Origin of the sequence: Flavobacterium frigoris PS1 (assembly GCF_000252125.1) — a bacterium.
GTDB lineage: Bacteria > Bacteroidota > Bacteroidia > Flavobacteriales > Flavobacteriaceae > Flavobacterium > Flavobacterium frigoris_A.
Genome location: NZ_AHKF01000018.1, coordinates 461,372 through 692,057, shown reverse-complemented (window position 1 = coordinate 692,057; position 230,686 = coordinate 461,372). Strand labels below are relative to the sequence as shown.

Below are 230,686 nucleotides of genomic sequence, written 5' to 3'. Positions count from 1 at the left end.
CGGCAAACGTCTCCGCATCTGGAATGGGAGCCATTACACCTACTTTATTGCAATTGTGCGGGGCAGGTGATCATATTGTCTCTAGTAGAACTATATACGGTGGGACTTATGCGTTCTTAAAAAATTTCACTCCACGATTTGGCATAAAAACCGCGTTTGTAGATATCACTAAGTTGGAAGTTGTTGAAGCAGCTATTACGCCAGAAACTAAAGTTCTCTATTGTGAAACGGTGAGTAACCCTTTACTAGAAGTAGCTGATATTGCTGGTTTGTCAAAAATTGCAAAAAAACACAATTTGACTTTGGTAGTTGACAATACCTTTTCTCCATTATCTGTTTCTCCTGTAAAATTTGGCGCTGATATTGTGATTCATTCTTTAACCAAATATATTAACGGAAGCAGCGATACAGTTGGTGGAGTTACTTGCGCTTCACAAGAGTTCATCAATCAACTGAAAGACGTTAACAGTGGCGCTAGTATGTTGCTAGGACCTACAATGGATAGTATGCGTTCAGCCAGTGTGATGAAAAACCTTCGTACACTACATCTTAGAATAAAACAACACAGCCTTAATGCAGCTTACCTTGCAGAACGTTTTGAGAAAGATGGTCTAAAGACTGTTTATCCAGGATTAGCAAGTCACCCAAGTCACAAATTATACGCTTCGATGATTAATCCAGAGTATGGTTTTGGCGGAATGATGACAGTTGATGTGGGTTCTTTGGCGAAAGCCAATGAATTGATGGAACTAATGCAGTCTCGTAATTTAGGATACTTAGCAGTAAGTCTAGGGTTTTTTAAAACATTGTTTAGCGCTCCGGGGTCTTCAACCTCAAGTGAAATTCCACTGGAGGAACAAGTAGAAATGGGCTTGACAGACGGTTTAATTCGTTTCTCGATAGGACTAGACAATGACATAAAGAGAACGTATGAAATGATGAAAGCCTGCATGCAAGAGCTTTCTATTCTATAATTTTTTTTTAGTTTTTAATGTGGTTAAAATCCGTTTGAGAGTAATCTTGAACGGATTTTTAATTTTGCTAACTACTACTATTGCCTATTTTTTAATTTCTTTTTTTCAACGTAAAAAGATTTAACGGCAACATATATTGTTTTCCTAACTTCGCAATAAATCACGGTACGGTCTTCATTTGTGAGTGTGGTAATTTTAGTGATTTCAATTTCGTTTTCAGTTTCCACTCTGCTTTTGATTTCCTCTACCTCTATAGCTGTGTAATTGAATTCAGCATACAAATTTTCTTTAGCAGGTTTCTTAAAATAGATTTCTGCTGATTTGTCCCAAACCACAAAGTCATCGCCTAAAAGATTCATTAATTGAACCATCGGTATAGGATCAACCGCTGAAAACATACTACCTCCAAAAATTGAATTTACATAATTCTTGTTTTTATAACTGATAGGAAGTTTAACTGTTACATTTAATAAATCCTCTGATATATCGATTATCTTGGCTGTGCTCCTTCGATACATGGGAGAATAGTTAAAACCATGTTTAAAGAGTTTGCTTTTCCCAACAAACTTAGATCCTATATCTGCAATTTTTTTATATACTGACATTGATTATTTCTTTTTTGTAAATCATTATTAATTCTGATGAGCCCACCCTTGGATAGTATTAATTAGTCCTGTTCTAAAAATGACAACTTAGACTATCGCCCTATTTTTTTTTTTAAATAGATAAAAAACAAAAAACACCTTGTAATCAACAAGGCGTTTTTATAATTTGGATAAAGCCTATTGTTTAGACTTGTGCCATATTCAACTTACTGTTTTTACGGCTGAAGCCAAAGTAAATTACTAAACCTATAAGTAACCAGGCCGTAAAATAAATCCAGTTCCATACACTGAGTTCCGCCATCATATACAAACAGCTCACTAATCCTAATAATGGAATTAAAGATAAATTTTCTTTGAAAGACCAAATAGTCAAAGCAATCAATGAGATTAGAAAGATCCACATCGGTATTTTGTGTTTGAACAAACTAAAACCGCTTTCGTATTTCAACTCATTACTTATTGGTAAACCGGCCACAACTTGCGAATATTTAGCATCATCCTTTTGGTATTGGCTCAATAAATTCTCCAAATCCGGAGTCTCTTTAGTATTTTTTTCCACATCGATACTTACTAAATAATCAAAAACTTTCTTTGAATCTTCTTTATTTAACGAGGTAATAATATCGGTCCCATTATTTATCTGAGTGGCATTAGTGATAAATTCCATTGATGCTTTATTGTTATAGTTATAAGCATAAAACAAACCTGCTGCCAACATAAACGGAACAACATATTTTGAGTTTACATAAGGGGTTTTGAATTTACCTCTTGGAATATCTTTCTTGTTTTGTAATACCAATACTCCGGCGCAAACCAACACAAAGGCAAATAAAGTACCTATACTACACAAATCAGTCACCATGGTTAGGTTTAAAAACAATGCAGGAATAGCTACCACAAAACCGGTAACTACAGTTGCATAGGATGGTGTTTTGTATTTTGGATGTACTCTAGAGAATTTCTTAGGTAACAAACCGTCACGACTCATACTCATCCAAATGCGTGGCTGTCCCATTTGGAAAACTAACAATACACTTGCCATAGCTATCACGGCACTTACTCCAATAATAGCTGACATAATTTTCAAATCTAATTTTTCAAATACATAAAGTAATGGATCACCAACATTCAAATCTGAATAATTAACCATTCCGGTAAGAACCAACGCTATTATGATGTACAAAACGGTACAAATAATAATGGCCCACATCATACCCCTTGGCAAATCCCTTTGCGGGTTTTCGCATTCTTCTGCTGTCGTAGAAATGGCATCAAAACCAATATAAGCAAAGAACACTGCAGAGACTCCTTTTAATACTCCGCTTACTCCGTTAGGTGCGAAAGGTGTCCAATTATCAATATCTATATAGAAAACACCTACTGCGATAACTAAAAGAATAATACATAGTTTCACTAATACCATTATATTACTAGCATTACGGGATTCTTTCATACCACGATATACCAAGGCGGTAATCAAAACAATGATAAACAAAGCCGGTAAATCAGCAACAAAATGAAACGAACCAATTGTAGGGGCGGTTGTCCAAGCAGTATACGCTGACTGTAAACCGACATTTAAATTCTCAAAGGACTTTCCTCCCTGCATCAATGCTGTGGCATCTTTAAAGCCGTTTGAAGCAGTTAAATAATCCATTTGAACCCAATCAGCCAATACTTCCAAATGCCAATGATAGGTATGATTTAGACTAACAATGATATTATCCATCAGACTAGTAAAGTAATCGCTCCAGGATATGGCAACCGTAATATTCCCTATGGCATATTCCATTATCAATGCCCAACCAATAATCCAAGCTATCAATTCCCCGAACGCGACATAAGAATAAGTATATGCACTCCCAGATACGGGAACCATAGATGCAAATTCAGCATAAGCAAAAGCGGCAAAACTACAGGCAATGGCAGTAAACAAGAAAAGGAATATTACTGCCGGACCGCCGTCAAAACTGGCTTTTCCAATGGTACTAAAAATACCAGCACCAATTATGGCGGCAATACCAAAAGCAGCCAAATCTCTTGCTTTAAGATGTTTTCCTAATGAGTTGTGCCCGTCGGCATTATTCTTTTCAACCTGTGCTAGGATATCTTGCACCGTTTTTTTTCTAAATAAACTTGAAAATGCCATACTTTATAATTTCGTATTAAAAATTAATATACTGTAAATAATATGCCATTATCTTAGAAATAACGCAAGCTTTATTTAAAAACCAAATGTATAAAACAATTTCAATTTTTAGATATTCGGTACTAAATTTTTATTATTTTATAAATAAAAGTCAAATTAGCATTTTTAAGTCTTTTAAAAAGTAAATATTGAAATTTAAAAAGGCATGCAAAACTAATAAATCACAATTAAAGCGAGGACGTCAAAATACCTCCTAATTAATTCTCTATTTACAGTTACAAACAGCCCTCAAAATCCTCTTATTTCAGACAATTTCTCAAAATAGTTACCGGATGTTGTGCTTTTCTATTGGTGCCGTCAAAAATTTGGTGGCGACAACTAGTTCCTGCAGCAGCAATGGAGACATTAGGCTCAGTAGCTCTAATTTTGGGGAATAAAGTATCCTCCCCCATTTGCATGCTGATATCATAATGTTCCGCTTCATAACCAAAAGAACCCGCCATTCCGCAACAACCTGAATTATAAATAGTCACTTTATTGTTTTTTGGAAGATTGAGCATTGCAAAAGTCGCTTGGATAGTGCTCAATGATTTTTGATGGCAATGACCATGAATTTTTATTTGTTTTCCTTCATTCGAAAACTGATCTGAATTTATTTTTAAGCTTTCAATTTCTCTTTTAAAAAATTCTTCAATCGTCATACAGTTTTTAGATAATTTTTCCGCTGCTGTCTTATCATCTGCTAATCGTAGGTATTCATCTCTAAAAGTAAGTATGGCCGATGGTTCGATTCCGATTAATGGAATATCAGTAGATACGATTGATGCAAAAATAGAAACGTTTTTATTAGCGATTACTTTAGCTTCCTCTAGAAAACCTTTAGAAATATAAGCTCTACCACTTTCTTCGTGATCAACTACTAAAACTTCGTAACCCAATTTTGTCAATAAATCAAAAGCATCAATTCCTACCTGAACATCATAATAATCAGTAAATTCATCACAAAACAAATAAAGCTTTCCGTTAGGAAATAAAGCAGTTGATTTTTTTGAATTAGTGTTTTCTAACCATTTTCTAAAAGATTTCGGAGCCAGTAAAGGCACTTCTCTTTTAGGTGCTACGCCCATTCCTTTTTTGACCAAAGGCTGATTGACTATAAAATTAGTCAAGGACGGAAAAATACTCCCTAGCTTATTCAGTTTGGCATTATTGGCAAAAATCTTATTTCGAATCGAGTACCCGTTTGTTTTTTGGTATTGGTACAAAAACTCTGCTTTTAGGGCTGCTACATCCACATTGCTGGGGCATTCACTAGCACAAGCTTTACAGCTCACACAAAGTTCAAATACTTCGTATAATTCTTTATGATTGAATTTATTGTCTTTTTCAGAATTCGTTAAATATTCTCGTAATGCGTTAGCACGAGCACGAGTAGTATCTTTTTCGTTTTTCGTCGCACGATAACTCGGACATAAAGTACCTCCTGCCGATGCTGGTTTTCTACAATCACCAGAGCCATTGCATTTTTCAGCCAGCCTCAATATTCCCATACTATCAGAGAAATCCTGAATCGTTTGAATCTCTGGTTCTTCTCTTCCTGGTTCAAAACGTAAATTTTCATCCATTTTTAAGGCATTGACAATTTTTCCTATATTCAAAACTGAATACGGATCGAAAGCCAATTTAATACGTTTTAGCAATTCATAATTTTTATCTCCAATCATAAATGGAAGAAACTCTCCTCGCACTATTCCGTCACCATGTTCCCCGCTTAACGAACCTCTATATTTTTTTACTAAAACAGCCACCTCGGTAGCAATATTTCTAAATTGATAAACACCTTCCTTCGTTTTTAAATTCAGCACTGGGCGCAAATGAATTTCACCAGCACCAGCATGAGCATAATAAATTGCTTCTTGCCCATGACGTTTCATCATTGCTGAAAAGTCGGCAATATAATTAGGTAAATCGCTCAGTTCAACCGCTGTATCCTCAATAGAATCCGCTGCTTTGTCATCGCCTACGATACTTCCTAAAAGCCCCAAACCTGCTTTACGCAGTTCATTTATTTTATCGATATCCGTACCATAAATTTTAGGCAATGCATATCCAAAATTATGCAACTCCAAATCAGCTATCAAAGCACTGGCCTGCTCTTCAGCATCTTCCATACTCAGGTAAGACCCCACTTCCATCATGATCACTGCTTTGGGATCACCTTCAATAAAAAATCGGTTTTTAGCTTGTTCTCTATTGGTTTTCGTACAATTCAAAATGGTATCATCCATCATTTCGCAGGTGTACAAATGATGTTTCATTGCGGTAACTACCGCTTCTAAACTTTCTTGAATAGTATGAAAATGAGCTACAACCATCACATTATTTGTTGGAGGCAAAACATCTACCTTCAAAGTAACTTCAGTGGTAAAAGCTAAAGTACCTTCACTTCCACAAAGTAATTTCCCTACGTTGATTGTGGGTTCATTTCCTGAGAACAAATCTGATTTCAATAAAATATCTACAGCATAACCTGTGTTTCGACGATGTATTTCAGGTTTTGGAAATTCGTTTTTAATTTCATCTTGTGTTGCAACCACAGATAACTCTTCGTATAGTTTTCTATAAATAGCACTTTCTAAAGAATCTCCTTTTGTCTTCTCCATAAATTCAGCAGAAGTCAATTCGCCAAAAACCACTTGCGAACCATCACTTAAAATAGCCTTTATCTCTATAATTTTATCTCTGGTAACCCCGTATCGGATGGAGGTCGTTCCAGATGAATTATTTCCTACCATCCCTCCTATCATGCAACGACTCGAAGTAGAAGTATTCGGGCCAAAAAATAATCCGTAGGGTTTCAAATACAAATTCAGCTCATCGCGGATTACTCCAGGCTGTACTGTTATTGTTTTCTTCTCCTTATCAAAAGAGACAATCTTAGTAAAGTATTTAGAAACATCAACGATAATTCCGCTACCCACAGTTTGCCCTGCTAAGGAAGTACCCGCCGTTCTGGGCGTTAACGAAATACCATTGGCTTTGGCAAAATGAATTAACTTAACAATGTCTTTTTCAGTTTTGGGTAATGCAGCTGCTACAGGTCTTAATTTATAGGCCGAAGCATCTGTAGAATATAAAATTTTATGCAGTTCATCATATAAGAGTGTTCCTTCTAATGATGTAGCTAATTGCTTTAGTTGAAGTGAAGTTGGCATTGAATAAAGTGTATTGCTTTTGTTTTCACAAATATAAAAGATAGTGCCTTATAAATAATGGAACGTACTCACTAAAATGCAATTAAAAAGAGGCTTTTGCATTTTAGTGATTTCATTCCTATCTTTAATTAGTTTTTAATAATCAAAACGTTTGAAAGCTTCAATTGCTTCGTATTCTGCAAGTCCTAAATCGTCGTAGATTTTAGCTGTATTCTTATTTCGGTCTTCGGCTCTAACCCAAAACTCTCGAGAATCACTTCCTTGAAACATTACCCTATCTTTTTGAGATTGGTGGTACAAAATAGCATTTCTTTTTAGTAGTACTTCATCAGGACTTAAGGGAACTGCCATATCAATTTCGTCAATATCCCATTCATGCCAAGCTCCTCTATATAACCATAACCAGCAATCAGCTAAAAACAGCTTTGTTTTCAAAACTGCCATAGCCGCAAAAACAGCATTCAAACAAACCTCATGCGTTCCATGAGGATCAGCTAAATCTCCGGCAGCAAATACTTGGTGTGGTTTTATTTTTTCGATAATATCCATTACAATAGTTATATCTTCAGGCCCTAATGGGTTTTTCTTAATTTGCCCCGTTTCATAAAAAGGAAGATCTAAAAAATGAATATTCTCATCTTTTAACCCAATGTATCGTGTTGCTCCATACGATTCTCGTCTTCTTATCAATCCTTTCAATTTCCGAACTTCGACAGAGTCTATTTGGTTTTCTTTTTTATTATTTAAAAAATGGATTATCTCTTTAAAATCTATTTTAGATGTGTCTTCGCCAATAAAGTCATTACAAACCTCAGCAAACTTTAAAGCCTCATCATCAGTAACAGCTATATTTCCCGAAGTTTGATATACCACATGAACATTATGTCCTTGTTTAATCAATTTAGAAAATGTTCCTCCCATTGAAATTACATCATCATCAGGGTGCGGACTAAATAGAATCACATTCTTTTTTGCAGGCTCAGCTCTCTCCGGTCTGTTACTATCATCTGTATTTGGTTTTCCACCGGGCCATCCTGTAATGGTATGTTGTAACTTATTGAACATATTAATATTCATGTCATAGGCAGAACCTTCCTGAGCTAACAAATCTGACATTCCATTATTGTTATAATCTCTATCAGTAAGTTTTAATATAGACTGCTTTGTTTTTTTACAGAGCCATACGATTGCTTTACTTTTTAATTCTTCTGTCCATACGCATTCCTCAACTAGCCAAGGAGTCTTAAGTCGGGTTAACTCAGAAGCAGCTGATTGATCTAAAACAAAGGTGGTGTTGTCGTGATTTTGCAAAAAAGTAGCTGGGATTTCGGCACTGATATCACCTTGGATTGTTCTTTTGATAATATCCGCTTTGTTTTGGCCCCAAGCCAATAAAACAATTCGCTTGGATCTCAAAATAGTAGAAACTCCCATTGTGATAGCTCTTTTAGGAACATTGCTAATTCCGTTAAAGTCAGATGACGCATCTACTTTTGTAATATGGTCTAATGTGATTAAACGAGTTCCTGAATTAACGTGAGAACCTGGTTCATTAAAACCAACATGTCCTGTGCGCCCAATCCCTAATAACTGAAAATCTAGACCGCCAGCATTTTTTATTTTCAATTCATAATCAACACAATATTGATTTAAGTCTTCAATTGCTACGGTGCCATCAGGAATATTAATGTTTTCTGGTTTTATATCAATATGATTAAAGAGATGCTGATGCATGAAGTAATGATAGCTCTGATTATTTTCTTTAGTCATTGGATAGTATTCATCCAAATTAAAAGTAACCACATTGTTAAAACTTAACCCTTCATCTTTATGCAAACGGACCAATTCATCGTACACTCTAATAGGCGACGAACCCGTCGCCAAACCTAAAATACATTTTTTGTTTTCGGCTTGTTTAGATTGTATGAGCGTTTTTATTTCCTGAGCAACTATTTTTGAAGCTTCTATTGAATTCTTAAAAATTTCGCTGTGAATTTTTTCAAATCGTGTTGTTTCGTACTTTCCGGGTGCTACGTAGTTTAAGTTGCGAGTTGCAGTCATATTTATTGCGTATTTTAAGATAGTTAATATAACAAATGTAAAAAATTACAAAACAAAATCGCAGTTAAATGCGTTATTTAACATAAATATAATAAGATAATGCAACATAATGCAATTATAGTACAATAACTCCAGCCGAGTGATACTCTTTTAAAAGCTCATCATCTGGATTTAAATCAGTTATGATAGTATTTAAACGATCAATACCGCAAACTACATGAGGTGTTTTACTATTTAATTTATCAGCAGTAAACATAGAAACCACCTTATCAGATGCTTCTAACATTGCTTTTTTAACGATAGAAACTTCATAACCCACTTCTGTTAAACCTTGCTTAATATTAATACTACTAGCACCCATAAAACAGATATCAGCCTTAATTTTTGATAAGACCTGCAATACATCCATTCCAATAGTAACCATAGCATTCTTCTGCATTTTACCTCCAATAAATATCAAATCAATATTTTGATATTGAGATAATTGCATTGCAATGGGCAAACTATAAGTATATATTGTTGCTTTTAATAAAGGTGGAATAAGCTTAGAGAAAACCAAATTTGTCGTTCCTCCACTCATAATAATCACTTGACCATCATGGAGCAACGAAAGAGCTTTAAGACCAATTTCTCTTTTCTTTTTTTCATTCGAAATAACGATATCAAAAACGTTTTCTTCCTTATTACTAACTGGTATCGCGCCTCCATATACTTTCTCCAGAAGTCCTTTTACATGTAACTTATTCAAATCTCTGCGTATAGTATCTTCGGAAAGACCTAAAACCTCAGCTAATTCAATAGTGTTAACACGTTGTTCTTTAACCAGCTTGGTCATTATAAAATTGCGCCTTTCTGCTTTTAACATATTGAATAAATAAATTGATAGGTTACAAATGTATTAAAATTAATGATTCAAAAAGAAGCAATATAGTCAATACTACATTCCAACTCAGTATCAAAAATTGCGTTATGTTGCGTTTTTTAACAAAAAATGAAAAATAATTCGTAAAACATTGCAATTATTTGCAGTAAATAAATATATTTGTGTACTAACCTTAAAATAAACCAAATAATTATGAAAAAATTATTCCTGATTTCATTATTGTTTTTGTTGGTCCAAAGTGCTTTTGCACAAACAAAAACAATTACTGGAACTGTAAAAAACAAAGCGGATGGCATTCCTATTCCCGGAGTTACAGTTCTTATTAAAGGAACTACAAAAAGTAGTATTACGGATTTTGATGGTAAATACTCCATCGGTGCAGAACCAACAGATCTACTTGTTTTTAGTTACATTGGTTTTGAAACCAAAGAAATTAAAGCAACTTCGCCTTCTATCAATCTTACTTTAAGTGAAGGCGCAGAGAGTTTAAAAGAAGTTACTGTTACAGGAGCTTTTGGTATTAACCGCCCAAAAGCATCATTGGGTTACGCTACACAAGGTGTAAAAGGAACAGATATAGCAGATACACAAAGAGAAAACTTTGTTAATGCTTTACAAGGTAGGATTGCTGGTTTAACAGTGACAAGTACGTCAGGTTCCCCCGGAGCTTCAGCAGCTATTCAACTTAGAGGGGTAAACTCAATGAGTGGGAATAATTCCCCATTATTTATTGTAGATGGTTTGCCAATTAGTAACTCCACTTTAGACCAAGGGTTATTAATTTCAAACGGACCAAATAGAGATACGGATTACACTAACCGTGGTGCTGATATAAATCCAGATGACATTGAATCAGTTACTGTTTTAAAAGGGCCTGAAGCAGCTGCATTGTATGGGATTGAAGCTGGAAATGGAGCTATAGTAATTACAACTAAAAAAGGAAAAAACGGTAAAGGAACACTTACCTACTCAACAGATATTCGTTTAGATAATGTGTATCGCTTCCCTGAAACGCAACAAGTATATCAAAGAGGTTATAATGGGATAAGCGATGCTAATTACCGCAGACACTTTGGTGAAAAATATGCAGCAGACGCCGTATTATATGATAACATCAATAACTTTTTTGAAACTGGTGTAAAAAAGACTAATTCCCTAACATTTGATGCTGGTAATGATTTAATGACATACCGTTTATCCATGTCTAATATTGATCAAACAGGAGTTGTACCTAATTCAGCTTATAATAGACTAAACCTTTCCTTAAGCGGAACTGCAAAATTATCAAGTAAATTAAAATCAGAAGCCTCATTCTCTTACATCAAGTCAGAGACAGATAAAACATCTAAAGGTTCTGGTGGATTTTTATTAAACCTCTTAAGCTTCCCTGCTAATGAAGATGTAACTAATTATTTAAATCCAGATGGAACCCGTCGTAAAATAACGGATGGAACTAATGATACTGAAGTAGACAATCCTTTATTTGAAGTAAACAAAAACAAAGGAAATGACAAAAATAATCGTATTTTAACTAACGTTTCTTTGACTTACGATCCGTTATCATGGTTGAGTTTTACTGGCCGTTTTGGTATTGATGCGAATGCAACACAAGGATTCAAATCAGTTCATCCTGAGTCTTCCAGAAGCGCAATAGGAATTGGTAGTGGTACTGGAATTTCTACTGGTGGTTATTTTGAACAGTACACTGACCAATCAAATAATTACAACTATTTGGCTTTTGGAACTGCCAAAAGATCTATTGGAAAATTTAATGGATTGCTTCGTATTGGAGTTGCGCGATTAGAAAATAATTATAAAATATTATCTACTAAAGGAGAGAAATTTTACGAAACTGATGTAATGACAATTAATAACACTGATCCCGTTACACAAAGGTCACAAGAAAGAATTATTAAAAGACGTGTAGATGGTATTTTTGGCGAATTCACTTTAGATTATGACAAAACTCTATTTTTAACATTAACAGGAAGAAATGACGTTTCTTCAACTTTACCTAGAGCTAACAACTCTTTCTTTTATCCTTCTTCTTCATTAAGTTTTGTCTTTACTGAGTTAGATGGACTAAACAATGGAGATGTTATTTCATATGGAAAATTAAGAGCTTCTTATGCAAGAGTAGCAAATGATGCTAGACCTTACTCTATATCACCAACTTATGAAACTAAATCTACAACAGGTGGTGGTTTTGGATATTCAGTAACGGGAGCAAATCCAAATCTTCAGGCTGAAATGAATACCTCTACTGAGCTAGGAACTGAAATGCGTTTCTTCAAAGATAGAATTGGTTTAGACGTAGCAGTATATCAAAGAAAAACTGATAATTCAATCATCAATAACATGCGATTGAGTTATGGTACTGGATTTGTATTAACTGCATATAATTTTGGTTCTTTAAAGAACAGAGGACTGGAAATTACTTTGACGGCTACACCTGTAATAGCAAATAACTTCACCTGGGATGTATTAGCGAATTTTACAAAAACAGATAGTGAATTACTTAGTTTACCTCCTACTTTAACGGAGTATTATACCTCAGACACTTGGTTATTTGGTAATGTAAGGGGTGGAACAAAAGTGGGTTCACCATTAACAACATTTACAGGATATACTAATGTACGAAATGACAACGGAGATATCTTAATTAACCCTTCAAACGGTCAAGCTGTGAGAGACCAAACTTTCCCTATAGTTGGAGATAGAAATCCTGACTTCGTAATTGGACTTCAAAATAGCTTTGCTTATAAGAATTTTAAACTTTCCTTTTTATTAGATATACGTAAAGGTGGTGATATCTATAATGGTACTGCTGCTTATCTATACACCCAAGGATTGAGTACAAAAACCTTAGATCGTGAGCAGCCATTAGTACTTAATGGTGTTTTACAAGATGGTTTAGAAAACACAGCCAATCCTACCAAAAATAACATTCAAGTATCTCCTTATTATCAAAACGAATTTTACAATCTTAATTACGTTGATTCAGATTTCATTGAAAAAGATATTAATTGGCTAAGAATGCGTGATATTACTTTAAGTTACAGAATGCCAGCAGAAATTTTAAAAAGAACTAAAGTTTTCAGTAGTATATCTATGTATCTTACCGTAACCGATGCCTTTATGATTACAAATTATACAGGTGCTGACCCTGCAGTAAATGGTTTGAATGCCAGCTCCGGAGGTGCAGGAGGAACAGGATTTGATTATGGAGTACTTTCTACTCCAAGAGGTTTTAATCTAGGATTTAAATTTGGACTTTAATAAATTATAAAATGAAAAACATAACAAAATATATAGCTGTATCAGTAGCAACCCTATTACTTGCAGCTTGTAATCGTGATGAAATAGCAGATGTAAATATTAATCCAAGCTTCCCTACTATCACAGAGCCTATTTATCTGTTACCTAACATACAGGCTTCTATGGCTTTGGGAGTTCAATATGATGCTCGATACATAGGGAAATATATCCAAAACTTCTCTCATAGTACGGCAAATTATATTTGGGATCAATACGGCTACAGCGCTAATAGTGATGCTGGTGGAGAAATATGGAAAATGGCTTATTACTCGATTGGTTTAAACCTTACACAGGCAATCGATGTTGCACAAAAAAACGAGCGTTACGATATCGTAGGATTATCAAAAGCAATTAGAGCTTGGACTTGGCAGGTGTCTACTGATTATCACTCTGATCTTATCAAGTTTGATCAGGTATTTACTTCTAGATTAACATTTGATTATGGTACACAAGAAGATGCCTATAAAGAAGTAGCTCGATTGGCTAAAGAAGGAATTGTTGATTTAGAGCGTACTGATGGGAAATCACAACCTAGCTATACCGCTAAAGGAGATTTAATCTACAATGGTGATAAATCAAAATGGATAAAATTTGCATACGGGATATTGGCTAGAAACGCTAATAACTTAAGTAATAAAGCGAGTTATAACCCTGACCTAGTAATAGAATATGTAAATAAATCATTAGCTAGTATTAATGACGATTGCTATGTAAAGTTTTCAGGTATTGCCAATTCTGATACTAACTTTTTTGGACCAAGTCGCAACAACTTATCCAGTTTTCGTCAAACAGACTTTATAGTTCGCGCAATGGATGGTACTGTTTTTACTGGAGCAGTTGATCCACGTATGGCTAATGTACTTTCACCTTCTGCAGACGGTATTTTCAGAGGAAACCCTTTAAGTACATCTGCTGGAACAGTTGCTGCTACTCGTATTCCTAATTTATGGGGAACTATTGTATCAGGTAATTCTACTACTCCTGGAAGATATTTGTTTAGAAACACAGCCGATTTTCCTATCATGACTTATGCTGAATTACAATTTATCAAAGCTGAGGCCGCTTTTATAAAGGGTGATAAAGCGACAGCATTAGATGCTTACAAAAAAGGAATTGCTGGAAGCATAGATATGGTAAATAGAAATACAGTAGTGTCTACAACTGCTGCCTTAATAACAGCTGCCCAAAAAACTGCATTCTTAGGCAATCCAAATGTTGTACCTACAGCAGCTAGCCTTACTTTGAAACATATTATGATGCAAAAATATGTTGCTCTTTTTGGACACGCATATGTTGAAACATGGACAGATATGAGAAAATACCATTATGACCCTTTGGTTTATGAGACTCTTGCAATTCCTGCACTATCAACTGATAATAATGGAAAACTAGCTTATAGAGTACGTCCTAGGTATAACTCTGAGTACGTTTGGAACTTTGCTGCACTAGAAGCTATTGGAGCTGATAAAGCCGATTATCACACTCAAGAAATGTGGTTTTCTAAACCGTAATTATTTTAATTTTAAATAAATTTCAAATGAAAAATATAAAAATAACAATTACTAAATACGTAGGTATTGCTATACTTTCAATTGGCTTACTTTCTTCTTGCGGTGATGAAACTAATTTTTCACCTTATAATGAAAGTGTTTCTGAAACTGCTGCTTTAGTAAAATTTCAACACACTGCTGTAGGCCCTAATGGAACTAACTTTAGTGTTAACTGGTATCTAGATGATGTGAAAACGACTGGCGTAACTGTTTCATCAGGCTTGCCATTAGGAACTAGTTACGGAAATAGCTATCCGGCAGCTATAAATTATTCGCTTGTACCTTCTGGTACTAAAAACCTAAAGGTCGAAATTCCTGCAACACAAACTGCTGCTGCAGCAACCTTATTTAATGCCCCAATAGCAGTTGAAGCTAAAAAGAACTATACCACTTTTATTGTTGGTATAGCTCCTAATTATTCTGCTTATACAGTAAGTGATGATCTTTCAGTTGTTAATCAGGATGCCACTAAAGCGTACATTCGTTTTATCAACGTGATTCCAAATTCACCGGCAGTTGGATATGATTTGTCTATTAAGGAACTGAATTCTAATGCTGTTATTTACTCAGGTGTGAAATATTTGCAAGGAAACGAAGTATTCATTCCTATTACTCCTATTATTGACTCTGAATCTGCGACTTATGAAGTGCAGTTAAGAACTATAGGGACAACAACTGTAGTTGCTAAATCAACTATTACTCCAAGAAAAGGCAGAATCTACACCTATTTTAGTAGAGGATATGTAGGAGGATTATCAAACGGTTTGCCTAGTGCGACCGCTAATATTCCTGTATTAACATATTATACTAACAAATAATTCAAATTAAATTTAAGTAGGATTAAACCACTCTAGTTATGCTAGAGCGGTTTACTCTACCTTAATTTCAAGTTCTAATTGTCTCTAATTACTTCAACCTAAACTTTAATCGCCATGGATGTATTTTTAAGAAAAGTTGTTTTTATTCTGTTTTTTATTGCTCCCATAGCCTTAGTTGCGGTGCCTTTGAAAAACAAAATAGATTCCAAATGGATCAATCCAAATAATTCGATTAAAACAGGAGCTGACAATTATGAGAAATACCTTCCGATACTTAAAAACAAAAAGACAGCTATTGTTACAAACCAAACTGGAATTTTAAGTAATAAGATTCATTTAGTGGATTTTTTATTGGAGAAAAATGTAACAATACAAACCATATTTGCACCAGAACATGGCTTTAGAGGCACTGCCGATGCAGGAGAACATGTTGTAGACTCCAAAGACAAGAAAACAGGACTTCCTATTGTCTCGCTTTATGGCGACAATAAAAAACCAAACGCAGAACAGTTAAAGGGAATTGAAATAATGATTTTTGATCTACAAGATGTAGGAGTTCGTTTTTACACTTACATTTCTACTTTGCACTATGTTATGGAAGCTTGCGCTGAGAATAACATTCAGCTACTCATATTAGACCGACCAAATCCTAACGGAAATATCGTCGATGGCCCGCTACTCGAAACTGAATTTTCAAGCTTTGTTGGAATGCATCCAATTCCTATGTTACATGGTATGACTATAGGCGAATATGCCCAAATGATAAATGGACAAAAATGGTTAAAGAATAAAACACAATGCAAACTAACTGTAATTCCATGCAGCAATTATAATAGAAATATGGCATATAGTTTACTCGTTAAACCATCTCCAAATTTACCAAACGATCAGTCGATAAACTTATATGCCAGTTTATGTTTATTTGAAGGTACTAATGTGAGTGTGGGACGTGGAACTGAGAAACAATTTCAAATATATGGCTCTCCATATATGCAAAAAGGAAAATTTAGCTTTATCCCAAAACCGAATTTTGGTGCTAAGAATCCTTTACACAATGGCAAGACCTGCTATGGAAAAGATCTATCCCAAATAAAAAAAATAAAACAACTAGAAATCAAATGGTTGCTTAACGCTTATCAAGAAACAACAGATAAAACAACTTTTTTTAATGCCTTTTTTACAAAACTTGCAGGCACCAAAAAACTCCAACAACAAATTGAAAATGGAGTTTCAGAAAATAATATCAGAAAAACCTGGGCAAATGATTTGACTGAATTTAGAGAAATGAGAAAACAATACCTACTCTATCGTTAAATACCATTAATGCCAACTTATAATATATTCCCTTTTTAAATCCTGACCCCCTATTTTAATACAATATAACAAAAATGAAAAAAAATAATCTCGACACAGAACAAGAATCACTATATGCGAACTTAGATCAGATGAGTACTCAAGAATTACTCATTAACATCAATGCCGAAGATAAAAAAGTAGCCCAGCTCGTAGAGCAACAGATTCCTAATATTGAAAAATTAGTTGATGCTATTGTAACTAAGATGAAACTAGGAGGTCGTTTATTTTACATCGGAGCAGGAACTTCTGGACGAATAGGTGTTCTAGATGCTTCTGAATGCCCTCCTACCTTTGGAGTACCACATGATTGGATCATTGGTATTATTGCTGGTGGCGATACCGCTATTCGAAAAGCAGTAGAGAATGCAGAGGATGATATTGATCAGGCATGGAAGGATTTATCAGAATTTTCAATTTCTGATTTAGATGTGGTAATTGGTATTGCTGCTTCTGGAAACACACCTTATGTTATAGGAGGACTACAAAAAGCGAAGGAACACAAAATTATTACCGGAAGTATTTCTTGTAACAGTCAGAGTAAAATATCTAAAATTGCTGATTTCCCAATTGAATTAATTATGGGACCAGAATTCCTAACAGGAAGTACTAGAATGAAAGCAGGTACCTCTCAAAAACTAGCCTTGAATATGATTTCTACTTCGGTGATGATTAAGTTGGGGCGAATTCGCGGGAACAAAATGATTGATATGCAATTATCTAATAAAAAACTCGTAAAAAGAGGAATTAAGATGATTGTAGAAGAGTTAAACATAAGTACAGAAAAAGCAGCAGAACTACTCGAAGTACATAAAAGTGTTCGAGCAGTACTCATGGCTATAAAAACAGAATAAGAAACTAGTGTAATTCAAAATAGTTTCAAAAAGCACTAAGTTGGTTTGGTTTGGTCATGTTAAACACTGTCTACAAAATTATAATAAAGCTAATTCCTTTTTATAATCTGACAGTGTTTGATTTGACTTTTAATTCCTGAACCTCAAATAAAGTAACCTCGTTTCAAAAAGACTTTCCTGATGACCCCAAGTGCAATCCTAATTCTTATTATTATCTATTTTGGTGTTCTGTTTTTTATCTCACATTATGTCAGTAGAAATGACAGCGGTAATGAAGCCTTTTTCAAAGCCAATAAAAATTCAAAGTGGTATTTAGTTGCTTTTGGAATGATTGGTACCGCGCTGTCAGGCGTAACTTTCATCTCTGTCCCCGGAGAAGTAGGCGCCCCGAGCGGTGAACAATTTAAATACTTTCAATTTGTCCTAGGAAACGCAATAGGTTTTATTATTATCACCAAATTGCTATTGCCTCTATATTACCGAATGAATTTGACCTCCATTTACAGTTATATAGAAAAAAGAATGGGGAACTTTAGCTATAAAACTGCCGCAAGTATTTTTTTAATAAGTAGGACCGTTAGTTCTGCCTTTAGACTATACTTAGTTGTTATCGTTTTACAGCGTTTTGTATTTGATTTTTATAAAATCCCATTTGCAGCAACAGTATTAATTTCGCTACTATTAATTTATTCTTATACCTATAGAGGCGGACTCAAAACAATTATAATAACAGATACACTCCAAACCTTCTTTCTTGTTACTTCCGTTTTTCTAACTATTTATTTTATATGTGATAGTCTTAATTTAAGTGCCAGTGAAGCTTTCACAGCAGTGAAGGACAGTTCCTATTCAAAAGTGTTTTTCTTCGATGATTTTATGACAAGCAAATATCACTTTGCAAAGCAAATATTAGGTGGAATGTTTGTAACGATTGCTATGGTAGGATTAGATCAAGATTTAATGCAAAAAAATCTGAGTTGCAAAAACATCAAAGAGGCACAGAAAAACATGTTGAGTTTTACCGCTATTTTTGTGATCATAAATATCTTTTTCCTAAGTGTAGGTGCGTTGTTATATATTTATGCAAACAAAAACGGTATTGCAATTCCTATTGATGCTGTAACTAACAAACCAAGAACTGATTTATTATTTCCGGAAATTGCTTTAAATCATTTGTCCATTGTCCCATCAATAGTATTTTTATTAGGTCTAATCGCTGCCACTTTTGCAACTACGGATTCTGCTTTGACTGCTTTAACAACCTCTTTTTGTGTAGATTTTTTAGGAATGGATAAAGAAGAGAATATGGCGAATAAAAACAATATCCGTAACAGGCATATAGTGCACCTCGCTTTTTCAGCGATTCTCTTTATTGTCATTCTAGTATTTAACAGCATCAATGATAGCTCCGTAGTAGGTATGATCTTTAAAGTAGCCAGTTATACTTATGGTCCATTATTGGGTTTATATGCTTTTGGACTCTTTCAAAAATCTAAAATCGTAAAGGATAAATTAGTCCCAATAATCTGTTTATTGGCGCCATTCTTCACCTATTTAATCAACGAAAATTCAAAAGTCATATTCAACGGTTATGTTTTTGACAACGAATTAATTATAATAAACGGGATGCTAACCTACATTGGATTGTATCTAACAAGTTCTAAAGCAACTCAAAAACAATATTATTAAGGCAACTTCTCCTAAGTAGCAAGAACAAGTGAAAATTAAATTAAGATGAAAAATCAGTTATTAAAAATTGGAAGCACTATTGTAGTATTATTTATAATGATCAATTGTGCCAATTATAAAAAAACAAATATTTCAGAAAAAGTAGGGATTGCTGAAAACAATAAAAAGTACATTCGCAAGAATAAAAACATACAAAAGCCATTTTTGACTGATTCTGAAACAGAAAAAGAATGGGTTGATCGTTTATATCGTTCTATGACTATTGACGAAAAAATAGGCCAATTATTCATGATTGCTGCTTATTCTAACAAGGATGAAGCACATCAAAAAGCCACAGAAAAATTAGTAACCGATTATAAAGTAGGAGGAATAATTTTCTTTCAAGGAGGTCCTGTTCGTCAGGCTGTTTTAACTAATCGCTATCAGGCGAGCTCTAAAACCCCTTTATTCATAGCTATTGATGGCGAATGGGGATTAAGTATGCGTATTGACTCTACCTATCGGTATCCTTGGAATATGACCTTAGGAGCAATCCAAGACGTAGATTTAATTGAAAAAGTAGGTCAAAATATGGGGGAAGAAAATAAACGAATGGGAATACACTTTAATTTTGCTCCAGTAATTGATATCAATACCAACCCAAATAACCCAATTATCGGAAATAGATCCTTTGGCGAAAGCAAAATAAATGTTGCTAACAAAGCTTCGGCATTAATGAAAGGACAGCAAAGTCAAGGAATATTTAGTACCGGAAAACACTTCCCAGGACATGGCGATACTTCAACGGACTCGCATAAAACCTTACCTACCGTTAATTTTTCTAAAAAAAGGATTAATCTAGTTGAATTGTATCCCTACAAACAACTCTTTGACGAAGGCCTTGCCTCTGTGATGGTTGGTCATCTTAATATTCCTAGTTTAGAGCCAACAGAAAACCATCCAACCTCCCTGTCTTATAAGGTAGTAACAAAACTCCTTCAACGAAAACTAGGCTTTAAAGGGTTGATTTTCACTGATGCACTAGGAATGAAGGGAGCAAGTAATTTTAAAGGGCCAGGCGAAGTTGATTTAGCTGCTTTTTTAGCTGGAAATGACATCTTACTTTGTCCTGAAAATGTGCCTTTAGCCATTGAAAAAATAAAAAATGCATACAACGAAAATACTATAACAGAAAAGCGACTTGCTCGTTCTGTAAAAAAAATACTACATTATAAATTTAAAGCAGGTTTAAACAAGTATTCGCCAATAGATACTAAAAATCTATATTCGGATTTGAATGCTTCTAAAAAAGATGCGCTTCAATATAGACTGTATGAAAACGCAGTGACAGTACTGCAAAACAAACAGGACCTCCTTCCCATTAAAAACCTGAATCAAAAAATAGCATATGTAAAATTAGGTGATTCAGATAACAGTTCGTTTTTGACAACTTTAAAAAAATACACTGATGTAACAGAAGTCGCCGATGCTAATATCGAGCAACTAAATATCAAACTAAAAGAGTTCAACACTGTTATTATTGGCTTTCATAAAAAAGACAAAGCATGGGAAAACCATGAATTTTCTCCAACAGAATTAACATGGTTACAAGAAATTGCAAAGCACAATAACGTAATCTTAGACCTATTTACAAAGCCATACTCCCTATTATCAATCCCTACATTTGAAAATATCGAAAGTGTAATTGTTTCTTATCAAAACTCAGATATTGCACAAATCGTTTCTGCTGAATTAATTTTTGGAGCCATTGAAGCCAGAGGAAAATTGCCCGTATCAATCCATTCTATTTTTCCTGCCAATACGGGAATCACAACTGCCAAATTAGATCGCCTAGGATTCACTGCTCCAGAAAACCAAGATATGGACCCAACAGTTTTATCCAAAATTGACGCGATTGCCCAAAAAGCAATTGATGGAAAAATGACTCCTGGCATGCAAGTTCTTGTAGCAAGAAAAGGACAAGTTGTTTTTCAAAAATCATATGGACATCATACTTATGACAATGCGATTAAAGTATCCAATAGCGATTTATATGACGTTGCCTCAATATCAAAAATGATATCCACTTTACCAAACGTAATGCAATTGTATGATCAAAAGAAAGTTGACTTGGACACTCGCTTAGAAACCATGCTACCCTATTTTAGTAACACCAATAAAAAGGACATCATTTTTAAGGATTTATTATCCCATTATGCTGGACTTAAAGCGTGGATTCCGTTTTATAAAGCAACATTAGACAGTAATAATAAGCCTTTAGAAAAGTACTATCGAAAAAATGCTAGTTCTGAATTTTCCCTAAAAGTAGCTGACAATTTATTTTTGAGAACGGATTATCAAGATACTATTATGAAGATCATTGCAGATACTCCTTTGGCAGCAAAAAAAGAATACCGATACAGTGATTTTACATTCATTATCTTAAAGGAATACCTAGAACAAGTAACGAACAAGAAATTAGAGGTTCTAAGTCAGGAAAATTTCTTCAACTCCCTTGGAATGAATAATACGTTATATAACCCTTTACAGAAATTTGATATAACCGTTATCGCGCCTTCAGAAGTTGATAATTATTTTAGACATCAAGTTGTGCAAGGCTATGTTCATGATATGGCGGCAGCCATGCAAGGCGGTGTCGCAGGTCATGCCGGAATTTTTTCTAATGCAATGGATGTGGCTAAAATGATGCAATTGTATTTGCAAAAAGGATCTTATGGTAACCAACGCTATTTTTCTGCGGCGACCTTTGACACTTTTAACACTTGCCATTTTTGTTCCGAAGGCGTTGAAAGAGGTTTAGGTTTTGATAAAAGACTTGGTCCTGACGGTTCTACATGTCAATGCACTTCTCCTTCGAGTTTTGGTCATACTGGATTTACAGGAGATATGGCTTGGGCTGATCCTGAAAATGGACTTGTTTATATCTTTTTATCGAATAGAACCTATCCTGAGGTTAGCGAATTAGGGAACACACTAGCCAAAGAAAAGATCAGAGAAGACATTCAAAAAATAATTCAGCAATCAATTATAAAGTAAAGTTCTTGTTTAAATTAAAAAAAACTATTCGATGATTCCTTAGGTTTAGATGGACAAAATTTCATTTCCTAATTAAAAATGATAATCCAATAAAAAATCAATTCTCCTTTTTAACAAAATTAAAACAATGACAAAGCAACGTATAATTTCACTGGATGTATTGCGAGGAATTACCATTATGATGATGGTTTTGGTCAATAACCCAGGTAGTTGGGATAATGTTTTTGCTCCTCTTGAACACGCCAACTGGAATGGTTGTACTCCAACTGATTTAGTATTCCCTTTTTTTATTTTCGTTTTAGGCGCAGCAATCCCACTTGCTATTCTTACTAAAGAGTTGAATCAACAAAGCTTTTTAAAAATACTAACACGATCCTTGCGAATTATTTCTCTTGGACTGTTTTTAGGATTTTATGGAAAAATAGAAATATTTAATTTAGTGGGCTATCCCCTACTCATCTCAAAACTGATTATTACGGGAATTGTAGCCTATATATTGCTTGGGAATTTCAAACAAAAAATAAAATTCTCCTTAGTTTTGACCTTATTTTTTGTTTTTGTTTTTCTTGCTTTTAGTGGTATAACTGCATACAACGAAGTCCGTTTGCCTGGGGTTTTACAACGAATTGGTATTGTCTATTTTTTCACTTCATTAGTTTATTTAAAAACGGAAATTAAAGGTCAAATAATTATTATTGGACTATTATTAGTTGGGTATTGGGCCACCATGACATTAATCCCAGTACCCGATTTCGGTCCTGCAAATTTAAACAAAGGCACAAATTTAGCTGGTTGGATAGACAATTTATTATTAAAAAATCATCTGTGGTCGTTTTCCAAAACCTGGGACCCAGAAGGTATTCTTAGCACAATTCCTGCCATTGCAAGCGGCATTATAGGCTTGTTAGTCGGTCAATTATTAAATAGTAGTTTGGCTAAAAAGGAAAAAGGTTTAAAAATGTTTGGTGCCGGCCTAGCTTTGGTTATTTCAGGTTTAATTTGGAATGAATTTTTTCCGTTAAATAAATCATTGTGGACAAGTTCCTTTGTGCTTTACACCGCTGGTTTTGCCACATTGTTTTTAGCTGCTTTTTATTATGCGATAGATATCAAAGGCTACAAAAACTGGACAAAACCTATATTAGTTTGGGGGGTAAACCCAATGATTGTTTTCTTTCTTTCGGGAATATTGCCGCGGGTCTTATCATCTATTAAAATCACTAATCCAGTGTATACTACTGGGAATCTTAACGAAATTCCAGAACAAATAGGTCTACAGGAGTATTTAAATAGATTTTGGATTCTGCCTTATTTTGATGAGCCAAAACTTGCCTCTCTAATATGGGCTTTGCTTAATATCCTTTTTTGGTCTGGTGTTTTATGGTATTTTTATAAAAAAAATCTTTTTTTTAAAGTTTGAATTAAAATAATCAAAACTACTTATCTCCAATCTATTGCTTTTTCACAATTTTGAAAAGAAATTACATTTAAAAATATAGTTGAATTTTATACCACATTTATAGAATAAATTTCACTAAAAAAACTACTTTTGATTTACCCTAAAATTAGATTTATAATGAATAAATTCAAGCACTTATTAGTAGTCCTTCCTCTTTTTTTACTTTACTTTTCGAACGGGAATGCCCAAGAAAGCGTTACACATCCCAAAAGTGAATTCAGAGCGGTGTGGATTGCCACTGTTGTAAATATTGACTGGCCAAAAGCAGGTACTGACCCTATTGAAAAGCAAAAAGCAGACTTCATTGAAATTTTAGATACTTACAAAAAACTAAATTATAATGCCGTGATTGTTCAAATCAGAAGTGTGGGTGATGCTTTTTACCCCTCTAAATTGGCTCCATGGTCTAAATATTTAACAGGAAAAGAAGGAAAAGCACCAGCTGATAATTTTGATCCCCTAGAATGGATGATAACTGAAACTCACAATAGAGGTTTTGAATTTCATGCCTGGCTAAACCCTTATCGTGCTACTATGGATCTAAATACTTCAGTTTTAAGTCCAACGCACGATTTCTTCAAACATCCCGAATGGATGATTAAATATGGTGGAAAATATTACTATAATCCTGCTTTGCCTGATGTTCAAACTCATTTGATTGCAGTTGTTGACGAGGTAGTAAAAAACTATGATATTGATGCCATCCATTTTGATGATTATTTCTATCCATACAAAATACAGGGACAAGAATTTGATGATTCTGCATCCTTTAAGAAATACGGAGCTGGAATGAGCCTCCCTGATTGGCGACGTTACAATGTCAATAATTTCGTAAAATATTGCTCCTACTCAATAAAAACGATCAAGCCATGGGTACAATTTGGTATTAGTCCGTTTGGAGTTTGGCGAAACAAATCAGTGGATCCTAAAGGTTCCGACACACAGTCTGGCCAAACGAACTACGATGATTTATTTGCTGATCCAATGGCGTGGATGGAACACAGCTGGGTCGATTATATTCTGCCACAATTATATTGGAGCATGGATCACCGTACGGCTTCTTATACAAAACTTTTAAAATGGTGGGCTGAAAACTCAAAAAATACCGCAGTTTACATTGGAAATGGGAGTTACAAGATCAACACTGATTCAGACAAAAGATGGAATGTTCCTTCTGAAATACCAAATCAGATTGATGTAACCAGATCTTATAAAAACATTAATGGAAACGCTTTCTTTAGTGCCAAATCATTTGTCAACAGAAACAAAGCTGTTACCGAATTACTAATCAACAACCAATACAAATATCCTGCACTTCCTTATGTGGTTCCTAATTCGAGGAAAACGGTTGTGGACGTCCCAACAGTTTGTAATGCAACCAAAGACAATGATTTTTACACTTACACCATCAACTATCCAGCAAAAAGTAAAGTGCGCTACGTTTTGGTTTATGCCGCTAAGAACTTGGAAAAAATTGACGTGACCGATCCGAGTCAAATTATTGACAAAATTGCCATAAAGGAAAAAAAGGACAGCATTTCTATCGTTATTAAAAAAAATAAATTCGAAAAAAACAATAGCTACGCCCTTTCATTTATCGATTTCTATGGTAATGAAAGCGCAGCAACTTTACTGAAAAATACAGCAGAAACCAAAACACTCCAAAGTCCCTTAAATAATGAAAATAGACAATAGACCTTGGTACTGGATACCTATTTTAAACTTTGCCTCGGGCCTGCCTTATGCTATTATTATTTCGGTTTCGGTAATCATGTATAAAAATCTGGGAATCAGCAATGAAGATATCGGTATTTACACCAGTCTTTTATATCTTCCTTGGGTAATAAAACCATTATGGAGCCCTTTTATTGATTTATACTCCACTAAAAGAAAGTGGTTTTTAAGCATGCAATTACTTATCTCGATTGCCTTTTTAATTGTGGGTTTTTCTATTCCCATGAATCATTTCTTTGTAATCAGTTTAGCCGTTTTCTGGGTTGCTGCTTTTGCCTCGGCTTCTAATGATGTGGCCAGTGATGGTTTTTACATGTTGGCTTTAGAAAAGGATCAACAATCCTTTTTTCTTGGAATCCGAAGTACTTTTTACAGACTTTCCATGCTTACCGGAAATGGTTTGATTGTAATTATTGGAGGTTATTTAGAACAAGAATATGGTGACAAACAAAAAGCTTGGTCTTACACCATGATTATCGTTGGCCTATTGATGACTTTAATTACTATCTATAATTATTTTGCTACGCCAAAAACAGAAAAAGCAATCGTTAAAAACTCGATAGAAGCTGAAAAATCAAGTTTTGCAACAGTATTTTCGAGCTTTTTTCAAAAGAAACAAATTGCAATCGTTCTTGCTTTTATTTTGTTGTTTCGATTAGGCGAATCGCAATTATTAAAAATGTTAACTCCCTTTCTAATAGATGATATTGCTGTTGGAGGAATGGGTTTAACTACGCAAGACGTCGGGATTATTTACGGTACATTTGGCGTTATTTCACTAACCATTGGAGGAATCATAGGGGGAATTGTTATCTCTAGAGATGGTCTTGGTAAATGGATGTTACCAATGATATTAGCGATGCATTTACCTATTATTGGTTTTGTACTTCTCGCACATTTTCACCCTTCCTCCGTTTATTATATTTATGCTACAGTTATAGCGGAACAATTTGGCTACGGTTTTGGTTTCGCAGCATTTATGATGTACTTGATATATGTTGCTGATGGCGAATCAAAAACCTCCCACTACTCTATTGCGACTGGATTTATGGCACTAGGAATGATGTTGCCCGGAATGCTTAGCGGATTTATTCAAGAATATTTAGGCTACGGAAACTTCTTTATCTGGGTTTTCCTCGCTACAGTCCCTGGATTAATTCTGTCAAGGTTTTTAATTTACCCGAAAGAATTTGGAAAAAAGGTAGGTCAAGAAAAGTCATAAACATAAAAGTCATTTAAGCTAATGAAGATAGAATAAAAAATGAGCAAAGAAGTAAAAAACAATCCTTGCTAACTTAGTGCATTCTTTGTGTACTTTGTGGTTAAATAAACAGATATGACATTAGAACAAAAAGTAGGACAATTCTTTTTCCCAGCCGTTTTTATAAACGATTCTGAAGAAAATATTCAGGCAACTGAACAATTAATCAGAGAACATAATATAGGTGGATTAACTTTTTTTCATAGTAGAGCCAGTGCAGCTACGAATTATGAAACCAAGAAAAAAATAGTCTTTAATGATGATAGTTACAAGCGTTTACAAGATCTTATTTTACGTTATCAAAAATGCGCTTCTATTCCCCTTTTAATGAGTATTGATGCCGAATGGGGTTTAGCCATGCGTGTCGAAAAAACACCTCAATACCCGTATGCCATTACACTAGGTGCTTTGCCTGACAGTGAATCTCATTTAGTTTACGAATTGGGAAAGCAAATTGGCTTGGACTTAAAATCTGCAGGGATTCATTACAATTTAGCTCCATTGGCTGACATTAATAACAACCCCAATAATCCCGTAATTGGATACCGTTCTTTTGGTGAAAACAAGGAAAAAGTAGCCACTTTTGCATTAGAATATTTAAGAGGAATGAGTGATGTAGGGGTTTTAGGATGCCTAAAACATTTCCCTGGTCACGGAAACACTAATGTAGATTCGCATTTAGGTTTGCCTATTTTAGAAGAAAATCTGGAACAATTATTAGAAAATGAATTGTATCCATTCATCAAAGGAATTGAAAATGATGTCGACTCCATCATGATTGGCCACCTTGCAGTTCCTGCTTTAAATGAAGGAAAAGACACTTCGGCCACTTTATCAAAACCCGTAATTGAAGATCTTTTGCGAAAGCAATTGGAATATGATGGATTAGTAATTTCGGACGCATTGAATATGCATAGCGTTTCTAAACTGTACGACAAAAAAGGCCAATTAGAATGGGAAGCTTTCCATGCTGGAAATGATGTATTGTGTTTTGCCGAAAATGTCTCTGAAGGCATTCAGGAGATCCTTAAAAATGCAACAACAGAACGCATTGATGAAAGCTATGTCCGTTTGATGAAATGCAAACAGAAAGCAGGACTTTTAGATAATATTCAGACTATTGCTGCAAAATTAGATTTTGAAACAACATCTCTATTGAACCGTAAAATAGCGCAAAACAGCATTACTAAAATTAAAGACAATAACAACACTGCAATGGTATTGGAGACATCCAAAAAAGGAACATTAGCCTTACTAAGTCTTCATAAAGAAATTGACAATGCCTTTTTTAATGCCCTGAATCCAACTCTGAAAGCACCATTATTCTCAGCTAACGAAAAAGAGGGACAAACCGTTACGTCTTTGGACAAAGACCTTAGTCTTTTTGATACTGTTGTTATTGCCTTATATGTTCCGAAAGCAAAACCAATGAATAATTTCGATATAGCACCTGAAGTTTTATCAATATTAGAGCAGCTACTACACTCAAAAAACTGCGTGCTGTATGTATTTGGCAACCCTTATGCGTTACAAGTTATTCCTAATTTACAATCCGCTACTGGAATTGTACAGGTTTATCAAGATTTTATAGAGTTTCAAGAGAATGCCGCTCTGCAATTACTAAATGACACCTGCTGTAAAGGAATTTTACCCGTTTATATTAATGGGATATAGAAGAATTTAAAAAAAATATTTTCAACAATCCCCGTAATTCAATTGTTTTATCAGAGTGTATACAAATATAACCCAAATCACATCTGACTAAAAGTCAATACCTAAGCTTAAAAATGGGTGTTAAATAAAGTAGTACTCTTTTTAAAACCGCTATTTTAAATCAAGTTGTTTATTAAATATCAGTTTAGGCTTTTACATAGTTTTTTATCTATATTGCAATCTCAAACGTAATAGTATGGATACCAAAATTAACAGAAACAAAGAATTATCGATAACCGAAGCCTTAATTCCAGTAGTGGCACTTATAGCAATGTTAGGCTATAATGTTGCAGTTTACGGAGATGATGCTTTGAGTGGAAGTAATCAATTTGTTCTATTATTAGGCGCTGCTGTTGCCGCCATTGTCGGATTTTTCAATAAAGTCACTTTCGAGAAAATGATGGAGGAGGTTGCTGAAAATATTAAATCAACCGTGGGTGCTATTCTTATATTACTTATGGTTGGTGCGCTGGCCGGAACTTGGCTAATTAGTGGGATAATCCCATCAATGATTTATTACGGATTACAAATTTTAAGTCCTGCTATATTTTTACCTGCCACTTTGATTATCTGTTCGATAATTTCTATAGCCACAGGGAGTTCCTGGACAACAAGTGCCACCGTTGGTATTGCGTTGATAGGCGTGGGTGGCGCATTGGGTTTCGATTTAGGAATGGTCGCTGGAGCAGTAATTTCTGGAGCCTATTTTGGAGATAAATTATCTCCAATGTCAGATACTACTAACCTTGCTCCTGCTATGGCTGGTACTGATTTGTTTACACATATCAGATATATGACCTTAACCACGATACCAACCTATGCAATCACCCTTATACTATTCATTATTTTGGGCTTATCTGTTGAGATCAAAGGGAATGTCGATATCGCAAGCCTTTTAGCTGATATTGAAACTTCCTTTACAATTTCGCCATGGCTATTCCTAGTACCTTTAATAGTAATAGGCTTAATTATTAAAAAAACGGAACCATTAGTTGCGCTTTTAGTGGGAACTCTATTGGCGGCTGTTTTTGCGATTATCTTTCAACCGCATATCGTCAACCAAATTGCAGGTGTTGATCATATGACTTTCAAATCTGGATACAAGGGAGTAATGGATGCCATTACTGGTAAAATAGTAATACCAACCGACAACAAAACCCTTGCCGATCTATTCACATCTGGAGGGATGCAAAAAATGCTGGGTACTATTTGGCTAATTCTTTGCGCGATGGTCTTTGGTGGTATTATGGATGCCATTGGCGCTTTATCAAGAATAAGTCAAACCCTTCTAAAAATGGCGCACACTACTTTTGGATTGTTTGCTTCAACCGTAGGAAGTTGTTTGGCTTTAAACATAACTGCTTCTGATCAATATTTAGCTATTGTCGTTCCTGGAAAAATGTTTGCTAAAGCCTACAAAGAGAAAGGCCTGGCTCCTGAAAATTTAAGTAGAACATTAGAAGATTCTGGAACAGTAACCTCTGTATTGATTCCATGGAATACCTGTGGTGCCTATCAGTCCGGAACATTGGGAGTGTCAACCCTGGATTACCTACCCTATGCCTTTTTTAATATCTTGAGCCCGTTTATGACATTAATTTTTGCAGCATTTAATATTAAAATTAGACAATTGGCTTATAAAAAATAACAAAAAAAGCCACTTTCTATTCAGTTTAAAAGATAAAGCCATGACTTAATGTAAGTTATGGCTTTATCTTTTAAACCGATAAGCAAAAACTATAATTCGATAAAAATATATAATTGAAATCGATAATGAACAGCGTTTCTTAATGCCTACTTTTGCACAATATTAAACAAACACTAAACAATATAATTATGTCATTAGTAGGAAAAAAATTCCCAAGTATTGCAGTTGATGCTATCTCAGAAATGGGAGACAACATGAAAATAAACATTTTTGAAGAAGCTACAAATAACAACAAAAAAGTACTTTTGTTTTGGTACCCGAAAGATTTTACTTTTGTTTGCCCAACAGAACTACATGCTTTTCAAGCGGCATTACCTGAATTTGAAAAAAGAAATACAATCGTAATTGGTGCTTCTTGCGATACTAACGAAGTACACTTTGCTTGGTTAAACACTCCAAAAAATAATGGTGGAATCGAAGGTGTTACTTACCCAATCCTTGCTGACACTAACAGAAACTTATCTAACATTTTAGGGATTCTAGATATTGATTCTACTGAATATAGCGAAGAAACAGACTCAGTTATAATCGAAGGATCTAATGTAACTTTTAGAGCTACTTATTTAATTGATGAAACAGGAAAAATCTTCCACGAAAGTGTTAACGATATGCCATTAGGTCGTAACGTAAATGAATACTTACGCATGGTTGATGCTTATACTCATATCCAAGAAAAAGGAGAAGTTTGTCCTGCAAACTGGGAAGCTGGTAAAGAAGCAATGAGTGCTGACAGAAAAAGTACTGCTGAATACTTAAGCTTAAACTAATAAAAGCAACTGAGGTTCAGAGGAATCAAGCGGCAAAGTTTTTTTGCTGTGGCGATTTTCAAAGTTTCAACAAACTTTGTGCCTCTGAACCTTTGCTACTTTCTGCTTTAAAAATAAACCTGCGCAACTTAGTTCCTTTGAACCTTTGCAACTAAAAAAAACAACTATGTTAATCGATTTAAACGAAGATACTTTAGCTGATTTGGTCAACCAAAACAATAAAGTTGTAGTACAATTTTCTGCTTCATGGTGCGGTAATTGCCGAATCATGAAACCTAAATTCAAAAAGTTAGCCACAGAAAATGAATCAATCACTTTTGTACTTGTAGATGCTGAAAATTCTCCAGAATCAAGGAAACTCGCTAATGTAAGTAACCTTCCTACTTTTGCCACTTTCGTGAATGGTAAACTGGTAAACGAAACGCAAACAAATAAACAAGAAGTGCTAATTGAATTAGTGAACGAAATTGTTTAATGATTTATTGGTTTAAAGTTTAATGTTACCTGACTTTATAACTAATTTTAAACTTTTGGAGTAAATTAATAGTAGCTCAAAACCTTAAACTTTAAACTAAAAAAAACATGAAATTACCTGTAATAAAGCATCTAACACAATTTATAGAAGATAACGATCAAGATTATATTATAGAAACTATTGAAGTTCTAGAAGCAATGACTGAAATTCCTTCATTGAAAGACGAAGAACTTGATGTTATAGGAGAACTAATTTCTAATATGTATGGCGCCATTGAGGTACATAAAATGGTGAAAAACGGAACCGATAAAAAAGAAGCTCTCAATACTTTTATGAAAAGAGTTTTAGGTTCTATTGATAAATAAAATCAATTCTTTAGAAAAACAGTATAAAAACGCACTTAGAAATGAGTACGTTTTTTTCATTTAAAACAGATTCGTAAAAAAACGAATTGGTTTACAATAGTTTGACGATACTTCTAAAATGGCCAACTTTATCCCGAAGTTTCAGGACTAATTCTTAAATAATTTTCATACTTTTGAACCTTAACAAAAAACACAAAAAATGGCTTCAATAACATTAGGAGGAAATCCGATACACACATCAGGTGAATTACCAAAAGTAGGTTCACAACTAGCTGATTTTAAAATGATACAAAATGACCTTTCAGTTGCTTCGTTAAGTAATTTTTCAGGTAAAAAATTGATTCTAAATATATTTCCAAGTGTTGACACAGGAACTTGTGCTGCATCTGTTAGAAAATTTAACGAAACTGCTGGGAATTTAGAAAACACCACCGTATTATGTATTTCTAGAGATTTACCTTTTGCACAAAAACGTTTTTGTGGTGCTGAAGGGCTAGAAAACGTGATCAACTTATCTGATTTTCAAGAAGGAAGCTTCGGTAAAACAAATGGTTTAGAAATCCTTGACGGGCCGCTTGCTAGTTTGCATTCAAGAGTAATTATTGTAACTGATGCTAACGGAACTATCATCCATACTGAACAAGTATCAGAAATTGCAGACGAACCTAATTACGAAGCTGCTCTAGCAGTACTATAATTAGGGATCAATGGAATTTCAAAAAGACAACACTTTCATTACAGGAAGGTTAAAAAGTGTTTCCTACGCTTTTAAAGGTGCGGCGAAGTTAATCACTACGGAACACAGTATAATGGTACAATTTTCAATTGGAATTTTGTTGACCGTTGCTGGATTCTATTTTGGTATTACTCCTACAGAGTGGCTTTTTCAAACCATGGCCATAGGCTTAGTGATGAGCATTGAAGGTCTTAATACTGCTGTCGAAAAAGTAGCCGATTTTATCCACCCCAACTATCATGAAAGAATTGGTTTTATAAAAGACATTGCGGCTGGAGCTGTTTTTTTTGCAGCTATAACTGCAATAATTATCGGTTTCATTATTTATATTCCAAGAATTACATAGGCATTAAGCACCAATAAGAATGACAAAAACAACAAAAAGAGAACCTTTAGACAAGAAAACAAATTCTAAAACTAAAGCAGATAAACCATGGGAATTAACAAAACAGCACAAAATCGTTTTGGGAAGTCTTCTTATATTGTTTTCTGTCGCTTTATTGGTTGCCTTTACATCCTTTTACATCCACGGACAAGAAGACCAAAGTGCTGTTTCTGAATTGACAGATAGAACCGAAACCGTTCAGAACTGGTTAGGTAAATTTGGAGCCTTTCTGGCTGACATTATTGTTTACAAAGGTTTTGGACTTGCTTCTTTCTTATTTGTAAGATTGTTTTTCCTGACAGGACTCTTCATGATTCTTGGTATGCCAACAAAAAAGCTAAAAGGGATCTGGTTTTGGGATTTATTTGCCTTAATTATCATATCCGTTTTATTAGGTTTTTTCGCAACCTCATTACCTGAATTAGGCGGTACGGTAGGTTATGAATTAAATTTATTTCTGCAGGATTATATTGGAAAAACCGGAACTCTACTGATTCTAATTTTTGGACTTATCATTTATGTGATATTTAAAATAAAACTATCTCCGGAAAAGATTCAGTCCTTTTTCGAAAACACTAAAAAAGAAATCAAATCAGATTTAGGGACAGCAGCTGCTCCAAAAGGTGACGGCGCTTACAATTTGGAAGAATTTGCGGTAACTGAAGAAAAAGAACGGGAAGACATTGTTATAAAACCAAAACCTTCCCAGTTTGAAGTGGATAAAGAAGCATTGAAACCCACAATTTCAAATTCCTCAGAAATCAAACTCACTCCTAGTCCTAAACCAACAGCCGCCGAAGTTGCCGCAGCGGATAACAGCTCGACTCTTGATGATACTTTCGTTGTTGAAACTGCTCCGGAAGAAGAAATTATTGAGGAGAATCTGGCATCTAGACTCGTTTCTGATTTTGGTCTATTCGATCCAACTTTGGATTTATCCAATTACAAATACCCAACAATTGATCTACTAAAAGAATATTCTACTGGAGGTATTACGATTAACCAAGAAGAATTAGAAGAAAATAAAAATAGGATTGTTGATACCCTTCGTAACTATAAAATTGAAATTGCTCAAATTAAAGCGACTGTTGGTCCATCAGTAACCTTATATGAAATTGTTCCTGAAGCGGGAATCCGTATATCAAAAATCAAGAATCTTGAGGATGATATCGCACTATCGCTTTCAGCATTAGGGATTCGTATCATTGCCCCTATTCCTGGGAAAGGAACTATTGGAATCGAGGTTCCAAACAAGAATCCTACCATGGTTTCGATGAAGAGCGTAATAGGCTCAGCGAAGTTTCAGGAAGCTGAAATGGAATTACCAATTGCCCTTGGCAAAACAATTTCAAATGAAACTTTTGTTGTCGATTTAGCAAAAATGCCCCATTTATTGATGGCTGGAGCTACTGGACAAGGAAAATCTGTTGGTTTAAATGCCGTTTTAACTTCTTTATTATACAAGAAACACCCTGCTGAAGTGAAGTTTGTTTTGGTTGACCCAAAAAAGGTTGAATTAACGCTTTTTAACAAAATTGAAAGACATTATTTAGCTAAACTTCCCGATTCAGAAGATGCAATTCTTACTGATAATGCTAAAGTGGTTAATACTTTAAACTCCTTATGCGTAGAAATGGACAATCGTTACTCGCTGTTGAAAGACGCGATGGTACGAAATATTAAAGAATACAATGAAAAATTTAAAGCACGAAAATTAAATCCAGACAATGGACACCGATTTTTACCTTATATAATATTAGTAGTTGATGAGTTTGCCGATTTGATAATGACTGCCGGTAAGGAGGTTGAAGTTCCCATTGCCCGTTTGGCCCAATTAGCCCGTGCCATAGGAATCCATTTAATTATTGCAACCCAAAGACCTTCGGTAAACGTGATAACTGGTTTGATAAAAGCGAATTTCCCAGCGCGAATAGCATTTAGAGTGACTTCAAAAATTGATTCCCGAACTATATTAGACACCGCAGGAGCTGACCAATTAATAGGACGTGGAGATATGCTTTACACTAATGGAAATGATATAGTACGTGTACAGTGTGCCTTTATAGACACTCCAGAGGTAGAAAAAATCACTGATTTCATTGGCTCACAGAAAGCATATGCTACCGCTTATTTGCTTCCTGAATTTGTAGGAGAAGATAGTGGCATTAATCTTGATGTGGATATATCCGAAAGAGATACTTTGTTTAGAGAAGCCGCCGAGATTATTGTGAATGCACAACAAGGTTCGGCATCATTGTTGCAAAGAAAACTAAAATTGGGCTACAATAGAGCCGGTCGATTAATAGACCAACTTGAAGCAGCCGGAATTGTAGGACCGTTTGAAGGAAGTAAAGCACGTGGTGTAAATATCCTGGACATGAGTTCTCTTGACCAATTTTTTAACAATGAACAAAATAATTAATACTATGAAAAAATTTATTCTAATTACCTTTATTCTTCTTTTTAGCTTTTCGACACAAGCCCAAGACAAAAAGGCAAAAGCCCTTTTAGATCAGGTAACCTCAAAAGTAAGAAGTTATAATAATATCGTAATTGATTTTAAATACTCTTTAAATAACGCTAAGGAAAATATTAATCAAGACAGTAAAGGAAACGTTACCATGAAAAACGACCAATATGTTTTGAATTTTATGGGGATCACAAAAATCTTTGACGGAAAGAAAACATACACTATTGTGCCAGAAGATGAAGAAATCACAATATCAAATCTAAACGAAAAAGACGACAGTGCTATTACGCCATCAAAAATGTTGACTTTTTTCAATAGTGGTTACCGATATTCAATGGATATCCTACAAGATGTAAGAGGTAGAAAGATACAATACATCAAGTTAGTTCCCACAAATGCCAAAGATCAAAGAAAAGAAATCCTTTTGGGTATTGATGTGCAAACAAAACACATCTATAATTTAATTGAAGTGGGGAAAAAAGGAACAAAAACAACTTTAACCGTTAATTCTTTTAAAACCAATCAACCTTTGTCAAAAAATCAATTTACCTTTGCCGAAAGTAAATATCCAAATTACTACATCAATAAATTAGATTAAATTATTAGGTGAAAATTCTCGACAAATACTTATTAAAAACATTCCTGATTACATTTACTACGGTATTTGTAATCTTGTTTTTTATATTCATACTTCAAACGGTTTGGCTATTTATAGCCGAGTTAGCCGGTAAAGATTTGGATATATCTTTAATTATTAAGTTTCTACTTTTTTCGATGCCTCGAATAATTCCCTTGGTATTACCTCTGTCCATTTTATTGGCTTCCATAATGACTTTTGGTAACCTGGCTGAAAATTATGAATTTGCGGCGATGAAATCTTCTGGTATCTCTTTACAAAGAGCTATGAGAAGCTTAACCGTATTCATACTACTACTAAGTGTTGTGGCATTCTTTTTTGCCAATAATGTCATCCCCTTTGCCGAATATAAGTTTATCAATTTCAGGAAAAACATTGCGCAAGTAAAACCCGCAATGGCTATAACGGAAGGCCAGTTTAGTGATGTGGGCTTATACAACATCAAAGTCAACAAAAAATCAGGAGAAAACGGTAATGTATTGACCGGTATCACTATTCATAAAAAATCGAACATTGGTGATGGAAGCAAAACCGTAATAAAAGCCAAAGACGGAATATTGATTAGTAGCGAAGAATCAAGCATACTGCAGTTAGTCTTGAATGATGGTAATTACTACGAAGACCTTGTTCCTAAAAAATATGAAGACCGCAGTAAATTACCTTTTGCTAAAAGTTCTTTCAAGAAATACACCATTAATATCGATTTATCCCAACTAAACCAAGTAGATGTTGACGACGAGAACATTGCCAACACTAATACCATGTTAACGGTAAATGAATTGCGATACACCCTCGATTCATTGGATAAAAACTTCAAAACAGATATCATTTCCTTTTCGGAAAATATTAATTTGAGAACCGGAATACCACAAAATAGCGCTAGTACAATTATTCTTGAAAAGACTGGTATGAAAGTAAATAAAAAGCTTCCTGACAACATTTTGTCATTATACACTAATGAGCAAAAATCAGAAATCTTAAAAATGGCTAGCAGCAATGTAACTAGCACGGGCTATTCTATCGATGCGACTCAAGTCAACTTAGCCAACAAACAGAAAAACATCAACAATCATTTACTAGCATTCTACGATAAATTCGTGATCGCATTTGCTTGTGTTATGATGTTTTTTATCGGTGCTCCGCTGGGTGCCATCATCAGGAAAGGTGGACTAGGGCTACCCATCATTTTTGCAGTTCTTATATTCATCTCATTTCATTTTATAAACACTTTTGGAAAAAGAATAGCACAAGAAAACGGCATGTCTCCTTTTATGGGTGCTTGGATGTCCTCTTTTATTTTGACGCCACTGGCCATACTGCTGACCTACAGAGCAACAAATGACATTGGCTTAATAAATATGGACGTTATTTTAGCTCCGCTCCAAAAATTATTTCAAAAATTATTTCCATCCAAAAAAAAATAAATCCTTATCATGGTTACAAGTAAAATAAAACTTAACACAATTGAAGAAGCAATAGAAGACATTCGACAAGGAAAAATCATTATTGTCGTTGATGATGAGGGGCGTGAAAACGAAGGTGACTTCTTGGCGGCAGCCGAAATGGTCACTCCAGAAATGATTAACTTCATGGCTACACACGGCCGCGGATTAATCTGCGCACCATTAACTGAAAGCCGTTGTAAAGAATTGGGCCTGCATGTAATGGTTACTAACAATACTGATCCAATGGAGACAGCCTTTACGGTTTCTGTTGATTTAAGAGGAAACGGAGTAACTACAGGAATATCTGCTGGTGATAGAGCTAAAACTGTATTAGCCTTGGCATCTGGAGATACTAAGCCGCATGATTTAGCCAGACCTGGACATATATTTCCATTGATTGCAAAACAAGGTGGTGTTCTTAGAAGAACTGGGCATACGGAAGCAGCAATTGATTTTGCAAGACTTGCCGGATTTAAATCGGCCGGGGTTATTGTAGAAGTCATGAATGACGACGGTACCATGGCTCGTTTACCACAATTAGTAAAAGTGGCCAAAAAATTTGATTTGAAATTGGTTTCTATCGAAGACCTTGTAGCATACAGAATGCAACACGACAGCCTAATCATAAAAAAAGAAGATTTTGATATCCAAACCCGTTTTGGAGCGTTCCGTCTAAGAGCATACGAACAAACAACTAATAAACAAATTCATATTGCTTTAACAAAAGGCACTTGGAATTTAGGCGATGCCGTTTTAACACGAATCCACTCTTCACAAGTAAATAATGACTTGTTAGGAACCCTGACTAATAATGAAGACCAACAATTAGACGACATGTTTAAGGTGATTAATGAGCAAGGAAAGGGAGCTGTGATTTTTATAAACCAAGACATGCAATCGGTAAATTTATTGAACCGCTTATCTGAGCTAAAAGTAATACAAGCAGCTGGAGAAATCAAAGCGCCAAAAATCAAAATTGACAGCAAAGATTTTGGTATTGGAGCACAAATTTTGCACGATATAGACATTTCAAAAATTCGATTGGTATCTAATACTCAACAAGAAAAACGTGTTGGAATGATAGGTTACGGCCTTGAAATAACGGAATACGTAAACTATTAGAACTATTCTTAATTGTTTTTAATTTTATTTCAATCGCTAATAGAAAGAGAATGAAACAATTAAAAAGTAAATTTAAAAATAGTCCGTTTTTTTACCCAAATAGGCTGTGAAAACCAAAAAAGCACCTTATATTTGCACTCGCAATCAGCAAATGATTGTCGCTCACTGGAGAAATGGCAGAGCGGTCGAATGCGGCAGTCTTGAAAACTGTTGACTGTTACAGGTCCGGGGGTTCGAATCCCTCTTTCTCCGCGAGAGAATTCTCAAAATGAACTAAAACCCTTTAAACATCACTGTTTAAGGGGTTTTTTCTTTTCACCGAATAACCAAATTATTCATTATTTCTCGAAAAATCGGTGCACAATCGGTGCACTTGGGATATAGAGGAAAAAAAGTGCACCGAATTTTGGCTCAACCCTAGTAAAACAAGCCGTTCACAGAATGAACATCTTGACTTTTATTGACATTTAAACTAATTTAATTATCAATTTAAAGGTTGCCACTATGAAAACAAAAATCACAGTACTTTATTATTTAAGAAAATCTAAAGTCAACGCACAGGCACAAATGCCAATTTACCAACGTATCACTATCAATGGCCAACGCTTTGACGTGAGCACTGGATTGTTTGTCGAAGAACAAAAATGGTCCTCTGAAGCATCTAAAATGAAAGGTAACACCGAAGAAGCTCGTATGTTTAATGGTCGGCTTGACATGATGAGAGCCATCGTTTACGAAACGGAGAAAAAACTTTTCATGAACCAGATCGAAATTACCTTTGAGAGTTTCAAAAATGAGTTTCAGGGCAAAAAAGAACGGGCGCGAATGTTAATCCCGATCTTCCAAGAACACAACCGCAAGATCAAGGAATTAGTGGGTCAAGAATATGCTCCTGGAACATTGGAACGCTATGAAACTTCGTTAAAGCACACCAAAAATTTTCTCTTCTGGAAATACAATCTGACGGACATCAATATCGAAAAAATTGATCATGCATTTATCATGGAATATGAATTCTACCTGCGCAGCGAGAGAAAATGTGCCAATAACACCGCCGTTAAATACATCAAGAACTTCCACAAGATAATTAACCAATGTTTGTCCAACGGATGGCTAAACAAGGATCCTTTCTCCAATTACAAAGCGAAAGTCAAAGAAGTCGTTCGCGATTTCCTTTCTGAAGCCGAAATAGAGCAAATGATCAACAAAAAATTTGTTTCTGAGCGATTGGAACTCGTTCGCGACATATTCGTTTTTAGCTGCTTTACGGGCTTGGCTTACATTGACGTAAAACAATTAACGCTAGACAATATTGCCTTGGGTATAGATGGCGATAAGTGGATATTCAAGAACCGACAAAAAACAGATACCGCTTCCAAAATTCCATTATTACCAATGGCGCAAGAAATTATCGACAAATATGCGGAGCATCCGGTTTGCCAAAATGAGAATCGCCTCCTCCCTATTTTGACCAACCAAAAAATGAATGCTTATCTTAAGGAAATCGCAGATGTTTGCGAAATCAAAAAAGAATTGACCTTCCATATTGCCCGACATACCTTTGCAACAACTGTGACACTTTCTAACGGTGTTCCACTGGAAACGGTCAGCAAAATGTTGGGGCATACCAGCCTAAAAACCACCCAACATTATGCTAAAATTTTGGACAAGAAAATTAGCGAGGATATGATGATTTTAAAAACCAAATTCGCTTCGAAACCACTTAAAGAGAAAAAGTTAAGTAATCTCTAGGCTGAGGTGCTGTTCATAACTTTTTAGCAAAAAACTGACAAATTATCAATACAAAATGGTTTATTTTGATATTCTCAATTTAAACCATTTTGTATTTTATGGAGGTCAATTATATCAGCTATTTTAACGAATTTGAAAGAGAATATGAAGTAATAAAAAATGCTTCGGATGATGTTTTGACCATTTATTTAGATATTTTACACTTCATTGAAAAGAAATTAAAAGAGATATACAAATGGCTAAAAAAATATGTGTTTCTATCGATCCAGGAAGAAATATATTTTTTCAAAGAGTTGAAACCAAGAATGGTTTCAAAACTCCTCTTTTATAAAGAGCTTTTAAAATTAGAAGCTTCTTTACCACCAAGCAAAAAGAATAAAAAAAAGCATTACGAACAGCTGCTAACTACAATTCATCAATATGTTAAAGCCAATAGAGAGTTTTATGAATACTATCGTTCGAGGACATCTTTCAGGGATGAAGACCTTTTTGTACGTCGTTGCTACAAAGACATAATTAAATACGATTGTTGTCTTATTAATTTTGACTCGAAACTAAGTACTTCACACGATTTTAACGTGGCTACAATTATTGCAAACGATATGTTGACAAATCATCTAGAAAACAAATTAGATGAACTCAATGGCAAGAGTAAATCTAATAGTACACAGATAGATCACAAATTCAATTGGACCGGTACAAAAGTAGATATGACAGAACTCGTATATGCATTTCAAGCTACTGGTTGTATCAATAATGGGAATTTTGATTTAAAAGAATTGGCCATTTTTTTAGGCACAATGTTAAATGTAGAAATTGATTCCAATCTATACGGAAACTACTCGGATATAAAATCTAGAAAAGTTTCAAAAACAAGATTCATAAACACGATGTCAGATAAACTCATTGAGAAAATGGACAACGAGGATTCAAAAAAGAAGAATCAATAAAACACCCCATTGGGTTCAACTTGGGTTCCAGCTGGCAAGCCTCTGTTTTACGTTGGATAACCCCAAAATCCAAATGGGAAAAATCAGCGCTCAAATGTTAAAATTTAAAAACAGAATCCAACAATCATAAGGGTTCTGTTTTTTTTTGATGAATAATTACACCCTACTTGGGTTGCCCTTGGGAAGTAAAAACAACCAAATGAAAGTAATTTGTCTCATAACAAATCAAACACTTTCATTATGAACTTACATCCAAAAAAACTCTTCCCGGAAATCGACAACTATGAGTTGTTAAATCACCAAATGGTAACCAAAAGAGATCTCCTCAACTTTGGCAACGCGCTACTCCACGAAATCCAATGTGGCAAACCAACGGTGGAACAACCTGCCCAATGGCTCAAATCTTCCGAAGTTCGCAAACTCCTCAAAATTTCTCCAGGCACTTTACAAAATCTTCGCATCAAAGGAACCATAAACTACAACCGAATCGGCGGCACCATTTACTATAAATACGACGACATCTTAAAAATGCTCAACAAATAACAGCTCGCTCTTAACTTTTTTTCACTTCTCACTTCTCACTATTCACTAATTATGAACTACATCAAACACCTCACCGGCTTTTTCGAAAAAGTATCAACCGACTTCGATCTCAACCCAACACACATCAGCCTCTATATGGCCATATTCCAATTATGGAACCTGAACCGTTTCCAAAATCCGATTGGCATTTCCAGAGACGAATTAATGCGTATCAGCAAAATCGCTTCCTATGCAACCTATCACAAGTGTATCCGGGAATTGGATGAAAGAAATTTTGTAAAATACAAGCCGTCGTACAATCCGTTCAAAGGATCCACGCTCGAAGTAATCAACTTGGATTTCTACACCAAACCAATTCAGAAAAAGGAAATAAAAAAACTCAAAACCCAGCAAAAAAACAAACAAGTCAATGAACAAGCTATTGCACAAGTTGATGAACAGGATATTGAACAAGTGCTAAACAAGCACTGTACAAGCACTGAACTTCTACCTTATATAAACAATACAAACAGTTTAAACATGGTAAACGGGCAAGCACAAAAAAATAAAGAGAATAAAGCCGATTTTTTATTAGAGAATGAACAAAACATCCAAAAAAAGTTGCGCGAAAAAAAAGGCATAGAACCTAGCGAAAAAATCCCTCCCGTTTGGGAAGAGGTACTCCCCTTTTTTAAGGAGAAAAACAATTCCGAAATCGAAGCTCAAAAATTTTACAACCATTTCCAAAGCAATGGCTGGCTCGTGGGCGGAAAATCAAAAATGAAAGACTGGAAAGCAGCTGCTAGGAACTGGATGCTGAATGCCAATAAATTCCAGCCAAAATCAAACCTGCCCCAGCCCAACCATTTACAAATCTCAAATAATAAAAATTATGCCGAACCATTGTAAATTAATTACTGACACTTTCGAAATTCAAAACGGCCAAAAAATCTATGATTTCAACAAATGTCTATCCTTTATTGAATCCCAGGGAAAAGAACATTACGGTCAATCCTTTAAAATAAACATCCTCGATATCCCGACCATTTACAAATTGGTCATCTATATGATCAAAGATCAAAACACGGCCTTAAAATTGCAAATTGACCTCTCCAAAGGCATTTTATTGTCGGGTCCAATTGGATGCGGAAAAACCTCAATAATGCACCTCATAAGGCCATTTGCAAATCCTTTGTCCGATTATAAAATCAAAACCTGCCGTGAAATATCTTTCGAATTCGCCAAAAAAGGTTTTGATGCCATCAACAAATACACCCTAAAACAAAATTTTCAATCCCGCCTTTCCGGCTATTGCTTTGATGATTTGGGTGCCGAACAACAAATAAAACATTTTGGAAACGATTGCAATGTAATGGCTGAGGTACTCATAAGCCGATACGAGCAGTTTATAGAGAACAATTCCATTACTCACCTTACCTCTAACCTATCCGCTTCCGAAATTGAAATGCTATACGGCAACCGGCTGCGATCCAGAATGCGACAAATGTTCAATTTAATAACATTCAATAAAGAAACTACTGATAAGCGCTAAATTGAATCAAACCGTTAATAATTGTTTAACGGCATCACCTTTAATGCAAGTACCACAAACAAAAGAGACACTCTTTTCAGAGTGTCTCTCAGTCTATGATTTTGATTCATTATCCAATTCTATTGTTAGTAAAATTGACAGTTGAAGTTACACAATCTGTCTTGAAACAATTAAGCCAAGTTCAAAACCTGTAATCCATTAACCAATCGAAATCAATACTCAAATATACAATAATCATCTGATTTACACAACTATACACATCCAAAACATATAACATATATAGAACTTTAACAAAACTACGAGCTTATGGGTCTGCTCCAGCCTCCGGTAAAAGCTCAACCGGATCGACTTCGACAAAAACACCCTCGACAAACGATGATGTCATTACAACGCACTAAGCAAAATACGGCATCACTTCGAGCAATTTTTATGCTTTCACTTAAAATTCTATCGAGAAGCAACCTTAAACTTTAAACTTTTTAAACAATAACAAATGAAAAACTTCTGGAACTGGTTCCTCGACAACCAACACAGCTTCAAAAACTTAATCAATGAAACCTCTCAAAACCAATCATATATAATATATTGGATAAAGCAAAACCTCAACTACTATTGCAGAGAACTGGATTTTATGATTGTTTTCCCAAAAACCTCAACAGACCGTTTCGAATTAATAATTACCGCCAATGGCAACCCTGAATACTTCAAACAAGTTATTGACCTGATGGACAATGCTCCAGTATTAAAAACATGGAAATTCACAGCTTCTATTGACTCAAAAGAAACCATTGAAAAAAGGATAAACAAACTAGAACATCCCCTTATAATTCAGGATATTAATCTCAAACAAGACTAGGTAAAATTCATTCCAATTAATCTGGTGGAACACGGTAAAAAACAGACCATTCACATCCATCTAAAAAACCACACTATTCACTGCAGCAGCAAAACACTCTACCACGCAATATTCATTATTTTGGAAAAACTTACATTAAATCCAATTTTGTTTAAAGACATCCATTTGGTACAGCTTTCACAAAGCAATAGTCAGAAAATAGAAATAGTTTATTTGCATGAATTCCAAGAATACTTAAACTATTTTAACTATAATCAAATCCAAACATCTAATTTTTAAATAATTAATAAAATAAAACCTCAATTAATGATTATAAAAAAAATATTAAATATCACTAAAAGTGGGTATTGTGAAATCATTTAAAACCACCTTAATTTACATTTTAACAATCAAAAGACTATAATTTGATATAAAAACAAATGGAAATAAAGATCAAATTAGATATTTATTTTCTTCAAATGTGGAAAACCGTAAAGAATAGTTTTTTATTGGGTGTAGGTTTGGTCTGATAAAAAATATTGACCAGAAATGATATTCGATAAGAAAATCAACAATAATCAAGGACATACATGACAATTTTATATAGTCATCAAGCAGAAAGTAAAAATTTAAAATAAAATATAATTAATATGGCAATCAATCTACAGAAAGGACAGAAAATAGATATTGGTTTATCAAAAATAACAGTTGGTTTAGGTTGGGATCCTAATGAAGGCACAGGTCACGATTTTGATTTGGATGCTTCAGCTATTATGATTAATTCACAAAGAAAACTTTTAAGTGAAAATCATTTTATATTTTATAATAATTTATGTGGTACTGGTCACAATGACCCCAAGCAATGTGTCAGTAATAATTGTTTGCCAGGGGTTTATGGTTTGCTTCATACTGGAGATGATCCTACTGGAGGTAAAAGTGATGGAGATGATGACGAAGAAATTAAAATTGATTTGACTAAAGTGCCTCTAGATGTAAATGAAATTTTATTTGTTGTTACAATTGAAGATTTTGAAGCTCGACGACAAAACTTTGGACAAGTTAGAAATTCATACATAAGGATTATAGATAATTCTAATGGTCAAGAAATTGCAAAGTATGAATTAGATGAAGATTTCTCAGTTGTAACAGGCGTGGAATTCGGACGCCTTTACAGACGAAACGGTGAATGGAAGTTTGAAGCTTCAGGAATTGGTTATAAAGCAGACTTAGGATTCTTTTTAGAAAAATATTACTCAGGACAAATTATAAAATAAAATGGCAATAAATCTTCAAAAAGGTCAAACAATTGACTTACGTAAAAATGATAAAGGAGAAACTTTTGATTTATCAACTGTTACTATAGGACTGGGATGGGATGTTAAACAAAAGGACAGTGGTTTCTTTGGTAAACTTTTCGGTGGTGTTAAAGAAGAAGAATATGATTTGGACGCAATTGCCTTTCTACTGGATAGCAATGGTAAAGTTGCAAACATCGGAAGAACCGCAAATGTAAATGGTAGACAAGTAGGACTATACGAGGGTGACATTATATTTTTTAATTCTTTAAACCATCCTTCTGGAAAAATCTGGTTAACCGGAGATAATAGAACTGGAGAAGGTGATGGTGATGACGAACAAATTATAGTGAAATTAGACTCATTAGACGAAAAATATAAAAAAATAATATTTCTAGTTACCATTTACCAAGGAAAGCAAAATAATCAACATTTTGGATTAGTAGAAAATGCATTTATTAGAGCAGTCGATGCAAAGGGGAAAGAAATTGCAAAATTTAATTTATCTGGTGACTCATCTTTAAATGGAATGTGTGCTATGGTTTTTGCTGAAGCTTATCGAAAAGATAATGAATGGAAATTTAGAGCAATTGGAGAACCTAAACACACGGATAATTTTGTAGACATTTTAAAATCTTACACTTGAAAATAGATTATAAAAAATACAGTCATGTTTCATTTGATTTATGGCTAACCTTAATAAAATCAAATCCAGAATTTAAAAGCAAAAGAAATCAATTATTTAAAGATTTTTTTAAAGTTGAAGCTTCCATTGAAAAAATCACTGAAGTAGTAAGATACTATGATGTCTTATGCAACAATACTAATGAGAAAACAGGATTAAACATTGACACATTTGAAATCTATTATTTAATTCTAAATGCTCTAAAAGTAAGTGTGAATGAAATTAATACAGAGCAATTAAATCAATTTTATAAAGAAACTGAAATGTTATTCATGGACTACAAACCGCAATTAATTAATCCACAAACAGATTCATTGTTTAAGGAAATTATATCGCAAAATAAGACCATTAACATTTTAAGCAATACTGGATTTATAAAAGGATATACATTAAGAAAATTAATTACTCACTATGGATTGAATGAATATTTTAAGTTTCAAATATATTCTGATGAAGTTGGCTATTCTAAACCAAATCCCAAAATGTTTCAACTAGTACATGACGAAATAAATAGCTTTAAAAACGTTCAAAAAAATGAAGTTATACACATAGGAGATAATCAAACAGCTGATTACAATGGAGCGATTAGCTTTGGATTTGATGCTTACCTTTTAAAAAATTAAAAAGTGAATAAAAGTTACAGTTTACATAAAATTATTGAAGAAGAAAAGTACCCGTTTCCAGCGGAAGAATACAGCTGGTTTAAATTTGGGGATAAATATTACGCTGAAAAATTTGCAATTGAATTATTCAATGGATTTGTTAATGAATATAGAGAATTACTTTTATCTGACAAAGAAATAATCATTTTACCAAGCCCGTATTTATCAATACCAACAGCTTCTAATTTCTTGTGCTATTACTTCAAAAAACAACTAAACAGTTTTTTATTTAAAAACAATAAAAAAGCATGTATTGAATCTAAAATTTATAGAAATCAAACATATGTTACAGACTACGGAAATTTAGATTTTGAAGAAAGAGTGAAATTAATTTCAAATGACACTTATTATATAGATAGAAATTTTATTGATGGTAAGCTTTGCATTTTTGTTGATGACATTAAGATAACTGGAAGTCATGAGCATACGGTAAATAAGATATTAAATCAGTATAGCATAAATGGCGATTTTGTTTTTGTTTATTACGCTGAATTAGCTAATAAAGAAATTCACCCAAAAATTGAAAATCATTATAATTATTACGCAGTAAAAGATGTTGACGATATTATAAAAATAATAAATGGAAAACATTTCCAATATAATACTAGAATTGTAAAATTCATTTTAAGTCTTGATAAAAAAAAATTCAGTTACCTCATAAATAATATCTCTAATGAAAAGTGTAACGAATTGTTCCATTTGGCAATTAGTAATAATTATCATCAAATAATTGACTATCAAAACAATCTTGTTTCAATAAAAATTGATTAAACAATTATAAAGGATGAAAAACAACAAAAAAATAGTACTGATTTTCTTCATAATATTCATTAACATTTCTTATTCACAAACATATTCAATTGATGTTAAAAAGCTAAATGTTCGAGAAAAACCGGATCAAAATTCTAGGGTAATAGGTAGTTTTTCAAAAAACGATACCGTAAATACAATTTCAGAAGAAGGAGATTGGTTGAAAGTGGAAAACAATAATAAAATAGGATACATCAGTAAAAAATATGTATCTGCACAAAAAAATGAAAAGAGCAAAATTGAAAATGGCTTCATACCTGGATTTAAAAAAGTGTTTTTAAACTCATTCCTTTTAATATGTTTAGTTCTATTTACGTACCAAACCTATAAAAGAAGAATCGCAGATTCAAGATATAAGACTGGCTATAGAAATGGGAAATTTTCAATTCGTGAATATATTACATATGGAACCTACTCATTGATTTTCAGTTTGATAATAGGAATTATAAGTGGAGTCACCTCATGGATAGCAACATTTTAAAATGGATCTAATAAAATCAAAATCTTCTTATACGGCATTATTCCTAAATGGATATTTAGCACATATTATTAACCCATGGATAATGGTAATTGATTTCGATAGTGAAATAATAACAGTCGAAAAAAGGAATTGGTATTTTATTGGGGTTAATAAAAACATCATCGCTTTCAGATTCATTAGGAATGTAAAAATTGACGAACATCTTTTTGGTGCAAACATTAGTATAAAAGCTACCGGAGGTTGGGTGTCGGCAAACTATCTATCAAAAGTAGATATCGGAAATATAAAAGATTTACTATTTGCATACAATAAGACTAAAAGGAATTCTATTATTTTTTCATAAAGCAACAAATATTAACTAATTAATAAAATTTTAATAATGGCAATTAACTTACAAAAAGGACAACGTGAAAACATTAACGCTCCACAATTCACAATTGGCTTGGGATGGGATACAAACAGTAGTTCTACAGGGTCAGGTTTTGATTTAGATGCGTCAGTTTTTATTTTAGGAGAAAACAAAAAAGTTATTTCAGACTCACATTTTATTTTCTATAATAATTTAAAATCACCAGATGAAGCGGTAATCCATCTTGGGGACAATACAGACGGTGAAGGTGACGGTGATGACGAACAAATCAAAATTGATTTGAGCAAAATTAATCCAGCAGTTATGGAAATATGCATCGTTGTTACTATCCACGATGCTGAAACAAGAAAACAAAATTTTGGTCAAGTAAGAAATTCATTTATCAGAATTGTGGATGATAGTAACAATACTGAATTGGTAAAATATGAATTAGACGAAGATTTTTCAATCGAAACAGCAGTTGAATTTGGAAGAGTCTACAACAAAGATGGGCAATGGAAATTCGAAGCAATCGGCATGGGACAACAGGGTGGTTTACAAGACTTTTTAAACAAGTATAACTAATAATTTTTAAAATAATGGCAATAAATCTTCAAAAAGGACAAAGAATAAATCTTGAAAAAAGTAACGGTAGTAAGCTCCAGAACGTATGTGTTGGAATTAACTGGGGGGCTATAGAAAAGAAAGGATGGTTAGGAGGTATAACCAAAGAGGCAGTAGATTTAGATGCATCGTGCGCCTTGTATGATGACAATAAAAATTTATTGGAAATCATTTATTTTGGAAATCTTCGTTCTAAAGATGGTTCCATAGTACACAGTGGTGATGATTTAACTGGAGATATGGGTGGCGATGATGGACTAGATAATGAAATCATCACGCTTGATTTTTCAAAGCTAAATCCTGCTGCTAGTTCTGTCGCATTTGTTTTAAATAGTTTTCAAGGACACGATTTTGGAACAATTCCATTTGCGTCAATTCGTATTTATGAAGGAACTCCAAAAAGAGTAAACGAAGTTTTTGCAAAATTTGATATTGCTAATGGTTCTGGTTTTGCAGGACATGTTTCTATGGTCATGGGTGTATTCTATAAGAAAAATGGCGAATGGAAATTTAATGCTATTGGCGAACCTACCAAAGATAAAAAACTAGAACAAACAGTAAGTACAGTAACAAATCAATATCTATAAAATGAGAAGACTACCCGTATATTTATTATTGGATACTTCAGGTTCAATGTCTGGAGAGCCAATTGAAGCAGTAAAAAATGGTGTACAAATAATGATTAGTTCATTACGCCAAAACCCACAAGCTATTGAAACCGCTTTTTTAAGTGTAATAACTTTTGATAGTACAGCGCAACAAATCATTCCTTTGACCGATCTAGCATCTTTTCAAATGGTAGACATTAGAGCTACCGGTGTAACAGCTCTTGGGGAAGCTTTAAAATTAGTTGCTAATAAGATTGAATCCGAAGTACAAAAAACGACTACAGAACAAAAGGGAGATTGGAAACCGTTAGTATTTATCATGACCGATGGAATCCCTACGGATGATTGGCAGAGTGGATTGAATGAATTTAAAAAGAGTAAGATTGCGTTTACTGTTGCTTGTGCAGCAGGTAGCGGAGCTGATACTGATATTTTAAAACAAATTACTGAAAATGTAGTGAGTTTAGATACTGCAGATAGCGCCAGTATTGGTAAATTCTTTCAATGGGTAACAGCCTCTATTGGTGTTAGTTCAACCAAAGTAGAAGATTCTGGAAAAGAGGTTACAGGCTTAAATGAGCTTCCACCTCCTCCATCTGAATTAAATATTGTTGTATAAATTTTAATACCATGAGCAAATTTGGATTTTCATTTTCATGGAAAAGGCTTTTAGGAATTTCTGGTGCCAAGCAAAGTTTTGCAAGGCGCACAGGAGTTCCTACTTCTAGAGGAGGAATAGAAAGAAAATTGGGTAATATGATAATTAAATCATTGTTCGGAAAAAAGTAAAATTATGGAAAATAATTTTGATGATGTGATGTCTAAAAGGACAAATCAAGAATTAATCGTAATTGTTTCGACAGACAGATCTAAATATCAACAATCTGCTATTATTTCTGCTGAAAGAGAAATTAAAAAAAGGAATATCAATAAAAGTATAATCGATGATGCGAAAATTACAGCAGATGAGCAAAAAATAAAAAATGCTTTTTTTGAAAATTTAAAAGCTACTGAACAAATAAGATTTTTGAGTGTCGTAATTGATGTATTGGTAATTTGTTTAGTCGTATTTATAATCAATTACGGAGCTTCTTTCTTATTATCTTTTTTTGATTCACCTCTAAATGATTTTGCTGATTTATCTACTTCTATTTCTATCATGGTTTATTTTACATATTTTATTTTTATGGAAAACAAATTTCAGCAAACTTTTGGAAATATGATTGCCAAAACAAAGGTGGTTGATAATAATGGTTCAAAACCTAGTTTAAAGGCGATATTAATAAGGAATTTAAGTAGACCAATTACAATCGGAAGATATGCTACAGGATTTGCATTTGAAGGAACACCTTTTTTAGATAGATTTTCAAATACAACTATAATAAATATAGTTTAAAAATTTAATCAAAATACAATTATAGTAAAACTATAAATCCATTTTTCTGAACAAAATAATATGAGAAGACTACCAGTATATTTTTTATTAGATACATCAGGTTCAATGTATGGAGAACCAATACAAGCATTAAATAATGCTTTAAGTGGTATGGTAAACACATTGCGTTCAGATGCACAAGCATTGGATTCACTTTGGATCAGTATTATAACCTTCGACAGGGAAGTAAAAGAAATTGTCCCTTTAACAGAGCTGGTTAGTTTTCAGCTTCCAGAAATAACGTGTCCTCAATCTGGGCCCACAAACACTGGAGCAGGCTTAGATTTTGTGATTCAAAAAGTAAAAAAAGATGTTTTAAAAGGATCACCAACTCAAAAAGGAGATTGGAAACCATTACTTTTTGTTTTTACAGACGGAAAACCATCGGACATACAACTGTATAGAGAAAAAACACCTGAAATTAAAAATTTAAATTTTGGTGCTGTGGTTGGTTGTGCGGCGGGTCATATGGCTAATGATGAAATACTTAAAGAACTAACAGATAATGTAGTTCATTTAGATTCCGCGGATAGTTCAACCCTTAAACAATTTTTCAAATGGGTTTCGGAAACTATAGAACAAGGGAATAAAAGTCAAGGAACAGGTGAAGGTGTAACATTACCGCCACCTCCTAGTGAAATAACAGTTGTTATATGATAAAATTGATTCCTATCTTAATAAGCCTTTTGATTATAGGATTGTTTTTATATTCAAAATTATTACCATATAGAGACAAGTTAAACCCGCAATACAAAAAAACATTTGATTTTTTCAATAGTCTTTTCTCTCCCGTTTTTAATTTTTTAAAAAAAAGAATAAAGCCTTTTCAAGTAGGTTTAGGATTGTCAATAGATATGTCACAAATTGTTCTTTTAATTATTTTTTTAATGCTACTAAATTTATTTTAATATGAGAAGATTACCTATTTATTTCCTGATAGACATTTCAGAATCAATGGTTGGCGAACCGATTCAACAAGTTGAGGAAGGATTAGCTACTATTATTCAAGCTTTAAAAACCGACCCACACGCACTAGAAACTGTTTTTGTTTCTATTATAGTATTTGCCGGACAAGCAAGAACATTAGTTCCTTTGCAAGAAATAGTTAGCTTCTATCCGCCAAAATTTCCAATTGGAAGCGGCACCTCTTTAAGTAAAGGTTTGGGACATTTAATGCACGAATTAAGAACGAACATAGTTAAGACGACTTACGAAGTTAAAGGCGACTGGAAACCTATTGTCTTTTTATTTACCGATGGTGTACCTACAGACGATAGCAAAGCGGCCATTAATGAATGGAAACAAAACTGGCAAAAAACAGCCAATATGATTGCGGTCTCTTTTGGTAATGAAACGGATACTAAACTTTTAGGAGAATTAACGGATAATGTTTTACAATTTAAAAATACCAATGTACAGTCCTATAAAGAGTTCTTCAAATGGGTTACAGACTCTATTAAAACAAGTAGCATCAGTGTTGAAAATAATGCAACCGGATTTGAATTGGCAAAATTAGATGGTGAAACTTTATCGAAAATAGATTTAACCAAGTCAGAGCCAAACAGACAATTTGTAGATGATAATTTTGTGGTCCTCAACGGGAAATGCCAAAATACAAAAAGACCCTATTTAATGAAATACCGAAAATCAATTGCACCATCAAGTTTCGCAGGTATTGAATTAGCTACTAAAAGCTACAGATTAGTTGGGGCCTATCAGGTAGACAACTCTTACTTTGAGTTGGCAGATAACGCTAATTTCAACAATAAAGTAAATACCGATGAATTAATTGGTGGGCCAACCTGTCCATGTTGTGGCAATCAAATTGCATTTGCAGTTTGTACTTGTGGAAAAATTCATTGCATAGGAGAAGAAGAATTGAGCACCTGTCCGTGGTGTGAAAGCCAGTCAACATATGGAAGCGGCGATGGTGGTTTTGAAGTAAACAGAACACAAGGGTAAATTATGGAAGAAACTAAAAAATATATTCAGGCTTTTTTATCACAAAATAAAATTGAAGTTGCAACAAGTAAATTGTCTCTTTTTGATGATTTTATTTCTAATGAAACGAATATTAATTCCGTAAAAATAATTCAAGAAAATCAAAAAATGATTATGGCAAATTGGACGTTAAAAACACGAATTGACGATATTATTATACAATCAGTATCATTACCAAACGGTACAGTAGATAAAAAATATGAAGCGAAATTTGACTTTATGAACTTAGGTTGGAAAGATGTTATTTATTCAGAAATTATAGACTTGGAAGAAACCGGCCTTGAATTTAATAATGACGAGGAGTTACTTTTTGGAAATCCATTAATAAGTGGAGATTTAAAAATAAAATTCCTTTTCAGAGTAGAAGGCGAAGCCGAAGATTCTATTTTGAATGAAAAAATAATAACCATTATAATCAATCCAGATCCTAAATCTTTATGGAAAAATATTGAAAGTGACAAAAAAGCACCTTTTTGGAAAGAGGACAATGTTGCAGTTTCAAGTGATTTCTTGGACAAAAAGATAGTTGTAGCTTCCAAAAGAGGGAGAAGCCACGCAAATGTTGGTTCTTTCAGAGATGATGATTTTGCTTTCAAAAAAATTAACGATACAGGGTGGAGTATTTTAGCAGTTTCCGATGGAGCTGGTTCAGCCAGTTTATCAAGAGAAGGTTCAAAAATGTCTTGTGATTTAGCGATTAGTTATTTTGAAGAAAACTTCACCTCTGATTTTTTAAAGGAATTTGACGAAACATTATTGCAACACAATAATCAAACAGATGAAGACTCTTCAAAGAAAATAAGCCGTTTTGTCTATGATAACCTTTCAAAAGCAGCATGGTTTGTTCATAAAGAATTAGAGAAATTCGCAATAAATTTAGAAAAACCATTAAAAGATTTTCATTCCACATTGATTTTTGCGTTAATAAAAAAATATGATTTTGGTTATGCCATTTTAACCTTTGGAGTTGGTGACTGTCCAATAGGATTATTAAATACAGATTTAACTGAAATTAAATTAATGAATTGGTTAGATGTTGGAGAATTTGGCGGGGGCACTCGTTTTATTACCATGCCTGAAATATTTAAAAGCGATAAACTTCAAACACGTTTTGGATTCAAATTAGTAGATGATTTCTCCTATTTAATGCTAATGACAGATGGAATCTACGATCCAAAATTTGTCGTTGAAGCAAATTTAGAAAAAATAGAAAAATGGAAGGAATTCCTGGAAGATTTACAAGGTAAAAACGAGGATGGGTTATCGGTAGATCTTAACAGAGATAATGACAATATAGCGAATCAACTTTCTAATTGGATGGACTTTTGGAATCCAGGAAATCATGATGACAGAACACTTGCAATAATCTATTAGACTATGAAAACAATTACTGTAAAATCGATTAATGATTCTTCGAAATCCTACCAATATGTAGATAATGGCGAACCGATGCGTGGTGGTGTGAAAGATGTTTTTTTTAGCCCTGATAAAAAATACGTTGTAGCCATTTTTAGAGATAAATTAGATTTTAATCAAAAAGAAAGGTTACAAAGAATAACAAATCATTATTTGCCACAAATTCAAAACAAAGAAGCTGGCGACTACTATTTAAATGAAGTGTTTCGATGGCCAACAGATGTGATCGAGCATAATGGATTTATTGGTGTCATTGTTCCCATATATAATTCTAAATTTTTCTTTAAAAAAGGATATGAAACAAGTGATTTAATTCAAGGAAAAGAAAAAAACGGAAAGTGGTTTGCTGGTGCAAAATTTAGAAATCCTCAATTCCCACTGAAAGTTGCAAAATCAGAGTTGGGAGATTGGCTGAGCTACTTTCAGGTATGTGTAAATTTAACTCGTGGAGTTAAAAAAATGCACGCCATGGGATTAGCACATTCTGATTTGTCCTATAACAATGTACTAATTGATCCAGTTGAAAAATCGGCTTGTATAATTGATCTAGATGGATTGGTTGTTCCAGGAATGTTTGCCGCTGAAGTAATTGGAACAGCCGAATTTATTGCTCCAGAAGTACTTTCTAGTAAACATTTAAACAAGACAGATTCAAATAGGAAATTACCTAATAGGCTGACTGATTTACATGCGTTACCTGTCCTGATTTATATGTTTTTATTACACAGACATCCCTTAAAAGGAGGTAAAGTTCATGATCTGGATACTGAAAAAGATGATTTGTTATCAATGGGAGAAAAAGCAATGTTTATAGAGCACCCAACGGATAAGACAAACAGACCTAAACTTGCTCAAGGCTCAAAATGGGATTTGCCATGGGCAGATATAGTTAAACTTCCTTATTCCGTTACCGGCCCCTATTTAAAGACCTTATTCGATAAAGTTTTTATAGACGGATTACACAATCCAATGCAAAGACCAACTGCTGAGGAGTGGGAAATTGCTTTGTTAAAAACAACCGATTTAATGCAGAAATGCCATAATATTTCTTGTGAACAAAAATGGTATGTATTTGATAATACAAATACACCTAAATGTCCATTTTGTGGAACTGCTCACAAAGGGACATTACCTGTATTAGATTTGTATTATCAATTTAAGCCTACGGTTTGGAAACCTGAAAATCATAGATTAATGGTTTATAAAGATCAGTACCTTTTTCAATGGCACGTAAATCGAAATATTACACGAAATGAAAAAATCACTGCTGAACAAAAAGTACCTATGGGATATTTCACCTTTCATAATAACAAATGGGTCTTAGTAAATCAAAAATTAACATCATTAAAAGACGTAACCGAAGATAGAGAAATCCCAATCGGATCCATGGTAGAATTAACCGATGGAAAAAAATTATTATTGTCTAAAGAAGACGGTGGCCGTGTAGTAGTAATAACAATGGCTAATAAATAAACATCTAAAAATTATAATTAACTTAATAAATAAACCAATGAATCAACATTCAATTTTCACAGAACATCCGTTTATAATAGGCACTTTTGCTGTAGTAATTTTAGTGATGTTATTATTAGACTTAGGTATTTTTAATAAAAAAAGTCATGTCATAAGTAATAAAGAAGCAATAACCTGGTCTGTAATTTGGATAAGTCTATCAATGCTTTTTAGTGGATTGGTATACTATTTGGCGGGGCCAACAAAGTTTTTTGAATTTCAATCTGCTTATTGGATTGAAAAGGCATTATCCGTTGATAATCTTTTTGTTTTTATCTTAGTTTTTAAATTTTTCGATGTCGCAAATCAAAACAAACATAAAGTTTTATTTTGGGGAATTATAGGCGCTTTATTTCTTAGAGCAATCTTTATTTTTTCAGGTGCATTTTTAATTGAACTTACCTATTTAAATAAGCTTTTAAGTTTAGTTGGCATACAAGGATTTATATATGATGTAAACATAATTATGACCGCTTTTGGACTGTTTTTAGTGTACGCAGGTATTAAATCTTGGTCAGCTGGTGGTGATGATGATGATGAAGATTACAATGACACAAGAGGTGCAAAATTAATTCGAAGATTTTTTAATGTTAGTGACAAATATGTGGGAGATAAATTTTTCACGATTGAAAACGGAAAAAAAATGGCAACTCCCTTGTTAGTTGTTGTAGCTGTAATTGAATTCACTGATTTACTTTTTGCTGTCGATTCTATACCAGCAATTTTTGCCATTTCAAACGATCCATTTATTCTATACACATCTAATATTTTTGCGATTTTGGGCTTAAGGGCATTGTTTTTCCTATTGGATAATTTCATTCATCTATTCGGTAAATTACAATATGGTTTAGCGCTAATACTATCATTTATAGGAATTAAAATGGTTATCTCTCCTTTTTATCATATCGACTCTGTTTACTCATTGATTGTTATTGGAAGTGTTTTATCAATTTCAGTATTGGCATCAATTATGTTTCCAGAACCTATTGAAGCGTAAATAATAAATTTAAAAATGACCTTTAAAAATTAGAGGTCATTTTTGTTTTCTAATTATGGAAAAAACAATAAAAATAGTCTTAGCTGCTCTCCTCCTACTCTGTCTTCTCGATATGCCATACGGTTACTACCAATTTGTTCGTTTTACAGCAATGGTCAGTTTTGCCTATTTGGGATATTCAGCAAAGGAACAGAATCACAAAAATGAGATGTTTATTTATATTGCTTTAGCCCTTTTTTTTCAACCCTTTATCAAGATCGCCTTGGGCAGAACTATATGGAATATAGTAGATGCAATTACTGGAATTGGATTAGTAATTTCTTTATTCTTTAAAAGAGAGAACAGTAAATAAAGTCATACATGATAAAAGATAATACATATAAAATAGGCTTTGTTTCCTTGCAAAGAACTTGACAAAATTATTTAGGACTCTTTATAGATTACAACACACGAATTGAACACAAATTATCTAAAAAAACATATATGTCAAATTTTTATTGTGAATACTGCGGTACAAAAAGCGCAAGCATTTCGGGTCTAACAGCAAACTCATGCCATCGTCATCCTCTAGGTAGCGGAAAAGGAAAACACAAGTTATATGAAGGGAGTGAAAAGTCTAAATACAGTTGCAAATATTGTGGAACTTCTGCTTCAACTATTTCTGGATTAACGGCTAATTCTTGCCATAGACATCCTATTGGCACTGGAAAAGGAAAACATGTGGCTGCATTATAGTCACTAATTAATAAAATATAGAAATGAATAACGACGCAAATAAAGATGCCGACATATTAATTGAATATTCGGATAAAATTACAATTATACAAGAAAAGCAACTCCAAATTGTCCAATACAATAATGAACGATTTGACAAGGTTATTGATTTTGCCGGAAAACTTGTAACTGTAGGTGAATTAGTTAATGAAAATAAAAGATTAGATAACGAAAGGATAAATCTTCAAAATCAAACCAATCAAATTCTTTGTAAGCATCAAAGAAACATGACAATAATCGAAAAAAGATTTGAAGAAAGAGGCCTGGTTTTTTCAAAATATTTTGAAGTCATTGATAAAGGACTTGAAACAGGGAATGATAACTTGGTTTTAATGGGATTGTCAGCAGTTAATAATTTAGTGATTTCAGATCCTTTACAAGACATCCAAAACACCTTAAGAGCCTTAGATAGTAACGATACACTTGAATTAGATTTTTAAAAGATGAAAAAAATATTCTGCTTATTCATATATATTCTGTCCATTTCTTGTACAACAAATTCAAGCAAATTTCAGCAAATTTCAGATTCAAAAATCATAGAAAACATAACTACGCTCAATGTTAAGGTAGCAGAACCTAACAAATTTGAATTAGAGTTAAAAGAAGTTGAATTAGCCAATTGGAATTCGAACGGTTTTTTTAACAAGTACAAATATTGGTTCTTAATTTTAGTAGTTTACATTATTGTTGGATTTATACTAGATTCAACAATAAAGGATGATCTATTTGATAATCGGAAAATTAAAAAAGCTTACTTATTCTATATTTTTTCATCATTACTTGGCGGTCATTTTATATATCTAGGGAAAGGTTGGAAATATTTATTTTATTCTATTTTATTACTAACATTTCTATTTATAAACACATTTATTATTTCACATTTCTATAATAACCCCACTGTTTTAATTTATACAATAAGTGAAAATTTAACCAGCAAGATTATCTTATGCTTAATTCTAATCATGCTAACAATTGATTTTTTAACTCTTTCAATTCAAGTTTTTAAAGTAAACAAATCCTTTAGAGATACTATTTCTCCAAAAAATTCTAAGGAAAGGCAACTCTGCTTTATAGATATCAAAACAACATTAGAAAAAAACAATAATTTGATGTTACAAAAATATAACCAATGGAAAAAATAAAGATATGTTAGAAAGTATATTTGAAAGTATAGTAGATGCGGGAAAAAACATAATTACATTGGGTGGTTATGGTAAATTAGAAGATGAAAAAAAAGAGTTTGAAATATTAAAAAACACCTATACTCATATAAGCTCTTCTTTTTTCGACCTCTATAAAGATCGTTTAGAAGCCTACACAAATCTTGAATACGAAAGACTTGAAGCCCATAGAAATTTTGCAATAGCAAAAAATTTATTAAAAAAATTCAAGAATGTTGGTAACAATCAAAATTTAAAAACCAATGATAATCTAACAAGTGTTGAAATAAAGAAATTTCAACAGGAAAAATTCAATTACGAAGTTAGTTTCAATAAAAACTTAGAAGAAATCACAAATACGTTTTCCAGTTCTATCGAAAAATCATTGAAAAGAAATAAAGGGAAAAATATAAAAGATTTTTCAAAAGATCAATTTTTATTAGAAGCAGGAGTGGTCGCTATAGAAACGCTATTTGAAAGTTTTTCTCAAGCGATAAACTATAACGGAGAAATACAAAAACAGCGAAAACAAATTCAACGAGAAAAACAACATGTGATTAATACCATAGATAAATTGTTTGCTAACGCAGAAATTGTTTATGCCGAAACACTACGAATAATTGAAGTGGGGAAAGTCCTCAACATAAATAATCAAGTCTTTACAAAAAAATATTCCGAAATAAATAAATTTGTCATAAGCCAATCCATTTTTAAACAATTTTGGAATGAAATAGCTTCAAAAAAAATCACACCAACAGCTGATGTAAATTTAAAAATCGCCCAACTTATGAATATCTGTGCAGGGTATAATAAAACGGATAAAGGTACTTCAATTTAAAAACCTTTACTTTTTATCTATTTTACAACTAATACAATATCACTAAATGTGGGTATAGTAAAACCCTACAAAATGTTGTTTATTTACAAATGCAATCAAAACGAGTGAAACGGTAAGAAATTTATGCGAAAAAACATCGGCTTTACGGTTTTCTACATTCATTCTAATTAAATATTCGATACTTTAGCATCTTACTATTGGTAGTTTTGAAATAATATAATTTAGCTTTTTGAAAAACGAAAAACATACTCGCAAAGAAATCATAGATAAACGACTGCAAACTGCAGGATGGAATGTTAATGACGCAACCCAAGTAATTGAAGAGTTTGACATTGCTGTACCTTTACCCGATGGAGTCAATGAACCTCGTACACAATATGAAGGACATCAGTTTAGTGATTATGTTTTATTGGGCAAAGATGGAAAACCACTTGCTGTAGTTGAAGCAAAAAAATCATTAGTCGATGCCAATATTGGAAAAGAACAAGCCAAACAATACTGCCATAATATTCAAAACGAAAAAGGAGGCGAATTGCCTTTTTGTTTTTTCACCAACGGTCATGATATTTACTTTTGGGATTTAGGGAACTATCCCCCTAGGAAAGTACATGGGTTCCCAACTCTTGATGATTTAGAAAGATACCAATACATTCGAAAAACCAGAAAAGCATTAGCAAGTGAGTTAATCAATACCGCAATTGCAGGTCGTGATTATCAAATTGCTGCTATTCGTGCAGTGATGGAATCGATTGAAAAACGCAAAAAGAAATTTCTACTGGTAATGGCTACTGGTACTGGTAAAACTAGAACCTGTATTGCTTTAGTAGATGCCTTAATGCGTGCAGGCTGGGCTGAACGCGTTTTGTTTTTAGTGGATAGAATTGCTTTGCGAGACCAAACTTTAGATGCTTTTAAAGAACATTTAACCAATGAGCCACGATGGCCTAAAGAAGGGGAGAAATCCATCGCAAAAGATAGAAGAATCTACGTTTCTACTTATCCGACAATGTTGAATGTGATTCGGGATGAAGAGAATTCTCTTAGTCCGCATTTCTTTGATTTGATTGTAGTAGATGAAAGTCACCGAAGCATTTACAATACCTATGGTGAAATATTAGATTATTTCAATACTATAACTCTAGGTTTAACGGCTACACCCACAGATGTTATAGACCATAATACTTTTAAACTCTTTGAATGTGAAGAAGGGGTTCCAACCTTTGCTTATTCTTACGAAGAAGCCGTAAATAATATTCCGCCTTATTTGAGCAATTTTCAGGTAATGAAAATTAAAACTAAATTTCAGGAAGAAGGTATTAGCAAAAGAAGTATTTCTTTGGAAGATCAAAAAAACTTGATTCTGGAAGGAAAAGAAGTAGCAGAAATCAACTATGAAGGAACCGATTTAGAAAAATCAGTGACCAACAAAGGGACAAATGCTTTGATTGTTCGGGAGTTTATGGAAGAATGCATCAAAGATCCCAATGGTGTTTTGCCTGGTAAAACTATTTTCTTTTGTACGACTATAAAACATGCTCGTCGAATGGAAGAATTGTTCGATGCCTTTTATCCAGAATATCATGGAGAACTAGCTAAAGTTTTAGTTAGTGATGACCCGCGGGTTTATGGAAAAAGTGGATTATTAAGTCAATTCACCCACAATGATATGCCGCGCATCGCAATAAGTGTGGGCATGCTGGATACGGGTGTGGATGTAAGAGAATTGGTCAATCTAGTTTTTGCTAAACCTGTCTATTCTTATACTCGTTTTTGGCAAATGATAGGTCGAGGAACTAGATTGTTAGAACCAACAAAAATGAAACCCTGGTGTGCCAAGAAAGATAATTTCTTGATTCTAGATTGTTGGGATAATTTTGAATATTTCAAAATTAATCCACGTGGCAAAGAAATAAGTTCCTCCATCCCCTTACCCGTTCGTTTGTTTGGCATTCGATTGGATAAAATAGAAAAAGCACAGGAACTTCAAAACGATACAATTATAATTAATGAAATTATAAAACTGCGCAAACAAATCGCTGCATTGCCTAAAAATTCTATTGTGATTTTGGATGCACAATCCGAATTGCAACGTTTGGAGGATGACAATTTTTGGAATAAACTGACTGATGACAAACTAGAATTCCTTCGTATGGTGGTTAAACCATTAATGAGAACTATTTCTGATGTTGATTTTAAAGCCATGCGTTTTGAAAAAGACATTCTCGAAGTATCATTGGCACAACTAAATCAAGAAGCCGAAAAATTTGATGCATTAAAAGAAAGTATCGTCGAAGAAATTAGTGAATTACCCTTAACGGTCAGTCTAATTGCCAAAGAAGCAAGCTTAATTCGAAAAGCGCAAACCAATAATTTTTGGGCAACCGTAACCGAAGAACAATTTGATCAATTAATTCTAAAAGTAGCGCCCTTAATGAAGTTTAGAGAAGCCGTAATGCCTCTTGGAACCGCCAAATACAATTTTAAAGACGAAGTCTATGCTAAAGAATATGTGGAGTTTGGACCACAACACGAAGCATTGAGCATTGCCAAATACCGTGAACTGGTAGAACAAACCGTGAATCAATTAGTATCTGAAAATCCAATCTTGCAAAAACTAAAACAAGGTCAAGAAATTACTGCCGATGAAGCAGCTTCTCTTGCCGAAGTCTTGCATGACGAACACCCACACATTACGGTTGATTTGTTGCGAAGAGTGTATTCGCATCGAAAAGCACAATTAGTCCAATTTATCAAACACATTCTAGGCATTCAACAATTAGAATCGTTTCCTGAGACTGTTTCTAATGCTTTTTCAGACTTTGTTAAAGCACATAGCTATCTTACTGCACGACAATTGCAATTTTTAGATTTACTTAAAAAATTCATTATCGAAAAACAAGAACTCAACAAACGCAATTTGATTGAATCTCCCTTTACGATGTTGCATCCCGAAGGCATTCGTGGGGTATTTAAACCCAATGAAATTGAAGAAATCTTGAAGTTGACTGAAAAATTATTAGCGGCCTAAAAAAGGGATCTTTATAAATAAAACAGAAATGGCGAAAAGTAAAACAATCAATGTAAAAGGAGCTTCGATAACTATTTTACAAAATAAAACTGGTGAATTTATATCGCTTACTGATATGCTTAAAGCCAAAGATGGTGAATTTTTTATTTCAGATTGGTTAAGAAACAGAAATACTATTGAATATTTAGGAATTTGGGAAAGTGTTTATAATCCCGATTTTAATTATGGCGAATTCGCCATAATTAAAAGTCAAGCCGGTTTGAATAGCTATAAGTTGAGTGTAAAAGATTGGGTCGCCAAAACAAATGCAATTGGACTTAAAGCCACCACAGGAAGATACGGAGGTACTTATGCGCATTCTGATATTGCCTTTGAATTTGGAATGTGGATTAGTCCAGAATTTAAGATTTATTTAATCAAAGAGTTTCAACGCCTCAAAGCGGTTGAAAACGACCACTTACAACTCGAATGGAATTTACAACGCACCTTATCCAAAATAAATTACAAAATTCATACGGATGCCATTAAAGAAAATTTAATTCCGAAGGAACTTCAAAAAAACCAAATTACCTTTGTCTACGCCAATGAAGCCGATTTGCTCAACGTTGCCTTGTTTGGTATTACTGCAAAAGAATGGCGCGAAACCAACCCAGATGCAGATGGAAACATTAGAGATCTAGCCACTATCGAACAACTGGTTGTGCTCTCAAATATGGAAAGCATCAATTCGGTTTTAATTCATCAGGGATTAGACCAAAAAGAACGCTTGATGCAATTGAACAAAATGGCGATTACCCAAATGAATTCATTGGTGGGAAATAAAAATATTAAAAAACTTAAATAATACCATGTTACAAAATAACTCCGCATTAAAATCGCTTATTGACCGCCTTTGGAATAACTTCTGGAGTGGTGGTATCAGCAACCCACTGACGGCCATCGAGCAAATTACCTATTTGCTTTTTATGAAACAAATGGACGATCTAGAAGCCAAACGCGAACGCGATGCCGAATTTACAGGAGAACCCTACACCTCAAAATTTGTAGGTATGTACAAAGTACCGGGCAGTATTGAAGAAATAGACAAACAAGATTTGCGTTGGCGCAACTTCAAGCGCATGCCTGCCGAAGCCATGTTGCTACACGTGCAAACCAAAGTTTTTCCTTTTTTGAAAGCTTTTGAAGGCGGTTCTAAGTTTACCCACGCCATGGCTAATGCGGTTTTTATTATGCCAAAGCCTTCACTATTGGTAGAAGCCATAAAAATTATTGAAGAGATTTTTGTAGAAATAGAAAAAGATGCCGTTGATGGTGGCCATGCTTTTCAAGACATACAAGGTGATGTGTACGAAATGCTGTTGGGTGCTATTGCCAGTGCGGGTAAAAACGGACAGTTTAGAACGCCTCGCCACATTATAAAATTGATGAATGATTTGGTGCAACCGCAATTAGGACAAAGAATTGCCGACCCCGCTTGTGGTACTGCAGGTTTCTTGCTTGGTGCTTATCAATACATTTTAACCGACTTGGTTAAAAGAGAAAACCCAGCCGCTTTGCAAGCCGACGAAGATGGTTTTATGCGTGCCACAGTCTCTGCAACTTTAAACGAAGATTTAAAACACATTGTAGAAGACTCACTATTTGGTTATGATATTGATACCACCATGGTGCGTTTGGGATTGATGAACCTGATGATGCACGGCATAGACCAACCCAATATTGATTACAAAGACACCCTGAGCAAGTCGTATAACGAAGACGCACAATTTGATATTATCCTTGCTAACCCACCCTTTACGGGCAATATTGACAAAGGCGACATAAACGAAAGTTTACAACTAGGCACGACTAAAACCGAATTACTTTTTATAGAACGCATCTACACCATGCTCAAAATGGGAGGAACAGCCGCCGTTGTTGTACCTCAAGGCGTATTGTTTGGGAGCGGAAAAGCCTTTGTAGAAGCCCGAAAAATAATGGTAGAAAAAAGCGAACTAAAAGCCGTAATTACCATGCCAAGTGGTGTTTTTAAACCTTATGCAGGCGTAAGTACCGCTATATTGTTGTTTACCAAAGGAAGCGAAACCGAAAATGTATGGTTTTATGAAATGCAAAACGACGGCTACACCCTAGACGACAAACGCAACAAAATTGACAAAAGCGATTTGCAAGATATTATTGCACAATACCATAACAGACCCACAAAAGCTAGTACCGAAGCCGAAAGAGAAGGCTTTCACTTTGCTATACCCAAACAAGAAATTATAGAAAATGGCTATGATTTGAGCTTAAGCAAATACAAAAAAGAAGTGTACGAAGAAGTAAGCTACGAAAATCCCAAAGTTATTTTTGAGAAATTAGAATATATGGAAGCTACTATTTTGAAAGGGATTAGTGAACTTAAAGAATTAGTGTAATGAAAGAATACAAATTAACTGAAGTTTGTGACTTTCAAGGAGGAACCCAACCACCAAAAAGTGAATGGATAAACGAGCCAAAAAATGGCTATGTAAGAATGTTACAAATTAGAGATTTTACTCAAGGAAAAGCTCAACACATTGAATATGTAAAAGATAGTAAAAAAGTTAATAAATGTCAAGAAGATGATATCTTGATAGCTAGATATGGTGCTTCTATTGGTAAAATAGTAACAGGATTAGAAGGAGCTTACAATGTGGCTTTAATAAAAACTATTCCTAATGAAAATTTACTGACTAAAAAATTCTTGCAATCTGTTCTAAAAAGTCCTGTTTTTCAAAATTTCATATTATCTATAGGTGCTCGAGCAGCACAAGCTGGATTTAATAAAGACGACCTTTCGAGATTTAGAATATCACTTCCTTCTTTAGATGACCAAATCCGTATTGCAGAAATACTAAGCCAAGCCGAAAACTTAATCACACAACGCAAAGAAAGTATTTTGCTTTTGGATGAATTGTTGAAGAGTACTTTTTTGGAAATGTTTGGGGATCCTGTTAGGAATGAGAAGGGATGGAAACAAGATTATTTACAAAATTATTCAATTAAGATTAGTAGTGGATCAACGCCTTTAGGTGGAAAAGAAGTATACCAAAGAAAAGGTAAATTCTTTATTAGAAGTCAAAATGTAAGAATGAATTTTTTAGATTATTCTGATATCTATTGTATTTCGGATGAAATACATAATAAAATGAAAAGAACTTGGATTAAAAACGAAGATGTTCTTCTTAATATTACTGGGGCTTCAATTGGAAGAATAGCAACATATTATGGAGAAGATGATAATGCTAATGTAAATCAACATGTTTGTATTATTAGAACAATAAAAGAAAAATTAAATCCTAGATTTTTAGAATATCAAATCGCTGAGAATCATTTTCAAAAAGTTTGCATTGGTGCTTCAACTGGAGGAACTAGAGAATCATTTACATTTGAGATGATAAAAAAATTCAATATTATACTTCCTCCTCTCGAACTCCAAACCCGATTTGCTATTATAGTTAAAAAAGTAGAAACTTTAAAAGGCGAATACCAAGCTAGTTTGAAAGAATTAGAGAATATGTATGCAGTTTTGAGTCAGAAAGCGTTTAAGGGGGAATTGAAGGTTGAGGAATACACCAATAATGAGGTGTTAGGAATGGTGGCGGAAACAAAGGGTGAGTATTAAACAATAAAAAAACATTATGGATATTGAATTACAAAGATCCTACCAAGTAAAGAAATACTTAGAAAAATTAGGCTATCCTCCAGAAAGTATATATTTTGAATATTCTATTTCATCAGGTAAAAGAATAGATGTTGTTGTTAAAAAAGAAAAAAGTGTTTTTATTGCAATAGAAGTTAAAAACCCGCAAATTTTTAATTTTGAGACAATTGTCGATATTGAATATCATCCACTAACAAGGAAAATTCAAAGGGAAGCTCAAGAAGTTGATGCAGAATATTTTATTTTAACTAATGGCACTAATTATTTATGGATGAAAACGGGCTTTGGCGGAAGACCTGAAAAAATAGAAGAAGTAAAGTTTAGTGATTTTAATATAATTAAAAATACTGAAAATGAATTCCTTAACATTGTACTCAACCATATTTTTGAGTTTCTTCGTAATTTCCCTATAACAGGAAATCATTTGTATGACACATCTTTAGTAATATATACTAAGTTAAAAAAAGAAACTGATGTGGATTTTGATATAAGAAGAATTTATCAATCCCTTTTTAGCCAGAGTCAAATAAATCAACAATATACAAGGAAACATTCATCCGAAGAAATCTTAAATCAAGCAATTGAAAGATTAGATACTATTAATTTGTCCAATAATAAATTAACCGTTATTGAATATATAGACAATCTTTTTTTACGTAATTCAAATGACTTAAGTGTTCCTAGGTGGTTAAGTGATTTTATGATGAAAATTTTAAATCCACTACCAGAAGATAATATTATTGATTTGTTTGCAAGAAATGGCACAATTACTTCATCTGTTTATCTTAACAATAATGAGAAAGTAGTATCATACTATACAAACCAAAATGACTACTATTGGATTAAAATTCAACAATTACTATTTTTAGGAAAAGAAGTTGAAATTATATTTGAACCCCTATTAATAAATGGAAGAACCGATTTTTTAATTGAAAATTTAGCAAATGACATTTTAATTGTACCTCCCTTCAATCAAAAAATTTCTAATGCATTTGATAGTGAATTATTTCATAATGGAATAAAAGATAGTACTTCCATTTTTATCGAAACAGCATTGAAAGCTGTTAGAGAAAATGGTAAAATAATGGTAATTGTAGCCGATAATTTTTTATCATCTAATCAATTGTTAAAAGTCCGAAAATACTTCCTTAGAGAAAGTATTATTGAATCAATTATTAGCCTACCACAAGACACATTTAAACCTTATTCCTTAGTTAAAACAAGCTTAATAACATTTGTTAAAACATCAAGTAGAGTAAATCAAAACACTTTTTTTGCAGCAATTGAAGAAAGTCCAAAAGAGTATTTACTAGATTCTAAAAAATCAAAACAACTTAATGAAATTTTAGCAAATCACAACAAATTCAAATTAAATGAAGATTTTACAAAATCTAAATCTGGTTTTGTAGTTAAAGAATTAGATGTCGAGAATTTACATTTTTCAAAATATTTATTTAGAGATAATATTTATCATAATAATTTAAGTAAGGGGTATCTTTATATACCAATAAAAGAATTGACTTTAGATATTTATAGAGGAAGTGCATTGGTATCTGATGATGAAAAAGGTGATATACCATATATAGGACCAGCTTCAATAAGAAAAATGAGAATTATAAAAGATTCTTTTTCTTATACTTCAAAAAATATAATACCAAACAAAAATATAAAAATTGAAACCCAGGACATTTTAGTTAATGCAATTGGTCCTAATAGAGGGAAAGCAGCAATAGTATCCACTGAATTTAATGGTATGTCAATTAATCGGCATATAATAGGTATTAAGGTAAATAATAACTTGGTGCTTCCTGAATATTTAGCTATAATCTTAAATAGTAAAATAGTTCAAGAACAATTTTATGATCAAAGTAGTGGATCAGTTATTCCTTCCTTAAATTTAAAAAGTTTTGAACAATTAATTATACCCATTCCAAATTTTGATATTCAAGAAAAAACAATTCAAGAATTTAATTATATTACATCAGAATACAATAATACTTTAAATAAGCTAGCCGAAATTGAAAGTAAATTGAATAATGCTTTTAACTATTTAGGAAAGGAGGAAGATAGCATATGAAATCATTTCCAATAATAAATAATGAAGAGTTGTTAAACTGTTTTAATAGATTAAATGAATTATATATAAATGATAAAAGAAAAATATTAGAAGCAGCAGAAATAGCTACAATTGGTCAAATAAATCAACTTACAATTTCAGCTGATTCTATTGAAAATCAAATAACAATAATTAAAAATCGAATTAAGAGGACAGCAGATAGAAGTGGTCAAAATTTATTAATTAGAATAATTGAAGAATTATTTACTGCTTTGCTTGCAAATGGAGCAATTGGTGTTTCAAGTATTAATTTTATCGATAATTCTTTTTTTAGTTTAGCTGACAATAGTAAAATACAATATAATCAAAGTAATAAATGGTTTTGGATATGGCAAATTTCAGTTGAGGGCAATGAATTAGAAATAAATATTGGCTTAAGGGATAAAACATATACTCCTTCTGTAATTGTCCCTGATTATGTATTACAATATATACAGCAAGGAATAATAGCATTTAATTATAATAGAAATGCCGCAGCATTAGCTTTAATGTCAATTGCATTGGAAGGAACATTAAAAGATATTTTAGACAGTCCAGCTTATTTTAATCGATATGGCACTCCAACACAAGCTAATTACGAGATTAAAAATATGAATATATTTCCTGAAACTAATGGTTTTAGAATAGAGTTTCCTCAACCAATGCCAACATTACATAGTTTATACTTGCCAAATAATGGTGGTCCAACTCATCATACTGTCAGAGTTAAAAGATTAATTAAAAGAGGTATCCCATTTATAGAAATCCGTGATGTGAATGAAATACTTGATTTCTGGTCATCAGATACAGTTGTAAATCCCAGCGTAATGAGAATAAATGGTCTCGGCACTGCAATTGATATAGCAAGAAATCATGCACGCATACTATCTCCTGTAGATTTACCTTTAGATCTTGATGAAATTATTCAATCTATACGTAATAAATTGATACATCTTTCAGGAGTTAATTTAGCTCAACAAGTGACAACAGACGCAGGATTAATTACTTTAGAGGATTTTATAAAAGACAAAAATAAAGTCTCTGACACCGTTTTCTCCATTGGGGAAACTATAAATAATTTATATACTAAACTAATGAATGGAACTTTATAAATATGGAATTTAAAGACTTTGACGAATTAATACATTCAATTAATAAATCTCTTGGAGGTTTCTGTAATACTTTTATTTACAAAAGAAAAGAATTATCCAAAAAAGGAAGAAGTGCTAAAAAAGGTTTTTTGTTTGTGTATGACAGTGACTCCAATCGAAATTGGTCAATAAATGAAGGAGGTGGTACCGAGATTCAATACCATATTGCATTCAATATAGAAAATCTAAAATTAAATTATGGATTAGGGTTTAATACTCAGTATGTGCCTCATGCAAACGAGTTTTCCTCGATAGATTATATGCGTCCTTTCATGAATGCTTTTTTAAATAACGAAACCAAAATTCAATCAATCTTACCAAATTATAGTTTTGTTTATGGGGAAAAAAAAATGTTAATACAACCTGTAGAGAATGAATATGTGCTTTTTGGAAGAACACAAATAATCCAAATAAGAGAAGACAAATATTTTATTGAAGATCAATTATATAATGAGATATTAGAAGATTTAAAAAAACAATTTGAGGTTTATATTATCATTTTTGAAGAAAAAAATAAATTAAAAACTATGTTGTCCAAAATTGAAAAAAATATAGAATTACTCGAATATAAAAAGCAAATCATTTTACAAGGTCCTCCAGGAACTGGGAAAACAAAAACAGCTAAAGATATAGCTGTTGAAATGCTAGGTTTAGGTAATGTAAAAGATTTAAATAATAACGAGCAATTTAAACTAATTCAATTTCATCCATCATACACCTACGAAGATTTTGTCAGAGGTATTATTTCCGTACCAAATGAAAATGGTGAAGGAGTTTTGTTTAAAAACGAAAACAAAATACTGGCAGAGATTGCTGAAAAAGCATTAAAAAATAAAATAGACAGTCAAAAAGGATCTACTGAATTATCAAAAGAAAAATGGTTAAACGAACAATTTGACAAATTTATATATTCAGTATCTGAAATATTGGAGGTTGAGGAAAAAATTGAGTTAACAGAATCTGTAGTTATTATTGAAATCGATGATGATGCCTTTAGATATAAAGGGGTAAAAGGCTGGACAAAAAGAGGCAATCGCATGCTTTTTAAAGATATAAAACAAGCTTATTTGGATGAAAATTTTGAAAGACAGGATTTAACACATAATCATAATTTGTCAGGTTTAGCAAAGTGGCATGCGAGCTATTATGTAAGAGTCCTCGATATGTTTAAAGGTTTTTTAAAGGAAAACAAAATAGACTTTATAGCGAATACAACTCAAAAAGAAGAACTAAAAAATTATGTTTTAATTATTGACGAAATCAACAGAGCCAATCTTCCTTCTGTTTTAGGAGAATTAATTTATGCTTTAGAGTATAGAGATGAGCAAGTAGAAAGTATGTATGAGTATGAAGGAAAAAGAGAAATCATTTTACCATCCAATCTTTACATTATTGGAACCATGAACACAGCCGACAGGAGTGTTGGCCATATTGATTATGCGATTAAACGACGTTTTGCATTTGTAGACATTTTACCATCAGACCAAGCTATAGATGATGTGGTTACTGATCCTGATTTGAATGCTAAAGCAAAAGGTTTATATAATAAAGTAGCCGTGTTATTCAACGAAGATAGAGACAAAACAGTTTACATACAATCTGATTTTAAAGCCAAAGATGTTCAATTAGGTCATAGTTATTTTTTAGTAGAAACAGAAAAGCAACTGGAATTAAAATTGGAATTCGAAATAAAACCATTGCTTAATGAATATGTAAAAGATGGTATTTTAAGCGAAGATGCTTTATTAGAAATTGGCAAGTTATGATTTCAGTAATTCAAGAACACTACAATGGTCTTGCTTCTAAGAGGGATTTTAATTTTGAAGACAAATTGTCTTTTGAACAAGATTACTTTTATCAGTTTACAAGAAAGTATAGAAACGAAAAAGTAGATTGTTTTAGGATTCATTCTGATGCAGTAAATAAAAAACATGCTATTTCGAACAGTTACTTTATTGGTGTAGACTGGATTATTGAAAAAGAAAAAGCCATTTACATAGAGCCAAAACTCAATAAGAATTCTAAAGAACAAACGGATTATCTCAAAATGTTGTTTTCGGCATTAAAACACCCTGAAGTTGCTAAACATACTGATGATCTATTCGAAATTAAATGGGATAAATCACCTATACCCATATCGCAAGAACAAGATTTATTGAGTCCGTTATTAGTTGTTCAATATTTGCGTCTAGTTAAAGAAATCGTTCGCAAAGGAGTTAAAAAATCCTACTACAAAGTAGAAAATAATTTGTATGCAAAAGTAAAAGGCAAAGTATTGGTCAGTCAAACCATCAAGCAAAACCTAGTCAAAAACAAACCACTCCACACCTATTGCAGCTATGATGAATTTGGTTTAAACAGTTTAGAAAACAGATTGCTAAAAAAAGCCTTGGTTTTTGTTCAGCGGTATTTGCCTACTATTAAAAACCTTCAGAACGAAAAATACAATACAGAAATATTCAATTATATCAATCCTGCTTTTGAATTTGTCACAGATGAAGTAAATCTTCATGATGTGAAACATACCAAAACAAATGTTTTTTATAAAGAATATGAGGAGGCCATAAAATTAGCTAAACTTATTCTGAAACGATTTGGCTACAACATTAGCAATACCCAACAAAAAACAATCCAAACACCACCCTTTTGGATTGATATGAGTAAATTGTTTGAACTGTATGTTTTGGGTTTATTAAAAGACACCTATGGTAGTCATACACTTTATGGCGGAACAGAAGCCAAGCTTAGCTATGGTTTGCCAGATTATCTCATTACAAAAGAGGGTGTAAAATGTATTGCCGATGCAAAATACAAAACCTTATACAATGAAAAAGGTCAATACGACATTGATAACATTAGACAATTGAGTGCCTATGCCAGAGATAAAAAGGTATTTAGTAAACTAGATATAGACGAAAAAGAAATCATTGATTGTCTTATTATTTATCCTTTAAATGACCAAAGCTCAATTTTAGATTTGAAAATTGACTTTGAATGTTTCGAAGAGGTAGGTTCTTTCGTTGGCTTTAAAAAAATAGGCGTTCCAATCCCAATAATAAATAAAACATGAGATACGTTTTAGCTTTTTTTCTACCATGGTTATCCTTGATATTACAAGGTAAAATAGGTTCTGGCATTATTTGTCTGATATTACAAATTACTATAATCGGTTGGATCCCTGCTTGCATTTGGGCTTTTACATCCCTTAACAGTATGTATGCAGATCGAAGAACAACTAAGATAATTAAGGAAATGAAAAAATAATTTAAACCATTTTGAATTCCAAACTACAAAAACAAACGTCACAGTTTATGAAAAAATTTTTAATACTTACCTCCTTTTTCCTGATCTCTAACTTGAGCAGTGCTCAAACCCAATTAGAAATAAATGCCACTGCCAATACTGATTTTCAAAAAGCAGATAAGGAGCTCAATTCGACCTATAAAAAGATTTTAAAAGAATACAGCACTGACTTATTATTTATTAAAAACCTTAAAATCGCGCAAAATATTTGGATCAAATTTCGTGATGCCGAAATGAATATGAAATATCCTCAAAAAGAACCTGGGTATTATGGCAGTATTTTTCCAACATGCTGGAATACGTATATGGCCGAATTAACCCAAAAAAGAAGCAAAGAATTAAAAATATGGTTAACTGGAATTCCGGAAGGAGACACATGTAGTGGATCAGTTAAAATGATAAATTAATACAATACTTTATATTAGCAATTTAAACCCCTTACCTACTAAACAAACATTACATTTTATGAAGAAATATTACCTACACAATGGTACAGAAAACATCGGCCCTTTTGATACAGACGAATTAAAAACAAAAGCAATAACAAAAAACACAGAAGTATGGTGTGAAGGCATGGAAGACTGGAGAAAAGCGGGAGAAGTGGATGAATTAAAAAACAGTTTAACAGTGCTTCCACCACCCATTAAATCATTTACCACACCTCCACCAATTCAATCAAAACCAATTCAAGAAACACAACAAGAAATAATCCCTCAAACAAAAAAAACAAGTTGGGGAAAAGTAATTGCAAAATCAATTGTGGTTACCTTTTTAATCATTGTAGCAATCGTTGCTATTACAGATTATATAACAGAATATAATACTCCCCCTTATAATGGAGAAAGTGAGCTTACTATTGCAGAAATCGAAGCAATAGAACCGGCTACTTATTTGAATGCAACGGGTACATACAAACCAAACTTTTTAGGAGACCAATTAAAAATTAATGGTATTATTGAGAATAAAGCCACGGTAACTAATTATAAAGATGTGATTGTTGAGGTAGTTTTTTATAGCAAAACTCAGTCAGAGATTGCAAGAGAAAGTTATACAATTTATGATTTTTTTGGACCTAATTCAAAAAAGGAATTCAAATTGAAAGTTAAAAATTATAGTAATGTTGCAACCATTGGTTGGGATGTGGCAAGTGCAACTGTAAACTGATGTCAAGATTCTTAATTTAGCCCAACTTTAAACCCCATAACTCTCCGAAGTGTCCTCACTTCGGAGTTTTTATTTATACTAATTCCCACATACTACCCTACCTCTTTACTTTAAATTTATTTTGTTTATCAAAAGCACTTTTATTAATTTAATTGTAAAAATGGAAAATCCTTTTGAAATAATTTTAGAGAGACTGGAAAAAATTGAAATTGCAATTCAAAAACTAAAACTTCCAACAATAAAAGATGATAAAGAAGTCTTGTTGTCTAGGATAGAAACTGCTACATTATTAAAATTTAGCTTAACTACACTATGGAAACATACAAAAAGTGGCAAACTAAAAAGTTATGGTATTGGCAATAGAGTTTTTTATAAAAAAGATGAGGTACTGAAAAGTTTAACTCGTATAAATTAAAATTTAAAAAAAGGAATTCATAACTTCAATTGTCTTTTTATTAATTTTAAAATCATACTTAATGGCTAAGCAAATTTTACTACACTGTATTTCACCAGATGAACTAAAGCAATTGATCAAAGAAGTTATTATAGAAGAATTCTTAGATTTCAAAAAGAACCTCGCCATACATGAATCAGATGCCTTACTAACTAGATCCGAAACCTGTGAATTCTTAAAAATTGACAGCAGTACACTTTGGAGTTGGACTAAGAAGGGAAAAATTTCTTGTTATGGTATTGGTGCTAGACGGTATTATAAAAAGGGGGATCTTCTAAAGAGTTTGGTTATTTTAAAATAATTCCAACAAATCAACCCTCTGGTGCTCATCTACGCCGACTACCTCCCTGCTTACCTTTGGAAACATATCATGCGTTTTAAGCGCGGACAACAACTAGCAGAGACAATTACATTGTCGGCATGCCAGATGCTGTTTCATATTCTTTGGCTTACATACTAACCAGCTGTTTATTGTTTCTTTTAAGTTTAAATTTGAGTAGTTACACCTCATTTTTAACTTAAAACACTGGAAAAATGCACAACGAAAAAATCACAATACTGTATATAATAAATACAGCCAAAACCAATCAAAGAGGCTTATGTGCATTAAATTGTAGAATAACATTAAACAAAAAACGAAAGCAATTTAATACTGGGCTTCTTGTAAACCCAAAATATTGGGAAAGCAAACTTCAAAAAGTAACGATACTAGAGCCAAACCACAAATATATAAATGCTCAATTAGAACGAATTGAAGTGAAAATTTACAATATCGCTTTAGTATTTCAACTTCAGGGGATACCATGTAAACTAGATAATATCTTTAATGAATACAAAGGGATACCAATTAGAAAGGAAGAATATATATTGTCTTGCTACAGGAAATACGTTTCACGAATACAGAAACTAGTTGGTATAGAAATAAAACAAAATACCTATGAAAAATTCGTTTATGTTGGATACCATTTAGAAGCATTCATAAAGTGGCAATTTAAAAAATCAGATTATCCTTTAAAGGAATTAAGCTTGAGGTTTCTAGATGATTTTGACTACTATTTAAAGACAGAGAAAAGCATAAAGCAAATCACTATCAACAAAATTATTCAAAGGCTTAGAACACCTATCAAACAAGCCATTTCAGAAGGTTATTTAGACAGAGACCCATTTATACTTTATAAATCTAAAAAGTTCCACAAAGAGGTAATTTTCCTTACCACAGAAGAACTCAAAATTATTGAAGAATCTACGTTTACTCCACAAAGATTAGGGATTATCCAAGACTTATTCATTTTCTGCTGCTACACAGGATTAGCCTATAATGAAATGGCGCATCTTAAAATAAAAAATATCCAAATTGGCTTTGATAACATGAATTGGATCCAGATGAAACGAGAAAAAACCCAACGTCAAATCTCCATTCCAATACTGCCAAAAGCACAAAAAATCATCGATAAATATTTAATAGAAGATAATTACGTATTCCCTGCTTTAAGCAATCAAAAATTCAATGCCTATCTGAAAGAGATTGCAACAATAACAAAAATTGATAAAAGGATTACACACCACACGGCTAGGAAAACATTTGCTTCAACAGTTTTACTTTACAATGATGTACCAATGGAAATCGTTTCAGAATTACTAGGTCATTCCAATATGACAATAACACAAGAAAGTTATGGGAAAGTGGTCCAAAAGAAGGTTAGTGAGGAAATGCAAAAATTGAAATTAAGAATAGGCCGCATTTAAAAAAACGCTCCCTTTACTAACGTTACGGGCAATACAATAAGAAAATTAATGAAATCACTATGTAACAAATAACAAGTAAAGTTTTACATTTTATTAATATTATTAAGAATAATTATATACATTTGAAATAGTTTTCTAATTATCCGAATTTATAACCTAACCACAAATATCAAACTTATGGCACATAAATGTTTCATTTCATTTAAAACTCAAGACCATGATTATAAAAAACATATTCATGATAAACTTGATGTTGATATGATCGATAAATCATTACACGAACCAATTAACTCGGATGACGAAGATTATATAATGAGAAAAATACGTGAAAATTATTTATCTGATTCAACAGTAACTATTTTTCTAATTGGAACACAGTCAGCTGAAAATTCATTTTCTCAAAATCAAACATTTATAAAAAGAGAATTACAAGCATCATTATATCATGGGGCAAACAACACAAAAAATGGTATTTTAGGAATAGTGCTTCCTGATATGTCAAACTCTGTATACTTAGGAACAAATAATTGTTTGACTTGTGGTGGTTCACATACTATTGTTAAAATTGATGATCTTACAGTTGTGAAAGAGTTTTCATATAACTATTACATCCCTAAGGATAAATGCTCGTGGAGTGAAGATGATAGGTACTGTGTTTTAACAACATGGGAAGACTTTTGCACCAATCCCAACTACTATATTGATCAAGCATTTGATAAAAGAGGTCATGCGATTTCAGGATCTACAAAAGTTAAACCGTGATGAAAGATAAAGATTTTCCAAATTATTTTCGCGCTGGTGACAAAGCTTCACTTGTGGCTCAATCAACATATGTGAATTTCGTAAAATGGGATTTAATATTAATGGTTTTTGCTGCTGCTCTATCCATTTTTAATTTTAGCGAAGAAAATAGTAAAACAATAATTTATGTAATATCAGGGATATTACTTTTGGTTGCCACAATTTTTTCTCTTGTTATAAAAAACAAGCAGTACGAGGATGTTTGGTATCGCGGCCGAGCATTAGCAGAATCCTGCAAAACGCTAACTTGGCGATATATAACTTGTTCAGAATATTTTGAACACAATTTAACTCCTTTAGAGGCAAAAAAAAGATTCACCGAAAGAATCACAGATATTAAAAATGAATTCTTAGATTTAAACAAAGAATTAAGCGCTAACCTATTGGCTCTTCCCATTATCACTGATGAGATGAAACTAATTAGAAATTATTCACTTGAGAATCGTAAACAATATTATTTACTGCATCGTATTGAAAATCAAATTAATTGGTATAAAGATAAAGCAGAAATAAACAAAAGTAATTATGAAAGATGGTTTTGGGCTGTAATAATAGCCCAAATTTTAGCTCTACTTTCTATCGGTTTTTTAATAAAATTCCCTGATTGCAATTTTAATTTTGTAGGACTTTTTTCGACATTATCCGCGTGCTTTTTCAGCTGGTTGCAATTAAAAAAATATCAAGAAAATAAAGAAGCTTACACGACTGCTACTTCTGAGCTGAACATAATTAAACTAGAAGCAGAAGAATTAAATACGGAAGAAGCATTTTCTAAATTTGTTTTAGATTCTGAAAATGCTATGTCTAGGGAACACACAATGTGGTTAGCACAAAAACGAAAATAACTCCTACCTAAAACTGATTATTTTTTCCAGCTTCGGGTTTTAGTCTTTAATTTGATATTAGTTTAATATTTGAATTAACATTAAATTACTTCAATAAAAATCTTAACTCACTTCCACAACCCATAAAAAGGCTGTAGGAACGTAACTGGTAATTATGGAAAAGTGAGTGCGGGGCGTTCAATAACATCTTAAATTTCAATAAATATGAAATATTATAATTATGACACTGTTTTGACATTTGGTAAACACAAGGGACAAACGTTAATAGAAGCTGTAGAATACGATGCAGATTATATTGATTGGTGCGCCATAAACCTTGATCATTTTTATGTCACTCCTGAAGTTATAAAATTTATCAAGAAAAAATTTCCTTATATTGCAGTAGGCCCCGAGGCAATAGACTATCTACAAGAAAAGCTTCAGAATTGGGAAAATCAAAAAAAGGAAAAGAATTATGATTTAGGCGAAAAGGATTATAATAGAAGTGAATATTATAATGACAGCTTAGATATGGACCAACAGAGTTCTGAATTTTGGGATAGCCTATAAGAAAGGCAGCAGTAAAATCTACCATCCTTCGAGAAAAAACCATTAAATAATACCCTTAAAGCATTGCAATTAACGAAGCTTGAAGGAGGGCTTTTTGCTTACATTATATTTAGTCAACCTGCTACCGCGAAATTCTAGTTAGCGCCTCTCGTATACAGGATTATTTGTGGCAAAGAATAACAAGTAGTGTGGTATTTCTAATTAAAAATTTTACAATAAAAAGTCGGTACAAATAAAACTAGCAATCAATCGGTCTCACTTCGGTCGTTCCCTTTGTTCCGTTCGGCTGCTGCAGTCGGTCGTACCTTCCTCCGTTCTGCAGACACGATTCAGCCACAAAAAAAACAGCAGCTTGAAAATAAGCAGCTATTTTTTTGCGCTGCCTCGTTCCTCATCTCCACACGCTCTCTTCCTGTGTTCGCTGGGGCTAGTACATCCATAATACAGCTTCATTCCGTTACACTCCGCAAGCTACGTTCCACTGCATTCCAGCCGTATTTTGTCTGTCGCCCCATGTTTTTTCAGCGGTTGCTCCTTCGCACAGCCATCGGGGTTGGCGCCGTTCACAGAAATTTAGTGGAATCTCTTTTTCAATAGTAGATTATCCATGGTCCATTATATATTGTTAGGTTCACTTCGCCCTAAATCAAGGAACGCCAAAGGCTGCCGAATATTTAATCCCCGCCGTTTCACGCTCTCAGTACTGCACTCCACTTCGCAAGCTACGCTTCGTTCCCGTCCTGAGGTGGCTGTTCGATTGCCGCAACCCCGCCACTGCGCTCCTCACAATAAATAATCTCCACTACCGCTACGATTATTTTTTGCTCCGGTGCTTGGGGGTGTTTGATTGCCTACTATATAAAGACGTTTTCAAAAAGAACTGCACACAAGAGCTATAGTGCCCCTGAAAAAATAAAAAAAAGGAAGAATAAGCAAAATTCAATAGCTACGATAATAAGGCCACCATAAAAAACCTGAACTAAAGCCAATTTTTGATAAATTCTGAAAACAGTTACTATATTTTGAGTTTTTTTTAGTTGTTAGCAGTAAAATAGCCTGTCTTTTAAGGACTGATAATCAACCAGTTAAAAAATAGTTAAAGTGTTAGATATCTTATAGTTACGGAAATGATAATTGTATCTTTGAGTATGATTTTGATTAAGCATTTGTATATGTCCATCTTCACAGAGTAGAGTATGCAATAATCAATGATATCGTAAGATAAAAGTTGAGAATGGTAAATCAGAATCTAGAATTGGAGGCCTTTAATTAGGCCTCCTTTTTTTATGGGATAATTGGGTTAGAACAAAGCCTGTCATAAACAGAATAGCAAAAAGGTTAACATTATAAAAAGGTAAAACAGCAATGATTATCAAATAAACTTCCCAGCAACGAGGAATAAGAAAACATACTGCTGTCTACAAAAAAATTAAAAAAAAGAAAATAAAATTAAGCTCCGGTTTCAAAAAGTAAAGTTCAGGCCCTCCGGGTTTTTGAAAAAATCTCCACCTTCACTTTTCACAATTCCCTTTTGATTATACTATGAAGCTTTCCTTCCAGAAGAACAGTTAGGTAGTATTTTTCCAAAAAAACTTGACTCCATTTGAAACCTCCTCTTCCCGACGACTTTCTTTTTTTTCTTTTTTTCTTTGGAAAATAATCAGAAGGGAAAAAGAATGGATAAATAGTATTACTGAAAATAAATAGCCTGATTCAAATAAGCGGTAGACAATTATGATTATCTGAAAAAACAATGTTTTTATAATCCTCTTTCCGTCCACTATTTCTGTATATTTGATTTATCTGATAAAAAAATATGTCTACCAAATTTCAAATTAATGATCCTTCTTTAGAATCCCAATGGAGGGCTATTATATTATTTGGTAAAAACTCGGCCACTTATAAATTTGCTTTTGCAAAGTCTTTATTGGAAATAATCGAAAAAGAAAAGACAACTATTTCTCTTGATGAATTGGCAATTCCATTTTCTAAAAATATTGTAAATCATTTAAGAATCAGTGACAAACAGGGTAATAGTCAATCCAGCCAATTCCTTAATTCTTGCAGACAGTTTATTAAAGATGAAGTAACGGAATCAAGCTTGATTGAAACGACAATCAAATTGGGTTTTGTAAACGTAGTTGATGCATTTCAAAATGTAAATGGAGATGTGATTCCAAATCCTTTTTACGAGAAAAATTATGTAGGAGGCAAAAAAGAAATAATTATTACTGACAATCTTCTAAAACTAAAAGAGATGTTTCAATACCAAAACTTTGAACAAGAAGTCGAAGCTCGCTGGAACCTTGTAGAAACAGCTTGGAATTTAAAAATAAACCCGAATCTTCTGGAAGTAAAATATGATGAGGATAAATCCTTATTCTTTATCGAAAATGATTTTATGCGACGATATGACATTACATCGGTACGAGATTCCTTAAATGGGTATCAAAAAGGAAAATGCTTCTATTCATCACAAGATATTTCAATTTTAAAAAAGGATTCTAATATCTGCCAAGTAGATCATTTTTTGCCGCATATCAACAAATTAGCACACTCCAAAAATGATGCAAATATAAACGGAGTATGGAATTTAGTTTTAGCCGATAGATCTGTAAATTCTATCAAAAGTGCTCGCATTCCAGAAAGAAGATTTTTGGAGCGACTTTTCAATAGAAATGAATTTTATATTGAAAGCAAACATCCTCTTGCAGAAACAATAATCAATCAAACAGGGAGAAATAAAGAACAACGTCGATTATTTCTGGAAAAACAATATAATATCGCACTTTCCAATTCTATTCATACCTGGAAGCCTGAAAACGAATTAATAGGTAACTTCTAATGAAAAACTTTTTAGAAATCGAACAAGAAAGAATCCTCTATAAAGGGGAACACTTTTTTATAATAAAAGATGCATTTCCTGTTTCGCCAGGTCATTCTCTAATAATAAGCAATAGTCCAAAATCGGATTACTTTGACCTAACTTCTGAAGAACGTAAAAATTTAGATGAACTAATTTTAATAGCAAAGGATTTAATAGAAAAAGAACTTAAACCTCATGGCTATAATATTGGGATGAACTGCGGAGAAACTGCTGGACAAACAGTGTTTCACTTTCACTGTCATCTTATCCCCAGATATCAAGGAGACATGGAAAACCCAAGAGGGGGAGTTCGTCATTGTATCAAGGGAAAAGGAGATTATTAATAGTCTATATTATTTTAAAGCTTCACATTTTTGATAAACAAAAAAGCCTGATCCACACGGACCAGGCTTTCCTACTTAATCCGGAAAAGGTTACCAATCATAACCGGAATACTTATTTTTTGATTTTGAGCAACCATTTCAAAAGAAGCGAAATCGTAAAACTGACCATGGCTCCTATACCTGCTAAGATAATAGTTTTTATGATATCTTCGGAAACGATATTGGGCACAATACTCAACAAGGTTCCGGATGCAGTTCCAAGGTGCAATGTGTTATTTGATTCCATCTCTTGCTAAATTTTCATTGTCTCTCCTCATTCTCTTTACTATATCCTCCTCCGATTTCGCCTCCTCATCAACCGTCATTTGACTAACTGCAGAAAGCACACCTCCTGCAACTGCTAGATAGCCCGCAACACTCACAACAACCGCAGGCAAAACCACCGGTGCCGCAATCACACTTCCACTTAGGCCCAACAATGCCAAACCGATACTTCTCAATACCCTGAAAAACTTCGGAGTGGGCGATTTTGTTCTTTCTACTATATTCATAATACTAACTTTTTATATTGGATCCTTATTTTCACTTCTTCGTTGCGTCCCATGGCAGCATAAACCAATGTTGTGAGCTTTTCTAACGCTATTCGCGAGGCACTGCCCTTCCCTATTCCTGTGTGTATTGTTACGGGAGCGATACAGCCCAATAGTTCTTTTTTGGCATCGTTGGCGGGATGAATTAATATAAAATCTCGTCCTGGAACATTTTGTAAATGTAAATGCCATTTGAATTTTGGGCTAAACCGCTTCTGTAAAACATATTCTCCTTCGGGAATACAAGAAATTCGCCTTTGGTTTTCCAACCAGGGCAACTCGATGGCATAACAAACTAAAGTGCCGTTCCATTCTAAAGCTCCTTGTGTTCCCTCGGGAAAATAGGTCCTATTTAATACCAAAACCATTTTACAGACCGCTTACCTGAACCAATGCCAATGGATTGTATGCTCCGTTTTTCAAAGGATACATTCTTCCATTTACCTCTTGATAAAATTCAATTCCCAAAGCCAAAAACAATGGTTTTGTACTACCAGGAGTAACTGAATTGATATGATTGATATCGACGGTTTGATTCGAATCCCACGCTAGAATATCCGTTTCCGAAGTGGCAACCACAAAGGTTTCGGCTTCAAAATCTATTTCCGCACCTGCAGATATGATTTTGAAATGTGTGGTTCCGCTTGCAGCCGCAATCATGTTCGCAGGAACAAACGGTAGCAAATCAACCATGATGTCTCCCGAAGCGCGGTCGATTGTCCCCACAAAAGGAGCAAATAAAGAAGTGCCCAGTTTGCCTCTAATGTTGAATTCGAAACCGGCAAGCAATTCTGCCTCACCATCAATCACATTACGCAATCCGCGTTCACTTACCATGTCCGCCTGAATGACTTTAATCATAGATTGAGTCAATCGGCTTACCATTCTGCCATCAGCAGAGTTAATGAGCAAAGTTCGCATTGCCGTTCTCAAAACTTTGCCTGCCTTTCCTGCTCTTCCAAATTCGGCTCCATTCTCACGCGTTCTCTGGAAGGCTGGATCGCTCGCAATTCTGCTCGCATCGACACCGCCTTTTTCTCTGGCCAAATGCCCGTCTTTCGTTTTGTAAAAAGTAATATCCCCAATAGTACCTTTCAATTTAATTATGCCTTTCTGTCTTGCCATAATTCCTAAAAATTTAAATTAATTATTTACTAAAAACTCCTTCAATCATCATCCCGTTGCAACGCTTTCGATTGATTTCGAAAACAAAGATTACACTTAAACTAATGATATAGAACAAGGCATTGTTCCATATGTCTTACAGTGGTATAAATGACATTTTTAAACATAAATGTCACCCTGTATCGGTAAACCTACCAAAAAAAACAATTATATGCTTTTACATATAAAATACTATATTTGCTTAAAATCAATGCAAATGCATATAACGATGAAGACATTAGCCACTTTTGTAAAAGAGAAAAGAAATGAAGTGAATCTAACCCAAGAAGCTTTTGCGGAACGTGCTGGAGTGGCACTAACTGTCGTTCGCAAAATAGAACAAGGCAAAGAGAACCTAAATCTCGGAAAGGTAAACCAGGTCCTTAAAATGTTTGGACATACATTGGCACCGGTCAGTGCAAGGGAATTATTAAAAACCGACAATATTATAGCATAAAATAAAATTCCACGCCTTGTTTCAGCGAGAATAAATGCATCCTTTTTTTGATTAATTTTACTCCACGAAAGTTTGGCAGCTAGTACTTTACGGTATATCAAAGCCTACTCAAAACTATAGATAGTGTATGAAAATCGAAAACAAGAGGTTGTGTATCTACCCGAAGGACATACAACGCATTACAGGGAAGAGTTACCGGCAAAGCGTTAGAATGTTGCAAACCATCCGCAAAGAGCTTAACAAGCTCCAAAACGAATTGGTTAGCATAGAAGAATTCTGCCAATACACCAGCCTGAAACAGGAACAGGTAATGACCTTGATCGTTGACTAAAATCATTAATAGAAATTGAAAACCGCAAAGCAACCCGTTCATTTTTTGGTTGTCTTTATGAGATTAATTGGACTTAAATCCGTAAATTTGATTCATGCAATTTAAGTGCTAAATTGAGTCAAAAAAAAGGGTGCATAATTCGGTGCACTCATTCTGAGAATTGGCTTTAAAGTCAATGAATACAAGGGGTTCATAATTTCACTTAGTCCCTCTTTCTCCGCCAGTAGAAATACAAAACGAAGCAAACCCCTCTAAATCTTATGATTTAGGGGGGTTTTTTCATTTACGGAAGTTCAGATTATTCATTAAATCTCAAAACTTAGGTGTCTTTCGAGCTGTCACTGAAATTATATTTTTTAAGTGACACCTCGGTAAAAGAAACCGATCAAACGACATGTTCAATAGCCTATTCACTATATAAACATCTTGTTTGAAATTATTATAAAGTTTAAATTTAATAATAACTAAAAAGGTTACCAATTATGAATACTACTGTATCCGTTCTCTTTTACCTTAAGAGATCAAAAGCCCATAATGAGGGCACCTGCCCTATTTATGTACGAGTAACAATTCTTACCAAACGATTTGACTTTAGCAGCAACAAACACATCAACCCTGAAAGGTGGTCAAGCGAAGGATCTAAAGTTAAGGGTACCGGTGAAGAGACTAGAACAATTAATAGTCATCTTGATAACATCGAACAAAAGATTGTAGAAGCAGAAAAGATGATTTTCAAGAATGATATGATCCTTACCTCTGAAAGTTTAAAGAATCAGCTGTTCGGATTAAATGTGAATCAGCGTATGTTAATTCCAATATTCAAGGATCACAACAACAAAATCAAGGAACTAGTAGGAAAAGAATATGCCTCTAGAACATTGGAGCTCTGCACTACATCATTCAAGCATACGGTGGAGTTTCTGGAATGAAAACACAAAGTTTCAGATATCGACATCAAGAAAATAGACCATGCCTTTATAATGGAGTATGAATTCTTTTTGAAAAGCGTGCGTAATTGCGATAACAATACCGCAGTTAAATACATTAAGTACTTCAGCAAAATAATAAAAATCTGTTTGGCCAATCATTGGATAGACAGAAATCCATTTGCCAACTACAAAGCGAAAGTCAAAGAAGTGGAACGTGTGTACCTATCGGAAGGCGAAACAGAAAAATTATCATTAGTTCGCAATATATTCCTTTTCAGCTGCTTTACTGGCTTGGCGTACATTGACGTCAAAAACTTGACGAAATCACATATAAGCCAAGGTATTGATGGTGAGAAATAGATCTTCACCCACAGACAGAAAACAGAAACGGCTTCCAAAATCCATTGATCTAATTTAGATGGTATTGTATTACAAAATGTAATACTTAACAACCAAAACCTAAATTCTTTTATGGTTAAAATCAGTCACGCCATTCTGTTTGATCACGAAGAAGAACTAAGTAAAATATCATTTGATTATGATAATCCTATCCCTATCTGTGACAAATCTATCGAATGCATTGCTATACATTTAAAAGTACTCAAAGAACATGTTTTGCAGCATCAATTCCAGAGCATTGAAGATGAAGTTAAGTTCTTCAAAATCATTAAACCCAAATTCAGCTCAAAACTGATCTCATTTAAAAAATTAGAAACGTGCAACCCAATGGGTGGAAAAAAAATGCGACGGACATACTATGACAATGAAATAAACAAGTTAAATAATTATTTAAGTGAGAGTCTAGAGTTCTACAATTACTAACGCTTGGGAAGTATTTTTTTGGATAATAAATTATTTACCAGATGTAATACCGAAATCAACTATAATCTCGAACCCTATTATTCCGAATTGCACGATCGTTTCTCGACTACACATAACTTTATGTTAGCCATTTTTATGAATTAAATTGAAAATAAGATCAGCAAACTGTCAAACAATAAGCCAACGGCCAAGGAAAGTCCTTTACAGATGAAAACAATAAAATGGAACAAAAGTAAAACGGCCCTAATTGAACTCATTTATGCATTGCACGCGCAGAAGACTTTTAATAATGGTAAAATAGACATCGCTGAAATGGCAAACTATTTCGAAAAAATATTCGATATCACCTATGAGAAATTATTTAAATTAATTAATATTTGCTACCAAAATTAATACCGATAACGATATAGAAGGAGCAGCAATAGCATACACCCTCAAGAATCCAAGGAAATACTGAAGAATTATTATACACAACGACATTTCCATTACAAACAAATATTCGCAGAAACACTGTTTCTTTGCAAGGCTCCAAAGTGTTTTAAACCATAAATTAAGAATTCATATTCTATTTGCTTTACCACTTATTATTCATAAGACTACACTTATTTACATAGGACTGCAATTAATAACTTACTAGATTCAACTTAGTTGTAAAAGTAAAATACTACTAAATTTGTAATTTAAATTAAGGTTTATTTCACATGATTTCTACTTCCTCCATTATGTTTTAATGTAGATAATAACAGTCACGTTATTTTTCACATCTGCTTCAAAAAAAGCTAAGTGACATTCCTAATTTAGATATTAAATTCTTGATATAGAATTACAATATTCTCACCATTAAATATATAGTTATTGTAACAAATAGTTTTGTTATCAGCTGCTGATACATATTCAAAAATGATTGGTTATAGACGATTTTAAAGTATATAATCCACCACAAAGTGGAATGCAAAATTTTTTTAAACTTAAATAAAATGGAAGATAAATTAATCAAAGAAACTAAATACTTTTTTTTTGAAATTAAACTGCCTGTTAAAAATGCATCTAGTTTTAATCGTAAAATTAAATCTGTTAATGGTATACTGCGAGTAGTTAAAATAAATCAAAGTTTCTGAAACTACAAAATTTTCTATAACAAACACTTAGCTCTAGAAGAAAGCTTCTAAAAAGTTTAAAAGATATAATATTTAAATAACAACTATTGTACAAAATTACTCAAACAAATAAAAAAAATTTAGCACAAATACTACTCTTAAAAAACAATAAATTGAACTTTGAACTGAAAGAAAATTCTGTTTTATTAAACTTTAACTTTGATGCTTTAAACAATAAAGAAATTCTATTTTTAGATATAAAAAGAGTACATTTAGAGACTGTACGATTGGCTCCTTTATATAGGACAATATTGATATTATCTTTTTTTTGTATTACAGTATTTGGCTTCCTTTTAATACATACGGATTGGTTTCTTACATTATGCTTTTCATTAATAGGCATAGTAACAATTATTAAAGAAGACTTTATGATTTATAGTCTAGAAATACAACTAGTAAACGGAGAAACCTTAATAAATAAAATTCCTAATAAATTAAGAAGGCAAGTCATTAATTCGATATTTGAAATTAGAAAGCAGATTTTTATTAGTCGAATTAAAAGTGATATTAGTTTTAAGGCGATTTAAAGCATTATGAATAAGAAAACAGTTTAAATGTGAGTAACAACCTTTGCTCTTTAATTTGGCAACCTTAGCCAGCAATTTTTTTCAAATGGAACCAATAATAGCAATATTAATTAGCGATGAAGAAGAGACCACTCAATTATTAAAGTCGTTCGCAGAGGATAACCTGATGATTATAAATATGGTCGGCACCGAAAGCGATGTCGATAAAAGCATGACTCTAATTAATTCTCATAAACCACAGCTCGTATTCATAGATATTTCAAAAAGAAATGAAAGTCTTATTGATCTAATTAATGAATTAGACTTTAATCGACCAAAAGTTATTTTTATTTCTTCGGATCAATCATATGCAGTAAAAGCATTCAGATTAAATGTTATCGATTTTCTTTTAAAACCTTTAAATTTTAATGATGTACTAATCTCCGTTTATAAAGCCATTAAAAGAATCGAAATGGAGGATTGTTTTCAAGAGAAAAGGGTAAATGATATAAATATCTTAAGTTCCAAACATCATAATAATGGGTACATGGCTGTTTCGTCTATCGATAAAATTGAACTTATCAATATGGATCATATTATTTATTGTAAAGCTGAAGGCAAATACACTGAATTCTTTTTAGACAAGGAAAAAAAAATATTATCATCTAAAAACTTAGGGGAATATAGCACTATCCTTGATCCAAATTATTTTTTTAGGATTCATCACTCTTATGTAATTAATATCAGACAAATAATCAATATCTCAAAAAAAGATGGCTATACCTGCAAATTGACAAATGGTGTAATCCTCCCTATTGCAAAACGAAGACAAGAAGAATTTACTAAATTTATTAAATTATAGCTAACATTTAAATCTTCTTAGATTATTATTAACTCAAAAAATATTTTTTTATGGAAAAGCAGTCACAACCACACTTTGAAACAGTAATGATAATTGATGATAACGTACTAGATGTATATATTGCTTCTAAAATAATTAAGAACTGTAATTTTGCCGTAACAATTTTAGAGTATAATAATATCACTGATGCTCTGGAGTATTTGAAAGAAAATCAGAATACCATAACGGCATTACCTCAAATTATTTTTGTCGATATTTATATGCCACTGTTGGGAGGTTTTGAATTCTTAGATGAATTTCAAACACTTTCGCCATCCGTTATTGCCAATTGTGAAATAGTCATGATTTCATCGACCATTGATGATCGTGATATCTCTAAAGCTAAACTTGATAAAAGAATTTCAAGATTTGCAGTGAAACCAGTTACCAGTGATTTTTTCATGAAATTTTGAAGTACTTTTTTTTTAAATGATACATTTAGAGCTATTTTTTTTTAACTACTGATCTACTAAATTTCAATAGTAGACATTCTTGTCTAATCCTACATTTAATTTTTCTTTTCTTAATTATTTAGATGCTACAGTTTTTTGAGCCAGTAATAATTACAATTGGCCAATAGTAACCCCATGCTTACTTAAAAACACTTCTTACAGTAGATTGCCATCTATAATCCTTTAATAACACTTATTACTTGAGCGCTTTTTTATATGAAAACAATCTTAATTTTGTGAAAAAAGTACGAATAATTAAAGTCCAAAGTTTTAAAACTCCCCTTTTTTTTAAATTCTAAAAATCATTTTTATTATTAATTTAAATCATTATTTAAATCAATGAATAGCAAATTAACTAAAATAGTACTAGTTGAATCATTTTTATACAATGTAGAACTGATAGAGCTTATCCTGGAAAAAGAATTTAATAATTATCATATAGAGGTAGCAACCACAAATAAGGGATTTAAAAATTTGGTACAATGGTATAAACCCGATATTATTCTTTCCAATACTATTTTTTCTGATTTTGACGGGAAAACAATATTTACGACCGCAAAAAAACTGGTGCCTACGACTCCTTTTATTTTTGTATCCTATCCAGCAACTAAAGAAAACATGAATTTTTTTTTCACAAATGGTCTAACCGACTTTGTTTTCAAGGACAATCTAAGTAGACTGACAACCAAAATAAAAAAAGTATTAAACAACACGGAAATGATTAATGACAAAAGAGGGTTTAATGATTCATCAGACTCTTCAGTAGAAGAATTAAAAAAAAACGAATATTTATATAGAGCACTAGTAGAAAATACTGAAGCAATATTCTCAGTAGTTGATGAAAATTTAAATCCCATTTATAGAAGTCCGTTATTGCAAAAAATTACAGGCTGGACAGATGAAGAAATACATGGAAATTATATTTTCGAAATAATTCATCCTGAAGATAGGGACCTAGCTTACGATTTTTTAGAAAAACTAAAGAACAATCCTGGACAAATTATTGAGATTTCCTTTAGATTGAAATTTAAAAATGGGAACTATTACTGGTTTGAAGGGACTGGTAATAACCAGTTGCTCGATCCAAAATTGAAAGGTATCATATTTAAATTTACAGATATAAGCAAGCGCAAACAAATGGAAATGGAGCTGATTTCAAATGAGGCAAGATACAGAGCCATTTTCGAAAATAGTATGGACGCAATTTTGCTTTGTCAATCAGATGGTCCTATCCTTACAGCCAACCGCGCGGCCTGTAAAATGTTTAAAATGACTGTAGACGAAATTATTAGTCTAAATAAGGAAGAACTCATTTATAAAAAAGATGAAAAAGCTAAATCATTAGTACGAGAACGCATTAATACAGGATCCGCTGCAGGAGAAGTAACTTTTATTAGGAAGGATGGTATTAAATTTGATGCATATACTTCCACTACTAAATATGTGGATTCTATTGATAGAGAAAGAATCTGCCTATTTATTCATGATATTTCTGACCGTTTAAAATCTAAAGTAAAGTTAGATAATACAACGCATCTACTAAAGGAAACCATAAAACGCCTGAACAAAACTTTAGATGCTTCAACGGACGTTATTTGTACCATTGATTCCGAAGGGAAATTTGTTGATGTCAATGCAGCCTCATTGAAAATTTGGGGATATACTCCAGATGAATTAAAAGGTACTAAATTTTTAGATTTAGTTTTTAACGAGGATCTGGAAAAAACTTATACGGAGGATTCACGGGTCAAAAACGGTTATGAATTAGAGTTTTTTGAAAATCGATATATACACAAGAATGGTAAAATCGTCCCGAATATTTGGTCAGCAACTTGGGATCCTGAAGATGATTTAATTTTTTGTATAGCGAAAGACATAACTGATAAAAAAACATTAGAATATGGTCTTCAACTTGAAAAAAAACGATATCAAGATCTCTTTGAGCAAGCACCATTTGCAATGGGAATTTTAAAAGGACCAAATCATATCTTTGAATTGGCCAACCCCCCTTATATGCAATTATTATCAAACATTGGTAAAAATGACGTTATCGGAAAATCGGTTAAAGAAATACTACCAGAACTAGAAAGTCAGGGAATCTTTAAACTTTTAGACAATGTATACCAAACTGGCGAATCCTTTTCAGCAAGTGAGATGCTTTTCCAGTTCGATCCGCATGGCAACGGAGCAATAGTCGATATGTATATTGATGTTGTGTATCAGGCGCACCATGATGACAAAGGGAATATTGATGGTGTATTTTTCTTTACGAATGATGTTACGCCGCAGGTCGCGTCCCGAAAAAAAGTAGAAGAAAGTGAAAATAAATTTAAGAATTTGATACAAAACCTCCCAGTTGGCATACAGTCCTGTGATGCTGCTGGTCGAATTTTACTTTTCAATAAAGCGGCTGTGGCAATATGGGGACGTGAACCTGAAATAGGTATAGATCGTTATTGTGGTGCATTTAAATTATATTCGATAGATAATCAGTTAATACCATTAGAATCCTCTCCAATGGTTTCATTATTGAAAGACGGAATTCCACAAACCGGTACTGTAATAGTTGAAGAACCTAATGGTAATAGAAAAACGATAATTGCAGATCTTGTTCCTTTTTTTGATACAAATAAAAATGTAACTGGCGCTGTTAATGTAATGACCGATATTACTGGAAAAATAGCTATTGAAAAAGCCTTAAAACAAAGTGAAAAAAAATTTAGACAGATTTTTGAAACTGCTCAGGAAGGTATATGGTTATGGGATAAAAACACCAATATTTCCCTTGTAAACAACAAAATGCGTGACTTACTTGAATATGAAGCAGAGGACATATCGAATAAAACGATATATCATTTCTTGGCGGAAGAAGACAAGGAAACTACAGTCAACAAACTATCTCGTATTATAGAAGGACATGCAGTGTCCATCGAAGCGAAATTTATTTCTAAAACAGGACGTGAGGTTTGGACCCATATCTCCGCCAATCCTTTATTCGACGACGATAATGAATTAAAAGGGACACTAGCAATGTTTACAGATATTTCCGAAAGTAAACGAGTAGCCTTAGAATTAGAAAGATTCAATAATGAACTAAGTATTCAAATTGATTTAACTCAGAATAGACAGGCAGAATTAATAAATGTTAATAAGGAATTATCTGACTTTAAATTCGCAATTGATGAGTCATGTATAGTAGCAATTACTGACCAAAAAGGACTTATTACACATGCGAATGACAATTTTTGTAAAATATCCAAATTTACAAATGAAGAATTGATGGGACAGGATCATCGTTTATGTAGTTCAGGTTATCACTCTAAAGAATATATGAAGGACATGTGGAAAACTATTGCCAAAGGCAATATTTGGAAAGGCGAGCTTAAAAATAAAGCCAAGGATGGAACCGAATATTGGGTAGCTAGTACCATAATACCATTTTTGGATAAAAAGGGAAAACCATATCAGTACGTAGCTACTCGATTTGATATTACAGAACGGAAAAAAGCGGAAATTAATCTTGAATTACAATACAAAGAACTAGTAAAAACCAATACTGAATTAGATCGATTTGTTTATAGTGTATCCCATGACCTTAGGTCTCCATTAACATCTATACTTGGATTAATTAACTTTATTGAATCCGAAACTAGCGAGCCTGATACGATAAAGCATGTTGTAATGATTCGGGAAAGCGTTAATCGTTTGGATAATTTCATTAAGAACATTCTTAACTATTCTAGAAACAATCGCATGTCATTGAAAGTGGAGCAAACAGATTTACAAAAAACAATTACTGACGTTATCAACTCTTTTGTAGGAAATCCACAGACAACTAATATTAATTTTATTATTGATATCGAGGAACAACAATCTTTTTATACGGATCAAATACGATTAAATATAATTATTGAAAATTTATTGTCTAATGCCATAAAATACCACAGAGAGCAAGGAACAAACAACTATATTAAAATCAGTTGCTTTTCCAATTCAGAATCCCTAGAACTAAGTATTTCGGATAATGGTATAGGTATAGATCATATGCACCATAATAAAATTTTCGAAATGTTTTATCGCCTTTCTAGCAAAACTATAGGCTCTGGTATTGGTTTATATATCGTTAAAGATACTGTCCAAATGTTGGATGGTCGAATTTCTATAAATTCTGAATTGAACGTAGGTAGCACTTTTAATATTATGTTAAAAAATTTAAAGCCATGACAAACATCATATATTCCAAATTCAAAAATGCAATGATTATTGATGACAATGAAATCGATATTTTCATTGCTTCTCACGTAATGTTAAAACATTCATTCGCTGAAAATATAATTAAATATACTGATCCAAAGGAAGCCTTAAACTATTTAATAATAAATCAAGACGATACGACAGCGTTGCCTGAGGTTATTCTTTTAGATATAATGATGCCATTGATGAACGGTTTTGAATTTATGGAAAATTATGAGCAATTGAATAACAAAATCAAGAAACATTGTAAAGTATTTATCGTTTCCTCAACTATTGACAAAGAGGATTTACAACGTGCAGAAGATGATATAAATGTAGTCGGTTTTCAGGTAAAACCTATAGATCATAAGTTTATAAACTCAATTTCTTAAAATTCGGAAATTTGAATGGATACCATTCATAAAAGCAAGATGACGGAAATAACACCCAGCTCTCCGCAGTCTCCTGACTTCGGAGTTTGATTATATTATAGACCCAAATGCAATAGCAATGTAATTATTTACTGCAAAATTATTCGAACATTCACATAAGTTATTTAAATCTTAATATAAAATAGATTGGTAAAAAGAAATAGAGTTGAGAGATTTATTTAAAATAGCGGCTTGAGTAAATTAGTCACAAATTTTGTAGTTCTTCCAATTCTGCTTCGCCATCAATTACATTACGTAATCCTCTGTCGTTCACTAAATCTGCTTGGATCACTTTGACCATGGATTGGGTCAATCGGCTCACCGTTCTACTGTATGTAGAATTGATAAGCAAGGTTCTAGATGCTGTTCTCAACATTTTTCCAGCCTTTCCTGCTCTACCAAATTAGGCTCCGTTTTCACGCGTTCTCTGGAACGCAGGATCTGTTGCAATTCCTTTCGCATCGATGCCTCCTTTTTCACGAGCCAAATGTCCATCTTTGGTTTTGTAAAAGGTAATATCCCCGATAGTACCTTTCAATTTGATTATGCCGTTCTGTCTTGCCATAATTCCTAACTTTTTACATGAATAACTTTTTAAAATCCTATCAATCATTATCCTGTTGCAACGCTTTTTGATTGATTATATACAAAGATGAAGTGAATTTCAATGTGAAATTATAACTGCTGTTCCATATGGCAGAAATCGATCTAAATGTCAGTTTGTAACTTCGAATAATTAAATCCGGAATCTATATGCATTTACATATAGATTTGCATTTTTGTAATATATTATATGCTTTTACATATAATTAACTATATTTGTTCAGAATCGTTGCAAAAGCATATAACCATGAAGACAATAGCAGATTTTGTAAAAGAGAAAAGGAATGAGGTAAACCTAACGCAGGAAGCCTTTGCGGAACGTGCTGGTGTAGCATTGACTGTTATTCGAAAAATAGAACAGGGTAAAGAAAACCTGAATTTGGAAAAAGTAAACCAAGTACTCAAAATGTTTGGCCATACTTTGGCTCCAGTAAGTGCAAGAGAATTATCCCAAAATGACGAAAAGCAACTATGAGAAAAGCAGCCATATATTATAAAGACTTCCTAGCGGGAATACTCACGGAAACGGATGATGGAGATTATACTTTTCAATACGATGAAAATTTTATTGCAGAGCATCCAAAAGAAAGCATCAGTTTGACCATGCCAGTACAATCAAAAGCCTACACCGAAAAACGGTTGTTTCCTTTTTTTGAAGGATTGATTCCGGAGGGATGGTTGCTAGATATAGCCTCCAAAAACTGGAAAATTAATCCAAACGATCGCATGGGCTTACTCCTCGCCTGTTGCCAGAATTGTATCGGAGCAGTAAGTGTTCAACCAATACCAAACGAAGATGTTTAAGAAATGCCTCTATTGTTACAAACCATTAGCCGACGATTCTGCCGGGGATTTTCACGAGCAGTGCAGCTTAGAGTTCTTCGGCAGCAAACAACAACCGGTATTCGAGCATTCGCTAAAGCAAATGGTAGATCTGGCCAAAAATGTAGTTGAACGTAGCGTAGCAGTTCCTGGAGTACAACCCAAATTGTCCCTGTCTATTGTAAACGATACCATCCATGACGGAAACAAAGGCCGCCTTACTGTGGTGGGTGCTTTGGGAGGAAACTATATTTTCAAACCACCATCCGCACAATTTCCAGAAATGCCCGAAAATGAGCACGTCACTATTCGGATAGCGGAAGCTTTTGGCATCAATACAGTGATGTCAAGCTTAATCCGCCTGCAGTCGGGTGAACTGTCCTACATCACCAAACGCATCGACAGAACAGAAACTGGAGAAAAAATTCATATGCTGGACATGTTCCAAATCACGGAAGCTTTCGACAAGTACAAAAGCTCTATGGAAAAAATAGGCAAGGCCTTAGATGAATTTTCGGACAACACCTTGCTCGACAAAGTGTACTTTCTGGAACTGGCCATTTTCAGTTTCTTAACTGGAAATAATGACATGCATCTCAAAAATTTTTCGATGATCCACTCTGGTGAAACCTGGACATTGGCGCCCGCCTATGATCTATTAAACGTGGCAATCGTAAATCCAGACGACACCGAGGAACTAGCCCTGACATTAGAAGGTAAAAAGAAAAAACTGAAATGGGAACATTTCAAGAGACTGGGTATTACCCTTGGCTTGAATGAAAAACAAATAAAGGGAATGGCAAAGCGGTTCCATAAAAACAAACCTATCGCCATCGAGTGGATCAACAATTCATTCCTGTCGCATGCATTCAAAGAAAAATACAAAACACTATTAGAAGACCGATACCAAAGATTATTTGAAACCGACTAATTAATCTCTTTTTTTCATAAATTTATGCTAGCTAAAGTCTTATAAATAGCACTTTAGAGTACATCAAAGCCTGATCAAAGTAATAGATAGAGTATGAGAACAGAACCCAAGAGATTATGCATCTACCCGAAAGACATACAGCGCATAACTGGCAAGAGTTACCGTCAAAGCATTAGACTATTGCAAAACATAATAAAGGAGCTTAATAAGCTTCAAAACGAATTTGTGTCTGTAGAAGAATTCTGCCAATACACCATTTTGAAAATGTAACAGGCTGAACATCTTATAATTGGATAAAGTTTCTAAAAAAAGGCATTCATTAAATGAACCAATAGAAACGCTTAACCTATTTATTAACATGTTTGTTATTTAAACTTTAATGACACCAAAAAAGCTAAGTAAACCCTATCTTTATCTGGTTTTAATTTAGAATAATTTATTAATCATAAAGCGGTGTCACTTAAAACCAGAACTCCCTCCTCATCAATTTAAATTTGATTTAGCACAAACCAACAATTATGTGGATTTAATTTCTTTTTACAACTCTCCCTTCTAGAATAAGTAACCGATCTAAATCTATCCGGATGGAAACACAAAAAAAAAGTCACTGACTTTAATTTTTAAAATGCTTGTAAAATGCTGCTTTTGAGAGCAAGCTTAAAAAAAAGTAAAAAAAACTAATTTTCTATTTTCTAAATCAAAAAAAAGGTTAAATTTGCACTCGCAATCAGCAAATGATTGCCGCTCACTGGAGAAATGGCAGAGCGGTCGAATGCGGCAGTCTTGAAAACTGTTGACTGTAACAGGTCCGGGGGTTCGAATCCCTCTTTCTCCGCCAGTACAAAAACAAATGGTATCAAAACCCCGTAAATCTTATGATTTACGGGGTTTTTGCTTTTATGACATATTCAAATTATTCATCTAATCTCATCCTTAACGAGATATAATCGAGACCCTAGAATTTTTCAAAAATTAGGGTCTCGCTAAATCAACTTAAACCTTTCAAACAACCAGTTCAATCTATGTTCCTTGACGGGTTCATCATTTGGACATCTTGTTTGATATTCTTTACAAATCTAAATTGAATACTAATTAAAAGGTTACCACTATGAAAACTAAAATCACATTGCACTTCTATGCGAAGAGCACAAAAGCTAATGCTGCAGGTCTACTTCCTATCTACGTAAGATTAACTGTCGATGGAAATAGAATGGAGTTCAGTACCAAAAAGTTTATAGATTCCGCTAAATGGTCACCTGAGATGTCAAAAATGAAAGGCAATACAGAGAACGCTCGTTCATTAAATGAATACCTTGATTTAATGAAATCAAAAATATTCGACATCCAAATGGAATTAATTCACCGGAATGAACCTCTCACAATTGAAGTTTTCAAAAATAGACTTCTCGGCATCCATGAACGTGAACGTATGCTCATCCCTATTTTCGAAGAACACAATCGAAAAGTAGAAGAGCTAATAGGGCTCGAATACGCACTTGGAACACTAGAGCGATACAAAACCTCACTCAAGCACACCAAAGACTTCCTGCAGTGGAAATACAACATATACGATATCGAAATCAACAAAATAGATCATTCTTTCATCACAGAATATGAGTTCTATTTGAGAAGTGTACGCAAATGCGCCAACAACACGGCAGTAAAATACATTAAGAATTTTAAGAAAATAATCAAAATCTGTATTTCAAATGGGTGGTTGGACAAAGATCCGTTTGCAAACTATAAATCAAAAATTAGGGAAGTCGAAAGAGATTATCTAACGCAAGAAGAAGTTCAAGATATCTATTCCAAAGTATTAGTAACTGAGAGACTAAACCTAGTCAAAGATATTTTCGTTTTCAGCTGCTTTACCGGTCTGGCTTACATCGATGTGAAAAACTTAACAATATCAAATATAAGTATGGGTATTGATGGCGGGAAGTGGATATTCACCCATCGACAAAAAACAGAAACAGCTTCAAGAATCCCCCTCCTCCCTATACCGGAAGAATTAATTCTAAAATATGCCAATCATCCACAATGCATAAATGAAAATAAACTGCTACCCATTTTAAGCAATCAGAAAATGAATAGCTATCTAAAGGAAATTGCGGACGTTTGCGGTATTAAAAAAGATTTAACCTTCCACATAGCCCGACACACTTTTGCGACAACTGTAACGCTCACAAATGGTGTTCCCATAGAAAGCGTGAGCAAAATGTTAGGGCATAAAAGTTTAAGAACCACACAACACTATGCAAAAATATTAGATAAAAAAGTGAGTGAGGATATGATGATTTTACGAAACAAAATGTCAAACCAAAACAATGTAGAAATTATAAAAAAAACCAATTAAATTTTTTACATGTCACTAGCAAACAATGAAAGTAGACTTCGTTAATAGCTAGAGTTTAAATGAAATTTGAAACGAAACAGAGTATTTTATAATTTGTACTATATTTATCTAGGTTTATATTTTTTTTAAAAGAACAATTTAAAAATGGTACACTATGGCATCAAAAACAATTGAAACACTTAAACTACTATGGCCTGATGGCTTTTATCTCTTCATTCAGGCATTGTTATTGGCGCTCTTTATTTATAGTTACAATGAGACATTGATTTTAGAAAAAAGAATTAATGAATTAAACGAAGAACGTCTTCAGCAACAAGTCATGTTCGACAGAAGACAAAAGGAATTTCATGAGCAAAGTAACCTACAACAAGCAAAAATCGAACGCATCATAAAAGAGCTAAAATCAGAGAAATAGAACTATAAATCTGCTGGATGATTTAACGTTTTCTAGTTGTATTTTATCATAGAATGCGGCTTCAGGGGAATTTTGTCATTAATTTACAATTATATCATCATCATAAATTGTTTGATTATCATCTGTTTTTGCAAAAACGTGGTATTTCCCTATTGGCAATTCAAAACTAATTTTTTTCTTTTTAGGGATTATTATATAGCTTTGAATTGGAATAGCTAAGTTGTTCATTAAATTATATTCTTTAAAATCAATTATTTCAACCAAAATTTCCTTCTTTTTATAGTTGGAAAATTTTCTGTCTTTAATAATTACTTTTTTGAATAACATGTTCGGGTATATAAATTTTAAACTTGGCTTCAAATTGTTAACCAAAAAATAATCTGCAGACGATGTTATCTTTGTTGTATCGGTAAGATATTTGCGAGGAATTAAAATTAAGTCTTCTTTAGTGTCTGCACAAATGACTGTTTGGTTGATTGTAATTGGGTTAATTCCGGATAATTCTTTAAAATACTCTGCCATCCATTTATCCTTATCATCGTTCTTTTCAATATGAGAATGCCCCACATATACAAAAATTTTAGCATTAGGATCTTTCTCTAAAATCTTCATAATATTTTTTGCCTGACCAATTTCTCTTCCAGTCCCTTTATCAACGTTTTCATGTCCTGAAACAGTAAACCCCAATGCTATTGCCTTCCTAATGAAATGGGCAAAATAAGGTTCGCTTGTATAAAGTCCATTACGATAGTTAGGAGTCAACTCCTTTTCTGTACTTACATTAAACCCTTCTAATGACAAATAATTATATCCTTTGTCCTTTAGAGTTGCTAGTAATTCCATCGCAAACATTCTATGTTTTGGATAGTAATGATCCTCATTAAGCATTATTACCTTGTTCACTTTTGCTATTTCTCCAATTTTCACAAAAATTGAATTGTCTTTAAAAACGTCATCTTCGCTAGATAAATCGGCAATCAAAGAGTTAAATTTTTCTTTGCGCAGTTTTTCGTAACTCGTAATTAAAGAATCATACAGTTTATTATTTGACATAAAAGAATTAACAGTAGATAGCAATTGGAATTTAGTATTATTTTCTCCTTCAGCTTTTAAAGGGGCTGTCGCTAATTTTTTGCTTGCATAAAATGGGTTGGGATGAACATTCGGAAAATTATAAATAAATATCGCTGGGAAAGACATCTTTCTAGTATTCAATGAATCAATATTGATTTTATTCAACAAATCAGTGCCGTATATTGAAGAATTATTGCCCTTAATTGAAATGTCTTTTATTAATCCAAAAACTTTTCTCTTCCCTTTTTGTTTTTCAAAAAACAAAAGTTTACTTATAGTGTCATTGATAACAATTTTAGAACTACTTAAATTGTCATCCGATGCTTTTATTTCCTGGTAGAAAAAACACATTTCATTACCATTTTCTTTTGATTCTGCAACTAAAAAAAGATCTTTTGACGATAAATTATTTTTCTTTAATAATTGCCTGTATTCCATTGCTTTAGAAAGAGAAACTTCTTTGAATTGAATATTTTTATCAAAATCAATTCCTACTTTTAGAGAATCGTTATAAAAATAATTTTTATTAAAATAATTGCTCTCAGACAATCTACTTTTTTTTGAGCTACAAGAAATGAATAAGAATAACAGTAATAAATTAAAATATCTAGGCATTATTCCAAAGGTTTTTATAAGGGTCATAATTACATTTTGTTTTAGTATAATAGAATGTATCTGTTTCTTTAAAGGGACTACTACCATCCTATCGCGCAGTATTGCCAAAACGACAATCGTTAGCGCAGGTGTTCAACTGTGCCCTAAAAGATTGTCAAAACAAATCTAACAAAATCACTTCCAAGTCGCTATCTAAACTGGCATAATTTCTAGCAGACCTAAAATAATAATAATAATCTTCTGGTAAAGTAACAATTCTATCTTTTACAGGATTGTTTTGCATGTAATCTAGTTTTTGACGTGTGAATTTGTTACTATAAATATGCTCTGCATGATAGCCGTTTTACCATACTTTATAATTTTGTTCTTTTTTCAAATGTTGGTATGCTTTGCTAAAATATTCCAGTATACACTATCTTCTACTCTCTGGCTCATCTAGAGTTGTTCAATAGCACCATCGCTCTTAACCCAACCCGAAAAGATATACAATGTATCAAAATTATTGTCGATTTGTATTAATTTCTCTTAGTTTGTAAATAAAAACTTAAAAAGTTGTATACACAATACCCACTTTTAGTGATATTACGAAAATTGTAGGAAGTAAAAGTATTCCATAATAATTTTAATTCTTAACGGGCTTTCACTAAAACAAAACGCATAAAAAAAGACACCGCATCCATTTTTCACTCCTTACCCATACTATTCCCTCTACCATAAATCAGTATCTCTTCCTAACTCTTAAAACGGCCATCTACGATAAACACCTAAAAACCAAACTACAATAAATCCAATTATTCCACACCTCAACTATAGATCGTCTCAAGAATTACACATTGATTATGAAATTTAAAATCGTTTCACCATTCACTTCTCACTATTCCCTGTCATCCTGAGCTTGTCGAAGGACACCACTCACTTTTTTCTAAAAAATACCTATTCAATTCCCGAATTGAACACTATACTTTTAGCTTCAAATAATTTATTTTGATAGGTTTGCAAAGGTTATTCCATTTCTTCCACCAGCAAATCACTTCAAATTATATAATATGTCAGACCAATTTAATCAGGTCCGGATTAAACGTATTTACCAAATGCTGTTCGAAATGGCAACTGGAAATATGACCTTCCGCATCCAGGATAATAGTAATGATGAATTAAAAAATATTGCTGTCGCATTAAATAAAATTGCAGAAGATCTCCAAAAAATAAGTCTGGCATCAGGACATAACAGTGCTTACTATCCGTACCAAAATCTAATTCAATTAACATTTGTATTGGATAATGATTTTGTTTTATTGAGTTTTAATAATGAGGTGCCACACACTCTTAAATATAAACCGGATACAATTATCAATACCGACTTTGGAAAATTGATCGCTCAGCAATCGAAAGATCTTTGGAAAGGTATTCTTGATGAATTAGATAAAAACTCCAATTACAACACTACTTTGCAATTAATTTTAATTACCGGTGACAATCACCTGCTGCCATCATTTTGCACAGTATCACGATTACTATATAGCGATGAAATAATTGTAAGTTCAGTATCAACCATACTTGAAGAGATGCGTGACATTAATGACCGTCTCTCTGGTTCAAAAATTCGCAAACACAATGAAGTTACTGCGGTGCAAAATCTGCATGATTATATTTTAAGTCATCTGGATGAACCATTACCCACTTTACATTCCTTGGCTCAAATGTTTGCTATTGAAGAACACATATTAAAAAATGGTTTTAGAACTTTTTTCAAAACAAGTGTCTATAACTTTTATCAAGAGGAACGCTTGAAAAGAGCAAATCTAATGATCCGGCAAACAGCTGTTTCTTTAAAAGAAATTGCATATCTGAACGGCTTTAAGGGCTATCTTAACTTCTATAAAGCCTTCAAAAAAAGATTTGGCTACAAACCAAGTGATCTATCAAGACCCGAAGAAGATCTTCTACCCTAATACTTTTGCACTGTTTTATTTTTTGAATAACGAAATGCCTGATTTGCATAATGTTATATGTTTTTTATTTACAATTTTACAGTACTAAAAAAAAACAATACAATGAAAGTAACTGCTACATTCAAAGAGAAATTCACGATCAGTATTAGTTACTTATTCATACTGCTTTTCGTCTATTCAGCAGTCAGTAAACTAATGGATTTTCACAACTTTCAGATACAGCTTGCTCAATCTCCTTTACTTACTGCCTTTGCTACATATATTTCTTATGCAGTACTAACAGTAGAATTTGCAATAGCTATTTTGCTATCAATACCAAAAACCAGAATAATCGGAATGTTCTCGGCATTTGGACTGATGCTACTATTTACAATTTATATCTACATAATACTCAATTACAGCTCATTTGTACCCTGCTCTTGCGGAGGCATCCTTGAAAACATGAACTGGACAGAGCATCTTATCTTCAATATTGCAATGGTAATACTTGCAGCGACAGCTTTGTATCTTTCCAATGATTGGCAGAATAAACCGCGATTTTATATCAGCATACGTCTTGTAGCAATATCGCTACTAAGTGTAGTTTTAATGGCTGGGCTGTTTCTTATTTCTGAAGACATGGTGCAACATCGCAATAACTTTGTGAGAAGGTTTCCTCCCTTTCCTGCCAAACGAATTACTGTAGAAAACCTGAAATTCAATTCCTTTTACTTTGCTGGCGAAAGCAATGGTAAGCTATTTCTGGGAAATACTTCGGCACCAGCATTGATAACTACATTGGATACAGCACTTCAAGTGATCACAACTCAGCACATCAAGATTACGGATACGTTGTTCAAATTCCATAATATTCAATTACGAGTACTTCCACCCCACTTTTATTTATTCGACGGTACAGTTCCCATAATTTTTAAAGGAAATTTAAGTGATGGAAAAGCCGTTTTACAATCCAGAAAAATCCCCGGTTTCACAAAAGCAGTACTCATTGATTCCGCAACCATCATAATTCGAACGCTCAGCAATACTCGAGAAAATCTTTTAGCAACTGTAAACCTCAACCATGGCCAAATTAAAAAATCGGCTCATGAACTTCTTCAGAAACAAATTGATGGATTATTCGATACAGATGGAACAATGCAGTACAGTCAACAGCAAAGAAAATTTGTTTACTTATACTACTACCGCAATCAATATACGGTTACAGATCAATATCTTAACCTTGTGCATCGCGGAAACACAATTGATACCACTTCTAAAGCTAAAATCAAAATTGCATATGTAAAGGCGAAGAAGCAGAGGGTATTTTCAGCACCCCCATTATTGGTAAACAGAGTTAGCGCAATCCATAATAACCTGTTGTTCGTAAACTCAACATTACCTGGGAGATATGATGAAATAAAAATGTGGAAAAATGCAAATGTTATCGATGTATACGACATTCTAACGAAATCCTATTTAATGAGCTTTTACATCTACAAAATTGACGGTGAAAAAATTGATGATTTTATAGTAACCAATACCCATTTTTTTGCAATAATAGGGTCCAACATTGTTTCTTACAAACTAGCTGCAGCATTGAAAAATAAATACAATAATTAAATGAAAGACATACCGGCCAGTATCAGGGGTCAGATCGAAAACCTGTAAAAAAGAGTAGATCACATTAGTTAATTTTTAAATTTTAATATTATGAAATCTTTAGCAATTAAAATGATGTTTCCCGTTGTCGCCTTTGTGTTGGCATCGGCAGGGGCGGTAAGCACTAGTGATTCGACAACTAACTCTGAAAGCGCTGGCGTGCAAGGGTTTAAACGTACGGCGCCATTCAATTGTCAGCCACAAAAAATCTGTAATAACATCGGAACTGTGCTTTGTGTTGACGGAACAGATCAAATGTATGCGAAACCTTCGCCAACATCGGACTGTACAGAGATATTGACCCACAAACCTTAAAAAATATTTAAGGTAAAATTAATGCAGGTCATAATTTCTTATGACCTGCATTTCTTATTGTACTCCTTCAGCAATCCATTTTTTGGGTGATTCTCCTTTTAAATAATAGCCAAACCAATCTTCTATTCGATGAGCAAAGTTCTGTTGATTCTCTTTTTTTACCAATGCATGACCATCTCCGCGATACACTAGTAAGACGGCGCTTTTTTTCAATCGTTGCATCGCAAGATAAAAAGCAATACTTTGATAATAATGGATTTGCCTGTCTTCTTCTCCTGTCCAAATGAGTACAGGCGTTTCTATTTTATCGACAAAGTTGAGCGGCGAATTACGCTCGTATCCTTTCCTATCTTCAAACAAAGATTTTCCCATACGCCACTGCTGGCTCTCAAATCGCCACATCTCTGGTCTTCCAAAAGTCCAACCGATAGAAAGATACCATCCAGCAAGATCAAAAACAGAAGCCCCTGATATAGCACTTGCAAACAAATTGGTCTGCCCCAGTATAAAATTGGTTTCATATCCTCCAAAAGAGTGTCCAATTAAGCCAATTTTAGAATTGTCGACTACGTCTTTATTTACAACCGCTTTGGTGGCAGCAATGACACAATCTGCAGCTGATACCCCTGGATTTCCCAACTCATATTCAATATCAGGGAGCAGCACAAAATAACCTTGAGCAGTTAGGTTAGAGGTATTAAATCCTGCCATATTATGGAGCGATGGATTGATGTAATAATGAAGTAAATAGGATTGCTTTTCATAAATATGTACAATCATTGGATACTTCTTTTCTGGACTATAAGCTGCAGGGTAATACAAGATCCCAGTTAAAAGAGAGTTTTTTGAATCCCGATAATAGATCTTTTCCTGCTTTGCCCACGCATATTTATAATGCTGTAAATTACTCTGATAGAGTTTTGTATTCGTCTCTTCCTTGCCCATGCTTATGCTTAATTCTGGCGGACTATTATATTTTTGTGATTCATAAACATACACATTCGCTTTGCTGGCTTTTAGTATTTTTGTAGTAAGAAAATCACCAAAAAAAATCGGTTCTACGTTCTTTTTTGGACCAAGAATAAAATAACCACTTTCATTATTCCTTTTCGCACTTAACATTATTTTATTTTTAGTATTGATCGCTGCATCAATATGTCCCGTAAAATAGGGTACAAAAAATTCCCTATCAACTGGCGGAGCTATCCGAAATGTAATTCCCGACTCCTTCCCTCTAGTAAGTCGAACAGCTTTATTTCCTTTAAAATCTATTTGCCAAATATCAAACTGATCATAAAGTAGAATATATTCGTCATGAACACCCCAGCCTACAATCCGGTAGTTAATTGGCCAAATTTTATCTTCCCAGTCCGCTAATTGAAGCTCGTGCCTTCCTGTAATATTAGAATGGGTACGAGTCACAAAATTATACACCCACCAATCGTTATCTTTAAAATAAGCAAAATATTTTCCGCCAGGTGACAAACTTAATGTTTCTAGTTGTGTAGACTGGTTTTCTAAAAGTAAATTTCTCTGTCCCGTTTCTAGATCAGTAACAAAGAAGTTTACATTCCGCTCCATTATATATTGCGGTCCTAAATCGTTTTTATTATAAGTAATAGCAAAATCTTCACTGGCATTCAGAAAACCAAAGGGTTTACTTTGATCGGTAATTAGCATAAAACGATCTTGCTCCGGCCACCATGCAGCGATTCTGGTATTAAATTCGAGATCTTCCACAGTCTGCCTTTCAGAATAAACAACCGCATCATTGCCATTCCATACCTGTGCCCCATCAAATTTTTCTGCTATGGCAACCTCCTTTCTAATAGTAAAAAATACCCTTTTACCATCAGGAGAAAGCGTCAAACCACTCGCGAATTCGCTTTCCACATAGAAACTATCTGGAATTTTATTGGGCTCCATTTGAAATAATGTAGTATTCTTTACAGAAAAACAGAAAACAGCCGGACGATTAATTCCACTGATACTATCTTTACTTTCTCTTAGAAAAGCAACAGATTGACCATCAGCATTCCATATCAGTTGCGAAAATTTCCCACTACCACTTTCAGCTACTACTGATTTCCCTATAGTTGACCCAAAGGTCACCATCAGTACTTGGTAAACGCCACCGTTTTCAATGGTACAGACAAGCGCATCCTTGGAACTACTCATACGGAATTGATCAATCCCAGCAATACTTTGCAATAGCTCTCCTCCACTATTCCTGAGCTGTAATACCCGCTGCTTCGCTTTTCTTTCCACAGAAATCAAATAGTCTCCATTTCCCGAAAAGGAATACGATTCCACTTCTTCAATTACACTGATTTTTCCCTTTTCCAAATCAAGAAGAGATAGTCTTCCATCAATATCAAGGCAGACAAATTGACGATCCCCGCTAAATGCGCCCGCATTCGATTTTGCAAAAGTATACACCTTTTTTCCATCACTTCGCTTCACAAAAAGCGTATCAGGGCTTTCGTCATAGCGCATTGCATAGCTTACCCAGTTCCCTTTATCAGATATTTTGTCAGTATAAAGCGTTCCCCACAAATGATAATCGCTTTCTGTAACTGCTTTTTTTGGTAGTACCTGCCCGTAATTCGGGCAAGCAACTAACAAAAAAATTAAAAAATTAACCCATCGGCAAATAGTGCCACAAAGTGTCGTATTGGTCTTTCTATCGATTAACCGTAGAGTACCGTTGTTATAATTGATCATATTAATATCCAGTATTTTGAGGTTTTAGAAATGGATTTACTAGTAATTCAGACTGTGGCAAAGGCCATAATTGGTCGGTTGCATTCCATCCAGGTTTCGTACCCAAGACAGCATCCAGCTTCCCGAAACGCTTCAGATCAAAAAAACGATGCCCGTACTCGGTAAATAATTCAACCTTGCGTTCTTGTAAGATGGCTTCGAGTAAGGTTGTTTGAGTAGTAGCATCCGTATTGGGTAGGCCCGCCGTATGTCTTATCTTGTTTAAATCTTCTTTGGCACCTATCATGTCTCCTTGCCTAGCACGTGCTTCTGACCGAATCAGGTACTGCTCTGCTAGTCTGAAAATAATGGAGTATTCTAATGAGGAACCGCTAGCAATGTCTTGCTTGTATTTATAAGGATGATACCAAAGGCCACCTCCTTCCGTCACTGTCTTTATCCAATGACTCTTTCTCAAATCGTTGGTCTCAAATTGGGATACAAAATTGTCCGACAAGGCAACCAGCTCTGGCGGACCGGAAAAGAAAATAAAGGCGCTGCCTTCATCTGTATTCGCACCTTCACTTCCAGAAGCAAGTTGCCATATAGTGCTAGTACTTTCTTTTAGAAATACGGAGTCAAGATTACCATCCCATATATAAAGCGAAGTATCATTCAATACTGCTGAGGCCATATTCGCTGCTTCTGCAAAATCACCATGGTACAAGTACACGCGTGCAAGCAATGCCTGTGCTGTCGCCTTATTGGGGCGAGTTCGATCTGCTTTACTATAGTCTGAAGGTAGTAAGGTAATAGCGGTTTCAAGATCGCTTATGATGTTTTTATAAACGACTTCGATCGCCATTCGTGGCACAGTCCTGTTGTAAACATAATCGGTTGTACTTACATAAGGCACATCCCCAAAAAGATTTACGAGGTAAAAGTGCGTTATGGCTCTTGCAAAAAGTGCCTCACCCTGCAATTGATTTTTATCACTTGGCGCTAATGAAGCCGAATTACCTACTCCTTCAAAAATAGCATTGGCAGCATAAATCTGATTATAGGAACTGTTCCATAATAGGGAAACAAAAGCATCTGAAGCTAGTAAAGAATTATTATAAAAATCGGCTGTCGTGTAAGCACCATTTTCATAAGAAACTAGTTCATCAGCATACGTACCCAACAGGCAAGAAATCCCAAAAGACTTTCCGGTTAACAGTCCGTTCTCTCTCATTTGTGCATAAACATCAACCATAGCTGCAGTTGCCGTGGTCGCGTTCTCAAAAACCGCGTCCGTAGTCAACTGCGAATTAGGTCGGTCGACTGCAACAAAATCATCACAGCTTACAATGAAAAGAAAACTAGACAGAGCCAGTAGTTTTATAGAATAGTTCCGAATTCTTATTTGATTTTTCATGTGTTTGGATTTTAAATATTAAAAAGTAAGTTGCACTCCAGCTGAAATAACACGTAAAGGAGGTAAAGTACCGCCTTGGGTAAACTCAGGATCAGCCCCCTTGTAAGAAGTGATAGTTAGGAGATTTTGTGCCTGTAGTGACAAACGACACCCCAACTGTGGCAACAATTCACGTGGAAAATCGTAAGAGAGCGAAATGTTTTTAAGCCGTATATAAGAGGCATCACTTACAGCACCGTCACTCAAACCAAAATATTCACTAGCCTGCATAACTTGTTGGTCAGTGCCAGTAGTATACCTCTGATATGGAGCCAAATCCCCAGCCTGATGCCAGCTGTTGACATAAGCTGATGGTTGATTACTCAATAATCCAGCAAAGCGCTGCGTATTGGCAAAATTGAAATTCTCTTGTTTAACAAACTGGAATAGAAAATCCAATTGTAAGCTTTTGAAAACAAATAGGTTTTGCAGTCCACCATAGTATTTTGGGTTAAAATCCCTAACTGTTTCACGGTCATTTTCATACGATATAGCACCATCGCCATTCACATCTTTAAATTGATACAGTCCAGTTTGTGGATCGACTCCAGTAAAATGAAATAGTTTTCTTATTGTCGTAGGTTGTCCTATTACATAATCGCTTCTGTAGCCAGAAGATTCTAAATCAGGAAAAGAAACCAATCTATTGGTCGCGCTGGTTATATTAAAATTAGTCGTCCACGAAAAATTATTAGTTTTAATCGGTACTAAGCGCAGCGTAGCTTCAAAACCAGTATTTTCAACAGTCGCGTCTAAATTGGCTTGGATGCTACTAAAACCTGTGGTTCCTGCTAAAGGTAAACCAACCAGCTGGTTGGAGGAACGATTTTGATACCAAGCGGTTGTCAAAAAAATACGATCATTAAAAAATCCAAGCTCTAGCGCAGCTTCAAATTTTTTATTAGTTTCCCAACCGAAATCAGCATTATAAAGTCGCGCAGGCTGCAAACCATTGGTACCTCCATATTGATATCCAGAGGAACTGTAGGTGTTTAGAAATTGGTAATCCCCTATTTGATCATTTCCAGTGGTACCATAACTAGATCGTAGTTTTCCAAAACTGAGCCATGAACTATTTTCAGCTAGCAGTGGCTCTTTAAAAAACAACCAAGCCCCGCCTATGGCTCCAAAAGTAGCAAACTGCTTTCCTGGTCCAAAACGACTGGAACCATCCCTCCTACCGGTGAAATTTACAATATACTTGTCGACAAAGGTGTAATTAGCTCGTCCAAAAAAAGCTTGATATTTATAAAGTATCGCATCATTATTCAAAATCAGTGTTACCGATGCCGACGCCAAGTCAGATAGCAAGCTATTACTTGTAAATCCACTGGCGAGGCTAAGTAGCTTTTTGCTATCTTGGTTTTGATAGCTGGCTCCTACCAATACATCAATTTTTGATTTCCCAAAATCCCCCCTCCAGTTCAATTGTGGCTCAATAATCCAAGACCGCCTGCTCAACGTATTGCTATAAATGGAGGAATACTGACTGCCTAAATTATAAGCAGGATTATACACAGCAGAGGGTATAGAACGATTGTCCTCATTATGAAGGTCGGTAAAACCAAGACTCGTCTTAAATTCCAAGTTTTTGGCCACCGTATAAGAAAGTAAACTATTCACTATAAGGTCAGTGGTTTGAGCGATATTTTTGCTTTCTAAATTGGCCAATGGGTTTTCCCAAGTACTGTTCTCCCAGTTCAGCTTGTTCTCCGCATCATAAAGTGCGGGAGCATTCGGTGCAAGTTGCCTCGATAAGGTTACAAAGTCAATCCATGGTAAGTCGTTGTGCTGCGCGGTATAGCTTCCCGAAAAAGTAAAGCGAAACTTTTTGTCCTCGGAAGCATGGTCAAAACTAAGTCGAGCACCTCCTCTTTTATATAAAAAATCTCCGGGGAATACGCTGCTTTCCGTTCGATAATTACCACTAAAGAGATATTTAGTTTGTTCAGAACCACCACTAACCGAAGCCTGCAATCCCGTGACTTCCGATGTCCCTCCTATCAGTTTTTTTTGCCAGTCTGTATATCGGCTCGGATCCCAAGTACCGTTCACATCATAGGCGTTTGCGGGATAGCTAACAAAACCGTCATTGCCAAAAGCTTCCTGTCGCATCGCTAAATACTGCGAGGTATTCATTAGAGGCATCATCTTGCTGACCGTTCCACTACTATGATTGCTGTTAATCGTAAAGGTGGTCTTACCCGCTTTACCTTTTTTAGTGGTAATCAGCACTACGCCATTGGCACCACGAGAACCATAAATAGCTGTGGCATCAGCATCCTTTAATATCTCAAGACTTTCAATATCGCCAGGATTAATACTTGCTAAGGGGTTTCCATCCCCAGGAATAGATGTCGAAGTTTGGCGATCGCTAATAGGATCTGTAGAATAGGGCACCCCATCAATAATAAAGAGTGGAGCATTCGCTCCCTCACGAAGACTGTTTAACCCACGAATGTTGATACTGAATCCACCACCTGCAACCCCACTTTCCTGCACAATATTCACTCCTGCCATCCTTCCCTGCATAGTAGCAAGCACATTCGTTACCGGTTGGTTTTCAATATCCTTTGCCGTTATTCTAGCAATACTACCCGTACGCTCACTTTCCTTCACGCTGTAATACCCAGCATTAATTTTCACTTCCTGCAATTGGGTAGCATCCTCTTGTAGTTGTACAGGAACTACAGTGCGTCCCGCTATTGGAATAGTTAAAGTGTTATACCCTACAAAAGAAAAAACAAGAATATCAGCGGCAGTAGCCGCTATACTATATTTACCTTGATGATCAGTAATGGTGGCAGTAGATTTGCCTTCTACAGATACAGTAACACCAGGCAATAAACCTTGACTATCTCTTACGGTTCCTGTAATCGTTTGTTGTTGAAATAAATTACTTTTTGCCAACTCAAGCACATTATCTGGAGAAGAGGAAAGCCTGTGACTGTCAGGCATTCCTCTCTTTTCTCCTGCGAATGATTGAGTTGTAAAAAAGAGACAGCAAATTCCTAAAAGTAAAGGAATAGCCAGCCAACCCTTGTAAAATGAAGATTTATTCATAATTTTGGTTTAGTTAATTAAAATAGTAAGTTTTGTTAGCGTTGGTCCTCTACAGTTGTCCAGACGGTCAGAGGGCCTTTTTTTTTAAAGGTGTAAAGCCACAAAGTGGCAATTACCCTAAGTATTTTTTAGTTTTTATATTGTCATAGGCTTGTTTTTATTTTTATTATTAGGTTTCTGTGTTCAATATTCTCTGTTCTCCATTTAAAATTCAAAATAAGAAATTCGATGTCTGCATCTTTCTTCTATACTCTTTGTTCCCCATTTAAAATTCAACATTTAAAATAAAAAAACACTTACTGCATCATTGCTCTTGCATCTTCAACCATAAACCCAAAGGCATATCACTACTATTAATGCCACAATCAATGCAGCTTGTATATATCTGTAATATTTCATTTTATCAATTTTAATATATTATAAAACAAGTAGTATACCCAGTGAAATCTGGCATAATGGAGGTATATAAAAGGAAGATTGATTTTCACTACTAGCCTCCAACCCTTTGTTTAATGATTTTTTTTTCATATTTTTATAATTATTGGTTTTTATTGGTCATTTGTAATTAACTCCCATTTTATAGAATGGGTGGAGTCGATAGCGAACATTCGAAGTAATTCAACATTTAAAATAAAAAAACAGTTACTACTTCTTGCTTCTTTGCTCTTGCTTCTTTGTTCTATACTCTTTTCTCTATGTTCTTTATTCTATGCTCTTTTCGCCATGTTCTTTTCGCCATGCTCTTTTCGCTCCAATCAACATTAAAAAAAAAAACAACCTGCACCTATTATTAACAAATTCAAATTAAATTAAATAGGCGATTATTCAATGGACCTTGGCGGTGCAGGCGTTTTTAGAAGGAGTACCGGTTTATTCAATCATAGACATACGAGTTTTAGCGATTTAAACGGCTGCGAGACTATAAAAATGAAGATGTAGCGCTAAGAATGAAGTTGAGTTTTGCCTAACTATTGGCCAAAAAAATGGCATGGAACTCAGCTTAAACGCTTCAGAGGTACTGGTATACCCTACACACGAATAAGTGAGCCCACGCCATGGGACGTGAGCATCGTACTTATCTTCTCGTGTGTTAAAATTACCAGTTTTCTGAAACGAGATTCAAAGCGAATGCTTCAATATTGTATTTGAAGAATCGCAAAAATAATACTAATTCTAATAGAATTAGGGTATAAAGATAAAAAATAAAATGACAAATACGTCATTGTGTGAAAATGTTTTTCTGATTCAATTTGAAATACTATGGAACAGATAAAAAACGAAAGATTATTAAGTGCAATAAAGCTAGTTTTAAAAGAACTTCGTGCTAAAAGCGGCTTGACTCAAGAGCAGGTGGCAAACAATATAAAAGCGAATAAAGATTTATCAATTCATATTGGACGTAATGAAACAGGAAATCAAAATATGAGTGTCAGTACTCTCTATGAATTATGTGAATATTATAAAGTGCCAATATCTGAATTTTTAAAACGAGTTGAAGAAATTGATAAAGGATTAAAAATTAAATAAATAAACAGATGCTAAACTAGCATCTGTTTTATTTTTAGAAAGGTTCCTAAATTGCATATTGAATTTTCCATAATGCATATTATATAAAAATTTAAACCCCTATTTTGACCTTACTTAAAGATTCAAAATATGGAATGGTATGAAATCATTGGGTTTGCTGTGGTATGGGTTTTAGGTCTATATCTGAGAGGAAAGTTTTATATATGCTTGAGGAATAGGCATTATAATGATAGCTGGAGAACTGGGCGGAAGAAATGAAAAATATCCCACATTAGAATTAGCTTACTATTATACTCTTTAATTAAAGTCAAAATATCACTAAATGTGGGTATTGTAACAATAGTTATAAAAGACTTTATTTACGAACTAGAATATATAGCTTGAGATATTGTAAAACTTAAAAAAAAGTGTTACTCGTAGATGTTATATGCAAGTTAGTGACAGGTTTAACCAAAATTGTAAAGAAACATTATGTATAAAGAAATAAATAGAAGATTTTCGGGAGGAGTTTTTATGCTCGCAAAAAAGAATACTCAAAATGTAGAATTTATAGGAACTGGTTTTTTAGTTTCTGATTTAGGATATCTTTTAACTTGTTCGCATATTATTAATCCTTTGGATTCAATAGTTGCTATATCAATTGAAAACACTAATACTTTTAATCCAATGACTTTAAGTAAAGTCAATTTTTTTGAATTACAATTGGTTCAAAATGACGCAATAAATGATGTTGCTTTATTAAAATTCAAAAATGATATTCAACCCATTGTCTCAAAAAATATTTTCGGAAATAGTGAAAATGTAGAATGTGGTTCAAGCATTGCTATTATTGGTTTTCCATTTGGAAATTCAGGATTGCATATTCAGTCATTAACTCATGGAATAATAAGCTCTAAAATAAAAACTTCGTCAAATGTTAAGTTATTACAATTTGACAGTATGATACATGAAGGAAATAGTGGTAGCCCATTAATTGAATTACAAACAAATAAAATAATTGGAATTGTTACAAATAGATTTAATCCTTCAGCAGGTGGGGCAACAATTATGATGGGAAATCGTCAAGTAGGCGTTGAAACGAATATTTCTTATGCAACAGCAATAGAATATGGTCACGAATTATTAACGAATCAACTTAAATAGAATGATAGAATTCGAAAATAGCGAAATATTAAATTTCATCAATTCTGATGTACCAAGTTATCAGAGAGAAACTTTACTAAAATCTCTGAATAGCAATTCTGATTCTATTGATTTTTATAATGAAATAGGAAAGGAATTAACTGGTGAACTAAATAGCAATAATTTACTACTCCAAACTGGTCCCGTAATAAACAAAACAAGTTTTTGGGAAAAAGTAAAAGATGAAGTCTATCTATTTATATGTACTGATGTAGAGAAATACTCCACAGAAAGAAATTTAATGGGTAAAAATTTTAAAGAAGTTACAACTATTGTAGCTACTGCTATTGCAGGTACATTTTCTCTTGGAACTGGAGTAATAGTTGGAATAGTAACCAATGTTCTTATTTCTGTAGTTAAAGTTAACAAAAATGCTTGGTGTGAATTACAAAAGCCAAATAATTCAGACAACTCATGAAAACCAGCCACTAACAGCCATTGATATAGCTGGAATTTAGTGGAATTACCTTTTCGCATCAAGTTTCGTTAAGCCGAAATTTGGGCGGTTACGAACTTCCAGCCATCTCAAAGTGGCAAAATGTTAGCAGAAATATCACCACAAAATCGGAGAATACAATAACTCAATTCTAACAAATGAAAATACATTCCTTAAATATTTCAGGATTTAAAAGACTGAAAAATGTTAAAATTTTATTCGCTGATGCAACGTTTTTAATTGGTCAAAATAATTGTGGAAAAAGTTCGACAATTAAAGCAATCGAGACACTTTTATCAGGAAAAAAACAATTGAGTTCAAGTGATTATCATTCAATTCTTGATCAAGAAACTAACGAAGTCAAAGTTGACACTAATACAATTATTTTAGAAGCCGAATTTAGAAATTTACCTATTGAGGCGCAAACTTGGAGAGGATTTAAAGGAAGAATTTTTAATTATGTAGTTCCTGCAGATATTGAAGAAACAGGTCTTTCAGTAACTTATCGTAAAACTTATGAATTAGGAAAAGATGTAATTATTGAATTTAAATCTAAAATTAGAAGTATAAAAGAAGAGTTTGTAGAATGTAAAAAACCTCAAGACTATATCAATAATGGATTACCTCAAGAAATAATTGAAGAATTTTTCCCTGAGTTAGAAAGTAACATTGGAAAAAGCAAAAGTTCTTTAGAAAAACTAGACCTAATTGATGAAATTTGGGAAATTTCAGAAGAAGAGAATTGGTTTCAAAATCCAGGTGGTATACCTGGAAATGTTTTAAAAATGCTTCCTAGATTTTTACTTATTCCAATTGATGTAGGAATTCATGAAATTCAAGGAGCAGGAAGTGGAGTTTTAAGTACAACCTTAAGTGAACTTTTTCAAACAGTTCGTGAACATTCAGAACATTTTAAAAATGCACAAATTCATCTAGATAATTTAGCAAAGGAACTTGACCCTAAAGATAATAATTCTGAATTTGGTAAAATGATGACTGAGTTAAATAATGTGCTTTCATCCATTTTTCCAGATTCAAAACTTCATGCAACTACAAGCTTAAGTGATCCCTCAAGTTTAAAACCAAGTTTCAATGTTGAAATGTCTAGTAATATAAAAACTTCTGTAGATAATCAAGGTACAGGAATGGTTAGGGCAGCTGTATTTGGCATGTTAAGATATAGACAACTTTGGCTTTCAAAAAAAGAAGATGAACATGCAAGGTCAATAATAATATGCTTTGAAGAACCTGAAACATATCTTCATCCTAGTGCAGCTAATCAAATGAGAGATGCAATTTATGAGTTGAGTTCTCAATCTGCACAAATAATTTCTTCTACTCATTCGCCTTATCTGATAGATATATCTAGGAAACCTAAGCAAGTTTTGAATAGAATGTTTGATTGCGGTAATCACGTTGATTGTAATAGTTTCAGTGTTTCTGAAAAATTTTTAGAACTGCAAGAAAATCAAAAAGATTATGTAAAAATGCTTTTAAAAATTGACAATTATATCTCTAGAATATTTTTTACTAAACATGTAGTAATAATTGAGGGCGATACTGAAGATATTTTGATAAAAGAAACATTAAAAAGATTAGACAAATTAAAATATCTAAGAATATTATCTGATTTTGAAATTATTAAAGCACGTGGAAAAGCTTCAATTATTGGGTTAGTAAAGTATCTTACTTCTATGGGAATAAATCCAATTGTTGTTCACGATAAAGACTCCGCAGTGCCTAATGCTGAAAAATTTAATCAACCAATAATTGATGCTCTTAATGGTAATGGCAGAATTGTATACATGGTAAATAATGTTGAGGAAGAGCTAAATTATAATGCAACTTATGAAAAACCATATAAAGCTTATAAAAAAACTTTAGAATGGGGAGAAAATTGGGATGATTTACCCGAAAATTGGAAAGTTAAAATGGTTGAAATTTTCGGAGATTACATATAAGATACTTCTGCTAACCGCCATTGAGCTAGCTGGAATTTAGTGGAATTATCGTTATCATAGTGTCATTCAATACCTTTTTTTGGGCGTTCCACTTTGTGAAATAAACTCAAACTGTCGTTTTTAACCAAAAAAAATCCCCAACTACACTTTGTAATTGGGGATTTAGTATATGATGATAATCTGTTATCCTTATTATGAATAAGAAGAGGACGAATATTATCTTATATCGAAACGATCTGCATTCATAACTTTGGCCCAAGCTCTTACAAAGTCGTTTACAAATTTTTCTTTACTGTCGTCTTGTGCATAAACTTCGGAGTAAGAACGTAAAATAGAATTAGACCCAAATACCAGATCCATGCCTGTTGCAGTCCATTTTACCACTCCGGTCTTACGGTCGCAAATTTCGTAAAGGCCTTTTTCTGTTGGTTTCCATGTATTGCCCATATCTGTTAGGTTGACAAAGAAATCGTTAGTTAAAGCGCCTATTGTATTAGTGAAAACACCATGTTTTGTATTGCCATAATTGGTTCCCAACACTCTCATTCCACCAACAAGAACTGTCATTTCTGGTGCCGTTAATCCCATTAATTGTGTGCGGTCCAGCATTATTTCTTCAGAGCTTACTGCGAAATGTTTTTTACTATAGTTACGGTAGCCATCAGCTAATGGTTCTAAAGGCTCAAAAGATTCAGCATCTGTCATTTCATCAGTTGCATCTCCACGACCTGCTGAAAACGGAACTGTAATAGCTACGCCAGCCGCTTTAGCCGCTTGTTCTATTCCTAAATTACCTGCTAAGACAATAGTGTCAGCGATACTAATACCAAACTCAGCTGCAATAGGTTCAAGAACAGATAAAACATATGCTAAACGTTGTGGTTCATTTCCTTCCCAATCTTTTTGTGGTGCTAATCGAATGCGTGCACCATTAGCACCACCTCGCATATCTGAACCCCGGAATGTACGTGCGCTATCCCAAGCTGTATTCACCATTTCTGGAATAGATAATCCTGATACAGCAATTTTATTTTTTACAGCAGTTCTGTCGTAATCTGTAGTTCCAGCAGGAATAGGATCTTGCCATATTAAATCTTCTTGTGGAACATCGGTACCAAAGTAATTTACTTTTGGCCCCATATCTCTGTGCGTAAGCTTAAACCAAGCACGAGCGAAAGTGTCTGAAAAATATTCTTGGTCGTTCATGAACTTCAAAGAGATTTCTCTATAAATAGGATCTACCTTCAAGGCCATATCAGCGTCAGTCATCATTGGGTTTTGGCGAATACTTGGATCTTCGACATCTACAGGTCTGTCTTCGTCTTTAATACTGATCGGTTCCCATTGCAATGCACCGGCAGGGCTTTTGCGAGATTCCCATTCGTGATTGAACAACATTTGGAAAAATCCATTGTCCCACTTCGTTGGGTGTGTAGTCCATGCGCCTTCAAGTCCACTTGTTACAGTATGACGGCCTTTGCCCGAATTAGTTGGATTTTTCCAACCTAGTCCTTGTTCTTCAGCTCCTGCTGTTTCAGGATCATCACCTAAGAGACTAGCATCACCATTCCCATGGGTTTTACCTACTGTATGTCCACCTGCAGTTAATGCAACCGTTTCTTCATCATTCATTGCCATACGAGCAAATGTTTCACGCATTTGTCCAGCAGTTTTCAAAGGGTTTTGCTTTCCGTTTACTCCTTCTGGATTTACATAAATTAGCCCCATTTGAACAGCAGCTAATGGATTTTCCATCGTCGAAGGATTCTCTACATCAGCATAACGTTCGTCACTTGGTGCTAACCATTCTTTTTCAGATCCCCAATAGGTGTCTTTTTCTGGGCTCCAAATATCTTCACGTCCGAAAGCAAATCCAAAGGTTTTTAATCCCATGTCTTCATAAGCAATTGTACCGGCCAAAACAAGTAAATCGGCCCAACTCACTTTATTACCGTACTTTTTCTTGATAGGCCATAGTAATCTTCTTGCTTTGTCTAAACTAACATTATCAGGCCACGAATTTAAAGGTGCAAAACGTTGATTACCTGAGCCACCACCGCCACGACCATCAGAAATACGGTAAGATCCAGCAGAATGCCAAGAAAGACGTATCATTAATCCACCGTAATGACCCCAATCTGCAGGCCACCAGTCTTGGCTATCCGTCATTAAGGCATGCATGTCTTTCTTTAAGGCTTCAATATCGAGTTTCTTAAGTTCTTCTTGATAATTAAACTCATGTCCTAAAGGATTTGTTTTAGTATCATTTTGGCTCAATATGTCAAGGTTAAGTGCATTGGGCCACCAACCCATAACATTCGCTTTAGTTGAAGTATTTCCACCATGCATTACTGGGCATTTTCCTGCTGATGCATCGTGGTTGCCTTCAACTATAGTCGCGCCTTCGTTTAGTGGAAGTTGTTCATGATTAACTGGGCATTTACCTTGACCGTTGGATAGATCTGTATTGTTATTATTTTCCATATTTATTTTTATAAATTTACTGTGTTTATTATTTAGTAAAATTAACGATAGTGTATCTTATAAATCTATAGCACTCATCTTCATGTTTTATTTCGTTATAGATATTATTTATCACAATGAAAATTAAAATAGATTATGAGTATAATTATTAGCGAATTAAAGAAAAAGAATTTAATAGGTAGAATGTGAAAATCAACTTTTTTTTTGGACTAATTTTTAACGTTAACCTAAGAAAAAACTATGCTTTTGTTTCTCAAAAATAACGAAAATAGTTGGATAAAAGGTAAAAGAGTTCGGTTTTTATTAATGCAATCTAGCAATGAAGTACTTTTAATCTATTGTTTTTCAATGCTTTAGAAGATACTGCTTGATCCATAAAATTGTAGTAGAATTTTGGATTTCCTTATAAATTAGCTCTCCTTTCAAGAGCCTTATTTTAGGATAAAAGCTATTTTGCTCAGTCTATATTGATTGGCTTATCAGATAGGATTTCTAAGAAAAATTTCAATTGCCATTTTTGTGCTTTCTGTGCTTGTTTGTTCGTTGGTTCGCCCCCGCTCACGCACGAATCCTTTCGTGTGGCTTGTTATAGCAAATTACATACATAATTATGCAGGTTGATGCCACCGAGGACTACTTATATTTAAAAGATAAAACAGGCGTTTTTAAAGAAGGATGATTCAAAAGCCATAGCAGAAATTGCATTCCTTGACATTGTTCAACGAGGTCTTCGCCATCAAACAACTACCTTTGATCAGTAACTGCAAATAAAAATATGTCGATATTAATTCCATTTATCACCGCATTTTTGCGGTACAAATAAAACAGAATTACCGCATTACCACAAAAAACACACTATGCAATTCGGGAATTTCACTATTCAATTCGGGAATCGCACACCACTCCATTTGCAACAATAGCAATCATCAAATAGATTTACAGCCCAATTCAATTATCAAAAAAGTCAATTTGTAAATCTTAAACCGCTTCAATGAAATTATTTTCTGAATCCTTGATGTCCGAATTACAGCAGCAATTAAAAATGATCCATCTGCAAACAGAAAACCCAATACAATCAGCCGAACTGGCCGTTAAAAGTAGCGTTGCTGCCTTAGAGAGACTAAAATCCTTTTTCATAAAATATAAAGGACTAAACAAAAAAGAAGAAATAGAATTCTTCCGCGACATAAAGCCAAAGTTTGCCAGCAAACTGATTTACTATAACGAAATCTATACTATCGAAACCAACAAGCCATTGGGCTCCCATAAAACAATAGCTAAATATTATAACTCAGAACTTTTTAAATTAAAAGTTTTCTTCAAACAGAACCAGGAATTTTACCGCTACTGCCGCACCGCTAACAACTGTCTTGATAGCAAATATTATGTACGCGAAAAATACGACCTTAAATTAATGATGGACAGTGTTTATTTTCAAATAGACCATCGCTTCGCAACCTCTCACGACTATAAGATGGCTCGCATAATAGCGAACGATGAAATAAAAATTTTTCTGCTGGAGCAAATGGAAAAACTAGAAAGAAAGGCAATAACAGCACAATCGCCTTACCCACTCTCTAAAAGTCTAAAATGGACAGGATCAAAAGTAGATTTGATAGAATTAATTTATGCACTGCATGCAGAAGGCGTTTTTAATAATGGAGCCACAGGGCTCAAAGAAGTCATAACCTTTTTCGAGTCTTCTTTAGAAATCGAATTGGGCCAATTCAACAGGGTTTTTCTGGAAATCCGTAACAGGAAATCCGATAGGACAAAATTTATGAATACACTCAAAAACAAACTCATAATCCGCATGGATGATGCAGATGAAAATTAAAAAAAAAGCTGCTCACACTAAAATGAACAGCCTTCTAGTTTTGATTGTAATAACTCCTATCTTAAATCTGGATTCAACTACTCGTTGCTCCCTGTAGTTCCTGTAAAATGGGTGATAAGCTTTTTCCAGTCTGGATCAACGGTTTCATCTGCCTGCATTGTAACTGTATTAGTCGATAAACCTTCCGTAGCGAGCACTGTATCCCCCTTCTTGGTAGTATAATAAGGATTTTCGTTCTTCATATCTGACTTGCCTACAGTATCGCCCGCTACAAGAGGACTATCGGTTGTACAGGAAGCAAGTGCAAAAAGGACGGCCAAACAAATTAATGTACTAAAACCTGAATAGAATTTTTTCATTTTTGATAATGTTTTAAATGTTACTGATTACTTTTTAATCAGTTCATTTCTCCCGGGATAATCTGAACAATTTTGATGGTGGTTTTGCTCATAACAAAACCGTTTGAATTCAGGGCAAAACTAATAGGACCTTTCCCCTCCCACAAGCCAACAACTGTTCAATTCGGGAATCTATGATATGCAATTCCCGAATTGAACACACTACATTTTACTCTAAAATCCAAATAAACAGTAAGTTAAACTCAAGGAAACGAAAGAATCCTTTATAAGGGTAATTCTTGTAATCAATTACATTATTTTAGCTACATTTATTTTACAAAATACAGTCTCAAAGACATTAATCTTATGTTTTCTAATCAGTAAGCCCCCAATCTTTTAGAAATATGACGAAAAAATACTTACTTATAATATGGTTATGTCTGTATTATAATGCTTACCCACAACAAAATAATTTTGTTATTCCGGATAGTCTTTCAACTAAAGACTATGAATATTTTAGTAAAAACATACTTTATGAGGAAAAGGACAGTATCAAAGAAAGTTTGTATGCACAATCATGGTTAGCTAAGGCAAAACGGGAGAAAAATTACGGACAAATGGCCCAATCCTATAAAGCCTTAATTTATACAAGTGACAAAAAACTACAACTTATATATGCCGATCGTATGCTGATAGCGGCAAAAAAAACAGCTGATTTCGCATTAATCGGATCTGGCTACATGACAAAAGGGGTTATACTATATGATAGTAAACAGCACATGAAAGCACTCGACAACTACCTGATAGCGGATGAATACATTTCGAAAACAAACAATCAATACCAAATCTTCAAAGTAAAATATGGTATTGCTCAGATCAAATATTACCTTGGGTTTTACGATGAGGCAATAGCATTATTTAAAGAATGTCTTGGGTATTTCAAGGAAGAAAATAGCCGCGCGTATCTGAATACACTTCATTCTTTAGGGCTTTCTTACAACCGCACAGGTAAATATAAGTTATGCAGCCAGATGAATCAGCTGGGGCTCAGTGAGGGCTTACGTTTTAAAAACCTAGAAATGCAATCCTACTTTATCCATTCCGAAGGTGTAAATCAGTATTTTAAACACAATTATCCTGACGCAATAAAGAAGTTGACAAAGGCGCTGCCTCCTTTGAAAGAAACTAAAGATCTAACAAACGAAACGACGGCCTATTTTTACATCGGTAAAAGCTACTGGGCACTAAAATTGCAGGAAAAGGCAGTACCATACTTAAAAAAGATAGATGAAGCATTCCAAAAACAAAAATACATACGCCCTGATTTAAGGGAAGCTTATGAACTATTAATTCATTATTATCAGGAACAAAACGACAAAGAATTAGAGTTATATTATGTCACGGCCCTTTTAAAAGTAGATGAAGTTTTAATTAAGGATTATAAATACCTTTCAGGGAAGATACACAAAGAATACGACACAAAAAAATTAATTCAAACTCAAAAAAACATTGAACAATACTGGACCTTTTTGTTCTCCATTATAATAATTATAATGTTAACAATTATTGTATTTTTGGTACACAGACACTATAAAAACAAAAGATTATTTGAAGAATTAATGAATCGCAAACCCGACACGGCCCAATCATTAGTATTAGACAATACCAGTAAAGAACTCGATATCAATCCTGAACTAATTACTGCAGTTCTAAAAAATCTAGAAAAATTTGAGCGCAATAAAAAGTACCTCGAAAAAGACATGACATTGGCAAAAATGGCTTCATTACTAAACACCAATACAAAATACGCTTCAAAAATTATTTCACGCTACCGTGATAAGGGAACAATTGAATATATCAGTGATTTAAAGATTGATCATATCATAGAAATACTCAAGCGTGAAAACAAATACCGCAATTACACAAACAAGGCACTGAGTGACGAAGCCGGTTTCGGTTCTACCCAAAACTTTACCCGAGCGTTCAAAAATCAAACAGGCCTCTCTCCCACCTACTTCATCAGTGAATTAAAAAACCAACAACATTCATAAATAATAACAAGACATCCAAAATCGACTGCGCAACACCAGTAATATCAAAAACAATCTTGTAATTACATCCTGCTCTCCCCGCCCTTAAATAAAAAGCATAGGAAAACCACGAGGAAGTGAAGTGGCAGCAGTCCGCGAGTTGAGGACGAAGGACGAACGGATCGGGCTGCGGAACGGAACTTCGCGGTAGTTTTCAAGCTTTTGATTTTCAGGCTTGATCTTTTGTTTCTTTTGCATCAAGGCAAAAGAAAAAGAATCTCTTAATAAACAAAAACAGTAATATCAAAAACAAACTTGTAATTACAACCTCATCACACCGCCCTTAAATAAAAAGCATAAGAAAACAACGAGGAAGTGAAGTGGCAGCAGTCCGCAAGTTGAGGACGAAGGACGAACGGCTCGGGTTTCCGATAGCGAAATCTATCCGCTGATTTTTAGGATAAAACATCCTCATCAACTTCCTCTCCCCGCCCTTATATTTTTAGACTAGAAAATCACGGTAAGAATTTCAGCGCCGGCCGCAGGGAGTGACCCCGGAGTCGAGTGTGAAACACGAGCGGCTGGGGTCGCGATAGGAAAACCGACACGAAGTGAGGTTCATCGAACTCCAATAACAATAAGGGAATTGTGAAATAAATTTGACCGATAATTTTTGGTTAAAAATTATTCAGGCTTGATTTTTTGTTTCTTTTGAAATCATAGATTCACGAACTCAAATAAAATATTAACTCGTGAGTAATCAAGACAAAAGAAAAATCATTCTCATAATCCATAAAGATACAGTGATAGCAGGAGAAGCACAATTTTTTGCTACTTTTCTAATCCAGGAAAAAAGTAAAGATTTAATATCCAGAAGTCAATAACCACAACCATTTCAAAATAAAAACTCCTTTTTTCTTTCACAACTTGTGAACCACTTGTGAAATAAAATCAACTAATACCAACACTTTTGTACCATAACAACCTAAAACATAAGTTATGGCACTTGAAAGCAACAGCTCCACAAACACTACTAAAAACAGAATGTACCGCGAGCAATTAATTACAATGGAAGACTTAAACGAATTTCGAAGTCTTCTTCTGAACGATTTAAAAAGAATCATACAATCCAAACCACTCCAGCAGAAACAATGGCTCAAATCCAATGAAGTCCGGAAACTGCTGAATATTTCACCAGGTACTTTACAAAACCTTCGCATTAACGGCACACTGACCTATACCAAAATCGGTGGAATTATGTATTACGACCAAACTGATATCGAAAAACTTTTAAACGGAAATAAAGTAAATGCCCTCCCTACACTTTTCAAGTAAAGTCACTGCAAGTAACCAAACAATCTCTCTAACCTCGACAAAGGAGGACAAGAGGACTTTATTCGAATTAGAGGTGTAATCTCATTAACTCCTTACAACTTGTGGTTAATCAAACTGAACACTAAAAACTGAACACTATCTTATGAACTACATCAAACACCTCACTGGATTTTTCAATAAAATCAATTACGAAACTAACCTCAACCCGACCCACATTTCACTCTATTTAGCACTTTTCCAATGTTGGAACGTAAACCGCTTCAAAAATCCAACAGGCATTTCAAGGGAAGAAATCATGAAAGCAAGTAAGATCAATTCTAAAGCTACATACCATAAGTGCATGAGAGAGTTAGAACTTTTAGGATTTATGATATACAACCCAACATTTAATCCCCACTCCTCCTCCAACATAATTATGACAAATTTCTCTGAAGAAGTAAACGGAATTTCAAAAATACCACAACCAACCCATTCAAAAAATGAACCCGTTCACAATTTGACCCAAACAAAAAATGAACAACTCATTGAACAGGTAAATGAACCGCTCTATATATATAATAAAAAACAAACAGTTAAAAACAATTCAAACAATACAAAAATAGATATAGAAAAAAATTCAAGAAATCAACCAGTTCAAAATTTGAATCCTTTAATAATTCCAAAAGAAAAAGAAATAAAAACGGAGAGCGGACAGCAAAAAGAAAAAAGTTGCGCTAAAAAAGAAAAACCAATTGAGCTGGATTTAGTTTTTGAAACAACACCACCAACAATCGAAATGATACTGGAATACTTCTCCTTCAAACAAAGTTCACAAACAGAAGCCAATAAGTTTTTCAATTACTACTCCAGCATCGGTTGGCTCATTGGTGGGAAAACAAAAATGAAAGATTGGAAAGCAGCAGCACGAAACTGGATGCTCAACACAGCTAAGTTTGCTGTAAATACTCCAAAATCCGATTACAATTCCCAACCAAAACCGATGCATCTGCACACGGCAACCCACAAAAACTATGACGAACCATTGTAAATCCATCCGTGAAACCTTCGTCATTCACAAAGGTTTCAAAATATATAATTTCCAAAAATGTCTGGAATACCTAGAAAACCAAGGAAGAACCACCTACGGAAGTTCGTTTCATATCAGCGAAATGGACCACCCTACCATTTACAAATTATTGATTTATATGATAAAAGATGAGAAATCAGCCGTGAATCTAAAGATAGACTTGTCAAAAGGTATATTAGTCTCAGGTGCTATTGGTTGCGGAAAAACGTCGCTAATGCATCTAATACGACCTTTTGCCTATCAAAACTCCGACTATAAAATTAAAACATGTAGAGAAGTTTCGTTTGAATTTGCAAAAAACGGATTTGAAGCAATTAACTGCTACACACTAAAGCAAGCTAATCAATCGCGACTAACCGGCTATTGCTTTGACGATTTGGGCGCCGAACAGCAAATCAAGCATTTTGGAAATGATTGCAACGTGATGGCCGAGATACTCATTAGCCGCTACGAACAGTTTATCGAAAACAAATCCGTCACTCACATCACCACCAACCTTTCTGCCTCTGAAATCGAAAACAACTATGGCAACCGCCTCCGCTCCAGAATGAGAGCCATGTTTAACCTCATCACCTTCGATAAAGAAACAAAGGATAAACGTTAATGCAAACAAATACATCTGACAATCGCAGTTCAACCCGCCCTTTGACTGTGGCAGCCGGGCACCCGTTTTTCGAAAATTCTGAAAAAATCCAACGCTGTTTGACCCCGAAAACTTTCGGGGGAGTTCGTTGGATTTCAGAATTGAAAAAATAGCGGGTCGGCGAACAGTCCAGGGCTAGCGTTTTTTGTTTCTTTTTTGGGCAATAGGATCGAGCGTAAAAAAACAGTCCTGTGGACTGTTTTAGCGAAGGAGCCAGCCTGCAGCAAGGACTTAGAAAAAATAGAAATCAAAAACCTGAAATTTTAAACCTTAAACTTTTAAACTTTCCTCACCATGAGAAAAATCAACACCTTTTGGAACTGGTTCCAAGACAACAACCAAACCATCAAAAGCCTCATCTATGAAACCCCTAAAAACCAAATTCATATCATCTATTGGTTATCAAAAAACCTCAGCTACTACTGCGAAGAGCTCGACTTTATAATTCTATTCCCTAAAAACAATGCCGATAAAACGGAACTCATCATAACCGCAAACGGTAATGTAGAATATTTCGGTCAAGTAATTAATTTAGTCGATAATGCGCCACTATTAAGAAAATGGAAATTCACAGCATTCTTACAGTCAACCGAAAAAATTAATAGAATAATCAACGGATTGGACCAACCCTACATCATTCAGGAACTTAATTTACAATCTAATGAATCTAAATTTCTACCCATAGATTATAATCCAATAACAGCAAAAATCGATATTATCATTTTCCTGAAAGACTACAATTTGTACTGTGATACAAAGACTTTAAAGCAAGCCATTTTTATTATACTGCATAACATTGCAGGAAAAAATATACTATCCCAAAATATTAGTTTAATTCAACTGCCCTACTCAAGCAATGGCAAACCTCCTAATAAATTTTCTGATAACGAGGAGTTGATTCATTTATTCGAATTAGAATACTATCTGGATAAATACAATCAAAGTTCTAATAAATATCCCTAAGACTTCAAATTTACATCAATAAAAAAAGAGTCAAAAATCACTAAAAGTGGGTATAGTAAAATCCTACAAAATGTCGTTTATTTACACAAATGCAATCAAAACAAACTAAACAGTATGGAATTAATCTGAAATAGGTAGACTCTTTATGATTTTTTCAATACTCATAAATAAATCTTAGTTATGGTAACTGACATTTAGAACAGTAATAACCATAATTGGAATATTAACCTTATTACTATATGCAAATTAAAATAAGAAAAAAATGCCCCTACAAAACACGACCTATTCAGATTCCAATATAAAAGTAAAAAATGAAAAATAAAAAAACAGCTTCTTTCTTGGCATTATTTTTAGGTGGTATTGGAATTCATAGATTTTATTTAGGACAAGCAGCAAAAGGTATATTCTCTCTAATTTTTTTCTGGACCTATATTCCTTTAATTATAGGTATAATCGATTTTGTAATCTTTATAACTATGTCAGAAGAAAAGTTTAATCTTAAATACAATCCAATAATAAGCAATGTAAATTCTAATTATAAAAAAGAAAAGGTAATGACACAAAAATTAGTGCAAAAACCTGCTAGCAATATCAAAGTAACCGTGACAACCTCAGATTATTCAAACAACTATAATGACGACTCAATCATTGATATTTCGGATCAATCTTACACTATACCAGCTACAAGTAAACTTACATACAATACTGGAGTACCTTTTTGGGCTCATCATTATGTTTACTCTTATTCCGAAATCAATAGTGCATCAACTGAACAAAAAAAATTTTATGGGCTTTTTAAAGAAAATTTTTTAAGCGATCAGTTCATTGATTTAGAAGGGAATTCAAATTATGCGTTCATTCTTTTATTTGACCTACTAGGAGACTTTGACAATCATAAAAATATATCTAAAATTGAAAGCCAAATTAAAACTTTGGGGCAATGCTACCCTAAAACAAAGTCATACGGAGTATCATTCCTAATTCAAAAAATGGAAGTAAATAGCGATGATGATGGTCTTTCAAGGCTAAAAGCAGAGGACAAATACAGCCACCAGAATTATAATGACTATGAATATTGGAGACTAGGAAGTAGATATGAGGTTCAGCTAAAACTGAATAAAGAAGAGGTAATATTACTTAACAATATTTATAATCCAGGTAATGTTTTTTTCGATATCGAATATTGTAGCCTTGAAATTCTTAAACTTTATATTTCTTTAATTTCAGCATTAAAAAGAAATTTTATACAGGAAGGGACAACTATTGAAGCTGAATTCCTAACTGTCGCAGATCTAGTGGCAAGGAAACATTACAATTACAGAAAAGGCAGTCAGAATTATAAATATTGCATAGAATCTACAACTAATGAAATTTACTCAAATATTTTCAAGCATTGCGAAAATGCAGTTCGTAAATTTTATGATCATAAACGTAAACTAAATACGGATACTTATTACGCCCATGAAGAAATTAAAATAGAGTTTGATTCAAAAATAATTTTTAAAGTAACTGAATTACTCCCGCTATTAATCTCTAAAGTTGCCTTACCAGATGAAGCTACAGAGATTGAACTATACTCACAAAATACAAATCGTTGGAAGATTAAGTTTGAAGAATTAATTGCAAACTATACTGAAAATTCAAAAGAGTTTATTGATTCGATTCACTCTCTTGCATTACTAAACGAAAAGAATCCGTCAATTGAGAACATTTTTTTTGAAGCTTCAAAGTTTATCTCTAAATATGATAAGGAATCTGCACTCACTTTTTATGTGTCTTATTTATACTGCGATTTGGAATCCACTACTTTCAACAATAAACAACTTACCAAAACCATCCAGAAAAACTTGTTCAAAACAAATGAACAATTGCACTCTTTTGAAAAAATTATTGGTGAACTAATTAAAAATAAGGATATAGATAAAGCGCTGGAAGGCATCTCTAATATATATAAGGTTAAACGTAAAAAAATACAGCTTAACACGGCATCAATTAAAGAAGTTCAAAAACAACACTCTGGAACTGTTGAACTACTTAATGAGTATTTGAAGGATGAATTCGAAGATGAGAAAATCATTGTAAAATCACAAGAAATAAGCAATGAAGAAATCCAACTCGAAATAACTAAAAAAGACGAAAAGGTTCTTCAGTCCGCTTTTGTCAGCGAATTAACTTTTACAACAATACATGCAGCTGCATTACAACTATTTGCTAAAAGCAATTTTTTAGTATCTCAAGATGAGTTTGAAGTATTTGCCAAATCAAAAGGAGTCTTTAAAAACTCATTGATAGAAAGCATTAACGATACTTGTTATGAGTTTCTGGATGATATATTGATTGAAGAAGAAGAAGATTATTATACCATTAACACAAACTATTTTCAAAAAATTTCTATAAAATGATAAACAATCTTAAGCCTAAAGAAGCCACATCAATTATTAATTCCTTAATTGGGGGCGTAGTTCCAAAAATTGGCGTTCAACATATTGCCGTTGGACGATCGGAAGAAATAAATGCAGTAGTTTCTGCATTAGAAGATGTAAAGAATGGACATAGCATGGTGAAATTCTGGATTGGTGACTTTGGGTCAGGCAAATCCTTTATGCTTCATTTGCTTAATACTGTTGCTTTAAAACAGAAATTTGTCGTAGCAAATGCCGACTTCACTCCAGACAATCGTCTATATTCCAATGACGGAAAAGGTGTTGCATTATACGCTGCCATTATGGATAATGTATCTATTCAGACCAAACCTGAAGGTGGAGCTTTACCTACTTTATTGGAAAAATGGATTGAACAAGTGATTTCTAAAACTGCAGAAGACAATAATATTTCCTTAATAGATATTCGTAACGAACAATATTTGAAACTTATACAAAGCAATATTATGAAAACCATTAATGACATCACAGATGTCGGTGGTTTCGATTTTGGAGTGGTTGTAATGAAATATTACGAAGGATATATAACTGATGATGAGCAATTAAGAAGAAATGCCTTGAAGTGGCTCAAAGGAGAATACAAAACGAAAACCGAAGCGAGACAGGATTTAGGAGTAAGAGAAGTCATTAATGATTTGAATTACTATGATATGCTCAAAAATTTCTGTAAATTATTTGTAAGTATGGGCTATAGCGGCTTTATGGTGAACTTAGATGAAGCTATTAATCTTTACAAAATTTCAAATTCTGCTGTTAGAGAGAAGAATTACGAAAAAATCTTGACGATTTATAACGATTGTTTTCAAGGAAAAGTCACTAATTTATTTTTCAACTTTGCGGGTACAAAAGAAGTTTTAGAAAATCAACGCAGAGGCTTTTTTAGTTATGACGCTCTAAAAACAAGATTAATAACTAATAAATATGAAACAGCCGAAATAAGAGATTTTGCGCAACCGGTGATTCGACTACTTCCTCTTGACCATAATGAAATATTTGTATTGCTTAAAAAGTTGAAAGCTATATTTGATTACAATTACAAAACGGAAATATCAATCAATGATGAAGATATTCAACAGTTTATGGAAGAGTTATTTAACAAACCTGGAGCATCAGAATTTTTAACGCCAAGAGAAGTTATTCGAGATTTTCTCAACATACTCAATATTCTTCGACAAAATCCAGAAATAGACAAAAAGAAACTTTTTGGAGATTTAGAAATTTCAGATGAAAGACCTGCTGAATTTTCATTAGATAGCATTGAAGAATTATAATGTCGTTTAATTTACTTTCAGAGCCAATACGAAAATATGTTCGTGATATGCATTGGGAACAATTGCGCCCTATTCAAAATGCTGCTATTACTAAAATTATTTCTTCTGACGACAATTTTATTTTAGTGTCAAGAACGGCATCAGGAAAAACAGAGGCTGCTTTTTTACCAATCCTTTCAAAAGTTGACTTCAACGAATCGGGTGTTCAAGTACTCTACATTTCGCCTTTAATTGCTTTAATAAACGACCAGTTTTTTCGCATTGAAGAACTTTGCAAAAATCTCGATGTAACTGTCACAAAGTGGCATGGCGAGGCCAACAAAACATTGAAAGAAAAACTAATAAAACAACCAAACGGAATAATATTAATTACGCCTGAATCATTGGAAGCAATGTTTGTGAACAAGCCTTTCAATGTAAAACAGTTATTTTCAAATCTCAAATATGTAGTTATAGATGAAATACATTCATTTATCGGTACAGACAGAGGAATTCAATTAAAATCTATTTTATCAAGACTACAACAGCTGAATTCTAAAGCGTATAGCATTGTTGGTCTATCAGCTACAATGAGTGAAGAAAATAAATTTTCAGAAGTAAAAGAATTTACTGGTAATGCTGAAAAGACTAAAATATTAATTGACAGAACCTCCAAAGAAATTAATGCTCAATTTTGCTATTTCAAAAATGAAACCGAAGAGTTACCTTTAGAACTTTTGAAAGATTTATACCTAGAAACAAAAGATAACAAGGTTTTAATCTTTCCCAACAGTAGAGGACGAGCTGAAGAAGTAGCGGTAAAACTTAAAAAGATTTCAGGCCGGGTGAATGGGCATTCTAATTATTTTTCACATCATTCATCAGTGGACAGAGAAGTAAGAGAGTACGTTGAATATTTTGCAAAGAACAACAATAGACAAAACTTTTGCATTTCTTGCACATCAACACTTGAATTGGGAATTGACATTGGAACAGTTGATGAAGTAGTTCAAATTGACGCAACTCATAGCATTGCTTCGTTAATTCAAAGAGTTGGACGAAGTGGACGAAAAGAAGGAGAAAGCAGTAATTTGTTTCTGTATGCTACAAATAAATGGAGCTTACTTCAATCTATTGCTTGTTGGTTATTATACAAAGAAGGTTTTATTGAACCACCTCAAAAAGACGAAAAGCCCTATGATATTCTAGTCCATCAGGCCTTATCAATAACAAAAGGACATTCAGGAATTAAATTAAAGGATTTAATAAATCAACTAAAAGAAAATGCTGCGTTTAAACAAATTGAATTATCTGATATAGAACAAATCCTTAATCATTTAATTGAAATTGATTTCCTTGAAAAATTACAATACGAAGTTATAATCGGCGTTGAAGGAGAAAAAGTCGTAAATAGTCGTGATTTTTATAGCGTATTTAAAACTGAAGAAAATTTTAAAGTAGTAAATGCAGGTAATAAAATTGGAGAAATACCCTTTTCATTACAAATAATTGAAGATGAAAATATTTTGCTATCCGCTAAAGTTTGGAAAATAAAATTCATTGACCACAAGGCTAAAAAGATAGAAGTAGTGCCTACAAATGATGGAAAACCACCTAAATTTTCGAGTAATGGAGCAACATTACATCTAAGAATTAGAGAAAAAATGCTCGAAATTCTTTACTCAAATACAAACTACGATTTTCTTGACCAACCAAGTTGTGACGAAATAGAAATTCTTCGTAAAGATTTTTCTGTTTTCGAAATACTTGATTTGCATACTGACCGTCCTTTATTTTCAACAGAAAGAAACTTGCAACTATTCACTTTTGCAGGGACACGAATAAACAGGACTATACAATTACTCTTAAATATTGCAGGAATAAAAAATTCCCTTGATGAGAGAGAATCAAAGTGTGTATTTTATATAGAGATTCCTAAAGAAGAATTAATCTCAAAATGGAGTTCTATAGCTCTCCCATTAACCGATATTGATAGCCATATTACTATCCTTTTAGGCGTCAATCCGGCATTATTAGATTTTTCTAAATGGGGTATTTATTTACCTGTGAACTATAAAGTAAAGCTTATAAAAGACAAATACTTTGACATCGAAAAAACACAACAACTTTTAACAACAATGAAGTTAATAGTAAATAAGTAAATCTCTCTTGTGCAAGTCTTCGCTGAGTACCCACCTAATTACTTATGAAAGCGAATCATCGCGTACTCAACTCGAATACCTCCTGGCAGAGACAAATCAGTCACCCAAAATAACAAACAATGCCAATTACATAGCCCGGAAGAAGAATTGCTGCTAATCTCTTTTAAACCGTGCGAAAGAGACAAAGCAAATGCCTAAATAAAAACAGGAAAGCTCACAGAAAAAGAAAAAATTAATATCTCAAATTCGAAACCCGATTGATCCCTCGACCCTCAGTGGAAATGAAACAAGAAAAACTCTCCCCCTCCTTAACCACAAAAATCAAGAAAATTATCACCTTCCAATTATAAAATTGTAATAAAAGTTCTATATATTTGAAAAAACGTAAACCGTTAGAAAAATCCGTCAATCTCCCTCTTTTTAGCTGTATAAACGAAGTTTTGTTCCGCCTATAAATAAGTTACCAGATATTTTAAGAAAAACCGCAGAAATATGGAAGAAAATGAAAAAATAGAAATTAACGACAATAGTATTAATACATTTTCAGAAATCTTTTTAGAGAAAAGTAAACCAAATCAATTTTATGATAAAAATGTATTTTTTTTCGCAAAAGCTTCGTGGTTCAAAATATAACCAATTTCAAGTTATTGGAAATTTAGGTGGACTACCAACTGATGCTGAATTTTCAGGTGATACAGATTTTTTTATAATTTCTGATTTCATTATTGAAGAACTAAAACGTGGAATTAAAGATGAACAACTAATTGAACTTGAAAAAAAAATAAATTCAAAAGGAAAAAAGCATACTAAATTAAAAGTACTAACAGAAAAAGTCTTTTTAGAACATATTCACGAAAGATGCTTGAACATAAATGACCAATCTACTTTACATTTAATTCGGGAAATCATATGAATTTTATAGCAATTGACGTTGAAACTGCAAATGCTGATTATTCAAGTATTTGTCAAATTGGAATTGCAATTTTTAATAATGGTGTAGTCATTGAGAAATTAAAAATATTTGTAAATCCAGAGGATTATTTTAACCCTTTTAATATATCTATTCACGGAATAAGTCCAGAAGATGTTGAAAATGCACCAACATTTAATGAGTTTTATAGTGAATTAAAATTCTTTTTAGAAGATAAAATTGTTATTCATCATATGCCTTTTGATAGGATTGCAATAAACAGAGCTTGTGACTGTTATGGTTTAGAACATATAAAACCAAAATGGCTTGATAATGCTAAAATTGTGAGAAGAACTTGGACAGATTTTGCACATAGTGGATATGGATTGTCAAATATTGCAAAATATTTAAATTTGAAATTTGAACATCACGACGCTTTAGAGGACGCAATCGTTGCAGGATTAGTTGTTGTGAAAGCAAGTGAAATTACAAATTTGACAATTGAAGAATGGTTTAAAAGAGTTGGACAACCAATATTTACTTATAAGGGATCATCTGCAATAAATCTGGATGGAAATCCCGAAGGTCAACTTTATGGAGAAAGTTTAGTGTTTACTGGTGCGTTATCAATTCCAAGAAGTGAAGCAGGATTAATTGCTTCTCAAATCGGCTGTAAAGTTACAAATTCAGTTACAAAAAACACGACAATGTTAGTTGTTGGAATACAAGATAATACAAAACTAGCTGGTTATGGAAAAAGTTCTAAACATAGAAAAGCAGAGGAACTAATTGAAAGCGGAATAGCTATTAGAATCTTATCCGAAAATGATTTTGTGGCAATCTGTAACTTAGTGGACGATAGCAATGAATAGAGAAAACATCTGGTAACCGCCATTTTGAGCTAGCTGGAGTTTAGTGGAATTTTCGTATCGCATTAAGTTTTCGTTAAACCGAAAATTGAGCGGTTACGAACTTCCAGCCATCTCAAAGTGGCATAACGTTACCGGTCAGTTGTTTGCAGAAATAGATAAAATAATTACAGAAAATTTTTAAATTACAAAATGAAAATAAATGAAAAAGTTCATACTTATGGCGCAAAAGATTTTCGTGATAATTTTCTTGAACAAAATCATTCTATTGGAGAACTATTTAAATCAAATTCAGAACAATTTTTCTGTTTGAGAATTGAAGATATAAACGTACTAAAATATCCTGTTCCACCATCTAAACATTTTTGTCATACTTTATTATATATTACTTCTGGATTTTGGACATACTAACTTAGCCATAACAGAAAGTTAAGAAATAATCTTAATTTTAGCCTATGAAAGAAGTCCGCAAAATTTATGACAAAGCTTTTAAAGATAAAGCCGTTCAATTGAGTTATGATAGAAAAAATGTATCAGAACTCGCCAGAGAGTTGGGAGTCACAGCACCACAGTTGTATAAATGGCGTAAAGAGTTCGAGGAATTTGGAGAAGGAATTTTTCCTGGGAAAGGAAATTTAAAACTAACTCCCGAGCAAGAAAAAATCTACGAACTGGAGAAAAGACTCAAAGACGCCGAGTTAGAACGTGATATACTAAAAAAAGCAATCGGCATTTTTTCCAAGAGCGGTCGATGATTTATAGTTTCATAAAAAGCAATGAACAACTATTCCCGATTGAAAAAATGTGCAAAGTTCTACAAGTGAGTAGCGGAAGTTATTACCGATGGAAAAAACAAGCAATCACAACAAGACAACAACTAAAAATCACCATTAAAGAACAGATAACATTGATTTATTTTGCAGCCAAACAAAGATATGGAAGTCCTAGAATAACATTGGAATTACAGTATTTAGGCTATAAAGTTTCACGAATCACAGTTGCAAAATATATGAAAGAACTTGGCTTACGAAGCAAATTAAGCAAGAAGTTCAAAGTTACAACCAACTCAAATCATAATTATTTAGTTGCCGAAAATGTATTAAACAGAGAGTTTGTTGTAAAAATGCCTTCAAAAGTTTGGGTTTCGGATATTACATATATCCAAACTAAAGAGGGATTTGTATACTTGACCACTATTATGGAATTACACGACCGAAAAATTATAGGTTGGAGTTTGAGCGACGGAATGAGTACAGAAGAAACTACGCTTGGGGCTTGGAAAATGGCTGTTAAAAACCGAAATATTGAGGAAGGTTTGATTTTTCATTCTGACGGAGGTGTCCAATATGCCAGTAAAAAGTTTGTAAATGTTCTTGATTCCTATAAAAAAATAACCCGCAGTATGAGTCGTAAAGGAAATTGCTGGGATAACGCTGTAGCGGAAAGCTTCTTCAAATCTTTGAAAACGGAATTGATTTATGGGAGCAAACTGATTTCTAAAGAACAAATGAAACTGGAAATCTTTGAATACATTGAAATTTGGTACAACAGAAAAAGGAGACATTCTGCTTTGAATTATGCAACTATTGAAGAATTTAACAATCAAATTAATTACAAAAATGTAGCTTAACTTATACTGCAGGTTTTATTTGCATATCCATGTTCCCCCAGGCAAGTTCGAGAGGAAGTAGGAATCGAAATTAAAAACCTGTGCTTTGGAACCATTACCAGCGAAATTTTTGAAAATGAGCACAAAAATTACATCAAATTAGCATGATCTCCGATTTTGAGCCCAACGAAGTGAAACTAATGGAACCTGATAAATGCAAATAAAAGGAATGGTTTGAATGGGAGAATTTACCTTTTTTATTGCCTACAATCAACCGACGAAAAAACGGCTTTAATCAAATTTAATATCATACTACAAAAAACAATTCCTTATGGCAAATCAAAAATAAAAGGGCTTGCTTCTTTCAAAACAAACCCTTTTAAACAAAAACCAAACTGTAAGTTGAAATCCAAAACTAAGAGGAAGTTATATTTTTTGAAGTCCTTTCATTGCCCTAAAACTTCCCTCTTTTATACTAATAGCAAAACCACCTCCTGGTGCTATATATTGTTTCAATACGGTTTTTGAAGTGACAATAACTTTAGTAACCGTATAATTTTGAGGTTTCTCATTCCAATTCGCATCTTTGGCATCGGCATAAATGGTAGCGATGTATTTCGTGCCTTTTGGTAAATACTCAAAAGTTACCTTTGCCGTCCTCGAATTCTCATCGCTAATACCACCAACGAACCATTCTTTCTTTCCTTTCGCTCTTCGGGCAATCGTGATATAATCTCCTGGTTCCGCCTCAAGAATATAAGTATTGTCCCAATCTACAGCCACATCTTTTATAAATTGAAAAGCATCCGGAAAGCGATTGTAATTATCCGGAATATCAGCGGCCATTTGAATCGGACTGTACATGGTTACATAATAAGCCAATTGTTTGGCCAAAGTAGTATTCACGCGTTGCTTCCCTCCTGTATTATAATAGCTAAGATCCGTTTGAAAAATACCTGGCGTAAAATCCATTGGACCGCCCATCAAACGAGTAAAAGGTAAAATAGTCGTGTGTTCAGGAGCTAATCCTCCCATTGCTTCAAACTCAGTTCCTCTAGCAGATTCCTGTGCAACCCAGTTGGGATACGTTCGATTTAGACCAGTAGGACGAACAGCTTCATGACTGTTTACCATTATTTTATAATCAGCAGCGCGCTGGGCTACATGTATGTAATGATTCACCATCCACTGCCCATCATGATGTTCACCTCGCGGAATAATTTGTCCTACATAACCTGTTTTTACAGCATCGTATCCATTTTCATTCATAAATTCAAAAGCCCGATCTAAACGACGTTCGTAGTTGGTAGCGGATCCCGATGTTTCATGATGCATCATAATTTTCACTCCTTTAGATGCCGCAAATTCATGCACTGCTTTCACATCAAAATCAGGATAAGCTGTTACAAAATCAAAAACGTCTTCTTTCCAATTCCCAATCCAATCTTCCCAACCTACATTCCATCCTTCGATTAAAACAGCATCAAAACCATTTTTTGCAGCAAAGGCGATGTATTCTTTTGCGCGTTCGGTGGTAGCTCCATGTTTGCCATTTGGTGTAAGTTTTGTAAAATCCTGTCCTAGTTTGACATTATTCTCCTTGCCGTACGCCCAAGTGCTTTTTCCAGCAACGAAATATTCCCACCAAATACCAATGTACTTCATAGGTTTTATCCAGGAAACATCTTTGTAACTTGTAGGTTCATTTAGGTTTAAAATTAATTTAGAAGCTAAAATTTCAGTTGCTTTATCACTCACCACAATAGTTCTCCAAGGCGTTTGAGTATCCGTTTGCATATACCCTTTAGATCCAACAGCATCCGGAGTCAAATGAGAACTCATTTTAAAATTTTCAGCATCTACATTCAAGGACATTGCAGGATAGTTAATCAGCGCAGCTTCATGAATATTAATGTATAATCCATCCTCAGATTTCATCATCGAAGGAGTTTGCACCGCTAATTCTTGGATGGGTTGTTGCGCATTTATAGGGATTGTCGCTTTTTTCATTAGCGATGGAATCTCCGAAATTTTAGAAGTTGTATAAGCATATTCGTTGGTATCATAATCTCCTGGAATCCAAAATATTTTATGATTTCCTGCCAATTGAAACTCCGTATGTTCTTCTTTTATGACAAAATAATTTAAATCATTTTGCTTTGGAAATTCATAGCGAAAACCCAATCCATCATCAAACAAACGGAAACGAATTCGGATGTACCGATTATTGTTTTGGACTTGTGCCAAAGTAACAACCAGTTCATTATAATGATTCCGAATTGTTTTTTCCTCACCCATTACGGGATTCCAAGAATTATCTACTGAATTCTGTGCGCTATTAGTGATACTAAAACCATCCATAAACGAGGGCGAATCTTTAATTTCCAAACCCAAACTACTCGGTTTGATAACCGCTTTATTCTTGTAACTTAATTGATAAGTAGGAACTCCGTTTGCCGAGAGCTCAAATTGCAGGGAGAGATTCTTGTCAGGTGAACTGATTACTTGGGCCTGACCTAAAAAAGAACTCAGACAAACAAGAAACAATCCTACTAAATGTATTATATAACGAAAAGGAATCAGCATTTTTTTTGGTTTAAAATTCATATTTTTTTATTTCTTAAAACATATCAAGGGCGAAAAAAAGAAAGTCTTTCAAATTTAAAATCAACCTGATGACTTTAATCTTTTCGGCCTTTAGAAAATAATAGTGTTGAGTTTGCCAAACAGGCAATTGAGTCACTATCGGCACTAATTTTTCAATACGATATATTGATAAGGCTGCAAACTTATGGATGTTCCAACTGTAGCTGCTGTACCACTAAAAGCATCTTTCCAAGCTATGCTGGCTAAGGAAGCAGGAACAAGGAATGGAACTGCTGCATTGGTTAAATTAGATAGAACCAAAACTTTTTCAGTATCCGTTTCCATGGTAAATACGCTTACGGCATCACTACTAAAACCAGTATAACTACCTTTTTTAATCGCATTACTCGTTTTTCTAAAGGCAATAATCTTTTTATATTCAGCTAACATACTGGCATCTGCAGTTGTCCAATCTATTGGAGTACGTGTAAAAAATTTGATACTTTTATCATATCCTATTTCTTGTCCATTATAAATCATCGGTACCGATTTCATATATGCCGCAACTATAAAAGTAGCAAGGGATCCTTGTTTTCCTCCAAATAATTCCAAAGGAGTTCCTTCAGTATCATTAACATCATGATTACTAGTATAGCGAACTACCCGTTGGGAGTTGTCATAATTGTTTGTGTATTCTATAGCATTCGAATCTTGCAAACTTGTTGCTGGCTTGCTTTCACTAAATACTTTCTCCATAGCCGAGAAAAAGTTAAATCCAAAAGTATAGTCAAATCCTGCGGCAAAATGACTCACTTTTGTTCCTTCGGCAAGCATTAATATAGGTTGCTTTTTTATTTTTCTCAAACTTGAAATGGCCTCAGTCCAAAAATTTTGGGGAACATAATCTGCATAATCACATCTAAAACCATCAATATTAGCAGAATAAACCCAATATGACATCGCATCAATCATAGCGGCGCGCATCTCCGTATTATTAAAATCCAACTGAGCTACATCATTATAATTGGTTCCGGGAGGAATAATTATTGCTCCGTTAGCATCTTTTTGGTACCAATTGGAATGTTCCGTAATCCAAGCATTGTCCCACGCGGTATGATTGGCAACCCAATCCAGTACAACTGCCATATTCATTTTGTGGGCTTCCTCCACTAAAACACGCAGATCTTCTAAAGATCCGAAATCAGTATTGACAGCCTTATAATCCTTTACCGCATAAGGAGATCCTAAACCTCCTGCAGATCGCACGGTTCCAACAGGATGAATGGGCATTAAATAAACTACATTAGCTCCCAATTCCTGAATAGCACTCAATCTGTTTTGAACTCCCTTTAATGTGCCTTCTGCACTAAAAGAACGTATGTTAACTTGATAAATGATAGCATCTTCCTTAGTGGGCATGTTTTCAAATGGCGTCCCATATTGTTGATAAACTGAAGATGGCTTGGAATCATTATCCGAGGCACTACAAGAGGCCAAAACGGAAGAAAAGACGAGTACAAAAATAATGTTGATATATAATTTCATGTTTTTTTATTTTAATAATAAACGTTTTTATTAAATGGATACAGCCCTCTTCTGTTTAAAACAAAAAAGGAATGTATCTTAGTTTTCAACGATTACTTTTAGATTAGATTTTTGTAACAGTATAAGTTCCAGTTGGCGGATAGCCATTATTAGCCGGATCGATATCATTTATAGTAAATGTTATTTCATAAGTACCCGCTTCACCTATATAATGAGCTCCTGCATTGTCCAGATACATTATCCCTTCATCATTATTTTTAGCGCCGTAATTTATGGTCCATGAATCATTAAGCCTAAATTTTAAATTTCCGGCTCTCAAAACACCAGTAAATTTCCAGGTTTTTAATTGATGGTTATAAGTCATTTTAGAAGAATGATTCCATCCATAATTAGCATCATCTCTTGTTGGTTCATGCGTAGCATCACCAACAATTCCCCACGAATATGGGCTTGCAGTCCATTTTAAGGTGTTTAGATTTACAGTCATTTGGTAGGAACCTGCTGTGGCTATTTGAAAATCAGTATCACTCATTTTTTGCAAATTACCGTTGGCATCTGCTCCGTAAAATTGATTCCAGTTTCTTTCTGTATTGAATTTGAAACCCAAACCTTTTGAATCAGGAAAACTAACATACCCTTGATAAATTCCCGAAGAAATAGCATCTAAAGCAGCAGCAGTATCGATATTAAAATCTTGATAACTACCAGGCATATAAATCGCTCCAAAGACTACTGTCTTTACGTAAGGAGTAACCGTTAATGTGATTGGTTCCGAATAGATTCTACGATCTAAATTAGATTCAACACGAACCACTATCTCCCCAGCTATATCAGACTGAAGTCCCAGGGCCAGAGCTATTTTATTAAGATCGGTCCCTAATAATGATTTGCTTAAGGCATCTTCACCTACTTCAACTCGTATCGCATTATTCCATGCTGTCGTACCTAAAATAGCCGATGGGATATCAAATTGCAAGGCATAGGTCACAGGAGCTTGTACAGGATAAACTACCTCTGGCCATGAAAAGACAACAACCGGATCATTTGTGGAATCCGCAGTAAGGACAATCGTACTCGATGATGCTTCAACTTTACCACTAAAAGACACTTCTTGTAATGTAGTAAGTACGGCATCATTGGTACAGGATGCACCTAAGAATAGTATGGTGCATAGTAAGGCTAACTTTTTTATATATTTTTTCATAATAGTGCTATATTTAGTAACCTGTATTTTGTTGTAATCCCTTATTAGCGTCTAAAGCGGCTGTAGGTATTGGAAATAATTTTCGATATTCACTTGAAGTACCTCTGAATAAATTGGGTAATAAAAATTTATCAAAACGAATCATATCTTGTCGTCTGTGCCCTTCCCAACTTAATTCAAAACCTCTTTCATTGTAAACATCGTCCAATGTTGGATTTGCTGTTAAGGCTCCAAGTCCGGCTCGCACTCTAATGGCGTCTACAAAGGGTTTTGCAGCTCCTGAATTACCCAATCTAATATTACATTCTGCTTTCATTAGTTGAACATCACCATAGCGATAGATTGGAAAATCATTCGAAGCGCCACCTCCATCCATAGGAGTTACAGGATAAAATTTAGTATTCCGGACACCCGCTTGAGGAGCAGCTCCTGGATTGTCCAAAGAACTTACATCAACCGTATAATTAATACCACCACCTTGATCTCCATACAAAAATTGTTTTTTTCGAATGTCGGTATCGCTAAATTTCACGAAGAAATCTTTAGGAACTATAGTTCCATTCCATCCGCTATACCCAAATAAAGTTTGCGCATGTGGTCCATATAAACTACGAACCGTTAAAATATTTCTGGAAACTATATTTGCAGTGGCAAACATGGCTAAAATAGTTTCGTCCTCAGGAAGAACATCACCAAATAATTCATAGTATTTATACCCTAAAGGACTTGAAGCATTAGCTTCACCAGCATGAAGTGCAAATCCGCCTTCACTTACTTTTTCGCAAGCAGCTAAACATTTTGTCCATTCTGCAGTTCCTGTATACACTTCGGCATTCAAATACACTTTTGCCAATAAAGTATAACCAGCCCATTTGTTGAATCTACCGTAATAATTCCCTCCTTTGGTAGCCGATAAAGTTTCTACATTCTCCGTTAGTTCTTTTACAATAAAATCATAAACTTCTTTTCGGCTTGATTGTGGAATTTGATCTACAGTGATATTGTTATCCGTGTAGAAGGGAACATTTCCAAAATCATCAATGAGCAAGTAATAGAAAAAAGCTCTCAAGACTTTAGCTTCGGCAATTTTAGAAGCTTCGGCATTTGCTTTTTCCAATTGATTTACTGCTAAATTGGCATTAAAAATAGATTTGTACAGCCAATTCCAGGTGTTATTAATCATTAAATCCGTTGGCAACCATTCGTGCTTGTACAAACGAGCGAAATCCAATTGCCAGTCACCGGTGTTTCTATGCGGTATAACTTGTTCATCAGAACTCATAGAATTGAGATCATACCAGCCATTATCTGCTCCGGCATACCCAACTCCGTTCCAATTTCCGCCAATTTGTGCATATACACCGGCAAGAGCTACATCGGCTCCTTGAGCAGATCCATAAAACTCATTTGCAGTATATTTATCATAGACTCTTTCGTCTATATTGGTACAACCAACCATTAATAAGAAACTAGCGCTTATTAATAATACTATATTTTTGATTTTCATTTTCTTGTACTATTTAAATTTTACATTCAAACCTATGGCGAAACTTCGAGTACGAGGATAAATACCATTGTCTCCTCCAAAGTTCTCTCCGCCTCCACTTACATTCAACTCAGGATCTATACCAGAATAAGAAGTAATTAGCAGTAAATTATTTCCCGTAATAGAAAGTCGAAGTGACTCGATATATTTAACGTTTTGGAAATTGAAACTATAACCAGCAGTTACATTCTCTAATCGTAAAAAAGAACCGTCTTCAAGCCATAAATCAGATCCATATTGTGAAGTATATAAACCTAGTGGAATAGCACTTTCTAACACATTTGATTTCCCTATATTTTCTAAATAACTTAGATTAGATCTCAAACCATTGTAAATTTTATTTCCTCCAGATCCTCTCCATAACATCGAAATATCAAAACTTTTATGTTGGAGCGTTGGGTTAAAGGCATACGTATAAGTGGGTAATGCTGAGCCTTGAATCGTACGATCCGGACTAGTATTTCCTTGATCTATTATACCATTGCCATCAACGTCGAGTACCGTTTCCCAATTTTCATTATTTTTTCCGGTATGATGCAACATATTATAGGTTCCAATAGGTTGTCCTGCGATCAGATAGGCTCCAGTTCCCCAAGGAACATAATTGGTATTTAAGGGCACTCCATTAATACTTCCGTTTAGATTTAAAACTTTATTTCTTAATAAGGAAACATTTCCAGCTAGGGTAAGTGTGGTATTTTCTGTTTTGATTAAATCATAACCAAGTGAAACTTCTAATCCTTCATTTAATAAACTTCCAACATTTGCCTTAATACTATTAAATGGAAAAGGAGGTTGCGGAACGGTATAATCAAATAAAAGATTTTCAGTTGTTGCTGTGTAAACATCTACAGAACCTCTTAATCTATTCTTTAAAAGGGCAAAATCTAATCCAATATTCGTTTGTTTTTTGGTTTCCCAACGCAAATCAGCATTGGCATTTTGAGTTACATTAAAATTGGTAATTTGTTCTCCTCCAAAATAAGTGACTCCTGATCCTCCTACCAATGAAATCGAATTTTGTGGATATAATCCTTGTTGATTCCCAGTTATACCATATCCTCCACGCAATTTCAATTCACTAAAAATAGTTTGCTGTGCCATAAAAGGTTCTTTGTCTATTTGCCAAGCCACTGAAGCCGAAGGAAAATCACCCCATTTATTATTAACTCCAAAAACGGAGGAACCATCTCTTCTCATACTAGCCGTAAACAAATAGCGGTTTAAAAAGGAGTAATTTACGCGACCTAAATACGAAACTAGGGTTCTGTCGTTTTTATAAGATTGCAAATCTCCAGGTTGTACCCGAGATAAATCCCCTAATTGTAATGCATTATAAGTGGCTATATCATTAATAAAACCTCTGGCTTGTGCATAATTACCTTGATACGTTTGATTTTGCCATTCATATAAAACCAAGGCATTGATGCTATGATCTCCAAATGTTTTTTTGTAGTTCAGACTTACATTGGTTAATCTTTCGTTTTGCTTATTATTACTAATATTCGCTATTCCTTTTTGATCAATAGCATAAGCACTTGTGGAGGCTGCGGGAAGATAGTACCCATTTACATCATTGGTTTTTCTCCAACTTCCAAACCATCCTGCTGTTACTCCTTCAAACAAATCTAAATCAGCTTTAAGACTTCCAAACAAATTATCCGTCTGTCTTTCATTGGTAACCGTTTGTGAAGCCGCATAAGGATTAAGATATTGAAAAATAGTAGGATCAGTATAATAACTTCCATCGGTATCATAAACAGGATCTGTAGGACGCATTAAATAAGCGTTTGTAATTAAATTAGAAGTAAATGCTGCTCTTCCGATACTTCCAATACTATTGGTTGCATTAGTAATTCCGCTATTAAGATTAAAACTTAATTTCAATTTATCATCCATTGCCGATTGAGTGGCTTGAATTCTTCCAATGTATTTTTGATTACTGGAATTGATAACAACCCCATCTTGTAAAATAGCACTAATAGAAGCTCTATAACTAAACTTTTCTGCTCCTCCTCCAAAAGACAAAGTATGAGTTTGGGTAGCTCCATTTTTGGTAAGAATGCCATACCAATCTGTATCAGACCCATGATTGGCTGAAGCCGGAACACCATTTAACTGAGCTTGTTCCCACCATTGATTAGCGCTTAACATGTTCAATTTTTTTGGAATATAATCCATGGCTGTAGAAGCCGCATATTCAACAGAGGTTCTTCCCACTTTATTTTTCTTAGTACTTACTATAACAACACCAGGAGCTCCTCTAGAACCGTAAATTGCGGTAGCTGAAGCATCTTTTAAGATATCGATTGAGGCGATTTCACTTGGCGGAATTTGGTTTAATAAATCCATATTTCCTTGAATTCCGTCTACAACAACTAAAGGATCATTTCCGCCAATTAAAGATGATATTCCTCGGATGCGTATACTAGGCGCTGAACCAGGTTCACTACCTGTTTGGGAAATATTGACACCTGCAGCCTTACCTGAGATTAATTGTAATGGATTCACCACTGCCCCTTGATTCATGTCTTTTGCAACTATCGAAGAAACGGCACCTGTAACATCTTTTCTTGATGAGGTTCCATAACCTATTACAACAATTTCCTCTAAAGTAGTTGTATCTGGAAATAGTTTAATAATTACGTTATCTTGGTTGGCAGAAACTCTTTTTTCTTTATACCCTATATAACTTATGAGTAATGTTGCATCACTATTTTCGACAACTATTTCAAAATTTCCGTCGGCATCTGTAGCAACGGCTTTGTTTGTCTTTTCTTCAACGACCGAGGCACCTGGCAAAGGCATACCATTTTCATCAGAAACTTTTCCCCTAATGATTTTTTGGAGATAGAAATCCGTATTCGTTTTTTCAAATAGTGGTTTTATCAATATAACCTGAGTATCACGAACCTTAAAATCAGTTGTAGTTCCTTTGAATATTTTATTTAAAACTACATCAATCGTTTGATTTTTAACACTAATCGATATCGTACGATTTAAATCAACATCAGTCATTTTATAAATAAATCTAAAGTCGGTTTTTTGTTCAATTGTCTCTAGAACTGTCTCCACAGTTGTATTTTTTAACTCTAAGTCTACTTTTGTTCTTTGGGCATAAGTATTGGCTCGAATATTAAACATGACAACCAAAAGAAGTAAGCTAGTTAGTTTCAATTTCAGGTTTTTTTGGAATAATGGAAAATGCATCCCATCATTCTTTGGTTTTTTTTTCATATTTTTGTTAATTGATTGTATTTAATTTGTTAGGTTCAATCTATTCTTCAATCGGAAATTGTTCGTAGCTCTTTCCGATTTTTTTATTCTGGCTGTTTTAGCGCTCCATTATTCATTGGTTTTAAGGTTATTTAATTAGTACTTCATTATTTTTTAAGGTGTATTTAATACCATGAATATCATTAAAGTAACTCAATACTTTTTCTATTGGTTCATCTCCAAAAGTGGCATTAAATTTCTCGTTTGACAATTTCTTGTTTTGATTCACAATAGTAACATTATAGTGTCTTTCCAATTTTTTTGATATCTCTCCAAAACTCATATTTCTAAAAGTCAATCGACCTTGCATCCAAGAGGTATAAACAGAGGTATAGACTGATTGGGTCTCAATTTTCCCTTCTTTTTTATTGAAACTTCCTTTATACCCGGGTTTTAAAACAGTATTTTTTGTAACGTCAAATTGCTCTTTTTGGGTATATAATCCAACAGAACCTTCAACCAATACAACATCAGTCAAAGCATCTTCGGGATAACTGCAAACATTAAAATGAGTTCCTAAAACCCGAATATTTAAATTATTGGCTTGGACCACAAAAGGATGTGTTTTGTCTTTGCTTACATCAAAAAAGGCTTCCCCTTCAAGGAAAACTTGCCTATTTTCACCTGCGATAAATTTCACCGGATATTTTAAAGTACTCCCTGAATTAAGATGTACGAGAGTTCCATCTGACAATTCTAGCTCAAAACGCTTTCCATACGGGATTTTTAGAGTATTATAAACAATATTTTCAATTGTGGTTTTGGTGTCGTAGACAATTTTATTTCCATTATGATTCGCGACAACATTTCCTTTAGAATCTATTACCGAAGATTTACTAGTGTTTGATATGACTTGGATTTCGCCATTTCCAAGTTGCAAAATGATTTCATTACTGCTTAAGATCAAATCACTTTTAGGTTCAAAAAAATCGCGCTGATAAAACAACCCAATCGACAACAAAACAAAAAGTGAAGCTGCAATTGCAATATAGGTACGAAAGGTGACTTTTTTAGCTTTCGTAGCAGTCTGTTCAATCTCTTTAGTACTGCTCAAGATTTTAGAGAATAGGGCGTTTGCAGTTGATTCATCCATTTTAGGACTAGCCTCTAGCAATGACGAGACATCTTCCACTGTCGGAAAATCGGTAGTGAGTTTGTTCTTTCTATAGTAGTCAATAACTGCATTAGTTTCTTCTGGGGTGCATTGGCCTAAAACAAACTTATGGAGTAAGCTTTTTATTTCTGAATTTTCATCCATTTTGATGGTTTTTGTGTTCCTGTTCTATATTATACAGTTGAGAAAGACTTGACTACTACTCAAACGTTATATATTTTTCGATTTTAACAAAATAAAAAACAGTCAACATTAGAAAAAAAAATTTAATTAACTCATTTACATAGTTTTAATAACTAGTGTTGAAAATTATATTTTCATAAAAAAATCACCCTTAAAGAGTGATTATGTTGAAAAAGCAAGACGTTATTTATAGAATTCCATCATGTGCCTTAAAAAAGAGTCGTAAAGATTCAAGTGCTTTACTCATTTGGCTTTTTACCGTATTTACAGAAATACCTAATTCTTGACTGATTTCTTCATAACTTTTACCTTGTTTGCGGGACATTTTAAAAATAAGTTTCCGTTTTGGAGGTAATTGTCTGATTGCTTGTTTTTTTAATTTTTTACAATCTGCTTCTCGAATGGAGTAATCTCCTTGCTCGTGCGATTTTTGGCTTTTATAGAAAATTTCTTCTTTCAGCAAAACCTCATTAGCCGCTTTATTTAGAAAGTTAAAAGCTTGATTTCTGGCAATTGTAAATAAATAAGATTTAAAGGATTGTTCTAAATTCAAATTTTCCCGATGCAACCAAACCTTCAAAAATACTTCTTGAACATTCTCTTCTGCAAAATCTTTTGATTTTAAAAGGCTTATACTATAGCCATAAATGTCTTGATAATACAAATCAAAAAGAGTACGAAACGCCTTTTCGTTGTGATTTTTAAGTTCACTAACCAATAATTGTTCGCTAAAATTTTTTGCTTCTGACATTAATTAAATTGCACTTTTTTCTGAAGGAGTATTAGTAGGGCATTCACAAATTTAGTTTTGTTATGACCTTATCAATTAGCAAATATAGAAAAATATTATTCCTATTATTTTGATAATGTAAAAAAAATAATAAATACTTCTAAATTTAACAGAATAAAACATAAAAGGTAATTAAAGCTTAATTTCTCCAAGAAACCTAACTTTTAACATCACGTGCAATCAAGCGGTCTCTCTTCGGTCGTTCCCTTTGTTCCGTTCGGCTGTTCCAGTCGGTCAACCATACATTTCCATAAGAACATTTTAGATGATTTGATAATTTATTGTTTCAATTCAATAGTTAGGTTTCCCTCCGTTCCACAGTCACTTTACAGCACTAAAAATACAGCAGCTTGAAAATAAGCAGCTGCTTTTTTGCACTGTTTCATTCCTCATCTTCACACGGTCTCTTCCTGCGTTCGGTCGGGCTTATGCATCCACAATACCGCTTCATTTCGTTACACTCCGCAGGCTACGTTTCACTGCATTCCAGCCATATTGTGTCTGCAGCCCTCCGTTTTTCCAGCGGTTGCTCCTTCGCACAGCCATCGGGCTTGGCTCCGCTTACCTCACTTACGTTATCTTAGAAGCATCCATTTCCAATTATCAATTATGCACTATCTTATTATCAGTTGGTTCGGTCGCTTTGCCCTAAATCAAGGTACACCGCCAAAAAGGCGGTTGCCTTATATTTTTTACCCGCCGTTTCACGCTCATAGTCGCTACGTTTCGCTTTGTACCTCCGCTCAACTCTCGCGTCTATGGTGGCTGTTCGATTGCCGCAACCCCGCCACGGCGCTCCTCATACGCAAAAAAAGTTCCTTGCCCTGAAAACGGGCACCACTTTTTTTGCTGCTTGCGGTGCTTGGGGGGTTTAATTGCCGTTTCCAAAAAAACTTCCCTGAGAAACTACAACAAGTACGATAGTGCATTTTTCTGAAAAGAAAAAGAAAAAAATCTAGCAAGAATAGCATTCATTCCTCACTTCCAGTCGGTCATTCTTCCCTCCATTTTCGTTCGTCATTTCTGCTGTTATAACGGCTTTCTTTTTTTCTCTTTTTTCTTTTCCAAAAAATTAAGGTCGAATCTTTAACACCAAAGCGCTATGCCGAATTTCATCATCAAAACACACCAAAAAAATGCTGTTTACAGAGCAAACCAAATCTTTATTCTGAACAAAGGAATGAACAGTGGCAAGCCTCAAAGAGAACCATTTACCAATAGCTTTGTAATCCTATTTCAAAACGATGAAGATGCCGAAACAGTGTATTGGTTAGCTTATAGTTTATGGAAAGCAAAATTCTGGCACCACTCATTATTGGGGTCCGTAATTCCATTTTTAAGAATTGCTGATTTTAAAAAGGATTTTATGTCAAAAGTTAACGAAATGCTACAAGAACACGAGCTGCATAAAAAACAAATCCAGGCGTTGAGGTTATTGGAACAAAAAGAGGACCAATTAAAGAAGAATATTGAACTCATTAATGAAATGAGAAGATCGATTCTAAACTACTACTCCAAAAGATAAATAATATGATCTTATCCGCTAGTTATAAGCAAGCTGAAAAACTAACATACAAGATCAAAGTGTATTATTCCAAACATAGTCCTTACTAACCTAACCTGTTCTTATAAGCGCTTGGCGTAACACCCAATACTTTTTTTACATACCGAGTAAAAAATGACCGGCTAGAAAATTCCAGTTTTTCAGCAATTTCAGCGATGTTTAAATTCTTATTCTGTAATAACAGAACGATGCGTTCTTTAGTATAGCGTTGAATCCATTCTGACGCGCTAACCCCTGAATTTTGCTTGCACACATAATTCAGATACTTAGCAGATATAGAAAGTTGATTAGCATAATATTGTACCTCGCGTTCTTTCATGCAATGCGCTTGCACCAAAAGCAAAAATTGCTCGTATAAGGTGCCACTTTGTAAGCTCCGCTTTCTACTTTCATATTCAGTAGCAAACATGTGCCACATGTCTAGAAGGAACATTTGCATTTGTAGTTTTAAAGCTTCTGTATAGAAACGATGCCCTTTATCTCCAAATTTATAGTATAATAGCTGAAATGTAGACAATACTTTTTCTTTAGTATCATTCAATTGTAACACAGGATGTTCTTTGGAATGTAACATCGCGTCAATACTCCAATTTTGGTTGGGAATATTGTCATTCAAAAAATCTTTCTGTATCAGTAATGCAGTCGCTTTATAATTTTTGGAGAACGTTAAATTGGATAATTGGCTTTCCGCAAACCAAAAAACAAACTCCCCTCCTCTACATGTAAACTGTTTCCCATTAAATAGAAATGCTGCGCTACCGCGATGGCAAAACATATGGGTATGATAATCCTGTAAAATATCATTGGGGAATTGGTAGTGCCCTATGACCTCAAACAGCATAATTATTTTCTTTTCATTCGTTTTTAGTTCCAAGCTCATCCGTTTTTTATACACAAGTGATATGTGACACTATGTGCGAATTTAGTATAACAAATGTAACAAATCTACAACGTATCTTTACATTATAAATTTTAAAGTAAAATGGAAAATCAATATAGAACTATATTTCAAAGACTGTTAAATGGTGAAAGTGTTCCGTTTAATGCTTCAGAGTATTATAAAATTGGAAATGCTTGCAACGACACACGAAAATTGCTTGTACAATTAAACAATGAAACAGACTTGGACTTAATCAGAAAACTGTTAAGCGACATTACCGCATCTAACATCGATACTTCCACCTCTCTTTTTCCACCTTTTCAAATCAATTACGGAAAGAACACCAAAATCGGTAAAAATGTATTTATCAATTTCGATTGTACGTTTTTAGATTTGGGCGGTATTACGATTGAAGATGATGTCATGATCGCACCAAAAGTTAGTTTGCTTTCCGAAGGACATCCCATTGACATAAAGTACCGAAAAACACTTACCGCTGGTAAAATTCATATCAAAAAAAATGTATGGATTGGTGCAAATGCTACCATTTTACAAGGCGTAACTATTGGAGAAAATTCAGTTGTGGCTGCGGGATCTGTAGTTTCAAAAGATGTTCCTGATAATGTAGTTGTAGGTGGTATTCCCGCCAAAATAATTAAATCAATCATTTAAATTCTTAAATATGAATAAGGCATTCATCTTATTTATCTCTGCAATCTCACTTATAAACAGTACGGCTTGCAAAAGCAACATCGAAGAAGAAACAAGCAGTCAAAATATTATGGAAATACCAAAAGATATGCGACAAATCACCATTACGGTAGGTTCAAAAATATTCAAGGCAACAGTAATAGATTCGCCAACAACTGAAGCATTTATTGCACTTTTACCGATTACCATCAATATGAAAGATCTTAATGGAAATGAAAAATACTTCGATTTACCACAAGAATTACCTACCAATGCATTCAATTCCAAAACCATTCAAAACGGGGATTTATTAGTGTATGGCTCCACTACTTTGGTGTTATTTTATAAAAGTTTTACTACTTCATATTCCTACACCAGAATTGCCAGTGTCGATAACCCTGCAGGACTCGCAAAAGCAGTAGGCTCTGGAAATGTAACGGTCATTTTTAGTGCTGATTAGCTTTAGAATATAAATATCATATTTATGAAATAAACAAAATTATGACTCGAAATATCCTTCAAAAAGTAACACTATTATTAATTCTAACAGTAAGCATAACAACAATGAATGCACAAACAAACCTTAACGAAAACCAACATTTAAACAAGCAACAGAAAAGCATTGTAAGCATTGCATCCTTAACTGCTGTTGGTGACATAGCGGAACTAAAAATAGAATTAAATTCTGCCCTTGAGACAGGACTAACGATAAACGAAATTAAAGAAGTATTAGTACAAATGTATGCCTACTGTGGTTTCCCACGAAGTCTGAACGGTATCAACACGTTTATGGAAGTTGTCGAAGAGAGAAAAGAAAAAGGTATAATAGATGTAGTTGGAAAAAAGGCATCAGCTATCAACGATACTGAAAGCAAATATGAAGTAGGGAAGAAAACCTTGCAAACACTTACTGGCCGAGAAGAAAAAGGACCTAAAACCGGAGCAAGTGCCTTCACGCCAATTATTGATACATTCTTAAAAGAACATCTTTTTGCAGATATTTTCAGTCGTGATGTTCTTAGCCACCAGCAGCGTGAACTGGCATCCATTTCTGTACTTTCTACTTTAGAGGGTTTGGCGTCACAATTGGAATTTCACCTGTCAGTTGGCTTGAATATTGGCTTTACTGAAAGTCAGTTTCAAGACCTTTTTTCGGTAATTGAAACGCATGTAGGAAAGCAACAAGCAGATATCGCTACCGGTGTTTTGTCAAAAATTGTTAACTAAAATACTGGCTGTATTTTGAATAATTTAATCAAAAATAAGTATTCATATGAAAAAACAAAATGATAGTAAATCCAGAAGAAGATTCATTCAGCAATCTACTCTTTTTGGTGCTGGTGTTTTTCTCAGCAATCCAATCCAGCTTTTTTCACAAACTAATAAAATAAACAACAAAACTAATATGAGCAAAAGGATAGAATCAAAAGGGTACGCAGGCAAAGATGAAAAAGGAATATTGGTTTCTTGGAACTTCGAACGTAGACCGGTTGGCGACAATGACATTTTAATTGACATTAAATTTTCAGGTATTTGCCATTCCGATATTCATACCATCAAAGGGCATTGGGGACCACAAAAATATCCACAAGTTCCAGGACATGAAATTGCAGGATTTGTAGGAGCAGTAGGAAAAAATGTCACCAAGTTCAAAGTGGGTGATAAAGCAGGTGTTGGTTGTATGGTAAATAGCTGCATGAAATGTGATAGCTGTAAAAATGGCGAAGAACATCATTGTGAAACCACAGGAATGGTGGGGACTTATGGATCTCCAGAGGAATCATCACCATCAGGAATTACCCAAGGAGGCTATTCAAATAATATCGTAGTTACCGAACATTTCGCTATTAAAATTCCGGAAAGTATCGATTTAAAATATGCAGCGCCACTACTTTGTGCAGGGATTACGACCTACTCACCAATGATGAGAATGAAATTCAAAGAAGGTGATAAAATTGGGGTTATAGGCATTGGAGGTTTAGGACATATGGCGGTAAAATTGGCTGTTTCGAAAGGAGCAGAAGTATATGCCTTTACAACCTCTGCTTCGAAAGTGGAAGATATCAAAGGCTTTGGTGCTAAAGAAGTAATTGTTGTTAATTCTGCCGAGGATTTAAAACCAATGAAAGGCAAACTCGATTATATGATTTCTACTGTTCCGTATGCCTATGAAATGTCTCCATATATCGATTGTGTGAAACCTTATGGTTCCTTTACTCAAGTAGGTCAACCCATTAATGGTGAATTGATCATCAATAATTTCAATATGATATTTAATCGTGTAAACTTTAACGGTTCACTCATTGGAGGTATTCCTGAAACGCAGGAGGTAATGAACTATTGTGCAGCAAATAAAATTTATCCTCAAATAGAAATCATTAAGGCAGAAGAAATTAACGATGCCTGGAATAAAGTAGTAAATAAGGAAGCGCGTTACCGTTATGTAATTGACGCTGCAACTATTTAAGAAACAATGCTGTAATAACGTTCATTGAAAGATAATACTGTTGCAATTAGTAGACTAAAGAATGACGATAACTAAAAATAATCCAGAACAAAACAAAGAACCTGCGTGGAATGCAGTATATGCAGTAGCTCTTGGTGTGGCTGGATTAATCATATCAGAGTTTTTGCCTGTGAGTTTATTAACTCCAATGGCGGAAGATTTATCAGTGACGGAAGGTGTTGCGGGACAGGCAATATCTGTCACGGCGATGATTGCGATGCTAACAAGTTTAATGATTGCCACCTTCACTAAACGGCTAAACAGGCGTTGGCTTTTACTATCGTTTTGTCTTTTACAAATTCTATCAAATCTCTTAGTTGCCTTTGCGCCAAACTTTGCAATACTCTTGATTGGTCGCGTGTTATTAGGCATTGGTATTGGTGGCTTTTGGACCATGGCGGCTGCCACAGCAATGCGTTTAATGCCTAAAAAACTGGTGCCTAAAGCGCTTTCGGTTATTTTTGGTGCGGTATCTATAGCAACAGTCGTCGCCGCACCGGTGGGTAGTTATCTGGGCACTCGCATAGGTTGGCGCAATGTATTTCTACTTTCAGGGGGCATAGGTGTAATCGCTTTGATATGGCAAACAGTATCATTGCCATCAATGCCGGTAGATAGGCCCGCAAAATTTAGCACCTTGATAAAAGTTTTAAAACGACCCAATGTGAAATCGGGAATGTTTGCTGTCTTAGTATTATACATTGGTTATTCTACATTTTTCACTTACCTGCGTCCTTTTTTAGAGACCGTGACTGGAGTAAATGTGAATATGTTATCAACCATTTTATTAGGCTTCGGAATTGCAAATTTAATAGGTTCTATATTGGCAAGATATCTTTTAGAATGGAATTTATATAAGTCATTATCTATCGCACCCTTATTTATGGGAGTTATAGTGGCACTGTTGGTGTTGTTTGGTGGTTACACAATTATCGCAGCCACGTTAATTGCACTTTGGGGTTTGTTGTTTGGCGTGTTACAAGTAGGCTGGGTAGCCTGGCTTACCAACACCATCCCTGATGAGACAGAAAGCGGAGGCGGAATTCAGGTTGCCACCATACAATTGGCTATTAGTTTAGGAGCCGTAATTGGAGGTGTTTTCTTTGATTACACAGGGGCAATTGGCGTATTCATAAGTAGTAGTCTATTTACATTAATAGCTTCGGTTGTAGCTATAGTAGCCTTTAAAAAACAGCAAAAATTTAATAAAGCAGAACATTGAAAAAAATAATAAATCTAACGATTCTAATAATCACGAGTTTACTAATCGTGGCTTGTTATAAATCTAAAAAATCAGAAACAATGACAACAGAAAGCAATACATCAATTTTTCCAAAAGGAGAAAAATTACCAAACGACTGGTTTACAGGAAATGCATTTTTAACAAAGTTTATATCAAAAGATAAAAATAACGAATTTTCGGCAGGTAATGTTACGTTTGAACCTGGTGCAAGAACAAAATGGCATACACATCCAAAAGGGCAAGTATTAATCGTTCTTGAAGGTGAAGGGTTTTATCAAGAAGAAGGCAAACCGGCACAATCTATTAAAAAAGGAGATGTTGTAAATATCCCCGAAGAAGTAAAACATTGGCACGGCGCTTCCGCAATTAGCAAAATGGCCCATATTGCTATCACAAATTACAAAGGCGATGTGCAGGTAACTTGGTTGGAACCTGTGAATGACGCAACTTACAACGAGATTAATAATCAATAAAATGAAAATACTAAAAATAACTGCAGTACTTATTATGGCAGTAGTAATAGTGTCTTGCAACGAAAAAAAGGAAAATAAGATAGAAACACAAACTGAGCCAACAAGTACAGCATCAAAACCTGAACTAGAAGAATTGGCAGCGAGTGATTTCACCACCTTCAAGGTAAGTCACAATGTGAAATTTTACCGTGTTTCCTTTAAAAATCAATATAAAATGACTGTTGTTGGGCATCTTTTTATACCAAATAAATTCGATAGAAATGATAAACATCCTGCAATTATAGTTGGTCATCCAATGGGTGCCGTAAAAGAACAAAGTGCTGATGTCTATGCGTCCACAATGGCAGAGAGGGGTTTTATCACTTTAGCCATAGATCTCTCATTTTGGGGTGAAAGTGAAGGTGAACCTCGCAATGCTGTGTTACCAGATATTTATGCCGAAGATTTCAGCGCTGCGGTTGATTATTTAGGAACACGTAAGTTTGTAGATCGAAATAACATCGGAATTATTGGTGTTTGTGGAAGTGGGAGTTTTGTGATTAGTGCAGCTAAAATAGATCCCAGAATGAAAGCAGTTGCCACCGTGAGTATGTACAATATGGGTGATGCCAATCGGAATGCACTCAATCATTCCCAAACCTTGGAACAAAGAAAACAACTGATAGCCGAGGCAGCCGAACAGCGTTATGTGGAATTTAGTGGTGGAAATATCCAATATACAGGCGGCACGGTACACAAATTAAACGAAGATACCCACCCTATTCAGAGAGAGTTTTTTGATTTTTATAGAACACCACGAGGAGAGTTTACACCTAAAGGCACAACGAAGGAAACAACGACACACCCAACGTTGAGCACTAATACTAAGTTTATGAATTTCTATCCATTCAATGATATAGAAACCATTTCACCTCGTCCAATGTTATTTATAACAGGTGACAAAGCCCACTCAAAAGAGTTTAGTGAAGATGCCTACAAACGTTCAGCAGAACCCAAAGAACTTTACTATATTCAAAACGCAGGCCACGTTGATTTGTATGACAGAGTCGACTTGATCCCTTTCGATAAATTAGAAACGTACTTTAAAAAGTATTTAAAATAAAATCTAAACTTAAATACCAAATTTCAATACTCGCAGCTTTTTATTAAAAGAACTGTAGATCCAAAGAACGAAGAATTAAAAGGAAAACGGTTTAAGCCAAACTTGAATAACTGTTTTCTTTTAATACCAATCAAACATTGCGGACAATTTATTATTTAATCTGCTGCTGCGCTTACAAGTAGCCGTTATATCAAGAAAGCCTGATCTCTCGATCAGGCTCTCATATAAATTCGGGAAAAGGTTACCAATCCAAACCCAAACTATTTTTTTCTAAATTTTGTTAATCCTTTTAAAAGGAGCGACACAATAAAACTAATAATCGCTCCTACAATTGCTAAGATAACTGTTTTTACAATGTCTTCAGAAACGATGTTAGGGACTACACTCAGTAAAGTTCCAGATGCGGTTCCAATTTGCAGGGTGTTATTTGATTCCATCACGTGGTAAATTTTGATTGTCTTTTCTCATTCTATTTATGAGTTCCTCTTCTTCTTTCGCAGCATCATCAACTGTCATTTGACTCACTGCAGAAAGGACTCCTCCAGCAACTGCCAAATATCCCGCAACACTAACAACAACTGTTGGCAAAACTACTGGTGCCGCAATCACGCTTCCACTAAGTGCTAACAAGGCCAAACCAATACTTCGCAATACCCTGAAAAACTTCGGAGTGGGCGATTTTGTTCTTTCTACTACATTCATAATACTATTTTTTTAGATTGAATCCTTATTTTCACTTCTTCGTTGTTTGCCAAAGCTTTATAAACAATAGCTTTCAACTTCTCCAATGCTTTTCTAGAGCCACTCCCTTTCCCGATTCCGGTTTGTATCGTTAGAGGAGCGATACAGCCCAACAGTTCTTTTGTAGCATCATTAGCAGGATGGATTAATATAAAATCTCGACCTGGAACATTTTGTAAATGCAAATGCCATTTGAATTTTGGGCTAAACCGCTTCTGTAAAACGTATTCTCCTTCAGGAATACAAGAAATGCGCCTTTGGTTTTCCAACCAGGGCAACTCGATGGTATAACAAACTAGAATGCCGTTCCATTCCAAAAATCCTTGTGTTCCCTCGGGAAAATAGCTTCTATTTAATACTACAACCATCTTACAGACCGCTTACCTGTACCAATGCTAGTGGATTGTAAGCCCCATTTTTCAAAGGATACATTCTACCATTTACTTCCTGATAAAACTCCACTCCCAAAGCCAAAAACAACGGACTTACACTGTTGGGAGTCACTGCATTCAATTGATTAATGGCTAAAACTGGAGTGGAATCCCACGGTTGTATGGCTGTTTCAGAACTGGAAACCACAAAAGTTTCCGCCTCAAAATTAATTTCGGCTCCCGCAGAAATCATTTTATAATGAGTAGTTCCACCAGGCGCAGCAATCATATTTGCAGGAACAAAAGGATCTATAGCAATTGAAATTTCGCCTGCAACTCTATCAATAGTTCCTACAAAAGGAACAAACAAAGTCGTACCTAATTTACCATTAATATTGAAGTCAAAACCAACAAGCAATTCCGCTTCGCCATCAATTACATTACGCAATCCCCTTTCGTTCACTAAATCCGCTTGGATCACTTTAATCATAGATTGAGTCAAACGGCTCACCATTCTACTATCCGCAGAATTGATCAATAATGTTCTAAATGCTGTTCTCAGCGTTTTTCCAGCTTTACCTGCTCTCCCAAACTCAGCACCGTTTTCACGAGTTCTTTGGAATGCTGGATCGCTTTTGATTCGGCTGGCATCAACACCGCCCTTTTCACGAGCCAAATGCCCGTCCTTGGTTTTGTAAAAGGTAATATCTCCGATAGTACCTTTCAATTTAATTATGCCTTTCTGTCTTGCCATAATTCCTAAAATTTAGATTAATTATTCAATTAAAACTCTTTCAATCATCATCCTGTTGCAACACTTTTCGATTGATTATGAAACAAATTTTAGCCAATTAAATCACATAAAAAAGACTCCCCCATCCCATATGTCACTTTGTGACACAAATGGCATAAAATGACCTAAATACCTATTTACAACCAACATTGACGGGAGTAGATTTCCGCTTCTAAACCAAAGGAATTATTTACTATTTTTATGGAATGCCTGAACTTGAACCAAATAGGTTTCAAGCTAGGCACAGCCAAATCAAAGTCATAGATAGAGTATGAGAGCCAAAAACAAGAGATTATGTATCTACCCTAAGGACATACAACGCATAACCGGAAAGAGTTATCGTCAAAGTATTAGACTACTTCAAAAAATGAGGATTAAGTTAAACAAACTAGAAGATGAGTTTGTGTCTATTGAAGAATTTTGCCAATTTACGAGCCTTAAAATTGAACAGGTTGAACCTTTAATAATTGGATAGATTTTATGTTTTAGGCAACTAAATTTTGAACCGATTCCAGTTCAAAAATAGTACTCAACTAGTTCAAAGTTTAAACAATGAAAGGACTTTTTTTACTTTGATAAACCTTTAATTATCACTATATTTACAGTGATAAGATTACATGATTTTTTACCTATAAATCGTAGGAGTAAAATCGAGACCCTTGTTTTAAAATAGTTTGCGAGACATCGTAAACACTAGCATAAAAAGAGGATTACAAATCCCTCTTTCTCCGCGGAATTAAAACCCTAACTCTTATAAAAAAAGGCGTTAGGGTTTTTTATTTACAATATATCCCCACAATTCACTCTTTTCAGTTTTATTAACTTGAGAATAAAAATGGAATCACATAAATTATCCGTAAAAGGGTCCTTATCGATTTACTTTGAATTAACGATCAATTGAAAATGTTTTTCAATAACAACACTGAATATGCAACCCTCATAAATTTCCTTACCGAAAAAAAATATTATAATGATGACGATATCCCTTTACCAACTTTAAAAGAGATTAAATCTAAAACTGGATTAAAAACCAAACAACTTTTAAATATCTATCAAGAATTATTTGAATACCATTCAAATAAAACATTAGAATTTAATAATAAAGAATATTTCTTCTTTATAGATTTTAATAACCTGTTTGTTATTTTAACTCACCAATACAAAAATATTTGGAAAGACATAAAAAAATCAAATAATTAGTATGACAAGTTCACGTATGCTTTTGGCCCTTCTGGTTGGAGCCATGATAGAAGTACCATTACCATAAAGCAAATAAGGAGCGAAATGGCAGAAGCCTAAGCACTGTCACAACCTAAATCTATAGGCTCTAGATCTGAGCCATTTTTGGAAAAAGAAATGGAACTTAATTTAACTCGGTAGTTTACTACAAATAAAAACAGCATCTAAAATTACTTTAGATGCTGTTTTTTTATGCGCTGTAAAAAAATTATTTTTATTTAAGCGATTTCATATCAATTACAAATCTGTATTTAACATCATTGCTTGTAACACGATCATAAGCTGTGTTAATATCTTGCATATTGATAAGCTCAATATCACTAGTGATATTATGTTCGCCGCAGAAATCTAACATCTCTTGTGTTTCTTTAATACCTCCGATTAAAGAACCGGCAATACGCTTACGTCCCATAATGATATTTCCACCATGAAAAGGCTTCAAAGGTTCTACTGCACCAACTAAAACCATTGTTGAATCAATTTTAAGTAATCCTAAATAGGGATCCATTTCATGACCTACAGGAATGGTATTTAAAATAAAATCGAAACTATTTTGGTGTTTTTTCATGTCGGCTTCATCTTTCGACACTAAAACTTCATGAGCACCTAAACGTGTAGCGTCTTTTCCTTTTTCTGGCGATGTTGTAATCATAACCACATGTGCACCTAATGCATTGGCAAATTTAACGCCCATATGACCTAATCCTCCTAAACCTACTACTCCTACTTTATCTCCTTTTTTTACGTTCCAATGACGTAATGGTGACCATGTAGTAACTCCTGCACATAATAGCGGTGCAGTTGCTGCTTCGTCTAAATTTTCTGGAATGCGTAGTACAAATTTTTCATCAACAACTACTGAAGTTGAATAACCTCCGTAAGTTTGTTTCCCTTCAAGATGTTTATCTGGGCTGTTGTAAGTAAATGTTGCTCCATTTTCGCAAAATTGTTCTAAATCTTTCTGACAAGAAGAACAAGTCTGGCAAGAGTCTACCATACAACCTACTCCTACTAAATCACCTACTTTATAGCTACTAACACCATTTCCTACCTCTACCACTCGACCAATGATCTCATGTCCAGGTACCACAGGATAGGTTGATCCATTCCATTCATTTCTTGCTGTATGTATATCACTGTGACAAACACCACTATAAGTGATATCAATTTTTATGTCATCTGTTCCTACAGCTCTTCTTTCAATATCTAAAGGTTTTAAATCTTCTGTTGGTGCTGTTGTACCATACGCTTTTACTGTTGTAGTCGCCATTGTTATGTTGTTTTTAAAGTTACTATTAATTCGATTTCTGTATTACTATTTATTTAGAAGCTTCTGGATAATCTGTATATCCTTCTGCTCCTCCTGCGTAGAACGTACTTTGATCCCACTCTGCTAAATCTAAGTTGTTTTCAAAACGTTCTACTAAATCTGGATTAGAAACGTATGGCTTACCGTAAGCTACTAAATCTGCATACCCTTCTTCAATTACTTTATTTCCTTTTTCTTGATCAAATTCCGAGTTAATCATCAATGTTCCATTATACAAAGGACGGAAATGTTTAGCTATTTGTGTCACAGCATATGGTATTTCTGAAACATCTGTAAAAGGTTCAGAAAGATGCACGTATGCTAAATTATAATCATTCAATTTTTTAATGATGTATTCAAACGTTGGGATTGTTTCTTCATCCATAGTCGTTCCGAATGGACCGTTTAATGATGGATTAAAACGGGCTCCAATTTTTTCCTGCGGAATAACTTCTTTGATCGCGTCTAGAACTTCAAAAAATATACGGGCTTTGTTTTCAATACTTCCACCATACTCATCTGTTCTGTGATTAGACGTTCCGTTAAAGAACTGCTGAAACAAATAGCCATTAGAGGAATGTATTTCTACTCCATCAAAACCAGCTTTTACTGCATTTGCAGCTGAATTTTTAAAATCTTGTACCGTAGTTTTAATATCTTCAATGGTCATTTCCTTAGGCGTAACAGTATCTTTAAAACCTTCTGGAGTAAATGATTTATCGTTAGGATTGATAGCTGAAGCGGATAATGGTAATGCTCCATGATGAAAATCGGGATGAGACATACGTCCTACATGCCACAATTGAATAAAGATTTTCCCTCCTTTATCATGTACACGTTTGGTTACTTTTTTCCAACCTTCTACTTGCTCATCTGTATAGATACCAGCTGTATTGATATAACCTACAGCATCACGAGACACTTGCGAGCCTTCTGTAATAATTAAACCTGCTGATGCACGTTGCTCGTAATACAAGCCATGTAGCTCATCCGTTGCAACGTTGCCTTCATTATCTGCTCTACCACGTGTCATGGGCGCCATGACAACTCTGTTATTGAGGTTAATATTTTTGTTATATGGTGTTAATAAATGTTGCTTGCTCATATTGTTTTTAATAAAATTATTAATAACCACAAAATTACATAACCGTCACGCAAATATCATTGACCTATATCAATTAAGATAGATTTAACTGTTTTCCTATGTCTACTTAAGTTTTCTGGAGTGACTCTTAAATAGTTTGTACCGATTCCTACTTAAAATTAACAGGTCGTTCCAGGACAAAGGGCACTATTTCTAAAAGTGTTTTTAATCCAGTTGCTCCAGTGCATAGAACAATCGATTTTGTGCCACTTCTTGAGATCCAAATATGGAGCGAGATACTATTCCGTCTTTTGTAATTAAAAGCTATTGCGGAGTTCCTTCTGAATCAAATTGGTTATAGACCAAATATCCTTCATCCAGGAAAATAGGAAAAGGAGGTTGTTGGGATAATGCTGTAGCTGAAAGTTTTTTTAAAACAATAAAATATGAATGTTTATATAGGTATAAATTTAATACATATCAGCAATTATATAATTGTAAATCTGATTATATACAGTGGTACAATACACAAAGATTACATTCTAGTTTAGGTTATAAAACACCCTTGCAAAAAGAAATAGAGTTGAGAGGTTTATTTAAAATAGCTGCTTAAGTAAATTAGTCACAAATTTTGTAGTTATTCCAGCTGCAAGTGTATAATTTGAAACAAACGATTCTTTTAAAACAGATTTCTATTCTAAAAGAATCGTTTCTCTTTGTTTTATTTTTTGGTAAACAACATCGATGCGCCCTTATTGGCTAATGAAAATTTTTGTTATGGAAAAAATATCTAAATTCTTCCCTGCTCTTTCAATTTCCAATATCGTAATAAGCCATTAACAGACATCCAGCTTGGATTGGCCAGTTCATAGGTTTGTATTTCTTCCGAATGCAATCCTTCTGCTAAAAACTGACTTCTGGTGTAGGCCATAAATTGGGGTACAATTTCCTCAGGAGGGGTTTGGTTATCATAAAAAGGTTTGATAAAATTAGCCCAGTCATCGATCTTAATTTCTAAATTGGTTAATAATTCCTGGGGATTGTATTGTAAAGAAAAGTGGGTAAGATACAAGGCTTGCGGCTTAAGATTCTTTAGCTTATGAATCGATTTTTTCCATAATTCTACATTAATATCTGGTGGCGGACAAGGTGGTGCGACCGGACCATCTCCAATTCTTACTCCAGCTACATCGCCTGTAAAAATGATATCATCAATCTGATAGGCATTATGATGTACTGCATGACCGGGCGTGTACCAAACTTTGATTTGTGCATCTCCAAAATCGATAGTATCACCCTCATCTACAGGAATTAATTGTTCTTCCGGAATAGATTCCATGGTACCCCAAAGCATCTCCATTTTATTTGTATAAATCATTTTTGCAGAATTCCACAATTTCTCCGGATTGGCTAAATGGGGAATTCCAATGGGATGCACATATATTTTAGCGCCGTTTTTAGCAAACTTCCAGGCAGCACCGGCATGATCAAAATGAATGTGGGTGAGTAATACGTGTTGGATGTCTTCGACCTGGTAGCCTAAATCCTGAATTCCTTTTTCTAGACATTCCCAAGTTGATTCCGGACCCGTTTCGATAAGAATCGGACCCTTTTCGGTTTCGATTAAAAAGGCACCTATAGAGTGCTTTTCAGATTGAAAATATAAATCGATAGTATGAATTTTATACATAATTTGATTTCTTTAATTTGCTCCAATTTAGCCTTTATTTACTCGTCATCCTCAACAATATTTATTTCTAGGGTTATATTTAACGTTTACATCTCTATTCCTATTTTGTTTATTTAAGCATTTGAGAAATTTAATTGTACTTCAAACTGATTTATAAATGCCATTTGGATAAAAAAAGATAAACCGGTTTGCATGATAGTAGCTCTAATTACTTTTAGAAAAGCAAAGCATTACAAAAAAATGAGTTGAAATATTGGCAAACAATATCCTAACTCATTTTAATTCATTTAATTGTCCTGTCCTGAAATAACGATAGACAAATAGTATCCTTATGGAAAAACACGAAGAAATACTTTATTTTAAGCAAAACCAAAATTTTATCTACTAAAAATATCTTACAATTCTGGTTGTGCGAATGGATCAGGATGACAGCTATTTTTCACCTTTAAAACTATCAAATTATTTGCTTTAGCCACTCATAATAAAAAGTGAGAATTTTAACATTAAATTATTTCTCTCTAAGTTCCAAAATTCTATTTTTGCGTCCTAATTTAATAAAGCATTACCATGAAAGATTTAATTGAAAAAATCAACGCTGAATTCGAAACATTTAAAACAGAATCTGAATCACTAATTGAGAAAGGTGTAAAAGCAGCAGGAGCTAGATCTCGTAAATCAACTTTGGAACTAGAAAAACTTTTAAAAGAGTTTAGAAAAGTTTCTGTAGAAGAATCAAAAAAATAAATTTAATTTATCATTATAAAGCCTATTAGTCTGACTAATGGGCTTTTTTTATTTCCTGTTCTTTATTTACTTTCAATATTTAAAATACTTAACTAAGGCTCTTGAAAATAAAATCATCTTTAAAGTTTATTGTTTTTTATAATTATCCGTTATTCAATTTCAATTGTACTATATCCAGCGCCTGTTCTAACCAGTTTTATTTTGGTACCAATACGATCTTTTAATTCTCCCACATGTGATATGATACCAATAGATTTATTGCTTTCATTTTGCATGTTCTCGAGGATGCTTATCGCCTGATCTAATGATTCTGGGTCTAAAGAACCAAAACCTTCATCAATAAACAAGGACTCAATTTCAACATTTCGGGCTGCCAAATCAGATAACCCAAAAGCCAATGCCAGACTTAACTTAAAGGTCTCTCCACCTGACAAGGAAGATACGGAACGTTTGGTATTTCCCATATAGGTATCGATTACTTTTAAACCATCAGAATCATTGGCAACATCCAATAAATAGCGGTCTGAAAACCCTCTAAGACGCTGATTTCCATACTCCAGTAATTGCCTCAATGTTAAGTCCTGCACGAAATTGGAGAATTTTTTACCCATAGCGTCTCCAATAAGCATATTCATTTTACTCCAAAGAGACAAATCCTTATTTAAAGCATCCAGCAGTTCCTGGCTACTCTTTTGCTTTACTTTGTTTTGATTATCAATTTCAATTCGCTTTTCTTGGTCCCAAATGTGTTTTTGAAGTTCAGTCAATTCTTGTAAAACTTTGGGAAGTACTATTTTTAGTTCATCCATCGTAACCGAAGTATCATTTAAACGTTCTTCTTCGGCCAAAGCTTCATCAATTGCCTTAAGACTAGTCTGAAGTCGGATCTCGTTGTCCTTCAAATTTTGTAACTTTTTACGAATTTGGTTTGCAGTAGATTCCTCCAGTATTTTTGATTTCAACATTACCAATGAATCGATCTCCTTTTTTTGAAGTTCAGGCATAAGGACAGCTAATAATTGCTCTTTTAAAGCTACCGTTTTTGCTCTACTAGATTTAAATTCAATTAGCTGTACCGTAAGTCCATTAAGTTCTGAACGACTTACGCTGAATTTTCTAGTCAAATCACTGACATCGGTATTGATATCTTTTTTATTGTAAACCGACAACAGCGTTTCTTTTGCTTTTATATATGCTGCTTTCAAAACCGAATAACTATTGTTTAGTTTTTCCATTTCGTTCAAAACTACTTTGGCCTTTATGTATTTCTCTAATTGGTCTAATTCGGTTTGCTCTTGCTGAAAGTTACTAAACTCGGATTCCCATTTTTCGAGGGTCTCTGTCTTATTCCACTTCAATTGCAAACACAATGTCACAATATCATTTTCTAAAACTTGAAAAGCGGCTGCTCTTTTTTCTAAATCTGATTCATCCTTTGAATTGCTTGTTTTCAAACTCGCTTTTTTTGCTTCCGATAGCAATATATTTTTCTTTACCTCTTCTAATTTTTTTGTCAATTCATCAAATTTGTCCTGTAGTGTGCTAACCAAAACTTCTTCGATACTTTCAACGTATGGATGACTTTCAGATCCGCATAACGGGCAAGGTTCGCCAGGTTCCAGCTCAGCACGATGTTCATCCAGACTTTTACGTTGCTTCCAGTTTTCCAGCTCCAGCTTTGCTTTCTCAACTATTGGAAGTAGTTTGTCCAATTCTGCTTTTTGCTCCTTTTCTGTTTCAATAAAACCATTGATTTCACTGAACTGCCTTTTGATTTTAATTTTTAACTCTGCTATTCCTCTGTTCTTTTCGTCATATAATTTCCGATTACCAATCAACTGGTTCGCAGGCAAAACTAGTTTTGACAACTCCTCTTTTTTTGTACGAACTTCGTCAATAGTAGAAAGTCCTTTACGTGTTATTTCAGCTTCAATAGTTTTTAACTCCTGTGCAATTTGCAGTGACAGATTTTCATTTTCTTTCAAAAATATTTCAAACGTTTTAAGATCCTGTAATTTGTCCTTTATACGCTGCGCTTCCTGCTTGGCTTCATTTAATTTTTCTTTTTCTGCTTCCTGCAGAGAAAGTACCTTTATCCTGAATTCATCCAGTAAAACCTCGAGTTTATCTTCTGTTACCTCTTTTCCAATCAATTCGGAAGCGGATTGAATCAACTCCTTTTTAGTTTTTTCAAAATCGAAGACACGCTGCTTCCCTTTTTCAATTGCAACAGAAAGTCCTGATATCTCTTTATCTGCCAGTTCAATCTGAAGCATTTGCTCTTTAAAAACTACGACACTATCATGAACTTCTAACTGCTTTTCTTGACTTGAAACTTCTTTTTTATTTATCAAAAAAGCATTCCATTCCGTTTGGTTTATCTCTCTTCTTTGGATGTTTTTAAGAATACTTTCTTTCAGTGCTTTTTTACTTTCGAGTTCCTTTAGTTTTGCCTCATTAGCAATAAACAATGGCTTTTTCTCTACTATATCATCTTGGATCTCTTTTAAAACTTCAGCAGTCAACAAAACCGTTTCCCCCATTTTAATTTGTTGGGTTTTTACGGACTCTTCCACTCCTCTATATCTTTGGAATACTGCCCTACCTATCTTTCTATAAATAGAAGAACCCGTAATCTCTTCTAAAAGTGCATTTCGATCGTCCTTTTTAGCCAAAAGTAATTTAGAAAACTGGCCTTGGGCAAGAATCATCGATTGTACAAACTGATTGTAATTTAGCCCAATAATTCGTTCGTTTTCACTAACCACTTCGTTGACGCTTGAAACTAAAATGATACCAGTTGCAACCTCTGTTAATTCTTGTTTTCTGCTAGCTAATGTACCCGTTCTGGTTCTACGAATTGACCAGGATGACAAGTATCGCTTCCCTTTAACCTCATATTCTACTTCTGCATAACAATCCAAGGCGTTTTTAGTTAGCACAACTCCTTCCTCTTCAATTATTTTTTCGCTGATTGCTTTCTCTATTCTAGGAATTTTATTGTACAAGGCCAAAGTAATCACATCCAGAATGGTTGATTTACCTGTTCCTGTTGCACCTGTTATTACAAAAAGCCCCGCTTCGCCAAGGACACCATTTTCAAAATCGATGGTATGTTCCCCTTTAAGAGCGTGTATGTTTTTAAATTTTATTTTACAAATTTTCATATTACCGTTTTGTTGGAGTATTAATCGATTGAATCTGAAGAATGCAAAGACTCCATAATTTCCTTAAAAGCATTTACAAAATCCTGTGTGTTTTCTATAGAAGTATCCTGTTCTAATCGCTTTTCGAACAATTGTACTGGTGAAAAATCATTGATGTCTTCTCCATTTGTCAGTAGCTTTGAAGTACCTGCGACCTCATTCTTGAATTTAATACTGCCTTTTAAAATCTGTAATCCGTTTTCTGGTTCGGTGGTCAATAATTCTTCTAATATTCTGATATGTTCAATATTCTCATTTTCCTCTTCAATCATGACCTCGGCCAAATCGATTAACGGGGATTCTGATTTATAATCGGATATTACTTTTAGTACTTCTTCAACGGTGCCTTTAATGGATAGCAATTTTCTGAATTTTGGTATTGCAAGCGAAGAAATATTAAAGTTATTTCCTTCCAATTCTAAAATAGTAACTTCTTTACCGTCTTTTTTTTCACTAAAGCTCAATGCAATTGGCGAACCGCTATATCTGATATGTGATTTCCCGACAATTTGAGGTCGGTGGATATGTCCTAACGCGACATAATTTGGTTCTTCTCCAAAAATTGCAGATTCAACACCCGCTTGATTTCCAATTTGAATTTCACGTTCACTTTCTGAAACAGAAGCACCCTGAGCATACAAATGTGCCATTACAATAAAAGGAATACCATTGTACTTATCCTTGTAATATTCATTTACTTCGCTAAAATAAGTAGCTATTCCGTTTCTGATCAGTTCGATTTTGTCATCATATGATTCTCCTGCAGCGACATTCCGAATATCTTTATCCCTTAAAAAAGGAACAGCAGCAACAACCACTTTTTGGTCCTCTACTTCAATTTCGACAAATAATTCAGAAATAGATTCAGGAACTCCACCCACAACCTTTATATCTAGGATTTCCAAAAGTTCTTTAGGAGCATTTATGACATGGGGAGAGTCGTGATTCCCACCAGTTAAAATAACCTTACATTTTAAGGGCAGCAGTTGTTTTAAAAAATAATAGTACTGCTTCATTGCCTGCTGTGATGGATTTGCCTGATCAAATAAATCCCCCGACATCAATAGTACATTTATGTTATTCTCCTCAATGCATTTGATTAACCAATCAAAAAAGAGATTCATATCCTCTGCAAAATCAATTTTCAGTAACTGTTTACCAATGTGCCAATCAGCGGTATGTAAAATCCTAATACTCATATCTTAATTGTTCTATTTATGCAATTAGTGACATAATTGCTTTCTTATACGAATTGTATGTTTTTTAATATTCAACTAATCTACAGCTGTTTTATTTAAAAGATTCCTGTTTATTAATGGGGTTTTAATTTTCAACTTAAAATTCAAAGTAAACATAAACTTTAAAAAGAAAAAAACGTTATGGAATCCCACAAAAGCGTGTTTTTTCCAATATCCAAATTTAAGTGATAAATTACCGTTTCAGTCTTCTGTTTTGGGTAGAAATTCAGAGAGGCATTTTATTTAGATTTACAATACACTGTGCAGCTAAGTATTTTACTCAACAGATTGACAATTCCTTCCTATTGGATACTTTCGAAGAAAAAGACAAAAATAGATGATACATGTACTGAACAAATACAACACCTACTAGGAAAGAGTTTCCTACAAAACAAACCAAAGATTGTTATAGAAACTAAAAAATTCGCTGAATTTGAAGGCTAAGTAACTTATTCCCAATATTTAAGAGACTTATTTTTTCTTTAATCCCAAGTTAAACGGCTACGTTCATCCCAATAAGACTTTGGGTTCCTGCGTAATAATTTTAATTGGTTGAGTTCAACAGCAGTAAATGACAAATCTTTGTTTAGTGCTTTTAGGTTTTGCTCTAATTGTTTGGTGTTTGAAGCACCACTTAGTACAAAATCAGGTTCTATACTTTCTATTACAAATCGAATTGCAATAGCATCTATACCTACATTGTATTTTTTTGAAAGAGTATCTAATAAGGAATAAACTGCTTTATTTTCTTGATTAAAAATTCTACCGTTTGCTAAAGCTTCTTTAATAATAATAGTTTTATTTTTTGACTTCAGAGTATTAAGAACTTCTAAACTTGATTGTTCCAGAATATTGTAAGTCACTTGAAAACTATCAAATAAATATTCATTTTCAACTTTTACATTTAAAGCTTCAAGCATAATTTCCTTTTGATTGACGCCACTACTTGAAATCCCTATTTGAACATTAGTTTGTTTTTTAATTTGGTGTAATTGATTTAAAACGGCTTCATTTTGTAGAACCCCACTTTCTAAAGTCGCCGAATGAATTTGGTATATTTTGAGTTCAGGAAGCAAAAGTTGAGACACTTCCCACTGTTCTAGTAATTTGTCAAGAGAATGCTCTTTTACCTCATGTTTGCCTTTATAACCCAGTTCCCAATTGGCAACATAAGTATACCCCCATTTGGTACTTAAAATAATATCTGAATGCTTTCTCTCCGTTTTCCAATCGATTAAATAACGTTCGCCTTTACCATAAGATGGTGCTGTATCAAAATAACGAACGCCACTTTCGTAAGCAAAGTCCAATACCTTAAATGCATTTTCTCGAAATGCTTTTTCAGATTTATCTATACTTTTATTTTCTCGAATATTGATATACTCTGGTCTCCCCAAGGCTGCTAGTCCGATTCCTATTTTAGTTTTAATCAACTTAAGTTACTTTTAAATGATTTTTAAAGAACAAAAATAGTCAAATTTAAAGATAATGAGCCCGATAAAATATCGAGCTCATTAATATCAAAATTAATTAAAAATTCTTATAATTTTTTGATTGCAAGGTAGTTTTTCGACTTCGCTTCTCATCTTAGAAAAAAGGATCTGAAGTTATTAATGATTACACTATCCTATTCAATCAATGCTTTACTCCGTTTTAGAAATCCACTGATTTTCAATTCCCCATTTTTTATTCGGTATTGCTGCAGTTTCAATTATTAGGTTTCCACCGTTACTAATTTCTTCCTGAGTCAACCAATTTCTTAATAAAGACTCACCGTTTAAACTAGCTGATTGAACATAGAAGTGCTCTTTATTATAATTAGACACTTGTATGTGAAATGTTTTTCCGTTTTCCCAATTTAATTTTACGGACTCAAAGATAGGAGCCGTCAAATAGTAAATTGGGTTTCCTATGTTTGCAGGCGAAAGTCCTATACTCCGCATCACAAACCAAGATGACATTGTTCCTGCATCATCATCCATAGTGCGGATATAAGCTTGGGTTTCGTTCTTATAGATTCTTCCAATATAGGAATCGATCCCTTTACTATTGTCATTAAAATAAGCTTGAACTACTGTATCCAACATAATATTGCGAAACAATTTTTGTGATTTCCAAGGTTGTGAACTCGCATTATACAGACCTGGAACTTGTAAGTCTGGTTGATTCGCATGATTGTAATTGTCCTCCCCAAAAAATTGATCCAATTGCTTTAAAAATGAAGCTTCTCCTCCAATTAATTTTTTTAGACCCAACACATCAAAAGGAACAAACCAGCGATACTGCCAAACGGTCCCTTGATACATTCCACGAGCAGGCATTTTGTCGAGATCTCCCTTGGATAAATCGGCAAAATCTTTTTCCCAATACCTTTTATATTCTAAAGCTTTATTCAGATACTGAGTACTCAGTAAAGAATCTTTGGTGATTTTTAGTATTTCAGAAAGTGCCCAAGAATCATACGAGGATTCCAAGGCCTTATCTGGCGAGTTGTATTCCAAGCGATCTACTTCCGCGATTAAGGAATCTTTAATCGTATTAAAATCTACAGGATACCCTTTTTTATAGCCATCCAATAAAACCACAATTGCATGTTCTGTTCGGACTGTAGGCGAGGATTCGTGTTTCGTTGCCCAATTATTCTTCCCATAGGGATACAAATTAGCAATTGACTTTACAATGGGGCCAAAACGTTCTGGATAAGCCAGCGAAAGCATGGGTAATTGCTCGCGATAATTATCCCAAATGGCCCAACCGTTGTATATCGGACTACTTGATTTTTGAATCGAACCGTCAATGGCTTTGTAGCTTCCATCCGGTTCCGAAACTAAAAATGGCGCTTGTAACCCTCGGTATAAAAGCGAATAGAATAAATCTTCTCTTTCTTTTTCGCCAGTTACTTCTATTCTGTTCAGAAGATGGTTCCAGTCTGTTTTTGTTTGTGCAGCTAGCTCTTCTAAGGGTATCACTTCTATTTTAGCTTTGGCGTAAGCCGTACTCACTGAGGAAAAACCAACACTGACTTCCATTTCCGTAGCGTCTGCAAGAGCTGTAATTATGTACTTATGTTCTGCAGTTGGCGTTATTGTTGCCAAATTAGAGAACTCCAAAACATAATAAATACGATATATTCCCTTATCGCAAGTAGTTTGGGTATCAATCCAACCGCTGATCGTATTGCTATCAATTTGATGCTCTTCGGCAACAAATCGATTGACAAATGCATGCGATAAGTCAATATAAAGCCCTGCTCCTTTTCTCGGAAATTCGTAATGATGCATTCCAAAATTATGTTTTACACTCATTTGGGCTTTAATCCCATTCTCAAATGCTACCCCATAAAAACCAGGGGAAGCAGATTCTTCTTTTTTGATTAACGATGTCGCTTTATCACCATTTAAAATGGGTTTGATAAGGAGATTCCCTCCAGTTCCCATACAGCCCACTCCTTCAATTCGGCTGTGGGTAAATCCCAAAAATTCCTTGGCCAAATGTTCATATCCGGCATGAATATGAGGGTAGGTTTGCGGTCCAATACTCATCATATTGAAAGGAGAAGAAGCCGAAGGCGACATTTGCCCGTGATCACCAGATGTGCCTAAAAATACGTTTACCTTTTCTACTGGTGATGCTAATTTGGCGTCATTCCTTTGTAAGGATTGGCAAGCTACTGCAAAGATTGCAAGTCCTAAAACTAGTATTTTTTTCATAATCTCAATTTACGGATCTAAAGGATCGATTGGGTTTTGATGCAAAGATTCTATTTTTGGTGAAAACTCTATTGCAGTCGAATTAAGTCTCTTTAGAATAATGGCAGGTAAATAGCCTAATTCTTCTATACAACGCGTATTAAAATTGGGGCTTCCTACATAATCACTATGACTTACATTCGTAATTACAATACTTTTTTTATCAGTTGGTATTTGATAAGCATACATCATTCTACTAGCATTACGTAAATTAGTTGTGGTATGCCTTGCAAAAGGATCAATAAGGATGTTTTCTTCGGGAATATGATACACATCCATCAATTCTTTTTTCATTTCAATAGCCTCACAATAAGGAGCTCTAAAAGGATGGGCATGACCTCCTGAAACAATAATTAAAGGGGCTTTCTTAGCTTCATATTCTAATACTCCTAATTGGATGTTTAGTTTTCCAACAGCGGACAATCGGTCTTGATAATTCTCCGGTCCATTTCCCAAAATTAAAATAGAAGCATAATCAAAAGCATTAAAATTTATTTGCTTTAAATGGTCAAGTGCTTTTTTGTTTTCCTTTTCCTCTAGCGGTTCGTAGCGCGCCACCTCATCTCGATGGTTCATGTACAAGAGAGACAAACTGAAATCCAGACTTTCTTGAAAAAATAAAGTATTCACTTTAGGTTTTTTATTGTGAATCATATCAGACCACATAAAAACAGATCCTTTATAAAATTTAGACTTTACATCATAAGAAACGGAATCTATTGCAGCATACTGAGGTGCTTCTCCAATACCATAAACCTTCATAATCCGATTCATTCCTTGAGCGCAAACTTGCCACGCTTTTAGCAGTAATTCAGTATCCGTATAACTTTTAAAATTTTCGTATTTTCCTGAAGGACGCAAATTATTTTTTACAAAATCTTGTAGTTCCTTTTTACTTTTCATCAAAAGTTGAAGTTCATTTTCAATACTTTTGAGTTCTTTTTCTTTGAATTGATAGCCACTAATCAAGCAGGAAAGGCTGTCTTTGCAAGAGTTCAGTTTGGAACCGATCTCTTGTTGCTTTTTAATAAAAATCGTTTTTAAAACACTATTATTTTCTAAAAGTTGACTAACTGCTTTATCCTTTTGAATGGCTGTCAGCAAATAAAAATTTTTATCCTGAATCAACGAAGAAGTTTTGGAGGATTTATAATCTAAATCAAATCCTTTTCCTTCTTGGCTATAACCTGAAATACAAACAAGCGTAATTAATATGTAAATTATTTTTCTCATATTTTTCGTATAAAAATTAGGCAATCTTATCGATTGCCTAATTTCATTTAATTTTTAATAACCATTATTCTGAGTAACCATTCCTATAGGTAATCCATCAATATACCTTTGTGGTATTGGAAAATATTCATTTTTACCTTTGATAAACACCGCATTAGTTAGATGTGTTCTTCTGGCTTTTTCAATCAAAAGGTAAGCATTTAAAACGGTATCTGCCTCACCCCAGCGAACTAGGTTAAAGAAGCGATGCCCTTCCATTGCTGTTTCCAAACGAGTTTCTAAATGTACTGCAGTTTTAGCCACAACTTTACTTGTCCAGACAGTAGTGTACGGCGCTATAGTATAGTTAGCAGCATTGGCACTTCCGTCTAAAGTTTTTACAAAAGCAGTATTAGCTGCACGATTTCGAATTTGATTTACTAATATTCTAGCCTCTTCTAATTTCCCTATTTCAACGGCTGCCTCTGCTCTCCATAAAACGACCTCCGCATAACGAATAATGTAATAATTTAAAGCATTTACGTATGGCCAAACCTTTACATAGTAAGCTGACTTTGCTGAAACGATACGCTTCTTTGGGGAAAATTCACCATAAGTAGCCAAATCTCTAGCCCAAGTATCCTGATATAAAATACCCAAATCTTTGTATGGTATTCCTGGGCGACCAACGGTAATATCCAAACGTGGATCTACATTATCACTAGCAACAACGTTTATATTATTTTCTACGGGTAAACCTGAAGCATCTGTTTTAAAGGCATTAACAAGGTTCTGAGAAGGACGGTGAAAACCATATTGAGAATAAAACGGCCCTCCTGGAGCAGTCAATCTATCGCCGATACTCCCATTATAATTACTGGGTTGTCCGTCATTTACCGAATGTTGAACCGCAAAAATAATTTCCTTATTATTATCATTTTCAGGCAAAAATACTTGTTGAAAATCTGTCAATAAACCATAATTACTACTCATTATTTCAGTAGTAGCGTCATAAGCTAGTTGCCATTTACTTTCAAATAAATAACATTTTGCCAAATAAGCTTTAGCAGCTATTTTAGTTGGTCGTCCCAGTTCACTTTGCGTCTCTGGAAGATTGGCATAAGCTTCTTGAAAATCTGTTTCAATTTTAGTCCAAATCTCATCTGAAGAAAAGGTCGTATTTGATTTTGCATAATCAGCAACGGTTGTAGCCGTTTCATCGATATAAGGAATGTGATTGTATATCTTTTTTAATTCAAAATAAAAGTGGCCTCTCAGAAAACGTAATTCAGCCATTCTCTTCACTTTTAAAGATGCTTCAAAATCAGGTGATGCGTTTAACAAGCGCATGGCCTCATTAGAGCGCTTTACTCCTTCATAAAGTGCCATCCATTTACGTTCAATATCTACGGTAGTTGCATTTTCATTGTAAATCTCCATTTGGTGAATGTTATTCTGATCCCCTGTTCCACCACCACCTTTATAACTATCATCAGACGTTATGTCTCCAAAACTAAAATTAGAGTCGGGAGAATTATAAGCATTACTGGCCCCATCTATTTGACCATTCAGAACACTATAGACTGATATTATGGCACGTTCTACATTTGCAGGTTTTGTCATTTCAGAAGGATCAACTTCACCGTAGGTAACTTCCTCTAAAAAATCATTGGAACATGAACTAATCTGTAGGCTGAAAGCCAATAGGAAAACTATTTTTATTGTGTTTTTTATTCGCATCATTTTTAAATTTAAAAGTTTAAATTACAACCAAAAGTAAATGTTCTTGAAGGTGGATAAATCCCTCTATCAATACCTATATCAAGGTTCCTATTACTTGAAGAATAACTTTGCAGACCTATTTGAGGGGTCATTCCACTATATTTTGTTATAGTAAAAACATTACTAGCCTGTCCATATAAACGCAATTTCATTCCAGCTAAAGCTTGTGAAGGAAAAGTATAGCCTAATTGTAAATTGTTTAATTTGAAATAAGAACCGTCTTCAACATAATAGGAAGAAGCACGAATGTTGTTGTTTCTATCGTCCAGTGACAATCTTGGGATAGTAGAATTTGGATTATCAACCGTCCAAGCATCTAATAAAGCAACATCTTTATTGTAAGCTGCTTGATTGAAAAAATGGGTTTTGTACTTGGTTAGATTATAGATATCGTTTCCAAAACTTCCGTTAAAAAACATTCCTAAATCAAACTGTTTGTATTTAAGGTTGATATTGAAACCAAGCATCAAATCAGGATGTGGAGAACCAATAAAAGTCCTGTCTTTACTATCAATTACTCCATCACCGTTGACATCTTTAAACTTAAGGTCTCCAGCTTGTGCATTAGGTTGCAAACCATAATCTGAAACTTCTTGTTGACTTTGAAATAAACCTTCAGAAACATAGCCATAAAAAGATCCAATAGGTTCTCCAACTGCACTTCTAGATATTTCCTGATCAAAATTAACCGTATGTAAAGAAGAACTAGGAATCCCTAAATAAGCTACGCTATTTAAAGCCGTTAATTCATTTTTGTAACCCGTCAAATTCAAAGCAAGGTCATAGGTGAAATCACTTATTTTATCTGCATAATTTAAATCCAGTTCAAAACCATGATTTTTCATTTGCCCGTCATTAATCCATTGTCCATCATTAGTACCTCCATAGGTTAGTGGAACCACATTATAAACCAAAATGTCATTTGTTTCCTTATTGTAATATTCTGCCGTAACATTTAATTTATCATTAAAAAAACCTAGATCAACTCCAATTGTTCTCTGAGTAGTTGTTTCCCAGGATAAATCAGCGTTAGAAACTCGTGTTTGCGTTAATCCTGTAGCTGTCACATTTTGACCACCACCAATAGCATAATCAGAATAATTATTGTTGTTGGAATAACTATCTACTGTGGAATAAGAGGGTAGCTGTTGATTTCCTGTTTGTCCCCAACTGGCACGCAGTAAAAACGAACTGAATTTATCTCCAAAATCAAAGAAATCTTCCTTGTCTATTCTCCATCCACCAGAAACTGCTGGAAAAGTTCCCCAATTGTTATTGGCCAATCTTGAAGTCCCATCCCTCCTAACAGTGGCACTTAATAGATATTTTTGATTAAAATTATAATTTACTCTACCAAAATAGGAGTTCAAAGCCCATTCGTTTGCAGTCCCCGTGTTTAATTGATTTTCAGTACCATAACTTAAATATCTAAAATTAGGATCTTCATAAAGGAAGTTTTGACGAGAAGCTCCAAACCCTTCGTAGTAGTACTTAATAGCTTCTTGTCCCAAAAGAACGTCTAGATTATGACTACCAATCTGTTTCTTATAATTTAAGGTGTTTGATATCGTTAACTGATAATTAAAACTGTTGTTAGTAGTTAACGAATTTTTTACATTTTGGGAAAGAATTTCATTATAAACAGGTGAAAAACCTCTGTAATTATAATTCTGAAAATCCAATCCTAGAGAGGTTTTAACAACAAAATCACTGATCTTAGCACTGACAAATACATTCCCTAAAGCTTGAATTCGCTTTTGCTTATTGTCTTTAGCACGAGTTAAATTCCCCAGTGGATTTGCAATATCATTGATTGGATTTCCAGCAAAATCGCCGTTAGTATCATAAACGGGAACAATAGAAGGGAATTGCAATGCATCATAAACGATACTTCCCAAAGCGCTATTCGTTCCTGTTGCTACTTGCTCAGTATACGAAGACGTAAAGTTTTCACCAATAGTCAAAAAGTCTTTAATGGTATAACTGGAATTAAATCGAGCCGAAAAACGTTCAAAACCGGTATGCTTTATAATTCCTTCCTGATTAAAATAGCCAAGAGAGAAAGCGTGTTGGCCTTTTTCATCCCCTTTTGACAGCGATAAATTATATGAATGAACAGCGGCGGGCTGCATAATTTCATTAATCCATTTTACATCATCACTTGGAATGGTTTTACTAGAATTAAGATACTCAGGAATTGTTGGTGAATTAGGATTGCTACCATAGATCCCACTTGCTGGCACTTTTCCATCATTTTTAGTGGCTTGCCAAAGCAAATCACCGTATTGTTGTGCATTCAGCATTGTAGGTAAATTAAAGGCCGATTGAACACCGGAATACCCATCAAATTGTATTTCAGTTTTACCATTTTTCCCACCTTTTTTTGTTGTTATAACGACAACTCCGTTAGCAGCACGAGAACCATAAATAGAAGAAGATGCAGCATCCTTTAATACTTGAAGAGTTTCAATGTCTGTTGGATTAATACCATTTAATCCATTTGAAGCTGGAACCCCATCTATAATTACTAATGGATCATTATTGTTAATGGTACTAAAGCCTCGTACACGAATAGAAGAACCTCCTCCTGGGCTGTTATCACTCATGATTTGAACACCAGGTAGACGACCTTCAAGCATTTCAACAACATTAGCCTTTGGTTGTGATTTAATATCTTTCATTTTTACAGAAGAAATAGAAGCGGTAACATTTCTTCTTTGTTCTGTACCATATCCCACAACTACAACCTCGTCTAACTGAGAAGTTGATTCAGAAAGAATTACTTTAATTTCTGTCTTATTCTCAATATTGATTATTTTAGTTTCAAATCCCATATAACTAATAGATAAACTGCTCGTGTTTTCAGGGACATTAATCATAAATTTACCATCAAAATCAGTAGTGGTTGCTATTGCAGTTCCTGCTACAAAAACAGATGCTCCGGGAATAGGCAAATTAGAATTATCTAAAACTACTCCTGTAATTTTTCTATTTTCTTGAGTCTTATTTTGATTTGAATTACCAAGTTCTTTTACTAAAATTCCGTTTTTAGTTATCTTAAAATCAAGACTCAACTTGGTTTTTAAAACAGCGAGTACTTGATTTAAATCTTGGTTATTTGTCGTAATAGAAATTTTTTCCTGAAGAAATTTCTGGTCTGACATATAAATGAACTTTTTGTCAATTTGCTGTTCTATGAGAGAAAATATTTGTTTTACGGAAACGTCTTTTAGATTTAAATTAATTTTCTCGCTTTCAGCTACATTTTCTACGGCTTCAATTTTCATTGGAGTATTAGAATAAATCGTTCCAATACCCAACTGAAGGCATAATGATAAGGTTAGAATAAATTTTTGTTTCATTTTATCTGTGATTATTATTTTTATTTTTTTAACAACTTAAACTGATTTTAAAAAAGTTAGTTTTTCTACTAATAAGTAGAAAGAGTTAAATAACGCTCTCTTTTTTATGAGATTCTAAAGCTCTACTAATATATTTGAGTGCAATAGCTATATGATTTTCAACCGTTTTAGGAGTGACGTTTAGAATTACTGAAATTTCTTTGTATTTTAATCCGTCTATTCTACTGAGTTCAAAAGCTTGACGTGATTTTTTAGGAATAACATCTAATATTTCACGTATTAAATTGGTATTAAATTCCTTTTGCTCGTCTTCAATAATCTCCTGCTCTCTACTAGGCGAAAACATTGAATTAATAGTTTTCGTTTCATCGATCTGTTGATGAAACGGCTCTGACTTTCGTACTGTTTTTAAACTGTTTTTTACTACTACATAGATATAAGATTTAGGATTTTTAATTTTATCAAGAATATTTCTATTGTTCCACAACTGAATAAAAATATCAGCTACTTTTTCTTCCACAAGACAAGCATTCGATTCATAACTCAATCCAAAACGACACAAAGGGGTATAATATCGATTGAAGAAAAGTTCCATTGCTTCGTATTGACCATTTCTAATTTGCTGAAACAGATAATCATCCGAAAAGCAATCACTATTGCCCATTTTTATTTGGTTAATTTTCATGGTATTTTGCTATTTCGAAGTTGTTTTGAATAGTTTCTGTTATACTCACATCTAAAATAAACTCTAGAGAAGTTATAAATTCATCAATTGACTGATTCTTGAAAGCCCCTTTGATATGCTTCTTTGAAATTGTAGCATCTTTAATTACAAAATTTACCCCATAGAATTGATTAATTTCAGGAAGAGCATCTTCAATTTTCACATCGTCGAGTAGAAGTATATTATCTTTCCAAGCTAAAATTTTATTGACATCAAAATTTCTTTTGATGACACACTTTGTTTTAGCATTCCAAACCAATTCTTCATTTGGCATTAGGTTAATTTCATCCTTACTTTCTTTCATTAATACATTTACCTTCCCCTTTGCTAATGAAATTGTTTGGTTAATTGTACTGCTATTAACATTAAATTCTGTTCCTAAAACTTTTACATCAAAATCATTCGTATGGACAATAAAAGGGGAATTAATATTCTTTGTAACTTTGAAGTAAGCTTCTCCTTTTAGCCAAATATTTCTTTGTTTTCTAAAATCACTAGAGTATTTAACTTCACTTCCCGAGTTTAAAACTACAGTACTGCTATCAGGGAGCGTAAAAGTGAGTCGCTCTCCTTTAGAAGCAATTTTATGGTTGGTATATTCTGAATTTGGTATTGCAACAAAATAAAAGATCGTGCAAAAGACCAAAATCAAAGCAGTAGAAATAAGTACCTTATTCTTTAATGAACCCCTTAGAGGTTTTTCCTTTTCTGGTTTGTTGTGTTTTTGAATGATTTGTCCAAAAGAAGTAGTCGCTTTGGATAATTCACTATTGGGATAACTAATCCAAATTGTTTTAAAATCTTCAAAATTAGCAAGTAGATCATCATCTAAAGACAATTCAATTTCAAATACAGATCGCTCTGCTTTTGACATTTCATTGGTAAGATACCTCACACATTTTTTTTCTTTCTGACTAACATTCAACATAAATAGTTCTCTTTACTAATAGGAGTCAAAATAAGAGAAATACCCCTAGTTTTCAATACCATCAAATCGAGACGAAATAGTTAATGAATTGTTAATAGGTTCTAGTTGCGGCAAACAAGTACGGCTTCACCAGATTTATGTATTGAAAAAAAACAAAAAAAACGGCATAGAATAGAAATTTTAGCAAGACAAGCCGAGCTTAATTTATATCAGTGTTGCCTCGGCAAAAAAACTAATTAGCTGCCATTTGGCATGAACATACATACATAGTATAGCTTCATTCCGTCATCATATTTACAACCTAAGGCTTCTGCCAAAAAACACTTAAATTAATTGTATCAAAGTACCGAACACTCTTATAGAATAACCAACAAAAGGAATCAGAGAAAACATTTCCAAGAAAATCACTTAATACTTTAAAAGTGAGTTTGCTTTTAGTAAACCACATTAGTATTGCGATAAACGATGTCAATTGTAGGTTACAAAAACGACTGTAAAAGTGTAATAATTATAAAAATTGTTTTACTGAGAACCTCCCAAATAGAAATGATAAAGTTTTTGTAATTATTCTTATAGTAAATTTTCAAATAGAATATCTTTTCTAAACTGAATCCGCTCCTATTATAATTAATACATTCCTTTTTAAGCATAAAAATACCCCCAACTAGTCTAAGACTTTTTGGGGGTAGTTCAATTCTTTCCTTTTGGTTTTGCAATAATTCTTGAAATCCTAAATGTTTAATTTACTGCACCTGTTTTCATCTTGTTACAGACGACAGTAGCCACTAGAGATTTTGATTTAATCAACGCAGTCCACCTTTGTCAATTTATATTTCACACTGTCAAAATCTATTGGCTCGCCTTTAGCAAAATAAGAAGCACCCATAGCCATCTCAATTTTCCCATTACCTAAAATAAGTTGATCCCCTTTTTTTAGAAATGCCATTGGGTTTTTATATGTTTTTTTCTCATATCCACCTTGAATAAAGGTGTAACTGGCAAATAAGGTGTCACCACGGAATTCTCCCGCTATTTCCCCCACTTTTTCTGGCATATCGATAATTTTCATCACCATATCTCCAGTAATTTTGCCGTTTTTTAGAGTATTAATTTTTAAGTTAACAGTGTCATTTTCATACAGCGCTCTATAACACTCAGTGCTTATCGTTGCTTCTGCCTCTGCTTTGGCAGCTTCAACAACTTTTTCGCTTTGATCTTTTTTACAACTTTCGAGTCCAATGCAAGCTAACAGTAAACAAAAAAGGCCTAATTTTTTCATAATAATAAGTATTAGTTAATAATTGTGGCAATGGCCATTGCTAATTTACGCATAAATAGCGAAATACCCATAGTATTATATTTAGCATTTTAATATGGTAACCAAATTATCTAAATAATCGCTTATCAGCAACCAACTCAGTTCCCTTTGGCGAAAGCCAAGTTACAATCGTATTTAAATTTTAGAATGGAACAAAAGGAATGAAAGTCTGGACACTGTCGTCCCTCCTAATCGACACCACAAAATTTAAATCATCAAAGTTTTATACAAAAAGAGCCAACAATACATGCTGGCTCTTTCGGTTTATTATTTGGTAGACGTTTATTTCCAACCGCCACCAAGTGCTTTATAAACTTGAACAAAAGCATTCAGTTGGTCTTTTTTTGTTTCAACTAATTCTAATTTGGCATCAAGTGCATCACGTTGTGTCATTAAAACTTCAAAATAATCAGCTCTAGCCGATTTAAATAAATCATTAGCCACACTAATTGAAGTGTTCAATGACTTTACTTGTTGTGCTTTAAGCGCATAACTTTTTTCTAAATTATTAATGTTAGCCAGTTGATTAGCAACTTCTAAATAGGCATTCAAAATCGTACGGTCATAGTTATACAACGCTTGTAACTGACGTGCATTTGCATTAGCAAACTCGGCTTTAATTGCGTTTCTATTAATCAAAGGAGCTGCAACATCTCCTACTAAATTGTACAACAACGACTCAGGAAACTTTGTTAAATAAGACGTTTTGAAAGCTTGTAAACCAAAAGCTGCTGAAATATCAAGTGAGGGATAAAACTCAGCACGAGCTACTTTAACATCTAGTTTAGCGGCTTTTAAATCCAACTCAGCTTGTTTTATATCCGGTCTATTAGCCAATAATTGAGAAGGTACACCTGATTGAATGGAAGCCGGTAACAAGTTCAAGAAACTAGCACTATCTCTAGTAATTTTCTCAGGATAACGACCTAGCAAGAAATTGATCGTATTTTCGGTTTCAACAATTTTTTGGTTTATTTGAAACTCCATACTTTTTGAAGCCAAAACTTCAGCTTGGAATTTTTGCACTGCCAATTCTGTTGCTCTAGCCGCTTCTTTTTGGATTTTAACAATTTCAAGTGCATTCTGTTGCAATTGGATATTCTTTTTTACAATTTCCAATTGACTATCTAGTGCTAGCAATTCATAATAAGAATCGGCAACTTCAGAAATAAGATTTGTGATTACGAAATTCTTCCCTTCTACCGTAGCTAAATATCTAGTAACAGCCGCTTTCTTAGAATTGCGTAGCTTTTTCCAAATATCAACTTCCCAATTCGCATAAGCGCCAACATTAAAATCGGTTAACGGATCGGGAAACTCTTTGCCTGGAGCAATTTCAGTAGTTGCATCACCAGCACCTTGACTTGTATATCGTCCTACTTTTTCTACTCCAGATCCTGCTCTTAAGCCAACAGATGGTAATAATGCGCCTTTTCTAACACGGATATCGTTCTTAGCCATTTCAATTTCTTGCATGGTAATCAACAACTCCTGATTGTTTTGCAAAGCCACCGTAATCAAACTTTTTAGATTGGGATCTTTAAAATAATCATTCCAACTAAGATTTGAACTGTTTGTACTATCCTTTGAAATCCCAAAAGTTGCTGGAACCACTTTGCTATCTGGCATATTCACTGCCATGGGTGCCTTGCAGCTTATTACTGCAAGACCCAGACTTAGTACTATACTATATCTATATAACTTCATCTTATTCATTATCATTTAAATATTCAGTGAATGGATTTTCATCTTCGTCTTTAGAGAGCTTGTGTTTTTCTGATATTTTAGCAAAAATCAAATACAATCCTGGTATTAATATAACACCACATATTGTACCTATAAACATTCCTCCCGCTGCGGCTGTACCTAAAGTTCTATTTCCAATTTTACCTGGGTCTGAGGCTAATGAAAGCGGAATCAAACCAGCAATAAAAGCAAAAGAAGTCATTAATATAGGTCTGAAACGTACCATAGCACCTTCCATGGCCGCATCAATTACGGAAACACCCTGACTGTGCTTCTGTGCCGCAAACTCTACAATTAACACTGCATTTTTACCTAACAGACCAATGAGCATTATTAAAGAAACCTGAGCGTAGATATTGTTTTCTAAACCAAATAATTTCAAGAATAAAAAGGCTCCAAAAATACCTGCTGGCAGTGAGAAAATAACAATAAGTGGTAGAACAAAACTCTCGTATTGAGCTGCAAGAACTAAGTATACAAAGCCAAGACAGATTAAAAAGATATAAATAGCTTCATTTCCTCTGGCAACCTCATCAGCAGAAATACCTGCCCAGTCAATACCAAATCCTCTAGGAAGTGTTTTTGCAGCGACTTCATTTACAACTTGAATTGCGGTTCCACTACTGTAACCAATAGCTGGCGCACCACTAATTTCAGCTGCATTGTACATATTATGTCTCGTAATTTCAGATAATCCATACACTTTTTTCATTTTCATGAAAGCAGAAAACGGTACCATCTCATCTCTATTGTTTTTTACATACAATTTCAAAATGTCTTCAGGTAGCGCTCTATATTCAGGTGAAGCTTGTACAATTACTTTGTATTGACGGTCGTATTTTATAAAATTGGTTTCATAATTACTACCTACAAGTGTTGACAAGGTATTCATTGCATTCTCGATGCTCACTCCTTTTTGTTGTGCAATATCATTATCGATATCCAGCATGTATTGCGGGAAACTGGCACTATAAAAGGTAAACACTGACGTTAGTTCAGGACGTTTTTTCAACTCGGCCACAAACTCTCTACTTACCGTTTCCATCTTTTTATAATCACCTGATCCTGCTTTGTCAAGTAAACGCAGCTCAAATCCACCGGCGGCTCCATATCCAGGTACCGCTGGAGGTTGGAAATATTCAATAGTAGCACCCGAAATATTCTTAGTTTCTTCCTCTAACTTTTTAATAATTTCCTCCACATTTTCATGACGATCTTCCCAACTTTTTAAGTTGATCAAACAAGTTCCTGTGTTTGCACCTGTTCCCTCAGTTAAAATTTCGTAACCTGCTAAGGCAGAAACCGACTTCACTCCATCAATTTTTTCGGCTACTTTCTGCAGTTTTTCCGCAATTTGATTGGTTCTTTCTAATGATGAACCTGGAGGAGTTTGAATAATAGCATAGAACATTCCTTGATCCTCATTTGGAATAAAACCAGAAGGCAAACTATTGTTTATAAAAAATATACCCACACAAAAAGCAAGTAAAACTCCTATTGAAACCGATCTTCGGTTGATGAACATCGTTAGTACTTTTCTGTACCCTTCTGACAAATGATCAAACTTTTTATTAAAACCATCTAAAAACCGATTGATTAAATTTTTAGGACGTGGTTTTCCGTGGTTATTTTTCAACATCAATGCACATAATGCTGGTGTCAATGTCAACGCCACAATTCCCGAAAGAATAATTGCTGTAGCCATTGTGATTGAAAACTGACGGTAGAAAATCCCTACCGGGCCAGACATAAATGCAACTGGAATAAATACGGCAGCCATTAAAAAGGTAATTGCTATAATTGCTCCACCTATCTCTGACATCGCTTTTTTAGTCGCTTTTCTGGCAGAGAGATGCTCTTCTTCCATTTTAGCGTGGACCGCTTCAATTACAACAATGGCATCATCGACTACGACACCAATTGCTAATACCAAAGCAAATAGCGTAATTAAGTTGATGGTTATTCCAAAAAGTTGCATGAAAGCAAACGTACCAATCAATGAAACTGGAACTGCAATTGCAGGAATAACCGTAGAACGCCAATCTCCAAGGAATAAGAACACCACTAATCCTACTAAGATAAAAGCTTCAACAAGAGTATGAATTACTTTTTCGATAGAAGCGTCTAAGAATTTAGACACATCATAACTGATTTCATAATCCATTCCTTTAGGAAATGACTTTTTTAACTCTTCTAGTTTTGCTTTTACATCTTTAATAACCTGACTCGCATTACTACCATACGATTGTTTAATGGTAATTGCTGCAGAAGGTTTTCCGTCAATACTGGAATAAATATCATACATCGAACTACCAAATTCTACTTCGGCAACATCTTTTAATCGAAGTAATTCTCCATTAGCACTTGAGCGTACTACAATATTTTCATAACCTTCTTTTGTAGTGTACCTTCCTTTGTATTTTAATACATATTCAAAAGCTTGTGATCTTTTACCAGAACTTTCCCCCGTTTTTCCAGGCGAAGCTTCTAAACTTTGGTTGCTTAATGATTCCATTACCTCATCAGCAGAAATTTTATACGCTAACATTCTGTCTGGTTTCAACCAAATACGCATCGCATAATCACGATTTCCTAAAATATCGGCAACCCCTACTCCGTTTACACGTTTTAAATCCGACAGAATATTGATATCAGCATAATTATAAAGGAATTTTTGATTCGTTTTTGGGTCTTTACTGAACAAGTTGACATACAAAAGCATGTTTGGCTCTTCACGAGTAATTTTTAAACCCTCTCTCACTACTAACGGTGGTAATTTATTAATTACAGAAGCAACACGGTTTTGAATATTAATTGCCGCTTGGTTAGGATCAGTTCCAAGATTAAAAACAACTTGAACAGAAGCTTCACCATCATTTCCTGCATCTGAGGTGATGTATTTCATTCCGGGAACTCCGTTAATAGCTCTTTCTAAAGGAATAACTACCGCTTTCACCATCAATTCACCATTAGCTCCAGGATAATCAGCGGTGATATTCACCTTTGGAGGCGAAATAGCAGGAAATTGTGTCACTGGCAATCCGGTCATAGCCAATATTCCCAGGAAGACAATTACTAGCGATATTACTATCGATAATACAGGTCTTTGTATAAATTTATCAAACATTTTATATTTTTTTAAAAGTTAAAACAACTATTCAGCTCTCAATTTCAAGCTTGATAATACTTTGCTTGGATTTAAATAGTCGAATTTAATTTTATCATTATCATTCGCTTTTTGAATTCCGTCAAAAACTATTTTGTCATTTGCAGTTATACCTGACTCAATAACATATAAATCCGGCATTTCTCCTTTTATGGTAATTTCTCTGGATTTAATTACATTGTTTTTATCCACTACAAAAACATATTTTTTATCTTGAATTTCATAAGTAGTCTTTTGAGGAATGACTAAAGCTTTATGCAAAGGAACCGTCATCATAACTGAACCTGTTTCTCCGTTTCTTAATAGTTTTTCAGGATTTGGAAAACGTGCTCTAAAGGCTATATTTCCGGTTTCATTATCAAATTCTCCTTCTACAAGCTCCACTTTACCTTTGTATTTTAATACATCATTATTAGCAAGAAGTAAGTTTACATGATTATCTGCACGGTTTTTAATATCAGTTTCATAATTCAAATATTCTGGTTCCGAAACATTAAAATAGGCAAACATCTCACTGTTGTCAGAAAGGCTAGTTAGCAATTCTCCTTCATCAATAAGACTCCCCAGTTTTTTAGGGATTCTATCAATTGTCCCTGAAAAAGGAGCTCTGATTTCAGTAAATGACAAATTTAGTTTAGCCAAAGAAACTTCGGCTTTGGCCTGTTGTAGTTTGGCCATAGCAACTGCCTGCTCGTTCTTAGAAACAATATTTTTATCGGCTAGCGTTTTTGCATTTTGTAATTCAATTTCAGCTGCTTTTTCCTCAGCTTGCGCTTTTAGTAATTCAGCTTCATACATTTTTGGCATAATTCGAAACAAGAGTTGTCCCGCTTTTACATACTGTCCTTCATCGACATAAATATTTTGTAGGAATCCTTTTTCCTGAGCCCGAATTTCAATATTTCGAACCGACTTAATTTGAGATACATATTGTTTTGTAAATGAAGTATCAATTACCACTGGATTAGTAACAGTAAACTTAGTTGATTCTTCTTTTTCTTCCTTTTTTGAATTACAGCTAACAAGGAACATCGTGGCCATTAAGCCCGTAATCATGACAATTTTTTTCATGTTGTAAAATAAAATTTAAGCAATTGATTGAGTGAGATTTAAGTATCTCGTTTGGTAGTAAAAAATAACTATTGCTTAAAATAATACTATACAAACAGCTAACGTATAGTACGTTATCAATGTAAAAAGAATAGAATTTAGCAACAGTGTATTATATTGCTCAAATCCTTAGCACTCTTTGTCTAATATAAATAGGAGATGAATAACCGCAAAAAGGCGGGAAAAGTTTTAAACGCTTGAAGTACGTTTTTTCAACAATAAGTCCTGAAAATTCTTGATACCAGATTTTAGGCAGTAAATAACTACTGACAACGTACTTTTTAGCATAATTGTCATTGTTATCAGTACCAAAATGATAATCTTCTTCTAAATCAGTATCAGCATCTTCGATTAAGTTGCTGTCTTGATCTTTATGGAAAAATTTAATTTGGTGATTTTTAGAAAGTGTCGATGTAGCAGTATAACCAATGTGGTTATCCGCTGTAGCAGCATGAAGATTATTACCTCCGCCTAGCAGAAGAATACACAGATGTAAAAAAATTAAAGCTACTCTCATTTGGTGCTCAAAAATATTGAGATAAAAAATAATATTGCAATTCAAAAAAACTTGAAATTTACGAAAACGTTTTCTTAGGTATCGTTGAAAAACAGTGCGAAATTAGGATGAAATTTTAAATAAATTATGAATTTTAATACTATTTTAAGAATAATATTTATTGTAATATTAAAAGCTATTCTTAGCAAAGTCACAGAGCTTAAAGAGTTCATTTTGTACAATTGTTTTTCCCTTAAAATTTATTCATAAACGAATCGTTTACTGATTCACCATAATTTTTATAAATCAAAAAGTATTGTTAAATAACGCTGTTTTTCATATCGTATCACTGGCGATCATTGTAACCGTAGCCGTTATTTGTACCTTTGCAACTTAAATTATTATACCCTATATATAAAATGGATTTTATAAACGCAATGCAAAACCGTTATACTACTAAAAAGTACGACGAGACAAAAAAAATAGACCCTACAAAAATAGAAGAACTTAAAGAGATCCTGCTATTAAGTCCTTCTTCTATAAACAGCCAACCTTGGCAATTCCATTTTGTCTCTGATAAAAAAGTAAAAGAACAATTAGCGGCAGCTTCATTATTTAATGCTGAAAAAGTAATCAATTGCGACACAGTAGTAGTTTTTAATGCTATTGATAACGTTGCTTTATTTGAGCAACAAGTAAAAGAAAACTTGCCAGAATCAGCTGTAAACTATTTTAATATGCACTTAAAGCATCTCGCTGATGCCGATCTTAAAATATGGTTTGACAAACAAGTGTATCTGGCTTTAGGTATTTTTTTAGGTGCTTGCGCCCAAATGCAAATTGATGCTACCCCGATGGAAGGAATTGAATCAGATAAATATGAGGCAATTTTAGGATTAGAGGGATACCGCAGCTTAGTTGCTGTTGCCATAGGATACCGAGATGCTGATGACAGCAATCAACCCAGTCAAAAAACTAAATCTAGGTTAGAGAAATCAGCCATAATTAAAATCATTTAAATGAAAAAAACAGCATTATTATTACTTTCTATATTAAGCTTAAGCAGCTGTAAAAAAGAAAACAAAAACCCTAAAAATACAGACGAAAAAACGGAAACAGCGTCATCTATTCAAGAAGTTGCTACGTTTAAAGCACAACAAGTTACAGGGGTTACTGTAACGCAAGAAGGTCGTATTATCGTGAACTTTCCTCGCTGGAGAGAGGGTGTGATTGCTTCGGTAACAGAAGTAGTTGACGGCAAATCAATTGCATATCCCAATACAAAATGGAATGATTGGAAAATAGGCCAAGAGATGCATGATTCTGTTTTTGTAGCTGTACAATCAGTCGTGGCTTTTGAAAATGATTTATATGTGTTAGACACAAGAAATCCGCTTTTTAAAGGGGTGATTGGTGCTCCGAAATTGTTTGTTTTTGATCTAAAAACAAACGTGCTAAAAAGAACCTATACTTTCCCTAAAGAGAGCTTTCACAAAGATTCTTATATCAATGATTTGAGAGTGGATAAAGAAAATGGAAGTATTTATCTAACTGATTCTGGTCACGCAGGATTAATCATTCTAAACATCGAAACGGGAAAAGCGAAACGCGTTTTAGACAATCATTTTTCAACAAAAGCAGAGGTTGACCATTTGACAATTAATGGAAAAGAATGGAAAAACACAATTCACTCTGATGGTATTGCATTAAACCCTGCCAATAAAAAGCTATATTTTCATGCTTTAACTGGCTATACCTTATATGCTATTGATGTACAAACTTTATTGAAAGGAACAGAAGCTGAAATTGAAAAAGCAGTAGAGAAAGTGGCTAAAACATCTGCTCCTGACGGGATGATATTTGATGCCAATGGAAACTTATATTATGCCGATTTAGAGCAAAATGCCATTATGAAAATGGATGCTGCAGGAACAATCACTACCTTAGTTAAAGGAGATAAAGTACGTTGGGCAGATACATTTAGCATCTATAATAACGCATTGTATTATACTAATTCCAGAATTAACGAAATCACTGGTCCCATTGAAAATATGACTTTTAGCTTGAATACAGTCAAATTGTAATGCTTACATAAACTCATTCGAGCAATACAATTCAACTAAAAACCCAACATTACTAAAATAGTATTGTTGGGTTTTTAGTTTTTATAGGATTTAAAAAATTAGGAGCACTGAGAATACTTGTAAACTTGACACTTTTGCAGTAGCAAGATTAGTTTTAAGCAAGCTTCTCCCTTACTTCTCTAACCTCTCTTCTTAATTCCATCAGCACATCTTTCAAACTTTCTGGACTCAAATCATCAGGTCCAAATTCTTCAGTAGCAAAACTGCAGGCAAATTCCCAAATTTCAAGGATTTCTGAGGCCTTAACCTCATAGGATTTATAATAGGTATTATCCGAATGGAGCACCAATGCATTTTTCCCGTTTTTGTTTAGTCTCTTGTAAACAATACCTTCGTTTTTGGTCAATAATATATACGTCTTGCCATCCATGACATCACCCAATTTTTCCACATAACGACCCACAATAAAGAAACCGCTTTTATGGGGCGGCATAGAATCACCATCTACGGGAAAAGCTCTAAATTTTCCATTGCGCAGCCAGGGCAACGAAATGTGCTGTAGGTTTTCGATAAATTCAGGATCAGAATAACCACTCAGGTAACCAGCCCTGGCTTTATGAGGAATGATTTCAATAAAACTGTCTCCTTCCCTATCCACCGTAATGGGTAGTAGGATCCTGTTATCCTCCAGTTTCATGAGATTATCCATCGGTATTTTTCGCACATCAACTGAAAGTAGTAAATCAATGCTAATATGATAATAATGGGATATTTTTTTCAAAATTTCATAAGGCGCTTCCGAAGTTCCGTCTTCATACTTGACGTACCTCCCTCTGGTTATTGCCAGCGACTCGGCCAGTTTCTCCTGTGAAATTTTCTGTTTGACCCTAAGGTTCCTGATATTATCGGAAAATAAAGACATATTTATTTTGTTACAATTTGGAACAACAAATATAATCTATTTTGTTACAATCCGTACTAATTTTGTTGTGTATAAAATGAGAAGATTATGGGAAGGGCAATTGTACATATGGATTTGGACACTTTTTTTGTGTCCTGCGAAAGATTGGGGAATTCAAAACTAGAAGGAATTCCTTTGATTATTGGCGGTGGCGACCGCGGTGTGGTTGCATCTTGTTCTTATGAGGCGCGGACTTTTGGGGTACGTTCCGCAATGCCCATTAAGATGGCACTCCGACTTTGCCCGCAAGCAAAAGTAATGAAAGGCGATATGGAACTGTATTCCAAATTATCCCATGAAGTGACTGAGGTAATTCAAGTGAATGCTCCAATTGTAGAAAAAGCCAGCATCGATGAATTCTATCTCGATATTACCGGAATGGATAAGTTTTATGGCAGCTATAAATGGACTGATGAACTGGCGCACTCTGTTACCAGAGAAACTGGTTTGCCCATAAGTTTTGCCCTATCAGTAAACAAAACAGTTTCTAAAATCGCCACCGGCGAAGGGAAACCGTTGGGAAATCTAGAAATACCTGAAAATAAGGTAAAGCAATTTTTGAACCCACTGTCTATCCAAAAAATACCCATGGTAGGTGACGTAACTTTTCAACTACTGTCCCGAATCGGCATCCGCACCATTCAGACGCTTTCAGAAATGCCTGCAGAAGTATTGCAACGCATGATAGGCAAGAACGGAATCGATATATGGAAAAAAGCAAACGGCATCGATAATAATCCCGTGGAACCCTATACGGAAAGGAAATCAATTTCGACCGAACATACCTTTGACCAAGACACCATCGATATTCAAAAACTGAAATCGGTGCTTGTGGGCATGGTCGAAAAGCTGGCTTTCCAGCTGCGATCAGAAGAATGGCTGACCTCGACCGTGGTGATAAAAATTCGCTACGCCAATTTTGACACTGAAACCAAGCAATGCAAAGTAGCTTATACCTCAGCCGATCATACCCTCACAAAAAACGTCAATGACTTATTTGATAAGCTTTACCAGCGCCGCATGCGACTCCGCCTGATCGGGATTCGCTTCAGCGGACTCGTGCGAGGTACCTACCAAATAAACATGTTTGAGGATACCGAGGAAATGCTGTCATTATACCAAGCTATGGACAAAATGAAAAGCAGGTATGGCTTTGATGCTGTCATGCGTTGTGCAGGAGCAACATTCAAACCCAATAACAAATCCGAAATTTTGAAACGCAAATAGTAACCCAATGTACCTCAACTGTCATTCTTTTCACTCGCTGCGCTACGGAACCATTCCGCTGGCTGATCTAATACAGCAGGCCGCTACTTGTAATCTTAAGGCAATTGCATTAACGGATATTAATACGGTAACGGGAATTTATGATTTTATAAAAGGCTGTAAAGAATTCAACATCAAGCCAGTAGTGGGAATAGAATTTCGCTGTAACAATCAATTGCGTTATATTGGTCTAGCCAAAAATGCAAATGGGCTGGCAGAAATGAATCGCTTTCTAACCAAACATAATTTCGAAAACACTGCTTTGCCATTAGCTGCCCCTGGGTTTAATGATGTATGCATTATATATCCTTTCGAAAATTTACCAGCGATTTTGAAAGAATATGAATTTACAGGAATCTCTCCAGAGCAGCTTCCAAAATTATTCCTCCCAGAATGGCGTGCTCGGCTTGATAAAATGGTCGTCTTGCAATCGGTCACATTTCGTACAAAAAGAGAATTCAATTTGCATAAAATACTCCGTGCTATTGACACCAATGTTATTTTATCAAAACTCACTGAAAACGACTATTGCAAAACGTCTGAAGTGATGATCCCTTTAGAGGAATTGTTGGCAAAGTTTGAGGAGCATCCGAAAATTATTAAAAATACGGGAAAACTCATTGATGAATGCAATTTTGAATTTGACTTCAAAACGCCCAAAAATAAAAAGTACTATTCTGGAAGCCGGGAAAGTGACATGAAACTTCTGACGGATCTTGCCTGGGAAGGATTGTCAAAAAAGTACGGAGATGATAATATACAAGCGAAAGCAAGAGTGGAAAAGGAATTGAAAGTTATTGACCAACTGGAATTCAGCGGCTATTTTCTAATCACCTGGGATATCATACAATACAGCATTAGTCAAGGCTTTCTGCACATCGGTCGCGGCAGCGGCGCCAACAGTATCGTAAGCTACTGCCTTGGTATCACTGCAATCTGCCCTATTGAACTGGATTTATACTTTGAACGCTTCCTGAATATCAACCGCAAGAGTCCGCCTGATTTTGACATTGACTGGTCTTGGAAAGAACGCGATACCATTCTGACGTACATTTTTGACAAATATGGTGCTGAGTATGTCGCTTTTTGCGGAACCAACGTGGAGTTTAAATACCGTTCCATATTCAGAGAAGTCGGTAAAGTTTTTGGTTTACCCAAAGAAGAATTAGATCTGTTGGCAAAAAACCCAATGCAGTTACACGATAAAAACCCAATCGTAAAACTAGTCCAGGAATATGGGATGCTGCTCGAGAAATATCCTAATCAAAGAAGCATGCATTCCTGTGGTATAATCATTTCGGAAGAACCTATTACTAATTATACCCCTTTGGAAATGCCCCCAAAAGGTTTTCCAATCGTCTTATTCGACATGCACGTTGCAGAAGACATTGGCTTCGAAAAGTTTGACATTCTGAGCCAGCGCGGCATTGGTCATATTGATGATAGCGTGAAGCTAATAGAGAAAAATCGAGGAATAAAAGTCGATATCCGTGATATTGCTTTATCAAAAAATGAGACAAAATCTAATGCCTTTCTAAGTCATGGAAAAACCATTGGCTGTTTCTATATCGAAAGCCCAGCTATGCGGGGACTCTTACGCCGCCTTAAATGTGACAACTACAAAACCCTTGTTGCAGCCTCGTCGATTATCCGCCCGGGGGTTGCCCAGTCCGGTATGATGAAAGAATACATCTTCCGCCACAACCATCCGAACCGCTTCGAATATTTTCATGATGTTTTTAAAGAACAACTCGGCGAAACCTACGGTGTTATGGTCTATCAGGAAGATGTAATTAAGATTGCCTTACATTACGCAGGGCTTCCCGCTGCCGATGGGGATATTTTGCGTCGGGCGATGAGCGGCAAAGGCCGTTCGAAGGCCGCTTTACAAAAAGTGAAAGACAATTACTTCGCCTGCTGTGCGCAAAAAGGGCATTCCGTAAAGTTGAGCGAAGAAATATACCGACAGATAGAATCCTTTGCGGGGTATTCATTTTGTAAAGCACATTCCGCTTCTTATGCAGTCGAAAGTTACCAAAGCCTCTATCTCAAAGTGTACTACCCTATTGAATTTATGGTCGCAGTCATCAATAATCATGGCGGATTTTACCGTACCGAAGTCTATGTGCACGAAGCCAAGATGTCTGGGGCGACCATACACAACCCCTGTGTGAATAAAAGTGAATACGAAACTGCATTATACGGCATTGACGTTTATTTGGGTTTCATGCAGCTCGAAGGTTTAGAAACCAAAATAGCACATTTTATAGTTAAGGATAGGGAGGCAAATGGCGAATTCAAATCACTGGAGGATTTTATCAACCGCATTCCAATAGGGATTGAAGGCATACAAATTCTGATTTTTATTGGGGCATTCCGCTTTACGGGCAAAACAAAAAATCAATTGCTGGTCATTGCCAGACTGATTCTGGTCAACTTCAAACCCGAGAACAAAACCCTGATGCTCCTTCAGGAACCGATAAAAGAATACACCCTGCCCGTACTCGAACGCTCCGCTTTTGAAGATGCTTTTGACGAAATCGAGCTTTTGAGTTTTCCGGTTTCCTGCACCCCATTCGATCTGTTACAGACAAAATACCGCGGACAGCTAATGGCAAAAGACTTATTAAGCCATCATAAAAAGACCGTAAAAATGCTGGCTTATCTTATTTCAAGAAAGCACGTGCCTACTAAAATTGGAACTATGTATTTTGGAACCTGGGTCGATAATGAAGGAGAATATTTCGACACCGCACATTTCACGGACAGCCTCAAAAAATATCCCTTTCAGGGCGGAGGATGTTATCTGCTTCTTGGAACAGTTGAAGTCGATTATCATTTCCCAACAGTTACCGTAAGCAAAATGGCCAAAATGCCGTTTGTGCCCGATCCTCGTTATTCTAACACAAACGATAGGCAATATAAAGTTCATGAACAAATTAAAGAAGATGTGAGCATGACACATCGAGCGCCCTATCCACAGCAACATGAAATTAATCTGCCGAGGCATAAAATGGGTTGACATCAACTATTAGTTAAAAAGATCTTGTCAATAAGTAAAGATTAGTCCTATCATAAACAAGTATTTATAGAGCTTGCTTTTGTTTATTAGTAACGTAAATATTCATTAAAAATAGCCGTTATTTCTATTCGTAACTACATACTTATCAAAATCTAAATGTTTTGTCAGTAAATAAGTTTTATTACGTCTAACTATTTAAATACCTTTATAAAAAAAATCATATGCGCTTCTACTTAATTACTATTATTTGTTTTTTTTCTATGATGGTTTCTGCGCAAAGCAGTATTCCACAAGCGCTGAAAAAGCTGAACAAACAGAGCGTTCCTTATATCAAAGTCGAGGAGTTAAAAAATAAAAATAACCTTATTTTTCTTGATGCACGCGAACCAAAAGAGTTCAACGTAAGCCATATTAAGAGCGCAATTCCAGTTGGTTTTGACGATTTTAAAATCCAAAATATCACTTCTAACGTAAAAGATAAAAATGCAACAATCGTTGTTTATTGTTCTATTGGTGTTCGCAGTGAAAAAATTGGAGAGAAACTATTAAAATCGGGCTACAAAAATGTTTATAATTTATACGGTGGTATTTTTGAATATAAAAATAACGGAGGTAAAGTCGTTAACAACCAAAATAAGCAAACCGACAGCGTTCATGCTTTCAATAAAGAATGGAGTGTTTATCTAACTAAGGGAGTCAAAGTGTATGAAAAATAATGCTTTACTTATTTTTACCCGAAATCCTGAATTAGGAAAAGTAAAAACACGATTGGCAAAAACTATCGGTGAAGCTGATGCATTGCAGGTATACAAAGACCTACTGCAGCATACGATGGAACAATCGCAAAGTGTAGACTGTGATAAATTTGTATTTTATGACACTGCAGTAGTTGATCATGACATTTGGAAAGAAGAGTTTTATCAAAAAAGAATCCAATCCAAAGGCGATTTAGGACATAAGATGCAGGATGCATTTGAGCTTCTTTTTAGTCAAGGCTATAAAAACTGCATTATTATTGGCAGTGATTTATTCGATTTAAAAACAGAAATCATTGAAACTGCTTTTACCGAATTAGAAAAAAGCGATGTGGTGCTAGGTCCCGCAGAAGATGGTGGCTATTATTTGTTAGGCTTAAAAAAAATAATACCTTCAGTTTTTAAGAATAAGGATTGGGGAACTTCTACGGTTTTCACCGATACAGTGAAAGATTTAGAAACTCAGAAAATACATTTATTACCGACCTTAAATGACATTGACACTTTTGAAGATTTAATGAACAGTAATTATAACTATCTTCAAAACAACATAAAATAAGAAATGGAAAAATACATCGACATCTTTATCAATTCATATAGCGGTTATTTCAATTATCTAATAAATGAAATACTATACTGGAATTGGGATAATTATTTCTACGGTTTAGTCGCGATTTCACTTGTCGTTTGGTTGCTGGAAATATTATTTCCTTGGCGAAAAAACCAAGCTATTTTTCGAAAGGATTTTTGGTTGGATTTATTTTACTTGATTTTCAATTTTTTCCTGTTGAATCTCATCCTTCTCATCGCTGTATCGAATATATCAGAACAACTGATCAATGATTTCTTGTCCCTTTTTGGGCTCCAACTCACTTCGATTCAGCTTTTCTCTATCTCTGAATTACCCAAACCCATCGCTTTATTGTTATTTTTTCTGATCAGCGATTTTTTGCAATGGAACATTCATCGATTGCTACATATGGTTCCCTTTTTCTGGAAAATTCATAAGACTCACCACAGCGTCAAAGAAATGGGCTTTGCAGCACATTTTAGATACAACTGGATGGAACCCATAGTGTATAAATCGATACTTTATATCCCTATCATTTTGATTGGCGGAGTAAACCTGCAAGATGTATTTATTGTACACTTTATTTCGATTGCGATTGGGCATTTGAACCATGCTAATTTAGGTTGGGACTATGGTTTCTTGAAATATATTTTTAACAATCCCAAAATGCATATCTGGCATCACAGTAAAGAACTTCCTAACAAATATGGAGTCAATTTTGGAATTTCGTTAAGCATATGGGACTATCTATTCAAAACCAATTACATACCAAGTGACGGAAGAGATATTGAACTGGGTTTTAATGGTGAAAATCAGTTTCCCAAAGATTTTATAGCACAAGAGTTTTATCCGTTAAAAAAATAACACCCCGTTATTTGTCAGGAATAAACCTTATTACTGTCTATTATTGATATAACTAAATAATACTACTGATGAGAACTTTTTTTATAAGCCTACTCCTATTACCTCTTCTTTCCTGTGGGAAGAGCACAAGCACTACTGAAATTCCTGATTTAGCCTATCAAACAACTAATATGGAAACAGCACAAAGTATGGATCACTCTAAGTGGAATGTCTTGCTACAGAAAAATGTCTCTAAAAATGGGATTGTAGATTACAAAGGATTTCAAAAAGACAGTAAGCAATTGCAGTCGTATTTAGATCTACTGGCAGCAAATGTTCCCTCAAAATCATCATCAAAAAAGGCAGTACTTGCCTATTGGATTAATGCTTATAATGCATATACCGTTAAATTAATCCTTGATAATTATCCCGTTAAAAGCATCAAAGACATCAAAGACCCTTGGGGAAAAAAGTTTTTTACTTTAGGTACCAATAAATACAGTTTAGAACAAATAGAACATGAAATTCTGCGAAAAATGGGGGAACCTCGAATCCATTTCGCCATCAATTGCGCGTCCTTCTCTTGTCCAAACTTATTGAATGAAGCTTATACCGAGGCTAAGATTGAAAAACAGTTAGAAAATAGCGCAAAATCATTTGTAAACGACAAAGCAAAAAACACAATCACTGCTGATAAAATTGAAGTCTCGGAAATATTCAATTGGTTTTCAGGTGATTTTAAAACAAAAGGAACTTTGATTGATTTTTTAAATCAGTATAGTAGCCTAAAAATTAATAAAAATGCAAAAGTAAAATTCAAAGATTACAACTGGAGTTTAAATGAATAAAATATCCATCATAATTCCTGTATTCAATGAAGTCAATACTATAAATCGACTTTTGTTCCATTTAGAAAATTCAATTTCACAAACAGTTGAATTTGAAATTATTGTAGTTGATGGCGGCAGTAATGATGGTTCTCAAAAAGTGATACAAAACCATCAAAAGGTAGCACTGCTTCATACCAAAAAAGGAAGAGCACAACAGTTAAATGCAGGCGCCAAAATTGCCACTGCCGAAGTGCTCTATTTTTTACATTGTGACAGCTTTCCGCCTAAGGACTTTGACCGTTTAATTATGGATCAGGTTCAAAAAGGCAATAAAGCGGGTTGTTTCCGAATGAAATTTGATTACCAACATCCTGTTTTAGCAATCTCGCAATGGTTTACCAGAATAAATCATATTTCCTGTCGTGGTGGTGATCAGTCTCTATTTGTCACTAAAGCCCTTTTTAATGAAATAAATGGCTTTAACGAAGACTTTATTATTTATGAAGACAACGAGATCATTTCAAGATTGTACAATAAAAAACAGTTTATCGTGATTCCTGAAAATTTGATTACTTCGGCCAGAAGGTATCGCGAAAATGGTGTTTGGCGATTGCAATACCATTTTGCTGTTATTCACTTAAAGCGAAGACTAGGACATTCATCAGAAAGCATGTTGGAATATTATAAGAAAACAATAAAATAGAAGGCTAAAAGAATTTATCCACTGTACCGAAAATAAAGAACAATCAATTATTAAATATTAAAATTAGACCCAAATGAAGAAAATTGTTGCCACTGTCCTGTTATCCACACTTCTATTTGTAGGATGTAAATCAAATGAAGAAAAAGAAAACTTTACACAAAAAATAGAAAAAACTCATCAAAAAGAAAAGTTTGCAACTAAGCAAGCTATTCAATATGATTTGAAGTTAGAATTTGGAGGCAAAGAAAGAATAGATGCTAAATTTACTATTCTTACCAACTCAACAGAAGGAGTGATTGAGTATAAAAATGGTGCTAAAATAATTTTTGATAAAGATAAAGTTTTCTATTCCCCTACTATCCCAAGCGAAGAAACAGTACGATTTGATGCTTTTACTTGGGGTTATTTTTTCCTTTTTCCTTATAAACTAAGTGATCCCGGAACGATATGGAATACATATGACAACAAAGAAGCCAATCACGAAGAGTACCTAACTGAAAAACTAACTTTTAAATCAGGTACAGGAGAAGCTCCAGATGACTGGTACGTGGTCTATGCTGATAAAAAGACTAATTTAATCGAAAAAGCGGCTTATATCGTTACTGCAAATGGAACCAAAGAGGAAGCAGAGAAAAACCCACATGCGATTCAATATTTAGAATATAAAGAAATTGATGGAATTCCTATTGCTACAAAATGGGTTTTCTGGGAATGGAAAGAAGGTGAAGGACTTACGAATAACATTGGAAACGCCAGCTTAACGAACATTAAGTTTGTTACTGTTACTGAAGATACGTTCAAAAAAGACAAAAGCTTTAAAACAAAATAAAAACAGTCTCTTTTCATTCTAATATCATAACTTTATGAATGAATAAACATCCCTGTTTCCTATAATTATTTAACGAATGCCTTTTTCTATGGAACATATTGTCATCATCGGTAACGGAATTTCGGGAGTGACACTCGCACGCCACATCCGAAAACAATCCGATTCAAAAATTACGATCATCTCTTCGGAAACAGAATTTTTCTTTTCCCGAACGGCTCTGATGTATGTTTTTATGGGCCATATGAAATTCGAACATATGCAACCTTATGAAAATGATTTTTGGAAAAAGAACAGCATCAATCTGGTCCATAAGCGGGTAACGGAAGTGTTGCCAAAGGAAAAATCTCTTGTATTGGAGGATAACTCTAAAATTTCGTTTGATAAATTAGTAATTGCTACAGGATCTATCCCCAACAAATTTGGCTGGCCTGGTCAGGATCTGAACGGAGTAACAGGTTTGTATGACAAACAGGATTTAGAAGCATTAGAAAAATGGGCTCCCACAACAAAGCGCGCTGTAATTGTAGGTGGAGGTTTAATAGGTATCGAATTGGCAGAAATGCTACGATCCCGTAATATCCCCGTTACTTTTTTGGTTCGGGAAAAAAGTTTCTGGAGCGGTGTTCTGCCTTTGGGCGAAAGCCAAATGATCAATCGCCATATTCTGGAGCACCATATCGATTTGCGTTTAGGAACAAATCTAGTTGAAATTCTTTCTGATAAAAATGGACACGCTAGAGCTGTCGTTACTGACAAAGGTGAAACAATTGACTGTGAAATTGTAGGCCTAACTGCTGGTGTTTCGCCTAATGTTGCTTTTTTGAAAGATTCTGGAATTGATTTAGGTCGCGGCGTGAAAGTGAATCGTTTTTTAGAAACTAATATCAAGGATATCTTTGCCATTGGCGATTGTGCCGAACAGCACGAAGGTATCGATTTGCGTCGTCCAATAGAAGCCGTCTGGTACACGGGCAGAATGATGGGAGAAGCACTCGCTCAAACATTAACAGGCAATCCTACACAATACAAACCGGGACACTGGTTCAACTCCGCTAAGTTTCTGGATATCGAATACCAGACCTACGGCTGGGTATTTGCAAAACCAATGGAACATGAGGAGCAATTTTATTGGGAACATAAAGACGGTAAAAAAGCAATACGAATTTCATTTGACAAAGAAAGTCGCACGTTTCTAGGGATTAATACTTTTGGAATACGCTTGCGTCATGAGTTCTTTGACAAGGTGCTTACTGATGAAAAAACGGTCGATTATGTTATGCATCATTTGGCGGAAGCCAACTTTGATCCTGAATTTTTCACCAACTATAACAAAGAGATACAACAACAGTTTACGACCGAATTCATTGGATTAAAAACAGAATAAAATGAGCAAATCACCAAAAAACATATCCATTGCATCGCATCAGGACAATGAGCTAAGCACCGTTCAAAAACTAGGATTAACACTCGGTTTTATTGGGCTTTTCATTATGATATTGGCTTTATTTAATGTCAATTTTCCAAATAAAACAATATGGTTTACTGTTTCCATTTCCTCCATTTTAATTGGAATTATAATCTATGCAAGAAGCAGCTATCTGCATAAACCGGAAGGTATTAATAATAACGGGATTTTTCATAAATCACTTACTAACCGCGGTATTTTTGCTTATATGCTTGGTATTTTACTAACTTCCTTCTATGTTGTGCTCTATTGGTATCCTAGCTATTTAGGTTTAGGAGAAGATGGAGTCGCAAATTCTGGAATTGTGGGTTTCTTTGATCCTTTCAGTTATTTTTTAAATGGACATGCAGCCAGTCAGTGGTTCGTATACGGAACTTTTTATACCCTAGCTATTTTAGGTTTAGGTTACAAATTCATTTTAAAATACAGAAACAATAAATACCAATTAGTCCGCACTATTTCTGTAATGTTTTTCCAATTGGGTTTTGCTTTTTTAATCCCTGAAATCCTATCTAAATTAAATCCTGACCTTCCCTATTTTGCCAAGGATTTAAAGAATATGTGGCCCTTAAACTATTATTTCTTTGAAGATTGGCACTTGACCAATATGGTACAAGGTGGTAACCTTGGCATGTTTATGCTGATTTTTGGTGTTGCTATGATATTTATTATTTCGCCTATTCTGACCTATTTCTATGGAAAAAGATGGTATTGCTCTTGGGTTTGTGGTTGCGGAGGCTTAGCAGAAACAGCTGGAGATCCTTTTAGACACTTATCAAATTCTACCGAAACAGTATGGAAAGTTGAGCGTTGGATGATCCATTCGGTTTTAGTCTTCTCGTTTGTGACTACTATTGCGGTTATCTTTACTTTCTTGTCTAATAATCCAGAGTTAAGTTTTATAACAAGAAACCAATTTATATACGGTATTGTGGGCTTTTTAGTTGTTTTTACTGGAGCTTTATTCTATTTCAAACGCAGCGATTTAGATGCCGATGCTAAATACACAATGCTGTCATTAGTTGCCATAATTATTATTTCAATAGCAATTAATTTCTTTTCGGGCAATCAAAATATTCTTTTTATAGATAGCTACGCCTTAAGAAAATGGTATGGTTTTGCTATTGGTGCTGCATTTAGTGGTGTTATTGGAGTTGGTTTTTATCCTCTTTTAGGTAATCGTGTTTGGTGTCGTTTTGGATGCCCAATGGCTGCCATTTTAGGATTGCAACAACGGTTATTTTCAAAATTTAGAATTACAACTAATGGTGGACAATGCATATCTTGCGGAAATTGTACAACACATTGCGAAATGGGAATAGACGTAAGAAGCTATGCTCAAAAAGGCGAAAATATTGTTCGCTCTTCCTGTGTAGGATGTGGTATTTGTGCAGCGGTATGTCCTAGAGGAGTTTTAAAGCTAGAAAATGGTTCTGAAGAAGGAAGAATAAATTCGAATGAAATCCTATTAGGAAATGATGTAAATTTAATGGATTTGCTCAACAACAAATAGAATGAAAAAAGGATTTTATATATTGCTTTTATTCACTTTTTTCCAAGTATCTGGTCAAAAAACTTATTTAAAAGAGCATTATGATAACGGCAAATTAAAATCGGAAGGATGGTTAAACCAAACTCAGAAAGTAGATTACTGGCTTTACTATTTCGAAAACGGAAATAAAAAAGAAGAAGGTCATTTTATAAATAACAAAAAATGCAAATGGTGGATTTTCTATAATTCAAAAGAGGCAATAAGCAAAAAATGTGAGTTTGAAAACGACCAATTAAATGGCTTTTCTGTTTTTTATAAAAACAATCAAATTATTCGAGTCGAAAAATATTTTATGGGTACAAAAAGCAATGAATGGAATTCATTAAAGGAATTCAAAAAAGACAATAAATTGAACTTTTTATGAGTAAAATAAAAGTAATTATTCCGGCTTATAATGAAGAAAAAGCTATTGCCAATGTAATTCAGGAAATCCCTTCAATTGTTGATGAAATAATTGTAATTAGTAATAACTCGACCGATAATACCGAGCTGGCAGCGAAAAATGCTGGCGCCACTGTACTTTCTGAAAACAGAAAAGGTTATGGATATGCCTGCTTAAAAGGAATGGAATACATTTCGAACCAAGAAATAAAACCAGAAATAGTGGTTTTTCTGGACGGTGACTATTCTGATTATCCTGAAGAGCTAATCAAGCTTATAGCCCCTATCTTAAAGGACAATATTGATTTTGTAATTGGTTCCAGAGTTCCCAGTCTCAGAGAGAAAGGGTCTATGACTCCACAGCAAATTTTTGGAAACTGGCTGGCCACTTTCCTAATGAAATTGTTTTTTAATGCAAAATTTACCGATTTAGGTCCCTTTAGAGCCATTAAGTACGAAAAGTTATTGGCTTTAAACATGGAAGATAAAACATATGGATGGACTGTTGAAATGCAACTAAAAGCCTTAAAACAAAAAATATCTTATGTTGAGATTCCCGTTCGATACAAAAATCGAATTGGCGTTTCTAAAGTGTCTGGAACAGTTAAAGGATCAGTAATGGCTGGAATAAAAATAATTGGCTGGATTTTTAAATATACTTTTAAATAACATCCTAAAAAGGTTAAACAATAACATGCTACAGCTTTCTTACATCATCGTAATCCTTTACGCAATTTCCATTTTACTCGTTTTCTTTTATAGTTTGGCACAATTTAATTTGCTGCTTAACTACCTTAAAAGCAAAAAAACAAAAGATGAATCTCCACAATTTGACTTTTCAAATGCTGAGGAAATCCCTTATGTCACCATACAATTGCCTATTTTTAATGAGAAATATGTGATAGAGCGATTATTAACAACTATTGCACAACTCGACTACCCAAAAGAAAAATTAGAAATTCAAGTTTTAGATGACAGCACTGATGAAAGTGTAATTGACACAGCAACTTTGATTCAACAAATTGCTGCTACCGGAATCGATATCAAACAAATAAAAAGAACAAACAGATCCGGTTTTAAAGCTGGCGCGCTAAAAGAAGGTTTAGTTTATGCTAAGGGAGAATTTATTGCGATTTTTGATGCCGACTTTGTCCCTCAAAAAGACTGGCTTTATAGAACCGTTCCGTATTTTAAAGATCCACAAATTGGCGTTGTACAAACACGTTGGGGACATCTAAATCGCAATTATTCACTACTCACAAAAATTCAAGCTTTTGCTTTAGATGCTCATTTTACATTAGAACAAGTAGGCCGGAATTCTAAATCACACTTTATCAATTTTAACGGTACAGCTGGTGTATGGAGAAAAGAATGCATTCTTGACGCTGGAAACTGGGAAAGTGACACACTAACTGAAGATCTTGATTTGAGCTATCGCGCACAATTAAAAAACTGGAAGTTTAAATACTTAGAACAAGTAGAAACACCTGCCGAATTACCTGCTATTATCAGTGCAGCCCGTTCGCAGCAATTTAGATGGAATAAAGGAGGTGCAGAAAATTTCAGTAAAAATGCAATTCGATTAGTATTATCAAAAACAACCGGATTCAAAACAAAGGTTCATGGTATTCTACATTTATTAAACAGCACCATGTTCCTTGCCGTTTTTGTCATGGCAATATTGAGTGTACCTGTTTTATATATAAAAAACAAATACCTACAATTTGATGCCATATTTGATATTTTAATCTTTTTTGTCATTAGTTCCTTATTGTTTTTTATTAGCTATTGGGTTACTTTTAAAAGTCTTCATGGCGGTGGATATAAAAACTTCTTGAAATACACCAGTATGTTTTTTACTTTTTACACCATTGTGATGGGCTTTTCTTTTCACAATACAATAGCTGTATTAGAAGGTTTAATAGGTAAAAAAAGTGAGTTTATTAGAACTCCAAAATTGAATATTGAAGGACTAAAAGACAAGTGGAAACAAAATAGCTACCTCTCTAAAAAAATATCTAAAAACATAATTATCGAAGGTGGTTTAATCTTTTATTTTCTTTTTGGAATCTACAGTGCTGTCTTATTAAACGATTACAGTATAATTGCACTTCACTTTATGCTTTTAACAGGCTTTAGCTTTGTTTTCATAAAATCAATAACAGATAATCACTAATGATTTCTTTAAGTTCAAATACTGTAAAGTCTTATTTATATCTCCTACTAAGTATCCTTATTTATGGCTACGTAGGTTATGTATTAGAACGCTCAGCATTTATTAATCTACTAATTGGTTATGGCTTTTTATTTGTTTTTTTTTTCCAAATTATCAAATTACAAAAAGACAACATCCCTTTTTTGATAGGTGCTGCCCTACTCTTTCGATTCGTATTCATCGCCGTTTCGCCTAATTTATCACAAGATTATTATCGTTTTATTTGGGATGGGCGTTTGCTTCTTCAAGGAATAAATCCCTACTTATCCTTGCCAAATGATTTAATAGATCAGGCTAATTTTAATTTGGCTAATGCCAAAGAGCTCTTCGACGGAATGGGCAGTTTAAGTGCAAGTCATTTTTCTAATTACCCGCCAATAAATCAGTTTTTATTTGCACTTGCTGCCTTATTTAGTGCAAATTCTGTGATTGGAGCAGTAGTTACAATGCGACTTATTATCATCGCAGCTGATCTGGGTACCCTATATTTCGGAAGTAAACTATTAGAGAAATTAGGAATCGAAAAACACCGTATTTTCTGGTATTTATTAAACCCATTAGTTATTATTGAACTGACTTCAAATCTTCATTTTGAAGGAGTAATGCTGTTCTTTTTTGTTTGGAGTATGTATTTGTTACATCAAAAAAAATGGAAAGCTGCCGCTGTAATATTAGCCTTGTCTATTTCAACAAAATTACTTCCCTTATTACTATTGCCTTTATTTTTGCAAAAATTAGGATACAAAAAAGCATTCTTTTTTTATAGCATAGTTATTACAGTTAATATCATGCTCTTTTTGCCTTTTCTTTCTGCTGAACTTATTCAGAACTACAGTGAAACTATAGGTCTATGGTTTACCAATTTTGAATTTAATGCTAGTATTTATTATCTTATTCGTGAAGTTGGCTTTTGGGTCAAAGGCTACAATATTATCCATACTACAGGTAAAATAATTCCCGTTTTGATGATTCTATTTATTATTTATAAAGCCTTCAAAGGAAAAAACGGGACAACAGAACAATTGTTTGAAACTATGTTATTGGTTTTAACCGTTTATTTTTTTACTACTACAACAGTACACCCTTGGTATGTTATCAATCTTATATTGATTGGTGTTTTTACAAAATACAACTACCCTATTGTATGGAGTTTAACGGTAATATTAAGCTATAGTGCCTATTCCAATCTAGATTTTCAGGAGAATTTTTGGTTAATTGGAATCGAATATCTCGTGGTTGTTGCCTATATAATTTATGAAAACACTAACTTTCTGCGCAACAAAAAAATAGTACATTTGGCATAATTAAAATAATGAAGCCTACAGATATATATGGATGTTACAAACGAAAACCCAAAAACGCTATTAGAAAATTGGGTCAATCAATTTAGCGATGAACTTTATTGTTGGGCATTCTACAAAACATCTTCAAAAGAGACTGCCGAAGATTTAGTCCAAGAAACTTTTTTATCGGCATTTCATAAAATAGATACTTTTCAAGGGAAAAGCCAACCCAAAACCTGGCTATTTTCTATTCTAAATAACAAAGTAATTGACTATTACCGCAAGAGTGCCAAAACGACTAAACAAACCTTTAGTTTGACTGAAAACAGTGGTTTTGAGTTATCAGAAGGCATGTTTAACACCTATGGATGCTGGAAAAGTAATGATGTAAAAGCAATTTGGGACCAGGAAGAAGAGTTGCTGGACAATCCCGAATTTAATGAAGTAATGCAGGAATGTATGGAAGACTTACCCCAGAAATGGAAATTAGCTGTTACATCCAAGTATTTATCAGATAAAGACACCACCGACATTTGTCAGGAATTAGAAATCAGCTCGTCTAATTATTGGCAGATAGTACATAGATCAAAACTACTTTTGAGGAAATGTCTTGAAATTAAATGGGTTTAATAACACTTTAACTTTAGAGAAAATGCATATAGCACTGAGAATAATGTTGAGGACTTGCAAAAAATCAACAGAGCTGATAGATAAACAAATGTTTACTTCTTTGACGCTAAAAGAAAAAATACAATTACAGGCCCATAAAGCCATGTGCGAAACCTGTAATGCATATGAAAATCAGTCGAAATTGATGGACAAACTAATTGGCCAATGGTTTGCTCCAAACAAATCCAATGGAAGTATGAAAATGGCCGAAGCAAAAAAGCTGACTATTATTGAGAAATTAAAGAAAGCATAATTAGCATTTTTTAATGCGCGAATATTAAAATACCACCGCACTAAAATAAATAATTAACTGCGACGTAATACTTTCATATTAGAAATTCAGTTAGCAGTTTTTATAAGTTAACTTTAGCATTATGAAAAAACAATTCCTTGTCCTTTTACTCCTTTTTATCCTAATTATTAGTGGATATGCCTTTTATAACAATAAAGACAAAGATAAATTTGCTGAAAAACGTTTAAAACCAACAGTAAAAATTGTAGCAATGGAATACAAGGGGATGAATCTTGTAGCGCCCATAAAAGAATTAAAAAATAGTACGCTAGAGAATTTAAAAGAGAATCATGTCAACGCAATCTCTTTGATTCCTTATGCGTTTGCAAATATTGACAATGCCTCCGTAAATTATAACAATGATCGTCAATGGTGGGGCGAAAAAACAGAAGGTATAATTGCGAGCAATAAAATGGCACATGATTATAAAATGACTGTGATGTTAAAACCACACCTTTGGATAAACCATAATTTTTATACCGGGCATTTAGATTTTGCTACCGAAAAAGAGTGGCAACATTGGGAAGCCGATTATGAAAAATACATTCTTGATTTCGCACAATTAGCCCAAAAAGAAAAAATTGAACTCTTTTGTTTTGGAACAGAATTAGGAAATTCAGTTGCAAAAAGGCCTGAATATTGGAATCAATTAATCCAGAAAATTAAAAAAATCTATACCGGTAAATTGACCTATGCCGCTAACTGGGATGATTTTGATAAAGTTCCTTTTTGGAACCAATTAGATTACATTGGTATTGATGGTTATTTCCCACTATCTAATGCAGAAAATCCTTCTGTTGAAGAGCTGAATGAGGGATGGATAAAACACATCCAGAAAATGGATCTAGTTCAAAAAAAGTTCAACAAAAAGATTCTCTTTACCGAGTTTGGATACCGCAATTCCAATCATGCGACTGAAGAACCTTGGGTAGAAACTAAAAATGAAATCAATAATTTGGCTCAAGCCAATGCCTACGAGTCCTTATTTCAATCCATGACCCAAAAAGAGTGGTTTGTAGGTGGCTTTGCATGGAAATGGTATGCTGATGATTACCATAAGCAGCCAAAAAATAGTATTGATTACACACCGCAGGAAAAACCTGCTCTTGAAACCATTAAAAGATGGTACAACTAATTTAAATTCAAATAAAATGACTATACAAAAAAGCAAACCTGTAATTGTCTTTGATGTAAACGAAACTTTACTCGACATGACTCCTCTAAAAAAATCGGTTAATGCGATGCTGAATGAAGAGCAGGGATTCCGAATATGGTTTGGCATGTTGCTGCATTACTCTACAGTATCTAATAGTATTAATGAATACCATAATTTCACCACTATAGCTGCAGCAACGCTAAAAATGGCAGCAGTATCAATGCACAAAAAAGTTACTGCAGAAGAAATCAAAGAAGCTTTATCAGTAATTAAATCTCTGCAAACCTATCCCGATGTAATCAAAGGACTCAAGCTTTTAAAAGAAAATGGTTTCCGATTGATTACTCTGACCAACTCACCTGATAGCGCATTAAAGGAACAATTAAAGAACTCTAATCTCACCGATTATTTTGAACATGCATTAAGTATTGATAGTATCAAAAAATACAAACCTGAAGCCGAAACTTATTTATGGGCAGCTAAAAAACTAGCTGTAAAACCAAACGAAATGATTATGATTGCAGCACATGGTTGGGATTTGGCAGGTGCTGCCCATGCGGGCCTAGCAACTGGATTTATTGCTCGTGAAGGTCAATCGCTTTATAGCTTATCAAGTAAACCTGATTTTGAAGCCAAAGATATAATAGCGATGGCTGAGCAATTAGTTGCTGCTTATAGCGAATAGCCTAACATTATAAAACTCAAAAGGGCGTTTGTTTCAAATGAAACAAACGCCCTTTCTTTGAACAAAATAATTAACCACTATTTATTTAGACTCTTGGAATAACATCGCTGCTGAATTCATACAATAACGCAAACCTGTTGGTCTAGGTCCATCATCAAAAAGATGTCCTAAATGACCATCACAACGTGCACATACAATTTCTCCGCGTACCATTCCCATACTTTTGTCAACAACCTCTTTTACTCTGTTTTTATTTATTGGAGCATAAAAACTTGGCCATCCCGTACCGGACTCAAACTTTGCTTCAGAGGAGAACAAAGGCAACTTACAGGCAGCACAAAAATAATGTCCTTTTTTATGGTTGCCATTGAATTCATTTTGAAAAGGACGCTCTGTTCCTTTTTCGCGCAATACAGAATACTCATTAGCAGTCAATACCTTTTTCCATTCAGCATCTGTTTTTATGACTTTCTTCAACGAGGTATCTGTCAATGACAGAACCGGTTGTTCCTGCATAGTTGATTTTGCTTCTGTTATTACTTTTTCACTTTTATTCGCTTGCATACATGCAATAAAGCTAAATGCTATCGCGGGAAGCACTAATAGTTGTTTATATAATTTCATGACTTTAAGATTTAGGTTTTAGTTTTCCTTTATATGTTTTTTTAAACTTGTTGTATCGCGGTATTGAAACCCCTTTTACATAAGGCTGATTGGGATTATTTTTTACATAATCTTGGTGGTAGGATTCTGCTTCATAAAACTCAGAAACTGGTTTTACCTCCGTAACGATAGGATTGGCGAATACTTTATTAGCAGTAAGTTCCTTAATTTTGTCTTCAATAATTTTCTTCTCTACTACATTTTTGTAAAAGGCAATAGAACGATAGGAAGATCCCTTATCTGGACCTTGCTGATTAGGCGTTGTAGGATCCTGCGAGGCAAAAAACACATCTACTAGTTCCTTGAAAGAAACTACTTTAGGATCATAGAAAACCGCCACAGCTTCTGCATGACCAGTTCTATTAGAACCCACCATTTCATAGCTAGGATTCTTTACGTTGCCTCCAGAATATCCAGATACCGCCTCGTCTACTCCTACAACTGCTTCAAATACATGCTCACTGCACCAGAAACAACCTTCGGCAAAAACAGCTATGGCCTTCCCTTTTTTAGGTTCTAAAGACATTTTTTTTGTCTGTGCGTTACAACTTAAAATTGTAAACAACACTACTACCAAACTTGCTAATTTAATTTTCATCTGTTGTTATTTTTGTTTTTATAAATACTGTTGCCTTCAAATATATCTAATGGTTACTACAAACACTCTAAGATATAATTGACTATAAGGTAATATACGATTGATTTCTAGATTTGGTTTTCAAACAAACCCTAAAGTTTTGTTAGTTTTTTACACTTAAAGTCTCCAATATCTTTTCTTCAAAACCTTGCAGGGCTCTTATGGCGTAATCTACTTTCTTTTTGGTTTTATACTTATAGGAAACTTCTAAGAAATTTTTATAAGGAACATTTGGTTGCACTTGAAGCGCATCATTCTTTTTATAATTTACTTGAATGGGAATATCCTTGTGGTAGGTAAAATATTCAGGATGCGTAATCACTCCTAAAGTAGAACAGTCAAAAGGAATAAATCCTCTAACTCCAAAATACTTCTCGTTCTTATCCATCCAAGGTTGAACAATATCAAACAACCACTTATCAGCTTCTTCATTCGTATCTAAACTAGCCAAATCAATATTCCCAATGTGCGTATAAGAACTGGGCTCATAGCCTGCAAAAACAAGTGGTATAGAAGAGTTAAGAAGCACATCCATTGACTTATTGTCTAACTCATAGTTGTAATCAAACACATTCAATTTTCCGTTTCCTGGATTAAAAAGTAAACCTGGAGTTCTTGCAGCGCAAATTGAAATTTTCTCTATTTGCGGAATAATATCAGGATGATTTTGGATCAAAGTAGCAATATTAGTCATGGGTCCTAAGGCTAAAATAGTCAGCTTCTCTTTCCTTAAAGCTTCATATAATGCTCTAGTTCCATCATTTTCAACACCTAAATCATCTGCTTTTGGAGACCCTTTATACACTGGAATTGCCGCACCCTTATTGTGCCATCCCAAAATTTTATTGATAACATCATAGCTATAATCTACATAAGTGATCGAGCTAATTCCTACTATCTCTATTTGAGGTTGCTTCAACGCCATAATCAAGGTGATTCCATCATCTACCTCCCGGGCAGTTTTATCAGGCATTCCAATCATGATATCAGTGTCAAACCAAACTTTTGTTTGCGCTTGCAATGATGCCGAAAGCAACAATGCTAATGCGAATATTTTAATTTTCATAATCTTTCTTTTATTTTAAAATCAAATTTTCAGCAAACTGTAATAAGGTTGCTTTGGTTTTTAAATCCATTTTTAATGGTAATTGTGCCAGCCCTATCAATCTACGCATGATTTCACAACCTATAAAACCATTCAAAATTGTAGTGTTTAATTCGGCAAAAGAATAGTAATTTTCCTTTACAAAATCGATAGCTGATTCCTCCTGCTGTGTTAAATACAGATGGGCTAATAGTACGCCTAAATCGAATTCGCGCAAGCCATAAAAACAAAATTCTGGATCTATAACTTTAATACCTTGATTCGTTTTCAACCAGCTCCCTGGATAAAAATCACCTTGTAATAAATACTTTCCTTTTGACAAATACAAAGAGCCCAACCGTTCAATTTTTTGTTTTAAATCCGAGTTCTTTTTGTACGACAAAGCCAATTTTTGAAGCCCCTCTTGAACTGAATCTAAATTGAAACCATTTTCTTCTCTAAATGGATATTCAAAAATATGTTCATAGTTCAAACTCCTCATTTCAGTATTTGTCAGTTCGTCATCAACAACGGTTTTCTGAAAACTTTGGTGCAAACCATTCAAATAATTCACTAATTGCTGCAACTCTCCGACTTCTAATTTTTGTTGCAAATCATACAAAACAGTATAATCATTTGTTTTCCCTAAGTCTTCTAAAGCAATCAAATTATTCACCGCATCAATTCCTAAAAGTTTAGGCATTGCACGCTGCACTTTTTCAGAACTGGATATTTTTTTATAAAAAGCCCCTTCGGTAAGAACACGAGCTTCGGGCGCTAAAACCTGTGGATATTTTTCGACATACCCACGAGATTGTTTGACAATAAAAGAGCGACTTTCCGTCTCTATCCGCAATACGCAATTCATATTCCCCTCGCCAGGTTTAGACAGTGAAACAATAGTTTCGTTAGCTGCGAACCACTGTTGATGCTGTAAATAAGTAGCCAATTCTTCTGGCTCATTTGCATTTAGTATAAACATATTTTACTTTTATTTTATTTGGGCGTTCCCGCCAAAAAAAGGCGGTCGGGCTATCCGTTCTATCTTTTGTTTCGTAAACTCCACAAAAGGATGTCACTCCTATCCCTAACGCAAATTAAAAACATCAAGACACAAATTCTGTTTAGAATAAATAACGTACTCCAAATTGAAACTGTCTTGGTGGAGAGGCGTTTCGTTGTGTAAACAAGCCGCTAGCACTAGATCCTCCTTGAATTTGGTTACTTTGAGTAGCATTGTTACTGTATCCACTTAAGTTTTCGGCATTGAAAACATTAAAGATATCGGCACGCAATTCAATTTTATTGTTTCCTGCAATTGTGATTTGGTGTTGCACTCCTAAATCAAAAGTGGTACTCCATGGTAAACGATCATTGTTTCTACTTTCTCCCGGAAAACGGTCACTATTTCCTTGATAGGCGTCAGAAAAACTAGCGCCATCACCATTCAAATCCGTCGTGCCAAAACCAAGAGGAATACGATTTATAGGTTGGCCACTTTGTAATAAACCAGCCAGTGTAACTGTAGTTCCTTTAAATGGATAGTAACTGTAAATTCCATTAATATTATGTGTTCTGTCATTTACTGACGGCCCCCATTCATTCGCATAATTATTCCCATCCGAAGCTCTAAAGTTAATTCCGTCAGTATCATTTTTACTAGAAGACAAGGTATAATTCAAACGATACGTATAGTTATCAGTTCCTTTTGTTTTTTGGTAATTGAAACTCATCGCATAATATCTTGACTTCCCTTCATTCTCACTAACGATAACACTTCTCGCAATTCCTGTAACTGTTTGTCCGTTAATGGTAGCACTTCCATTAATAATCGGAATTGGTCGGGTCGCATCAGCTTCAGCGGGAGTCCTAATTACAACATTATTAGGGTCAATTGAATATTCGGCCGCTGCATTCAAGTTGCGTAATCGTGATAAGTTTTCACCTCTATTGTGAACCAAATCCACAAAGAATAATCTTTCATCCGACAATTGCAATTGGTATCCTAAAGCAAACTCATGAGAATACGAATTCTTATACCCATTTGGATTCAAAATACGGCGCTCATTAGAGAATATATTTTCTCGCTGCCCTTGTAAATCAGTTGCCGACGGTCCTAGCAAAAAATCTACTCCAGAAACCGAAGCGGCTAAATTACCATTGTACGTAATTCTATCAATATTCGTATCGGCGGGTAAAATCCCCAATCTTTTCAGTTCTTGTAATTCTAATTTATAACTTGACGAAGTTGTATTTTGCTGCAAAGCATCACTGTACAAAGCATAGTTTACCTTATCGTATGAAATTCCGTATCCACCACGCAAACTACTTGAATTGTCTAGTTTATAATTGAAATTAAATCGAGGTGCTAAATTGTTAAAATCCCCTTTATCGCTTCCTCCTTTTGACAAATTATCATAATCATAACGCAATCCTAAAACAAGATTTAATCTATTAGAAACTGACCATAAATCCTCTACATAAGCCGAGTAAATATCTTGATTTGTTCCAAAAGAAGCCGGACGTAATTCTACATTATAGTTCAAAACGGTTGCATCAAGTGGAATATCCTTTACATTCAATGCTCCTCCTACGTCACTATTTTTAATAACATCGATCTGGTTTTGATTCAGCTTTACACGGTAATTACCTACTGGATTTCCTCCACCAAATAATTGATGATCTCCTCTAATAAAATTCACACCAGCTTTAAAAGTATGATTCTCTGTATAATATTTTACTTTTTGTTGAATTTGAATTGTATTTTCAATAGCATCAAAAACGTAACCCGGATTTCCTATCACTCCTAATGTTTCATCATTGACACCTAAAATAGTTACTTGCGAACTGTTAGGATTGAACGGTTTTGCATAATTCCATCTAAAACGACTGTATTGTACATTCGTTTCTCCCGAAAAATTTCCGAATTTATAGCTGTTTTTTAAAGCTAATAAAATACTGTTCCGCTGTTGTGTATTTCCTGCTGAAGCAAATGTAGAACCACCATCAAGTCCGCCACCTTGTCGTTCCACATCTACTATACCCACATTTGCTCGTAATGAGGAGTTGAAATTAGGATTCCAAATCTGGTCAATTTTTGTAGAAAAATAATCAAATGTGTTAGTTCCTCTAACCGTTTCAGTGACGCCAAGTTGAGGAACATTTAATAAATTATCCTTAACATCAGTCGTGTGTTCAAAGTTAAAGTAATAGAAGGTTTTATCTTTTACTAAAGCACCACCTATTCCGACACCTGTTTGATAGCGTGCGAAACCATTTTTCACTTGGTTTCCAGATAAATCTCTTTGCGCAAAACTAGATTTCCCATCAATTGAAGGGCCCGGTCTTGTAATAAAGAAAACTTCACCAGTGGTTTCATTAGATCCAGAACGAGGCGTAATATTGATTATTCCGCTTCCTGTCAAGCCATATTCCGCGGAGAAATTATTGGTTAAGACTGTAATATCTTTTACAAATCCAGACGGAATAGCAAACTTTTGTCCACCTAAAAATCGTTCGTTATTGTCTAAACCATCAATCAGGTAAGAAGTATATCCTGAACTGGCTCCATTGATACTCACATTAGGTGCTTCGGCATAAAAACCTGTTGCTTGTGACACATTAGGCAACCGAAATAAAACTCTTGTTATATCGCGTCCTTCTACAGGAATTTCCTGGATTTCCGCTGCTTTCATCTCAAAAGAGACCTCCGCATCCCGACGATTAATTTTTGCAGTGGCGCCTTGGGTAATCACAACTTCATTCAACTCATTTGAATCTTTTGCTGCTAAAACCAAAGTCACATTGGCAGCTTGATTTGACCGTACACTTATTAAATCTGATTTTTGAGCTGCGTATACAGCCGTTCCTTCAAAAATCACTTGGTAACCATCTAAGGCAGGAATACCTCTAAATGTAACTTTACCTTGACTATTTGAAATTTGTTGCATACTACTATTACGAGAACTATTAATTAATAGAACTTCGACATTTGCAATAGCTTGTTGCGTCTTAAAATCTATGATGGTGACAGACAGATCTTCTTGAGCGACCGCAAATGTGGTGACACTCAGTAATAAAAACAGGAAAAATTGTTTCATTCAAGTATAATTTTGGATAATAATTTTAAAATAAAGTGTTGACAAATTACTCCATGATGGGAGATCCTTTATTAAAATTAAATCCAACAATCTCAAAACAATAGCGCTTCTTTAAAACTCGGTTTATGGGATGTTGATACGACAACATCGAAAGCATGTAGTTTTTAAAAGTACTGTAGAAAGAAAATCCTTTGAGTATGTTTTTAAAATCAGCTATCGTATTTAAATCAGCTAAAGGAGACAATATGGTTGACTCCTTAAAAGAAAGTGCTTTCAGTTGCGCTGCAACTTGATTCGTACACCAACTTATTTTTGCAAATAAAGCTGCATTAAAAACTGATTTTGAAACTCCTATTAAATAGGTTCCCCCTTTCCGGTCTGGACCAAAAACCCATTTTTTATTTTCAAGACCTAACTGTGCATTTTTGAAATGCGTCACAGTAAGTCCGGGGCTATCGTTTCCTACAACTATAACTTTTTCAAATCCTTTGTCAAAAACTAATTGTATTGCGTGACTTAATTTATCACCAAAAGATTGCCCAACTTGTGTCTTTTCATCTGAAATAAAGTATGGCAAATTTGTTTTATGAATCGTTTGTATCACTTTCTGATTCATTTTTTGCCATAGTAAATCATTCTGCTTTTTTTGATAGGCAATAGGTTTCACAGCACTTTCCACCTGATCGCTTTGCGCAAAAAGGAGGATCGCTGTTGATAAAGAATGTTTACAGTCCAAATTCATATGTTATATGACGAATAGAAATGCCAATCCTGACGATAGCATCTGTTTTTTTTTAGCTATTTTATTTTCCTTTTAAGAATGAAGGGCGTTTTATCTTCCAAAAATACACTTTTGAAAATAAAGTAAATCTGTAAGTTTTAATAAATTATTTCAATATTTGATTCAACGTAATTATTAACGGGAGCAATTTATACCCAAGAAAAATCAAAACAAGAACTGGCTGCATGTAACTTCAATCACAATTTATCTTACTAAAAAATGAAGGCAAAAGTAACCGAAAGCTCATTTAAGAAATCACGTATAAACCATCACAAAAACACTTAAAAAAAGAGCCATTTCAAGCAAAATAGGTTACTAGCAATAATTATGTACCTTTGCAGAACGAAAATTAGGATTATACGACAACTCATGAAAAGTGAATTGTAAGACGTTTTATCGTTATTTTGTTGCTAGCCTGGGAAGCAAGTTTCATCTCAAAAAATCATTTTTTTCTCGTATTCCTTCAATTTTTCACTTTTTTTAATTCCCAAAAAACACTTTATGTTTTCAAAAATTACTTTGATAATTGGCTTAATGCTATTATCAACTGGAGCTATTTATGCCCAAGACAAACCAGAACTAGAAATAGGCGGTGCTTTACGATTCAATTACAATTTATCTTCATGGAAAGATGGACAAAAGAAACGCGGAGGAGATTTTGGATATGATGTATTCCGCGTTAATGCTAAGGCCAAATACAAAGGAATCAAACTGAATGCTGAATATCGCCTTTATTCAGAAGGTTTTGGTGGAGGAATGTTAAAACAGGGTTGGGTAGCCTATGATTTTGATCCAAAGAATGAAATTCAAGTTGGACTAACACAAGTTCCTTTTGGAATTACAACTTATAATTCTCACAACTGGTTTTTTAGTATGAACTATTACATCGGTTTAGAAGACGATCATGACATGGGAATTAAGTTTACCCATACGGACAAAAAATGGAACTATGCCTTAGCATTTTTCAAAAATGCCGAAGAGCAAAGATTTGGTAGTAACTCTGACGTTTCAGACGCTAGATATTCCTATGATGTGGCTTCGATAGATATAGATGGTGATGGAATTTTAGACTTCCGTAATAAGGAAGTGAATCAAGTCAATGGTCAACTTAATTACGTGATCGGAAATGATAGTATTAGTCATACGATAGGAGGTTCTGGACAATTTGGTGGACTTTACAATTTAGACACTGAGGAAATGGGATCCCATTACGCTGCAGCTTTGCATTATCAATTGAAATACAAACGTTTTGGTGTTAAAGCACAAGTGACAAAATACAAAAAAACTACTAAAGGTCCAGCAGGAGAAAGTAAACAAGTTGTTGCAATGACTGCTTATGGTGCACCTTACCTTACTGCGGCAGCAGGCCAAACCTACACTTTAGGCGTTCAATATACGCTCCCTGTAAATTGGGGTCCAGTCTCTTCACTACAATTCTATAATGATTATGGTTACTTAGAAAAAGTAAATTCTGATTTTGCAGACTCAATTATGAATGTAACTGGAGTTTTAGTTACTGCAGGAAATGTTTATACTTACTTTGATGCAGCAGCAGGTAAAAATCAGCCTTGGCTAGGTCCACAATGGACAAATGGCTTGGCAGACGGAGCTACAGATGCAAATTGGGAAGTGCGTTTCAATATGAATATTGGATACTATTTTTAGAACCTGACAATTCTATTTCATGAGTAATGAAGATTTACTTATGAAAGTTATCTAAAACTAATAAAACAGCCTTTAAACCCTAGTGGATTACAGGCTGTTTTATTTTATGCCACTAAAGTAAATGGCGAGCGGATGATTTTACCAGATATCCCTTAACTATTTTCAGGGCTATTCTTTATTTTTCTTCAATATAAAATCGATTCCATCCACGATATCACCTTCTTCAGATGCCTTTATCGTGAAATATCTGCAGGATGGTTCCGCAATAAAATTAAGATTACTCAACTGTTCTAGATCAACGCAGGCCCTATACTCTCCGGGTTTAAGCCCCAGTTTATATATGTATCCATCATATTCTGAAAGTGTTTCTGCTACGACTTTATCACTGTTTTTCTCATATATTTTTATCAATATCCGGCCTATCCCTTTGAGCTCGTTTTCCTTTTCCATATAAGCCATACCGCTTATTTCACCCATAGAGAGAATGGGAACGTCAATTCGCTTGAACTGGTTAGGGTCTACTAAAACTTTATAGGTTTTATGTTTAAAACGCCATGCTATATTATCTAAATCATTGTCATTAAACTCAATTAAATAACTGGTAAATGAGTTCAGATTAGGAATCCTCACAATGGAGTCTTTTTCATTAAAAATGGCTCTTCCCCCACTTATTCTAGCCGTAGTTAATTTCACCATATGTTCTCCTTTATCAAGAATACCGTTATTATTTAAGTCCAAAAAAGGATATAGTAAAATACCACCTTTACCCACTGAAGAATTATTATTTGAATGAATGTAGCCATTCCCACCTCCAAAAGCCAGACTGCCTCGTGCACTAATTGAAGTACCGCTATTAAGCTTACTTTGCGATCCTGAAACTGTAGCTCTTGCAAAAGAAAAATCATATTTGCAGCCCACATTTAGATAAAAATCATTTGACTGTAAGTTTCTTTGCAAGGAAGCCGAAAAATAACCTTTTGCAATCCTTTTTTCTAACTCTGTACTGAAAGATATTAATGCAGAATCAGTGGCATTATATCGTGCTGATGATCGTATAACATAATTATTCCTAAATCTATAACCCAATACTAAGTCGTTTGTAATGAAAGGATCTTTTTCACTAACCCAATTGATTTGCGTTGATGCATTTGCATTAAATTGTTTATAGGAGGCAGAAAACATCAAATTGGAATAATTATAATTAAACGTATCATAAACCAATTGGGAGTAGTCCAATCTAAAATAACCGTTTACTTTTTTGTAGTGAAATGGCATTGACAGCTTCGCTTCCCTTTCTTCAGAAGCATTAAACAGTGTTACTTTTTGTCCTTCGGCATATTTGGCATAATCAAGCTCTAATAAAATATCCTTCGTTATATAATAATTTAACAATCCCTTAGTTCTGACGCCATGGGCATACTCACCATTAAGGATTAACTTGCTAAAAGGTTGCACGGTTGCTTTTGCAAAAGGAATTAGACCATTATTGGCTAAAGAGGAAAGGTATTCTACACCTCCACCCACAGTTAATATGCGGTTAACACCGTAGTTAAAATCCCATTTTCCGAACAGACTTCCATCACCATCCTGCACTACACCAGCGGATAAACCATATTCAAACTCATTTGGCGCAACAACTGTATAAGGTACATTCATTTCCCGTTCTTCTGTACGTTCTTCGCCCGTGGGACCGTAATACCTTAATTTCACGGTGGTGAAACCATAAACGATTGGAACCTTAAATGTAAATGAACCGGATGCATCGGCCGTTGTAAAATCAACTAAAACATTATTGATGTATAGCTCCACTGTCCAGTTAGCTTCTGTAATTTCATCGATGACATAGCTTCCTTGTGCTTTTCGTACCGTAGTAGGTGAATTTCGAATGCTAGCTCCCACTAAAGGAGCATTAATAAAGGAAATCGTTGAAACGCTTATTTTACCCACTTGGGCTTGCTTGATGAAAGTCTTATCATTGTCTATCCACCTCCATTGGTACTGCAGCTGCCTATTGTCAAATTTGTATCGATCGAAATAATTCACTGAGATATTGGCTTCTCCATATAGCAGTTCTGTTCCTAAACTCAAGCCAAATGCATTATTTGTGCCACCTTTCCAATTTTGAAACGAGGAAGCGGACCAATCTAAGGTACCAAACTTGAATAAATGATAGTCACGACTAATAAGCGTATCTGCGACAATTTCTCCTTTTACTTTTGAAATATTTGATCGAATTTTTTCTAGGCGAATTTGTTTTACTATAGGCAACTCAAAATCCGCTTTTAATTTTATTGTCAGCGATCTGTAGTTAAAATCCAGTGTAATTCCAAAAGCTTTTGCAAAATATGAAGACTCCATATATAAGCTCCCTGATTCCTTTAATAGTTTATTTGGGGCACTAAATGTTCTTTCTCCTACTTTTACTAACCCTTTTGCAAAGTCGATGGAATAAGATTGTTGTTCGTTTCCAATAAATCCATCGAGATCTATTCCTTTCAATCCCGTTGTACAAGGAATTTTTAGAGCTCTGAACAAATCTTCTATATTAATATATAATAAGTTACTATCTGTATATAAAACGTCCAAATCAAAACTACCTACCCCATCAATAATTACATTTACTGGAAATAAATCATAAGAGACTGGATCTGGATCAGTTGATTTATCTATTACAAAGTTACTCTCCGATTTTTTCTCATAAGGCGTAAATGAACTCAAAAACACAAGTAAAAACAAGATTTTAGCTACAAATGAGAATGAAGACATCACTATTAGCCTCATAAATCTAGAGTAAACTACACAATATTTATCTTTCAACATTCCTTATTCTTGATTAAAGGTAATGAAAAACGTACCAGTATACGTACCCGGAATTGCATTACCTGGTATGTCAAGCGTGCCTCCGACCCTTAGAAGCGTTGTGAACTCCCTATTATTATTGGTGGAAAAAAACGCACCGTTAGTTCCCTTCTCAGTAGGGCCAATGTGTAGTATAAGTGAACCTCCATCACTCCCCTGTAAAGTAGTGGTCGGGGAAAAATCAAGATGAACATTCCTTCCTTGAAGTAGTTTTACTTCAAAAATAGCAGGTTGCGCATAAGGTGAAATACCCAAAATTGCAATACTTCCAGTAGCAGCCCTACTACCATCATATCCCACCACAACACTTCCACCCGCAGCGCCAGTAAGAGCAAAAGTTCCAAACTGTAGTGCCTGGGTTGCAGTTACTTCTATTGATCTTGTCGGCAAGCTAGGTTGTCCATACGAATAACTTGCACCAAATAAAAGTGCAGCTATAAATATCTTTAATGTATGAAATGGTCTTTTTGAGTTTACTATTTTCAATGTCAATCGCTATTTTCAATCTTTACTAAATAGATAATATTACCGTTTCCTTATTCAATTACCAAGTCACTTGCAGCATACACGAAAGCCTTAGAATCTCCACTACTACTGTAAGTCACCTTTAATGTTCCTTTGGCCAACGGCTTTCCTCTTTCGGTGTCTAATCGTAGAATTATTTTTCGCTTGTTTATGCTGGTGTATACTCCCACTCCATTTATGGCAGCAACATCATACGGTTTCCCTTTTTCAGGAATAAACTGTACTAGAATGTCACCGTATAATGAAATATTCCCTAATCGATTAATGGTAAAACTAAGGTTTTGTACCGTTTGATCCTGTCCTTGCAGTTTTAAATCACTCAAGGTGCTATTTACATCCGTTACGCCTGTACGGATGATTACAGGAATACTCATTCCGTAAATAGGAATAAGCTGTACACTTAAACTTTTAGCACCTTTGGCTGCGCTACTATCTCCAAGAGCCGTATAGTTTTTTTCAGATCTGAAATACAAATGGGAACGGTATTCACCTGACGCCATATCCGATTTACGTCGGTATTGTAGCACGATGGTTTGCCCTTCATTGGGCGCTAACGTAATCTGTCTTGGAAAAATACGCAGATAAGAATCAGCAAAATTTTGCCCCGATTCAGTTTCAATAATATCTACAAAACTTCCATCTTCTTTCATGCTTTTTTGAACAAAAGAAACCGAATAGGTGGTCGTCTCATTACCAACGTTTACCAGAGTAAGCACTTCTTTCTGCTTATTACCTTCAAATACAACCCGCTTGGGTGTAACTAGTAAATCGCCTTGACCCTTTGCTCCTAAACTGAAAACAATTATAGTCATGAATAGTAGTAACTTTTTCATTGTGCTCTTTTTTTTAATTTGAGGTATGAAACAAAAATAAAACTTTATACCCATAAAAAAAGGGAAAAGACCATAAGTTGTCCTTTCCCTTTTCATTATATCAAATTAAATCCTAGTTATAATCAACACTTATCGTGAAAGTTCCTGCATAAAGACCATCACCTTGATCTGCACCAATATTCAATGTTCCTCCAAGCTTAAATGTATCGTCTCCTTTTTTATCAAGTTTTCCAGCGGTATCAATCTTTGAAGTACTAGAAAAATATAACTTTAAGTTATCTATAGTCATTTCATCAATATTAGCACTTCCAGTACTATTAACAGTAATAGTAGACGGCAATGTAACAGCATATCCTGAATGTTTAGAACCTTTCACCGTATAAAGTCCAACTTTGGCTTTATGCCCTCCTACTGATGCTGCTGAGTTTCCTCCTTCAGTTACAGTCAAGACTCCATCATCACTTGCATCCGGAGTTAACAGGAATTTACCGGCTAATTTATCAGTTAAAAGAATTGTTCCAAAGTCCAATCCGTTCGTTTCTTCTAATATCATTGGCTGAACCAAGTGTGCACTTGCAGTTGCATTTGTTAGTTCACTTTTAGTTGTAGATTGTGCAACAGTGCTGTTTGTGAAAAATCCAATTGTAAGAATAGTTGCTAATGTAAGTAAGTTTTTTTTCATGTTTTTTGTTTTAGTAGATTTGGGTAAATCGGTTTTTAAATCTGCTGCAAACATATGGTGTAACAACACCTCACTCCTAAAAAAGTCTGTAACTAACTTAAAAAAACGTTAAAGTGCAACTTCTACTCAATTATAACATTATTCGTAAAAATTCTGATCTCAATTTCGCTACAAGGAGATAGAAAAAGATAGTTCAACCAAAATCAAAATATGACAAAATTGGATTCAGTTAAATCATAATAATCAAATCGTTAATTTTACGTTAAATCCTGAACTGTAGAAACCTTCTTAATTGTAATACTTAGGACCAAATATCACTTTCCGATTGAAGTACATTTATTGATTTAAAAGTACCAAATAAAAAGAGAAAAAAAATAAGTGGTTTGACCGAACCAGACTGTAGTATGATGATCATAATAAAACTAAGAATACGCAAAGGAGTAAAATACTAGTCCACTATAAAGGGATTAATTTTAATTACGATTAAAAGCAAAAAGGCCATCCCAAAGGACAGCCATCATTTACTTTTGATTATTTTACTATTCAGTCAATTATAGTCCACAGTAACAGAATAGGTTCCAGAATAGGAGCCTGCCAGCTGTTCCGACCCTATATTTAACTTTCCTCCCAATCTGAAACTATCATTTCCACTAGCATTAAGCATCTTGCTAACACTATTACTACCTTCATTAATTGCAATGTCTTGAGCAGCACCACTAAATCTGATTTTTAGCTCATTAATCGTCATTGTCATAGAACCTGGCTCCATAACAGTGATTGAGCTAGGTAATGTTATTGCATAGCTACTGTCATTCGCTCCAGTTATATTAAAAACAGCGTTTGTAGCTGGATCACCAAACGACGATCCAGAAACTCCTCCGTTAAAATCTCGAGATGCATCTGCTGTGGAAAGAACAACTGATCCCGCAACACCTAATTTTTTGTTAGTGCTTCCAAAATTTAATGAATTTTGTTCTGTTAATGTCATTGGAACAATTATCGTTGCTCCTGCTGAAGCATTTGCAGTAGATAAAGTTTGTGCTTTACTATTTGCTGTAAAACCTAGTGCTACAGTGACTAATATTAGTTTTAAAAGATTTTTCATGACAAGACCATTTAGGTTGACAACTCTGTGTTTTGAATGTTTTAAATGAATTTTAAGCAATCATTACGGCACTTTTATCACATATAAAACTTCCACACCTAAAGTTACGGAAACTAATCGATTAAACGCGTATAATACCGATTAAATGCACTAACCAAATTCAAATCTACTAGGTTTCTTACATATAAAACTAGATTTCCTATAAATGCGAAGATCTCTGAAGAAAAACAGAATAAATTTTGCCTCACCTCAGACTTAAACATAATGCTTCTTTTATGACTTAAACTCACCAAGGGTAATGGATCAAATTCAAAATATATACTCAAATATCTACCTTGTATAATTTAAATAGTTAATCTTAACAGAGAAGAATTAAACTGTTTTTTTTGTGTAATTTAAATTCTAAAAAACGACAAGATTTACCGTTTTGTTTAAAAAAAATATAGCGAGTACAATCAACGATTACTATTAATGACGGAAATGGGAATTCCTGATATAAAAAAAACCAGTCAAGACTAATCCACTGGTTTTTATTCTTTAATTGTAGCTAAAAACTACGCTTGTCATACAAATGACTAAAACTAGTTATTTTAAAGAGTCATATAAAACTTTTGTATTGAATGTACCTTTTTCATTACTAAGGCTTACTAATAGTACTTGTGTCGTTAAATTCAAATCTAACTTATGCACTGTTGAGCCATCCAAATCTTTTTGCAATAATAACTTACCTGTAATATCAAAGATTAAAAGTTCAGTCTGAATATTTACTGCTTTTAAGTCGACAACCAGACGACTTCCATCCATATAAACTAATGCGGTTAATTCATTTTCTACTGCAGTATCCAAATCTGTAAAATGCAGCACGAAACGATTAACATCATCTTTTTTCGATGATTTGAATCTATAAAAAGTAGCCGGTTTTATAGTAGCATATTTTTTCAAAATACGATCTTCTAATTTTACAAAGTCAAATTCTTTAGAATCAAAATTGAATGCCAAATTATAAAACCCGTCCTTTCCTGCTTTAAATTTCAATGGCACAGATGTATTTTCAGCTGTGTTGGTCATATAACGCACTGAGTAGTCCACACTATTTGACCTCATATATAGGCTAGGAGCCGTAACTACATGACTGAACAGTTTTGAAGCTCCCTGCTTACTGTCTGAATAACCAAACTGAATAAGCACTTCATCAGCGTCGCTGTTATCCTCTGATTGAACATCAATGCGGATCACGCCATTTTTAATTCCTGAATTTTTAAACCAATTTCCTGCTCCTGTGTGTGTGCGAACAGAATTATCAAACCCTATGGCACCATTACTAGCCGCTTTTACAAAATAACCTTGCATAGGTGCTAAATACCTGCTAATTGAGTTGGTTCCAACTCCTGATACCGAATTAAAAACTCCATAATTATTCGCCGTAGGATTCCAAACCCACATATCTTTACCACCAGCACTACTTTCTAAAATAGTTCGATCCCAGCCAGAAGTGGCCTGCCAATCGACTGAAGAAGGATATGGATTACCAACAAGGTTGAAACCTTTAAGTTCTATTAAAATTGGATCGGCTGTCGCAGTTGTGGTAATTGGATAATTTATAGTACCGTTATTCAAATTTCCTTGAAATTCTTTGGTAGGATTAGCTGCTTGTACTGAATACAGATAGCCACGTCCAACAGAAAAATTACTTCCTGGATGTACCGAGTTCCATCCTATTGAACTAGCATCTTGTTTGTACTTAAAACTGAACGATGGTTCATCCCATAAATACAAATCATAACCTGTACCTGTAGCAACATTTCCGGTTCCATAACTACCCACAGGTAGCCACGAACCACTAATAGATTGGTTGGACACCGGCGAAGAAAGAAAATGCCAGCCTTCTACAGGTCCACTTATATAACGTTGTACTGTAGCAGGTACATTATTCGAATTATGTAATAAAGAGGCGGTTCCAGTTGCATCTGATTTCAACACAAGCCCAGAGGCACCAGCATTATTGTTAATCGTTCCCATTGCCGTAAGCTGATATAAAGGGGAAACTGAAACTATTTTATTTGCGTTAATTAATAATGTATTTGCGATGGTAAAATTAGTATTCAGATTAACCCCAATTGCATTGTCTACTGTAAGGTTATATACTTTTTCACCTAGAAATTGATTGCTTCCAATTGTTTGTATTGTACTTCCGCCATAAATCATTACTGGTGAATTAGTGAAAGCATCTATTAATCCTGTTGTAGTAGTTAACTTATTTAACAATCGTAGGCTTCCGCTAAGAAGTAGATTATTCGAATTATTAATATTCAAATTATAAACTTCATTGTTTTTAAACTCACTACTGTTTATTGTCTGAACTTTCGATCCAGATAATTGAATTGTAGAGTTTGCCGCAGAAGCATCTATTGAAGCACCATTAGTGAATAACAACTCTCCTTTTAACGTAAGTTTATTACCATTAAGAACAACTCCATAAAGAGATTGTGTATTAGTAATATTAGTTACGGAACGGTCTTGATACATGAAGCAATGGTTCACAGGAGCCTCATCAAAAATAATATTATCATCGGCGGCAGGAACAATATTTCGTGTCCAGTTTCCTGGTATATTCCAAACAGTACTAACTGTTCCCTTCCATTTGTTTATTGGCGCATTAAAGCATAGTGTATTGTTATAGATCACACCAGTACTAATGCCAATAGCCCCAGCAGTAGAGAGCATTCTTCCTTCAAGGTTTCCATTAGCTCCCATATTATTGGCACCATTATTAGCAATAAGCGTCCCTTTCATATTACTAAATGCCCCCATTGAAATTGCACCGTCGGCTACCCAAAAAACATTACAACGACGTACTCCATTTGTCAAAATCACCTTAGATTGTGCCGCAGTCGCAAATGCACCAGTAAATCTTAAAATGAATAATGCATCTGGGTCACCTTGGCCATCTAGGGTAAGTGTTCCTGCTAAAGATCCCGCTCCGCCAATAGAATAAACTCCCGCAGTTAGTGTCTCTCCACCCCCAAATGCAGGAGTGTGAGTTGTATTTGTTGATGAAACACCAATAAGCTGTGTATAAGCCGCTTGCAAATCTATTTTAGCTTGAGCCGTTACGGCATCAACATTATAAAAAGAGCCTTCAATTGTTGAACTTTCAAAACCACTTATAGCACCCTCATTAGATCCAATGTCACCAACTATACCAGAAGGTCCATTATTTGCAACAGCACCAGCACTTGTAAAAAGTACAAAATTGGCAACTGTCCCTAAGATGTTATTATTACAGGTATTATCGCATTTAATAGGAATAGTAATGGGTCCTTCTGGTACCGAAAGTGCTCCAGGACCAAAATTTATTGCCCCACTTGAAGAAAGCATTCTTCCTTCGAGATTACTACCAGTAGGAACGGTAATAGCACCCGGGTATGCAATAAGAGTTCCCTTTAAATCACTTGAAGCACCAGCCGAAATTGCACCTTGAGCTATCCAAAAAACGTTGCAAGCACGAGCGCCGTTAGCTAAAATGATTTTAGAATTTGCTGCTACTGTAAAAGCTCCTTCGAATTTAATAATAAATATAGCATTAGCATTTCCTTGACCGTCTAATGTTATTGGTCCTGTTAACGAGCCTGCACCTGCAATCGAATATACACCAGCTGTAAGAGTTTCCCCTCCAAAACCGGCGGCATGAGTTGTATTTGTTACAAATACGTCATTAAGATGAATATAAACTCTAAGTAGATCAATTTTAGCTTGAGCAGTTGTAGCATCAGCATTGTAGATTGTACCTGCTGTTGTAGGTGCTCCAAAACCTGTAATAATTCCATTATTTGAACCTATATCGCCACTCAACGTTGAAGTTCCTGAGTTAGTAACTGCACCAGCAACCGTATAGGCAGCAAAATTGGTAAGAATCCCTAAATCAAGTAACGGACCACTAACTTCAATAGTCACACTTGCAACCACTTCAGTTCTAGATAATGTGGTGCAAACACCGTTAGTTACCTCAGCATAATAACTGGTGGTCGATGAAATGGTTGGTGTATCAAAACTTTCTCCCGATCCCAGAGATACTCCTCCGCTTGCTGCAGCATACCAATTGATGACACCAACAGAAGCGGTAGCGCCTAAAGTTACCGTTCCGGTTCCAACTCTTGAACCAGCTATCGTGTTTGTAATTGTGGGTACGGCATTTACAGCTGCTACTACTGCTGTTCGTGTTGCTGTAGTACAGCCATTATTTATAGCTTCAACATAATAGGTTGCTGTTGCAGAAATGGAAACCGTAGTAAAACTGATTCCGGTTCCAAGAGAAGCCCCTCCAGTTAAATCTGCATACCAATTGATTGTACCTGCAGATGCAGTGGCTTCCAAGGTTACCGTTCCTGTACCGCATCTTGAACCTGGTTTAGTACTAGTAATTGCTGGAGGAGTCTCCCAGGTAATAGTT

Annotated in this window: 192 protein-coding genes, 2 tRNA genes and 2 pseudogenes (2 of these 196 cut by a window edge); 137 read left to right on the top strand and 59 right to left on the bottom strand. The window is 34.2% G+C overall.

Annotated features, from left to right (window positions below; all coding sequences use genetic code 11):
• Nucleotides 1-974 carry the 3' portion of an aminotransferase class I/II-fold pyridoxal phosphate-dependent enzyme gene (locus HJ01_RS11750; protein WP_007138646.1) on the top strand. It extends 226 nt beyond the left edge of the window, so 974 of the gene's 1,200 nt are visible here — the last part of the coding sequence; its start codon lies beyond the left edge, outside the window; its stop codon occupies nt 972-974.
• Nucleotides 975-1,051: 77 nt separating this feature from the next.
• Here the strand turns inward: HJ01_RS11750 and HJ01_RS11745 are convergent, their stop codons facing one another.
• The 5 genes from HJ01_RS11745 to HJ01_RS11725 all read right to left on the bottom strand — a co-directional run bounded on the left by HJ01_RS11745 (nt 1,052) and on the right by HJ01_RS11725 (nt 9,869).
• Entirely contained in the window at nt 1,052-1,579 is a 528-nt protein-coding gene (locus HJ01_RS11745; protein WP_007138644.1) for a PaaI family thioesterase, read from the bottom strand.
• Between the two features lie 184 nt (nt 1,580-1,763).
• Nucleotides 1,764-3,728: an amino acid permease gene (locus HJ01_RS11740; RefSeq protein WP_007138643.1), complete on the bottom strand. Its 1,965-nt coding sequence runs from the start codon at nt 3,726-3,728 to the stop codon at nt 1,764-1,766.
• 299 nt (nt 3,729-4,027) lie between these two features.
• Nucleotides 4,028-6,943, bottom strand: a complete 2,916-nt coding sequence (locus HJ01_RS11735; protein WP_007138642.1) for an FAD-binding and (Fe-S)-binding domain-containing protein — start codon at nt 6,941-6,943, stop codon at nt 4,028-4,030.
• Between the two features lie 135 nt (nt 6,944-7,078).
• On the bottom strand, nt 7,079-9,004 hold the full coding sequence (gene nagB, locus HJ01_RS11730) for a glucosamine-6-phosphate deaminase (RefSeq protein ID WP_007138641.1): 1,926 nt from the start codon (nt 9,002-9,004) through the stop codon (nt 7,079-7,081).
• 115 nt (nt 9,005-9,119) lie between these two features.
• On the bottom strand, nt 9,120-9,869 hold the full coding sequence (locus HJ01_RS11725) for a DeoR/GlpR family DNA-binding transcription regulator (RefSeq protein WP_007138640.1): 750 nt from the start codon (nt 9,867-9,869) through the stop codon (nt 9,120-9,122).
• 210 nt (nt 9,870-10,079) lie between these two features.
• Here HJ01_RS11725 and HJ01_RS11720 point away from each other — a divergent pair, with 210 nt between their 5' ends.
• From HJ01_RS11720 to HJ01_RS11385, 68 genes are all read left to right on the top strand, one after another.
• Entirely contained in the window at nt 10,080-13,166 is a 3,087-nt protein-coding gene (locus tag HJ01_RS11720) for a SusC/RagA family TonB-linked outer membrane protein (protein WP_007138639.1), read from the top strand.
• A gap of 11 nt (nt 13,167-13,177) precedes the next feature.
• Nucleotides 13,178-14,716, top strand: coding sequence for a SusD/RagB family nutrient-binding outer membrane lipoprotein (locus HJ01_RS11715; protein WP_007138638.1), 1,539 nt, complete (start codon nt 13,178-13,180; stop codon nt 14,714-14,716).
• Between the two features lie 26 nt (nt 14,717-14,742).
• Nucleotides 14,743-15,573, top strand: coding sequence for a DUF4397 domain-containing protein (locus tag HJ01_RS11710; protein WP_007138637.1), 831 nt, complete (start codon nt 14,743-14,745; stop codon nt 15,571-15,573).
• A 114-nt stretch (nt 15,574-15,687) separates the two neighbouring features.
• A complete protein-coding gene (locus HJ01_RS11705; RefSeq protein WP_007138636.1) occupies nt 15,688-16,887 on the top strand; it encodes an exo-beta-N-acetylmuramidase NamZ domain-containing protein in 1,200 nt (399 codons plus the stop codon).
• A gap of 74 nt (nt 16,888-16,961) precedes the next feature.
• Nucleotides 16,962-17,780: an N-acetylmuramic acid 6-phosphate etherase gene (gene murQ / locus HJ01_RS11700; RefSeq protein ID WP_040473880.1), complete on the top strand. Its 819-nt coding sequence runs from the start codon at nt 16,962-16,964 to the stop codon at nt 17,778-17,780.
• Between the two features lie 180 nt (nt 17,781-17,960).
• Nucleotides 17,961-19,469: a sodium:solute symporter gene (locus tag HJ01_RS11695; protein ID WP_007138634.1), complete on the top strand. Its 1,509-nt coding sequence runs from the start codon at nt 17,961-17,963 to the stop codon at nt 19,467-19,469.
• Between the two features lie 45 nt (nt 19,470-19,514).
• Nucleotides 19,515-22,505 carry a glycoside hydrolase family 3 N-terminal domain-containing protein gene (locus HJ01_RS11690; RefSeq protein ID WP_007138633.1) on the top strand — a complete coding sequence of 997 codons (2,991 nt, stop codon included), beginning with the start codon at nt 19,515-19,517 and terminating at the stop codon, nt 22,503-22,505.
• A gap of 127 nt (nt 22,506-22,632) precedes the next feature.
• A complete protein-coding gene (locus HJ01_RS11685) occupies nt 22,633-23,925 on the top strand; it encodes an acyltransferase family protein (RefSeq protein WP_007138632.1) in 1,293 nt (430 codons plus the stop codon).
• A 156-nt stretch (nt 23,926-24,081) separates the two neighbouring features.
• A complete protein-coding gene (locus HJ01_RS11680) occupies nt 24,082-25,659 on the top strand; it encodes a glycoside hydrolase family 10 protein (protein WP_007138631.1) in 1,578 nt (525 codons plus the stop codon).
• Nucleotides 25,643-26,920 carry an MFS transporter gene (locus HJ01_RS11675; RefSeq protein ID WP_007138630.1) on the top strand — a complete coding sequence of 426 codons (1,278 nt, stop codon included), beginning with the start codon at nt 25,643-25,645 and terminating at the stop codon, nt 26,918-26,920. Before HJ01_RS11680 ends, HJ01_RS11675 begins: the two co-directional genes overlap by 17 nt.
• Nucleotides 26,921-27,034: 114 nt before the next feature.
• Nucleotides 27,035-28,633 carry a glycoside hydrolase family 3 protein gene (locus HJ01_RS11670; RefSeq protein WP_007138629.1) on the top strand — a complete coding sequence of 533 codons (1,599 nt, stop codon included), beginning with the start codon at nt 27,035-27,037 and terminating at the stop codon, nt 28,631-28,633.
• Between the two features lie 235 nt (nt 28,634-28,868).
• Nucleotides 28,869-30,320: a Na+/H+ antiporter NhaC gene (nhaC, locus tag HJ01_RS11665; protein ID WP_007138628.1), complete on the top strand. Its 1,452-nt coding sequence runs from the start codon at nt 28,869-28,871 to the stop codon at nt 30,318-30,320.
• A gap of 188 nt (nt 30,321-30,508) precedes the next feature.
• A complete protein-coding gene (locus tag HJ01_RS11660) occupies nt 30,509-31,147 on the top strand; it encodes a peroxiredoxin (RefSeq protein ID WP_007138627.1) in 639 nt (212 codons plus the stop codon).
• Between the two features lie 166 nt (nt 31,148-31,313).
• The gene (locus tag HJ01_RS11655) at nt 31,314-31,622 is read left to right on the top strand and encodes a thioredoxin family protein (RefSeq protein ID WP_007138626.1); all 309 of its coding nucleotides are present in this window, start codon (nt 31,314-31,316) and stop codon (nt 31,620-31,622) included.
• Nucleotides 31,623-31,729: 107 nt separating this feature from the next.
• A complete protein-coding gene (locus HJ01_RS11650; protein ID WP_007138625.1) occupies nt 31,730-31,987 on the top strand; it encodes a DUF6952 family protein in 258 nt (85 codons plus the stop codon).
• Between the two features lie 199 nt (nt 31,988-32,186).
• Nucleotides 32,187-32,684, top strand: a complete 498-nt coding sequence (gene tpx / locus HJ01_RS11645; RefSeq protein WP_007138624.1) for a thiol peroxidase — start codon at nt 32,187-32,189, stop codon at nt 32,682-32,684.
• A gap of 10 nt (nt 32,685-32,694) precedes the next feature.
• Nucleotides 32,695-33,069 carry a diacylglycerol kinase family protein gene (locus HJ01_RS11640; protein ID WP_007138623.1) on the top strand — a complete coding sequence of 125 codons (375 nt, stop codon included), beginning with the start codon at nt 32,695-32,697 and terminating at the stop codon, nt 33,067-33,069.
• 19 nt (nt 33,070-33,088) lie between these two features.
• A complete protein-coding gene (locus HJ01_RS11635) occupies nt 33,089-35,530 on the top strand; it encodes a DNA translocase FtsK (protein WP_007138622.1) in 2,442 nt (813 codons plus the stop codon).
• 4 nt (nt 35,531-35,534) lie between these two features.
• Nucleotides 35,535-36,176 carry a LolA family protein gene (locus HJ01_RS11630; protein ID WP_007138621.1) on the top strand — a complete coding sequence of 214 codons (642 nt, stop codon included), beginning with the start codon at nt 35,535-35,537 and terminating at the stop codon, nt 36,174-36,176.
• Between the two features lie 8 nt (nt 36,177-36,184).
• The gene (locus tag HJ01_RS11625; RefSeq protein WP_040473878.1) at nt 36,185-37,639 is read left to right on the top strand and encodes an LptF/LptG family permease; all 1,455 of its coding nucleotides are present in this window, start codon (nt 36,185-36,187) and stop codon (nt 37,637-37,639) included.
• Nucleotides 37,640-37,648: 9 nt separating this feature from the next.
• Complete coding sequence (gene ribB / locus HJ01_RS11620; protein WP_007138618.1) at nt 37,649-38,782, top strand: 3,4-dihydroxy-2-butanone-4-phosphate synthase; 1,134 nt, start codon at nt 37,649-37,651, stop codon at nt 38,780-38,782.
• 167 nt (nt 38,783-38,949) lie between these two features.
• Nucleotides 38,950-39,034: transfer RNA gene (locus HJ01_RS11615), tRNA-Ser, on the top strand.
• A gap of 252 nt (nt 39,035-39,286) precedes the next feature.
• Nucleotides 39,287-40,534 carry a site-specific integrase gene (locus tag HJ01_RS11610; RefSeq protein WP_007138617.1) on the top strand — a complete coding sequence of 416 codons (1,248 nt, stop codon included), beginning with the start codon at nt 39,287-39,289 and terminating at the stop codon, nt 40,532-40,534.
• Nucleotides 40,535-40,632: 98 nt separating this feature from the next.
• Nucleotides 40,633-41,484, top strand: a complete 852-nt coding sequence (locus HJ01_RS11605; RefSeq protein WP_040473877.1) for an RteC domain-containing protein — start codon at nt 40,633-40,635, stop codon at nt 41,482-41,484.
• A gap of 240 nt (nt 41,485-41,724) precedes the next feature.
• Nucleotides 41,725-42,027 carry a helix-turn-helix domain-containing protein gene (locus HJ01_RS11600; RefSeq protein ID WP_050855227.1) on the top strand — a complete coding sequence of 101 codons (303 nt, stop codon included), beginning with the start codon at nt 41,725-41,727 and terminating at the stop codon, nt 42,025-42,027.
• A gap of 51 nt (nt 42,028-42,078) precedes the next feature.
• On the top strand, nt 42,079-42,915 hold the full coding sequence (locus HJ01_RS11595; RefSeq protein ID WP_040473876.1) for a hypothetical protein: 837 nt from the start codon (nt 42,079-42,081) through the stop codon (nt 42,913-42,915).
• A complete protein-coding gene (locus HJ01_RS11590) occupies nt 42,899-43,558 on the top strand; it encodes a hypothetical protein (RefSeq protein WP_007138613.1) in 660 nt (219 codons plus the stop codon). Before HJ01_RS11595 ends, HJ01_RS11590 begins: the two co-directional genes overlap by 17 nt.
• Before the next feature lie 493 nt (nt 43,559-44,051).
• Nucleotides 44,052-44,414 (top strand): hypothetical protein, encoded by a 363-nt coding sequence (locus tag HJ01_RS17170; protein WP_007138612.1) that lies wholly within the window; start codon nt 44,052-44,054, stop codon nt 44,412-44,414.
• Between the two features lie 629 nt (nt 44,415-45,043).
• Nucleotides 45,044-45,667 carry a TerD family protein gene (locus HJ01_RS11580; protein ID WP_007138610.1) on the top strand — a complete coding sequence of 208 codons (624 nt, stop codon included), beginning with the start codon at nt 45,044-45,046 and terminating at the stop codon, nt 45,665-45,667.
• 1 nt (nt 45,668) lies between these two features.
• Nucleotides 45,669-46,334, top strand: a complete 666-nt coding sequence (locus HJ01_RS11575) for a TerD family protein (protein ID WP_007138609.1) — start codon at nt 45,669-45,671, stop codon at nt 46,332-46,334.
• Nucleotides 46,331-46,996 (top strand): HAD family hydrolase, encoded by a 666-nt coding sequence (locus tag HJ01_RS11570; protein WP_007138608.1) that lies wholly within the window; start codon nt 46,331-46,333, stop codon nt 46,994-46,996. Before HJ01_RS11575 ends, HJ01_RS11570 begins: the two co-directional genes overlap by 4 nt.
• A 3-nt stretch (nt 46,997-46,999) precedes the next feature.
• Nucleotides 47,000-47,806: a phosphoribosyltransferase family protein gene (locus tag HJ01_RS11565; RefSeq protein WP_007138607.1), complete on the top strand. Its 807-nt coding sequence runs from the start codon at nt 47,000-47,002 to the stop codon at nt 47,804-47,806.
• A gap of 13 nt (nt 47,807-47,819) precedes the next feature.
• A complete protein-coding gene (locus HJ01_RS11560) occupies nt 47,820-48,326 on the top strand; it encodes an SH3 domain-containing protein (RefSeq protein WP_007138606.1) in 507 nt (168 codons plus the stop codon).
• 1 nt (nt 48,327) lies between these two features.
• Entirely contained in the window at nt 48,328-48,669 is a 342-nt protein-coding gene (locus HJ01_RS11555; protein ID WP_040473875.1) for a hypothetical protein, read from the top strand.
• A 36-nt stretch (nt 48,670-48,705) separates the two neighbouring features.
• Nucleotides 48,706-49,260, top strand: coding sequence for a TerD family protein (locus HJ01_RS11550; RefSeq protein ID WP_007138604.1), 555 nt, complete (start codon nt 48,706-48,708; stop codon nt 49,258-49,260).
• Between the two features lie 14 nt (nt 49,261-49,274).
• Complete coding sequence (locus HJ01_RS11545; RefSeq protein ID WP_007138603.1) at nt 49,275-49,886, top strand: TerD family protein; 612 nt, start codon at nt 49,275-49,277, stop codon at nt 49,884-49,886.
• A 1-nt stretch (nt 49,887) separates the two neighbouring features.
• Entirely contained in the window at nt 49,888-50,526 is a 639-nt protein-coding gene (locus HJ01_RS11540) for a vWA domain-containing protein (RefSeq protein WP_040473874.1), read from the top strand.
• An 11-nt stretch (nt 50,527-50,537) separates the two neighbouring features.
• On the top strand, nt 50,538-50,696 hold the full coding sequence (locus tag HJ01_RS17750; protein ID WP_007138601.1) for a hypothetical protein: 159 nt from the start codon (nt 50,538-50,540) through the stop codon (nt 50,694-50,696).
• Between the two features lie 4 nt (nt 50,697-50,700).
• Nucleotides 50,701-51,303, top strand: coding sequence for an RDD family protein (locus tag HJ01_RS11535; RefSeq protein WP_007138600.1), 603 nt, complete (start codon nt 50,701-50,703; stop codon nt 51,301-51,303).
• 60 nt (nt 51,304-51,363) lie between these two features.
• Nucleotides 51,364-51,999: a vWA domain-containing protein gene (locus HJ01_RS11530; RefSeq protein WP_007138599.1), complete on the top strand. Its 636-nt coding sequence runs from the start codon at nt 51,364-51,366 to the stop codon at nt 51,997-51,999.
• 252 nt (nt 52,000-52,251) lie between these two features.
• Nucleotides 52,252-53,304 carry a TerY-C metal binding domain-containing protein gene (locus tag HJ01_RS11520; protein WP_007138597.1) on the top strand — a complete coding sequence of 351 codons (1,053 nt, stop codon included), beginning with the start codon at nt 52,252-52,254 and terminating at the stop codon, nt 53,302-53,304.
• Between the two features lie 3 nt (nt 53,305-53,307).
• On the top strand, nt 53,308-54,717 hold the full coding sequence (locus HJ01_RS11515) for a PP2C family serine/threonine-protein phosphatase (protein ID WP_007138596.1): 1,410 nt from the start codon (nt 53,308-53,310) through the stop codon (nt 54,715-54,717).
• A 3-nt stretch (nt 54,718-54,720) separates the two neighbouring features.
• On the top strand, nt 54,721-56,232 hold the full coding sequence (locus HJ01_RS11510; protein WP_007138595.1) for a helix-hairpin-helix domain-containing protein: 1,512 nt from the start codon (nt 54,721-54,723) through the stop codon (nt 56,230-56,232).
• Nucleotides 56,233-56,269: 37 nt separating this feature from the next.
• Nucleotides 56,270-57,268, top strand: a complete 999-nt coding sequence (locus HJ01_RS11505; protein WP_007138594.1) for a TerC/Alx family metal homeostasis membrane protein — start codon at nt 56,270-56,272, stop codon at nt 57,266-57,268.
• A 55-nt stretch (nt 57,269-57,323) separates the two neighbouring features.
• Nucleotides 57,324-57,620 (top strand): DUF6804 family protein, encoded by a 297-nt coding sequence (locus tag HJ01_RS11500; protein WP_040473873.1) that lies wholly within the window; start codon nt 57,324-57,326, stop codon nt 57,618-57,620.
• A gap of 131 nt (nt 57,621-57,751) precedes the next feature.
• Nucleotides 57,752-58,003: a hypothetical protein gene (locus tag HJ01_RS11495; protein ID WP_007138592.1), complete on the top strand. Its 252-nt coding sequence runs from the start codon at nt 57,752-57,754 to the stop codon at nt 58,001-58,003.
• Nucleotides 58,004-58,026: 23 nt separating this feature from the next.
• Nucleotides 58,027-58,482 (top strand): hypothetical protein, encoded by a 456-nt coding sequence (locus HJ01_RS11490; protein ID WP_007138591.1) that lies wholly within the window; start codon nt 58,027-58,029, stop codon nt 58,480-58,482.
• A gap of 3 nt (nt 58,483-58,485) precedes the next feature.
• Nucleotides 58,486-59,184 (top strand): hypothetical protein, encoded by a 699-nt coding sequence (locus HJ01_RS11485; protein ID WP_007138590.1) that lies wholly within the window; start codon nt 58,486-58,488, stop codon nt 59,182-59,184.
• A gap of 4 nt (nt 59,185-59,188) precedes the next feature.
• Nucleotides 59,189-60,040 carry a hypothetical protein gene (locus tag HJ01_RS11480; RefSeq protein ID WP_007138589.1) on the top strand — a complete coding sequence of 284 codons (852 nt, stop codon included), beginning with the start codon at nt 59,189-59,191 and terminating at the stop codon, nt 60,038-60,040.
• A gap of 229 nt (nt 60,041-60,269) precedes the next feature.
• Nucleotides 60,270-63,068 (top strand): DEAD/DEAH box helicase family protein, encoded by a 2,799-nt coding sequence (locus tag HJ01_RS11475; protein ID WP_007138587.1) that lies wholly within the window; start codon nt 60,270-60,272, stop codon nt 63,066-63,068.
• Between the two features lie 28 nt (nt 63,069-63,096).
• Entirely contained in the window at nt 63,097-63,912 is an 816-nt protein-coding gene (locus HJ01_RS11470) for a KilA-N domain-containing protein (protein ID WP_007138586.1), read from the top strand.
• A 4-nt stretch (nt 63,913-63,916) separates the two neighbouring features.
• Entirely contained in the window at nt 63,917-65,485 is a 1,569-nt protein-coding gene (locus HJ01_RS11465) for a type I restriction-modification system subunit M (RefSeq protein WP_007138585.1), read from the top strand.
• Nucleotides 65,485-66,714: a restriction endonuclease subunit S gene (locus HJ01_RS17165; RefSeq protein WP_007138584.1), complete on the top strand. Its 1,230-nt coding sequence runs from the start codon at nt 65,485-65,487 to the stop codon at nt 66,712-66,714. Before HJ01_RS11465 ends, HJ01_RS17165 begins: the two co-directional genes overlap by 1 nt.
• 16 nt (nt 66,715-66,730) lie before the next feature.
• Complete coding sequence (locus HJ01_RS11455) at nt 66,731-68,830, top strand: N-6 DNA methylase (RefSeq protein WP_007138583.1); 2,100 nt, start codon at nt 66,731-66,733, stop codon at nt 68,828-68,830.
• A complete protein-coding gene (locus HJ01_RS11450; RefSeq protein WP_007138582.1) occupies nt 68,827-69,960 on the top strand; it encodes a hypothetical protein in 1,134 nt (377 codons plus the stop codon). The genes HJ01_RS11455 and HJ01_RS11450 overlap by 4 nt, the downstream gene beginning before the upstream one ends.
• A 2-nt stretch (nt 69,961-69,962) precedes the next feature.
• Nucleotides 69,963-71,765 (top strand): AAA family ATPase, encoded by a 1,803-nt coding sequence (locus tag HJ01_RS11445; RefSeq protein ID WP_007138581.1) that lies wholly within the window; start codon nt 69,963-69,965, stop codon nt 71,763-71,765.
• On the top strand, nt 71,762-73,069 hold the full coding sequence (locus HJ01_RS11440; protein ID WP_007138580.1) for a 5-methylcytosine restriction system specificity protein McrC: 1,308 nt from the start codon (nt 71,762-71,764) through the stop codon (nt 73,067-73,069). The genes HJ01_RS11445 and HJ01_RS11440 overlap by 4 nt, the downstream gene beginning before the upstream one ends.
• The gene (locus tag HJ01_RS11435) at nt 73,066-73,263 is read left to right on the top strand and encodes a YqaE/Pmp3 family membrane protein (protein ID WP_007138579.1); all 198 of its coding nucleotides are present in this window, start codon (nt 73,066-73,068) and stop codon (nt 73,261-73,263) included. Before HJ01_RS11440 ends, HJ01_RS11435 begins: the two co-directional genes overlap by 4 nt.
• 47 nt (nt 73,264-73,310) lie before the next feature.
• The gene (locus HJ01_RS11430) at nt 73,311-73,709 is read left to right on the top strand and encodes a lysozyme inhibitor LprI family protein (RefSeq protein ID WP_040473872.1); all 399 of its coding nucleotides are present in this window, start codon (nt 73,311-73,313) and stop codon (nt 73,707-73,709) included.
• Nucleotides 73,710-73,767: 58 nt separating this feature from the next.
• Nucleotides 73,768-74,466 carry a DUF4339 domain-containing protein gene (locus HJ01_RS11425; RefSeq protein WP_007138577.1) on the top strand — a complete coding sequence of 233 codons (699 nt, stop codon included), beginning with the start codon at nt 73,768-73,770 and terminating at the stop codon, nt 74,464-74,466.
• A gap of 160 nt (nt 74,467-74,626) precedes the next feature.
• Complete coding sequence (locus tag HJ01_RS11420) at nt 74,627-74,881, top strand: helix-turn-helix domain-containing protein (RefSeq protein WP_040473871.1); 255 nt, start codon at nt 74,627-74,629, stop codon at nt 74,879-74,881.
• A gap of 61 nt (nt 74,882-74,942) precedes the next feature.
• Nucleotides 74,943-75,221: a helix-turn-helix domain-containing protein gene (locus HJ01_RS11415; RefSeq protein ID WP_007138575.1), complete on the top strand. Its 279-nt coding sequence runs from the start codon at nt 74,943-74,945 to the stop codon at nt 75,219-75,221.
• Between the two features lie 233 nt (nt 75,222-75,454).
• Nucleotides 75,455-76,666: a site-specific integrase gene (locus tag HJ01_RS11410; protein ID WP_007138574.1), complete on the top strand. Its 1,212-nt coding sequence runs from the start codon at nt 75,455-75,457 to the stop codon at nt 76,664-76,666.
• A gap of 177 nt (nt 76,667-76,843) precedes the next feature.
• The gene (locus HJ01_RS11405) at nt 76,844-77,428 is read left to right on the top strand and encodes a TIR domain-containing protein (protein WP_007138573.1); all 585 of its coding nucleotides are present in this window, start codon (nt 76,844-76,846) and stop codon (nt 77,426-77,428) included.
• Nucleotides 77,428-78,312 (top strand): DUF4231 domain-containing protein, encoded by an 885-nt coding sequence (locus HJ01_RS11400; protein WP_007138572.1) that lies wholly within the window; start codon nt 77,428-77,430, stop codon nt 78,310-78,312. Before HJ01_RS11405 ends, HJ01_RS11400 begins: the two co-directional genes overlap by 1 nt.
• A gap of 204 nt (nt 78,313-78,516) precedes the next feature.
• Entirely contained in the window at nt 78,517-78,861 is a 345-nt protein-coding gene (locus HJ01_RS11395; protein WP_007138571.1) for a hypothetical protein, read from the top strand.
• Nucleotides 78,862-80,677: 1,816 nt separating this feature from the next.
• Nucleotides 80,678-81,706 (top strand): HNH endonuclease domain-containing protein, encoded by a 1,029-nt coding sequence (locus tag HJ01_RS11390; protein WP_007138570.1) that lies wholly within the window; start codon nt 80,678-80,680, stop codon nt 81,704-81,706.
• On the top strand, nt 81,706-82,071 hold the full coding sequence (locus tag HJ01_RS11385) for an HIT family protein (RefSeq protein ID WP_007138569.1): 366 nt from the start codon (nt 81,706-81,708) through the stop codon (nt 82,069-82,071). The genes HJ01_RS11390 and HJ01_RS11385 overlap by 1 nt, the downstream gene beginning before the upstream one ends.
• 112 nt (nt 82,072-82,183) lie before the next feature.
• Here the strand turns inward: HJ01_RS11385 and HJ01_RS17745 are convergent, their stop codons facing one another.
• The 4 genes from HJ01_RS17745 to HJ01_RS11370 are packed head-to-tail and all read right to left on the bottom strand — an operon-like array spanning nt 82,184 to nt 83,786.
• Nucleotides 82,184-82,357 (bottom strand): hypothetical protein, encoded by a 174-nt coding sequence (locus HJ01_RS17745; RefSeq protein WP_100208559.1) that lies wholly within the window; start codon nt 82,355-82,357, stop codon nt 82,184-82,186.
• Nucleotides 82,344-82,622 (bottom strand): hypothetical protein, encoded by a 279-nt coding sequence (locus HJ01_RS11380; protein WP_007138567.1) that lies wholly within the window; start codon nt 82,620-82,622, stop codon nt 82,344-82,346. The genes HJ01_RS17745 and HJ01_RS11380 overlap by 14 nt, the downstream gene beginning before the upstream one ends.
• Nucleotides 82,619-83,029, bottom strand: a complete 411-nt coding sequence (locus tag HJ01_RS11375; RefSeq protein ID WP_007138566.1) for a DUF5675 family protein — start codon at nt 83,027-83,029, stop codon at nt 82,619-82,621. Before HJ01_RS11375 ends, HJ01_RS11380 begins: the two co-directional genes overlap by 4 nt.
• A gap of 1 nt (nt 83,030) precedes the next feature.
• Entirely contained in the window at nt 83,031-83,786 is a 756-nt protein-coding gene (locus tag HJ01_RS11370) for a hypothetical protein (RefSeq protein WP_007138565.1), read from the bottom strand.
• A 268-nt stretch (nt 83,787-84,054) separates the two neighbouring features.
• Here HJ01_RS11370 and HJ01_RS11365 point away from each other — a divergent pair, with 268 nt between their 5' ends.
• The 10 genes from HJ01_RS11365 to HJ01_RS11320 all read left to right on the top strand — a co-directional run bounded on the left by HJ01_RS11365 (nt 84,055) and on the right by HJ01_RS11320 (nt 94,005).
• Nucleotides 84,055-84,282: a helix-turn-helix domain-containing protein gene (locus HJ01_RS11365; protein ID WP_040473930.1), complete on the top strand. Its 228-nt coding sequence runs from the start codon at nt 84,055-84,057 to the stop codon at nt 84,280-84,282.
• Nucleotides 84,283-85,095: 813 nt separating this feature from the next.
• Nucleotides 85,096-85,542: an Arm DNA-binding domain-containing protein gene (locus tag HJ01_RS17160; RefSeq protein ID WP_050855226.1), complete on the top strand. Its 447-nt coding sequence runs from the start codon at nt 85,096-85,098 to the stop codon at nt 85,540-85,542.
• Nucleotides 85,543-85,560: 18 nt separating this feature from the next.
• Complete coding sequence (locus HJ01_RS17970) at nt 85,561-85,902, top strand: phage integrase SAM-like domain-containing protein (protein ID WP_316928992.1); 342 nt, start codon at nt 85,561-85,563, stop codon at nt 85,900-85,902.
• Between the two features lie 111 nt (nt 85,903-86,013).
• Nucleotides 86,014-86,364 (top strand): RteC domain-containing protein, encoded by a 351-nt coding sequence (locus tag HJ01_RS11350; protein ID WP_050855224.1) that lies wholly within the window; start codon nt 86,014-86,016, stop codon nt 86,362-86,364.
• Nucleotides 86,365-86,508: 144 nt separating this feature from the next.
• Nucleotides 86,509-86,757, top strand: a complete 249-nt coding sequence (locus tag HJ01_RS11345) for an RteC domain-containing protein (protein WP_081478711.1) — start codon at nt 86,509-86,511, stop codon at nt 86,755-86,757.
• Between the two features lie 811 nt (nt 86,758-87,568).
• A complete protein-coding gene (locus HJ01_RS11340) occupies nt 87,569-88,048 on the top strand; it encodes a hypothetical protein (protein ID WP_007138558.1) in 480 nt (159 codons plus the stop codon).
• Between the two features lie 85 nt (nt 88,049-88,133).
• On the top strand, nt 88,134-88,889 hold the full coding sequence (locus HJ01_RS11335; RefSeq protein WP_007138557.1) for a LytR/AlgR family response regulator transcription factor: 756 nt from the start codon (nt 88,134-88,136) through the stop codon (nt 88,887-88,889).
• Between the two features lie 50 nt (nt 88,890-88,939).
• A complete protein-coding gene (locus HJ01_RS11330; RefSeq protein WP_007138556.1) occupies nt 88,940-89,341 on the top strand; it encodes a response regulator in 402 nt (133 codons plus the stop codon).
• 378 nt (nt 89,342-89,719) lie between these two features.
• Nucleotides 89,720-93,604 (top strand): PAS domain S-box protein, encoded by a 3,885-nt coding sequence (locus HJ01_RS11325; RefSeq protein WP_040473869.1) that lies wholly within the window; start codon nt 89,720-89,722, stop codon nt 93,602-93,604.
• The gene (locus tag HJ01_RS11320) at nt 93,601-94,005 is read left to right on the top strand and encodes a response regulator (protein ID WP_040473868.1); all 405 of its coding nucleotides are present in this window, start codon (nt 93,601-93,603) and stop codon (nt 94,003-94,005) included. The genes HJ01_RS11325 and HJ01_RS11320 overlap by 4 nt, the downstream gene beginning before the upstream one ends.
• A gap of 265 nt (nt 94,006-94,270) precedes the next feature.
• On the opposite strand, the pseudogene HJ01_RS11315 reads toward HJ01_RS11320, so the two are convergent.
• Nucleotides 94,271-94,609, bottom strand: a pseudogene (locus tag HJ01_RS11315) (hypothetical protein); the annotation flags it as partial.
• 285 nt (nt 94,610-94,894) lie between these two features.
• Here HJ01_RS11315 and HJ01_RS11310 point away from each other — a divergent pair.
• From HJ01_RS11310 to HJ01_RS11285, 6 genes are all read left to right on the top strand, one after another.
• Complete coding sequence (locus HJ01_RS11310) at nt 94,895-95,122, top strand: helix-turn-helix domain-containing protein (protein WP_007138551.1); 228 nt, start codon at nt 94,895-94,897, stop codon at nt 95,120-95,122.
• Nucleotides 95,119-95,451, top strand: a complete 333-nt coding sequence (locus HJ01_RS11305; protein ID WP_007138550.1) for a HipA N-terminal domain-containing protein — start codon at nt 95,119-95,121, stop codon at nt 95,449-95,451. The genes HJ01_RS11310 and HJ01_RS11305 overlap by 4 nt, the downstream gene beginning before the upstream one ends.
• A 121-nt stretch (nt 95,452-95,572) precedes the next feature.
• Nucleotides 95,573-96,400: a HipA domain-containing protein gene (locus HJ01_RS11300; protein ID WP_238531085.1), complete on the top strand. Its 828-nt coding sequence runs from the start codon at nt 95,573-95,575 to the stop codon at nt 96,398-96,400.
• 750 nt (nt 96,401-97,150) lie between these two features.
• Nucleotides 97,151-97,238 (top strand) — tRNA-Ser (locus tag HJ01_RS11295).
• A 270-nt stretch (nt 97,239-97,508) separates the two neighbouring features.
• The gene (locus tag HJ01_RS11290) at nt 97,509-98,756 is read left to right on the top strand and encodes a site-specific integrase (protein WP_007138548.1); all 1,248 of its coding nucleotides are present in this window, start codon (nt 97,509-97,511) and stop codon (nt 98,754-98,756) included.
• Between the two features lie 154 nt (nt 98,757-98,910).
• Entirely contained in the window at nt 98,911-99,171 is a 261-nt protein-coding gene (locus HJ01_RS11285; protein WP_007138547.1) for a hypothetical protein, read from the top strand.
• Nucleotides 99,172-99,249: 78 nt separating this feature from the next.
• Here the strand turns inward: HJ01_RS11285 and HJ01_RS11280 are convergent, their stop codons facing one another.
• Nucleotides 99,250-100,887: a hypothetical protein gene (locus HJ01_RS11280; protein ID WP_007138546.1), complete on the bottom strand. Its 1,638-nt coding sequence runs from the start codon at nt 100,885-100,887 to the stop codon at nt 99,250-99,252.
• Between the two features lie 127 nt (nt 100,888-101,014).
• The gene (locus tag HJ01_RS18035; RefSeq protein WP_007138545.1) at nt 101,015-101,143 is read right to left on the bottom strand and encodes a hypothetical protein; all 129 of its coding nucleotides are present in this window, start codon (nt 101,141-101,143) and stop codon (nt 101,015-101,017) included.
• Nucleotides 101,144-101,906: 763 nt separating this feature from the next.
• On the opposite strand from HJ01_RS18035, the gene HJ01_RS11270 reads away from it, so the two are divergent.
• The 3 genes from HJ01_RS11270 to HJ01_RS11260 all read left to right on the top strand — a co-directional run bounded on the left by HJ01_RS11270 (nt 101,907) and on the right by HJ01_RS11260 (nt 104,765).
• Nucleotides 101,907-102,812: a helix-turn-helix domain-containing protein gene (locus tag HJ01_RS11270; RefSeq protein WP_081478710.1), complete on the top strand. Its 906-nt coding sequence runs from the start codon at nt 101,907-101,909 to the stop codon at nt 102,810-102,812.
• A 102-nt stretch (nt 102,813-102,914) separates the two neighbouring features.
• Nucleotides 102,915-104,411, top strand: coding sequence for a MauE/DoxX family redox-associated membrane protein (locus HJ01_RS11265; protein WP_040473928.1), 1,497 nt, complete (start codon nt 102,915-102,917; stop codon nt 104,409-104,411).
• A gap of 90 nt (nt 104,412-104,501) precedes the next feature.
• The gene (locus tag HJ01_RS11260; RefSeq protein WP_040473866.1) at nt 104,502-104,765 is read left to right on the top strand and encodes a DUF6520 family protein; all 264 of its coding nucleotides are present in this window, start codon (nt 104,502-104,504) and stop codon (nt 104,763-104,765) included.
• 54 nt (nt 104,766-104,819) lie between these two features.
• On the opposite strand, the gene HJ01_RS11255 is transcribed toward HJ01_RS11260, so the two are convergent.
• From HJ01_RS11255 to HJ01_RS11245, 3 genes are read right to left on the bottom strand one after another with little or no spacing between them, the layout of a single operon-like run.
• Nucleotides 104,820-107,489 carry an alpha/beta hydrolase family protein gene (locus tag HJ01_RS11255; protein WP_081478709.1) on the bottom strand — a complete coding sequence of 890 codons (2,670 nt, stop codon included), beginning with the start codon at nt 107,487-107,489 and terminating at the stop codon, nt 104,820-104,822.
• Between the two features lies 1 nt (nt 107,490).
• A complete protein-coding gene (locus HJ01_RS11250) occupies nt 107,491-108,885 on the bottom strand; it encodes a RagB/SusD family nutrient uptake outer membrane protein (protein ID WP_007138539.1) in 1,395 nt (464 codons plus the stop codon).
• Nucleotides 108,886-108,903: 18 nt separating this feature from the next.
• Complete coding sequence (locus tag HJ01_RS11245; RefSeq protein ID WP_007138538.1) at nt 108,904-111,987, bottom strand: SusC/RagA family TonB-linked outer membrane protein; 3,084 nt, start codon at nt 111,985-111,987, stop codon at nt 108,904-108,906.
• Between the two features lie 1,260 nt (nt 111,988-113,247).
• Here HJ01_RS11245 and HJ01_RS11240 point away from each other — a divergent pair.
• From HJ01_RS11240 to HJ01_RS11225, 4 genes are all read left to right on the top strand, one after another.
• Nucleotides 113,248-113,514, top strand: a complete 267-nt coding sequence (locus HJ01_RS11240; RefSeq protein WP_007138537.1) for a helix-turn-helix domain-containing protein — start codon at nt 113,248-113,250, stop codon at nt 113,512-113,514.
• Nucleotides 113,515-113,985: 471 nt separating this feature from the next.
• Nucleotides 113,986-114,657, top strand: coding sequence for a serine protease (locus HJ01_RS11235; protein WP_007138536.1), 672 nt, complete (start codon nt 113,986-113,988; stop codon nt 114,655-114,657).
• A gap of 1 nt (nt 114,658) precedes the next feature.
• Complete coding sequence (locus HJ01_RS11230; RefSeq protein WP_007138535.1) at nt 114,659-115,114, top strand: hypothetical protein; 456 nt, start codon at nt 114,659-114,661, stop codon at nt 115,112-115,114.
• Between the two features lie 176 nt (nt 115,115-115,290).
• Nucleotides 115,291-117,093, top strand: coding sequence for an ATP-dependent nuclease (locus HJ01_RS11225; protein ID WP_007138534.1), 1,803 nt, complete (start codon nt 115,291-115,293; stop codon nt 117,091-117,093).
• A gap of 216 nt (nt 117,094-117,309) precedes the next feature.
• Here HJ01_RS11225 and katG read toward each other — a convergent pair whose 3' ends face one another.
• Complete coding sequence (gene katG / locus HJ01_RS11220; protein WP_007138533.1) at nt 117,310-119,577, bottom strand: catalase/peroxidase HPI; 2,268 nt, start codon at nt 119,575-119,577, stop codon at nt 117,310-117,312.
• Nucleotides 119,578-120,568: 991 nt separating this feature from the next.
• On the opposite strand from katG, the gene HJ01_RS11215 reads away from it, so the two are divergent.
• A complete protein-coding gene (locus tag HJ01_RS11215; RefSeq protein WP_007138532.1) occupies nt 120,569-121,414 on the top strand; it encodes an RteC domain-containing protein in 846 nt (281 codons plus the stop codon).
• A gap of 77 nt (nt 121,415-121,491) precedes the next feature.
• Here HJ01_RS11215 and HJ01_RS11210 read toward each other — a convergent pair whose 3' ends face one another.
• On the bottom strand, nt 121,492-121,773 hold the full coding sequence (locus tag HJ01_RS11210) for a hypothetical protein (protein ID WP_007138531.1): 282 nt from the start codon (nt 121,771-121,773) through the stop codon (nt 121,492-121,494).
• A 383-nt stretch (nt 121,774-122,156) separates the two neighbouring features.
• Here HJ01_RS11210 and HJ01_RS11205 point away from each other — a divergent pair, with 383 nt between their 5' ends.
• The 12 genes from HJ01_RS11205 (at nt 122,157) to HJ01_RS11145 (ending at nt 137,051) form a co-directional block, all read left to right on the top strand.
• The gene (locus HJ01_RS11205; RefSeq protein WP_007138530.1) at nt 122,157-123,803 is read left to right on the top strand and encodes an AraC family transcriptional regulator; all 1,647 of its coding nucleotides are present in this window, start codon (nt 122,157-122,159) and stop codon (nt 123,801-123,803) included.
• Between the two features lie 978 nt (nt 123,804-124,781).
• Nucleotides 124,782-125,117: a helix-turn-helix domain-containing protein gene (locus HJ01_RS11200; RefSeq protein ID WP_007138527.1), complete on the top strand. Its 336-nt coding sequence runs from the start codon at nt 124,782-124,784 to the stop codon at nt 125,115-125,117.
• A gap of 142 nt (nt 125,118-125,259) precedes the next feature.
• The gene (locus HJ01_RS11195) at nt 125,260-126,144 is read left to right on the top strand and encodes a hypothetical protein (RefSeq protein ID WP_007138526.1); all 885 of its coding nucleotides are present in this window, start codon (nt 125,260-125,262) and stop codon (nt 126,142-126,144) included.
• Complete coding sequence (locus HJ01_RS11190; RefSeq protein ID WP_007138525.1) at nt 126,128-126,787, top strand: hypothetical protein; 660 nt, start codon at nt 126,128-126,130, stop codon at nt 126,785-126,787. Before HJ01_RS11195 ends, HJ01_RS11190 begins: the two co-directional genes overlap by 17 nt.
• A gap of 333 nt (nt 126,788-127,120) precedes the next feature.
• A complete protein-coding gene (locus HJ01_RS11185) occupies nt 127,121-127,789 on the top strand; it encodes a hypothetical protein (RefSeq protein ID WP_007138523.1) in 669 nt (222 codons plus the stop codon).
• 311 nt (nt 127,790-128,100) lie between these two features.
• Nucleotides 128,101-130,191 (top strand): tellurite resistance TerB C-terminal domain-containing protein, encoded by a 2,091-nt coding sequence (locus HJ01_RS11180; RefSeq protein ID WP_007138522.1) that lies wholly within the window; start codon nt 128,101-128,103, stop codon nt 130,189-130,191.
• Nucleotides 130,188-131,501, top strand: a complete 1,314-nt coding sequence (locus HJ01_RS11175) for an ATP-binding protein (RefSeq protein ID WP_007138521.1) — start codon at nt 130,188-130,190, stop codon at nt 131,499-131,501. Before HJ01_RS11180 ends, HJ01_RS11175 begins: the two co-directional genes overlap by 4 nt.
• Nucleotides 131,501-133,642, top strand: a complete 2,142-nt coding sequence (locus HJ01_RS11170; protein ID WP_007138520.1) for a DEAD/DEAH box helicase — start codon at nt 131,501-131,503, stop codon at nt 133,640-133,642. The genes HJ01_RS11175 and HJ01_RS11170 overlap by 1 nt, the downstream gene beginning before the upstream one ends.
• A 583-nt stretch (nt 133,643-134,225) precedes the next feature.
• A complete protein-coding gene (locus HJ01_RS11165; RefSeq protein WP_007138518.1) occupies nt 134,226-134,555 on the top strand; it encodes a hypothetical protein in 330 nt (109 codons plus the stop codon).
• A complete protein-coding gene (locus HJ01_RS11160; RefSeq protein WP_007138517.1) occupies nt 134,552-135,424 on the top strand; it encodes an exonuclease domain-containing protein in 873 nt (290 codons plus the stop codon). The genes HJ01_RS11165 and HJ01_RS11160 overlap by 4 nt, the downstream gene beginning before the upstream one ends.
• Before the next feature lie 189 nt (nt 135,425-135,613).
• On the top strand, nt 135,614-135,832 hold the full coding sequence (locus HJ01_RS11155) for a hypothetical protein (RefSeq protein ID WP_007138515.1): 219 nt from the start codon (nt 135,614-135,616) through the stop codon (nt 135,830-135,832).
• Between the two features lie 44 nt (nt 135,833-135,876).
• Nucleotides 135,877-137,051, top strand: a protein-coding gene (locus HJ01_RS11145; RefSeq protein WP_238531084.1) for an IS3 family transposase whose coding sequence is annotated in 2 segments (ribosomal slippage) — nt 135,877-136,144 and nt 136,144-137,051 — 1,176 coding nt in all. Because the reading frame shifts where the segments join, the coding sequence is not laid out codon by codon here.
• 405 nt (nt 137,052-137,456) lie between these two features.
• On the opposite strand, the gene HJ01_RS11140 is transcribed toward HJ01_RS11145, so the two are convergent.
• From HJ01_RS11140 to HJ01_RS11110, 7 genes are all read right to left on the bottom strand, one after another.
• Complete coding sequence (locus HJ01_RS11140; RefSeq protein WP_007138512.1) at nt 137,457-139,637, bottom strand: glycoside hydrolase family 97 protein; 2,181 nt, start codon at nt 139,635-139,637, stop codon at nt 137,457-137,459.
• Between the two features lie 144 nt (nt 139,638-139,781).
• Nucleotides 139,782-141,161 carry an alpha-amylase family glycosyl hydrolase gene (locus tag HJ01_RS11135; protein WP_007138511.1) on the bottom strand — a complete coding sequence of 460 codons (1,380 nt, stop codon included), beginning with the start codon at nt 141,159-141,161 and terminating at the stop codon, nt 139,782-139,784.
• A 103-nt stretch (nt 141,162-141,264) separates the two neighbouring features.
• Nucleotides 141,265-142,365, bottom strand: coding sequence for a SusE domain-containing protein (locus tag HJ01_RS11130; RefSeq protein ID WP_007138510.1), 1,101 nt, complete (start codon nt 142,363-142,365; stop codon nt 141,265-141,267).
• 13 nt (nt 142,366-142,378) lie between these two features.
• On the bottom strand, nt 142,379-143,872 hold the full coding sequence (locus HJ01_RS11125; protein ID WP_007138509.1) for a RagB/SusD family nutrient uptake outer membrane protein: 1,494 nt from the start codon (nt 143,870-143,872) through the stop codon (nt 142,379-142,381).
• A 9-nt stretch (nt 143,873-143,881) separates the two neighbouring features.
• Nucleotides 143,882-147,148 (bottom strand): TonB-dependent receptor, encoded by a 3,267-nt coding sequence (locus HJ01_RS11120; protein WP_007138508.1) that lies wholly within the window; start codon nt 147,146-147,148, stop codon nt 143,882-143,884.
• A gap of 127 nt (nt 147,149-147,275) precedes the next feature.
• Nucleotides 147,276-148,445: a FecR family protein gene (locus tag HJ01_RS11115; protein WP_007138507.1), complete on the bottom strand. Its 1,170-nt coding sequence runs from the start codon at nt 148,443-148,445 to the stop codon at nt 147,276-147,278.
• A gap of 226 nt (nt 148,446-148,671) precedes the next feature.
• Nucleotides 148,672-149,235: an RNA polymerase sigma factor gene (locus tag HJ01_RS11110; protein WP_007138506.1), complete on the bottom strand. Its 564-nt coding sequence runs from the start codon at nt 149,233-149,235 to the stop codon at nt 148,672-148,674.
• A gap of 1,141 nt (nt 149,236-150,376) precedes the next feature.
• On the opposite strand from HJ01_RS11110, the gene HJ01_RS11105 reads away from it, so the two are divergent.
• Nucleotides 150,377-150,799: a DUF6943 family protein gene (locus HJ01_RS11105; protein ID WP_007138504.1), complete on the top strand. Its 423-nt coding sequence runs from the start codon at nt 150,377-150,379 to the stop codon at nt 150,797-150,799.
• A gap of 85 nt (nt 150,800-150,884) precedes the next feature.
• Here the strand turns inward: HJ01_RS11105 and HJ01_RS11100 are convergent, their stop codons facing one another.
• Complete coding sequence (locus HJ01_RS11100; RefSeq protein WP_007138503.1) at nt 150,885-151,718, bottom strand: helix-turn-helix domain-containing protein; 834 nt, start codon at nt 151,716-151,718, stop codon at nt 150,885-150,887.
• A 102-nt stretch (nt 151,719-151,820) separates the two neighbouring features.
• Here HJ01_RS11100 and HJ01_RS11095 point away from each other — a divergent pair, with 102 nt between their 5' ends.
• The 7 genes from HJ01_RS11095 to HJ01_RS11065 all read left to right on the top strand — a co-directional run bounded on the left by HJ01_RS11095 (nt 151,821) and on the right by HJ01_RS11065 (nt 157,732).
• Nucleotides 151,821-152,390 carry a sugar O-acetyltransferase gene (locus HJ01_RS11095; protein ID WP_007138502.1) on the top strand — a complete coding sequence of 190 codons (570 nt, stop codon included), beginning with the start codon at nt 151,821-151,823 and terminating at the stop codon, nt 152,388-152,390.
• 10 nt (nt 152,391-152,400) lie between these two features.
• The gene (locus HJ01_RS11090) at nt 152,401-152,868 is read left to right on the top strand and encodes a cyclophilin-like fold protein (protein ID WP_007138501.1); all 468 of its coding nucleotides are present in this window, start codon (nt 152,401-152,403) and stop codon (nt 152,866-152,868) included.
• 41 nt (nt 152,869-152,909) lie between these two features.
• Complete coding sequence (locus HJ01_RS11085; protein ID WP_007138500.1) at nt 152,910-153,635, top strand: carboxymuconolactone decarboxylase family protein; 726 nt, start codon at nt 152,910-152,912, stop codon at nt 153,633-153,635.
• A gap of 46 nt (nt 153,636-153,681) precedes the next feature.
• Nucleotides 153,682-154,875: an NAD(P)-dependent alcohol dehydrogenase gene (locus HJ01_RS11080; RefSeq protein ID WP_007138499.1), complete on the top strand. Its 1,194-nt coding sequence runs from the start codon at nt 153,682-153,684 to the stop codon at nt 154,873-154,875.
• Nucleotides 154,876-154,936: 61 nt separating this feature from the next.
• Nucleotides 154,937-156,136, top strand: coding sequence for an MFS transporter (locus tag HJ01_RS11075; protein ID WP_007138498.1), 1,200 nt, complete (start codon nt 154,937-154,939; stop codon nt 156,134-156,136).
• Entirely contained in the window at nt 156,133-156,630 is a 498-nt protein-coding gene (locus tag HJ01_RS11070) for a cupin domain-containing protein (protein ID WP_238531083.1), read from the top strand. Before HJ01_RS11075 ends, HJ01_RS11070 begins: the two co-directional genes overlap by 4 nt.
• Nucleotide 156,631: 1 nt before the next feature.
• A complete protein-coding gene (locus HJ01_RS11065; RefSeq protein WP_007138496.1) occupies nt 156,632-157,732 on the top strand; it encodes an alpha/beta hydrolase in 1,101 nt (366 codons plus the stop codon).
• Nucleotides 157,733-157,992: 260 nt separating this feature from the next.
• On the opposite strand, the gene HJ01_RS17740 is transcribed toward HJ01_RS11065, so the two are convergent.
• Genes HJ01_RS17740 through HJ01_RS11050 form a run of 4 tightly spaced genes read right to left on the bottom strand, consistent with a single transcriptional unit; the run spans nt 157,993 to nt 159,598 of the window.
• Nucleotides 157,993-158,169, bottom strand: coding sequence for a hypothetical protein (locus HJ01_RS17740; RefSeq protein WP_007138495.1), 177 nt, complete (start codon nt 158,167-158,169; stop codon nt 157,993-157,995).
• Complete coding sequence (locus HJ01_RS11060) at nt 158,156-158,434, bottom strand: hypothetical protein (protein WP_007138494.1); 279 nt, start codon at nt 158,432-158,434, stop codon at nt 158,156-158,158. The genes HJ01_RS17740 and HJ01_RS11060 overlap by 14 nt, the downstream gene beginning before the upstream one ends.
• The gene (locus HJ01_RS11055; protein WP_007138493.1) at nt 158,431-158,841 is read right to left on the bottom strand and encodes a DUF5675 family protein; all 411 of its coding nucleotides are present in this window, start codon (nt 158,839-158,841) and stop codon (nt 158,431-158,433) included. The genes HJ01_RS11060 and HJ01_RS11055 overlap by 4 nt, the downstream gene beginning before the upstream one ends.
• 1 nt (nt 158,842) lies before the next feature.
• Nucleotides 158,843-159,598 (bottom strand): hypothetical protein, encoded by a 756-nt coding sequence (locus HJ01_RS11050; RefSeq protein WP_007138492.1) that lies wholly within the window; start codon nt 159,596-159,598, stop codon nt 158,843-158,845.
• Between the two features lie 942 nt (nt 159,599-160,540).
• Here HJ01_RS11050 and HJ01_RS11040 point away from each other — a divergent pair.
• Nucleotides 160,541-160,837, top strand: coding sequence for a hypothetical protein (locus tag HJ01_RS11040; RefSeq protein ID WP_007138490.1), 297 nt, complete (start codon nt 160,541-160,543; stop codon nt 160,835-160,837).
• 253 nt (nt 160,838-161,090) lie between these two features.
• Here HJ01_RS11040 and HJ01_RS11035 read toward each other — a convergent pair whose 3' ends face one another.
• Nucleotides 161,091-162,146, bottom strand: coding sequence for an NAD(P)-dependent alcohol dehydrogenase (locus tag HJ01_RS11035; protein ID WP_007138489.1), 1,056 nt, complete (start codon nt 162,144-162,146; stop codon nt 161,091-161,093).
• Between the two features lie 49 nt (nt 162,147-162,195).
• A complete protein-coding gene (locus HJ01_RS11030; protein WP_007138488.1) occupies nt 162,196-163,290 on the bottom strand; it encodes an alkene reductase in 1,095 nt (364 codons plus the stop codon).
• 370 nt (nt 163,291-163,660) lie between these two features.
• On the opposite strand from HJ01_RS11030, the pseudogene HJ01_RS17360 reads away from it, so the two are divergent.
• Nucleotides 163,661-163,882, top strand: a pseudogene (locus HJ01_RS17360) (integrase core domain-containing protein); the annotation flags it as partial.
• Nucleotides 163,883-164,059: 177 nt separating this feature from the next.
• Here the strand turns inward: HJ01_RS17360 and HJ01_RS11025 are convergent.
• A complete protein-coding gene (locus tag HJ01_RS11025; RefSeq protein WP_007138487.1) occupies nt 164,060-164,959 on the bottom strand; it encodes an MBL fold metallo-hydrolase in 900 nt (299 codons plus the stop codon).
• A gap of 567 nt (nt 164,960-165,526) precedes the next feature.
• Here HJ01_RS11025 and HJ01_RS11020 point away from each other — a divergent pair.
• Nucleotides 165,527-165,703, top strand: a complete 177-nt coding sequence (locus HJ01_RS11020) for a histone H1 (protein ID WP_007138486.1) — start codon at nt 165,527-165,529, stop codon at nt 165,701-165,703.
• A gap of 149 nt (nt 165,704-165,852) precedes the next feature.
• Here the strand turns inward: HJ01_RS11020 and HJ01_RS11015 are convergent, their stop codons facing one another.
• The 14 genes from HJ01_RS11015 to HJ01_RS10950 all read right to left on the bottom strand — a co-directional run bounded on the left by HJ01_RS11015 (nt 165,853) and on the right by HJ01_RS10950 (nt 189,761).
• Nucleotides 165,853-168,870 (bottom strand): AAA family ATPase, encoded by a 3,018-nt coding sequence (locus HJ01_RS11015; RefSeq protein WP_007138485.1) that lies wholly within the window; start codon nt 168,868-168,870, stop codon nt 165,853-165,855.
• 20 nt (nt 168,871-168,890) lie between these two features.
• Nucleotides 168,891-170,108, bottom strand: coding sequence for an exonuclease subunit SbcD (gene sbcD, locus HJ01_RS11010; RefSeq protein WP_007138484.1), 1,218 nt, complete (start codon nt 170,106-170,108; stop codon nt 168,891-168,893).
• A gap of 521 nt (nt 170,109-170,629) precedes the next feature.
• Nucleotides 170,630-171,580: an aldo/keto reductase gene (locus HJ01_RS11005; protein ID WP_007138483.1), complete on the bottom strand. Its 951-nt coding sequence runs from the start codon at nt 171,578-171,580 to the stop codon at nt 170,630-170,632.
• A 210-nt stretch (nt 171,581-171,790) separates the two neighbouring features.
• Nucleotides 171,791-173,857, bottom strand: coding sequence for a glycoside hydrolase domain-containing protein (locus tag HJ01_RS11000; RefSeq protein WP_007138482.1), 2,067 nt, complete (start codon nt 173,855-173,857; stop codon nt 171,791-171,793).
• A 9-nt stretch (nt 173,858-173,866) separates the two neighbouring features.
• Complete coding sequence (locus HJ01_RS10995) at nt 173,867-175,129, bottom strand: YdcF family protein (protein ID WP_007138481.1); 1,263 nt, start codon at nt 175,127-175,129, stop codon at nt 173,867-173,869.
• Nucleotides 175,130-175,183: 54 nt separating this feature from the next.
• Nucleotides 175,184-176,848, bottom strand: a complete 1,665-nt coding sequence (locus HJ01_RS10990; RefSeq protein WP_007138480.1) for a RagB/SusD family nutrient uptake outer membrane protein — start codon at nt 176,846-176,848, stop codon at nt 175,184-175,186.
• Between the two features lie 11 nt (nt 176,849-176,859).
• Nucleotides 176,860-180,252: a SusC/RagA family TonB-linked outer membrane protein gene (locus HJ01_RS10985; protein ID WP_040473863.1), complete on the bottom strand. Its 3,393-nt coding sequence runs from the start codon at nt 180,250-180,252 to the stop codon at nt 176,860-176,862.
• 85 nt (nt 180,253-180,337) lie between these two features.
• Nucleotides 180,338-180,937: an RNA polymerase sigma factor gene (locus HJ01_RS10980; RefSeq protein ID WP_007138478.1), complete on the bottom strand. Its 600-nt coding sequence runs from the start codon at nt 180,935-180,937 to the stop codon at nt 180,338-180,340.
• Nucleotides 180,927-181,871 carry a FecR family protein gene (locus HJ01_RS10975; protein WP_238531082.1) on the bottom strand — a complete coding sequence of 315 codons (945 nt, stop codon included), beginning with the start codon at nt 181,869-181,871 and terminating at the stop codon, nt 180,927-180,929. The genes HJ01_RS10980 and HJ01_RS10975 overlap by 11 nt, the downstream gene beginning before the upstream one ends.
• Before the next feature lie 832 nt (nt 181,872-182,703).
• Nucleotides 182,704-183,183 carry a hypothetical protein gene (locus HJ01_RS10970; RefSeq protein WP_007138476.1) on the bottom strand — a complete coding sequence of 160 codons (480 nt, stop codon included), beginning with the start codon at nt 183,181-183,183 and terminating at the stop codon, nt 182,704-182,706.
• Nucleotides 183,184-183,504: 321 nt separating this feature from the next.
• Nucleotides 183,505-184,938 (bottom strand): TolC family protein, encoded by a 1,434-nt coding sequence (locus tag HJ01_RS10965; RefSeq protein WP_040473862.1) that lies wholly within the window; start codon nt 184,936-184,938, stop codon nt 183,505-183,507.
• Nucleotides 184,931-188,095 (bottom strand): efflux RND transporter permease subunit, encoded by a 3,165-nt coding sequence (locus HJ01_RS10960; protein WP_007138474.1) that lies wholly within the window; start codon nt 188,093-188,095, stop codon nt 184,931-184,933. Before HJ01_RS10960 ends, HJ01_RS10965 begins: the two co-directional genes overlap by 8 nt.
• Before the next feature lie 27 nt (nt 188,096-188,122).
• The gene (locus HJ01_RS10955) at nt 188,123-189,205 is read right to left on the bottom strand and encodes an efflux RND transporter periplasmic adaptor subunit (protein ID WP_007138473.1); all 1,083 of its coding nucleotides are present in this window, start codon (nt 189,203-189,205) and stop codon (nt 188,123-188,125) included.
• A gap of 160 nt (nt 189,206-189,365) precedes the next feature.
• Nucleotides 189,366-189,761: a hypothetical protein gene (locus tag HJ01_RS10950; protein WP_007138472.1), complete on the bottom strand. Its 396-nt coding sequence runs from the start codon at nt 189,759-189,761 to the stop codon at nt 189,366-189,368.
• Between the two features lie 398 nt (nt 189,762-190,159).
• Here HJ01_RS10950 and HJ01_RS10945 point away from each other — a divergent pair, with 398 nt between their 5' ends.
• A complete protein-coding gene (locus HJ01_RS10945; RefSeq protein WP_040473861.1) occupies nt 190,160-190,759 on the top strand; it encodes a nitroreductase family protein in 600 nt (199 codons plus the stop codon).
• Nucleotides 190,760-191,824 carry an L-dopachrome tautomerase-related protein gene (locus tag HJ01_RS10940; protein WP_007138470.1) on the top strand — a complete coding sequence of 355 codons (1,065 nt, stop codon included), beginning with the start codon at nt 190,760-190,762 and terminating at the stop codon, nt 191,822-191,824.
• A gap of 154 nt (nt 191,825-191,978) precedes the next feature.
• Here HJ01_RS10940 and HJ01_RS10935 read toward each other — a convergent pair whose 3' ends face one another.
• Nucleotides 191,979-192,746, bottom strand: a complete 768-nt coding sequence (locus HJ01_RS10935; protein WP_007138469.1) for an XRE family transcriptional regulator — start codon at nt 192,744-192,746, stop codon at nt 191,979-191,981.
• 87 nt (nt 192,747-192,833) lie between these two features.
• Here HJ01_RS10935 and dinB point away from each other — a divergent pair, with 87 nt between their 5' ends.
• The 18 genes from dinB to HJ01_RS10845 all read left to right on the top strand — a co-directional run bounded on the left by dinB (nt 192,834) and on the right by HJ01_RS10845 (nt 211,302).
• The gene (gene dinB, locus HJ01_RS10930; RefSeq protein ID WP_007138468.1) at nt 192,834-194,012 is read left to right on the top strand and encodes a DNA polymerase IV; all 1,179 of its coding nucleotides are present in this window, start codon (nt 192,834-192,836) and stop codon (nt 194,010-194,012) included.
• 7 nt (nt 194,013-194,019) lie between these two features.
• Nucleotides 194,020-197,073 (top strand): DNA polymerase III subunit alpha, encoded by a 3,054-nt coding sequence (locus HJ01_RS10925; protein WP_007138467.1) that lies wholly within the window; start codon nt 194,020-194,022, stop codon nt 197,071-197,073.
• Between the two features lie 221 nt (nt 197,074-197,294).
• Nucleotides 197,295-197,789: a rhodanese-like domain-containing protein gene (locus tag HJ01_RS10920; RefSeq protein ID WP_007138466.1), complete on the top strand. Its 495-nt coding sequence runs from the start codon at nt 197,295-197,297 to the stop codon at nt 197,787-197,789.
• The gene (locus HJ01_RS10915) at nt 197,779-198,387 is read left to right on the top strand and encodes a TIGR04282 family arsenosugar biosynthesis glycosyltransferase (protein WP_007138465.1); all 609 of its coding nucleotides are present in this window, start codon (nt 197,779-197,781) and stop codon (nt 198,385-198,387) included. Before HJ01_RS10920 ends, HJ01_RS10915 begins: the two co-directional genes overlap by 11 nt.
• Nucleotides 198,388-198,390: 3 nt before the next feature.
• Nucleotides 198,391-199,263 (top strand): sterol desaturase family protein, encoded by an 873-nt coding sequence (locus HJ01_RS10910; RefSeq protein ID WP_007138464.1) that lies wholly within the window; start codon nt 198,391-198,393, stop codon nt 199,261-199,263.
• 68 nt (nt 199,264-199,331) lie between these two features.
• Nucleotides 199,332-200,090, top strand: a complete 759-nt coding sequence (locus HJ01_RS10905; protein WP_007138463.1) for a DUF547 domain-containing protein — start codon at nt 199,332-199,334, stop codon at nt 200,088-200,090.
• Nucleotides 200,083-200,775 (top strand): TIGR04283 family arsenosugar biosynthesis glycosyltransferase, encoded by a 693-nt coding sequence (locus HJ01_RS10900; protein WP_040473860.1) that lies wholly within the window; start codon nt 200,083-200,085, stop codon nt 200,773-200,775. The genes HJ01_RS10905 and HJ01_RS10900 overlap by 8 nt, the downstream gene beginning before the upstream one ends.
• Before the next feature lie 73 nt (nt 200,776-200,848).
• Nucleotides 200,849-201,604 (top strand): DUF6503 family protein, encoded by a 756-nt coding sequence (locus HJ01_RS10895; RefSeq protein ID WP_007138461.1) that lies wholly within the window; start codon nt 200,849-200,851, stop codon nt 201,602-201,604.
• An 88-nt stretch (nt 201,605-201,692) separates the two neighbouring features.
• Nucleotides 201,693-202,988 (top strand): NAD(P)/FAD-dependent oxidoreductase, encoded by a 1,296-nt coding sequence (locus HJ01_RS10890; RefSeq protein ID WP_040473920.1) that lies wholly within the window; start codon nt 201,693-201,695, stop codon nt 202,986-202,988.
• A gap of 1 nt (nt 202,989) precedes the next feature.
• A complete protein-coding gene (locus HJ01_RS10885) occupies nt 202,990-204,582 on the top strand; it encodes a 4Fe-4S binding protein (RefSeq protein WP_007138459.1) in 1,593 nt (530 codons plus the stop codon).
• Nucleotide 204,583: 1 nt separating this feature from the next.
• Nucleotides 204,584-204,985 carry a toxin-antitoxin system YwqK family antitoxin gene (locus tag HJ01_RS10880; RefSeq protein WP_007138458.1) on the top strand — a complete coding sequence of 134 codons (402 nt, stop codon included), beginning with the start codon at nt 204,584-204,586 and terminating at the stop codon, nt 204,983-204,985.
• Entirely contained in the window at nt 204,982-205,671 is a 690-nt protein-coding gene (locus HJ01_RS10875) for a glycosyltransferase family 2 protein (protein ID WP_007138457.1), read from the top strand. Before HJ01_RS10880 ends, HJ01_RS10875 begins: the two co-directional genes overlap by 4 nt.
• A 25-nt stretch (nt 205,672-205,696) precedes the next feature.
• Nucleotides 205,697-207,178: a cellulose synthase family protein gene (locus HJ01_RS10870; RefSeq protein WP_007138456.1), complete on the top strand. Its 1,482-nt coding sequence runs from the start codon at nt 205,697-205,699 to the stop codon at nt 207,176-207,178.
• Entirely contained in the window at nt 207,178-208,521 is a 1,344-nt protein-coding gene (mptB, locus tag HJ01_RS10865) for a polyprenol phosphomannose-dependent alpha 1,6 mannosyltransferase MptB (RefSeq protein ID WP_007138455.1), read from the top strand. Before HJ01_RS10870 ends, mptB begins: the two co-directional genes overlap by 1 nt.
• A 27-nt stretch (nt 208,522-208,548) precedes the next feature.
• Complete coding sequence (locus HJ01_RS10860) at nt 208,549-209,130, top strand: sigma-70 family RNA polymerase sigma factor (protein ID WP_007138454.1); 582 nt, start codon at nt 208,549-208,551, stop codon at nt 209,128-209,130.
• A gap of 22 nt (nt 209,131-209,152) precedes the next feature.
• Nucleotides 209,153-209,422, top strand: a complete 270-nt coding sequence (locus HJ01_RS10855; RefSeq protein ID WP_138984271.1) for a hypothetical protein — start codon at nt 209,153-209,155, stop codon at nt 209,420-209,422.
• A gap of 121 nt (nt 209,423-209,543) precedes the next feature.
• Nucleotides 209,544-210,596, top strand: coding sequence for a glycoside hydrolase family 113 (locus HJ01_RS10850; RefSeq protein WP_007138452.1), 1,053 nt, complete (start codon nt 209,544-209,546; stop codon nt 210,594-210,596).
• Nucleotides 210,568-211,302, top strand: a complete 735-nt coding sequence (locus HJ01_RS10845; protein ID WP_238531081.1) for a haloacid dehalogenase type II — start codon at nt 210,568-210,570, stop codon at nt 211,300-211,302. The genes HJ01_RS10850 and HJ01_RS10845 overlap by 29 nt, the downstream gene beginning before the upstream one ends.
• A gap of 81 nt (nt 211,303-211,383) precedes the next feature.
• Here HJ01_RS10845 and msrB read toward each other — a convergent pair whose 3' ends face one another.
• From msrB to HJ01_RS10815, 6 genes are all read right to left on the bottom strand, one after another.
• Complete coding sequence (msrB, locus tag HJ01_RS10840; RefSeq protein WP_007138450.1) at nt 211,384-211,926, bottom strand: peptide-methionine (R)-S-oxide reductase MsrB; 543 nt, start codon at nt 211,924-211,926, stop codon at nt 211,384-211,386.
• 4 nt (nt 211,927-211,930) lie between these two features.
• Complete coding sequence (gene msrA / locus HJ01_RS10835; RefSeq protein WP_007138449.1) at nt 211,931-212,563, bottom strand: peptide-methionine (S)-S-oxide reductase MsrA; 633 nt, start codon at nt 212,561-212,563, stop codon at nt 211,931-211,933.
• Between the two features lie 142 nt (nt 212,564-212,705).
• On the bottom strand, nt 212,706-213,668 hold the full coding sequence (locus HJ01_RS10830; protein ID WP_007138448.1) for a nucleoside hydrolase: 963 nt from the start codon (nt 213,666-213,668) through the stop codon (nt 212,706-212,708).
• 10 nt (nt 213,669-213,678) lie between these two features.
• Nucleotides 213,679-214,668, bottom strand: coding sequence for a phosphotransferase (locus tag HJ01_RS10825; RefSeq protein WP_007138447.1), 990 nt, complete (start codon nt 214,666-214,668; stop codon nt 213,679-213,681).
• A 142-nt stretch (nt 214,669-214,810) separates the two neighbouring features.
• Complete coding sequence (locus tag HJ01_RS10820) at nt 214,811-217,786, bottom strand: TonB-dependent receptor (protein ID WP_007138446.1); 2,976 nt, start codon at nt 217,784-217,786, stop codon at nt 214,811-214,813.
• Nucleotides 217,787-217,832: 46 nt separating this feature from the next.
• Nucleotides 217,833-218,528: a DUF2064 domain-containing protein gene (locus tag HJ01_RS10815; RefSeq protein WP_007138445.1), complete on the bottom strand. Its 696-nt coding sequence runs from the start codon at nt 218,526-218,528 to the stop codon at nt 217,833-217,835.
• 540 nt (nt 218,529-219,068) lie between these two features.
• On the opposite strand from HJ01_RS10815, the gene HJ01_RS10810 reads away from it, so the two are divergent.
• Nucleotides 219,069-220,232, top strand: a complete 1,164-nt coding sequence (locus HJ01_RS10810) for a hypothetical protein (RefSeq protein ID WP_007138444.1) — start codon at nt 219,069-219,071, stop codon at nt 220,230-220,232.
• Between the two features lie 168 nt (nt 220,233-220,400).
• Here HJ01_RS10810 and HJ01_RS10805 read toward each other — a convergent pair whose 3' ends face one another.
• The 6 genes from HJ01_RS10805 to HJ01_RS17885 all read right to left on the bottom strand — a co-directional run.
• Nucleotides 220,401-223,052 carry a hypothetical protein gene (locus HJ01_RS10805; protein WP_157999920.1) on the bottom strand — a complete coding sequence of 884 codons (2,652 nt, stop codon included), beginning with the start codon at nt 223,050-223,052 and terminating at the stop codon, nt 220,401-220,403.
• Between the two features lie 3 nt (nt 223,053-223,055).
• Nucleotides 223,056-223,577 (bottom strand): DUF4402 domain-containing protein, encoded by a 522-nt coding sequence (locus HJ01_RS10800; protein WP_050855221.1) that lies wholly within the window; start codon nt 223,575-223,577, stop codon nt 223,056-223,058.
• Between the two features lie 50 nt (nt 223,578-223,627).
• On the bottom strand, nt 223,628-224,449 hold the full coding sequence (locus tag HJ01_RS10795) for a hypothetical protein (protein WP_007138441.1): 822 nt from the start codon (nt 224,447-224,449) through the stop codon (nt 223,628-223,630).
• 112 nt (nt 224,450-224,561) lie between these two features.
• Nucleotides 224,562-225,131: a DUF4402 domain-containing protein gene (locus tag HJ01_RS17145; RefSeq protein ID WP_157999919.1), complete on the bottom strand. Its 570-nt coding sequence runs from the start codon at nt 225,129-225,131 to the stop codon at nt 224,562-224,564.
• A gap of 547 nt (nt 225,132-225,678) precedes the next feature.
• Entirely contained in the window at nt 225,679-226,236 is a 558-nt protein-coding gene (locus tag HJ01_RS10785; protein WP_007138439.1) for a DUF4402 domain-containing protein, read from the bottom strand.
• Between the two features lie 585 nt (nt 226,237-226,821).
• Nucleotides 226,822-230,686 carry the 3' portion of an ice-binding family protein gene (locus HJ01_RS17885; protein ID WP_007138438.1) on the bottom strand. The gene runs 3,086 nt beyond the window's last position, so only the last 3,865 of its 6,951 coding nucleotides appear in the window; its start codon lies beyond the right edge, outside the window; the stop codon is at nt 226,822-226,824.

Coding starts and splice junctions, on each gene's coding strand:
- HJ01_RS11745 (WP_007138644.1), bottom strand. CDS start 1,579: ATGTCAGTATATAAAAAAATTGCAGATATAGGATCTAAGTTTGTTGGG.
- HJ01_RS11740 (WP_007138643.1), bottom strand. CDS start 3,728: ATGGCATTTTCAAGTTTATTTAGAAAAAAAACGGTGCAAGATATCCTA.
- HJ01_RS11735 (WP_007138642.1), bottom strand. CDS start 6,943: ATGCCAACTTCACTTCAACTAAAGCAATTAGCTACATCATTAGAAGGA.
- nagB (WP_007138641.1), bottom strand. CDS start 9,004: ATGACTGCAACTCGCAACTTAAACTACGTAGCACCCGGAAAGTACGAA.
- HJ01_RS11725 (WP_007138640.1), bottom strand. CDS start 9,869: ATGTTAAAAGCAGAAAGGCGCAATTTTATAATGACCAAGCTGGTTAAA.
- HJ01_RS11720 (WP_007138639.1), top strand. CDS start 10,080: ATGAAAAAATTATTCCTGATTTCATTATTGTTTTTGTTGGTCCAAAGT.
- HJ01_RS11715 (WP_007138638.1), top strand. CDS start 13,178: ATGAAAAACATAACAAAATATATAGCTGTATCAGTAGCAACCCTATTA.
- HJ01_RS11710 (WP_007138637.1), top strand. CDS start 14,743: ATGAAAAATATAAAAATAACAATTACTAAATACGTAGGTATTGCTATA.
- HJ01_RS11705 (WP_007138636.1), top strand. CDS start 15,688: ATGGATGTATTTTTAAGAAAAGTTGTTTTTATTCTGTTTTTTATTGCT.
- murQ (WP_040473880.1), top strand. CDS start 16,962: ATGAAAAAAAATAATCTCGACACAGAACAAGAATCACTATATGCGAAC.
- HJ01_RS11695 (WP_007138634.1), top strand. CDS start 17,961: ATGACCCCAAGTGCAATCCTAATTCTTATTATTATCTATTTTGGTGTT.
- HJ01_RS11690 (WP_007138633.1), top strand. CDS start 19,515: ATGAAAAATCAGTTATTAAAAATTGGAAGCACTATTGTAGTATTATTT.
- HJ01_RS11685 (WP_007138632.1), top strand. CDS start 22,633: ATGACAAAGCAACGTATAATTTCACTGGATGTATTGCGAGGAATTACC.
- HJ01_RS11680 (WP_007138631.1), top strand. CDS start 24,082: ATGAATAAATTCAAGCACTTATTAGTAGTCCTTCCTCTTTTTTTACTT.
- HJ01_RS11675 (WP_007138630.1), top strand. CDS start 25,643: ATGAAAATAGACAATAGACCTTGGTACTGGATACCTATTTTAAACTTT.
- HJ01_RS11670 (WP_007138629.1), top strand. CDS start 27,035: ATGACATTAGAACAAAAAGTAGGACAATTCTTTTTCCCAGCCGTTTTT.
- nhaC (WP_007138628.1), top strand. CDS start 28,869: ATGGATACCAAAATTAACAGAAACAAAGAATTATCGATAACCGAAGCC.
- HJ01_RS11660 (WP_007138627.1), top strand. CDS start 30,509: ATGTCATTAGTAGGAAAAAAATTCCCAAGTATTGCAGTTGATGCTATC.
- HJ01_RS11655 (WP_007138626.1), top strand. CDS start 31,314: ATGTTAATCGATTTAAACGAAGATACTTTAGCTGATTTGGTCAACCAA.
- HJ01_RS11650 (WP_007138625.1), top strand. CDS start 31,730: ATGAAATTACCTGTAATAAAGCATCTAACACAATTTATAGAAGATAAC.
- tpx (WP_007138624.1), top strand. CDS start 32,187: ATGGCTTCAATAACATTAGGAGGAAATCCGATACACACATCAGGTGAA.
- HJ01_RS11640 (WP_007138623.1), top strand. CDS start 32,695: ATGGAATTTCAAAAAGACAACACTTTCATTACAGGAAGGTTAAAAAGT.
- HJ01_RS11635 (WP_007138622.1), top strand. CDS start 33,089: ATGACAAAAACAACAAAAAGAGAACCTTTAGACAAGAAAACAAATTCT.
- HJ01_RS11630 (WP_007138621.1), top strand. CDS start 35,535: ATGAAAAAATTTATTCTAATTACCTTTATTCTTCTTTTTAGCTTTTCG.
- ribB (WP_007138618.1), top strand. CDS start 37,649: ATGGTTACAAGTAAAATAAAACTTAACACAATTGAAGAAGCAATAGAA.
- HJ01_RS11610 (WP_007138617.1), top strand. CDS start 39,287: ATGAAAACAAAAATCACAGTACTTTATTATTTAAGAAAATCTAAAGTC.
- HJ01_RS11605 (WP_040473877.1), top strand. CDS start 40,633: ATGGAGGTCAATTATATCAGCTATTTTAACGAATTTGAAAGAGAATAT.
- HJ01_RS11600 (WP_050855227.1), top strand. CDS start 41,725: ATGAACTTACATCCAAAAAAACTCTTCCCGGAAATCGACAACTATGAG.
- HJ01_RS11595 (WP_040473876.1), top strand. CDS start 42,079: ATGAACTACATCAAACACCTCACCGGCTTTTTCGAAAAAGTATCAACC.
- HJ01_RS11590 (WP_007138613.1), top strand. CDS start 42,899: ATGCCGAACCATTGTAAATTAATTACTGACACTTTCGAAATTCAAAAC.
- HJ01_RS17170 (WP_007138612.1), top strand. CDS start 44,052: ATGAAAAACTTCTGGAACTGGTTCCTCGACAACCAACACAGCTTCAAA.
- HJ01_RS11580 (WP_007138610.1), top strand. CDS start 45,044: ATGGCAATCAATCTACAGAAAGGACAGAAAATAGATATTGGTTTATCA.
- HJ01_RS11575 (WP_007138609.1), top strand. CDS start 45,669: ATGGCAATAAATCTTCAAAAAGGTCAAACAATTGACTTACGTAAAAAT.
- HJ01_RS11560 (WP_007138606.1), top strand. CDS start 47,820: ATGAAAAACAACAAAAAAATAGTACTGATTTTCTTCATAATATTCATT.
- HJ01_RS11555 (WP_040473875.1), top strand. CDS start 48,328: ATGGATCTAATAAAATCAAAATCTTCTTATACGGCATTATTCCTAAAT.
- HJ01_RS11550 (WP_007138604.1), top strand. CDS start 48,706: ATGGCAATTAACTTACAAAAAGGACAACGTGAAAACATTAACGCTCCA.
- HJ01_RS11545 (WP_007138603.1), top strand. CDS start 49,275: ATGGCAATAAATCTTCAAAAAGGACAAAGAATAAATCTTGAAAAAAGT.
- HJ01_RS11540 (WP_040473874.1), top strand. CDS start 49,888: ATGAGAAGACTACCCGTATATTTATTATTGGATACTTCAGGTTCAATG.
- HJ01_RS17750 (WP_007138601.1), top strand. CDS start 50,538: ATGAGCAAATTTGGATTTTCATTTTCATGGAAAAGGCTTTTAGGAATT.
- HJ01_RS11535 (WP_007138600.1), top strand. CDS start 50,701: ATGGAAAATAATTTTGATGATGTGATGTCTAAAAGGACAAATCAAGAA.
- HJ01_RS11530 (WP_007138599.1), top strand. CDS start 51,364: ATGAGAAGACTACCAGTATATTTTTTATTAGATACATCAGGTTCAATG.
- HJ01_RS11520 (WP_007138597.1), top strand. CDS start 52,252: ATGAGAAGATTACCTATTTATTTCCTGATAGACATTTCAGAATCAATG.
- HJ01_RS11515 (WP_007138596.1), top strand. CDS start 53,308: ATGGAAGAAACTAAAAAATATATTCAGGCTTTTTTATCACAAAATAAA.
- HJ01_RS11510 (WP_007138595.1), top strand. CDS start 54,721: ATGAAAACAATTACTGTAAAATCGATTAATGATTCTTCGAAATCCTAC.
- HJ01_RS11505 (WP_007138594.1), top strand. CDS start 56,270: ATGAATCAACATTCAATTTTCACAGAACATCCGTTTATAATAGGCACT.
- HJ01_RS11500 (WP_040473873.1), top strand. CDS start 57,324: ATGGAAAAAACAATAAAAATAGTCTTAGCTGCTCTCCTCCTACTCTGT.
- HJ01_RS11495 (WP_007138592.1), top strand. CDS start 57,752: ATGTCAAATTTTTATTGTGAATACTGCGGTACAAAAAGCGCAAGCATT.
- HJ01_RS11490 (WP_007138591.1), top strand. CDS start 58,027: ATGAATAACGACGCAAATAAAGATGCCGACATATTAATTGAATATTCG.
- HJ01_RS11485 (WP_007138590.1), top strand. CDS start 58,486: ATGAAAAAAATATTCTGCTTATTCATATATATTCTGTCCATTTCTTGT.
- HJ01_RS11480 (WP_007138589.1), top strand. CDS start 59,189: ATGTTAGAAAGTATATTTGAAAGTATAGTAGATGCGGGAAAAAACATA.
- HJ01_RS11470 (WP_007138586.1), top strand. CDS start 63,097: ATGGCGAAAAGTAAAACAATCAATGTAAAAGGAGCTTCGATAACTATT.
- HJ01_RS11465 (WP_007138585.1), top strand. CDS start 63,917: ATGTTACAAAATAACTCCGCATTAAAATCGCTTATTGACCGCCTTTGG.
- HJ01_RS17165 (WP_007138584.1), top strand. CDS start 65,485: ATGAAAGAATACAAATTAACTGAAGTTTGTGACTTTCAAGGAGGAACC.
- HJ01_RS11455 (WP_007138583.1), top strand. CDS start 66,731: ATGGATATTGAATTACAAAGATCCTACCAAGTAAAGAAATACTTAGAA.
- HJ01_RS11450 (WP_007138582.1), top strand. CDS start 68,827: ATGAAATCATTTCCAATAATAAATAATGAAGAGTTGTTAAACTGTTTT.
- HJ01_RS11445 (WP_007138581.1), top strand. CDS start 69,963: ATGGAATTTAAAGACTTTGACGAATTAATACATTCAATTAATAAATCT.
- HJ01_RS11440 (WP_007138580.1), top strand. CDS start 71,762: ATGATTTCAGTAATTCAAGAACACTACAATGGTCTTGCTTCTAAGAGG.
- HJ01_RS11435 (WP_007138579.1), top strand. CDS start 73,066: ATGAGATACGTTTTAGCTTTTTTTCTACCATGGTTATCCTTGATATTA.
- HJ01_RS11430 (WP_040473872.1), top strand. CDS start 73,311: ATGAAAAAATTTTTAATACTTACCTCCTTTTTCCTGATCTCTAACTTG.
- HJ01_RS11425 (WP_007138577.1), top strand. CDS start 73,768: ATGAAGAAATATTACCTACACAATGGTACAGAAAACATCGGCCCTTTT.
- HJ01_RS11420 (WP_040473871.1), top strand. CDS start 74,627: ATGGAAAATCCTTTTGAAATAATTTTAGAGAGACTGGAAAAAATTGAA.
- HJ01_RS11415 (WP_007138575.1), top strand. CDS start 74,943: ATGGCTAAGCAAATTTTACTACACTGTATTTCACCAGATGAACTAAAG.
- HJ01_RS11410 (WP_007138574.1), top strand. CDS start 75,455: ATGCACAACGAAAAAATCACAATACTGTATATAATAAATACAGCCAAA.
- HJ01_RS11405 (WP_007138573.1), top strand. CDS start 76,844: ATGGCACATAAATGTTTCATTTCATTTAAAACTCAAGACCATGATTAT.
- HJ01_RS11400 (WP_007138572.1), top strand. CDS start 77,428: ATGAAAGATAAAGATTTTCCAAATTATTTTCGCGCTGGTGACAAAGCT.
- HJ01_RS11395 (WP_007138571.1), top strand. CDS start 78,517: ATGAAATATTATAATTATGACACTGTTTTGACATTTGGTAAACACAAG.
- HJ01_RS11390 (WP_007138570.1), top strand. CDS start 80,678: ATGTCTACCAAATTTCAAATTAATGATCCTTCTTTAGAATCCCAATGG.
- HJ01_RS11385 (WP_007138569.1), top strand. CDS start 81,706: ATGAAAAACTTTTTAGAAATCGAACAAGAAAGAATCCTCTATAAAGGG.
- HJ01_RS17745 (WP_100208559.1), bottom strand. CDS start 82,357: ATGGAATCAAATAACACATTGCACCTTGGAACTGCATCCGGAACCTTG.
- HJ01_RS11380 (WP_007138567.1), bottom strand. CDS start 82,622: ATGAATATAGTAGAAAGAACAAAATCGCCCACTCCGAAGTTTTTCAGG.
- HJ01_RS11375 (WP_007138566.1), bottom strand. CDS start 83,029: ATGGTTTTGGTATTAAATAGGACCTATTTTCCCGAGGGAACACAAGGA.
- HJ01_RS11370 (WP_007138565.1), bottom strand. CDS start 83,786: ATGGCAAGACAGAAAGGCATAATTAAATTGAAAGGTACTATTGGGGAT.
- HJ01_RS11365 (WP_040473930.1), top strand. CDS start 84,055: ATGAAGACATTAGCCACTTTTGTAAAAGAGAAAAGAAATGAAGTGAAT.
- HJ01_RS17160 (WP_050855226.1), top strand. CDS start 85,096: ATGAATACTACTGTATCCGTTCTCTTTTACCTTAAGAGATCAAAAGCC.
- HJ01_RS11350 (WP_050855224.1), top strand. CDS start 86,014: ATGGTTAAAATCAGTCACGCCATTCTGTTTGATCACGAAGAAGAACTA.
- HJ01_RS11335 (WP_007138557.1), top strand. CDS start 88,134: ATGGAACCAATAATAGCAATATTAATTAGCGATGAAGAAGAGACCACT.
- HJ01_RS11330 (WP_007138556.1), top strand. CDS start 88,940: ATGGAAAAGCAGTCACAACCACACTTTGAAACAGTAATGATAATTGAT.
- HJ01_RS11325 (WP_040473869.1), top strand. CDS start 89,720: ATGAATAGCAAATTAACTAAAATAGTACTAGTTGAATCATTTTTATAC.
- HJ01_RS11320 (WP_040473868.1), top strand. CDS start 93,601: ATGACAAACATCATATATTCCAAATTCAAAAATGCAATGATTATTGAT.
- HJ01_RS11310 (WP_007138551.1), top strand. CDS start 94,895: ATGAAGACAATAGCAGATTTTGTAAAAGAGAAAAGGAATGAGGTAAAC.
- HJ01_RS11305 (WP_007138550.1), top strand. CDS start 95,119: ATGAGAAAAGCAGCCATATATTATAAAGACTTCCTAGCGGGAATACTC.
- HJ01_RS11300 (WP_238531085.1), top strand. CDS start 95,573: ATGGTAGATCTGGCCAAAAATGTAGTTGAACGTAGCGTAGCAGTTCCT.
- HJ01_RS11290 (WP_007138548.1), top strand. CDS start 97,509: ATGAAAACTAAAATCACATTGCACTTCTATGCGAAGAGCACAAAAGCT.
- HJ01_RS11285 (WP_007138547.1), top strand. CDS start 98,911: ATGGCATCAAAAACAATTGAAACACTTAAACTACTATGGCCTGATGGC.
- HJ01_RS11280 (WP_007138546.1), bottom strand. CDS start 100,887: ATGACCCTTATAAAAACCTTTGGAATAATGCCTAGATATTTTAATTTA.
- HJ01_RS18035 (WP_007138545.1), bottom strand. CDS start 101,143: ATGCAAAACAATCCTGTAAAAGATAGAATTGTTACTTTACCAGAAGAT.
- HJ01_RS11270 (WP_081478710.1), top strand. CDS start 101,907: ATGTCAGACCAATTTAATCAGGTCCGGATTAAACGTATTTACCAAATG.
- HJ01_RS11265 (WP_040473928.1), top strand. CDS start 102,915: ATGAAAGTAACTGCTACATTCAAAGAGAAATTCACGATCAGTATTAGT.
- HJ01_RS11260 (WP_040473866.1), top strand. CDS start 104,502: ATGAAATCTTTAGCAATTAAAATGATGTTTCCCGTTGTCGCCTTTGTG.
- HJ01_RS11255 (WP_081478709.1), bottom strand. CDS start 107,489: ATGATCAATTATAACAACGGTACTCTACGGTTAATCGATAGAAAGACC.
- HJ01_RS11250 (WP_007138539.1), bottom strand. CDS start 108,885: ATGAAAAATCAAATAAGAATTCGGAACTATTCTATAAAACTACTGGCT.
- HJ01_RS11245 (WP_007138538.1), bottom strand. CDS start 111,987: ATGAATAAATCTTCATTTTACAAGGGTTGGCTGGCTATTCCTTTACTT.
- HJ01_RS11240 (WP_007138537.1), top strand. CDS start 113,248: ATGGAACAGATAAAAAACGAAAGATTATTAAGTGCAATAAAGCTAGTT.
- HJ01_RS11235 (WP_007138536.1), top strand. CDS start 113,986: ATGTATAAAGAAATAAATAGAAGATTTTCGGGAGGAGTTTTTATGCTC.
- HJ01_RS11230 (WP_007138535.1), top strand. CDS start 114,659: ATGATAGAATTCGAAAATAGCGAAATATTAAATTTCATCAATTCTGAT.
- HJ01_RS11225 (WP_007138534.1), top strand. CDS start 115,291: ATGAAAATACATTCCTTAAATATTTCAGGATTTAAAAGACTGAAAAAT.
- katG (WP_007138533.1), bottom strand. CDS start 119,577: ATGGAAAATAATAACAATACAGATCTATCCAACGGTCAAGGTAAATGC.
- HJ01_RS11215 (WP_007138532.1), top strand. CDS start 120,569: ATGAAATTATTTTCTGAATCCTTGATGTCCGAATTACAGCAGCAATTA.
- HJ01_RS11210 (WP_007138531.1), bottom strand. CDS start 121,773: ATGAAAAAATTCTATTCAGGTTTTAGTACATTAATTTGTTTGGCCGTC.
- HJ01_RS11205 (WP_007138530.1), top strand. CDS start 122,157: ATGACGAAAAAATACTTACTTATAATATGGTTATGTCTGTATTATAAT.
- HJ01_RS11200 (WP_007138527.1), top strand. CDS start 124,782: ATGGCACTTGAAAGCAACAGCTCCACAAACACTACTAAAAACAGAATG.
- HJ01_RS11195 (WP_007138526.1), top strand. CDS start 125,260: ATGAACTACATCAAACACCTCACTGGATTTTTCAATAAAATCAATTAC.
- HJ01_RS11190 (WP_007138525.1), top strand. CDS start 126,128: ATGACGAACCATTGTAAATCCATCCGTGAAACCTTCGTCATTCACAAA.
- HJ01_RS11185 (WP_007138523.1), top strand. CDS start 127,121: ATGAGAAAAATCAACACCTTTTGGAACTGGTTCCAAGACAACAACCAA.
- HJ01_RS11180 (WP_007138522.1), top strand. CDS start 128,101: ATGAAAAATAAAAAAACAGCTTCTTTCTTGGCATTATTTTTAGGTGGT.
- HJ01_RS11175 (WP_007138521.1), top strand. CDS start 130,188: ATGATAAACAATCTTAAGCCTAAAGAAGCCACATCAATTATTAATTCC.
- HJ01_RS11170 (WP_007138520.1), top strand. CDS start 131,501: ATGTCGTTTAATTTACTTTCAGAGCCAATACGAAAATATGTTCGTGAT.
- HJ01_RS11165 (WP_007138518.1), top strand. CDS start 134,226: ATGATAAAAATGTATTTTTTTTCGCAAAAGCTTCGTGGTTCAAAATAT.
- HJ01_RS11160 (WP_007138517.1), top strand. CDS start 134,552: ATGAATTTTATAGCAATTGACGTTGAAACTGCAAATGCTGATTATTCA.
- HJ01_RS11155 (WP_007138515.1), top strand. CDS start 135,614: ATGAAAATAAATGAAAAAGTTCATACTTATGGCGCAAAAGATTTTCGT.
- HJ01_RS11140 (WP_007138512.1), bottom strand. CDS start 139,637: ATGAATTTTAAACCAAAAAAAATGCTGATTCCTTTTCGTTATATAATA.
- HJ01_RS11135 (WP_007138511.1), bottom strand. CDS start 141,161: ATGAAATTATATATCAACATTATTTTTGTACTCGTCTTTTCTTCCGTT.
- HJ01_RS11130 (WP_007138510.1), bottom strand. CDS start 142,365: ATGAAAAAATATATAAAAAAGTTAGCCTTACTATGCACCATACTATTC.
- HJ01_RS11125 (WP_007138509.1), bottom strand. CDS start 143,872: ATGAAAATCAAAAATATAGTATTATTAATAAGCGCTAGTTTCTTATTA.
- HJ01_RS11120 (WP_007138508.1), bottom strand. CDS start 147,148: ATGAAAAAAAAACCAAAGAATGATGGGATGCATTTTCCATTATTCCAA.
- HJ01_RS11115 (WP_007138507.1), bottom strand. CDS start 148,445: ATGGATGAAAATTCAGAAATAAAAAGCTTACTCCATAAGTTTGTTTTA.
- HJ01_RS11110 (WP_007138506.1), bottom strand. CDS start 149,235: ATGTCAGAAGCAAAAAATTTTAGCGAACAATTATTGGTTAGTGAACTT.
- HJ01_RS11105 (WP_007138504.1), top strand. CDS start 150,377: ATGCCGAATTTCATCATCAAAACACACCAAAAAAATGCTGTTTACAGA.
- HJ01_RS11100 (WP_007138503.1), bottom strand. CDS start 151,718: ATGAGCTTGGAACTAAAAACGAATGAAAAGAAAATAATTATGCTGTTT.
- HJ01_RS11095 (WP_007138502.1), top strand. CDS start 151,821: ATGGAAAATCAATATAGAACTATATTTCAAAGACTGTTAAATGGTGAA.
- HJ01_RS11090 (WP_007138501.1), top strand. CDS start 152,401: ATGAATAAGGCATTCATCTTATTTATCTCTGCAATCTCACTTATAAAC.
- HJ01_RS11085 (WP_007138500.1), top strand. CDS start 152,910: ATGACTCGAAATATCCTTCAAAAAGTAACACTATTATTAATTCTAACA.
- HJ01_RS11080 (WP_007138499.1), top strand. CDS start 153,682: ATGAAAAAACAAAATGATAGTAAATCCAGAAGAAGATTCATTCAGCAA.
- HJ01_RS11075 (WP_007138498.1), top strand. CDS start 154,937: ATGACGATAACTAAAAATAATCCAGAACAAAACAAAGAACCTGCGTGG.
- HJ01_RS11065 (WP_007138496.1), top strand. CDS start 156,632: ATGAAAATACTAAAAATAACTGCAGTACTTATTATGGCAGTAGTAATA.
- HJ01_RS17740 (WP_007138495.1), bottom strand. CDS start 158,169: ATGGAATCAAATAACACCCTGCAAATTGGAACCGCATCTGGAACTTTA.
- HJ01_RS11060 (WP_007138494.1), bottom strand. CDS start 158,434: ATGAATGTAGTAGAAAGAACAAAATCGCCCACTCCGAAGTTTTTCAGG.
- HJ01_RS11055 (WP_007138493.1), bottom strand. CDS start 158,841: ATGGTTGTAGTATTAAATAGAAGCTATTTTCCCGAGGGAACACAAGGA.
- HJ01_RS11050 (WP_007138492.1), bottom strand. CDS start 159,598: ATGGCAAGACAGAAAGGCATAATTAAATTGAAAGGTACTATCGGAGAT.
- HJ01_RS11040 (WP_007138490.1), top strand. CDS start 160,541: ATGTTTTTCAATAACAACACTGAATATGCAACCCTCATAAATTTCCTT.
- HJ01_RS11035 (WP_007138489.1), bottom strand. CDS start 162,146: ATGGCGACTACAACAGTAAAAGCGTATGGTACAACAGCACCAACAGAA.
- HJ01_RS11030 (WP_007138488.1), bottom strand. CDS start 163,290: ATGAGCAAGCAACATTTATTAACACCATATAACAAAAATATTAACCTC.
- HJ01_RS11025 (WP_007138487.1), bottom strand. CDS start 164,959: ATGTATAAAATTCATACTATCGATTTATATTTTCAATCTGAAAAGCAC.
- HJ01_RS11020 (WP_007138486.1), top strand. CDS start 165,527: ATGAAAGATTTAATTGAAAAAATCAACGCTGAATTCGAAACATTTAAA.
- HJ01_RS11015 (WP_007138485.1), bottom strand. CDS start 168,870: ATGAAAATTTGTAAAATAAAATTTAAAAACATACACGCTCTTAAAGGG.
- sbcD (WP_007138484.1), bottom strand. CDS start 170,108: ATGAGTATTAGGATTTTACATACCGCTGATTGGCACATTGGTAAACAG.
- HJ01_RS11000 (WP_007138482.1), bottom strand. CDS start 173,857: ATGAAAAAAATACTAGTTTTAGGACTTGCAATCTTTGCAGTAGCTTGC.
- HJ01_RS10995 (WP_007138481.1), bottom strand. CDS start 175,129: ATGAGAAAAATAATTTACATATTAATTACGCTTGTTTGTATTTCAGGT.
- HJ01_RS10990 (WP_007138480.1), bottom strand. CDS start 176,848: ATGCGAATAAAAAACACAATAAAAATAGTTTTCCTATTGGCTTTCAGC.
- HJ01_RS10985 (WP_040473863.1), bottom strand. CDS start 180,252: ATGAAACAAAAATTTATTCTAACCTTATCATTATGCCTTCAGTTGGGT.
- HJ01_RS10980 (WP_007138478.1), bottom strand. CDS start 180,937: ATGAAAATTAACCAAATAAAAATGGGCAATAGTGATTGCTTTTCGGAT.
- HJ01_RS10970 (WP_007138476.1), bottom strand. CDS start 183,183: ATGAAAAAATTAGGCCTTTTTTGTTTACTGTTAGCTTGCATTGGACTC.
- HJ01_RS10965 (WP_040473862.1), bottom strand. CDS start 184,938: ATGAATAAGATGAAGTTATATAGATATAGTATAGTACTAAGTCTGGGT.
- HJ01_RS10960 (WP_007138474.1), bottom strand. CDS start 188,095: ATGTTTGATAAATTTATACAAAGACCTGTATTATCGATAGTAATATCG.
- HJ01_RS10955 (WP_007138473.1), bottom strand. CDS start 189,205: ATGAAAAAAATTGTCATGATTACGGGCTTAATGGCCACGATGTTCCTT.
- HJ01_RS10950 (WP_007138472.1), bottom strand. CDS start 189,761: ATGAGAGTAGCTTTAATTTTTTTACATCTGTGTATTCTTCTGCTAGGC.
- HJ01_RS10945 (WP_040473861.1), top strand. CDS start 190,160: ATGGATTTTATAAACGCAATGCAAAACCGTTATACTACTAAAAAGTAC.
- HJ01_RS10940 (WP_007138470.1), top strand. CDS start 190,760: ATGAAAAAAACAGCATTATTATTACTTTCTATATTAAGCTTAAGCAGC.
- HJ01_RS10935 (WP_007138469.1), bottom strand. CDS start 192,746: ATGTCTTTATTTTCCGATAATATCAGGAACCTTAGGGTCAAACAGAAA.
- dinB (WP_007138468.1), top strand. CDS start 192,834: ATGGGAAGGGCAATTGTACATATGGATTTGGACACTTTTTTTGTGTCC.
- HJ01_RS10925 (WP_007138467.1), top strand. CDS start 194,020: ATGTACCTCAACTGTCATTCTTTTCACTCGCTGCGCTACGGAACCATT.
- HJ01_RS10920 (WP_007138466.1), top strand. CDS start 197,295: ATGCGCTTCTACTTAATTACTATTATTTGTTTTTTTTCTATGATGGTT.
- HJ01_RS10915 (WP_007138465.1), top strand. CDS start 197,779: ATGAAAAATAATGCTTTACTTATTTTTACCCGAAATCCTGAATTAGGA.
- HJ01_RS10910 (WP_007138464.1), top strand. CDS start 198,391: ATGGAAAAATACATCGACATCTTTATCAATTCATATAGCGGTTATTTC.
- HJ01_RS10905 (WP_007138463.1), top strand. CDS start 199,332: ATGAGAACTTTTTTTATAAGCCTACTCCTATTACCTCTTCTTTCCTGT.
- HJ01_RS10900 (WP_040473860.1), top strand. CDS start 200,083: ATGAATAAAATATCCATCATAATTCCTGTATTCAATGAAGTCAATACT.
- HJ01_RS10895 (WP_007138461.1), top strand. CDS start 200,849: ATGAAGAAAATTGTTGCCACTGTCCTGTTATCCACACTTCTATTTGTA.
- HJ01_RS10890 (WP_040473920.1), top strand. CDS start 201,693: ATGGAACATATTGTCATCATCGGTAACGGAATTTCGGGAGTGACACTC.
- HJ01_RS10885 (WP_007138459.1), top strand. CDS start 202,990: ATGAGCAAATCACCAAAAAACATATCCATTGCATCGCATCAGGACAAT.
- HJ01_RS10880 (WP_007138458.1), top strand. CDS start 204,584: ATGAAAAAAGGATTTTATATATTGCTTTTATTCACTTTTTTCCAAGTA.
- HJ01_RS10875 (WP_007138457.1), top strand. CDS start 204,982: ATGAGTAAAATAAAAGTAATTATTCCGGCTTATAATGAAGAAAAAGCT.
- HJ01_RS10870 (WP_007138456.1), top strand. CDS start 205,697: ATGCTACAGCTTTCTTACATCATCGTAATCCTTTACGCAATTTCCATT.
- mptB (WP_007138455.1), top strand. CDS start 207,178: ATGATTTCTTTAAGTTCAAATACTGTAAAGTCTTATTTATATCTCCTA.
- HJ01_RS10860 (WP_007138454.1), top strand. CDS start 208,549: ATGGATGTTACAAACGAAAACCCAAAAACGCTATTAGAAAATTGGGTC.
- HJ01_RS10855 (WP_138984271.1), top strand. CDS start 209,153: ATGCATATAGCACTGAGAATAATGTTGAGGACTTGCAAAAAATCAACA.
- HJ01_RS10850 (WP_007138452.1), top strand. CDS start 209,544: ATGAAAAAACAATTCCTTGTCCTTTTACTCCTTTTTATCCTAATTATT.
- msrB (WP_007138450.1), bottom strand. CDS start 211,926: ATGAAATTATATAAACAACTATTAGTGCTTCCCGCGATAGCATTTAGC.
- msrA (WP_007138449.1), bottom strand. CDS start 212,563: ATGAAAATTAAATTAGCAAGTTTGGTAGTAGTGTTGTTTACAATTTTA.
- HJ01_RS10830 (WP_007138448.1), bottom strand. CDS start 213,668: ATGAAAATTAAAATATTCGCATTAGCATTGTTGCTTTCGGCATCATTG.
- HJ01_RS10825 (WP_007138447.1), bottom strand. CDS start 214,668: ATGTTTATACTAAATGCAAATGAGCCAGAAGAATTGGCTACTTATTTA.
- HJ01_RS10820 (WP_007138446.1), bottom strand. CDS start 217,786: ATGAAACAATTTTTCCTGTTTTTATTACTGAGTGTCACCACATTTGCG.
- HJ01_RS10815 (WP_007138445.1), bottom strand. CDS start 218,528: ATGAATTTGGACTGTAAACATTCTTTATCAACAGCGATCCTCCTTTTT.
- HJ01_RS10810 (WP_007138444.1), top strand. CDS start 219,069: ATGTTTTCAAAAATTACTTTGATAATTGGCTTAATGCTATTATCAACT.
- HJ01_RS10805 (WP_157999920.1), bottom strand. CDS start 223,052: ATGTTGAAAGATAAATATTGTGTAGTTTACTCTAGATTTATGAGGCTA.
- HJ01_RS10795 (WP_007138441.1), bottom strand. CDS start 224,449: ATGAAAAAGTTACTACTATTCATGACTATAATTGTTTTCAGTTTAGGA.
- HJ01_RS17145 (WP_157999919.1), bottom strand. CDS start 225,131: ATGAAAAAAAACTTACTTACATTAGCAACTATTCTTACAATTGGATTT.
- HJ01_RS10785 (WP_007138439.1), bottom strand. CDS start 226,236: ATGAAAAATCTTTTAAAACTAATATTAGTCACTGTAGCACTAGGTTTT.